The organism is Pseudomonas poae (assembly GCA_028869255.1).
Lineage (GTDB): Bacteria > Pseudomonadota > Gammaproteobacteria > Pseudomonadales > Pseudomonadaceae > Aquipseudomonas > Aquipseudomonas poae_C.
This window is the reverse complement of record CP110972.1, coordinates 1,557,094-1,787,779: the sequence shown is the minus strand read 5'-3', so window position 1 is coordinate 1,787,779 and position 230,686 is coordinate 1,557,094. Positions and strand designations below refer to the sequence as shown.

Annotated in this window: 186 protein-coding genes, 4 tRNA genes and 24 pseudogenes (2 of these 214 running past the window's edge); 117 read left to right on the top strand and 97 right to left on the bottom strand. The window is 61.3% G+C overall.

Annotation, left to right across the window (positions count from 1 at the left end):
- A protein-coding gene (locus tag LRS56_08325; protein ID WDU64465.1) for a response regulator transcription factor crosses the window boundary here: on the bottom strand, positions 1-147 show its 5' end (the start). Its footprint begins 582 nt before the window's first position; the window shows 147 of its 729 coding nt (coding positions 1-147); the start codon lies at positions 145-147; the stop codon falls past the left edge of the window.
- 206 nt (positions 148-353) lie between these two features.
- Here LRS56_08325 and LRS56_08320 point away from each other — a divergent pair, with 206 nt between their 5' ends.
- The 4 genes from LRS56_08320 (at position 354) to LRS56_08305 (ending at position 5,165) form a co-directional block, all read left to right on the top strand.
- Positions 354-3,107 carry a response regulator gene (locus tag LRS56_08320; GenBank protein WDU64464.1) on the top strand — a complete coding sequence of 918 codons (2,754 nt, stop codon included), beginning with the start codon at positions 354-356 and terminating at the stop codon, positions 3,105-3,107.
- Positions 3,108-3,262: 155 nt separating this feature from the next.
- Positions 3,263-4,252 (top strand): 2-hydroxyacid dehydrogenase, encoded by a 990-nt coding sequence (locus tag LRS56_08315; protein WDU64463.1) that lies wholly within the window; start codon positions 3,263-3,265, stop codon positions 4,250-4,252.
- 71 nt (positions 4,253-4,323) lie between these two features.
- Positions 4,324-4,764 (top strand): hypothetical protein, encoded by a 441-nt coding sequence (locus tag LRS56_08310; protein WDU64462.1) that lies wholly within the window; start codon positions 4,324-4,326, stop codon positions 4,762-4,764.
- Positions 4,761-5,165 carry an META domain-containing protein gene (locus LRS56_08305; GenBank protein ID WDU64461.1) on the top strand — a complete coding sequence of 135 codons (405 nt, stop codon included), beginning with the start codon at positions 4,761-4,763 and terminating at the stop codon, positions 5,163-5,165. Before LRS56_08310 ends, LRS56_08305 begins: the two co-directional genes overlap by 4 nt.
- Before the next feature lie 115 nt (positions 5,166-5,280).
- Here LRS56_08305 and LRS56_08300 read toward each other — a convergent pair whose 3' ends face one another.
- Positions 5,281-5,742 carry a TlpA disulfide reductase family protein gene (locus LRS56_08300; protein WDU64460.1) on the bottom strand — a complete coding sequence of 154 codons (462 nt, stop codon included), beginning with the start codon at positions 5,740-5,742 and terminating at the stop codon, positions 5,281-5,283.
- Positions 5,743-5,857: 115 nt separating this feature from the next.
- On the opposite strand from LRS56_08300, the gene arsC reads away from it, so the two are divergent.
- From arsC to LRS56_08285, 3 genes are read left to right on the top strand one after another with little or no spacing between them, the layout of a single operon-like run.
- Positions 5,858-6,211 (top strand): arsenate reductase (glutaredoxin), encoded by a 354-nt coding sequence (gene arsC / locus LRS56_08295; protein ID WDU64459.1) that lies wholly within the window; start codon positions 5,858-5,860, stop codon positions 6,209-6,211.
- Entirely contained in the window at positions 6,208-6,822 is a 615-nt protein-coding gene (gene wrbA / locus LRS56_08290; GenBank protein ID WDU64458.1) for an NAD(P)H:quinone oxidoreductase, read from the top strand. Before arsC ends, wrbA begins: the two co-directional genes overlap by 4 nt.
- Positions 6,806-7,210 carry a DUF2069 domain-containing protein gene (locus LRS56_08285; GenBank protein WDU64457.1) on the top strand — a complete coding sequence of 135 codons (405 nt, stop codon included), beginning with the start codon at positions 6,806-6,808 and terminating at the stop codon, positions 7,208-7,210. Before wrbA ends, LRS56_08285 begins: the two co-directional genes overlap by 17 nt.
- A 125-nt stretch (positions 7,211-7,335) precedes the next feature.
- Here LRS56_08285 and LRS56_08280 read toward each other — a convergent pair whose 3' ends face one another.
- Together LRS56_08280 and ttcA are read right to left on the bottom strand one after the other, a co-directional pair.
- Complete coding sequence (locus LRS56_08280) at positions 7,336-8,007, bottom strand: DNA-3-methyladenine glycosylase I (GenBank protein ID WDU64456.1); 672 nt, start codon at positions 8,005-8,007, stop codon at positions 7,336-7,338.
- 67 nt (positions 8,008-8,074) lie between these two features.
- Entirely contained in the window at positions 8,075-8,899 is an 825-nt protein-coding gene (gene ttcA, locus LRS56_08275; protein ID WDU64455.1) for a tRNA 2-thiocytidine(32) synthetase TtcA, read from the bottom strand.
- Positions 8,900-9,212: 313 nt separating this feature from the next.
- Between ttcA and LRS56_08270 the strand changes: the two genes are divergently transcribed.
- Both LRS56_08270 and LRS56_08265 read left to right on the top strand, forming a co-directional pair.
- Positions 9,213-9,815: a Yip1 family protein gene (locus LRS56_08270; protein ID WDU64454.1), complete on the top strand. Its 603-nt coding sequence runs from the start codon at positions 9,213-9,215 to the stop codon at positions 9,813-9,815.
- A 160-nt stretch (positions 9,816-9,975) separates the two neighbouring features.
- Entirely contained in the window at positions 9,976-10,437 is a 462-nt protein-coding gene (locus tag LRS56_08265; GenBank protein WDU64453.1) for a SprT family zinc-dependent metalloprotease, read from the top strand.
- 91 nt (positions 10,438-10,528) lie between these two features.
- Here the strand turns inward: LRS56_08265 and LRS56_08260 are convergent, their stop codons facing one another.
- A complete protein-coding gene (locus LRS56_08260; GenBank protein WDU64452.1) occupies positions 10,529-11,710 on the bottom strand; it encodes a CaiB/BaiF CoA-transferase family protein in 1,182 nt (393 codons plus the stop codon).
- A gap of 157 nt (positions 11,711-11,867) precedes the next feature.
- Here LRS56_08260 and tusD point away from each other — a divergent pair, with 157 nt between their 5' ends.
- The 6 genes from tusD to LRS56_08230 all read left to right on the top strand — a co-directional run bounded on the left by tusD (position 11,868) and on the right by LRS56_08230 (position 15,310).
- Complete coding sequence (gene tusD, locus LRS56_08255) at positions 11,868-12,260, top strand: sulfurtransferase complex subunit TusD (GenBank protein ID WDU64451.1); 393 nt, start codon at positions 11,868-11,870, stop codon at positions 12,258-12,260.
- A 1-nt stretch (position 12,261) separates the two neighbouring features.
- Positions 12,262-12,612 (top strand): sulfurtransferase complex subunit TusC, encoded by a 351-nt coding sequence (tusC, locus tag LRS56_08250; GenBank protein ID WDU64450.1) that lies wholly within the window; start codon positions 12,262-12,264, stop codon positions 12,610-12,612.
- Positions 12,612-12,890 (top strand): sulfurtransferase complex subunit TusB, encoded by a 279-nt coding sequence (tusB, locus tag LRS56_08245; GenBank protein WDU64449.1) that lies wholly within the window; start codon positions 12,612-12,614, stop codon positions 12,888-12,890. The genes tusC and tusB overlap by 1 nt, the downstream gene beginning before the upstream one ends.
- Complete coding sequence (locus tag LRS56_08240; GenBank protein ID WDU64448.1) at positions 12,887-13,222, top strand: TusE/DsrC/DsvC family sulfur relay protein; 336 nt, start codon at positions 12,887-12,889, stop codon at positions 13,220-13,222. The genes tusB and LRS56_08240 overlap by 4 nt, the downstream gene beginning before the upstream one ends.
- On the top strand, positions 13,219-14,220 hold the full coding sequence (locus tag LRS56_08235) for a glycosyl transferase family protein (protein ID WDU64447.1): 1,002 nt from the start codon (positions 13,219-13,221) through the stop codon (positions 14,218-14,220). The genes LRS56_08240 and LRS56_08235 overlap by 4 nt, the downstream gene beginning before the upstream one ends.
- An 88-nt stretch (positions 14,221-14,308) precedes the next feature.
- Positions 14,309-15,310: a glutathione S-transferase family protein gene (locus LRS56_08230; protein ID WDU64446.1), complete on the top strand. Its 1,002-nt coding sequence runs from the start codon at positions 14,309-14,311 to the stop codon at positions 15,308-15,310.
- Positions 15,311-15,463: 153 nt separating this feature from the next.
- On the opposite strand, the gene cysG is transcribed toward LRS56_08230, so the two are convergent.
- From cysG to LRS56_08200, 6 genes and pseudogenes are all read right to left on the bottom strand, one after another.
- Positions 15,464-16,858 (bottom strand): siroheme synthase CysG, encoded by a 1,395-nt coding sequence (gene cysG / locus LRS56_08225; GenBank protein WDU64445.1) that lies wholly within the window; start codon positions 16,856-16,858, stop codon positions 15,464-15,466.
- A pseudogene (serS, locus tag LRS56_08220) lies at positions 16,859-18,138 on the bottom strand (serine--tRNA ligase).
- 16 nt (positions 18,139-18,154) lie between these two features.
- The gene (gene crcB / locus LRS56_08215; GenBank protein ID WDU64444.1) at positions 18,155-18,529 is read right to left on the bottom strand and encodes a fluoride efflux transporter CrcB; all 375 of its coding nucleotides are present in this window, start codon (positions 18,527-18,529) and stop codon (positions 18,155-18,157) included.
- A pseudogene (locus tag LRS56_08210) lies at positions 18,529-19,853 on the bottom strand (replication-associated recombination protein A). The gene crcB and the pseudogene LRS56_08210 overlap by 1 nt, the downstream one beginning before the upstream one ends.
- Before the next feature lie 27 nt (positions 19,854-19,880).
- The gene (gene lolA, locus LRS56_08205) at positions 19,881-20,504 is read right to left on the bottom strand and encodes an outer membrane lipoprotein chaperone LolA (protein WDU64443.1); all 624 of its coding nucleotides are present in this window, start codon (positions 20,502-20,504) and stop codon (positions 19,881-19,883) included.
- Between the two features lie 54 nt (positions 20,505-20,558).
- Positions 20,559-22,967 (bottom strand): DNA translocase FtsK 4TM domain-containing protein, encoded by a 2,409-nt coding sequence (locus LRS56_08200; protein WDU64442.1) that lies wholly within the window; start codon positions 22,965-22,967, stop codon positions 20,559-20,561.
- Between the two features lie 493 nt (positions 22,968-23,460).
- Here LRS56_08200 and aat point away from each other — a divergent pair, with 493 nt between their 5' ends.
- The 3 genes from aat to infA all read left to right on the top strand — a co-directional run bounded on the left by aat (position 23,461) and on the right by infA (position 25,223).
- A complete protein-coding gene (gene aat, locus LRS56_08195; protein WDU64441.1) occupies positions 23,461-24,141 on the top strand; it encodes a leucyl/phenylalanyl-tRNA--protein transferase in 681 nt (226 codons plus the stop codon).
- Between the two features lie 55 nt (positions 24,142-24,196).
- Positions 24,197-24,904 carry an arginyltransferase gene (locus tag LRS56_08190; protein WDU64440.1) on the top strand — a complete coding sequence of 236 codons (708 nt, stop codon included), beginning with the start codon at positions 24,197-24,199 and terminating at the stop codon, positions 24,902-24,904.
- Positions 24,905-25,004: 100 nt separating this feature from the next.
- Positions 25,005-25,223, top strand: coding sequence for a translation initiation factor IF-1 (gene infA / locus LRS56_08185; protein WDU64439.1), 219 nt, complete (start codon positions 25,005-25,007; stop codon positions 25,221-25,223).
- Positions 25,224-25,397: 174 nt separating this feature from the next.
- Here the strand turns inward: infA and clpA are convergent, their stop codons facing one another.
- Both clpA and clpS read right to left on the bottom strand, forming a co-directional pair.
- Entirely contained in the window at positions 25,398-27,668 is a 2,271-nt protein-coding gene (gene clpA / locus LRS56_08180; GenBank protein WDU64438.1) for an ATP-dependent Clp protease ATP-binding subunit ClpA, read from the bottom strand.
- A 29-nt stretch (positions 27,669-27,697) separates the two neighbouring features.
- Complete coding sequence (gene clpS, locus LRS56_08175) at positions 27,698-28,066, bottom strand: ATP-dependent Clp protease adapter ClpS (protein ID WDU64437.1); 369 nt, start codon at positions 28,064-28,066, stop codon at positions 27,698-27,700.
- A 224-nt stretch (positions 28,067-28,290) separates the two neighbouring features.
- Between clpS and LRS56_08170 the strand changes: the two are divergent.
- Positions 28,291-28,476 (top strand): annotated as a pseudogene (locus LRS56_08170) (cold shock domain-containing protein).
- Between the two features lie 209 nt (positions 28,477-28,685).
- Here LRS56_08170 and icd read toward each other — a convergent pair.
- Positions 28,686-29,942: an NADP-dependent isocitrate dehydrogenase gene (gene icd, locus LRS56_08165; protein WDU64436.1), complete on the bottom strand. Its 1,257-nt coding sequence runs from the start codon at positions 29,940-29,942 to the stop codon at positions 28,686-28,688.
- 495 nt (positions 29,943-30,437) lie between these two features.
- On the opposite strand from icd, the gene LRS56_08160 reads away from it, so the two are divergent.
- From LRS56_08160 to LRS56_08045, 24 genes and pseudogenes are all read left to right on the top strand, one after another.
- Positions 30,438-32,663, top strand: coding sequence for an NADP-dependent isocitrate dehydrogenase (locus tag LRS56_08160; protein WDU64435.1), 2,226 nt, complete (start codon positions 30,438-30,440; stop codon positions 32,661-32,663).
- 209 nt (positions 32,664-32,872) lie between these two features.
- Positions 32,873-33,319: an NUDIX hydrolase gene (locus LRS56_08155; GenBank protein ID WDU64434.1), complete on the top strand. Its 447-nt coding sequence runs from the start codon at positions 32,873-32,875 to the stop codon at positions 33,317-33,319.
- 59 nt (positions 33,320-33,378) lie between these two features.
- Positions 33,379-34,503 (top strand): tRNA 2-thiouridine(34) synthase MnmA, encoded by a 1,125-nt coding sequence (gene mnmA / locus LRS56_08150; protein ID WDU64433.1) that lies wholly within the window; start codon positions 33,379-33,381, stop codon positions 34,501-34,503.
- Positions 34,500-35,123, top strand: coding sequence for a high frequency lysogenization protein HflD (hflD, locus tag LRS56_08145; GenBank protein ID WDU64432.1), 624 nt, complete (start codon positions 34,500-34,502; stop codon positions 35,121-35,123). Before mnmA ends, hflD begins: the two co-directional genes overlap by 4 nt.
- 123 nt (positions 35,124-35,246) lie before the next feature.
- Complete coding sequence (gene purB / locus LRS56_08140) at positions 35,247-36,617, top strand: adenylosuccinate lyase (GenBank protein WDU64431.1); 1,371 nt, start codon at positions 35,247-35,249, stop codon at positions 36,615-36,617.
- Between the two features lie 83 nt (positions 36,618-36,700).
- Entirely contained in the window at positions 36,701-37,867 is a 1,167-nt protein-coding gene (locus LRS56_08135; protein ID WDU64430.1) for a cupin domain-containing protein, read from the top strand.
- A complete protein-coding gene (locus LRS56_08130) occupies positions 37,860-38,282 on the top strand; it encodes a GNAT family N-acetyltransferase (protein ID WDU64429.1) in 423 nt (140 codons plus the stop codon). The genes LRS56_08135 and LRS56_08130 overlap by 8 nt, the downstream gene beginning before the upstream one ends.
- Positions 38,283-38,575: 293 nt before the next feature.
- The gene (locus tag LRS56_08125) at positions 38,576-39,313 is read left to right on the top strand and encodes a secretin (protein WDU64428.1); all 738 of its coding nucleotides are present in this window, start codon (positions 38,576-38,578) and stop codon (positions 39,311-39,313) included.
- 493 nt (positions 39,314-39,806) lie between these two features.
- Positions 39,807-41,132 (top strand): isocitrate lyase, encoded by a 1,326-nt coding sequence (gene aceA, locus LRS56_08120; GenBank protein WDU64427.1) that lies wholly within the window; start codon positions 39,807-39,809, stop codon positions 41,130-41,132.
- A 659-nt stretch (positions 41,133-41,791) separates the two neighbouring features.
- Positions 41,792-42,205: an NADH-quinone oxidoreductase subunit A gene (locus LRS56_08115; GenBank protein ID WDU64426.1), complete on the top strand. Its 414-nt coding sequence runs from the start codon at positions 41,792-41,794 to the stop codon at positions 42,203-42,205.
- Between the two features lie 10 nt (positions 42,206-42,215).
- Positions 42,216-42,890, top strand: coding sequence for an NADH-quinone oxidoreductase subunit B (locus tag LRS56_08110; GenBank protein WDU64425.1), 675 nt, complete (start codon positions 42,216-42,218; stop codon positions 42,888-42,890).
- Positions 42,891-42,962: 72 nt separating this feature from the next.
- Positions 42,963-44,747: an NADH-quinone oxidoreductase subunit C/D gene (gene nuoC, locus LRS56_08105; GenBank protein WDU64424.1), complete on the top strand. Its 1,785-nt coding sequence runs from the start codon at positions 42,963-42,965 to the stop codon at positions 44,745-44,747.
- 2 nt (positions 44,748-44,749) lie between these two features.
- On the top strand, positions 44,750-45,247 hold the full coding sequence (nuoE, locus tag LRS56_08100) for an NADH-quinone oxidoreductase subunit NuoE (GenBank protein WDU64423.1): 498 nt from the start codon (positions 44,750-44,752) through the stop codon (positions 45,245-45,247).
- Positions 45,244-46,598 (top strand): annotated as a pseudogene (nuoF, locus tag LRS56_08095) (NADH-quinone oxidoreductase subunit NuoF). The gene nuoE and the pseudogene nuoF overlap by 4 nt, the downstream one beginning before the upstream one ends.
- Positions 46,599-46,733: 135 nt before the next feature.
- Positions 46,734-49,448 carry an NADH-quinone oxidoreductase subunit NuoG gene (gene nuoG, locus LRS56_08090; protein WDU64422.1) on the top strand — a complete coding sequence of 905 codons (2,715 nt, stop codon included), beginning with the start codon at positions 46,734-46,736 and terminating at the stop codon, positions 49,446-49,448.
- A complete protein-coding gene (gene nuoH / locus LRS56_08085; GenBank protein ID WDU64421.1) occupies positions 49,445-50,452 on the top strand; it encodes an NADH-quinone oxidoreductase subunit NuoH in 1,008 nt (335 codons plus the stop codon). The genes nuoG and nuoH overlap by 4 nt, the downstream gene beginning before the upstream one ends.
- 11 nt (positions 50,453-50,463) lie before the next feature.
- Positions 50,464-51,012, top strand: a complete 549-nt coding sequence (nuoI, locus tag LRS56_08080; protein WDU64420.1) for an NADH-quinone oxidoreductase subunit NuoI — start codon at positions 50,464-50,466, stop codon at positions 51,010-51,012.
- A gap of 9 nt (positions 51,013-51,021) precedes the next feature.
- A complete protein-coding gene (nuoJ, locus tag LRS56_08075; GenBank protein WDU64419.1) occupies positions 51,022-51,525 on the top strand; it encodes an NADH-quinone oxidoreductase subunit J in 504 nt (167 codons plus the stop codon).
- Between the two features lie 2 nt (positions 51,526-51,527).
- Positions 51,528-51,836 carry an NADH-quinone oxidoreductase subunit NuoK gene (gene nuoK, locus LRS56_08070; GenBank protein ID WDU64418.1) on the top strand — a complete coding sequence of 103 codons (309 nt, stop codon included), beginning with the start codon at positions 51,528-51,530 and terminating at the stop codon, positions 51,834-51,836.
- A complete protein-coding gene (nuoL, locus tag LRS56_08065) occupies positions 51,833-53,686 on the top strand; it encodes an NADH-quinone oxidoreductase subunit L (protein ID WDU64417.1) in 1,854 nt (617 codons plus the stop codon). The genes nuoK and nuoL overlap by 4 nt, the downstream gene beginning before the upstream one ends.
- A gap of 46 nt (positions 53,687-53,732) precedes the next feature.
- A complete protein-coding gene (nuoM, locus tag LRS56_08060; GenBank protein ID WDU64416.1) occupies positions 53,733-55,265 on the top strand; it encodes an NADH-quinone oxidoreductase subunit M in 1,533 nt (510 codons plus the stop codon).
- A gap of 7 nt (positions 55,266-55,272) precedes the next feature.
- Positions 55,273-56,736, top strand: coding sequence for an NADH-quinone oxidoreductase subunit NuoN (nuoN, locus tag LRS56_08055; protein WDU64415.1), 1,464 nt, complete (start codon positions 55,273-55,275; stop codon positions 56,734-56,736).
- A 186-nt stretch (positions 56,737-56,922) separates the two neighbouring features.
- Positions 56,923-57,324 carry a toxin gene (locus LRS56_08050; GenBank protein WDU64414.1) on the top strand — a complete coding sequence of 134 codons (402 nt, stop codon included), beginning with the start codon at positions 56,923-56,925 and terminating at the stop codon, positions 57,322-57,324.
- Positions 57,314-57,628 (top strand): transcriptional regulator, encoded by a 315-nt coding sequence (locus tag LRS56_08045; GenBank protein WDU64413.1) that lies wholly within the window; start codon positions 57,314-57,316, stop codon positions 57,626-57,628. Before LRS56_08050 ends, LRS56_08045 begins: the two co-directional genes overlap by 11 nt.
- Positions 57,629-57,708: 80 nt before the next feature.
- Here LRS56_08045 and LRS56_08040 read toward each other — a convergent pair whose 3' ends face one another.
- Both LRS56_08040 and LRS56_08035 read right to left on the bottom strand, forming a co-directional pair.
- Positions 57,709-58,461 carry an outer membrane beta-barrel protein gene (locus LRS56_08040; GenBank protein ID WDU64412.1) on the bottom strand — a complete coding sequence of 251 codons (753 nt, stop codon included), beginning with the start codon at positions 58,459-58,461 and terminating at the stop codon, positions 57,709-57,711.
- 124 nt (positions 58,462-58,585) lie between these two features.
- Positions 58,586-59,422 (bottom strand): arylamine N-acetyltransferase, encoded by an 837-nt coding sequence (locus LRS56_08035; GenBank protein ID WDU64411.1) that lies wholly within the window; start codon positions 59,420-59,422, stop codon positions 58,586-58,588.
- Between the two features lie 120 nt (positions 59,423-59,542).
- On the opposite strand from LRS56_08035, the gene LRS56_08030 reads away from it, so the two are divergent.
- The gene (locus tag LRS56_08030) at positions 59,543-59,779 is read left to right on the top strand and encodes a hypothetical protein (GenBank protein WDU64410.1); all 237 of its coding nucleotides are present in this window, start codon (positions 59,543-59,545) and stop codon (positions 59,777-59,779) included.
- A gap of 30 nt (positions 59,780-59,809) precedes the next feature.
- Here LRS56_08030 and LRS56_08025 read toward each other — a convergent pair whose 3' ends face one another.
- Positions 59,810-60,007 (bottom strand): DUF6021 family protein, encoded by a 198-nt coding sequence (locus LRS56_08025; GenBank protein WDU64409.1) that lies wholly within the window; start codon positions 60,005-60,007, stop codon positions 59,810-59,812.
- A 12-nt stretch (positions 60,008-60,019) separates the two neighbouring features.
- On the bottom strand, positions 60,020-60,199 hold the full coding sequence (locus LRS56_08020; GenBank protein ID WDU64408.1) for a hypothetical protein: 180 nt from the start codon (positions 60,197-60,199) through the stop codon (positions 60,020-60,022).
- A 122-nt stretch (positions 60,200-60,321) separates the two neighbouring features.
- Between LRS56_08020 and LRS56_08015 the strand changes: the two genes are divergently transcribed.
- Positions 60,322-60,843 carry a DUF3087 family protein gene (locus tag LRS56_08015; protein ID WDU64407.1) on the top strand — a complete coding sequence of 174 codons (522 nt, stop codon included), beginning with the start codon at positions 60,322-60,324 and terminating at the stop codon, positions 60,841-60,843.
- 1 nt (position 60,844) lies between these two features.
- Here LRS56_08015 and LRS56_08010 read toward each other — a convergent pair.
- The 3 genes and pseudogenes from LRS56_08010 to LRS56_08000 form a co-directional block, all read right to left on the bottom strand.
- Positions 60,845-61,977: pseudogene (locus tag LRS56_08010) on the bottom strand (MFS transporter).
- Positions 61,978-62,034: 57 nt separating this feature from the next.
- Positions 62,035-63,403: pseudogene (locus tag LRS56_08005) on the bottom strand (MFS transporter).
- 177 nt (positions 63,404-63,580) lie between these two features.
- Entirely contained in the window at positions 63,581-64,444 is an 864-nt protein-coding gene (locus tag LRS56_08000; protein ID WDU64406.1) for a Dyp-type peroxidase, read from the bottom strand.
- Between the two features lie 138 nt (positions 64,445-64,582).
- Here LRS56_08000 and LRS56_07995 point away from each other — a divergent pair, with 138 nt between their 5' ends.
- Positions 64,583-66,199 (top strand): NADP-dependent glyceraldehyde-3-phosphate dehydrogenase, encoded by a 1,617-nt coding sequence (locus tag LRS56_07995; GenBank protein ID WDU64405.1) that lies wholly within the window; start codon positions 64,583-64,585, stop codon positions 66,197-66,199.
- 152 nt (positions 66,200-66,351) lie between these two features.
- Positions 66,352-67,413 (top strand): FUSC family protein, encoded by a 1,062-nt coding sequence (locus tag LRS56_07990; protein ID WDU64404.1) that lies wholly within the window; start codon positions 66,352-66,354, stop codon positions 67,411-67,413.
- A gap of 167 nt (positions 67,414-67,580) precedes the next feature.
- Here the strand turns inward: LRS56_07990 and LRS56_07985 are convergent, their stop codons facing one another.
- Positions 67,581-68,339, bottom strand: a complete 759-nt coding sequence (locus LRS56_07985) for a TetR/AcrR family transcriptional regulator (protein WDU64403.1) — start codon at positions 68,337-68,339, stop codon at positions 67,581-67,583.
- Positions 68,340-68,695: 356 nt separating this feature from the next.
- On the opposite strand from LRS56_07985, the gene LRS56_07980 reads away from it, so the two are divergent.
- From LRS56_07980 to LRS56_07965, 4 genes and pseudogenes are all read left to right on the top strand, one after another.
- Positions 68,696-69,403 carry an ABC transporter ATP-binding protein gene (locus LRS56_07980; GenBank protein WDU64402.1) on the top strand — a complete coding sequence of 236 codons (708 nt, stop codon included), beginning with the start codon at positions 68,696-68,698 and terminating at the stop codon, positions 69,401-69,403.
- On the top strand, positions 69,400-70,599 hold the full coding sequence (locus LRS56_07975) for an ABC transporter permease (GenBank protein WDU64401.1): 1,200 nt from the start codon (positions 69,400-69,402) through the stop codon (positions 70,597-70,599). Before LRS56_07980 ends, LRS56_07975 begins: the two co-directional genes overlap by 4 nt.
- Positions 70,592-72,069: pseudogene (locus tag LRS56_07970) on the top strand (TolC family protein). Before LRS56_07975 ends, LRS56_07970 begins: the two are co-directional and overlap by 8 nt.
- Positions 72,059-73,299 (top strand): annotated as a pseudogene (locus LRS56_07965) (HlyD family efflux transporter periplasmic adaptor subunit). Before LRS56_07970 ends, LRS56_07965 begins: the two co-directional pseudogenes overlap by 11 nt.
- Before the next feature lie 103 nt (positions 73,300-73,402).
- Here the strand turns inward: LRS56_07965 and LRS56_07960 are convergent.
- The 11 genes and pseudogenes from LRS56_07960 to LRS56_07910 all read right to left on the bottom strand — a co-directional run bounded on the left by LRS56_07960 (position 73,403) and on the right by LRS56_07910 (position 84,350).
- Positions 73,403-74,797: an FAD/NAD(P)-binding protein gene (locus tag LRS56_07960; GenBank protein ID WDU64400.1), complete on the bottom strand. Its 1,395-nt coding sequence runs from the start codon at positions 74,795-74,797 to the stop codon at positions 73,403-73,405.
- Between the two features lie 12 nt (positions 74,798-74,809).
- Positions 74,810-75,577: an ABC transporter ATP-binding protein gene (locus LRS56_07955; GenBank protein WDU64399.1), complete on the bottom strand. Its 768-nt coding sequence runs from the start codon at positions 75,575-75,577 to the stop codon at positions 74,810-74,812.
- Positions 75,578-75,580: 3 nt separating this feature from the next.
- Positions 75,581-76,921: an ABC transporter substrate-binding protein gene (locus tag LRS56_07950; protein WDU64398.1), complete on the bottom strand. Its 1,341-nt coding sequence runs from the start codon at positions 76,919-76,921 to the stop codon at positions 75,581-75,583.
- A 16-nt stretch (positions 76,922-76,937) separates the two neighbouring features.
- Positions 76,938-77,987 carry a branched-chain amino acid ABC transporter permease gene (locus LRS56_07945; protein WDU64397.1) on the bottom strand — a complete coding sequence of 350 codons (1,050 nt, stop codon included), beginning with the start codon at positions 77,985-77,987 and terminating at the stop codon, positions 76,938-76,940.
- 4 nt (positions 77,988-77,991) lie between these two features.
- Entirely contained in the window at positions 77,992-78,873 is an 882-nt protein-coding gene (locus LRS56_07940) for a branched-chain amino acid ABC transporter permease (GenBank protein ID WDU64396.1), read from the bottom strand.
- Positions 78,873-79,643: an ABC transporter ATP-binding protein gene (locus tag LRS56_07935; GenBank protein ID WDU64395.1), complete on the bottom strand. Its 771-nt coding sequence runs from the start codon at positions 79,641-79,643 to the stop codon at positions 78,873-78,875. The genes LRS56_07940 and LRS56_07935 overlap by 1 nt, the downstream gene beginning before the upstream one ends.
- Positions 79,640-80,550 (bottom strand): annotated as a pseudogene (locus LRS56_07930) (acyl-CoA synthetase). Before LRS56_07930 ends, LRS56_07935 begins: the two are co-directional and overlap by 4 nt.
- A 131-nt stretch (positions 80,551-80,681) precedes the next feature.
- On the bottom strand, positions 80,682-82,097 hold the full coding sequence (locus LRS56_07925) for an LLM class flavin-dependent oxidoreductase (GenBank protein WDU64394.1): 1,416 nt from the start codon (positions 82,095-82,097) through the stop codon (positions 80,682-80,684).
- The gene (locus LRS56_07920; GenBank protein ID WDU64393.1) at positions 82,097-82,423 is read right to left on the bottom strand and encodes an acyl-CoA dehydrogenase; all 327 of its coding nucleotides are present in this window, start codon (positions 82,421-82,423) and stop codon (positions 82,097-82,099) included. Before LRS56_07920 ends, LRS56_07925 begins: the two co-directional genes overlap by 1 nt.
- Before the next feature lie 12 nt (positions 82,424-82,435).
- Positions 82,436-83,632, bottom strand: coding sequence for an SfnB family sulfur acquisition oxidoreductase (locus LRS56_07915; GenBank protein ID WDU64392.1), 1,197 nt, complete (start codon positions 83,630-83,632; stop codon positions 82,436-82,438).
- Between the two features lie 154 nt (positions 83,633-83,786).
- Positions 83,787-84,350 carry an XRE family transcriptional regulator gene (locus tag LRS56_07910; GenBank protein WDU64391.1) on the bottom strand — a complete coding sequence of 188 codons (564 nt, stop codon included), beginning with the start codon at positions 84,348-84,350 and terminating at the stop codon, positions 83,787-83,789.
- A gap of 92 nt (positions 84,351-84,442) precedes the next feature.
- Here LRS56_07910 and LRS56_07905 point away from each other — a divergent pair, with 92 nt between their 5' ends.
- The 7 genes and pseudogenes from LRS56_07905 (at position 84,443) to LRS56_07875 (ending at position 91,616) form a co-directional block, all read left to right on the top strand.
- A complete protein-coding gene (locus LRS56_07905) occupies positions 84,443-85,372 on the top strand; it encodes a DMT family transporter (GenBank protein ID WDU64390.1) in 930 nt (309 codons plus the stop codon).
- Between the two features lie 196 nt (positions 85,373-85,568).
- On the top strand, positions 85,569-88,490 hold the full coding sequence (locus LRS56_07900) for a monovalent cation/H+ antiporter subunit A (protein WDU64389.1): 2,922 nt from the start codon (positions 85,569-85,571) through the stop codon (positions 88,488-88,490).
- Positions 88,490-88,834: a Na+/H+ antiporter subunit C gene (locus LRS56_07895; protein ID WDU64388.1), complete on the top strand. Its 345-nt coding sequence runs from the start codon at positions 88,490-88,492 to the stop codon at positions 88,832-88,834. Before LRS56_07900 ends, LRS56_07895 begins: the two co-directional genes overlap by 1 nt.
- A complete protein-coding gene (locus LRS56_07890; GenBank protein ID WDU64387.1) occupies positions 88,831-90,513 on the top strand; it encodes a monovalent cation/H+ antiporter subunit D in 1,683 nt (560 codons plus the stop codon). Before LRS56_07895 ends, LRS56_07890 begins: the two co-directional genes overlap by 4 nt.
- Positions 90,510-90,997: pseudogene (locus tag LRS56_07885) on the top strand (Na+/H+ antiporter subunit E). Before LRS56_07890 ends, LRS56_07885 begins: the two are co-directional and overlap by 4 nt.
- A complete protein-coding gene (locus LRS56_07880; protein ID WDU64386.1) occupies positions 90,994-91,272 on the top strand; it encodes a K+/H+ antiporter subunit F in 279 nt (92 codons plus the stop codon). Before LRS56_07885 ends, LRS56_07880 begins: the two are co-directional and overlap by 4 nt.
- Complete coding sequence (locus LRS56_07875) at positions 91,269-91,616, top strand: Na+/H+ antiporter subunit G (protein ID WDU64385.1); 348 nt, start codon at positions 91,269-91,271, stop codon at positions 91,614-91,616. The genes LRS56_07880 and LRS56_07875 overlap by 4 nt, the downstream gene beginning before the upstream one ends.
- Before the next feature lie 27 nt (positions 91,617-91,643).
- Here the strand turns inward: LRS56_07875 and LRS56_07870 are convergent, their stop codons facing one another.
- The 7 genes from LRS56_07870 to LRS56_07840 all read right to left on the bottom strand — a co-directional run bounded on the left by LRS56_07870 (position 91,644) and on the right by LRS56_07840 (position 100,383).
- Entirely contained in the window at positions 91,644-93,497 is a 1,854-nt protein-coding gene (locus tag LRS56_07870; protein WDU64384.1) for a hypothetical protein, read from the bottom strand.
- Between the two features lie 28 nt (positions 93,498-93,525).
- The gene (locus LRS56_07865) at positions 93,526-94,458 is read right to left on the bottom strand and encodes a hypothetical protein (protein WDU64383.1); all 933 of its coding nucleotides are present in this window, start codon (positions 94,456-94,458) and stop codon (positions 93,526-93,528) included.
- 71 nt (positions 94,459-94,529) lie between these two features.
- Complete coding sequence (locus LRS56_07860; protein ID WDU64382.1) at positions 94,530-95,177, bottom strand: hypothetical protein; 648 nt, start codon at positions 95,175-95,177, stop codon at positions 94,530-94,532.
- A 407-nt stretch (positions 95,178-95,584) separates the two neighbouring features.
- Positions 95,585-96,043: an HIT family protein gene (locus LRS56_07855; protein WDU64381.1), complete on the bottom strand. Its 459-nt coding sequence runs from the start codon at positions 96,041-96,043 to the stop codon at positions 95,585-95,587.
- Between the two features lie 32 nt (positions 96,044-96,075).
- A complete protein-coding gene (gene lepB / locus LRS56_07850; protein WDU64380.1) occupies positions 96,076-96,744 on the bottom strand; it encodes a signal peptidase I in 669 nt (222 codons plus the stop codon).
- Between the two features lie 531 nt (positions 96,745-97,275).
- A complete protein-coding gene (gene cysS / locus LRS56_07845) occupies positions 97,276-98,664 on the bottom strand; it encodes a cysteine--tRNA ligase (GenBank protein ID WDU64379.1) in 1,389 nt (462 codons plus the stop codon).
- Positions 98,665-98,682: 18 nt separating this feature from the next.
- A complete protein-coding gene (locus tag LRS56_07840) occupies positions 98,683-100,383 on the bottom strand; it encodes a glutamine--tRNA ligase/YqeY domain fusion protein (GenBank protein WDU64378.1) in 1,701 nt (566 codons plus the stop codon).
- A 261-nt stretch (positions 100,384-100,644) separates the two neighbouring features.
- Here LRS56_07840 and LRS56_07835 point away from each other — a divergent pair, with 261 nt between their 5' ends.
- Together LRS56_07835 and lpxH are read left to right on the top strand one after the other, a co-directional pair.
- Positions 100,645-101,148, top strand: a complete 504-nt coding sequence (locus tag LRS56_07835; protein WDU64377.1) for a peptidylprolyl isomerase — start codon at positions 100,645-100,647, stop codon at positions 101,146-101,148.
- Positions 101,145-101,927, top strand: coding sequence for a UDP-2,3-diacylglucosamine diphosphatase (gene lpxH, locus LRS56_07830; GenBank protein WDU64376.1), 783 nt, complete (start codon positions 101,145-101,147; stop codon positions 101,925-101,927). The genes LRS56_07835 and lpxH overlap by 4 nt, the downstream gene beginning before the upstream one ends.
- Before the next feature lie 71 nt (positions 101,928-101,998).
- Here the strand turns inward: lpxH and LRS56_07825 are convergent, their stop codons facing one another.
- The 7 genes and pseudogenes from LRS56_07825 to LRS56_07795 all read right to left on the bottom strand — a co-directional run bounded on the left by LRS56_07825 (position 101,999) and on the right by LRS56_07795 (position 112,935).
- Positions 101,999-103,528, bottom strand: coding sequence for a DHA2 family efflux MFS transporter permease subunit (locus LRS56_07825; GenBank protein ID WDU64375.1), 1,530 nt, complete (start codon positions 103,526-103,528; stop codon positions 101,999-102,001).
- Positions 103,528-104,727 (bottom strand): efflux RND transporter periplasmic adaptor subunit, encoded by a 1,200-nt coding sequence (locus LRS56_07820; GenBank protein ID WDU64374.1) that lies wholly within the window; start codon positions 104,725-104,727, stop codon positions 103,528-103,530. Before LRS56_07820 ends, LRS56_07825 begins: the two co-directional genes overlap by 1 nt.
- 15 nt (positions 104,728-104,742) lie before the next feature.
- Positions 104,743-106,194 carry an efflux transporter outer membrane subunit gene (locus LRS56_07815; GenBank protein WDU64373.1) on the bottom strand — a complete coding sequence of 484 codons (1,452 nt, stop codon included), beginning with the start codon at positions 106,192-106,194 and terminating at the stop codon, positions 104,743-104,745.
- The gene (locus LRS56_07810; GenBank protein ID WDU64372.1) at positions 106,191-106,664 is read right to left on the bottom strand and encodes a MarR family transcriptional regulator; all 474 of its coding nucleotides are present in this window, start codon (positions 106,662-106,664) and stop codon (positions 106,191-106,193) included. The genes LRS56_07815 and LRS56_07810 overlap by 4 nt, the downstream gene beginning before the upstream one ends.
- 156 nt (positions 106,665-106,820) lie before the next feature.
- Positions 106,821-110,493 (bottom strand): annotated as a pseudogene (locus LRS56_07805) (translocation/assembly module TamB).
- Positions 110,493-112,220, bottom strand: a complete 1,728-nt coding sequence (locus tag LRS56_07800) for an autotransporter assembly complex protein TamA (GenBank protein ID WDU64371.1) — start codon at positions 112,218-112,220, stop codon at positions 110,493-110,495. The pseudogene LRS56_07805 and the gene LRS56_07800 overlap by 1 nt, the downstream one beginning before the upstream one ends.
- Before the next feature lie 64 nt (positions 112,221-112,284).
- Complete coding sequence (locus LRS56_07795) at positions 112,285-112,935, bottom strand: GNAT family N-acetyltransferase (GenBank protein ID WDU64370.1); 651 nt, start codon at positions 112,933-112,935, stop codon at positions 112,285-112,287.
- 170 nt (positions 112,936-113,105) lie between these two features.
- Between LRS56_07795 and xthA the strand changes: the two are divergent.
- Positions 113,106-113,917, top strand: a pseudogene (xthA, locus tag LRS56_07790) (exodeoxyribonuclease III).
- 187 nt (positions 113,918-114,104) lie between these two features.
- Positions 114,105-115,433 (top strand): phosphate ABC transporter substrate-binding/OmpA family protein, encoded by a 1,329-nt coding sequence (locus LRS56_07785; GenBank protein ID WDU64369.1) that lies wholly within the window; start codon positions 114,105-114,107, stop codon positions 115,431-115,433.
- Positions 115,434-115,667: 234 nt separating this feature from the next.
- Here LRS56_07785 and LRS56_07780 read toward each other — a convergent pair whose 3' ends face one another.
- Entirely contained in the window at positions 115,668-116,897 is a 1,230-nt protein-coding gene (locus LRS56_07780; protein WDU64368.1) for an acyl-CoA dehydrogenase, read from the bottom strand.
- A gap of 151 nt (positions 116,898-117,048) precedes the next feature.
- On the opposite strand from LRS56_07780, the gene LRS56_07775 reads away from it, so the two are divergent.
- From LRS56_07775 to LRS56_07765, 3 genes are all read left to right on the top strand, one after another.
- Complete coding sequence (locus LRS56_07775; protein WDU64367.1) at positions 117,049-117,984, top strand: LysR family transcriptional regulator; 936 nt, start codon at positions 117,049-117,051, stop codon at positions 117,982-117,984.
- Between the two features lie 110 nt (positions 117,985-118,094).
- On the top strand, positions 118,095-118,487 hold the full coding sequence (locus tag LRS56_07770; GenBank protein ID WDU64366.1) for a MerR family DNA-binding transcriptional regulator: 393 nt from the start codon (positions 118,095-118,097) through the stop codon (positions 118,485-118,487).
- Positions 118,488-118,503: 16 nt separating this feature from the next.
- Positions 118,504-119,403: a hydroxymethylglutaryl-CoA lyase gene (locus LRS56_07765; GenBank protein WDU64365.1), complete on the top strand. Its 900-nt coding sequence runs from the start codon at positions 118,504-118,506 to the stop codon at positions 119,401-119,403.
- A 677-nt stretch (positions 119,404-120,080) separates the two neighbouring features.
- Here the strand turns inward: LRS56_07765 and LRS56_07760 are convergent.
- Positions 120,081-121,718 (bottom strand): AMP-binding protein, encoded by a 1,638-nt coding sequence (locus LRS56_07760; protein ID WDU64364.1) that lies wholly within the window; start codon positions 121,716-121,718, stop codon positions 120,081-120,083.
- Between the two features lie 149 nt (positions 121,719-121,867).
- Between LRS56_07760 and LRS56_07755 the strand changes: the two genes are divergently transcribed.
- The 4 genes and pseudogenes from LRS56_07755 (at position 121,868) to LRS56_07740 (ending at position 127,394) form a co-directional block, all read left to right on the top strand.
- Positions 121,868-123,031 carry an isovaleryl-CoA dehydrogenase gene (locus tag LRS56_07755; protein ID WDU64363.1) on the top strand — a complete coding sequence of 388 codons (1,164 nt, stop codon included), beginning with the start codon at positions 121,868-121,870 and terminating at the stop codon, positions 123,029-123,031.
- Positions 123,032-123,043: 12 nt separating this feature from the next.
- Positions 123,044-124,651: a methylcrotonoyl-CoA carboxylase gene (locus tag LRS56_07750; protein ID WDU64362.1), complete on the top strand. Its 1,608-nt coding sequence runs from the start codon at positions 123,044-123,046 to the stop codon at positions 124,649-124,651.
- Between the two features lie 15 nt (positions 124,652-124,666).
- Entirely contained in the window at positions 124,667-125,473 is an 807-nt protein-coding gene (locus tag LRS56_07745) for a gamma-carboxygeranoyl-CoA hydratase (protein ID WDU64361.1), read from the top strand.
- Positions 125,470-127,394 (top strand): annotated as a pseudogene (locus LRS56_07740) (acetyl/propionyl/methylcrotonyl-CoA carboxylase subunit alpha). Before LRS56_07745 ends, LRS56_07740 begins: the two are co-directional and overlap by 4 nt.
- Here the strand turns inward: LRS56_07740 and LRS56_07735 are convergent.
- Positions 127,391-128,215: a helix-turn-helix domain-containing protein gene (locus LRS56_07735; GenBank protein WDU64360.1), complete on the bottom strand. Its 825-nt coding sequence runs from the start codon at positions 128,213-128,215 to the stop codon at positions 127,391-127,393. The pseudogene LRS56_07740 and the gene LRS56_07735 overlap by 4 nt on opposite strands.
- On the opposite strand from LRS56_07735, the gene LRS56_07730 reads away from it, so the two are divergent.
- Together LRS56_07730 and LRS56_07725 are read left to right on the top strand one after the other, a co-directional pair.
- On the top strand, positions 128,162-128,512 hold the full coding sequence (locus LRS56_07730) for a DUF3077 domain-containing protein (protein WDU64359.1): 351 nt from the start codon (positions 128,162-128,164) through the stop codon (positions 128,510-128,512). The two genes, LRS56_07735 and LRS56_07730, sit on opposite strands and share 54 nt — an antisense overlap.
- Before the next feature lie 464 nt (positions 128,513-128,976).
- A complete protein-coding gene (locus LRS56_07725) occupies positions 128,977-130,128 on the top strand; it encodes a M14-type cytosolic carboxypeptidase (GenBank protein WDU64358.1) in 1,152 nt (383 codons plus the stop codon).
- A gap of 151 nt (positions 130,129-130,279) precedes the next feature.
- Here the strand turns inward: LRS56_07725 and LRS56_07720 are convergent, their stop codons facing one another.
- Entirely contained in the window at positions 130,280-130,819 is a 540-nt protein-coding gene (locus tag LRS56_07720; protein ID WDU64357.1) for a cytochrome b/b6 domain-containing protein, read from the bottom strand.
- Positions 130,816-131,898 (bottom strand): catalase family peroxidase, encoded by a 1,083-nt coding sequence (locus LRS56_07715; protein WDU64356.1) that lies wholly within the window; start codon positions 131,896-131,898, stop codon positions 130,816-130,818. The genes LRS56_07720 and LRS56_07715 overlap by 4 nt, the downstream gene beginning before the upstream one ends.
- Before the next feature lie 169 nt (positions 131,899-132,067).
- On the opposite strand from LRS56_07715, the gene LRS56_07710 reads away from it, so the two are divergent.
- Positions 132,068-132,574, top strand: a complete 507-nt coding sequence (locus tag LRS56_07710) for a sigma-70 family RNA polymerase sigma factor (protein ID WDU64355.1) — start codon at positions 132,068-132,070, stop codon at positions 132,572-132,574.
- Complete coding sequence (locus tag LRS56_07705; GenBank protein WDU64354.1) at positions 132,571-133,308, top strand: anti-sigma factor; 738 nt, start codon at positions 132,571-132,573, stop codon at positions 133,306-133,308. The genes LRS56_07710 and LRS56_07705 overlap by 4 nt, the downstream gene beginning before the upstream one ends.
- Here LRS56_07705 and LRS56_07700 read toward each other — a convergent pair.
- The 8 genes from LRS56_07700 to LRS56_07665 all read right to left on the bottom strand — a co-directional run bounded on the left by LRS56_07700 (position 133,305) and on the right by LRS56_07665 (position 140,042).
- Complete coding sequence (locus LRS56_07700; GenBank protein WDU65708.1) at positions 133,305-134,279, bottom strand: spore coat U domain-containing protein; 975 nt, start codon at positions 134,277-134,279, stop codon at positions 133,305-133,307. The genes LRS56_07705 and LRS56_07700 overlap by 4 nt on opposite strands.
- Positions 134,280-134,301: 22 nt before the next feature.
- Positions 134,302-136,611: a fimbria/pilus outer membrane usher protein gene (locus LRS56_07695; GenBank protein WDU65707.1), complete on the bottom strand. Its 2,310-nt coding sequence runs from the start codon at positions 136,609-136,611 to the stop codon at positions 134,302-134,304.
- 45 nt (positions 136,612-136,656) lie between these two features.
- Positions 136,657-137,436, bottom strand: coding sequence for a molecular chaperone (locus LRS56_07690; protein ID WDU65706.1), 780 nt, complete (start codon positions 137,434-137,436; stop codon positions 136,657-136,659).
- A gap of 48 nt (positions 137,437-137,484) precedes the next feature.
- Complete coding sequence (locus LRS56_07685; protein ID WDU64353.1) at positions 137,485-137,979, bottom strand: spore coat U domain-containing protein; 495 nt, start codon at positions 137,977-137,979, stop codon at positions 137,485-137,487.
- Positions 137,980-137,984: 5 nt separating this feature from the next.
- Complete coding sequence (locus LRS56_07680) at positions 137,985-138,521, bottom strand: spore coat U domain-containing protein (GenBank protein ID WDU64352.1); 537 nt, start codon at positions 138,519-138,521, stop codon at positions 137,985-137,987.
- A gap of 19 nt (positions 138,522-138,540) precedes the next feature.
- Positions 138,541-139,065, bottom strand: coding sequence for a spore coat U domain-containing protein (locus LRS56_07675; GenBank protein ID WDU64351.1), 525 nt, complete (start codon positions 139,063-139,065; stop codon positions 138,541-138,543).
- 93 nt (positions 139,066-139,158) lie between these two features.
- Positions 139,159-139,671, bottom strand: a complete 513-nt coding sequence (locus LRS56_07670) for a spore coat U domain-containing protein (GenBank protein ID WDU65705.1) — start codon at positions 139,669-139,671, stop codon at positions 139,159-139,161.
- A 116-nt stretch (positions 139,672-139,787) separates the two neighbouring features.
- A complete protein-coding gene (locus LRS56_07665; GenBank protein WDU64350.1) occupies positions 139,788-140,042 on the bottom strand; it encodes a hypothetical protein in 255 nt (84 codons plus the stop codon).
- Between the two features lie 202 nt (positions 140,043-140,244).
- Here LRS56_07665 and zapE point away from each other — a divergent pair, with 202 nt between their 5' ends.
- Positions 140,245-141,333 carry a cell division protein ZapE gene (zapE, locus tag LRS56_07660; protein WDU64349.1) on the top strand — a complete coding sequence of 363 codons (1,089 nt, stop codon included), beginning with the start codon at positions 140,245-140,247 and terminating at the stop codon, positions 141,331-141,333.
- 39 nt (positions 141,334-141,372) lie between these two features.
- Positions 141,373-142,674: a leucine-rich repeat-containing protein kinase family protein gene (locus LRS56_07655; GenBank protein WDU64348.1), complete on the top strand. Its 1,302-nt coding sequence runs from the start codon at positions 141,373-141,375 to the stop codon at positions 142,672-142,674.
- A 122-nt stretch (positions 142,675-142,796) separates the two neighbouring features.
- On the opposite strand, the gene LRS56_07650 is transcribed toward LRS56_07655, so the two are convergent.
- Together LRS56_07650 and LRS56_07645 are read right to left on the bottom strand one after the other, a co-directional pair.
- The gene (locus LRS56_07650; GenBank protein ID WDU64347.1) at positions 142,797-143,504 is read right to left on the bottom strand and encodes a YebC/PmpR family DNA-binding transcriptional regulator; all 708 of its coding nucleotides are present in this window, start codon (positions 143,502-143,504) and stop codon (positions 142,797-142,799) included.
- 98 nt (positions 143,505-143,602) lie between these two features.
- Positions 143,603-144,460, bottom strand: a complete 858-nt coding sequence (locus LRS56_07645; protein WDU64346.1) for a LysR substrate-binding domain-containing protein — start codon at positions 144,458-144,460, stop codon at positions 143,603-143,605.
- Positions 144,461-144,573: 113 nt separating this feature from the next.
- On the opposite strand from LRS56_07645, the gene LRS56_07640 reads away from it, so the two are divergent.
- Together LRS56_07640 and LRS56_07635 are read left to right on the top strand one after the other, a co-directional pair.
- The gene (locus LRS56_07640; protein ID WDU64345.1) at positions 144,574-145,683 is read left to right on the top strand and encodes a 2-aminoethylphosphonate--pyruvate transaminase; all 1,110 of its coding nucleotides are present in this window, start codon (positions 144,574-144,576) and stop codon (positions 145,681-145,683) included.
- A gap of 28 nt (positions 145,684-145,711) precedes the next feature.
- Positions 145,712-146,539 (top strand): phosphonoacetaldehyde hydrolase, encoded by an 828-nt coding sequence (locus tag LRS56_07635; GenBank protein WDU64344.1) that lies wholly within the window; start codon positions 145,712-145,714, stop codon positions 146,537-146,539.
- 230 nt (positions 146,540-146,769) lie between these two features.
- On the opposite strand, the gene LRS56_07630 is transcribed toward LRS56_07635, so the two are convergent.
- On the bottom strand, positions 146,770-147,426 hold the full coding sequence (locus tag LRS56_07630; GenBank protein ID WDU64343.1) for a hypothetical protein: 657 nt from the start codon (positions 147,424-147,426) through the stop codon (positions 146,770-146,772).
- 3 nt (positions 147,427-147,429) lie between these two features.
- Complete coding sequence (locus LRS56_07625) at positions 147,430-152,073, bottom strand: DUF6531 domain-containing protein (protein ID WDU65704.1); 4,644 nt, start codon at positions 152,071-152,073, stop codon at positions 147,430-147,432.
- A 297-nt stretch (positions 152,074-152,370) separates the two neighbouring features.
- On the opposite strand from LRS56_07625, the gene LRS56_07620 reads away from it, so the two are divergent.
- Positions 152,371-152,928, top strand: a complete 558-nt coding sequence (locus LRS56_07620; GenBank protein ID WDU64342.1) for a cytochrome b — start codon at positions 152,371-152,373, stop codon at positions 152,926-152,928.
- On the opposite strand, the gene LRS56_07615 is transcribed toward LRS56_07620, so the two are convergent.
- Together LRS56_07615 and LRS56_07610 are read right to left on the bottom strand one after the other, a co-directional pair.
- A complete protein-coding gene (locus tag LRS56_07615) occupies positions 152,918-153,808 on the bottom strand; it encodes a pyridoxal-phosphate dependent enzyme (protein ID WDU64341.1) in 891 nt (296 codons plus the stop codon). The genes LRS56_07620 and LRS56_07615 overlap by 11 nt on opposite strands.
- Before the next feature lie 57 nt (positions 153,809-153,865).
- A complete protein-coding gene (locus LRS56_07610) occupies positions 153,866-155,905 on the bottom strand; it encodes an NADPH-dependent 2,4-dienoyl-CoA reductase (protein WDU64340.1) in 2,040 nt (679 codons plus the stop codon).
- Between the two features lie 211 nt (positions 155,906-156,116).
- On the opposite strand from LRS56_07610, the gene LRS56_07605 reads away from it, so the two are divergent.
- From LRS56_07605 to LRS56_07595, 3 genes and pseudogenes are all read left to right on the top strand, one after another.
- Positions 156,117-157,247: a carbon-nitrogen hydrolase family protein gene (locus LRS56_07605; protein WDU64339.1), complete on the top strand. Its 1,131-nt coding sequence runs from the start codon at positions 156,117-156,119 to the stop codon at positions 157,245-157,247.
- A gap of 4 nt (positions 157,248-157,251) precedes the next feature.
- The gene (locus LRS56_07600; GenBank protein WDU64338.1) at positions 157,252-158,280 is read left to right on the top strand and encodes an AraC family transcriptional regulator; all 1,029 of its coding nucleotides are present in this window, start codon (positions 157,252-157,254) and stop codon (positions 158,278-158,280) included.
- Between the two features lie 332 nt (positions 158,281-158,612).
- A pseudogene (locus LRS56_07595) lies at positions 158,613-159,624 on the top strand (pyruvate dehydrogenase).
- A 123-nt stretch (positions 159,625-159,747) separates the two neighbouring features.
- Here the strand turns inward: LRS56_07595 and LRS56_07590 are convergent.
- Positions 159,748-160,218, bottom strand: coding sequence for a MarR family transcriptional regulator (locus LRS56_07590; protein ID WDU64337.1), 471 nt, complete (start codon positions 160,216-160,218; stop codon positions 159,748-159,750).
- 132 nt (positions 160,219-160,350) lie between these two features.
- On the opposite strand from LRS56_07590, the gene aceE reads away from it, so the two are divergent.
- Complete coding sequence (aceE, locus tag LRS56_07585; GenBank protein ID WDU64336.1) at positions 160,351-163,011, top strand: pyruvate dehydrogenase (acetyl-transferring), homodimeric type; 2,661 nt, start codon at positions 160,351-160,353, stop codon at positions 163,009-163,011.
- A gap of 1 nt (position 163,012) precedes the next feature.
- Here aceE and LRS56_07580 read toward each other — a convergent pair.
- Both LRS56_07580 and LRS56_07575 read right to left on the bottom strand, forming a co-directional pair.
- Positions 163,013-163,785: pseudogene (locus tag LRS56_07580) on the bottom strand (DUF2242 domain-containing protein).
- 89 nt (positions 163,786-163,874) lie between these two features.
- Entirely contained in the window at positions 163,875-164,774 is a 900-nt protein-coding gene (locus LRS56_07575; protein ID WDU64335.1) for a LysR substrate-binding domain-containing protein, read from the bottom strand.
- Between the two features lie 117 nt (positions 164,775-164,891).
- Here LRS56_07575 and LRS56_07570 point away from each other — a divergent pair, with 117 nt between their 5' ends.
- Positions 164,892-166,085 carry an MFS transporter gene (locus LRS56_07570; GenBank protein ID WDU64334.1) on the top strand — a complete coding sequence of 398 codons (1,194 nt, stop codon included), beginning with the start codon at positions 164,892-164,894 and terminating at the stop codon, positions 166,083-166,085.
- A 62-nt stretch (positions 166,086-166,147) separates the two neighbouring features.
- Here LRS56_07570 and LRS56_07565 read toward each other — a convergent pair whose 3' ends face one another.
- The 7 genes and pseudogenes from LRS56_07565 to tig all read right to left on the bottom strand — a co-directional run bounded on the left by LRS56_07565 (position 166,148) and on the right by tig (position 174,662).
- Positions 166,148-168,022: a SurA N-terminal domain-containing protein gene (locus LRS56_07565; protein ID WDU64333.1), complete on the bottom strand. Its 1,875-nt coding sequence runs from the start codon at positions 168,020-168,022 to the stop codon at positions 166,148-166,150.
- A gap of 230 nt (positions 168,023-168,252) precedes the next feature.
- Complete coding sequence (locus LRS56_07560) at positions 168,253-168,525, bottom strand: HU family DNA-binding protein (protein WDU64332.1); 273 nt, start codon at positions 168,523-168,525, stop codon at positions 168,253-168,255.
- Between the two features lie 148 nt (positions 168,526-168,673).
- Complete coding sequence (gene lon / locus LRS56_07555; GenBank protein ID WDU64331.1) at positions 168,674-171,070, bottom strand: endopeptidase La; 2,397 nt, start codon at positions 171,068-171,070, stop codon at positions 168,674-168,676.
- Positions 171,071-171,230: 160 nt separating this feature from the next.
- A pseudogene (gene clpX, locus LRS56_07550) lies at positions 171,231-172,513 on the bottom strand (ATP-dependent Clp protease ATP-binding subunit ClpX).
- A 112-nt stretch (positions 172,514-172,625) separates the two neighbouring features.
- Positions 172,626-173,261: an ATP-dependent Clp endopeptidase proteolytic subunit ClpP gene (gene clpP, locus LRS56_07545; protein ID WDU64330.1), complete on the bottom strand. Its 636-nt coding sequence runs from the start codon at positions 173,259-173,261 to the stop codon at positions 172,626-172,628.
- A 91-nt stretch (positions 173,262-173,352) separates the two neighbouring features.
- Positions 173,353-173,514 carry a hypothetical protein gene (locus LRS56_07540; GenBank protein WDU64329.1) on the bottom strand — a complete coding sequence of 54 codons (162 nt, stop codon included), beginning with the start codon at positions 173,512-173,514 and terminating at the stop codon, positions 173,353-173,355.
- Positions 173,515-173,529: 15 nt separating this feature from the next.
- Positions 173,530-174,662: pseudogene (gene tig, locus LRS56_07535) on the bottom strand (trigger factor).
- Between the two features lie 232 nt (positions 174,663-174,894).
- On the opposite strand from tig, the gene LRS56_07530 reads away from it, so the two are divergent.
- Complete coding sequence (locus LRS56_07530) at positions 174,895-175,044, top strand: hypothetical protein (protein ID WDU64328.1); 150 nt, start codon at positions 174,895-174,897, stop codon at positions 175,042-175,044.
- 184 nt (positions 175,045-175,228) lie between these two features.
- Here the strand turns inward: LRS56_07530 and LRS56_07525 are convergent.
- The 4 genes from LRS56_07525 to LRS56_07510 form a co-directional block, all read right to left on the bottom strand.
- Positions 175,229-175,304: transfer RNA gene (locus tag LRS56_07525), tRNA-His, on the bottom strand.
- A 77-nt stretch (positions 175,305-175,381) separates the two neighbouring features.
- Positions 175,382-175,466 (bottom strand) — tRNA-Leu (locus LRS56_07520).
- A gap of 55 nt (positions 175,467-175,521) precedes the next feature.
- Positions 175,522-175,597, bottom strand: a tRNA-His gene (locus LRS56_07515).
- A 32-nt stretch (positions 175,598-175,629) separates the two neighbouring features.
- Positions 175,630-175,706: transfer RNA gene (locus LRS56_07510), tRNA-Arg, on the bottom strand.
- A 279-nt stretch (positions 175,707-175,985) separates the two neighbouring features.
- Between LRS56_07510 and folD the strand changes: the two genes are divergently transcribed.
- A complete protein-coding gene (gene folD, locus LRS56_07505; GenBank protein ID WDU64327.1) occupies positions 175,986-176,840 on the top strand; it encodes a bifunctional methylenetetrahydrofolate dehydrogenase/methenyltetrahydrofolate cyclohydrolase FolD in 855 nt (284 codons plus the stop codon).
- A 208-nt stretch (positions 176,841-177,048) separates the two neighbouring features.
- Positions 177,049-177,972, top strand: coding sequence for a D-alanyl-D-alanine endopeptidase (gene pbpG / locus LRS56_07500; GenBank protein ID WDU64326.1), 924 nt, complete (start codon positions 177,049-177,051; stop codon positions 177,970-177,972).
- Between the two features lie 121 nt (positions 177,973-178,093).
- Here pbpG and LRS56_07495 read toward each other — a convergent pair whose 3' ends face one another.
- Complete coding sequence (locus LRS56_07495; protein ID WDU64325.1) at positions 178,094-178,756, bottom strand: peptidase C39 family protein; 663 nt, start codon at positions 178,754-178,756, stop codon at positions 178,094-178,096.
- 367 nt (positions 178,757-179,123) lie between these two features.
- Positions 179,124-179,534 (bottom strand): hypothetical protein, encoded by a 411-nt coding sequence (locus tag LRS56_07490; GenBank protein WDU64324.1) that lies wholly within the window; start codon positions 179,532-179,534, stop codon positions 179,124-179,126.
- Between the two features lie 215 nt (positions 179,535-179,749).
- Here LRS56_07490 and LRS56_07485 point away from each other — a divergent pair.
- From LRS56_07485 to LRS56_07470, 4 genes and pseudogenes are all read left to right on the top strand, one after another.
- Positions 179,750-182,970 (top strand): annotated as a pseudogene (locus LRS56_07485) (efflux RND transporter permease subunit).
- On the top strand, positions 182,960-184,126 hold the full coding sequence (locus tag LRS56_07480; protein WDU64323.1) for an efflux RND transporter periplasmic adaptor subunit: 1,167 nt from the start codon (positions 182,960-182,962) through the stop codon (positions 184,124-184,126). Before LRS56_07485 ends, LRS56_07480 begins: the two are co-directional and overlap by 11 nt.
- Positions 184,110-185,527, top strand: a pseudogene (locus LRS56_07475) (efflux transporter outer membrane subunit). The gene LRS56_07480 and the pseudogene LRS56_07475 overlap by 17 nt, the downstream one beginning before the upstream one ends.
- Positions 185,528-185,895: 368 nt before the next feature.
- Entirely contained in the window at positions 185,896-186,144 is a 249-nt protein-coding gene (locus tag LRS56_07470) for a DUF6124 family protein (GenBank protein WDU64322.1), read from the top strand.
- A gap of 105 nt (positions 186,145-186,249) precedes the next feature.
- Here the strand turns inward: LRS56_07470 and LRS56_07465 are convergent, their stop codons facing one another.
- Both LRS56_07465 and LRS56_07460 read right to left on the bottom strand, forming a co-directional pair.
- Positions 186,250-187,518 carry a Zn-dependent hydrolase gene (locus tag LRS56_07465; protein WDU64321.1) on the bottom strand — a complete coding sequence of 423 codons (1,269 nt, stop codon included), beginning with the start codon at positions 187,516-187,518 and terminating at the stop codon, positions 186,250-186,252.
- Between the two features lie 175 nt (positions 187,519-187,693).
- The gene (locus LRS56_07460) at positions 187,694-189,181 is read right to left on the bottom strand and encodes an NCS1 family nucleobase:cation symporter-1 (protein ID WDU64320.1); all 1,488 of its coding nucleotides are present in this window, start codon (positions 189,179-189,181) and stop codon (positions 187,694-187,696) included.
- Positions 189,182-189,769: 588 nt separating this feature from the next.
- On the opposite strand from LRS56_07460, the gene hydA reads away from it, so the two are divergent.
- The 3 genes and pseudogenes from hydA (at position 189,770) to preA (ending at position 194,012) form a co-directional block, all read left to right on the top strand.
- Positions 189,770-191,209: a dihydropyrimidinase gene (hydA, locus tag LRS56_07455; GenBank protein WDU64319.1), complete on the top strand. Its 1,440-nt coding sequence runs from the start codon at positions 189,770-189,772 to the stop codon at positions 191,207-191,209.
- A 162-nt stretch (positions 191,210-191,371) separates the two neighbouring features.
- Positions 191,372-192,738 (top strand): annotated as a pseudogene (locus tag LRS56_07450) (NAD(P)-dependent oxidoreductase).
- A complete protein-coding gene (gene preA / locus LRS56_07445) occupies positions 192,738-194,012 on the top strand; it encodes an NAD-dependent dihydropyrimidine dehydrogenase subunit PreA (protein WDU64318.1) in 1,275 nt (424 codons plus the stop codon). Before LRS56_07450 ends, preA begins: the two are co-directional and overlap by 1 nt.
- A 121-nt stretch (positions 194,013-194,133) precedes the next feature.
- Here the strand turns inward: preA and LRS56_07440 are convergent, their stop codons facing one another.
- Positions 194,134-194,754, bottom strand: coding sequence for a TetR/AcrR family transcriptional regulator (locus LRS56_07440; GenBank protein WDU64317.1), 621 nt, complete (start codon positions 194,752-194,754; stop codon positions 194,134-194,136).
- A 143-nt stretch (positions 194,755-194,897) separates the two neighbouring features.
- Here LRS56_07440 and LRS56_07435 point away from each other — a divergent pair, with 143 nt between their 5' ends.
- From LRS56_07435 to LRS56_07390, 10 genes and pseudogenes are all read left to right on the top strand, one after another.
- Positions 194,898-195,347, top strand: coding sequence for a GNAT family N-acetyltransferase (locus LRS56_07435; GenBank protein WDU64316.1), 450 nt, complete (start codon positions 194,898-194,900; stop codon positions 195,345-195,347).
- A 12-nt stretch (positions 195,348-195,359) separates the two neighbouring features.
- Positions 195,360-195,725, top strand: a complete 366-nt coding sequence (copC, locus tag LRS56_07430) for a copper homeostasis periplasmic binding protein CopC (protein WDU64315.1) — start codon at positions 195,360-195,362, stop codon at positions 195,723-195,725.
- Positions 195,726-195,728: 3 nt separating this feature from the next.
- Positions 195,729-196,586, top strand: a complete 858-nt coding sequence (copD, locus tag LRS56_07425) for a copper homeostasis membrane protein CopD (GenBank protein WDU64314.1) — start codon at positions 195,729-195,731, stop codon at positions 196,584-196,586.
- A gap of 214 nt (positions 196,587-196,800) precedes the next feature.
- Positions 196,801-198,063 (top strand): OprD family porin, encoded by a 1,263-nt coding sequence (locus tag LRS56_07420; GenBank protein WDU64313.1) that lies wholly within the window; start codon positions 196,801-196,803, stop codon positions 198,061-198,063.
- A gap of 195 nt (positions 198,064-198,258) precedes the next feature.
- Positions 198,259-199,078, top strand: a pseudogene (locus LRS56_07415) (NAD(P)-dependent oxidoreductase).
- A gap of 30 nt (positions 199,079-199,108) precedes the next feature.
- A complete protein-coding gene (locus tag LRS56_07410; protein ID WDU64312.1) occupies positions 199,109-199,984 on the top strand; it encodes an SMP-30/gluconolactonase/LRE family protein in 876 nt (291 codons plus the stop codon).
- Between the two features lie 51 nt (positions 199,985-200,035).
- Positions 200,036-200,998 carry a TRAP transporter substrate-binding protein gene (locus LRS56_07405; GenBank protein ID WDU64311.1) on the top strand — a complete coding sequence of 321 codons (963 nt, stop codon included), beginning with the start codon at positions 200,036-200,038 and terminating at the stop codon, positions 200,996-200,998.
- Between the two features lie 64 nt (positions 200,999-201,062).
- Complete coding sequence (locus LRS56_07400; protein ID WDU64310.1) at positions 201,063-201,590, top strand: TRAP transporter small permease; 528 nt, start codon at positions 201,063-201,065, stop codon at positions 201,588-201,590.
- A gap of 1 nt (position 201,591) precedes the next feature.
- A complete protein-coding gene (locus LRS56_07395; GenBank protein ID WDU64309.1) occupies positions 201,592-202,872 on the top strand; it encodes a TRAP transporter large permease in 1,281 nt (426 codons plus the stop codon).
- Between the two features lie 142 nt (positions 202,873-203,014).
- Positions 203,015-203,890 (top strand): aldose 1-epimerase, encoded by an 876-nt coding sequence (locus tag LRS56_07390; GenBank protein WDU64308.1) that lies wholly within the window; start codon positions 203,015-203,017, stop codon positions 203,888-203,890.
- Between the two features lie 130 nt (positions 203,891-204,020).
- Here LRS56_07390 and LRS56_07385 read toward each other — a convergent pair whose 3' ends face one another.
- The 3 genes from LRS56_07385 to LRS56_07375 all read right to left on the bottom strand — a co-directional run bounded on the left by LRS56_07385 (position 204,021) and on the right by LRS56_07375 (position 207,513).
- Complete coding sequence (locus LRS56_07385) at positions 204,021-205,166, bottom strand: HlyD family secretion protein (GenBank protein ID WDU64307.1); 1,146 nt, start codon at positions 205,164-205,166, stop codon at positions 204,021-204,023.
- Positions 205,163-206,809 carry an MFS transporter gene (locus LRS56_07380; GenBank protein ID WDU64306.1) on the bottom strand — a complete coding sequence of 549 codons (1,647 nt, stop codon included), beginning with the start codon at positions 206,807-206,809 and terminating at the stop codon, positions 205,163-205,165. Before LRS56_07380 ends, LRS56_07385 begins: the two co-directional genes overlap by 4 nt.
- A 116-nt stretch (positions 206,810-206,925) precedes the next feature.
- Entirely contained in the window at positions 206,926-207,513 is a 588-nt protein-coding gene (locus LRS56_07375; protein WDU64305.1) for a TetR/AcrR family transcriptional regulator, read from the bottom strand.
- A 104-nt stretch (positions 207,514-207,617) separates the two neighbouring features.
- Between LRS56_07375 and LRS56_07370 the strand changes: the two are divergent.
- A pseudogene (locus LRS56_07370) lies at positions 207,618-207,866 on the top strand (zinc-binding dehydrogenase).
- A gap of 91 nt (positions 207,867-207,957) precedes the next feature.
- Here LRS56_07370 and LRS56_07365 read toward each other — a convergent pair.
- From LRS56_07365 to LRS56_07350, 4 genes are all read right to left on the bottom strand, one after another.
- Positions 207,958-209,430, bottom strand: a complete 1,473-nt coding sequence (locus LRS56_07365) for a DASS family sodium-coupled anion symporter (protein WDU64304.1) — start codon at positions 209,428-209,430, stop codon at positions 207,958-207,960.
- A 99-nt stretch (positions 209,431-209,529) separates the two neighbouring features.
- The gene (locus LRS56_07360) at positions 209,530-210,336 is read right to left on the bottom strand and encodes a sulfite exporter TauE/SafE family protein (protein ID WDU64303.1); all 807 of its coding nucleotides are present in this window, start codon (positions 210,334-210,336) and stop codon (positions 209,530-209,532) included.
- Positions 210,337-211,581, bottom strand: coding sequence for an FAD/NAD(P)-binding oxidoreductase (locus LRS56_07355; GenBank protein WDU64302.1), 1,245 nt, complete (start codon positions 211,579-211,581; stop codon positions 210,337-210,339). It abuts the gene before it with no gap.
- A gap of 50 nt (positions 211,582-211,631) precedes the next feature.
- Positions 211,632-211,967 (bottom strand): metalloregulator ArsR/SmtB family transcription factor, encoded by a 336-nt coding sequence (locus LRS56_07350; GenBank protein WDU64301.1) that lies wholly within the window; start codon positions 211,965-211,967, stop codon positions 211,632-211,634.
- Between the two features lie 109 nt (positions 211,968-212,076).
- Here LRS56_07350 and LRS56_07345 point away from each other — a divergent pair, with 109 nt between their 5' ends.
- Complete coding sequence (locus LRS56_07345; GenBank protein WDU64300.1) at positions 212,077-212,940, top strand: MBL fold metallo-hydrolase; 864 nt, start codon at positions 212,077-212,079, stop codon at positions 212,938-212,940.
- 128 nt (positions 212,941-213,068) lie between these two features.
- Here the strand turns inward: LRS56_07345 and bkdR are convergent, their stop codons facing one another.
- The gene (bkdR, locus tag LRS56_07340) at positions 213,069-213,557 is read right to left on the bottom strand and encodes a Bkd operon transcriptional regulator BkdR (protein ID WDU64299.1); all 489 of its coding nucleotides are present in this window, start codon (positions 213,555-213,557) and stop codon (positions 213,069-213,071) included.
- Positions 213,558-213,752: 195 nt separating this feature from the next.
- Between bkdR and LRS56_07335 the strand changes: the two genes are divergently transcribed.
- From LRS56_07335 to LRS56_07315, 5 genes are all read left to right on the top strand, one after another.
- Positions 213,753-214,988, top strand: a complete 1,236-nt coding sequence (locus LRS56_07335; protein ID WDU64298.1) for a 3-methyl-2-oxobutanoate dehydrogenase (2-methylpropanoyl-transferring) subunit alpha — start codon at positions 213,753-213,755, stop codon at positions 214,986-214,988.
- 1 nt (position 214,989) lies between these two features.
- Positions 214,990-216,048 (top strand): alpha-ketoacid dehydrogenase subunit beta, encoded by a 1,059-nt coding sequence (locus LRS56_07330; protein WDU64297.1) that lies wholly within the window; start codon positions 214,990-214,992, stop codon positions 216,046-216,048.
- Entirely contained in the window at positions 216,049-217,302 is a 1,254-nt protein-coding gene (locus LRS56_07325; GenBank protein ID WDU64296.1) for a dihydrolipoamide acetyltransferase family protein, read from the top strand.
- A 4-nt stretch (positions 217,303-217,306) separates the two neighbouring features.
- A complete protein-coding gene (gene lpdA / locus LRS56_07320; protein WDU64295.1) occupies positions 217,307-218,686 on the top strand; it encodes a dihydrolipoyl dehydrogenase in 1,380 nt (459 codons plus the stop codon).
- Positions 218,687-218,912: 226 nt separating this feature from the next.
- Positions 218,913-219,932, top strand: coding sequence for a branched-chain amino acid aminotransferase (locus LRS56_07315; GenBank protein WDU64294.1), 1,020 nt, complete (start codon positions 218,913-218,915; stop codon positions 219,930-219,932).
- Positions 219,933-220,067: 135 nt separating this feature from the next.
- On the opposite strand, the pseudogene LRS56_07310 reads toward LRS56_07315, so the two are convergent.
- A pseudogene (locus LRS56_07310) lies at positions 220,068-220,962 on the bottom strand (GNAT family acetyltransferase).
- Positions 220,963-221,238: 276 nt separating this feature from the next.
- Between LRS56_07310 and LRS56_07305 the strand changes: the two are divergent.
- The 7 genes from LRS56_07305 (at position 221,239) to LRS56_07275 (ending at position 227,325) form a co-directional block, all read left to right on the top strand.
- Positions 221,239-222,165 carry an arginine deiminase-related protein gene (locus LRS56_07305; protein ID WDU64293.1) on the top strand — a complete coding sequence of 309 codons (927 nt, stop codon included), beginning with the start codon at positions 221,239-221,241 and terminating at the stop codon, positions 222,163-222,165.
- Between the two features lie 11 nt (positions 222,166-222,176).
- Positions 222,177-223,223 (top strand): ornithine cyclodeaminase, encoded by a 1,047-nt coding sequence (locus LRS56_07300; GenBank protein ID WDU64292.1) that lies wholly within the window; start codon positions 222,177-222,179, stop codon positions 223,221-223,223.
- A 449-nt stretch (positions 223,224-223,672) separates the two neighbouring features.
- Positions 223,673-224,452 carry an ABC transporter substrate-binding protein gene (locus LRS56_07295; GenBank protein ID WDU64291.1) on the top strand — a complete coding sequence of 260 codons (780 nt, stop codon included), beginning with the start codon at positions 223,673-223,675 and terminating at the stop codon, positions 224,450-224,452.
- Positions 224,453-224,576: 124 nt separating this feature from the next.
- Positions 224,577-225,278 (top strand): ABC transporter permease, encoded by a 702-nt coding sequence (locus tag LRS56_07290; protein ID WDU64290.1) that lies wholly within the window; start codon positions 224,577-224,579, stop codon positions 225,276-225,278.
- The gene (locus LRS56_07285) at positions 225,275-225,988 is read left to right on the top strand and encodes an ABC transporter permease (GenBank protein WDU64289.1); all 714 of its coding nucleotides are present in this window, start codon (positions 225,275-225,277) and stop codon (positions 225,986-225,988) included. The genes LRS56_07290 and LRS56_07285 overlap by 4 nt, the downstream gene beginning before the upstream one ends.
- 3 nt (positions 225,989-225,991) lie before the next feature.
- Entirely contained in the window at positions 225,992-226,822 is an 831-nt protein-coding gene (locus LRS56_07280; protein ID WDU64288.1) for an ATP-binding cassette domain-containing protein, read from the top strand.
- A 5-nt stretch (positions 226,823-226,827) separates the two neighbouring features.
- On the top strand, positions 226,828-227,325 hold the full coding sequence (locus LRS56_07275) for an Lrp/AsnC family transcriptional regulator (protein WDU64287.1): 498 nt from the start codon (positions 226,828-226,830) through the stop codon (positions 227,323-227,325).
- 66 nt (positions 227,326-227,391) lie between these two features.
- On the opposite strand, the gene LRS56_07270 is transcribed toward LRS56_07275, so the two are convergent.
- The 3 genes and pseudogenes from LRS56_07270 to LRS56_07260 form a co-directional block, all read right to left on the bottom strand.
- Positions 227,392-228,273 carry a TIGR03915 family putative DNA repair protein gene (locus tag LRS56_07270; protein ID WDU64286.1) on the bottom strand — a complete coding sequence of 294 codons (882 nt, stop codon included), beginning with the start codon at positions 228,271-228,273 and terminating at the stop codon, positions 227,392-227,394.
- A pseudogene (locus tag LRS56_07265) lies at positions 228,270-229,489 on the bottom strand (putative DNA modification/repair radical SAM protein). The gene LRS56_07270 and the pseudogene LRS56_07265 overlap by 4 nt, the downstream one beginning before the upstream one ends.
- A gap of 65 nt (positions 229,490-229,554) precedes the next feature.
- Positions 229,555-230,686: the 3' portion of a SidA/IucD/PvdA family monooxygenase gene (locus tag LRS56_07260; GenBank protein ID WDU64285.1), read on the bottom strand. 206 nt of this gene lie beyond the right edge of the window; 1,132 of the gene's 1,338 nt are visible here — the last part of the coding sequence; its start codon lies beyond the right edge, outside the window; it ends in the stop codon at positions 229,555-229,557.

The window sequence follows — 230,686 nt, the reverse complement described above, 5'->3', positions numbered from 1 at the left end:
GCGTGCCATTTGCAGGCCCTGTTGGCCGTTCTGGCACCAGGTGACCTGGAAGCCACAACGGCCCAGGTGCTCGTGCACATAGGCGCCCAGCACGGGGTCATCTTCAATGGTGAGGATACTGGGTAGGCCAGCTGCTGCGGGATTCATTAGCGTCTGCAAGTCATTCTCAATCACTGATTATTCAAGATTACCCCGCCCCAGGCAATCGCCAACCGGCACCCAAGGCGCCCGAAGATTGCCGTCTGTCACTAATTTGCAAGATTCCATGCGGCGCAAATGGCTACACTGCGCAGGTGGTTCGGGCCGGATGCCCGCACCCATCATCGATAACACTGTGGTAGCAGGAGAGTGGCGTGCTTAGAAGAATGGGGATAAAAGGCCGCGTACTGTTGCTGACCTTATTACCGACCAGCCTGATGGCCCTGTTGTTGGGGGGCTACTTCACCTGGATGCAGCTCTCGGAGTTGCAGACCCAATTGCTGCAACGCGGGGAAATGATCGCCGAGCAGTTGGCGCCGCTGGTGGCACCTGCGCTGAGCGCGCGCAACACCGACCTGCTGGAACGTATCGCCACCCAATCCCTGGAGCAGCAGGACGTGCGCGCCGTGTCATTCCTCGGCCCCGACCGCACGCCCCTCGCGCATGCCGGCCCGACCATGCTCAACCAGCCGCCCGTCGGCAACAGCTCGCACCTGCTGCAGCGCACCGGCAATGACGCCACGCGCTACCTGTTGCCCGTGTTCGGCCGCCATCGCAACCTCGCCGGCGACCTGATCCCCGATGAAGCCGACCGCCTGCTGGGCTGGGTCGAGGTGGAACTGTCCCACAACGGCATGTTGCTGCGCGGCTACCGCAGTCTGTTCGCCAGCCTGCTGCTGATTGCCATCGGCTTGATCTGCACCGCCGCCATCGCCCTGCGCATCAGCCGCACCATCAATTCCCCGATCGGCCTGATCAAGCAAGCCGTGGCCCAACTCAAGGACGGCAACCTGGAAACCCGCCTGCCCGCGCTGGGCAGCCAGGAACTCGACCAGCTCGCCTCGGGCATCAACCGCATGGCCGAAACCCTGCAAAATGCCCAGGAAGAACTGCAACACAGCATCGAACAGGCCACCGAAGATGTGCGCCAGAACCTGGAAACCATCGAGATCCAGAACATCGAGCTGGACTTGGCGCGCAAGGAGGCCCTGGAGGCCAGCCGTATCAAGTCGGAGTTCCTGGCCAACATGAGCCATGAAATCCGCACGCCGCTCAATGGCATCCTTGGATTTACTCACTTGTTGCAAAAAAGCGAGCTGACCCCGCGCCAACTGGACTACTTGGGCACCATCGAAAAATCCGCCGACAACCTGCTGGGCATCATCAACGAGATTCTGGATTTCTCGAAGATCGAGGCCGGCAAGCTGGTGCTCGACAGCATCCCCTTCAACCTGCGGGACTTGCTGCAAGACACCCTGACCATCCTCGCCCCCGCCGCCCATGCCAAGCAGCTGGAACTGGTGAGCCTGGTGTACCGCGACACGCCGCTGGCGCTGGTAGGTGATCCGCTGCGCCTCAAGCAGATCCTGACCAACCTGATCAGCAACGCGATCAAGTTCACCCGCGAAGGCACCATCGTTGCCCGGGCGATGATCGAGGACGAGCAGGAAGACAGCGTGCAACTGCGCATCAGCGTGCAGGACACCGGCATCGGCCTGTCCAGCCAGGATGTGCGTGCGCTGTTCCAGGCCTTCAGCCAGGCGGATAACTCGCTGTCGCGCCAACCCGGCGGCACGGGGCTGGGCCTGGTGATTTCCAAGCGGCTGATCGAGCAGATGGGCGGTGAAATTGGCGTCGACAGTACGCCGGGCGAAGGCTCGGAGTTCTGGATCAGCCTGAACCTGCCCAAGACCCGCGATGATGTTGAAGACCTGCCGTGCGCGCCGCTGCTGGGCCACCGCGTGGCGGTGCTGGAAAACCACGAACTGGCGCGCCAGGCCCTGCAACATCAGTTGGAAGACTGCGGCCTGGAAGTGACGCCGTTCAACACCCTCGAGAGTCTGACCAACGGCATCACCAGCGCCCATCAAACCGAGCTGGCCATCGACCTGGCGGTACTCGGCGTCACCGCCAACGACATCCCGCCCGAGCGCCTCAACCAGCACCTGTGGGACCTCGAACACCTGGGTTGCAAGGTGCTGGTGCTGTGCCCCACCACCGAACAGATGCTGTTCAACCAGTCGGTGCCCAACCCCAACAGCCAGTTGCAGGCCAAACCGGCCTGCACCCGCAAGCTGCGTCGGGCGCTGTCCGACCTGATCAGCCCGCGCCCCTCGCGCAGCGAACCGGGCGAACCGCTGTCCAGCCGTGCACCGCGTGTACTGTGCGTGGATGACAACCCGGCAAACCTGCTGCTGGTGCAGACCCTGCTCGAAGACATGGGCGCACGCGTGCGGGCGGTCGAAAGCGGGTATGCGGCGGTCGATGCAGTGAAACAGGACACCTTCGACCTGGTGCTGATGGACGTACAAATGCCGGGCATGGACGGCCGCCAGAGCACCGAGGCGATCCGCCAGTGGGAGAGCGAGCGCCACGGCACGCCGTTGCCGGTGGTCGCCCTCACCGCCCACGCCATGGCCAACGAAAAACGCGCCTTGCTGCAAAGCGGCATGGACGACTACCTGACCAAACCCATCAGCGAGCGGCAACTGGCCCAGGTGGTGTTGAAATGGACCGGCCTCGCCCTGCGCAACCAGGGGCCGGACACCAGCACTGACGGCACCGGCCCCGGCGTACAACTGCCGGTACTGGACCACAAAGAGGGCCTGCGCCTGGCCGCCGGCAAGGCTGACCTGGCCGCCGACATGCTCGCCATGCTGCTGGCGTCGCTGGATGCCGACCGCCTGGCCATCAACCTCGCCCGTGACGCGAATGACAACAACGCCCTGATCGAGCGCGTCCACCGCCTGCATGGCGCCACCCGCTACTGCGGCGTACCGCAACTGCGCGCCGCCTGCCAACGTGCCGAAACCCTGCTCAAGCAGGACGACGCCAAAGCCATGCACGCGCTGGACGAACTGGACATGGCGATTGCCCGGCTGGCCAGTGAGGCACGCGTCAGCGCCTAACCCCTTTTTGCGGGCGCTTATCAACTGTGGGAGGGGCTTGCCCCGATTACGGTCTGTCAGTAACAGATATTTCAACTGACACGACGCTATCGGGGGCAAGCCCCCTCCCACATTGGTCAGCGTATCCAACGGATAAATTGCAGGGAGCTTTCTTGATGCGCGTGATTCTTTTCAGCAGCCAGCAGTACGACCGTGACAGCTTTCTCGGCGAGCCGCGGGCGGCGGGTGTGGAATTGCAATTCCAACCCGCCCGACTCAACCTCGACACCGTGGCCCTGGCCGAACACCACGAAGTGGTCTGCGCCTTTATCAACGACGACCTCAGCGCCCCGGTGCTGGAACACCTGGCCCAAGGCGGTACACGGCTGATCGCCCTGCGCTCGGCAGGTTACAACCATGTTGACCTGCCCGCCGCCAAGCGCCTGGGCCTGACCCTCGTGCGGGTGCCCGCCTATTCGCCGCACGCGGTGGCCGAACACGCGGTGGCGCTGATTCTCGCCCTCAACCGCCGCTTGCACCGCGCCTACAACCGCACCCGTGATGGCGATTTCAGCTTGCATGGCCTCACCGGTTTCGACCTGGTAGGCAAGACCGTCGGCGTGGTCGGCACCGGGCAGATCGGCGCTACGTTCGCCAGGATCATGGCCGGGTTCGGCTGCCAATTGCTGGCCTACGACCCCTTCCCCAACCCGCAGGTGCAGGCGCTCGGCGCGCGCTACGTGAGCTTGCCCGAGCTGCTGGCCGAGGCCCAGATCATCAGCCTGCACTGCCCGCTGACCGCCGACAGCAAACACCTGATCAACGCCCGCTCCCTGGCGCAGATGCAGCCCGGTGCGATGCTGATCAACACCGGTCGCGGTGGCCTGGTCGACACGCCGGCCTTGATCGAAGCCCTCAAGGACGGCCAGCTCGGCTACCTGGGGCTGGATGTATACGAGGAAGAAGCCCAGCTGTTTTTCGAGGACCGCTCCGACCTGCCCTTGCAGGACGACGTGCTCGCCCGCCTGCTGACCTTCCCCAACGTGATCATCACCGCGCACCAGGCCTTCCTCACCCGTGAGGCCCTGGCGGCGATCGCCGGCACCACCCTGGCCAACATTGCCGCCTGGGCCGAGGGCCGGGCGCAGAACCTCGTCGAAGGATGATCAGCGGTCACATACCACGCTCATGATGAGCAGGCACCCGTGATAGGATGCCGCGCCTATTTGGAGGATCCATGGCCGAACACGATTTCCGCTTCAGCTTGCTGAGCCCGCAACACACCCTTATCGAATGCCGCGCCCTGGTGCCAGGCCGTTACCAGGTCACCGGCAACGGTGGCTCGATCAAGCACGGCGACGTGCTGATCGTCACCCTGCGTGGCAGCAAGACCCTGTCGATGCGCTTGACCGTCGAAGGCGACGCACGCTACTCCATCCGCCCGGCGGGCCAATGGGTCGCCATGGCCCAGGGGCCGAAATTCGGCGAACTGGAGATTCACACCTGGAAGGTCAACTGCGACAGCTGCGACAGCGTGCTGGAGTTTGAATTCGCGGTGGAAACCAAGCTGACCAAAGAGCCGCTGCAGCCGGCCGCCAATGCACGTATCAAAGCGTTGGGCTGGGCCAGCGAAGGGGACAAACACCGCTGCCCGAAATGTCAGCAGGCCGCGCAATGAAACGCCTGCTGCTGCTCGCCGCCTTCGGTGCGGCCCTGACAGGCTGCGCCGGTGATGCGGTCAAGCTCAAGCAGGATCACAGCTACGTGGTGGAATGGATTGGTGAGCGGCCGCTGATGGATTACGCGCACCTGACCGTCACCCTTGGCGCCGATGGTCGCGCCTACGGCAATGGCGGCTGCAACCACTGGTTTGCGCCGTACACGTTGGAGGGTAAAACGCTCAGCTTCGGCAAGATCGGCAGCACCCGCAAGCTCTGCGCCGAGGCCCTGATGGAGCAGGAACAGCGCTTCTTCCAGGCCCTGCAAGGCGTGCAGCGCTGGGACATTTCGCCAATCGAACAGACGCGCTTCTGGCCCGCTGAAGGCAAGCCTGTTCGGTTGTGGCTGGAAGAAGGCTGATCGACTTCATTGCCAACCGGCCTTCTGTGGGAGCTGGCTTGCCTGCGATAGCAACGACTCGGTATTACAGACGTACCGGGTCGCCCGCATCGCAGGCAAGCCAGCTCCCACACAGCTAACCGCGTAAGGCTTTAAGTTTGGCCAACACCCCTTCCGCCGTCTGCTCGCCCATCAACTGCTCGCGCACCTTGCCCTTGTCATCAATGATGTAGGTCACCGGCAACGCCTCGCTGCGCGGAATATCGAAGATCCCCTCCGGGTTCTGTGCCAGCACCGTGAACTTGATCCCCAGCTTGTCACTGGCTTCCTTCAGCTCCGCGCCCTGCACGTTGTCGAAGTTAACCCCGAACACCCCCACGCCCTGCCCTTTCAACTGCTCTGACAACGCATTCAGTTCGGGGATTTCCGTGCGGCACGGGCCGCACCATTCGGCCCAGTAGTTGACCACCAGCCACTGTTTGTCCAGGCGTTCGGCCGCCACTTTCTGGCCATTCTGGTCAACGCCGTAGTCATTACCGCAGCCGCTGAGCAGCAGGGTTGTGATGATCGCCAATGCACCGATCAGTCGCCTTGTCATGGGGTAATCCTTCGCAAAAATGAACGTTGGCTGCGACCTATCGCCTCTAACGGTTTAAGGACAGGTTGCTGCGCGGGTAGAATACCCGCCACCTTACGCAAGATGCGACCCGCACATGACCGATCTGACGCTTTATCACAACCCGCGCTGCTCGAAATCTCGCGGAGCGCTCGAACTGCTGCAAGCACGCGGCCTGAATCCGACCGTGGTTCGTTACCTCGAAACCCCGCTGAACGCCGCGCAATTAAAGGCTCTGCTTAGCAAGCTGGGCATCAGCGCACGCCAACTGCTGCGCACCGGCGAAGACGAATACAAGGCCCTTAACCTGGCCGACGCCGGCCTCAGTGAAGCGCAACTGATTGTTGCCATCGCCGAGCACCCGAAGCTGATGGAACGCCCGATCCTGGAAACCGCCGATAAAGCCATTATTGGCCGCCCGCCAGAGAACGTGCTGGAGATTCTGCCGTGACTGCGCCGTATGTGCTGGTGTTGTATTACAGCCGCAATGGCTCGGTCAGCGAAATGGCCCGGCAGATCGCCCGGGGCATCGAGCAAGGCGGGATGGAGGCGCGTTTGCGCACCGTGCCGGCAATCTCCACCGAGTGCGAAGCCGTGGCGCCGAGCATCCCGGATGAAGGCGCGCTGTATGCCAGCCTCGACGACTTGAAGAATTGTTCGGGCCTGGCCCTGGGCAGCCCGACGCGCTTCGGCAATATGGCCGCGCCGCTCGAGTACTTCCTCGATGGCACCAGCAACCTGTGGCTCACTGGCGCGCTCGTCGGCAAGCCTGCCGGCGTATTCACTTCCACCGCCAGCCTGCACGGCGGCCAGGAAACCACGCTGATGTCGATGCTGCTGCCGTTGCTGCACCACGGCATGCTGATCACCGGCCTGCCGTACAGCGAACAGGCTCTGCTCGACACCCAGGGCGGCGGCACGCCGTACGGCGCCAGCCACCACTCAGGGCCCGACGGCAAGCGCCTGCTCGATCAGCATGAAATCACCCTGTGCCGCGCCCTGGGTCTGCGCCTGGCCAGCACCGCCACGCTGCTGGAGAACGGCCGTGGCCAGAAAGCCTAAGGTCCTGCCGCCCCAGGCGTGGCTGGAACCACGGGTCAAGGTGGCGCGAGCATTGAGCCTGCTGGCGTTTTTTGCGCTGGTGGGCTTGCTGTGCGGGTATTACTTGTTTATCGCCGACCTGCACGGTGCACGCCCGTGGGTGATCCTGCTGATCGAACTGGTGCCGCTGCTGATACTAGCGCCGGGGATGCTGCTGGGCAGCGCACGCGGGCATTCGTGGCTGTGCTTTGTGGTGAACCTGTATTTCATCAAGGGCGCGCTGGCGGCGTATGACCCGAACCGGCAGTGGTTCGGGGTGCTGGAGATGCTCGCGAGCTTGGCGGTGTTTTGCACGGCGCTGCTGTATGTACGCTGGCGGCATCAGCTCAATCGACGGTTGGCAGAATAACCTTGTGGCGAGCGGGCTTGCCCGCGTTGGGCTGCGCAGCGGCCCCAAGATCTTTGGGAGCGCTGCGCACTCCAACGCGGGCAAGCCCGCTTGCCACAACAGCCCGCTCGCCACAGTACAGCCGGTCAGTGGTTGACGGTGTAAGCCAGCATCATCGACAGCTGGCACATCGGCCGCCCACTCTCGGCATGCCACTGGTTGAAGGCGCCCTGCACCGTCGCCAGGTCACGCAGGCTGGTCGGCGCCTTGTCGACGATCTTCTGCGCGTTCAACGCCGCGACTACGTCATAACTCGGCACAAAAGTATCCTTGCCCACCATGCGCAGAAAGCGCGGCGCCGACAGCCCGCCCAACTGATGGCCATGCTTGCTCAGGTACTTCCAGAGCCCGACGATATCGGTCACCGGCCAGTCGGCGATAAATGCACCGAAGCTGCCCTTCTCTTGCTCAATATCCAGAATCATCTGCGCATTGCGCGGCACGCTCTTGAGCTTGCCCAGGTGCCGGATAATCCGCGTGTCCTGCATCAAGCGCTCCAGGTGCTCGGCGCCCATCAGCACGACTTTTTCCGGGTCAAAACCGAAGAATACCTGCTCGAACGCAGGCCATTTCGAATCCACCACACTGTGCTTCAAGCCTGCGCGAAATACCCGCAGCGCCAGGGTCGACAGGTAGCGATCGTCGCTGATCTTGCGCAATTGCGCCGGGGTCTTGGGTACAGGCAGGTGGGCTTCCAGCTCGGCCGCTGAACCGAAGCGGTTCAGACAATATTCGTGCAGCCACTTGTAATCGCGCATGCCCTCTCCTGGGATTTGAATTGAAAACGGCGCCCGCAAGCGCCGTCTTTCAGAGCGTTGAAACGCGTCAGAGGTTCACCACATTAACGAAGCGCGACGCGGCGCTCTCGTCGATTTTCAGGCTGGTGAAGTCGAACAGGTTGCGGTCGGCCAACTGCGAGGGGATCACGTTCTGCAGGCTGCGGAAGATGCTTTCGGTGCGGCCCGGGGTCTTGCGCTCCCAGTCCACCAGCATCTCCTTGACCACCTGGCGCTGCAGGTTCTCCTGGGAGCCGCACAGGTTGCACGGGATGATCGGGAACTGCTTGAAGTCGGAGTAAGCCTGGATGTCCTTTTCGTTGCAATACGCCAACGGGCGGATCACCACGTTGCGCCCGTCATCGGCCCGCAGCTTGGGCGGCATGGCCTTGAGCGAGCCGTTGAAGAACATATTGAGGAAGAAGGTTTCAACGATGTCATCGCGGTGATGCCCCAAGGCCATCTTGGTCGCGCCGATTTCATCGGCAAAGGTGTACAGCGTGCCACGACGCAGGCGCGAGCACAGCGAGCAGGTGGTCTTGCCTTCCGGGATCAGCTCCTTGACCACTGAATAGGTGTCTTTTTCGACAATGTGGTACTCGACGCCCAGTTCTTTGAGGTAGGCCGGCAGTACGTGTTCCGGGAAGCCCGGCTGTTTCTGGTCCATGTTCACGGCCACGATCTCGAACTTGATCGGTGCAACCTTTTGCAGGTGCAGCAGTACATCGAGCAGGGTGTAACTGTCTTTGCCACCGGAGAGGCAGACCATGACCTTGTCGCCGTCCTCGATCATGTTGAAATCGGCGACCGCTTCACCGGCCAGGCGACGCAGGCGTTTTTGCAGTTTGTTCTGGTTGACCGTAAGAGTGCCCATGGCGCTTGGATCCGCTAGAGGTGTGTGACGAAAAGCGCAGCATTTTACGCAAAAATACGCCAAGGGGCGATGCCGATCCAAGGTGGGAGCTGCTTGCCTGCTCCTACCAGTAGAACTGGTCGACGCTGACAGACCTACACGCGATTAGCGCCAGTGTTTACAGCGCAATTTGCTCTAAAGCCCCACAGTTTTTCCGGTCATCCCTTTCTATACTGCGACGTGAGGTCGCACAACTATCCAGGACCTTATGCGGCCATTTGGCCCGTGGGCGCTCCGATGGGGGGCGATGGCAATAACGACAGGAGTGACTGGCATGATCCATCACGTCGTGGGGCTTTTTACCCATCCCGACCAGGAATGGCGGGAAATTCGTGGCGATAAGGAAGAAAGCATCAGCCACATGTACCTCACTCATACCCTGATTCTTGCGGCGATCCCCGCCGTATCCGCGTTTATCGGCACCACCCAGGTGGGCTGGGTCATCGGCAACCGTTCGCCGGTCATGCTGACTCAGGAAAGCGCGTTATGGATGACCATCATGTCGTACGCGGCCATGCTCGGCGGCGTGGCGGTGATGGGCGCGTTCATTCACTGGATGGCCCGCACCTACGACGCCAACCCCAGCATGTCGCGCTGCGTGGCCTTTGCCACCTATACCGCCACACCGCTGTTTATCGGCGGGCTCGCGGCGCTCTACCCGCATATGTGGCTGGGCATGGTGGTGGGCACGGCGGCGATTTGCTACACGGTGTACCTGCTGTATGTGGGCGTGCCGACTTTCATGAACATCGACCCGGATGAAGGCTTCCTGTTTTCCAGCTCGATATTGGCCGTAGGGCTGGTGGTGCTGGTGGCGATCATGGCGTTTACCGTAATCGTCTGGGGCCTGGGCGTGGGACCGATCTATACCAACTGAGCGAATTAACCCGCAGGCAGGGCCACCGCAAGGTGGCTTTGTGCGTTATGCATGACCATTCGGCGCCTGACAGATTCGGAAACACTCAGCTTTGCGGCATACTGGGCATCTCTGGAGATATGTACAGCATGCCCGAGCAACTCAATACCCGCGTCGAAGATTGTTTCCTGCAAGCCGAATCCTTTTTCAAACGAAGCTTCAAACGCCCCCAGGTCAGCCTCAAGCTGCGGGGCCAAAGGCCGGTGTCGCGCATTTGCACGAGAACCTGCTGCGTTTCAACCCACAGTTGTACCGCGAAAACAGCCAACATTTCCTGAAACAGACCGTGGCCCACGAAGTGGCGCACCTGATCGCCCACCAGTTGTTTGGTGAGCGCATCCAGCCCCACGGCGAGGAATGGCAACTGATCATGCGCGGGGTTTACGAACTGCCGCCGGACCGCTGCCACACCTATGCGGTGAAGCGCCGCCAGGTGACCCGCTACATCTACCGCTGCCCGTGTGCAGACAGCGACTTTCCGTTTTCCTCGCAGCGCCACGGGATGGTGGCTCAAGGACGGCGGTATTTGTGCAGACGGTGCCGGCAAACGCTGGTATTCACAGGGGAAACCCGGGTGGAGTGAGGACCTCTTCGCAGGCAAGCCAGCTCCCACATTTTGACCGCGGCGCCTATCAAATGTGGGAGGGGGCTTGCCCCCGATAGGACCCGGTCATTCACCCAACCACCTTGGCCCGTCGCAAATCCACTATCCGCTGAGCACTAAACCCCAACTCCCCCAGCACTTCATCACTGTGCGCCCCCACCGCCGCGCCAATATGCCTAGGCTCTGGCAACCCCTCGGAAAATTTCAACGGACAGGCAATTTGCGCCTGGCTCGAGCCATCCGCCCTGGGCACCTGGCTCACCAACTGCCGCGCCTGCAATTGCGGATGCGCCACCGCCTCGCTCAGCGTCAAAACAGGCTCCACGCACGCATCCACCCCGGCAAACAACTCACACAACTCATCAAAGCTGCGCTTTTCAAACTCGACCTGCAGCGCCACCTTGAGGGCTTTTTGCACGCGGGGCTCGGGGGACAAACCTTGCGCCGCCAACTCGGGACGCCCCAACGCCGCACACAGCTGCTGCATAAACGCCGGTTCCAGGCTGCCAACCGACATCCAGCGCCCATCACGCGAGCGGTAATAGTCGTAGAAACTGCCCCCATTGAGCACCTGGCTTTCCCACCCGGGCTCGACCCCACAGGCCAGGTAACCGGCGCCGGCCATGGCGTTCAGGCTGAATGAGCAATCGGTCATGCTCACATCCAGGTATTGACCGACGCCGCTCTGATGCCGGGAGATCACGGCGGCAAGCAAACCCGCCACCGCGTGCAGCGACCCGCCCGCCACATCTGCCAACTGCACGCCCAGCGGCAACGGCCCGCTGCCCTGGCGCCCGGTGTAACTGGCCACCCCGGCCAGCGCCAGGTAGTTGATGTCGTGCCCGGCGCGATCCTTGTAAGGGCCAGTCTGGCCGTAACCGGTGATCGACACATAAATCAGCCGCGGGTTGATCGCCTTCAACGCTTCGTAACCCAGACCGAGGCGCCCCATCACCCCGGGGCGAAATTGCTCAAGGACGATGTCGTATTCCTTGACCAGCTCGTACACGATCTGCAGCGCTTCGGCCTGCTTGAGGTCGAGTGCCAGGCTGCGCTTGTTGCGGTTGAGGTAGGCATGGCTCGCGGAGGTGCCCTGATCATGCGGCGGCAGCACCCGCAGCAGGTCCATGCGCGTAGGCGACTCGATACGCAGCACCTCGGCGCCCATGTCCGCCAACATCAGGGAGGCAAACGGGCCGGGCAGCAGCGTGGAAAAATCCAGCACTTTAAGCGACGCCAAGGGACCTGACATGGAAACTCCATTTGGGTTTTGAGTCCCCACAGACTAGGCAGCCTGGCGCCCGTCGGCAATCGTCAGAACGCTCAGCGACAGTGACTGTTTTGATCATGGCGGGCTTTTTCGTGCAGGCGGCTTTATCATTGGCCCACGTTTGCTTGCAGAGTGTTCCATGAAGTTTGCAATTGCTGTGTTTTGCGCCGCCCACGCGCCCTCTTCGCGCCGCGCCTTGCTGTTCGCCCAGGCGGCGTTGGCCGGCGGGCACCAAATAGTGCGGCTGTTTTTCTACCAGGACGGCGTCTACAGCGCCTCCAATAACATCGTTGTGCCCCAGGATGAGCAAGACATTGCCCGCCAGTGGCGCGAGTTTGTCAGCCAGCACCAACTCGACGCCGTGGTATGCATCGCCGCCGCCTTGCGCCGTGGCGTGCTGAACACCGAGGAAGCCACGCGTTATCAACGCAGCGCGGTCAACCTGGATGCGCCGTGGGCGCTGTCGGGCCTAGGGCAACTGCATGACGCTGCCCAGGCCGCCGACCGCCTGATCTGCTTTGGAGGGCCGTGACATGTCCAAATCCCTATTGGTCATCAGTCGCCAGGCCCCGTGGGCCGGGCCGAGTGCACGCGAAGCGCTGGATATCGTGCTGGCCGGCGGCGCGTTTGATCTGCCGATCGGCTTGCTGTTCATGGATGACGGTGTGTTTCAACTGGCGCCGAACCAGAACGCCAAGGCTGTGCAGCAAAAGGACCTCAGCGCTAACCTGCAGGCATTGAGCCTGTTCGGCATTGACGACGTGTTCGCCTGCAGCCACAGCCTGGGCGAGCGCGGGCTGACACCGCCCGCCACTGCACAGGCGCTGGACAGCGCCGCTATTTGCAGGCTGATTGACCGTTACGACCAGGTGATTACCCTCTGATGTCGACTTTACATGTGGTTTCCCACTCCCCCTTCACCGACAGCCGCCTGGCCAGTTGCCTGCGAGTGTGTGGCACCGAGGACGCGATCCTGCTATGCGGCGATGGCGCCTACGGGCTGCACAACCCGGCCTTGCACACCCGGGGCGTGAAGGTCTTTGTGCTGGCCGAAGACATGCAGGCACGCAACCTGCCCCTGCCGGACTGGGCCGACAGCGTGGACTATGCAGGCTTCGTGCAGCTGTCGATCGACTACGACAAGGTCAATACCTGGCTATGAACACCCTGACCGTAGGCGCACGCACACTGGAACTGGACAAGGATGGTTACCTGGTCGACCTCAATGACTGGTCCGCAGACGTGGCCAACGCCCTCGCCGCTGCCGAAACACTGGAATTGACCGCCGACCACTGGGAAATCCTCGAGCTGCTGCGCGGTTTCTACGCCGAGTTTCAGCTGTCCCCTGCCACGCGCCCGCTGATCAAGTACACCGCCTTGAAACTGGGCCCGGAAAAGGGCAACAGCCTGCACCTCAACAAACTGTTCAACGGCACTCCCGCCAAACTTGCCGCCAAGTTGGCGGGCCTGCCCAGGCCGACGAATTGCTTATGACCAACTTTGCCCCGCTGACCCTTGAAACCCCTGCCGAGCACCCTTTTGCGCAGTTCGTGCGCATCCTGGGCAAAGGCAAGCGCGGTGCGCGCAACCTCACGCGCATCGAGGCCCGTGAAGCCATGGGCATGTTGCTCGACGAAAAAGTCGAAGACACCCAGCTCGGCGCCTTCCTGATGTTGCTGCGCCACAAGGAAGAAAGCCCGGAGGAACTTGCCGGTTTCACCGAGGCCGTACGCGAGCGCTTGAACGCGCCGGCGCTGAACGTGGATATCGACTGGCCAACCTATGCCGGTAAAAAACGCCACCTGCCATGGTATTTGCTGGCGGCCAAATGCCTGGCGCAAAACGGCGTGCGCACCCTGCTGCACGGCGGCGGCGCACACACCGCCGGCCGGCTGTACACCGAGCAATTACTGGAGGGCTTGCAGATTCCCCTGTGCCGTAACTGGCAACAGGTCGAGACAGCCTTCGAGCAAGGCAACCTCGCATTTATCCCGCTGGGCGACTGGGCGCCGCAACTGCAGCGCATGATCGACCTGCGCAACACCCTGGGCCTGCGCTCGCCGATCCACTCCCTGGCGCGCTTGCTCAACCCGTTGAATGCGCGCTGCGGCCTGCAAAGTATTTTCCACCCCGGTTACCAGGGTGTGCACCGCGATGCCAGCGGCCTGCTGGGCGACAACGTGATCGTGGTCAAGGGCGATGGCGGCGAAGTCGAGATCAACCCTGACACGATCAGCCATCTGTATGGCACCACCGGTGGTGAAAGTTGGGACGAAGAGTGGCCCGCCCTCTCCGCCCAACGCCATGTCAAACCGGCCACCCTGGAGCCTGAGCAGTTGAAAGCGTTGTGGCGTGGTGATATCGAGGACAGCTACCCGCAACTGGCGCTGATCGCGACTATGGCGCTGGCCTTGCGCGGCCTGGGCCACCCACGGGAACAGGCGTTCGAAATGGCAGGGCAATACTGGGCTGCGCGGGACAAATCGATTTAATCGATCATTCACCCCCGGTCTTTGCGCTTTTAGTTCGAACTCATCCCTTTAGACTGGGCTCCAACGCTTATTAGCCAAGGAGCCAATCATGGGTTTGCTGATCGAAGGACACTGGAAAGACCAGTGGTACGAAAGTAGCGCAGATGGCGCTTTCCAGCGCGAACAGGCGCAACGCCGCCACTGGGTCACCGCCGACGGCCAACCTGGCCCCAGCGGCGAAGGTGGCTTCAAGGCCGAAGCCGGTCGCTATCACCTGTATGTCTCGCTCGCCTGCCCGTGGGCCCATCGCACGCTGATCATGCGCAAGCTCAAGGGCCTGGAAAGCCTGATCGACGTGTCCGTGGTCAGCTGGCTGATGCTGGAAAACGGCTGGACCTTCGACAAAACCCATGGCTCAACCGGCGACACGCTGGATGATTTCGAATTCATGCACCAGCGCTACACCGCCGACACCGCCGACTACACCGGGCGCGTCACGGTGCCAGTGCTGTGGGACAAAAAGCTCAAGCGCATCGTGAGCAATGAGTCGGCGGAAATCATCCGCATGTTCAACAGCGCGTTCAACGGGCTGACCGGCAACACCCTGGATTTCTACCCCGAGCCGCTGCGCCCGACCATCGATGCGCTGAACGAACGGATCTACCCGGCCGTGAACAACGGCGTGTATCGCGCGGGCTTCGCCACTTCGCAGAAGGCTTACGAAAGCGCATTTGATGATGTGTTTGCCGAACTGGATCACCTGGAACAACATTTGGGCGACCATCGCTACCTGGCCGGTGAATACCTGACCGAGGCCGACGTGCGGCTGTTTACCACGCTGATCCGCTTTGATGCGGTGTATTACAGCCACTTCAAATGCAATTTGCGGCGGATCGCGGATTACCCGAATCTGTCGAATTGGCTTAGGGAGATGTACCAGTGGCCAGGCGTGGCCGAGACGGTGGATTTTGCGCATATCAAGGGGCATTACTATGCCAGCCACCGCACGATTAACCCGACGGGGATTGTGCCGAAGGGGCCGTCACAGAAATTCGACGGCGCTCATGATCGCGACAAACTGAGCGGAAAATCGGTACTCGGCACCCGCTAAGCCCTGTGGCGAGCGGGCTTGCCCGCGTTGGGTCGCGCAGCGGCCCAAGCAAGAACACCGCCCTGTACCCAAGTAAACAGGGTGTCAGTGTTTAGGGCTGCCTTGCAGCCCAACGCGGGCAAGCCCGCTCGCCACAGAAGTACTCTTGCACGGTCAGACTTGGGATTGAGCGCCTTCAAACCACTTCAACTTCTCGCGCAACACCACCACCTCACCGACGATCACCAGCGTGGGCGCGTGCACTTCATGCTCCGCCACCATGCGCGGCAAGTCCGCCAGGGTACCAGTAAACACACGCTGGTTGGACGTGGTGCCCTGCTGGATCAACGCCGCAGGTGTATCCGCCGCACGACCGTGCTTGATCAGCTGCTCACAGATGATCGGCAAGCCAATCAAGCCCATGTAGAACACCAGGGTCTGCGACGGCCCCACCAGGTCATGCCACGGCAGGTCCGACGTCCCGTCCTTCAAGTGCCCGGTGATAAAGCGTACCGACTGCGCATAGTCACGATGGGTAAGCGGAATCCCGGCATACGCCGCGCAACCGCTCGCCGCTGTGATCCCCGGCACCACCTGGAACGGGATGCCATGGGCCGCCAATTCTTCGATTTCTTCGCCGCCCCGGCCAAAGATGAACGGGTCACCGCCCTTGAGGCGCAACACGCGCTTGCCTTGCTTGGCCAGGTCCACCAACTGCTGGTTGATCTGGTCTTGCGGCACCGCATGATCGGCGCGGCGCTTGCCGACATAAACACGCTCGGCGTCGCGACGGCACAGCTCCAGAATCGCCGGAGCCACCAGGCGGTCATACAGCACCACGTCGGCTTGCTGCATCAGGCGCAGGGCGCGGAACGTCAGCAGGTCCGGATCACCGGGGCCTGCGCCCACCAGATAGACCTCGCCCGGCGCATACGGCGGCGCGCCGTTGACTTTTTCGATCAACAGCCGCTCGGCCTCATCGCCCTGCCCGGCCAATTGGCGATCGGCAATCGGGCCCTGGAACACCTCTTCCCAGAAGGCACGGCGTTGCTGTACATCCGGGTACAAGCCTTTGACCTGCGCACGAAAACGCGCCGCCAGCCCGGCCAGTTGGCCATAGGTGGACGGGATCCAGGTTTCCAGCTTGGCGCGGATCAAGCGCGCCAGCACCGGCGCGTCGCCGCCGCTGGACACCGCTATCACCAAAGGTGAGCGGTCGACAATCGCCGGGAAGATCACGCTGCACAAGGCTGGCGCGTCCACCACATTGACCGGTACACAACGTCGCTTGGCATCACTGGACACTTGCGCGTTCAGGGGTTCGTCGTCGGTCGCGGCGATAATCAGGCTGCAGGCGTCAAGGTCGGCCTCCTGATAACCGCGCAAAATCAGTTCCCCGCCACTGCCCTGTACCAGTTCGCGCAACTGGTCTTCGATCTGGGGAGCAACCACCCGCAACACTGCACCGGCGTCGGCCAGCAGCCGGGATTTGCGCAAGGCAATCTCCCCGCCACCGACGACCAACACACGACTGCCGCGCAGGTTATGAAACAGCGGCAGAAATTCCATTTAGCCGATGACCTCAACGCCCGCCATGTACGGCTTGAGCACCTCAGGTACGCGGATCGAACCGTCAGCCTGCTGGTAGTTTTCCAGCACCGCCACCAGGGTACGGCCTACAGCCAGGCCCGAACCGTTGAGGGTGTGCACCAGTTCCGGCTTGCCGGTTTCCGGGTTACGGAAACGCGCCTGCATGCGACGGGCCTGGAAATCACCACAGTTGGAGCACGACGAAATCTCGCGGTATTTGTCCTGGCTCGGCACCCACACTTCCAGATCGTAGGTCTTCACGGCGCTGAACCCCATGTCGCCGGTGCACAGCGCCAGCACGCGGTACGGCAGCTCCAGCAGTTGCAGGACGCGCTCGGCGTTGGCGGTCAGGCCTTCCAGGGCGTCCATGGAAGTCGACGGCTCAACCACCTGCACCATCTCGACCTTGTCGAACTGGTGCTGGCGGATCATGCCGCGGGTATCGCGACCCGATGCACCGGCTTCGCTGCGAAAGCACGGGCTGTGAGCCACGAACTTCAACGGCAGTTGCTTGGCGTCGAGGATCTCGCCGGACACGATGTTGGTCAGCGACACTTCGGCGGTCGGGATCAGGTACAGGTCGGCTTCGCCGTCGCGACTGATTTTGAACAGGTCTTCTTCGAACTTCGGCAACTGGCTGGTCCCCATCAGCGCTGGTGCCTGCACCAGATACGGGGTGTAAGCCTCTTCGTAGCCGTGTTCGGCGGTGTGCAGGTTGATCATGAACTGCGCCAGGGCGCGGTGCATGCGCGCAATCGGGCCGCGCAGCAGGGCAAAGCGGGCGCCGGACATCTTGGCTGCGGTTTCGAAATCCAGGCCGCCGGTCAATTCGCCCAGGCGACATGGTCCTTGATCTCGAAATCAAAGACTTTGGGCGTGCCCCAGCGGCGCACTTCGACGTTGCCGTCTTCGTCTTCGCCAATCGGCACCGACTCGTGCGGGATGTTAGGGATGCCCAGCAGGATCGAATCCAGCTCGGACTGGATCTTTTCCAGCTCGACCTTGCCGTCAGACAGCTCGGTGCCCATGCGCTCGACATCCGCCATCAGCGGCGCGATGTCTTCGCCGCGCTGCTTGGCCTGACCGATGGATTTGGAACGCGCATTCCGCTCAGCCTGCAGTGCTTCGGTGCGGGTCTGGACGGTCTTGCGCTGTTCTTCCAGCGCTTCGATGCGCGCAACATCCAATGCAAAGCCACGGGATGCCAGGCGGTCCGCTACGTCCTGAAGGTTGCTACGTAACAGTTTGGAATCGAGCATGTCGGTCTCTCGTTTATCAAAGTTTGGTCAAGGACAGGCCGGCCCAAGTCGCGAGCAGCCCGCCGAACACGCTGATGCCCAGGTACCCGAAGGCGACCAGGGCCTGCCCGCTTTCCAGCAGCCGCAGCGTGTCCAGTGAAAAGGATGAAAAGGTCGTCAGACCGCCTACAAAGCCGACAATCAAGCCGGCGCGAATTTCAATCGGGACTTCCGGACGCAACAGAAACCAGCCGTACAACAGCCCGATGATCAGGCAACCCACCAGGTTCACCGCCAGGGTCGCCGCATAAAAATGCTTCGGCCAGTTGGCGCTCACCCACGTACCGGTGGCGAAACGCAATAATGTACCAGCGATGCCGGCTGCGGACACGGCAAGAATTGTCTTGAGCACTACTTTCTCCGCTGTTTGGGGCTGAGGCGGTCGAGTTGGGCAAGGTGATTGAGCTTTTCGCCGATTTTCAGCTCCAGGCCACGGGGCACCGGCTGATAGAGCGCCAGCGGCTCAAGCTCATCGGGAAAGTAGTCTTCACCGGCGGCGTAGGCGTCCGGCTCATCGTGGGCGTAGCGGTATTCATCACCGTAGCCCAGCTGTTTCATCAGCTTGGTCGGTGCATTGCGCAGGTGCAGCGGCACTTCCAGCGAGCCGTACTCGGCGGCGGCGCGCAAGGCGGACTTGAAGCCCATGTACACCGCATTGCTTTTCGGCGCGCAGGCCAGGTAGGTGATGGCCTGGGCCACCGCCAGCTCGCCCTCGGGGCTGCCGAGGCGCTCCTGCACGTCCCAGGCGGCGAGGCACAGGCTCAAGGCGCGCGGGTCGGCGTTGCCGATGTCTTCGCTGGCCATGCGCACCACGCGGCGAGCCAGGTACAGCGGGTCGCAACCGCCATCGATCATGCGCGCAAACCAGTACAACGCGCCGTCCGGGTTGGAGCCGCGCACGGATTTGTGCAGCGCGGAAATCTGGTCGTAGAAGGCTTCGCCGCCTTTGTCGAAACGCCGGCGCGTATCGCCGAGCAGGCTTTGCAACAGGTCGACGCCAATCTCGCTGCCGTCTTCGGCCAGGTCGGAGGCGTTCTCCAGTAAGTTGAGAAAGCGCCGCCCGTCACCATCGGCGGCCGTCAGCAAAATTTTGAAGCCTTCCTCGCTGACGCTCAGCTGGCGCTTGCCCAGGCCCTTGTCTTCGCTCAGGGCGCGGTGCAACAGCTTTTGCATCGCCGCCTCGTCCAGGCTTTTTGAGCACATACACCCGCGCCCGCGAGAGCAACGCGTTATTGAGTTCGAACGAGGGATTTTCGGTGGTGGCACCGATGAAAATCAGCGTGCCGTCTTCGACATACGGCAAAAACGCGTCTTGCTGCGACTTGTTGAAGCGATGCACTTCGTCGACAAACAGGATCGTGCGCTTGCCGTACTGCCCGGCCTGCTGCTTGGCGACTTCCACCGCCTGGCGGATCTCCTTGACCCCAGCCAGCACCGCCGAGACTGTTTCAAAGTGTGCATCCGAGACTTTCGCCAGCAGCCGCGCCAGGGTGGTTTTACCCACGCCCGGTGGCCCCCAGAAAATCATCGAGTGCAGCGCACCCTGCTCCAGGGCTTCGCGCAAAGGCTTGCCGCGAGCGAGCAGGTGTTCTTGCCCGACGTACTCGTCCAGGCTTGGTCGAACGCAGGCGCGCCGCCAGTGGCTGAGCAATCGGGTCACTTCGAAACAGATCCATGGGCAGCGTTTGAAACCTCTGGGCAGTTTATTCCTGGATCACGTCGGCACCCTTGGGGATGTCGAACTTGAACTTGGACGCCGGCACCGGCTGGTTGGCCTTGACCCCGGAGAACAGGATATCGGTGCGCTGGCCGACGCTGTCGATCAGGCGCATGTTGTTGATCACGCCATTGCCGAACGACAGCTGCAGGCTGTCGAACAGCGTGTCCTTGGACTTCGGCTTGAGGGTGAATTCGATCACGTTGCTGGTTTGCTTGGAGGTGATATCGAAACTGTCGTTGATTTTCGACACATCACCCGACAGCAGCAACGCCGGGGTCTGGTTCAGGCGCGGGTCCAGCTTCTTGATGGTCGCCTGCTCCAGGTCCGGGTCCCACAGCGTGACCTTCTGGCCATCGGACACGATGGTCTGCTCGGCCTTGCCTTCGGTATGCCAGTAGAACAGGCCTGGGCGCTGCACGGCCATCTCGCCTTCGGTTTGCTGCAACTGGGTGCCGCCGGCATCCAGGGTCAGCTGAGAAAAGCGCGCGGTCAGGGTCTGGGATTTGTCCAGCAGGTTTTTCAGGCTGGCCACGGATGCCGGGTCAGCGTGAGCCGAAACAGCGGTCAGGGCCAGTGCCGGCAACAACAGCATGCGGATAAGACGCATGGGAATCCTCATTGAGTCGTTAGGGCGCGCCGCGTGCTGCCACGCGGCGCGTAATCAGTCGCGCATCTGCCCGGGGGCGATGACTTCACGCGAGCCGTTGGTGTTCATTGCGGTGACCACGCCAGCGTTTTCCATGGCTTCGATCATTCGGGCGGCGCGGTTGTAGCCGATTTTCAGCTTGCGCTGTACCGCAGAGATCGAAGCACGGCGGCTTTCCAGCACGAAAGCGACTGCTTCGTCGTATAGCGCGTCGGTCTCGGCATCATCGTCGCCGCCACTGCTGCCACCGTCGAAGCCGCTGCCGGCTTCTTCGACGCCCGCAAGGATATCGTCGTTGTATTCCGGCGCGCCGCGCAGCTTCCAGGCCTCCACTACGCGGTGCACTTCGTCATCGGACACAAAGGCGCCGTGTACCCGGATTGGCAGGCTGGTGCCTGGCGGCATGTAGAGCATGTCACCGTGGCCCAGCAATTGCTCGGCGCCGCCCTGGTCGATGATGGTCCGCGAGTCGATCTTGCTCGACACCTGGAACGCCATGCGCGTAGGAATGTTGGCCTTGATCAGGCCGGTGATCACATCCACAGAAGGCCGCTGGGTCGCGAGAATCAAGTGAATACCTGCCGCCCGCGCCTTCTGGGCAATACGTGCGATCAGTTCTTCGACCTTCTTGCCGACGATCATCATCATGTCGGCAAATTCATCGACCACCACCACGATGGTCGGCAACTTGCTCAGCAACGGCGCTTCGTCGTGAATGCTTTCGCGCTTGTACAGCGGGTCTGTCAGTGGCGTGCCGGCGTCCTGGGCTTCCTTGACCTTGGCGTTGAAGCCCGACAGGTTACGCACGCCCATCTTTGCCATCAGCTTGTAGCGCCGCTCCATCTCGGCGACGCTCCAGCGCAGGGCGTTGGCGGCGTCCTTCATGTCGGTGACCACCGGGCACAGCAGGTGCGGAATGCCTTCGTAGATCGACAGTTCCAACATCTTGGGGTCGATCATGATCAGCTTGGCGTCTTCCGGGCCGGACTTGAACAGGATCGACAGGATCATCGCGTTCACCCCCACCGACTTACCGGAACCGGTGGTACCGGCCACCAGCAGGTGAGGCATCTTCGCCAGGTCAGTGATCACCGGCTTGCCGCCGATGTCGTGGCCCAGGGCCAGGGTGACCGGCGATTTGAAGTTGTCGTATTCCGGCGTCGACAGCACTTCGGAGAAACGCACGATCTGGCGGTCTTCGTTGGGAATCTCGATACCCACGGTGGTCTTGCCGGGGATCACTTCCACCACACGCACACTGGTCACGGCCAGGGAGCGCGCCAGGTCTTTGGCCAGGTTGGAAATACGGCTGACCTTGACGCCGGCAGCCGGCTGGATTTCGTAACGGGTAATCACCGGGCCAGGGTGGATCGAGTCCACCGACACTTCAACCCCGAATTCCTTGAGCTTGATTTCCAGCAGATGGCCGACGGCCGCCAGGGACTCCGGAGAATAATTGAGTTGTTTCTTTTCGGCCGGGTCGAGGATCGAGATCGGCGGCAAAGTGCCTTCGACGGCGCTGTCGACAAACAACGGCGCCTGCTTCTCTTTCTGTACGCGATGGCTTGGCTCTGGCGCCTTGGGCGGTGCAGGCGCGATCACCGGCGGCACCTGTTTCTCGCGATCCGACATGTGCTTGCTCAGGGCCTGCTCGCGCTCAATCAGGCGCTCCTTGACCTTGGCCTGCTCGCGGCGGTCCGGCGTACTCGGGGCCACCACCTCGTTGACGCGGGTATCCACCTCGCGCAGCTGGGCGACCATGCGCTTGCGATCAACCCGCGCCTGCCACCAGCGGTTGGCGGCGCCTTGGAACAGCTCCAGCAGGTCGAGGGTGATCTTGCCGGTCACGTCCATCACCTTGAACCACGAAAGGTCGGTGAACACCGTGAGGCCGAACAGGAACAGTGCGATAAACATCAGCGTGCTGCCCTGGATATTCAGGGTCCTGCGCGCCAGGTCGCCCAGGCTTTCGCCCAGCGCCCCGCCCGCGCCCGCCGGGAGGCCGGTGGGTGCATGAAAATGGATATGCGCCAGCGCCGCGCCGGACAACACCAGGAACACCAGGCCGATCAGGCGCCACGAAAACAGCCAACCGCTCCACTGCCACGGTTCATGGCGCTGACGGAAGATCTGCCAGGTCTTGATCGCCAGCAGCAAGGGGAAGATGTAGGCAAAGTAACCCAGCACCATGAACAGGATATCGGCGCTGTAGGAACCGGCAGGCCCGCCGAAGTTCTGCACGTCTTCGATCTTGCTGTTGTGGCTCCAGCCCGGATCGTCCTTGCCATAGGTGAGCAAGGCCATCATCAGGAACAGGCACAGCGCGCCGATCGCGATCAGCGCACCTTCCTTGAGTCGGTAGTGCAGGTGCTGGCGCCAGGCCGGCACGACTGCTGCTTTTGGTGTTGCGGCGGATTTCTTCAAAACGGGTCTTTTCCTGCGCCTTTAGCGCGTCCATCTGTTGAATAACTGCAAATACTGCCCAATCCGAGCAGCTGAAAAATAAACGAACGTCGTTGAATCTACTTTTAACACCGGGCGATTGCTGGATGAAATGGCGATAACGCCACAATGGCCGCATTGTACGGGTTTGTGTGCCTGATGCCACGCCACTTGGCGCTCATCCAGCAGCATCGCCAACTGCGTGTCACAACATGTTCAATTTGAGCATGCATTGTCTTTGCTGACAAAGGCTTATGAGCTGTTTTTACCAATCCAGGCAAGCTTGGCAAATGGCCTGCATCGGCCAGACCCGATTACGACCACGCCTTATGCACAGAGTTGCAGAAACACCCGCTCACGCTAATCCGCACCAATAGCCGATTCGGGCTGGCCCCATGGCGCTGTGTCGACAATAATCACCGCTTGGGGCAGGCGACATTCCTGCCACTCCTCCCCTTCCGCAAGCCTGGATACCATGCTGACCTGGTTACAACGCAATTCCCTGACCTTCCCGCCGCTGGCCAAAGCCATGCGCGAACCCAATGGCCTGCTCGCCGCCGGTGGCGACCTGTCGGCCGAACGCCTGATCCGAGCCTATCGCCACGGCTGCTTTCCATGGTTCTCGGATGGCCAGCCGATCCTCTGGTGGTCGCCCGACCCGCGCACGGTGATATTCCCGGACGAACTGCACGTGTCCCGCAGCCTGGGCAAACTGTTGCGCCAGCAGCGCTATACCGTAACCTTCGACCAGGACTTCGCCGCAGTCATCCAGGCGTGCGCCGCACCTCGCGCCTATGCCGACGGCACATGGATCACCGAAGGCATACAGAGCGCCTACCTGGAGCTGCACAAGCGCGGTTACGCCCATTCGGTGGAAGTGTGGGACAAGGGCGAGCTGGTCGGTGGCCTGTATGGCCTGGCGATGGGCCAGCTGTTTTTTGGCGAGTCCATGTTCAGCCGCGCCGACAACGCATCCAAATTCGGCTTTGCCACCCTGACCCGGCAATTGCAGGCCTGGGGGTTTGTACTGATCGACTGCCAGATGCCCAACGATCACCTGCACAGCCTAGGCGCCCGCGCCATCCCCCGCAGCGAATTCGCGAACTTCCTGCGCAACCATCTGGATCAACCCAGCAGCGGACCGTGGGTTTCCTAGGCGACTTGCGCGTGCGTGGCTTACACTTATTTCAAAGCTTATCCGAGGGTTGATCATGACCGAGTTGGCGCGCTTGAAGTTTTATGCCACTCAACCCCACTCTTGCAGCTATCTGCCCGACGAGCAGGCCACCACGCTGTTCCTCGACCCCAGCCAGCCAATGGACGTGCATGTGTATGCCGATCTCTCGGAAATGGGTTTTCGGCGCAGCGGCGATCATCTGTACCGGCCTCATTGCCAAAACTGCAATGCGTGCGTCCCGGCACGCATTCCTGTGGCGCAGTTTGCAGCGGACCGCAACCAGAAGCGCATCCTCAAACGCAACGCCGACCTGACGGTTACGCCGGCCAAACCCAGGTTCAGCGAAGAATACTTCGACCTTTACCAGCGCTACATCGAACAACGCCATGCCGACGGCGACATGTTCCCGCCCAGTCGCGACCAGTTTTCCACCTTCCTGGTACGCGATTTGCCTTTTTCGCGCTTCTACGAGTTCCGCCTCGAGGGTCGCCTGGTGGCCGTGGCCGTGACCGATTTGCTGCCTAACGGCCTGTCGGCGGTCTACACCTTTTACGAACCGGCCGAAGAACGCCGCAGCCTCGGGCGCTTCGCCATCCTCTGGCAAATCGGCGAAGCCATGCGCCAGGAACTGGAAGCGGTGTACCTCGGGTACTGGATCAAAAACTGCAAAAAGATGAGCTACAAAACCCAATATCGGCCGATCGAGCTGCTGATTAATCAAAGATGGGTCACGCTTAACTAGAACCCCTTGGCTTAAACACCCTTTTTCGGGCACAATGCACGCCGCTTTTGCCTGGCGCAGTTGCACCGGGCCATTCACTGGATACCGAGGGCTTTACTGCATGTCGAAAGAAGACAGCTTCGAAATGGAAGGCACTGTCGTCGACACCCTGCCCAACACCATGTTTCGTGTGGAGTTGGAAAATGGGCACGTCGTAACCGCGCATATCTCCGGCAAGATGCGCAAGAACTACATTCGTATTCTTACCGGTGACAAAGTGCGCGTCGAGCTGACGCCCTATGACTTGAGCAAAGGGCGCATCACTTACCGCGCTCGTTAAGCAAGTCAATACAAAACGCCCGGTTATGCCGGGCGTTTTTGTGTGTGCGCTATTTATCCGCCACCAAAATTGCCCCTGTAGGAGCTGGCTTGCCTGCTCCCACAGGGATTTGCGATATCTTCAAGACAGCAAAAAGGCGCCTTTCGGCGCCTTTTGCTGTATTGCAGTAAACGATCAGGCCATTTCGGCGGTGGTCTCGAAATCGAAGGTCAGCTCGCCATCCTTCAGATCGATATGCACCACGCCACCATGGTCGGACAGCTCGCCGAACAGGATCTCTTCGGCCAATGGCCGCTTGATCTTGTCCTGGATCAGACGCGCCATCGGGCGGGCGCCCATTGCCGCGTCGTAGCCACCTTCGGCCAGCCAGCTGCGTGCCGCGTCCGTCACTTCCAGCTGCACGCGCTTGTCTTCCAACTGCGCTTGAAGCTCGGTAAGGAACTTGTCCACCACGCTTTTGATGACCTCATGGCTGAGGCGACCAAACTGGATAATGGTGTCCAGGCGGTTACGGAACTCCGGCGTAAAGCTCTTCTTGATCACTTCCATCGCATCGGAAGAGTGATCCTGATGGCTGAAGCCGATCGAAGCCCGCGCAGCCGTTTCGGCACCGGCGTTGGTGGTCATGATCACGATCACGTTACGGAAGTCCGCCTTGCGCCCGTTGTTGTCGGTCAGGGTTCCGTGGTCCATCACCTGCAGCAGCAGGTTGAAGACTTCCGGGTGCGCCTTCTCGATTTCATCGAGCAGCAACACGCAATGCGGCTGCTTGGTGATCGCCTCGGTCAGCAGGCCGCCCTGGTCGAAACCGACATAGCCCGGCGGCGCACCGATCAGGCGCGACACCGTGTGGCGCTCCATGTATTCGGACATGTCGAAGCGCACCAGCTCAATACCCATGGCCTTGGCCAACTGACGCGCCGCTTCGGTCTTGCCGACGCCGGTCGGGCCTGCGAACAGGAACGAACCGACCGGTTTGTCCGGCGACTTGAGGCCCGCACGCGACAACTTGATGGCGGTAGACAGCGAGTCGATGGCCGCATCCTGACCGAATACGGTGAGCTTGAGGTCACGCTCCAGGTTACGCAGCAGCTCTTTATCGGAGCTGGTGACGTGTTTTGGCGGAATCCGCGCAATCTTCGCCACAATATCCTCGACCTGAGGCACATCAATGCGCTTCACACGCTTCTCGACCGGCTGCAGGCGCTGGTAGGCACCCGCCTCGTCGATCACATCAATCGCCTTGTCCGGCATGTGCCGGTCATTGATGTAGCGCGACGCCAGCTCGGCAGCCGCACGCAGAGCCTCATCGGTGTATTCGATACCGTGGTGCGCCTCGAAGCGCCCCTTGAGCCCGCGCAGAATGCCGATGGTGTCTTCAACCGAAGGTTCGGACACATCGACTTTCTGGAAACGGCGCGCCAGGGCACGGTCTTTTTCAAAGATGCCGCGAAATTCCTGGAACGTGGTCGAACCGATGCAACGGATATCACCCGACGACAACAGCGGCTTGAGCAGGTTGGAGGCATCCATCACCCCACCGGACGCCGCACCGGCGCCAATGATGGTATGGATCTCATCGATAAACAGGATCGCCTGCGGACGCTTTTTCAGCTCGCCGAGCAACGCCTTGAAGCGCTTCTCGAAATCGCCACGGTACTTGGTCCCGGCGAGCAAGGCGCCCAGATCAAGGGAGTAGACGACGCTGTTGGCCAGCAGGTCAGGCACCTGATTGTCGACGATACGCTTGGCCAGGCCTTCGGCAATCGCGGTTTTACCCACGCCCGCCTCACCCACCAGCAGCGGGTTGTTCTTGCGACGACGTGCGAGGATCTGCGCTACACGCTCAACCTCAAGCTCACGCCCCACCAGCGGATCGATCCGCCCCTGGCGTGCCAGTTCATTGAGGTTGCTGGCATAGGCATCCAGTGGATTGCCCGAAGAAGAAGACTCACCGCCCTCGTCGTCCTGCATATCCTGCTCACCCTCGGAATGATCGCCGTGCCCGGGCACCTTGGAGATACCGTGGGCGATGTAGTTGACGACATCAATACGGGCAACGCTCTGCTGCTTGAGCAGGAACACTGCCTGGCTTTCCTGTTCGCTGAAAATCGCCACAAGCACATTGGCGCCTGTGACTTCACGCTTACCGGAGCTCTGAACGTGGAAAACAGCACGCTGCAATACCCGCTGGAAGCCCAGGGTTGGCTGGGTTTCACGGTCCTCGTCATGCACGGGGATCAGTGGCGTGGTGGAGTCGATAAACTCCTGCAGATCATGCTTGAGTTTGTCGAGGTTGGCGCCGCACGCACGTAAAACGGTAGCGGCAGCTTCGTTATCCAAAAGTGCCAGCAGCAGGTGTTCGACGGTCATGAATTCATGACGCTTCGAACGAGCCTCCTTGAAGGCAAGATTGAGGGTGACTTCGAGCTCGCGGTTTAACATAGCTTCACCTCATACCCAAGTGGTCGGCGTTAACCGTCCTTCTCGATTTCACAGAGTAGCGGATGCTGGCTTTCCCTGGCGTACTGGTTGACCTGCATGGCCTTTGTCTCGGCGATGTCGCGGGTAAACACTCCACATACTGCCCGTCCTTCTGTGTGAACGGCCAGCATTACCTTGGTCGCCAACTCGCGGTTCAGGTTAAAAAACACCTCGAGTACTTCGACCACGAAATCCATCGGTGTGTAGTCATCGTTGAACAAAACCACCTTGTACATCGGCGGCGCCTGTAAAGCAGGCTTGGCCTCCTGAACAGCAATGCCTGCAGAACCGTCGTCATCGTGCTCGTGATCCGGTCGATCCTGATTGAATGTTAGTCGAATCTGGCTGATTGCATGCATGGAAAGAAAGGTTCGTCAGTGGTTCAAATACAGTGGTGGGGGCGACCTGTCAGAATTTCAACTCTGACCGACTGGTCGCCTTGACTATCGGCGAATCAGTGTTACAACCAATAGAACCCACAGTGGGTAAAAAAGGTCCGCGCAGTCAACCTTATTTATTCGGGTTAGGACGGATAAACTGGATGATACTCCAGTGATGGAGTCTGGTGCAGAGGGATATGGGTATGTCTGGCGTCAAGATCAAAGGCAAGGTCAAATGGTTCAACAATGCCAAGGGCTACGGATTCATTGTAGAAGATGGTAAGTCCGAGGACCTTTTTGCGCATTTTTCAGCGATCGAGATGGAGGGGTACAAGACGCTTAAAGCAGGCCAGCCGGTGTCATTTGAGATTATTCAAGGACCAAAAGGCTTGCACGCTGTAGGCATCTGTAACGCCTGCAAAGCTGGAGACCGCGACCACGTGCAGCACGAAGCAACCCACGACGACAAACAAACAGCAGATAAAGCCAAAAAAGACAAAGAAAAAGAAAAGGCCTGATAGTCGGCCACGCAAATGCTCTGCAAATAAAAACGGCCCTCCTGAACAATCAGGACGGCCGTTTTTTATACCTGCCGCTCCTACATATGCGAAATCAGCGCATCACCAAAGCCCGACGACGACACCAACTTCGCACCGTCCATCAGACGCTCGAAGTCATAGGTCACAGTCTTGGCCGAAATTGCACCATTGGTCCCTTTGATGATCAGGTCCGCCGCTTCGAGCCAGCCCATGTGGCGCAGCATCATTTCCGCCGACAGGATCAATGAGCCCGGATTAACCTGGTCCTTGCCCGCATATTTCGGCGCCGTCCCGTGTGTGGCCTCGAACATGGCCACGGTGTCGGACAGGTTGGCACCCGGCGCAATCCCAATACCGCCCACTTCCGCCGCCAGGGCGTCGGACAGGTAGTCACCATTGAGGTTGAGGGTGGCGATCACGTCATACTCGGCCGGACGTAGCAGGATCTGCTGAAGCATCGCATCGGCAATGGCGTCCTTGACCACTACATTCTTGCCGGTCTTCGGATTCTTGAACTGCATCCACGGGCCGCCGTCGAGCAGGGTCGCGCCAAACTCTTCAGCCGCCACTTCGTAGGCCCATTCCTTGAAGGCACCTTCGGTGAACTTCATGATGTTGCCTTTGTGCACGATGGTCAGCGAGTCGCGGTCGTTATCCACTACATACTGCAGGGCTTTACGCGCCAGGCGCTTGGTGCCTTCCCTGGAAACCGGCTTCACGCCAATCCCGCAATCCTGGTCGAAACGGATTTTGGTAACCCCCATTTCCTCCTTGAGAAACTTGATCACCTTGATCGCTTCCGGCGAACCGGCTTTCCACTCGATCCCGGCGTAAATATCTTCGGAGTTTTCACGGAAGATCGTCATGTCGACGTCGCCGGGCTTCTTGACCGGGCTGGGCACGCCTTCGAACCAGCGCACCGGGCGCAGACACACATACAGATCGAGTTGCTGACGCAGGGCCACGTTCAGCGAACGGATGCCGCCGCCAACCGGGGTGGTCAGCGGGCCTTTGATGGACACTACGTAATCTTTGACCGCATCCAGGGTCTCCTGGGGCAGCCAGGTGTCCTGGTCGTAGACTTGAGTGGCCTTTTCGCCAGCGTAAACCTCCATCCAGGAGATTTTGCGCTTGCCGCCGTAGGCCTTTTCAACAGCTGCGTCGACTACCTTGATCATCACCGGGCTGATGTCGACGCCAATACCGTCACCTTCGATGTAAGGGATGATCGGTTGATCAGGAACATTGAGAGAATGGTCTGCATTGACGGTGATTTTGTCGCCGACTGCCGGAACCTGAATCTTCTTGTATCCCATGCTGAACTCCATCTATGGATTGAACATCTGGCTGCGTTCGAGCCTACTCCAGATAAATGGCGACTGAAACCTCGCGCCATGCTCATTTGCATCGAAAACAGCATAATTTGTCGCCTACAAGCCTGAAAGCAAAGGCAAAATCGCCAATATTGAGCACATCGTGCGACGTTGGTAGCAACCTGCCCCCTGCGACCTTTAGACCAATGGACGACACACCTTTTGTATGAAGGCTCGGCGTAAGCATAGCGACCTATGTATAATGCCGCCGCTGACCAAAGAGTCACGACAGCCGACCGCTCTGGAACAGATGCCCTCGGCTAGCAAAGCAGGACTATTACAATAGTCCACCCGCTTGACGCTCGACTGATGCAACCCAACATCACCGCGAAGAAACCTCGACATTTCGCTCATGGATGACTTTGAACGAACGCGCTCCACCCGGCGCATCTCGAGTTTCTGCGCACGCTTTCAGCAAAGAAGAGAGTTAATCCGAATATGCCCACCCGCTCGAAGATCATCTACACCTTCACCGACGAAGCCCCAGCCCTCGCCACCTATTCACTGCTGCCTATCGTAGAGGCCTTCACCGCTTCCGCTGATATTGCCGTGGAAACCCGCGACATCTCCCTCGCAGGGCGCATCCTCGCAAGCTTCCCCGAGCAACTGGGCGCCAAGGCCATCCCGGACCACCTCGCCGAACTGGGCGACCTGGCCGTTACGCCTGAAGCCAACATCATCAAACTGCCTAACATCAGTGCCTCGACCCCGCAGCTGCAAGCCGCGATCAAGGAACTGCAGGCCCAGGGCTATGCCCTGCCGGACTATCCGGAAACCGTAACCACCGACGCGGAAAAAGAAACCCGTGCACGTTACGACAAGGTCAAGGGCAGCGCCGTAAACCCGGTACTGCGCGAAGGCAACTCCGACCGCCGCGCACCGCTGTCGGTCAAGAACTATGCGCGCAAGCACCCGCACAAAATGGGCGCGTGGGCGGCCGACTCCAAGTCGCACATTGCCCACATGACCAGCGGCGACTTCTACGGCAGCGAAAAAGCCGTTCAGATCGAAGCAGCCGATGCTGTCAAAATCGAGCTGATCGCCAAAGACGGCTCCGCGACCGTCCTGAAAGAAAAGACCTCGGTTCAAGCCGGCGAGATCATCGATACCGCCGTGCTGAGCAAGAACGCCCTGCGCAGCTTCATCGCCGCTGAAATCGAAGACGCCAAGAAGCAAGGCGTACTGCTGTCGGTTCACCTGAAAGCCACCATGATGAAGGTCTCCGACCCGATCATGTTCGGCCAGATCGTTGCCGAGTTCTACAAAGACGCCCTGGCCAAGCACGCTACCGTGCTGGAACAGATCGGCTTCAACCTGAACAACGGCATCGGCGACCTGTACGCTCGCATCAAGGCCCTGCCGGCCGAGCAACAAGCGCAGATCGAAGCTGACATTCAGGCGGTCTACGCCGCTCGCCCTTCCCTGGCGATGGTCAACTCCGACAAAGGCATCACCAACCTGCACGTGCCGAGCGACGTGATCGTCGACGCCTCGATGCCGGCCATGATCCGTGACTCCGGCAAAATGTGGGGCACCGACGGCCAGTTGCACGACACCAAGGCTGTAATCCCGGATCGCTGCTACGCCACCATCTACCAGGCGGTCATCGAAGACTGCAAGGCCAATGGCGCTTTCGACCCAACCACCATGGGCAGCGTGCCAAACGTTGGCCTGATGGCGAAGAAAGCCGAAGAGTACGGTTCCCACGACAAGACCTTCCAGATCAAGGCTGACGGCGTAGTCCGCGTCACCGACAGCAAGGGCACCCTGCTGATGGAACAGGCTGTTGAAGCCGGCGACATCTTCCGCATGTGCCAGACCAAAGACGCGCCGATCCAGGACTGGGTCAAACTGGCCGTCAACCGCGCCCGCGCCAGCAACACCCCGGCCATCTTCTGGCTGGACCCCAAGCGTGCGCACGATGGCGTCGTGGTCGAGAAAGTTCAGGCTTACCTGAAAGACCACAACACCGAAGGCCTGGACATCCGCATCATGTCGCCGGTCGACGCGATGAAGTTCACCCTGGAGCGCACCCGCAAGGGCCTGGACACCATCTCGGTGACCGGCAACGTACTGCGCGACTACCTGACCGACCTGTTCCCGATCATGGAACTGGGCACCAGCGCCAAGATGCTGTCGATCGTGCCGCTGATGAACGGCGGTGGCCTGTTCGAAACCGGCGCCGGCGGTTCGGCTCCGAAACACGTGCAGCAGCTGCTGGAAGAAAACTTCCTGCGCTGGGATTCCCTGGGCGAGTTCCTGGCCCTGGCCGCATCCCTTGAGCACTTGGGTGTTACCTACAACAACCCGAAAGCGCTGGTACTGTCCAAGACCCTGGACCAGGCCACCGGCCAGTTCCTCGACAACAACAAGTCGCCATCGCGTAAAGTCGGCAACATCGACAACCGCGGCAGCCACTTCTACCTGGCGCTGTACTGGGCTCAAGCCCTGGCCGCCCAGACCGAAGACACTGCCCTGCAAGCGCAGTTCGGCGAACTGGCCAAAACCCTGAGCGACAACGAGGCAACCATCGTTGCCGAGCTGAATGCCGTACAGGGCAAGCCAGTGGACATCGGCGGCTACTACGCGCCGAACCCGGAGCTGACCAGCAACGCCATGCGCCCAAGCAACACCCTCAACGCGGCCATTGCCAAGTTGAAGTAAGGTTGTAAGGATGCAAAGAAGCCCCGGCCCCGTGCCGGGGTTTCTCTTTGCGGACACTGCGGCTTGACTGAATAAACCGGATCAACATGTGGGAGCGGGCTTGCTCGCGAATGCGCTGGGTCAATGAATGCATCTTTGACTGGCTTACCGCATTCGCGAGCAAGCCCGTTGCCACACTGACCGCGTCACACCCTGAATCGAGGTTTTGAATGACCTGGCAACCCCACATCACCGTCGCCACCATCGTCGAAGACAACGGCAAGTTCCTGATGGTCGAAGAACTCAAGGGCGGCCGCGCCGTGCTCAATCAGCCCGCCGGCCACCTCGACCCACATGAAACCCTGACCGAGGCCGCCGTGCGCGAAACCCTCGAGGAAACCGGCTGGGACGTCGAGCCCACGGGCATTGTCGGCATCTACCTGTACACCGCCCCCAGCAATGGCGTGACCTATCAGCGCGTCTGCTTCATTGCCAAGGCGCTGAAACACCATCCGGACTATCAACTCGACGAAGGCATCCTGCGCGCCCGCTGGCTGACCCGCGACGAGCTGATGGCCGTGCGCGACGACTGGCGCAGCGAGCTGATCATCCGCTGTATCGATGATTATCTGGCCGGCCAGCGTCACAGTCTGGAATTGATCCGCCCTTCTCTTTAGCCTTGCGGGCCCAGGCCTGCTAGAATCGCGTCCTTTTTCAAGACACCCGTTGAAACCCTATGCGTGATCCAGCCCCTTCTGACACACAAAAGAAGCGCGTCATCGTCGGCATGTCCGGCGGCGTGGATTCTTCCGTTTCCGCCGTTCTGCTCATGGAGCAGGGTTATGAGGTGGAAGGCCTGTTCATGAAGAACTGGGAAGAAGACGATGGAACGGAATATTGCACCGCCATGGACGACCTGGCGGACGCCCAGGCCGTGTGCGACAGGATCGGCATCAAGCTGCACACCGCCAACTTTGCCGCCGAGTACTGGGACAATGTGTTCGAGCACTTCCTGGCCGAATACAAGGCCGGTCGCACGCCGAACCCGGACATCCTGTGCAACCGCGAAATCAAGTTCAAGGCGTTCCTCGACTACGCCATGATGCTCGGCGCCGACCTGATCGCCACTGGCCACTACGTGCGCCGCCGCGATATCGATGGCCGCACCGAACTGCTCAAGGGCCTGGACCCGAACAAGGACCAGAGCTACTTCCTGCACGCCGTCGGCGGTGAACAGATCGCCAAGACCCTGTTCCCGGTGGGCGAGCTGGAAAAACCCGAAGTGCGCAAGATTGCCGAGAAACACGGCCTGGCCACCGCCAAGAAGAAGGATTCCACCGGGATCTGCTTTATCGGCGAGCGCCGCTTCAGCGATTTCCTCAAGCAGTACCTGCCGGCGCAACCGGGTGAAATCAAAACCACCGAAGGTGACGTGATCGGTCGCCACCACGGCTTGATGTACCACACCATCGGCCAACGCCAGGGCCTGGGCATCGGCGGCTTGAAAGACGCCGGTGAGGAGCCGTGGTACGTGCTGGTCAAAGACCTCGAACACAACGTGCTGATCGTCGGCCAGGGCAATGAACACCCACTGCTGTTCTCCGGCGCGCTGCTGGCTTCCGAGATCTATTGGGTCAACCCGATCGACCTGAGCACCCCACGCCGCCTGACCGCCAAAGTGCGTTATCGCCAGAGCGACCAGCCCTGCACCCTGGAAAAAACCGCCAGCGGCTACCGCGCCACCTTCGACGACCCGCAGCGCGCCGTCACCCCCGGCCAGTCCGTGGTGTTCTATGACGGTGAGATTTGCCTGGGAGGCGGCGTGATTGAAGTTGCCGAGCCCTGGAGCAACCCGGCATGAGCCCGACCCAGGAGCAATTGACGGCACTCGGCGGGGTGTTTCTCGCCGCGGTACTGGTGGACAAGATCGCCAAGACCGGCCAGGTCACCGAGGCGGGCCTGAGCTGCATGCTCGGCAGCCTGCTGATCCGCGACCCCAAGGACACCCTGGAAGTTTACGGTGGCGACGACCTGGCGCTGCGTGAAGGTTATCGCGCACTGATCGGCGCGCTGGAGCGCGACCCGAGCACCTTGCAGCGCGAGCCGTTGCGCTACGCCCTGTCGATGCTCGGCCTGGAGCGGCAACTGGCCAAGCGTGACGACATGCTGGAGATCATCGGCAAGCGCCTGCCGCAGATCCAGTCCCAGGTGGAACACTTCGGCCCGGCCCACGAAAACGTGATCGCCGCCTGTGGTGCGCTGTACCAGGACACCTTGAGCACCTTGCGCCAGCGGATCCAGGTGCACGGCGACATGCGCAACCTGCAGCAACCGAACAACGCCTCGAAAATCCGCGCCCTGCTCCTGGCCGGTATTCGTTCGGCGCGGTTGTGGCGACAGTTGGGCGGCCATCGCTGGCAGTTGGTGATCAGCCGGCGCAAATTGCTTAAAGAGCTTTACCCGTTGATGCGCAACGAATAAGTCGCAGCAACCCACGTTTTATAGCCTCACGCGTAATACGCCGGTCAGTTGGCAACGGACCGGCGGATTTTTTCATGTATGATACGCGCCCCATTTCGTTGCCCGACTGTCCGAGAACACCCCATGCAGCTCTCTTCGCTCACTGCGGTTTCCCCTGTTGACGGCCGCTACGCCGGCAAAACCCAGGCCCTGCGCCCTATTTTCAGCGAATACGGCCTGATCCGTGCTCGCGTTCTGGTTGAAGTGCGCTGGCTCCAGCGCCTGGCCGCTCACCCCGCCATCAGTGAAGTGCCGGCGTTCTCCGCCGAGGCCAACGCTGTATTGAATACCCTGGCGGAAAACTTCTCCCTGGAGCACGCCGAGCGTGTGAAAGAGATCGAGCGCACCACCAACCACGACGTTAAAGCCATCGAATACCTGCTCAAAGAGCAAGCGGCCAAGCTGCCGGAACTGGCCCAGGTCAGCGAGTTCATCCACTTTGCCTGCACCAGCGAGGACATCAACAACCTATCCCACGCCCTGATGCTGCGCGAAGGCCGTGATGAGGTGATGCTGCCGCTGATGCGCCAGACCGCCGACGCCATCCGCGAGCTGGCCATCCGCTTCGCCGCCGTGCCGATGCTGTCGCGCACCCACGGCCAACCGGCCTCACCGACCACCCTGGGTAAAGAACTGGCCAACGTGGTGTACCGCCTCGAGCGCCAGATCGCTCAAGTCGCCGCCGTACCGCTGCTGGGCAAGATCAACGGCGCCGTGGGCAACTACAACGCTCACCTGTCGGCCTACCCTGAGATCGACTGGGAAGCCAACGCCCGCGCCTTCATCGAAGACGAGCTGGGCCTGGGCTTCAACCCGTACACCACGCAGATCGAACCGCACGACTACATCGCCGAGCTGTTCGACGCCATTGCGCGCTTCAACACCATCCTGATCGACTTTGATCGCGATATCTGGGGCTATATCTCCCTGGGCTACTTCAAGCAGCGCACCATTGCCGGTGAAATCGGTTCGTCGACCATGCCGCACAAGGTCAACCCGATCGACTTCGAAAACTCCGAAGGCAACCTCGGCATCGCCAACGCCCTGTTCCAACACCTGGCCAGCAAGTTGCCGATCTCCCGCTGGCAGCGCGACCTGACCGACTCCACCGTACTGCGCAACCTTGGCGTGGGCTTTGCTCACAGCGTGATCGCGTACGAAGCCAGCCTCAAAGGCATCAGCAAGCTGGAACTCAACGAGCAGAAAATCGCCGCTGACCTGGACGCCTGCTGGGAAGTATTGGCCGAGCCGATCCAGACCGTCATGCGTCGCTACAACATCGAAAACCCGTACGAAAAGCTGAAAGAGTTGACACGCGGCAAGGGCATCAGCCCTGAAGCACTGCAAACTTTCATCGACGGCCTGGACATGCCAGCCGCTGCCAAGGCCGAGCTGAAGCTGCTCACGCCGGCCAACTACATCGGCAACGCGGTAGAGCAAGCCAAGCGCATCTGATTACCGCAAGACCCTTGAGACGCCCGGCAGCGCCGGGCGTTTTTATTCCAGTCTGAAAAGTGCTTTTTTTCAATAGGTTACACATGAATCCTGATATCCCTCTTCAACTTCTGGGCGGCATCACGGCACGGGAATTCCTGCGCGACTACTGGCAGAAAAAACCGCTGCTGATCCGTCAGGCCATCCCTGATTTCGAAAGCCCGATCGACGCCGACGAACTGGCCGGCCTGGCGCTCGAGGAAGAAGTCGAGTCGCGCCTGGTGATCGAACACGGCGAGCGTCCGTGGGAGCTGCGCCGCGGCCCGTTCGCCGAAGATGCTTTCAGCACCCTGCCCGAGCGTGAGTGGACCCTGCTGGTGCAGGCGGTCGACCAGTTTGTGCCGGAAGTGGCCGAGCTGCTGGAGCAGTTCCGCTTCCTGCCAAGCTGGCGCATCGATGACGTGATGATCAGCTTCGCCGCACCCGGCGGCAGCGTCGGCCCGCATTTCGACAACTACGACGTGTTCCTGCTGCAAGCCCAGGGCAAGCGCAACTGGAAGATCGGCCAGATGTGCAGCTCCGAAAGCCCGCTGCTGCAGCATGCCGACCTGCGCATCCTCGCCGAATTCGAAGAAAGTGCCGAATGGGTGCTGGAACCGGGCGACATGCTCTACCTGCCGCCGCGCCTGGCGCATTTCGGTATTGCCGAAGATGACTGCATGACCTACTCGGTAGGCTTCCGTGCGCCGAGCGCCGCTGAAGTGCTGACCCACTTCACCGACTTCCTCAGCCAGTACCTGACCGACGAAGAGCGCTACACCGACGCCGATGCCCAGCCGGTCAGCGACCCGCACCAGATCCAGAGCGACGCGCTGGACCGCCTCAAGAGCCTGCTGGCCGAGCACATGAGCGACGAGCGCATGCTGCTGACCTGGTTCGGCCAATTCATGACCGAGCCGCGTTACCCGGAACTGGTGGCTGGCGAAGAACTGGCCGAGCAGGACTTTATCAGCAGCCTGGAAGACGGCGCGATTCTGGTCCGCAACCCAAGCGCACGCCTAGCGTGGTCCGAAGTCGACGACGACGTACTGCTGTTTGCCAGCGGCCAGAGCCGTTACCTGCCAGGCAAGCTGCGCGAGCTGCTGAAACTGGTGTGCGCAGCTGATTCCCTGCACGCCGAAAACCTTGGCCCGTGGCTCGCGGACGAAGACGGTCGCGACCTGTTGTGCGAACTGGTCAAGCAAGGGAGCTTGGGGTTTGCCGATGAATAAGATTCACGTAAGTGTCGCGGACTGGCAAAAGGATATCGCTGAGATACGGCGCATTCGTGAAGCGGTATTTATCGCCGAACAATCGGTCCCACCTGAACTGGAGTGGGACGCGGACGACGCAGATGCCGTGCATTTCCTTGCGTTCGAGGGCGACTTTCCGATCGGCACCGCTCGCCTGCTGCCCAGCGGCGAGATTGGTCGCGTATCGGTGCTCAAGGACTGGCGCGGGCTGAAGGTCGGCGACAAGTTGATGGAAGCCGTGATTGCGATGGCCGAGCAACGCGGCCAGACCAAGCAGTTCCTCAGCGCACAGGTGTATGCGGCACCGTTTTACGAGCGGCTGGGCTTCAAGATCGTCAGTGATGAGTTCCTTGAAGTCGGGATTCCGCATGTGGACATGGTGCGTGGCGCCTGATCCCTGCGCCGAGCAGGCTTGCTGTAGTGAGCAAGCTTGCTGTGGCGAGCGGGCTTGCCCGCGTTGGGCCGCGTAGCGGCCCTTCACTCAGACGCCGCGTTCTTTCTGAAAGAACGCGGCGTTTTTTATTGGGGCTGCTGCGCAGCCCAACGCGGGCAAGCCCGCTCGCCACAGCAAGCCCGCTCGCCACGCCAAGCCCCGCCTAACAGCAATGCCGTTCGCTACTAAACTTGCGACCTGCCAGGCCGACAAACTGGCACTATCAAGCCTAATGACTCGCAGAGATAACGGACATGTCCCTACGCACCCTGCTCACCGCCCTCCTCCTGACCGCCAGTTGCTCGGCCATGGCCGACACCGAAGTCGTCAACCTGAGCAACCGCACCAGCGCCGACCTGTTGCCCGTGGCGCAGAACTTCATCGGCAAGGATGGCACCGTCAGCGCCTACGGCAACCAGCTTATTGTTAACGCTGACCCAGGCAAGATCCAGGACCTGCGCGCCCTGCTCTCGCAACTCGACACACCGGCCAAGCGCTTGTTGATTACCGTCGACACCAACGAAAACAACCAGCAAAACAGCGGCGACAGCCAGACCCGCATCATCAGCTATGGCACTGCCAGCCGCGAAGGCGGCATCCAGCAGATCCAGGCCAGTGAAGGTGTGCCTGCGCTGATCCAGGTCGGCCAGAGCGTACCGCTGACCACCACCCAGCAGGACAGCTACGGCCGCCTGCAAAACCAGACCCAGTATCGCAACGTGACCCAGGGCTTCTACGTGACCGCCAGCGTCACCGGCGAGACCGTACACCTGGCAATCAGTACCAACCGTGACCGCATGAGCCAGGAACGTCCCGATGTAGTGAACGTGCAAAGCACCGACACAACCGTCAGCGGCCGCCTGGGCGAGTGGATCCCCCTGGCCGGCATCAATCGCGACACCCTGGCCGACAAATCCTCTACAACCCGCAGCTACTCTACCCAGGGCCGAGATGACCTGACTTTGCGGGTCAAGGTCGACACCCTGAACTGAAGCACCAAAAACTGACTGATGAGTCGTATAAGACTAAAGATGTAGTGCCACAAAAAAAGCACTACAAAACATTTGACGATCCAAAAAAGCATGGGCATGATGGCCTCGCTCCCGCTAATCAGGGGCCCTGGCAAGGGCCTTCGGATCGTCGCTCCAAGCTACCCAACTGAGCCGATTCGTGTCTGTACCGCCCACAAGGTGTGTTTGACGAGGTTGCGACTGGAACGAAGTTGTCCCGAGGGACGGAAGCTAACCAGGTAACCCGGCTAGACACTGATGGATCGTACAAAGGCCCACGACGCCCGAAGACCGTCCGCAGTTTGCCCTTACCTGCTCAACTCCGCCTTGAGCCATCGTTCATCCCGTCGCCTTCCCCGCCGAACTTGACTTGAACACCTAAGCTTCTGGTCAGCGAGCCGCCATCACCACGCACTCATTACGTGGCTGGCAAATGGAATTTTCCACCTAGACCTATGCGACGAGGTTTTTCCCCATGGCACTGACACGCGAACAGCAAATTGCAGCCCTTGAAAAAGACTGGGCTGAAAACCCACGCTGGAAAGGCGTGACCCGCGCTTATTCCGCTGCTGACGTCGTCCGCCTGCGCGGCTCGGTTCAACCTGAGCACACCTTTGCAAAACTCGGCGCCGAGAAGCTGTGGAAGCTGGTCACCCAGGGTGCCAAGCCGTCCTTCCGTCCCGAGAAAGATTTCGTCAACTGCATGGGCGCCCTCACTGGCGGCCAGGCAGTCCAACAGGTGAAAGCCGGTATCCAGGCGATCTACCTGTCCGGCTGGCAAGTGGCAGCGGACAACAACTCCGCTGAATCCATGTACCCCGACCAATCGCTGTACCCGGTGGACTCGGTACCCACCGTGGTCAAGCGCATCAACAACTCGTTCCGCCGTGCTGACCAGATCCAGTGGAAAGCCGGTAAAGGCCCGGGCGATGAAGGCTACATCGACTACTTCGCACCTATCGTGGCGGACGCTGAAGCCGGTTTCGGCGGCGTGCTGAACGCCTATGAGCTGATGAAGAGCATGATCGAAGCGGGCGCTGCCGGCGTGCACTTCGAAGACCAGCTGGCTTCCGTGAAGAAATGCGGCCACATGGGCGGCAAGGTACTGGTACCGACCCAGGAAGCGGTACAGAAGCTGACCGCTGCGCGTTTGGCGGCTGACGTGGCCGGCACCCCGACCATCATCCTGGCCCGTACCGACGCTAACGCGGCTGACTTGCTGACATCCGATTGCGACCCGTACGACCAGCCGTTCGTGACCGGCGAGCGCACCCAGGAAGGCTTCTATAAAGTACGCGCCGGTCTCGACCAGGCCATCGCTCGCGGCCTGGCCTATGCCCCTTACGCCGACCTGATCTGGTGCGAAACCGCCAAGCCGGACCTGGACGAAGCCCGTCGCTTCGCCGAGGCGATCAAAAAGGAATACCCGGACCAACTGCTGTCCTACAACTGCTCGCCTTCTTTCAACTGGAAGAAGAACCTGGACGACGCGACCATCGCCAAGTTCCAGCGCGAGCTGTCGGCCATGGGCTACAAGCACCAGTTCATCACCCTGGCCGGCATTCACAACATGTGGCACAGCATGTTCAACCTGGCGCACGACTACGCCCGCAACGACATGACCGCCTACGTGAAGCTGCAGGAGCAGGAATTCGCCGACGCCGCCAAGGGTTACACCTTTGTGGCACACCAGCAGGAAGTGGGCACCGGCTACTTCGACGACATGACCACCGTGATCCAGGGCGGCACCTCGTCCGTGACCGCGCTGACCGGCTCGACCGAAGAAGAGCAGTTCCACTAAGCACCGCGTACACGGCCACTGCGGCCCCAAGGAAGACCTAACCGCAATGCCGCACAACAATCACGCCCCGACTGGTTCGGGGCGTTTTTTTTGCCGCAAGAAAAATGCCTGCCTGACACAACGCCGGTCAAATGTGGGAGCTGGCTTGCCTGCGAAGGCGGCATGCCAGCCAGCCCATTTGTTGGCTGACATTCCGCCATCGCGGGCAAGCCCGCTCCCACAGGGAAATGTGGCAAGCCTTCAGATTTTGCGCAAAACATTGATCCAGAGCGGTATTTGCCTGATTCAAATCGTTTAAAAGATCTGTTCCAGCAACTAGCGGCAATCAAGCAAGTAACGGCAACTTCCCCCGCCACACGAGAAACATTCGCTTAAACCCCACGCAAACAATATTCATTATCATTTAGAGCATGAAAACTTCGTTACCGGTCAAACAAAACTTAATTGTTCAAAAGCCCGCTAATGCCCACGCCGCAAGGGCTACAGCCCCAAGAAGGTGCACTATGTCCTTATTCCATCGAATAATTTCGCTATCGAAATTTTACTTGCCCGGTGTTTAGCCATAAAATCACCGCGATTGATTGCAGTGCGACATATCGTCACTGCATCGTTACTTTTTCGAGCTCAGAGACCTTTGCTCTCTGTTAAGGATTTCCAGCATGACCGAAGCGACAGGACTCATGGCCCACAACTGGGGCTTTGCCATTTTCCTTCTCGGTGTTGTCGGCCTTTGCGCCTTCATGCTCGGTGTCTCCAGCCTCCTCGGGTCAAAAGCCTGGGGCCGCAGTAAAAATGAACCGTTCGAGTCCGGCATGCTGCCTACAGGTGGCGCCCGCTTGCGGCTCTCAGCCAAATTCTATCTGGTCGCGATGCTCTTCGTGATCTTCGATATCGAAGCCCTCTTTCTCTTTGCCTGGTCTGTGTCCGTCCGCGAAAGCGGCTGGACCGGATTCGTCGAAGCCCTCGTTTTCATAGCAATTCTGTTGGCAGGCCTTGTCTACCTATTTCGAGTGGGCGCCCTTGACTGGGCTCCGGAAGCTCGTCGCAAGCGGCAAGCGAAGCTGAAACAATGAGGCTTTGGCGATGCAATACAATCTCACCAGGATCGACCCGGATGCTCCTAACGATCAGTACCCTATCGGCGAACGGGAAACCGTTTCCGATCCGTTAGAAGATCAAGTCCACAAAAACATCTACATGGGCAAGCTCGAAGACGTGCTGAGTGGCGCGGTCAATTGGGGGCGTAAAAATTCCCTGTGGCCGTACAACTTCGGCCTTTCGTGCTGCTACGTGGAAATGACCACCGCCTTCACGGCGCCCCACGACATCGCGCGCTTTGGCGCCGAAGTTATCCGGGCATCACCGCGCCAGGCGGATTTCATGGTTATCGCCGGAACCTGCTTTATCAAGATGGCGCCGATCATTCAGCGTCTCTACGAGCAAATGCTCGAGCCAAAGTGGGTTATCTCCATGGGTTCGTGCGCCAACTCCGGTGGCATGTACGACATCTACTCCGTCGTTCAAGGGGTGGACAAGTTCCTGCCCGTGGACGTCTACGTGCCTGGCTGCCCGCCCCGCCCCGAAGCATTCCTGCAAGGCTTGATGCTGTTGCAGGAGTCGATCGGCAAGGAGCGTCGCCCGCTTTCCTGGGTCGTCGGCGATCAAGGCGTGTACCGCGCCGAGATGCCTTCGCAAAAGGAACAGCGCCGCGAACAGCGAATCGCAGTCACCAACCTGCGCAGCCCTGACGAAGTCTGATCCAGAACCGCTTCTTATATAGAACGAAAACCTGGCTTCATTCTTTACGTTGACCGAAAGCGATAAAAAACCATGACTACAGGCAGTGCTCGACGCATCCCGCCTTATAAGGCAGACGACCAGGATGTGGTCGTCGAACTCAATAACCGTTTTGGCCCTGACGCCTTCACCGCCCAGGCCACACGCACCGGTATGCCGGTGCTGTGGGTGGCGCGCGCCAAGCTCGTCGAAGTCCTGACCTTCCTGCGCAACCTGCCCAAGCCGTACGTCATGCTGTATGACCTGCATGGCGTGGACGAGCGTCTGCGCACCAAGCGCCAGGGGCTGCCGAGCGGTGCCGATTTCACCGTGTTCTACCACCTGATGTCGCTGGAACGTAACAGCGACGTGATGATCAAGGTTGCCCTGTCCGAAAGCGACTTGAGCGTGCCGACCGTGACCGGTATCTGGCCGAATGCCAGCTGGTACGAGCGTGAAGTCTGGGACATGTTCGGGATCGACTTCCCGGGCCACCCGCACCTGACGCGCATCATGATGCCGCCGACCTGGGAAGGTCACCCGCTGCGCAAGGACTTCCCTGCCCGCGCCACCGAATTCGACCCGTTCAGCCTCAACCTCGCCAAGCAACAGCTTGAAGAAGAGGCTGCACGCTTCCGTCCGGAAGACTGGGGCATGAAGCGCTCCGGCACCAACGAGGACTACATGTTCCTCAACCTGGGTCCGAACCACCCTTCGGCTCACGGTGCCTTCCGTATCATCCTGCAACTGGACGGCGAAGAAATCGTCGACTGCGTGCCGGACATCGGCTACCACCACCGTGGTGCCGAGAAGATGGCCGAGCGTCAGTCCTGGCACAGCTTCATCCCGTACACCGACCGTATCGACTACCTCGGCGGCGTGATGAACAACCTGCCGTACGTGCTCTCGGTCGAGAAGCTGGCCGGCATCAAGGTGCCGGACCGCGTCGACACCATCCGCATCATGATGGCCGAGTTCTTCCGGATCACCAGCCACCTGCTGTTCCTGGGTACTTACATCCAGGACGTCGGCGCCATGACCCCGGTGTTCTTCACCTTCACCGACCGTCAGCGCGCCTACAAGGTTATCGAAGCCATCACCGGTTTCCGTCTGCACCCGGCCTGGTACCGCATCGGCGGTGTGGCGCACGACCTGCCGAATGGCTGGGAACGCCTGGTCAAGGAGTTCATCGACTGGATGCCCAAGCGTCTGGACGAGTACCAAAAGGCTGCGCTGGACAACAGCATCCTCAAAGGCCGGACCATCGGCGTCGCGCAGTACAACACCAAAGAGGCCCTGGAATGGGGCGTCACCGGTGCCGGCCTGCGCTCCACCGGCTGCGATTTCGACCTACGTAAAGCGCGCCCGTACTCCGGCTACGAGAACTTCGAATTCGAAGTGCCGCTGGCCGCGAATGGCGATGCCTACGACCGTTGCATCGTGCGCGTCGAAGAAATGCGCCAGAGCCTGAAGATCATCGAGCAGTGCATGCGCAACATGCCGGCAGGCCCGTACAAGGCGGACCATCCGCTGACCACGCCGCCGCCCAAAGAGCGCACGCTGCAGCACATCGAAACCCTGATCACGCACTTCCTGCAAGTTTCGTGGGGCCCGGTAATGCCGGCCAACGAATCCTTCCAGATGATCGAAGCGACCAAGGGTATCAACAGTTATTACCTGACGAGCGATGGCGGCACCATGAGCTACCGCACCCGGATTCGTACCCCAAGTTTTGCCCACTTGCAGCAGATCCCTTCGGTGATCAAAGGCGAGATGGTCGCGGACTTGATTGCGTACCTGGGTAGTATCGATTTCGTTATGGCCGACGTGGACCGCTAAGCATGAACAGCACGCTTATCCAGACAGACCGTTTCACCTTGAGTGAAACCGAGCGCTCGGCCATCGAGCACGAGCTGCATCACTACGAAGACCCGCGCGCGGCGTCGATCGAAGCCTTGAAGATCGTGCAGAAGGAGCGTGGCTGGGTGCCGGACGGCGCCCTCTACGCCATCGGCGAGATCCTCGGCATCCCGGCCAGCGACGTTGAAGGTGTGGCCACGTTCTACAGCCAGATCTTCCGCCAGCCGGTGGGCCGTCACATCATTCGCGTGTGCGACAGCATGGTCTGCTACATCGGTGGTCACGAGTCCGTGGTCAGCGAGATCCAGAACAAGCTGGGCATCGGCCTCGGCCAAACCACCCCGGACGGCCGCTTCACGCTGCTGCCGGTGTGCTGCCTGGGCAACTGCGACAAGGCGCCGGCGTTGATGATCGACGACGACACATTCGGTGACGTACAGCCTGCTGGCGTGACCCAATTGCTCGAGGGCTACCCATGACCCTTACATCTTTCGGCCCGGCCAACCTGATCAAGCGTTCGCCTGAGACCCACCCACTGACCTGGCGCCTGCGTGACGATGCCGAGCCGGTATGGCTCGACGAGTACCAGGCCAAGAACGGTTACGCGGCTGCGCGCAAAGCCTTCGCCGACATGGCCCAGGACGATATCGTCCAGACCGTGAAAGACGCCGGGCTTAAAGGGCGCGGCGGTGCAGGCTTCCCCACCGGCGTGAAGTGGGGCCTGATGCCCAAAGACGAATCCATCAACATCCGCTACCTGCTGTGCAACGCGGATGAAATGGAGCCGAACACCTGGAAGGACCGCATGCTGATGGAGCAACTGCCCCATCTGCTGATCGAAGGCATGCTGATCAGCGCCCGTGCGCTGAAAACCTACCGTGGCTACATCTTCCTGCGTGGCGAGTACACCACCGCCGCCAAGCACCTCAACCGTGCCGTGGAAGAAGCCAAGGCGGCCGGTCTTTTGGGCAAGAACATCCTCGGTTCGGGTTTTGACTTCGAACTGTTCGTGCACACCGGCGCCGGGCGTTATATCTGCGGTGAAGAAACCGCACTGATCAACTCCTCGAAGGCCGCCGCGCCAACCCGCGCTCCAAGCCGCCCTTCCCTGCCGCCGTCGGCGTGTGGGGCAAGCCTACGTGCGTGAACAACGTCGAGACCCTGTGCAACGTGCCGGCGATCATCGCCGACGGCGTGGACTGGTACAAATCGTTGGCCCGCGAAGGCAGCGAAGACATGGGCACCAAGCTCATGGGCTTCTCCGGCAAGGTCAAGAACCCTGGCCTGTGGGAGCTGCCGTTCGGCGTGACCGCCCGCGAGCTGTTCGAGGACTACGCCGGCGGCATGCGCGACGGCTACACCTTGAAAGCCTGGCAGCCCGGCGGTGCCGGCACCGGTTTCCTGCTCCCTGAGCACCTCGACGCACAGATGTATGCCGGCGGCATCGGCAAGGTGGGCACCCGTATGGGTACCGGCCTGGCGATGGCGGTGGACAACACCGTGAACATGGTTTCGTTGCTGCGCAACATGGAGCAGTTCTTTGCCCGTGAATCCTGCGGCTTCTGCACCCCGTGCCGTGACGGCTTGCCGTGGAGCGTCAAGCTCCTGATGGCGATCGAGAACGGCGAAGGCCAGCCCGGTGACATCGAAACCCTGCTGGGCCTGGTCGGCTTCCTCGGCCCAGGCAAGACGTTCTGTGCTCACGCACCGGGCGCCGTGGAGCCATTGGGCAGCGCAATCAAATACTTCCGCTCGGAGTTCGAAGCCGGCATCGCGCCTACCAGCGCCGCCGTCCCGCCTCTGGCGAGGCCGATCGTAGTCGGCGCGTAACGCTTTAACAGGTGAAGGGTCCGTGCCCTTCAACTGCTCATGTGCTGACGCCGTAAAGGCTGTGTAGATGCACATGAATAACAAGATTCCATTAGCCACGCCCGCTGACAACGGGCCAACGAAGAACTTTGAACCATGGCCACTATCCACGTAGACGGCAAAGCGCTCGAAGTCGATGGGGCAGACAACCTGTTACAGGCATGTCTCTCATTAGGCCTCGACATCCCTTATTTCTGCTGGCACCCCGCTCTCGGTAGCGTTGGTGCCTGTCGCCAGTGCGCGGTCAAGCAGTACACCGACGAGAACGACACCCGTGGTCGTATCGTTATGTCCTGCATGACCCCAGCCACCGACAACACCTGGATCTCCATCGAAGATGAAGAATCCAAGGCGTTCCGCGCCAGTGTCGTCGAGTGGCTGATGACCAACCACCCCCACGACTGCCCGGTCTGTGAGGAAGGCGGTCACTGCCACCTGCAAGACATGACGGTGATGACCGGCCACAACGAGCGCCGTTATCGCTTCACCAAACGCACCCACCAGAACCAGGACCTCGGCCCGTTCATTTCCCACGAAATGAACCGCTGCATCGCCTGCTACCGTTGCGTACGCTTCTATAAAGACTACGCCGGCGGCACCGACCTGGGCGTGTTCGGCGCCCACGACAACGTGTACTTCGGTCGCGTTGAAGACGGCGTGCTCGAAAGCGAGTTCTCCGGCAACCTCACCGAGGTCTGCCCGACCGGTGTGTTCACCGACAAGACTCACTCCGAGCGCTACAACCGCAAGTGGGACATGCAGTTCTCGCCGAGCATCTGCCATGGCTGCTCCAGCGGTTGCAACATCTCCCCGGGCGAGCGCTACGGTGAACTGCGTCGTATCGAAAACCGCTTCAACGGTTCGGTCAACCAGTACTTCCTGTGCGACCGTGGCCGTTTCGGCTATGGCTACGTCAACCGTGAAGACCGCCCGCGCCAGCCACTGTTGGCCGGTGGCGCCAAGCTGAGCCTGGACGACGCGCTGGATAAAGCCGCCGACCTGCTGCGCGGGCGCAACATCGTCGGCATCGGTTCGCCACGCGCCAGCCTCGAAAGCAACTACGCGTTGCGCGAACTGGTCGGCGCCGAGCACTTCTACTCCGGTATCGAAGCCGCTGAGCTGGAACGTATCCGTCTGGTCCTGCAAGTGCTGAACGACAGCCCGCTGCCGGTGCCGAACATGCGCGACATCGAAGACCACGATGCCATCTTCGTGCTCGGTGAAGACCTGACCCAGACCGCCGCCCGTATCGCCCTGTCGCTGCGCCAGTCGGTCAAAGGCAAGGCCGAAGACATGGCCGACGCCATGCGCGTGCAGCCGTGGCTGGACGCCGCCGTGAAAAACATTGGCCAGCACGCGCTGAACCCGCTGTTTATTGCGAGCCTGGCTGAAACCAAGCTCGACGACATCGCCGAAGAATGCGTTCACGCAGCGCCGGATGACCTGGCCCGCATCGGTTTCGCCGTGGCCCACGCCCTCGACGCCAGCGCGCCTGCCGTCGAAGGCCTGGACGCTGAAGCGGTTGAACTGGCCCAGCGCATCGCCGACGCCCTGCTGGCAGCCAAACGCCCCTTGATCATTGCCGGCACCTCGCTGGGTTCCAAAGCACTGATCGAAGCCGCTGCCAACATCGCCAAAGCCTTGAAGCTGCGTGACAAGAACGGTTCCATCAGCCTCATCGTGCCGGAAGCCAACAGCCTTGGCCTGGCCATGCTCGGTGGCGAATCGCTGGATGCCGCGCTGCAAGCCGTGACTGACGGTAAAGCCGACGCCATCGTGGTACTGGAAAACGACCTGTACACCCGCACGGATTCGGCCAAGGTCGACGCCGCGCTGGATGCCACCAAGGTACTGATCGTTGCCGACCACCAGAAGACCGCCACCAGCGACCGTGCTGATCTGGTACTGCCAGCCGCCACCTTCGCCGAAGGCGACGGTACACTGGTCAGCCAGGAAGGCCGCGCCCAGCGCTTCTTCCAGGTGTTCGACCCGAAGTACATGGACGCCAGCATCCTGGTTCACGAAGGTTGGCGCTGGCTGCATGCCCTGCGCGCAACCCTGCTGAACCAGCCGATCGACTGGACCCAGCTCGACCACGTCACCGCAGCCGTCGCCGCAAGCGCGCCGCAGTTGGCGCGTATCGTCGACGCCGCACCGTCCGCCGCGTTCCGTATCAAGGGCATGAAACTCGCCCGTGAGCCGCTGCGTTACTCCGGCCGTACCGCCATGCGCGCCGACATCAGCGTGCACGAACCGCGTACCCCGCAAGACAACGACACCGCATTTGCCTTCTCCATGGAAGGTTACTCGGGGTCGGTCGAGCCGCGTCAGCAGGTGCCGTTCGCCTGGTCGCCGGGCTGGAACTCGCCGCAGGCCTGGAACAAGTTCCAGGACGAAGTCGGTGGGCATATCCGCGCTGGCGACCCGGGCACCCGCCTGATCGAAAGCACCGGTGATTCGCTGAACTGGTTCGCCGCCGTACCGCGTCCGTTCAACCCAGCCCAGGGTACCTGGCAGGTTGTGCCGTTCTTCCACCTGTTCGGCAGCGAAGAGAACTCTTCCAAAGCCGCACCGGTGCGAGAGCGCATTCCGGCCGCCTATGTGTCCGTGGCCAAGTCCGAAGCCGACCGCCTGGGCGTCAACGACGGCGCCCTGCTCAGCTTGAACGTTGGCGGCAAGACCCTGCGCCTGCCGCTGCGCATCAACGATGAGTTGGGTGCTGGCCTGGTTGCACTGCCGAAAGGCCTTGCCGGCATTCCGCCTGCGATCTTTGGCAAAACCGTTGACGGTCTGCAGGAGGCAGCGCAATGACCTGGTTCACCCCTGAAGTGATCGACGTGATCATCTCGGTCGTCAAGGCCATCGTGATCCTGTTGGCCGTGGTCGTCGCGGGCGCCCTGCTCAGCTTCGTCGAACGTCGCCTGCTGGGCTGGTGGCAGGACCGTTACGGTCCGAACCGCGTTGGCCCATTCGGCATGTTCCAGATCGCCGCCGACATGCTGAAAATGTTCTTCAAGGAAGACTGGACCCCGCCGTTTGCCGACAAGGTGATCTTCACCCTGGCACCGGTCGTGGCCATGAGCGCCTTGCTGATCGCCTTCGCGATCATCCCGATCACCCCGACCTGGGGCGTGGCGGACCTGAACATCGGCTTGCTGTTCTTCTTCGCCATGGCCGGCTTGTCGGTCTACGCGGTGCTGTTCGCCGGTTGGTCGAGCAACAACAAGTTCGCCCTGCTGGGCAGCTTGCGGGCTTCGGCCCAGACCGTGTCCTACGAAGTGTTCATGGGCCTCGCGCTGATGGGCATCGTGGTGCAGGTCGGCTCGTTCAACATGCGTGACATCGTCGAGTACCAGGCGCAGAACCTGTGGTTCATCATTCCGCAGTTCTTCGGCTTCTGTACCTTCTTCATCGCTGGCGTCGCCGTGACTCACCGTCACCCGTTCGACCAGCCGGAAGCGGAACAGGAACTGGCCGACGGTTACCACATCGAATACGCCGGCATGAAATGGGGCATGTTCTTCGTCGGTGAGTACATCGGCATCATCTTGATCTCGGCCCTGCTGGTCACGCTGTTCTTCGGCGGCTGGCACGGTCCGTTCGGCATCCTGCCGCAGTTGGCGTTCTTCTGGTTCTTCCTGAAGACCGCGTTCTTCATCATGTTGTTTATCCTGCTGCGCGCTTCTATCCCGCGTCCACGGTATGACCAGGTGATGGATTTCAGCTGGCGTTTCTGCCTGCCGCTGACCCTGATCAATTTGCTGGTGACGGCTGCCGTTGTGTTGTTGAACACGCCAGCCGGCGCGGTTCAGTGAGGATTTGACCCATGTTCAAATATATTGGCGACATCGTTAAGGGTACCGGTACCCAGTTGCGAAGCCTGGTGATGGTGTTCGGTCACGGCTTTCGCAAACGCGACACCCTGCAATACCCGGAAGAAGCGGTGTACCTGCCGCCGCGCTATCGCGGCCGTATCGTACTCACCCGTGACCCCGATGGCGAAGAGCGTTGCGTAGCCTGCAACCTGTGCGCCGTGGCGTGCCCGGTGGGTTGCATCTCCCTGCAGAAAGCTGAAACCGAAGACGGTCGCTGGTACCCGGACTTCTTCCGTATCAACTTCTCGCGCTGCATTTTCTGCGGCCTCTGCGAGGAAGCTTGCCCGACCACCGCGATCCAGCTGACACCGGATTTCGAGATGGCCGAGTTCAAACGTCAGGACCTGGTGTACGAGAAAGAAGATCTGCTGATCTCTGGTCCCGGTAAAAACCCTGATTACAACTTCTATCGTGTTGCAGGTATGGCCGTTGCCGGTAAGCCGAAAGGCGCCGCACAAAACGAAGCCGAGCCGATCAACGTGAAGAGCTTGCTGCCTTAAGGAAGAAAGATGGAATTCGCTTTCTATTTCGCATCGGGTATCGCGGTTGTGTCCACGCTTCGCGTGATCACCAACACCAACCCTGTGCACGCCCTGCTCTACCTGATCATTTCGCTGATCGCCGTGGCCATGACCTTCTTCAGCCTCGGCGCACCGTTCGCCGGTGTGCTGGAAGTGATCGCCTACGCCGGCGCCATCATGGTGCTGTTCGTGTTTGTGGTGATGATGCTCAACCTCGGGCCGGCTTCGGTCGCCCAGGAGCGCGTCTGGCTCAAGCCCGGCATCTGGCTCGGCCCGGTCGTCCTCGCAGCCCTGCTGCTGGGTGAACTGCTGTATGTGCTGTTCGCTCACCAGAGCGGCCAGGCCATCGGCCACACCACCGTAGACGCGAAAGCCGTGGGCATCAGCCTGTTCGGCCCGTACCTGCTGGTGGTCGAACTGGCGTCGATGCTGCTGCTCGCTGCAGCCATCACTGCCTTCCACTTGGGCCGCAACGAAGCCAAGGAGCAATGACGATGCCTGCTATCCCTTTGGAGCATGGTCTGGCGGTCGCCGGCATCCTGTTCTGCCTTGGCCTGGTCGGCCTGATGGTTCGCCGTAACATTCTGTTCGTGTTGATGAGCCTGGAAATCATGATGAACGCCGCAGCACTCGCATTCATCGTTGCGGGCGCACGTTGGGGCCAGCCGGATGGACAAGTCATGTTCATCCTGGTGATCAGCCTGGCAGCCGCCGAGGCCAGTATTGGCCTGGCGATCCTGCTGCAACTGTATCGTCGCTTCCACACGCTTGATATCGACGCTGCCAGTGAGATGCGCGGATGAACATGATCTTTCTGACTTTCGTATTTCCCCTGATCGGTTTCCTGCTGCTGTCGTTCTCTCGTGGACGCTGGTCGGAAAACCTGTCTGCCCTGATCGGTGTGGGTTCGATTGGCCTGTCGGCCATCGTCGCTGCCTACGTCATCTGGCAATTCAACGTGGCGCCGCCGGAAGGCGGTCACTACACCCTGGTGCTGTGGCAGTGGATGTCGGTGGAAGGCTTCAAGCCCAACTTCGCCCTCTACGTCGACGGCCTGTCGATCACCATGCTCGGCGTGGTGGTGGGTGTTGGCTTCCTGATCCACCTGTTCGCGTCCTGGTACATGCGCGGTGAAGCCGGTTACTCGCGCTTCTTCTCGTACACCAACCTGTTTATCGCCAGCATGCTGTTCCTGGTGCTCGGCGATAACCTGTTGTTCCTGTACTTCGGCTGGGAAGGCGTGGGCCTGTGCTCGTACCTGTTGATTGGTTTCTACTACAGCAACCGCAACAACGGTAACGCGGCACTCAAGGCGTTTATCGTTACCCGGATCGGCGACGTGTTCATGGCCATCGGCCTGTTCATCCTGTTCCAACAGGTGGGCACGCTGAATATCCAGGAACTGCTGGTGCTGGCACCGCAGAAATTCCAGGTCGGTGACTTCTGGATCACCCTGGCGACCCTGATGCTGCTGGGCGGCGCCGTGGGTAAATCCGCGCAACTGCCGCTGCAAACCTGGCTGGCGGATGCGATGGCCGGCCCTACCCCGGTTTCGGCATTGATCCACGCCGCAACCATGGTGACCGCCGGTGTCTACCTGATCGCCCGTACCCACGGCCTGTTCACTCTGGCGCCGGACATCCTGCATCTTGTCGGCATCGTCGGTGGCGTGACCCTGGTGCTGGCCGGCTTCGCCGCGCTGGTGCAAACCGACATCAAGCGGATCCTCGCCTACTCGACCATGAGCCAGATCGGCTACATGTTCCTGGCCCTGGGCGTCGGCGCCTGGGACGCGGCGATCTTCCACCTGATGACCCACGCCTTCTTCAAGGCCCTGCTGTTCCTTGCCTCCGGTGCGGTAATCGTTGCCTGCCACCACGAGCAGAACATCTTCAAGATGGGCGGCCTGTGGAAGAAACTGCCACTGGCCTACGCCAGCTTCATCGTCGGTGGTGCCGCCCTGGCCGCCCTGCCGTTGGTGACCGCAGGTTTCTACTCCAAAGACGAAATCCTCTGGGAAGCCTTTGCCAGCGGTAACCAGAACCTGCTGTATGCAGGCCTGGTGGGTGCCTTCATGACCTCGCTGTACACCTTCCGCCTGATCTTCATCACCTTCCACGGTGAAGCCAAGACCGAAGCGCACGCAGGCCACGGCATCTCCCACTGGCTGCCACTGTCGGTGCTGATCATCCTGTCGACTTTCATCGGCGCCATGATCACCCCGCCACTGGCCGGTGTACTGCCGGAAAGCGCCGGGCATGCCGGTGGCGCCGCCAAGCACAGCCTGGAAATCGCCTCGGGCGCCATCGCCCTGGCCGGTATCCTGCTGGCGGCCCTGCTGTTCCTCGGCAAGCGTCGCTTCGTCACAGCCGTCGCCAACAGCGGCATCGGCCGCTTCCTGTCGGCCTGGTGGTTCGCTGCCTGGGGCTTCGACTGGATCTACGACAAACTGTTCGTCAAGCCTTACCTAGCCATCAGCCATGTATTGCGCAAAGACCCGCTCGACCAGACCATCGGTTTGATCCCGCGTGCCGCCAAGGCCGGTCACACCGCCCTGAGCCGCAGCGAGACTGGCCAACTGCGCTGGTATGCAGCTTCCATGGCGGCCGGTGCCGTGCTGGTGATCGGCGCCATCGTGGTGGTAGCGGTCTGACTATGTCTATGTACTTTGCGAACTTGCGAAAGGAAACGAGCCCGTCATGATTCTGCCCTGGCTAATCCTGATCCCCTTTATCGGCGGCCTGCTCTGCTGGATGGGTGAACGCTTCGGCGCCACCCTCCCCCGCTGGATTGCGTTGCTGACCATGTCCCTGGAACTCGCGCTCGGCCTCTGGCTGTGGGCCCATGGCGACTATTCATTTGCTCCGGCACCGGGTGTCGATCCCACCTTCGCGCTTGAATTCAAGCACGTGTGGATCCAGCGCTTCGGCATCAACGTGCACCTGGCCCTCGACGGCCTGTCGCTGTTGATGATCCTGCTGACCGGCCTGCTGGGTATCCTCTCGGTACTCTGCTCCTGGAAAGAGATTCAGCGTCACGTGGGCTTCTTCCACCTGAACCTGATGTGGATTTTGGGCGGCGTGGTCGGCGTGTTCCTGGCGCTGGACCTGTTCATGTTCTTCTTCTTCTGGGAAATGATGCTGGTGCCGATGTACTTCCTCATCGCGCTCTGGGGTCACAGTTCTTCGGACGGCAAGAAAACCCGGATCTACGCGGCGACCAAGTTCTTCATCTTCACCCAGGCTTCCGGCCTGATCATGTTGGTGGCGATCCTGGGTCTGGTACTGGTCAACTTCAACAACACCGGCGTGATTACGTTCAACTACGCCGACCTGTTGAAAACCAAGATGTCGCTGACCACCGAGTACATCCTGATGCTGGGCTTCTTCATCGCGTTTGCGGTGAAGCTGCCGGTGGTGCCGTTCCACTCCTGGCTGCCTGACGCTCACGCCCAGGCGCCGACCGCAGGCTCCGTGGACCTGGCCGGTATCCTGTTGAAGACTGCGGCCTACGGCCTGCTGCGTTTTGCCCTGCCGCTGTTCCCGAATGCCTCGGCCGAGTTCGCGCCGATTGCCATGACCCTGGGTCTGATCGGGATTTTCTACGGTGCATTCCTGGCCTTCGCACAAACCGACATCAAGCGTCTGATTGCCTTCTCGTCCGTTTCCCACATGGGTTTCGTACTGATCGGCATCTACTCCGGCAGCCAGCTGGCGCTGCAAGGCGCAGTGATCCAGATGTTGGCTCACGGTGTGTCGGCCGCTGCGCTGTTTATCCTCAGTGGCCAGCTGTACGAGCGCCTGCACACCCGTGACATGCGTGAAATGGGTGGCGTGTGGTCGCGCATTGCGTACCTGCCGGCGATCAGCCTGTTCTTCGCGGCTGCGTCCCTGGGCTTGCCGGGCACCGGTAACTTTATCGGCGAGTTCCTGATCCTGATGGGTGCCTTCGTGCAAACCCCGTGGATCAGCGCCATTGCTACCTCCGGCCTGGTGTTCGGTTCGGTCTACTCGCTGATCATGATCCACCGCGCCTACTTTGGCCCGGCCAAGTCCGACACCGTCCTGCAAGGGATGGATGCTCGCGAACTGATCATGGTGCTCGGCCTTGCGGTCCTGCTGATCTACATCGGCGTGTACCCGCAACCGTTCCTGGACACTTCTGCCGCAACGATGCATGGCGTGCAGCAGTGGTTCGGCACCGCCTTCTCTCAACTCGCTTCGGCCCGGTAAGAGCGCTATGGAATTCACGATCCAACACTTTATCGCGCTTGCGCCGCTGCTGATCACCAGCCTCACCATTGTGGTGGTGATGCTGGCAATCGCCTGGCGCCGCAATCACTCGCAAACGTTCCTGCTGTCCTGTGCCGGTTTGAACCTGGCCCTGCTGTCGATTATCCCGGCACTCAAGGTCGCGCCACTGGCCGTGACCCCGCTGATGATGGTCGATGACTTCGCGCTGCTGTATATCGCGTTGATCCTGGTCGCGACCCTAGCCTGTGTGACACTTGCCCACGCCTACCTCGGCGAAGGCGGCACCGGCTACCCGGGCAACCGTGAAGAGCTGTACCTGCTGATCCTGCTGGCTGCGGCCGGCGGTATCGTGCTGGTCAGCGCGCAGCACCTGGCCGGTTTGTTCATCGGCCTGGAACTGCTGTCGATCCCGACCTACGGCCTGGTGGCTTACGCCTTCTTCAACAAGCGCTCGCTGGAAGCCGGCATCAAGTACATGGTGCTGTCGGCCGCCGGTTCCGCGTTCCTGTTGTTCGGTATGGCCCTGCTCTACGCAGAAGCCGGCAGCCTGAGCTTCACCGGTATCGGCCACGCCCTGGCAACCACTAACAGCCCTGCGCCAATCGCCCAACTGGGCCTGGCGATGATGCTGATCGGCCTGGCGTTCAAGCTCTCCCTGGTGCCATTCCACCTGTGGACCCCGGACGTGTACGAAGGCGCCCCGGCGCCGGTGGCCGCGTTCCTGGCCACGGCGTCGAAGGTTGCCGTGTTTGCGGTGATGGTGCGTCTGTTCCAGATCTCCCCCGCCGCCAACACCGGCGTGCTGAGCAACGTGCTGACCATTATCGCGATTGCGTCGATCCTGTTCGGTAACCTGCTGGCCCTGACCCAGAACAACCTCAAGCGTCTGCTGGGTTACTCCTCCATCGCGCACTTCGGCTACCTGCTGATCGCCCTGGTGGCGAGCAAGGGTCTGGCCGTGGAAGCCATGGGCGTATACCTGGTCACCTACGTGATCACCAGCCTGGGTGCATTCGGCGTGATCACGCTGATGTCCTCGCCGTTCAAAGGGCGTGATGCCGACGCGCTGTACGAGTATCGCGGCCTGTTCTGGCGCCGTCCGTACCTGACCGCGGTACTCACCGTGATGATGCTGTCCCTGGCTGGTATCCCGCTGACTGCGGGCTTTATCGGCAAGTTCTACATCGTCGCTACCGGTGTTGAAGCCCACGAATGGTGGCTGGTTGCCTCGCTGGTACTGGGCAGCGCCATCGGCGTGTTCTACTACCTGCGCGTGATGGTCACCCTGTACCTGATCGAGCCGAACCTGCGCCGTGTGGATGCTGAACTGCACTGGGAACAAAAAGCCGGCGGCGTGATGCTGCTGGCCATCGCCCTGCTTGCGTTTTTCCTGGGCGTGTACCCACAACCGTTGCTCACCCTGGTGCAGCACGCGGTGCTGGGCGTTTGATCGCTTAGTCATGTGGTAAACAGAACGGCGCCTTCGGGCGCCGTTTTGCGTTTCTGAGGGACGCTATTTTTGCCCTCCCCTACTCGCGGAAATTTCCTTCCTCATCTACCTCCCTATCCGGCATCTACCCGCTGGAGGCAGCCGTATGGTGTGCGTGTTTTAGGAAAGTTCCCACAGCCTGGTCACTTGACCCAAGGCGCGTGGGCCACCACACTATACGCAGGCTACGTACAGAACACGGATGCTCTATTTATCGAATTGCCAGCCTTCGAGCGGCATCGCAAGGACTATCTGAGTGACGAGCTTTTCCACGGTTTTCAACAGGAGTTGATGAAAAACCCGGAAGCAGGAGACGTGATCGAGGGAACCGGCGGCCTACGCAAGGTTCGCTTTGTTGATGAGCGACGCAACAAAGGCAAACGCGGTGGCCTGCGGGTCATTTACTACTGGTGGTCAGGTGGCACGCAGTTCTGGTTGTTCACCCTGTACGGCAAACACGAACAGGACGACCTGGCACCCCACCACAAAAAAGCCCTAAAACACATGCTGGACAGGGAAATCAAAGCGAGAGCACATCATGAAACGTGAAATCTTTTCCGAACTGGTCGAAGGCTTCGACGCGCTGGCCGACGAGCGCCAGGGCAAAGTCACCCTGCGGACCCACAAGGTCCACCTTAACAGCCTGGCTCCGCTGACCGCCGAAGAAGTGATCGCCGTGCGTCAGCAGCTCAACCTGTCGCGGGCAGTGTTTGCCATGTACCTGCGCACCAATGTCCGCACCCTGGAAAACTGGGAGCAAGGCCGGGCCAAGCCCAACGCCCAGGCCGTGACCTTGATCCGCCTGGTAGCGCGTTTTCCGGAAACCGTCACGCAACTGGCGGCCCTGAGCTGACAAAACCACACGCAAAAAAACGCCCCGGTTCACTCGGGGCGTTTTTTTGTCACAGCGGCATGCCCGCCTGTCGCGCAATGTTAGAACGCGATACCGACCTTGACGCCGTACTCATCACGCTTGAGTCGGGTGTTGTCGGCCACCTCCGAGTCTTCGTCGAGCTTGTACTCGGTACGGGTGTAATACAGGCCCGCCATCACCGGCAGGTCGCCCTTCTGATTCATCAGCAGGCTGACTTCGGCGTACGGGTTGGTACGGTCCTTGAGGTCCACGGTGTCGCTGCCCACATCGTCCACCTTGAGCTTGGCGCGGCCATCGATGGTGCGACGGGCACCGGCCTCGACGCGCAGGGTCATGTCGTCGAACTGGTGGTTGTAGCCCAGGGCCGCCTTGGCAAAAGGCGATTTATTGGTGAGCTTGACGTCGTAATCATTGGTGTCCGGCTCGTAGCGGGTCCAGCTGTAGCCACCGCCGACAATCACATCGACAAAGTTGCGCGCATCCAGCGCGGCACGCCAGCCGAGGTCGAGGTCAGCCTGGCCTTCCTTGAGTTTGTTATCGCTTTTCTTGCCGAATTTGGCTTCGACGCCAGCCTGATAGATAAAGCCGGATTCAGCCGTCAGCTTGTTGCCGAAGTTGTAGAACAGGCCTGCTTCGGGCATGTGCTCCTTGTCGCTCTCGCTACCGCCTTCGAGTTTGAAGTCGTTATAGCTGCCCTGGATCCCGAACGTGGAAATCGGGTCGGTGGACGTTGCAGCAAACACCACGGCAGGCGCGGCGACCAGCGCCAGTACCGAGGTGTGCTTGAGGAATTTTCCGAATAGCTTGGACATCGTTTTACATCTCCTTGTCTGGTGAGCAAATTATTCAGGAACCGCTTCGAACCCCATCCGGCGAAAAAGGTTCGAAATAATTTGCACTGATTTGGAGGTAAAACGGTTCAGCGAGGGCTCTAGATCAATACTCTTGACGAGGTGCCGTTACAAGGCCATCAAGTGTTGCATGCAGTCGCTCATCTTCCGGAAGGCAAATGCCGAAGGTGTCGATGAGCAGATTCATCAGCTCATCGGCGCTCTCGATCACGCGTTTATCACTGGGCTTGTCCAAGTAGTGAACCGCATAGTGGGCGTTGTTCAAGGTGTGGCGTTTACCCGCTGCCAGCCTTGCGACTTTCAACTGGCCCACGAACGGCGATTGCGGGTGCGTCGAGACGTACCAGTTGCCGATTTCGTAGTCGATGTCCGCCTGTACCTGCAAATCGAATACGTACAACCCACGCCACTCGGCACCGACCTCGGCCCACAGGGTGTAGCTGCCCTGCCCGTCGACGCTCAACCGATACGGTTCATGCGCGGTGGCCTGCACAGCTTCGGTGTCCAGTTGCAACGGGCTGCTGGGCACCATCCCGCCAAAGCCCACATCGCTGATGTAGCGCACGCCGTCCAATGTCACCAGACTCAAGCGATGGGTGCGCGCCGTGTGGGCATCCGCCGGCCCGCCCATTACCACCCGGCCGGTAATGCCGCGTGCGTCGAAACCGAGTTCCTGCAACAGCGCCAGGAACAGCTGGTTCAACTCATAGCAATAGCCGCCGCGCCCATCGAGCAGCACTTTTTGCTCGACGCTGGGCAGATCGATGGGCACCGGCAGGTGCAGCAAGGTCGACAGGCTTTCAAAGGCGAAGCTGCAGACGTGGCGCAGTTGCAGAGCCTGCAAGGTTTGCAGGGTCGGCGGTGGCGGCGTGGTGTAGCCCAGGCGCTGCAGGTACAGCTGGCAGTGGGTCAGGCGGGGCATGGCGCAATCCTTTGGCAGGGGGCGAAGCTGTCACTATGGCGCCCAAACATGCAGATTGTCATTTTCAGTGAACCTTTTTGAACGCTTCCCTATCCATCTATAACAAGACAGGGAGGCAACATGAGTACCGCAAAAATCTACACCATCCAGTATCAGCTGCACGGTCAACCGAAGTCCTTTGTGGTGCGCGCTGAAGTGATGAACAACGCCGAGGCCTGGCACTGGGCGGCCGTTGATGCCGACATTGCGCATGTCAGCCGTATCGGCCGCGTCGGCCACGAGCAGGTGAAAAAAACCACCCGGCCCTGGGCGGAGAAGTTCGGTATCACCGACGTCACTTGGCTACCACCCAAATAAACAAAAGCCCCGCTCAAAGGCGGGGCTCGTTTACGGCTTCAAGTCGCCCAACGGATCGTAGGGCGGCTTTTTTTTCGCCTGGTCTTTCTTCTCGTCCAACGGCGCGATAGCTGCACCGATGGGGTCGACCTGCGGGTCGGACACATCCGGGGAGTCCGGGTCGAAACCCAACTCATCCTTGTTGCCGGCCTGCTCGTTGGAGCGCGGGCCATCTGGGTGCTTGTTCATCGCGGTCTCCTGTTACAGCGGGCGAGCCTTGTCGTGGAGGCTTTCCAGGTCTTCTTCGACACGCTCGACGTCATCGTTGTCGTCACGCTCTTTCGGGTCATTGGGGCGCAACGCATCGTTGTCGCGCTCCTCTTCACCGGGGGTGCGATCGGGGTCGGGTGTACCGGGTGGTGGCTGCTTGTATTCGGGCATGATGGTTCACCTCACGGGGGTTGGTGGCCTACCTGGAGTTAGAGAAAACGCCGCGAAGCATCGTTCAACTTGATTTGCCCAGGCGTGAGAAGATGCCCGCTCTTTGTCGAGGAATGACCTGGATGTTCGAGCTAAAACCCTGCGACCCCGCCACCTACCGCCAACAGACCCGCCGCAGCACGCTGATCGTGGCCGTGGTGTTCCTGGCCCTGGCGATGTTGCTGTCGAGCCTGGCGGTGATGCTGTTCGGCGAGCCTGGCGGCGACAATCTGCGCTTCAATGTCGGCGGGGTATTCGCCGGGGTGCTGATCACCCTTGCGCTGGTGCGCGGCCCATTCTGGAGCCAGCCGTGGCTCGCGCCCGCAGTGTATGGCTGGCAGCTCAAGCGCAGCCTGATGAGCGTGACCAACGTGATGCATACCGTCACCGAGCGGGTGCAGGCCAATGACCCGACGGCAATCAAGGTGCTGCGCTTTTACCACCTGGGGCTGACGCAGATGCATGAACTGGACGCCAACTCCAGCAGCCAGGCGCAGTTGCTCGGTGAAATAGAACTGCACAAGGCGAAGATGCAGGCGCTGGGGATCGACACCGAGCAAACCCGCTTCGATCCCGCCTGGCTGGAGGCGTTGAAAGGCGCGTGAGTCAGGCCACAGTCGGTGTTGCGCGCCAGCAGAACACCGCGCTCACCGCAATCGCGGCGCCCGCCACGCCAAACACCCAGGGCGCCGCGGCAATGGGCAGCAGCAGGCCCGCCAGCAAAGGCCCGAGGCCGGCGCCGATATCACGCCATACCGCATTCGAGGCCAGGGCCGACACGCGCATGGACCCCGGGTTGCGCTCGGCCACCAGGGTGGTCACCAGCGGCAATTGCAGCGCTCGCAACACCAGCACCGACGCTGCGCCGACAATCACCCAATAGCTGCCGAACGCCGTCAGCGCCAGGGCACTCAGGAACGAAAACAGCAGTAACATCGACGTGGCGCCAAAACGCTGCGCCGCCCGGCCGCCCAGCGGGCTCAGGAGCATTTCTGAGACATACCGCAGCGCCATCAAGCCCCCCGCGATCAGCACCGCATCGCCGCCCAGCAGCTTCTGCGCCTGGATCGACAGGCCAAAAATAAACAGCCCGTCCAGCGCCACGCCTTCGATAAATGACCACAGCGCCACACTGTCAGGCCACTTGAAACGCCGCCCTGGCGTACTGTGCAAATCATGCGCCGCCGTGGGCAACCCGCGCGCCATCCAGAGGCCCACCAGGCAGCACCCGGCCAGAATCAAAAAGATCGGGCGCGGCCCGGCCCATAACGTCAGCCAGCCCCCAGCGGCAACGCGAGCATCGGCCCCAAGGCAATCAAGGCCCGCGAGCGCCCGGCCCGGCGTGCGGCGCCGGCCGGCTCCGAGGTCGCCAGCACTTGGGTCGACAGGTTCAACGCAGCAAAACACAGGCCCCACACCAGCCGCAGCCCGAGCAGCGCAGCGAAGCCCGACAGCATCGAATTGCCCAGCGCACACAGCGTCGCGGCACCGGCGGCGATCATGCAGGTCAGCCGATCGCCATTGCGTGCATAGAAATTCAACACATGCCGGTAGCCGAAAATCCGTACCAGACGGTTGGCGGCCAGCAACACCCCGGCCTGGGCCAGGGTGATACCAAACGCCTGGGACTCCATGGGCAGCAGCAGGTAGAGCAACACATCACTGGGCAGGCATAAAGCCAGGGTCAGCGCAGCGCGGCGGGAATGGGTATCTGCAGTGCGGAGGGCCAGGCTGGACATAAATCTGAAACATCCCGAAATATTCAGGCGGCCAAGGTAGCCTTCCCCCCGCAGGTTTTACAACGGCTTTTTCCCATAAGGCAGCAAGCGCAGCCCACTGGCTACGGCGCCCACCAGCGCAAACACGCAGCCCAGCCAAAGCGCGTATTGCGGGCCGCTGCCCACGAACAGGTGAAAACACAGTGCCACCAACGACGCCCCCCAACGTCTGCCCCAGCAACCGTGAAATCGCCACGATGCCGCTGGCTCCACCGCTGCGCGCCAGCGGCGCACTGGTCATCAGCGCCTTGAGGTTGGGCGACTGGAAGAAACCGAAACCGGCCCCACACAGCGCCATGCGCCAGCCGATATCGAAAGCCGACGCCCCGCTGCCCAGGCTGGCCAGCGCGGCCATGCCCACGCTGAGCATCAGCAGGCCGAGGCCGCACAATGCGCCGAGGGACACCCGGTCCGCCAGGCGCCCCGCCACCAAGGCCATTACCGCCACCACGGCCGGCCACGGGGTCATCAGAAAGCCGGTTTCCACCTGGCTATGCCCCAGCACCGCCTGCAACAGAAAAGGCAGCGACACAAAGGCCAGGCCCTGGGCACTGAACGCGCAGATCGCGGTAAGCGATGACAAGGCAAACACCGGCCGCTTGAACAGATCCAGCGCCAACATCGGCGCCGGGTGCCCGGCCTGGCGTCGCAGCAGCAAGGCGCCACACACCAGCGCCACCGCGATCAAGCCCAGGGTCAGTGCGCCCTGGGCCCCATGCACTGCCGTGCCCAGGCCCAGCACCAGCAAGGCGAACAGCCCGGCACACAGCACCGCCGCCAGACGGTCGAAGGCATGCCCGGTCATCGGCAAGGTCGGCAATGAACGCAGGCCCAGCGCCAGGGCCAGCAGCCCCAGCGGCACGTTGATCAGGTACAGCCAGTGCCAGGTCGCCACCGACAGAATCGCCGATGCAGCGGTCGGCCCCAGGGTAAATGCCAGCCCCACCACCAACGAGTTATAGCCCAGGCCGCGACCGAGCATTTTCGAGGGGTAGATATGCCTTAGCAGCGCCGTATTTACGCTCATGATCGCCGCCGCCCCCAACCCTTGCACCACCCGCGCGGCAGTCAGGGTGACCAACGAACCGGCCAGCCCGCAAAACAGCGACGACAGGATAAACACCAGCAAGCCACCGAGGTACACCCGGCGGTGCCCCAGCACATCGCTGAGCGACGCGAACGGCAGCACCGTCGCGATAATCGCCAGCTGATAAGCGTTGACCACCCAGATCACCGAGGCGGAATCGGTGCCGATCCCTTCGGCCAGGGTCGGCAGCGCAGTGTTGACGATCGCCGTGTCGAGGGTCGCCATACCGATCCCCAGAGAGATCGCAATCACGGCCGGCAGGCGTTTATTGAGGGGCAGCCCATCGGCAACAGAAGACATGAACACTCCGCAGGTGGCAAAGGTGTCTAGATTACGGGCAGATGCGGAATCTTTCAGCGGGGGATTGTGCGGCTGTCAAAGTTTTCATGTTCGCCAGTGGGATACACAGCACTAAAAAGCGCCGCATGCCCGGCTGGGTCATGCGGCGGTTACAGCGCATAAAGCAGGCAGGGGTGATCAGCCGACCAGTGCACTCAGGTCCAAATGCCCATCGGTGACCGGCGGGCACCAGTAATAGCCGCCGGTGAGGGGCGTGCTGATGCGATACAACCCATCGACGATCCCGTCTTCCAACCCGCTCATGCGGCGTAGTTGAGCTTCGAACGCATCGAAGGAGTGGCCGAACGCAAGGAACATCAACCCCGCCTGGCCGTTCTCGGCCCACGGCATGGAGCGGCGCACCACGAAGGCTTCGGGGGTGAAGCTTTCCTGGGCGGTGCGTTTGGTGTGGGCGGATTCGGGGGCGTCGTCCAATTCTTCATTGTCGCCGTGGCGGCGGCCGATGATGTGGTCGCGTTCCTGGGCAGGCAAGGCGGCAAAGCCGTCGAGGTCGTGCTGCCATTGCTGGATCGCGGCGAAGCTGGCGCCGCTGTCGGTCAGGGCGGCTTCAACGGCGGCGTCATCGTGGGGGTTTTCGGTGCCGTCTTCGTAGTCGGTGAGGTCGAAGCCGGTCTTGTAGCGGAAACCCTCAGTCGCCTGCACCAGGCGAAACGCCGGGGCCAGGGCCTTTTCCAGTGCACGGCTGCGCAGCAGCAGCTCACCGCGATCCACCCCGTGCAACCACACCCAGAGCGCCTGCTGGGTGGAGGGGTTGTGCGCACCCGGGCCGCTGACGGCCGGGAAGCTGCGCAAGCCTGCAATCGTTGCACCGAGCGCATTGACCAGCGGCTCGCCAAACCCGACCACTGCCGCCGAATCGGTCAACTGCACCAGCGCATCCAGCGCAGCGGGCACGGCTGCCAGGGTATCCACGGCAAAAAACAGATGGCGTGCCTGCAAAGGCACCGGTGCGGCAAGAATGCCCGGCTGGTACTGACTCATGTGAACTCCTTCAAGAAAGGCGCGCAGTTTACCCGGCGCACACCGCGCTGCGTACAAGAAAGCGCGCAAGCCTTGCCATAGAGCCCGTTGTTGGGTGACTCTCTAGTCATGTTTTGCAACTATTCCAGGGGTAGCAACATGACCACCAGTAACCTGCTCGCCCAGCTGTTTCCCGCCACCGCCGCCGATATTCCCGAGCAATATCGCCTCGGGGCGCCCATTGAACAGCGTGATTACCTGGTGGACGGCCAGTTGCAGGTGTGGAACGGCCCGCTGGCCCAAGTGCTCAGCCCGGTGCAACTGGGCGATGAACGCGTGCATATCGGCAGCACGCCGTTGCTGGACGCCAACACCGCCCTCACCGCCCTGGATGCCGCCGTGCGCGCCTATGACCGTGGCCAGGGTGCATGGCCGACAATGCGCGTGGCCGATCGTATCCAGCATGTGGAGGCGTTTTTGCGGCGTATGCGCGAACAGCGCGATGCGGTGGTCAAGCTGCTGATGTGGGAGATCGGCAAGAACCTCAAGGACTCGCAGAAAGAGTTCGACCGTACCTGCGACTACATCACCGACACGATCAATGCCCTCAAGGAACTCGACCGCCGCAGCAGCCGCTTCGAGCTGGAACAGGACACCCTCGGGCAAATCCGCCGCGTACCACTGGGCGTGGCGCTGTGCATGGGGCCTTACAATTACCCGCTGAACGAGACCTTCACCACGCTGATCCCGGCGTTGATCATGGGCAACACCGTGGTGTTCAAGCCGGCCAAGCTCGGCGTGCTGTTGATCCGCCCGTTGCTGGAAGCGTTTCGCGACAGCTTCCCGGCCGGGGTGATCAACGTGATCTACGGCAGCGGCCGCGAAACCGTCAGTGCGCTGATGGCCAGCGGCAAGATCGACATCTTTGCGTTTATCGGCACCAACAAGGCCGCCAGTGACCTGAAAAAGCTCCACCCCAAGCCGCACCGCTTGCGTGCCGCGCTGGGCCTGGACGCGAAAAACCCCGGCATCGTATTGCCCGAGGTCGACCTGGACAACGCGGTCAGCGAGGCGCTCACCGGCTCGCTGTCGTTCAACGGCCAGCGGTGCACCGCGTTGAAAATCCTGTTTGTGCATGAGGATGTGGTCGCGAGCTTTATCGAGAAATTCAACACCAAGCTGGCCACCTTGAAACCCGGCATGCCGTGGGAGGACGGGGTGGCGCTGACGCCCTTGCCGGAAGTCGGCAAAGTGGACTATCTCAACGCCCTGGTGGCCGACGCCGCCGAACACGGCGCCCAGGTGGTAAACCCCAATGGCGGCACCAGCCGTGGCTCGTTCTTCTACCCGGCGGTGCTGTACCCGGTGAACCCGCAGATGCGCGTGTACTACGAGGAACAGTTCGGCCCGGTGGTGCCGATCGTGCCTTACCGTGACCTGGACAGCGTGATCGAGTACGTGCTGGACTCCGATTTCGGCCAGCAGCTGAGCCTGTTCGGCACCAACGCCGTGGAAGTCGGGCGCCTGGTGGACGTGTTCGCCAACCAGGTCGGCCGTATCAATATCAACGCCCAATGCCAACGCGGGCCGGACACCTTCCCCTTCAACGGGCGCAAGAACTCGGCCGAGGGCACGTTGTCGGTACATGACGCGTTGCGCGTGTTTTCGATCCGCACCCTGGTGGCCACCAAGTTCCAGGAAAGCAACAAGGCGCTGGTCAGCGATATCCTGCGCAACCGCGACTCAAGCTTTTTGACCACTGACTACATTTTCTAAAGCCGCGCCGCTGAAAAATGTGGGAGCGGGCTTGCTCGCGAATACGGCGTGTCAGTCGATACACATTTGACTGATCCACCGCATTCGCGAGCAAGCCCGCTCCCACACTTTAGATTGAGTCCACCCTGACTATCGAGACCCCTTCAATACCGATGAATCTGCCCATGTTTGCCCGGCGCCTGTTGCGCCCCCTGCTCGACCCGTACCGCCGCTATCGCCATGCCAAGCTGATCCACGCCGTACGCGTGTCCATCGGCCTGCTGGCGACGATCCTGCTCACCACCGGCATCAACCTGCCCCACGGTGAGTGGGCGTCGGTGACCATGCTGATCGTGATCGGCGGTTTGCAGCACCACGGCAATATCGGCAAAAAAGCCGTGGAGCGTGCCTATGGCACTTTGATCGGCGCCAGCGTCGGCTTGTTGCTGGTGGTGCAGCAAGCCTACTTCGGCCAGCCGCTGCTGACCTATCTGCTGATGTCGGTGGTGTGCGGGTTCTTTTCCTACCATGCCATCGGCAAGGGCGGTTATATCGCGCTGCTGTCGGCGATCACGGTGTTTATCGTCGCCGGCCACGGCGACAACCCTATCTCGGATGGCTTGTGGCGCACCGTCGATATCCTCATCGGCATTGTGCTGGCGCTGGCATTTTCCTTTGCCTTGCCGCTGTATGCCGTGTACTCGTGGCGCTACAACCTGGCCAGCGCCTTGCGTGATTGCGCCGCGATCTACAGCCGGATCATCAATGGCCAGTCGGTGACTGACGATGAGCACCTGAAACTGCTCAACCGCTTGAACGCGGCGATGCTGCAACTGCGCTCGTTGATGCCGTCGGTGTCCAAGGAAGTGCGGATTTCCATGACGGAGCTGGACGCTATCCAGCGCCACCTGCGGATGTGCATCAGCACCCTGGAGATTTTGGGCAATACCCGGCCCGACCCTCGGGATGAGCAAGCCATGGCGCGGATGCAGGTGATATTGAAGGCCGAACATCGGCAGATTCGGGTGCAACTGGTGGGGATGGCGCGGGCGTTGAAATCCGGGGTAACCGAACGCCTGGAGCGCCCCAGCCACATCAACGGCGGCGAACCTACGCTGGAGGCCCCGGTGTACAGCGCGCTGGATGGGTATCGGTTGTTGACCGTGCAACTGGCGGCAAACGTGGATGCGATGCGTCAACGCCTGGCCAAAAGCGCCGGGCGCTGGAAAATCTAGAGAGATGGCACTTTGACTGGTTTAACCCCGTCAATACTTTCACACTTTCTCTTACATATTTTTCACGTTTTATTCACATCCCAAGACGTAGGGTAAAGCCTCATCCGTTACAAACGTTGCACATCAAGCCCGCCGCCCCAGCGGGCTTTTTTTGCCCTCGATTTGAGCTAGCGCGAGGCTTTGGCGGCTGGCGCCGCAGCGTGTTCACGAATGGCGCGTTGGGTGTCCAGCACTTTGGCCAGCGCAGTTTCGGCTTCCGGGCTTTGTTGCGGCACACGAATGGCCGCCGATACCAGGGTGATCAGCTTGGCCATGACTTCGGCGTCGGTGGCCGGGCGCCCCAGGCTCATGGAATTCATCAGCAGGCGCAGCTCAGTGCCGGCCATCACCCCGGAAATCGCCTTGAGGGCAAATTGCAGGCGCACACCCAGCTCGTTGCGCGGCAAATCCGGCAGGGCCAGGGCGAAAGCTTCGAAGAAGCGTTGGAACACCGGCTGGTAATGCACCTTGAGGTATTCCTGGATAAACGGCGAGGTATCGCTGTAGACCCGGCCCAGGAAACGAATGAATGAGCGCCCTTCCCCGCTGGCGCTCGCCGGGTCGCTGCGCTCCAGGCCCATGGCCGGCGCAAACAGCACGCCGAGCAAGGTGTCGCAATCGAGCGGCCCGTCGGACTCGGCTTCACAACGCGCCAGCAGCTCCAGGCGCTGCTCGTTGAGCGGCTCCAGGCGCTGCATCAGCAGGGTTTTCATCAGGGAGTCCTTGTCCCCGAAGTGGTAATTCACGGCGGCCAGGTTCACCTGGGCACGCTCGGTAATCTGGCGCAGCAGAACCGCGTCATAACCGTACTTGATGAAGAGAGCCTCTGTCGCATCCAGCAATCGAGTCTTGGTTACATTTGGAGCGCTGAGTTTCTTCGCGACCATAGAAGTTCCACACGGGAAATATTGTTTTAAAAAATAATTTTATTTTTTATACCGGGGCCGCCCGCCGAAAGCAAGTAGTGACACACCGCCATATGATCAAAAGCCTGTACTGGCGGGCTCGCTGAGGGTAGCCGAAGGTTTTTTGACAGGTCTGTGTAGCCGTAGGAGAAATCGTTACAAAGGGTAAAACCGCTCTATATCCGTGGCTGGCGAAGCACGCAGAACACGGTTAGTATTCAAACAATATTTTAAAAACAAGAAATAAAACCAGTCCGTGACGCGTACCAGGCAGCTCCCGAACTTGTTACAAGGCTTTGCGGGGACGCCAGGGCAACGTCGAGACTGAAGGCGTAGTCATGATGACAGACACCCCCGCGCACCCAGGCTTGATCTCCCTGCAAGGCATTGGCAAACGCTATCAGCTGGCCGGGCAGCACCTGGCCATCCTCAATGACGTATGCCTGTCTATCGCCCCCGGTGACAGCTGCGGCATCCTCGGCGCCTCCGGCTCCGGCAAAAGCACCCTGCTCAATATCCTCGGTCTGCTGGATTTACCCAACTGCGGCCAGTACCACTTTGCCGGCCACGATATTTTCCGCGCCAGCCCCGATGAGCTGGCGGCGATCCGCAACCAGCAGATCGGTTTTGTGTTCCAGAGCTTCAACCTGCTGCCGCGCCTCAGCGCGCTGGACAACGTCGCCCTGCCCCTGGGCTACCGTGGCGTGTCGCGCCACGAGTCGCTGGAACAAGCGCGGCGCATGCTCGAACAGGTGGGCCTGGCCGACCGCGCCCACCACCGCCCTGCCGACCTCTCCGGCGGCCAGCGCCAACGCGTGGCGATTGCACGGGCGCTGGTGGGCAAACCCTCGGTGATCCTGGCCGACGAACCCACCGGCAACCTCGACAGCAGCACCGCCCAGGACATCATGGACCTGCTGCTGGCGCTGAACCGCGAACAACAGGTCACGCTGATCATCGTGACCCACGACCCGCACATCGCCGAGCGCCTGGACCGCAAAATCCTGGTGCGCAATGGCCTGGTGCAAGAGGTCGGGCGCCTATGAACCTGCGGGTTGAACAGAGCCTGAGCCAACTGCTGCATGAAGCATTCATCAGCCTGCGCACCCTGGGCAAGCGCTCGATCCTGGCCCTGCTGGGTATCGTGATCGGCAGTTCGTCGGTGGTGGCGCTGATCAATATCGGACACAACGCCGCAACGGATGCCGCGTTGATTTTCAAGGACATGGGCACCGACACCCTGGTCGCCCAGTTCCCCGCCAAGGGCAGCGGCAACGTGCCGATGCGCACCCGCCTCGACCTGGAAGCCGTGCGCCGCGCGGTACCGGGCATCGCGCATATCGGCGCGCTGACGCTGTTCAGCGGGCCTGTGCTGTTCCATGGCCGTAGTGCGAATGCCAATTTTGTCGGCAGCACGCCGGACATCCAGGCTGCGATGCGCCTGGTGCTGCAGGAGGGGCGCTTCCTGTCGAGCTTCGACGCCCAGGAAACCTACGCCGTGATCGGCGGCCAGTTGGCCCAGGCCCTGGGCGCGCCGGGCGACCCGCTGAAGCTGGGCGACCGCGTACGCATCAACGACTACCTGTTTCTGGTGGTGGGCATCCTGCACCCTCAGCCACGGGCGCTGCTGATGCCGGTGCAGGCCAATGAATCGCTGTTTTTTCCCGCCGACGGCATGCGCCGGATCTTCCCAAACCCGCAAATCGGCAACGTGATCATCCGTGCCGAACCGGGGCTGGACATGGAGCAGCTCGCACGGGACGCCAGCGCCGCCCTGCAAGCCCAACTGACGGACCACAACGTCGACATCCAGGTGCCCCAGCAGATGATCGACGGCATGACCCGCCAGAGTCGCACCTTCGCCTACTTGCTGTTGGCGCTGGGGGCAATCTCGCTGGTGGGCGGCGGCGTGGGGGTGATGAACGTAATGCTGATGAACGTCTCGGAGCGCCGCCGCGAGATCGGCATTCGCATGGCTCTGGGGGCGCGCCGACGGGATATCCGCAACTTGTTTCTGCTGGAGGCGGTAACGCTGACGGCAGTGGGTGCGCTGTGCGGCGCGGTGCTGGGCATGAGCGCCGCCTGGCTGTATGCGCGGCTGTCAGGGTGGGAGTTTGCGCTGGCCGTGGCCGCCCTGCCCCTGGGCGTAGGCAGTACGTTGCTGGTGGGGTTGTTCTTCGGCCTCTATCCGGCGGTTTCGGCCTCGCGCCTGCAACCGGTGGAGGCCCTGCGCGATGAGTAAATGGCTCTGGCTGCTCGCGTGGGTCAGCCTGCACGGCATGGCCGCCGACGTAGTGATCAAACCCTCGGCGCCCAGCACCACCCGCAGCGGTTATGACCGGGGCGTGTCGTTGAATGCCCAGGCCACCACCCTGACCTTGGGCGACGCGGTGTACCTGGGCCTGCGCAACAACCCGGCGATCCGCAGCGCCTACCTGCAAAGGGTCGCCCAGAAGTTCGACCTGCGCGTCGCCGAGGATGTGTTCAACCCCAAGCTCACCCTCAACAGCTACTACCGCAGCACCCGGGCTCCGCGGACAGTGCGCGCACTGCCAACGTGGCGCCGGCCACCAGCCTGCTCGGCGAATACGGCACGCGCTTGAGCATGGCCTGGACCCAGCAACTGAACAACGCCGACCGCGCCGGCCGCTACCGCAGCGATGGCCTTGACCTGGCGATCATCCAGCCGCTGATGCGTGGCGCCGGGTGGGACGCCACCACCGCGCCACTGCGCCTGTCACGCCTGGCGGAGCAGGCCAACCGCCTGAACCTCAAGGCCACCGTGGCGCAGACCATCAGCCAGATCATCGCCACCTACCGCGAACTGCTGCGCGCCCAGGAGCAATTGAGCATCGTGCAGGACGCCCTCAAACGCTCCGGCACCCTGTTGGAGGTGAACAAGGCCCTGATCAGCGCCGGGCGCATGGCCGAGTTCGAAATCGTGCAGACCGAAGCCGATATCGCCACCCAACAACTGGGCGTTGAGGAAGCGCAGAACCAACTCGATACCAGCCGCCTGGCCCTGCTGCGCCTGCTGGCCCTGGACCTGTCCACCCCGATCCGCGCCACCGAAGCCCTGGAGGCCAGGCCCATGCAGATTGACCAGCGCCAGGCCTTCAACCTCGCGCAGACCCAGCAACCGGAATACCTCGCCGCCCTGCTCGGCAGCCAGCAGGCCGACCTTAACCTGGTGATCGCCAAGGACTCCGGGCGCTGGCAAGTCGACCTGGTAGCCGGCGCCAACCAGGTACGCGACGCCTACGACAACGATGCCGGCCGCTCCAACAACCGTACCTGGGACAGCTACGCTGGGGTGCAGGTGCAGATCCCCATCGGCGATATCAGCACGCGCCAGGCCGAAGTGCGTGCGCGAGTGGACGTGGAGGATCAGCAGATCCGCATCACCGATGCGCGCCAGGAGCTGGAACGCAGCGTCAACGATGTGGTGCGCGACCTCGGCACCCGCTGGCGCCAGTATGAAATCTCGCGGCGGGCGGTGGAATTATCGCGGCGCAAGATCGAGATCGAGCGGGAAAAGCTCAGTGCCGGGCGCTCCACCAACTTCCAGGTGCTGAGCTTTGAGACCGACCTGCGCAACGCCGAAAACGCGCAACTCAATGCACTGATCGCTTATTTGAACGCCCAGACCCAGCTTGACTTGACCCTGGGCATGACGCTGGAAAGTTGGGAAATCGCCCTCAATGACTACTAATCGAAAATACCTGCTGGGCGCTGCGTTGCTCCTGCTGTTGGCCGCTGCGGGGCTGGCCCTGCGCAGCCCGGCGGCAGGCCCGACCGACGCCGCCGAGCAATGGCTGGCGGTAAAGCCCGACCCGCTGGTGCATCAGATCGGCCTGGTGGGCAAGATCGAGCCCGACACCACCCTGATCCTCACCGCGCCCTTCGACGGCAATGTGCAGGCCAACCTGGTGGAGCAAGGCCAACGCGTCGAGGCCGGCCAAGTGCTGTTGCGCATGGACCCGGCCACCCTGGAAGTGCAGCTGCGCGATGCCCTTTCCGGCCAGCTCAAGGCCCGGCGCACCGTGCAAGAGCTGCAGGACTGGGACAGCGGCCCCACCGTCAGCCGCGCCCGCCGCAGCCTGCGCACCGCCGAAATGAGCGCCGGCAACACTCAGCGCAAATTGACCGAAAGTGAAACCCTGTTCCAGCGCGGCATCATCCCGCGCAATGAACTGGATGACCTCAAGCAGCAGACCCGCCAGCAGCAGCTTGACCTCGCCGCTGCACGCAGTGAATGCAGCAGGCGCTGGATCAAGGCAAAGGCGAATACCGGCAAATCGCCGAGATGGAAGTGACCAACGCCACGGTGAAATACGACGCCCTGCACACGCTGCTCGAAAGCCGCGAAATCAAGGCCCCGTTCTCCGGCATCGTGGTGCCCGCACCGGGCAATAGCGCGCCGCCAGGCGCCAGCAATACGGCACCCGTGCAGGCCGGCAGCAAGGTCAGCCAGGGCCAGGTGCTGTTTGGGCTGGCCAATATCGAACGGCTGAAAATCGTCGCCAAGGTCTCTGAACTGGATATTAACCAACTGCACCAGGGCCAGGCGGTGGACGTAATGGGCGACGGCTTTGAAGGTGAACGTCTGATCGGTTCGGTGAGCGTGGTCAGCGGGTTGGCGATTGCCGGCGACAGCCAGGGCAGTGCGCAATTTCCGGTGACCCTGTCGATCCCCAAGCTCACACCGCAGCAAGTGCAGCGAGTGCGGCTGGGGATGAGTGCGCGCTTGACCATCGTCACTTACCACAACGAGCAGGCGATAGTGGTTCCCAACCAGGCGATCCAGGCGGACATGACCGTTGAGTATCGGGCGGCGATGGATCAGCCGGTGGAGCGCGTGAAGGTGACAACCGGGCAATCGACGCCGCTGGGAGTGGAGGTGTTTGGGCTTAAACCCGGGTTTGTGAAAATCTCAAGATAAATGAAGATCAACATGTGGGAGCGGGCTTGCTCGCGAAGGCGGAGGGCCAGTCAGCACATTTGATGCTGACACACCGCCTTCGCGAGCAAGCCCGCTCCCACATTTAGATTTTTGTCAGTTTTAACGCCAACGCTTTCGCCTGAATCGCCACATCCGTCACCGCCGTACTCTCCCACCACATCCCGCGCAACGGCGGGCCCATGGCGAACAGCCGCTGGCTGACGTGCCCCTGAGCATCCAGCACCGCGCCAGACTTGTCCGCTGCAATTCCCAACGCCAACGGGCCGGGCTGGATCAGCCCGCGCTTGAGCAACTGCTGCGGCAACGGCCGGGCCACGCGGCGCCAGTCGTATTCGATCCCGCTGGAGTTGATCAGCGCTGCGCCCGACACCCGCGTGATCGCCTGCTCGCCGCGAGGGCGCAAACGCAGGGTCACGCCGTTGGCCGAGGGCTCCAGGCCCTTGAACGACGCCGCCCGGATCCGCAAACGCCCCTCCTCGTGCAGTCGCGCCACCAGCTGTGCACTCAACGGCGGCGAACGGTGGTGATGGCTTTCCCACCACGGCCTTACATGGCGCACGAACTGGCGCTTTTCGCCCTCACTGGCCTGGCTCCACAAGCGGCCGATATGCGCGCGCACCGTGTCCAGCGGCGCCTGCCAGTCAATGCCTTGCGCCAGCGCGAGGCGGCATTGACGACGCACCTCGCGCAGCAATTGCCGAGGGCTGCGCAGGCTGTGGTCGGCGGCCAGAAAGTCCTCCCAGCCCGGCGGTTGCCGACGCACGTGGGGCAACAGCCCGTGGCGCGAAAAAATCTCGATCGGCCCGCGATGCCCGGCCTGTTCCAGGGACACCACGGCGTCCACCATGGTCAGCCCGGAACCGACAATCAGCACCGTCGCCTGCGGGTCGATATGGGTCATGGCCTGCACGTCCCACGGGTCCACGGCGGCCGCGTTCAAGCCGCTGGATTCGGTTTGCGGCGTGCGCGCCGCCGGGAACATACCGGTCGCCAGCACCGCCCGGGCGCCGCGCAGTTGCTGGCCGTTATCCAAGGTCAACAGCGTGGAATCGGCCTCGACTTGCAGGTCGACCACTTCGCCGCGCACATGCTCGACCGTGGAGGTCGACAGCGCCTTGGCCTCAGCCAGGCGCTGCTGGGCATATAAACCAAAAATCCCGCGGGGCGGGAACAGTTCGCTGATGGGCACGTGCTGCTGGTCCGACTCCGGCCAACCGCCGGCGCCGATGTAGTCGGTGAGCCATTCGGTCAGGTCGTCGGCATTGTCCGGGTCGACGCTCATGCGCGCCGCATTGCCGTTCAGGGTGTGGCCCAGCTCGACGGCGCTGTAGGCCTCGCCCCGGCCGAGTTCGGCGCGTGGCTCGATTACCAGAACCCGGCGCTTGCCAGGCAGGCGCAGCAGTTGCACGGCGAGCATCGTGCCGCTCAGGCCGCCGCCGATGATCAGGACATCAGCGTTGCGGATGGTTTCAGTCATGCAAATTCGCCTTCACTGTTTACCCAGATAAATGTCATGCAAATCGCCCCGCGCCAGCAGTTCAGCGGCGCTGCCACTCAAGGCCACGCGCCCAGTATCCAGCACGTAGCCGTGGGACGCATAGTTGAGCGCGACGTTGATGTTCTGCTCGGCGATCAGGAAGCTCACCTGCTGCTCGCGATTGAGCTGCGCGATAATCTCGAAGATCTCCTGCACGATCATAGGCGCCAAACCCATGGACGGCTCGTCGAGCAGTACCAAAGTAGGACGGGTCATCAAGGCCCGGCCGATGGCGACCATCTGCTGCTCGCCGCCGGAGGTCAGCCCGGCGCGCGTGTGGCGCTTGGTCTTGAGCCTCGGGAACCAGGCGTAGATGCGCTCCAGGTCGGCCTCCATGGCCTTGCGGCTGAGGCGCCGCACAAAACCGCCGCTGCGCAGGTTGTCTTCCACGGTGAGCTGGCCGAACACATGTCGGCCTTCCAGCACGTGCACCATGCCCTGGCGCACGCGCTGGCTGGGGTCGACGCCGGCAAGGTCCAGGCCTGCGTATTCGATAACCCCCCGGCTGACCTCGGCGCGTTCGGCGCGCACCAGCCCGGAGATCGCCTTGAGCGTGGTGCTCTTGCCTGCGCCGTTCGCGCCGAGCAAGGCCACAATCGCGCCCTTGGGCACGCTCAGCGACACCCCGGCCACGGCGAGAATCGCGCCGTCGTAGATCACTTCAATATCGTTGACCGTCAGCAGCGACGGGCGCGTGGGCTCGGTGGCAGGCTGGTTCATGGCTTATTCATCCCCGGTGCAGGTGCGTGGCGTGAGGCCTTTTTCCTTGGCGAATGCGGCGGACTTTTCGTCAATCAGCGGGCGCAGCAGCGCACGGTCGGCGGCGATCCAGTCGCTGATCAGCGCCCAGTTGGCGCCGTCCCATTGCTGCACCCGCGCCGAGCCGCCGCCTTCGTGGTCGCGGCACGACAGCTTGAGGTTCTGCATCAGGCCCAGGTAGCCCATGGCCTTGAGGCGCGTGTCGTCGATATTCAAGTGCTCCAGGCCCCAGCGGCCTTCTTCGCCATTGAGCGGGCGCTTGCCGAACTTGGCCTGGCCGGTGCGGATCGCCTCCACGGCCACAGCGGCGTTCACCAGGCCGGAGTTGTAGTAGACGCTGCCGAAGTTTTTCAGGTCCTTGAGGTCGCTGTGGCCCTTGTCCAGGATGTACTGCTTGAGGCGCTTGTGGATCTCGAAATCGGCCCCTGCCGGGTAGGGAGTGAGCGCCAGGTAGCCTTTGGCGGCGGCACCTGCGGGCAATACGTCTTCGCTGGAACTGGCCCAGATATCGCCGATGATATGGTCCACCGGGAAGCCGAAACGCGCAGCGGTTTTCACCGCGACCGGGGTTGAAACACCCCAGGTGCGCAGGAACACCCAGTCCGGATTGGCCTGGCGCACCTGGCGCCATTGCGCCGATTGCTCGTTGCCGGGGTCGGCGACCGGAATCTGGATATTTTCAAAGCCGTATTTTTCCGCGAGCAATTTCAGCGGGCCCAGGGTTTCACGGCCATAGGCCGAGTCGTGGTAGACCGTGGCGATTTTCTTGCCCTTGAGTTTGTCGAAGCCGCCTTCGCGCTGGGCGATGTAGTTCACCAGGGTCGAGGCTTCGCTGTAGAAGGTCAGCATCACCGGGAAGTTGTACGGGAAGACCGTGCCGTCGGTGGCTTCGGTGCGGCCGTAGCCGAGGGTGATCAGCGGGATCTTGTCGACTTCGGCCCGCTCGCTCAGGGCATACGCCGCCGGTGCGCCGTTAGGCTGGTACACCGCGACCGGCGCACCATCCAGGCCATTTTTGAAGCGCTCGTAGCACTCGATGCCCTTCTCCGCCGTCCACTCGGTCTCGCATTCCTGCCACACCAATTTCACGCCGTTGATACCGCCTTCGACCTCGTTGATGTAACGCAGGTAGTCGATCATCCCGGCCCACACCTGCACGCCACTGGAGGCGTAGGCGCCAACACGGTAGGTGGCCAGCGGGATGAATTGCTGATCAGGCGAGGCCATCGCCTGCGGTACAGCACCAGCCAGGGTCGCCAACGTAAACGCGGCGCCGATCAAGGAACGTTTCAAGGATGCACGCATGGAGGTTCTCTTAAAGTTAGAAGCGCAGCGGCCACTGCCGCACACGGTCACGCAGGTTATGCAACAGGCGAATCAAGCCCTCGGGTTCCTTGATCAGGAACACGATGATCAATACGCCAAAGATGATTTTCTGCAGGTTCTGCAACTGCCCCGCATCCACCGCACCGCCGAACAGCGCCTGCCCGGCATGGCTGAGGAAGATCGGCAGCAAACTGATAAACGCCGCGCCGACAAAGTTGCCGGCAATGCTGCCCATGCCGCCGATAATGATGATGAACAGGATCTGGAACGAGCGGTTGATATCAAAGCTGCTGGCGCTGGCCGTGCCCAGGTAGGCGAAGGCCCACAGCGCGCCGGCGATGCCTAAATAGAACGAGCTGACCGCAAACGCCAGGCGCTTGTAGCGCACCACCGGGATGCCGACCACGGCGGCGGCCGTGTCCATGTCGCGGATCGCCATCCAGTTGCGCCCGACTTGGCTGCGCACCAGGTTCACGGCGGTCCAGGTCAACAGCAGCACCGTCACCAGGGTCAGCAGGTAGCGGCCCAGTGTCGTATTCAGGTCATGACCGAACAGCGCAAGCTTCGGCGCAGAGATTGTCCCGGACGAGCCATAGTTGTAGAACCAGGGAAATTTGACGAACACCCACTCTAGAAAAAACTGCGCGGCCAGGGTGGTGACCATCAGGTAGAAACCCTTGATCCGCGAGCTGGGCAGGCCGAACACCAACCCAACCAGCGCGCTGATAATCCCGCCACCGAGCAACGCCACCGGCAAGCCCAGCTCCGGCAGGCGCAACAGAAACCCGTAGGTGGCGAACGCGCCGACGGCCATGAACCCCGCCGCGCCCACCGAGGTCTGTCCGGTGTAACCGGTCAACAGGTTCAGGCCCAACCCGGCCAGCGACAGCACCAGAAACGGGATCAGGATCGCATTAAGCCAATAGTCATTGCCCCACAGCGGCACCACCACAAAGGCCAGCGCCAGCAGGCCGATCAGGCCCCAGGGCACGCGCCGCTGAATCAGCACTAACGGCGCGGTTTCTTGAGCAACGGGTATCGACATGGTTTCAGACTCGCTCGATGGCGCGCTCGCCGAACAGGCCGGCGGGACGGATATACAGGAAGGCCAAAGCCAATACATAGGCGAACCACGGCGTGATGCCGCCGCCGATCAACGGGCCGATATACACCTCGGCCAGGTTCTCCGCCGCGCCGACAATCAGCCCGCCGACAATCGCCCCGCCAATCGAGGTAAAGCCGCCGATGATCAGCACCGGCAGCGCCTTGAGCACCACCAGCGACAAGGAGAACTGCACGCCCTGGCGTGCGCCCCACAGCAGGCCCGCCACCAGCCCGACGATGCCGGCCACCGCCCAGACGATCTGCCAGATGCGGTTGAGGTTGATGCCGATCGACAGCGCCGCCGTGGTGTCATCCGCCACGGCGCGCAGCGACACACCGATGCGGGTCTTGTTGAACAGCAGCGCCAGCACCGTCACCAGCACCACCGCGACCGCCGCCGCAATCAGGTCGAACTGGCTGAGCATCAGCGGCCCGACAAACAGCGGCACGTCGTCGATGCCCAGGTCCAGCGCACGCACCTGGGAACCCATCAAGCCTTGGGCCAGGCCCTCGATAATGAACGACAGGCCCAGGGTGGCCATGAACAGGGTGATCTGCGAACGATTCACCAGCGGCCGCAACACCAGGCGCTCGATGAGCAAGGCGCCGACGATCATCACGATCACCGTCAGCAGCAACGCCAGGGCAAACGGCACGCCCTGGTCATGCAGGCTGACAAAGGTCAGCGCGGCAAACAGCAGCATCGAGCCCTGGGCGAAATTGAACACGCCGCTGGCCTTGTAGATCAGCACGAAGCCGATGGCGACCAACGAGTACATGGTGCCGGCGAGCAGGCCACCGAGCAGGGTTTCAAAGAAGAAGGTCATCAGTGGGCAACTCCCAGGTACGCCGCGATCACCTCGGGGTTGGCTTGTACCTCGGCGGGCGTGCCGTCGCCGACCTTGCGCCCGTAGTCGAGCACCACCACATGGTCGGACAGGCCCATGACCACGCCCATGTCGTGCTCGATCAACACCACGGTGGTGCCGAGGTCGCGGTTTACATCGGCGACGAAGCGCGCCATGTCGTGTTTTTCCTCGGCGTTCATCCCGGCCATCGGCTCGTCCAGCAGCAACAGGCTGGGCCCGGCGATCAGTGCACGGCCAAGCTCCACGCGCTTTTGCAGGCCATAGGACAAGTTACCCACCAGCACATCGCGGTGGGCCTGCAGCTCCAGAAACTCGAGGATGCCCTGGGCGCGCAGGCGGAAGGCTGCGGCTTCACGCCGCGCACGAGGCAAGCCCAGGGCCTGTTCGATAAAGCGGGTGCGCATGTGCCGCGACAGGCCGGTAAGGATGTTGTCGAGCACGCTCATTTTCTTGAACAGCGCATTGTTCTGGAACGTGCGGCCAATACCTCGGCGCGCCGCGCCCAAGGGGTCGATACGGTGGAAGTGCTGCTGCTCGAACACGATCTCGCCGGCATCGAAGCGGTACACGCCGTTAAGCACATTGAGCAACGAACTCTTGCCGGCACCGTTGGGCCCGATCAGCGCGCAGATTTCGCCGCGCTGCACCTCGAAGGACAAGGCGTTGATGGCCTTGACCCCTTTGAACGACAGCGAGATATCCCGCACCTGGAGAATGGCCTGGCTCATGCAATGTCCCGTTTGAATTCAGCCAGCCACACCGGATCCTGGCTGGTTTTGGCGGTGCTGGACGGCTGCCAGATATAGGCCAGGCGCTGAAAGCCCAGCAGTTTGCGTACACGGTTTTTCAGCACCTGGCGCAAGCCGCTTTGCGGGTGGGCGATGGCCCAGTCACACAGGCGTCGGCGCCAGGTGCCGTGGGGCGCGAGGCGGCTTTCGATATCGTCGGCCACGTGCTGCAAACGCTCGGGGGACAGCAGCAGGCCGGTCGGCGCAACTTCACTGCGATCACGCCGCGCCGAGGCCAGGCTTTCGGGAAACGCCAGGCCATGGCCGCTGTTCAGCCATTGCTCCAGCACTACCGCCAGGCCGCCTTGCCACTGCGTGCCTTCCTCGCTCCATAACGCGGTTTCAGCGCTCGGTTGCCACCAACGCTGCACATGCTGCGCCGGGTCTACCGGGCCGAGCAACTGGGCGAAATCCACCACGTTGGCGGACTGCCAATGCCGTATTGGCTGGCGGCCCTGCACATAGGCGTGGGTCGGGCGAATGCGCCATAGCTGTTGCTCCACGGCCTGGGCGTCCAAACCATCGGCAAGGGTGAGTACCTGCCCACCGACCGAATGGGCAGCCAGCGCCAGCAGCAACAGATTGGGCTCGAAAGCACCGCTGAGGACCAGCCGCGACGGCTCGCCGAACCCTGCTGGCGCAAGCCATCGGCCAGGCGCTCCACGTCGCGCAACACATCGATCCAGCGCCACGCATACCACTGGCCCTGGCGCTTGTGGCGCAGCGCGGTATGCAGCGGCGTAATCTGCGCCCAATGGTGCAATTGCTCCAGGGCCTTGGGCAGGTTGCCGAGCAGCTCGGCTGGCCACTCCAGGTCCAGCGGGCGTTTGCGTTCGTGCACGCTCATAGGGGTGATGCTCCTATTCAGGTTGTGTGCGTGCGGTGGTCCGCTGGCTGGATTTTTGGATCAACGCAGGGCAAGTGTGGGAGCGGGCTTGCTCGCGAAAGCGGTGATTCAGTCGGTATTAATGTTGGATGTCAGTCCGCATTCGCGAGCAAGCCCGCTCCCACATTGGAATTGTGCAAGGCCGCCAAATCGCGGTAGCCCGCGCCCGGGTGGTTCGCCCCCAACCGCGCACCGTCGCCAAACAACTTCTCGCGCAAGGTGCCCTGGGCGTATTCGGTCTTGTACACGCCACGCTTTTGCAACTCCGGCACCAGCAATTCCACGGCGTCGATAAAGGTTTCGTGGGTCAACGCATAAGCCAGGTTGAAGCCGTCCACATCGGTGTCTTCGACCCATTCCTGCAACAGGTCCGCCACGGTTTGCGGGCCGCCGACAAACAGCGGGCCAAAGCCGCCGATGCCCACCCAGTCGGCCAGCTCGTTGGGGGTCCAGACCTTGTTCGGGTCGGCCGTGGAGAACGCTTCGACTGCCGATTGAATCGCATTGGTGTGCACGTGCTTGAGCGGTTCATCCGGTTTGAACTGGCTGAAATCAATGCCCGTCCAGCCGGAGATCAGTGCCATCGCGCCCTCGTAGCTGACGTAGGATTTGTATTCCTCAAACTTGGCTTTGGCCTTGGCGTCGGTCTCGCCGACGATCACCGTCTGCAGGTTGAAGATCAGGATTTTCTTCGGATCACGCCCGGCCTCGGCCGCACGGCGGCGAATGTCGGCGACGGTCTTTTTCAGCAGCACCTTGGACGGCGCGGCGACGAACACGCACTCGGCCTGCTCGGCGGCGAACTGCTTGCCACGGCTGGATGCACCGGCCTGGTACAGCACCGGCGTGCGCTGGGGCGAGGGTTCGCACAGGTGAATACCGGGCACCTGGAAGTGTTTGCCGACGTGGCGAATCTCGTGGATTTTGCTCGGGTCGCTGAAAATCCGGCGCTCGCGATCACGCAGCACGGCGCCCTCCTCCCAGCTGCCTTCCCAGAGTTTGTAGCAAACCTCCAGGTATTCCTCGGCGTAGTCGTAGCGCGCATCGTGTTCGGTCTGGGCCTTCTGGCCGAGGTTCTTGGCGCCGCTTTCCAGGTAGGAGGTGACGATGTTCCAGCCGATGCGGCCCTTGGTCAGGTGGTCGAGGGTCGAGAGCCGGCGCGCAAAGGGATACGGGTGCTCGAACGACAAGGAGGCGGTCAGGCCGAAACCCAGGTGCTCAGTGACCAGCGCCATGGGCGCGATCAGCGACAATGGATCGTTGACCGGCACTTGGGTGGCCTGGCGAATGGCGGCTTCGCCGTTGCCGTTGTACACGTCGTAGATGCCCAGCACGTCGGCGATAAACAGACCGTCGAACTTGCCGCGCTCAAGGATCTTTGCCAGGTCGGTCCAGTATTCCAGGTCCTTGTACTGCCACGAGCGATCACGCGGGTGTGCCCAAAGGCCGGGGGACTGGTGGCCGACACAGTTCATGTCGAAGGCATTCAAGCGGATTTCACGGGACATCAAAGCACTCCGTTGAGGTGGTAATTGCCGACAACCTGGTATTTCCAGCGCAGCGGGTCATCGAGCGTCGGCGGCAATGGGGTGCGTTGGCCGGTGAGTTCAAATTCGGTATTGCTCGCAAATAGCAGGGCTTCGGCGGCGGCAATCTGCGCTTCGGTGATCGCCACAGGGCTTGGGTGGGTGTCGGCGCGTTCCAGCAAGGCGGCGGCCACATCGACGCGAATCTGCCAGTCGCCGAAGCGGCTGATCACATAGGGGTCATCGCTTTGCGCGACATGCCGTCGGGTGCTTTCCAGCAATTGGCGGGCTTGATTCAGGGCGGTCATGGTCAAGTCTCCTCAGTTCCAGGCGTGGCGCGCAGGCTTCACGCCGTTGAGCACGAAGTTGCCGATCAGATGGTATTTCCAGCGGGCCGGGTCGTGCAGGGTGTGGGTGCGGGCGTTACGCCAGAAGCGGTCGAGGTTGTGCTTGCCGGTGACCGAGCGGGTGCCGGCCAGTTCGAAGAGCTTGCTGCTGGCGAGCAAGGCGGTTTCCGCCGACAGCACTTTGGCCTGGGCGACCACCAGCGAGGCGCGGGCGACCGTGTCTTCACTCGGTTCGGCGAGGGCCAGATCGACGGCCTTGCCTGCCTTGGCGAGAATCGCTTCGGTGCCGTGCACGCGCCACTCCAGGTCGCCGATGGCAGCGATGGTGAATGGGTCTTGCCAGCCGTGATCCTGCTGGCTGTCGATCCACGGGCGCGCCTGTCGCGCATACACCTTCGCCTGCTCCAGCGCGCCGAGGGCGATGCCGGTGTCCACGGCGGCCTGGATAATTTGCGAAATCGGGCCATTGGCGGTGGGTTGGTCGAACGCCAGGTGGGCGGGGATCACTGCAGTCAGCGGCACGCTCACACCGTCGAGGGTCACCCCGCCGCTGGCGGTGGTGCGCTGGCCGAAGCCGTCCCAGCTGTCGACTACCGTCAGGCCTGGCGCATCGCGTTCGACAAAGGCAATAAACGCCTGGCCGTGTTCGTTATTGCCAACCGTGGGCACCAGATGGGCGAACAGTGCGCCGGTGCAGTAGAACTTCTCGCCGTTGATTTGCGCGGTGTCGCCATGGAAGCGGATCTGGGTATCAAAGGTGCCGGCGTTTTTGCTCTTGGCTTCGGAGAAGGCATTGCCAAAACGGTAACCCGCCAGGACTTTGCCGAAGTAATGGAGCTTTTGTTCCTCGCTGGCGGTTTGCAGGAGGATGTCCACTACGCCGAGGTGGTTTTGCGGGATTTGCCCCAGGGACGGGTCAGCGGCGGAGATCAACTTGATCACCTCAGCCACCGTCGCATAGGACACCTCGGCGCCACCGTAAGCCTTGGGAATGGTGATGCCCCACAGGCCACTGGCGGAAAACTCCTCGAGTTCCTCTACCGGCAGGCGCCGCTCGCGGTCGCGCACGCTGGCGTCGACCGCAAAGCGTGCGGCCAGGCGGGTAGCGACCTCGATGGCTTCCGCGTCCGAGCGGATGATATGGGCAGGGTGTTGAGGGTGGGCTGACATGGGCCGACTCCAGGCTCCGAGGGGATACTGGAGTGATTGCAGGAGTCGTGCCTGAATTTAATCGTCAATAAAATCAGGGCTTTGCTGTTGATTTACGAGGCTGGGCCGCGGCTTAAACCAGCAAAGTGTGCATCCACTGTTGCCTGGCAAACAGTTAGATCACCACGTTGCGCACAAAGCGCACCGCCACCTCGCCGTCGTTACGGTAGGCGTGGGCCTGACCGCTGGCAAACATATAGAACTCGCCGGCGCTGACGAGCTTATCTTCATCTCCCACCCGCAACGTGAGGCAGCCCTCGAACACAAACAGCTGCACGCTCCAGCCTTCCGGGTCGGGCTCGGGGCTGTAGCGATCGGCGGGTTCCAGGCGCATCTCCCACAGCTCCACCTCGCGGCGCGCGGTGGCCTTGGCCAGCAATACGGCTTTGCTGCCGGGGATATCACCGGCCCAGGCCAACTCGTTGATGCGGCTGTGGTCGGGCGCATCCGGGGCCTGGATCAGGTCGCTGAACGCCACGTCCAGCGCTTCGGCCACGCGGTCGAGGGTGGACAGGCTGACGTTTTTCTCACCGGCCTCAATCGCCACCAGCATGCGCCGGCTGACCCCGGACTTTTCCGATAGTGCGGTCTGGCTCAAGTCGGCAGCATGCCGCAGACGACGCACATTCTGGCTGACATGTTGCAAGACCGAAGCCCGTTGTGGATTTTCTTTGTGCACTATATTGCTCATATGATAGGTGTGCGCAGTATACTGCCCAGCGTGCGGCGCATTGTGCGATCCGCGCCCTTCCCTTGCAAGACCGAGCCGCCATGACAACCCCGAACGCTTCCCCACGTTTTAACCGTTTCAGCAAAGCCGAATGCATCCTGGTGGTGATCACCATGATCTGGGGCGGCACTTTTTTGCTGGTGCAACACGCGATGACCGTCAGCGGGCCGATGTTTTTCGTGGGCCTGCGCTTTGCGGCAGCGGCCATTGTGGTCGGTTTCTTTTCGTTGCGCACGCTGCGCGACCTGACGCTGTTTGAACTGAAGGCCGGGGTGTTTATCGGTGTGGCGATCATGTTTGGCTATGGTTTGCAGACCATTGGCCTGCAAACCATCCTGAGCAGCCAGTCGGCGTTTATCACCGCGCTCTATGTGCCATTCGTGCCGTTGCTGCAGTGGCTGGTGCTGGGCCGCCGCCCCGGGCTGATGCCGAGCATCGGCATCATGCTGGCATTTGCCGGTTTGATGCTGTTGACCGGCCCTGCGGGGGCTACGTTGAATTTCAGCCCGGGTGAAATAGCCACGCTGATCGGCGCGGTAGCGATTGCGGCGGAGATTATCCTGATCAGCGCGTTTGCCGGGCAGGTCGATGTGCGCCGGGTGACCGTGGTGCAATTGGCCACGGCGTCGTTGTTGTCGTTCCTGATGGTGGTGCCGATGGGCGAGGCGCTGCCGGGCTTTTCATGGTTGCTGCTGTTCAGCGCGGTGGGCCTGGGCTTGACCAGCGCGGTGATCCAGGTGGCGATGAACTGGGCGCAGCAGAGTGTTTCGCCAACCCGGGCCACGCTGATTTATGCCGGTGAGCCGGTGTGGGCCGGTGTGGTCGGGCGGATTGCCGGGGAGCGCTTTCCACCGATTGCGATGCTGGGAGCGGTGTTGATTGTAGTGGCAGTGGTTGTCAGTGAGATGAAGACAAAGGGGCAGAAGGCAATCGAATTGCGTGATGAGAGGGAACAGGAACAGCAGGGATAATGTCCGAACGCTTGCGGTGGCTGTCAGATTGCCATCGCGGGCAAGCCCGGCTCCCACAGGGAGCGGTGTTGCTCAGTGAAACAATGCCAAACGGGGGGGTTCGTCCTACTTTGTAGGATCCTGCCACATGTTGCCGTTTGGTGATCGAGAAAGCGGCACGTATGATGCATCCCAAACTCCCGCAGATTAGAAGCCTATGTCCCTGATAGTTCTACTGCTTCTGCCTTTTATCGGCAGCTGTCTGGCGGCCTTGCTGCCGCACAATGCACGTAACACCGAATCCCTGCTGGCTGGCCTTGTGGCCCTGGTCGGCACCCTTCAAGTCGCGCTGCTCTACCCCCAGATCGCCCACGGTGGCGTGATCCGCGAAGAATTCATGTGGTTGCCCAGCCTCGGGCTGAACTTCGTGTTGCGCATGGACGGGTTTGCCTGGCTGTTCTCGATGCTGGTGCTCGGCATTGGCACGCTGGTGTCGCTGTATGCGCGCTACTACATGTCGCCGGACGACCCGGTGCCGCGTTTCTTCGCGTTTTTCCTGGCCTTTATGGGCGCCATGCTCGGCCTGGTAATCTCCGGCAACCTGATCCAGATCGTGTTCTTCTGGGAACTGACCAGCCTGTTCTCATTCCTGCTGATCGGTTATTGGCACCACCGCGCCGACGCACGGCGTGGCGCGTATATGGCGTTGATGGTCACCGGTGCCGGCGGCTTGTGCCTGCTGGCGGGCGTGATGCTGCTGGGGCATATCGTCGGCAGCTATGACCTGGACCAGGTGCTGGCGGCGGGCGAGCAGATTCGTGCGCATTCGCTGTACCCGGTCATGCTCGCCCTGGTGCTGATCGGCGCCCTGAGCAAAAGCGCGCAGTTCCCCTTCCACTTCTGGCTGCCCCACGCGATGGCGGCACCGACGCCGGTTTCGGCCTATCTGCATTCGGCAACGATGGTGAAGGCCGGGGTGTTCCTGCTGGCCCGCCTGTGGCCGTCGCTGTCCGGCAGCGAAGAATGGTTCTGGATCGTCGGCGGTGCCGGCGCCCTTACCCTCCTCCTCGGCGCGTATTGCGCCATGTTCCAGAATGATCTCAAGGGCCTGCTGGCCTATTCCACCATCAGCCACCTCGGGCTGATCACCCTGCTGCTGGGCCTCAACAGCCCGCTGGCTGCGGTCGCGGCAGTGTTCCATATCCTCAACCATGCCACCTTCAAGGCTTCGCTGTTCATGGCGGCAGGCATCATCGACCACGAAAGCGGCACGCGCGATATCCGCAAGCTCAGTGGGTTGGTGCGGCTGATCCCCTTTACCGCGACGTTGGCAATGGTGGCCAGCGCCTCGATGGCCGGGGTGCCGTTGCTCAACGGCTTCCTGTCCAAAGAGATGTTCTTCGCCGAAACCGTGTTTATCTCGTCGACCCAATGGGTGGAAATCGCCCTGCCGATGATCGCGACCATCGCCGGTACGTTCAGCGTGGCCTACGCCCTGCGCTTTACCGTGGATGTGTTCTTCGGCCCGCCCGCCACCAACCTGCCCCATACGCCCCATGAACCCCCGCGCTGGATGCGTGCGCCGGTCGAGTTGCTGGTGTTCACCTGCCTGCTGGTGGGCATCCTCCCGGCCCAGGTGGTCGGCTCGATCCTCGCCGCCGCCGCGCTGCCGGTGGTGGGCGGGGTGCTGCCCGAGTACAGCCTGGCGATCTGGCACGGCTGGAACGCGCCGATGATCATGAGCCTGGTGGCCATGTCCGGCGGTGTGGTGCTGTACCTGTTGCTGCGCAAGCAACTCAAGCGCGGCCGCTTCAAGTACCCGCCGGTCATCAGCTACTTCAACGGCAAGCGCGGTTTCGAACGCAGCCTGGTGGTGATGATGCGTGGCGTGCGCAAGATCGAAAAACGCATCAGCACCAAACGCCTGCAGACCCAACTGTTCCTGCTGGTGCTGGCGGCGGTCATCGCCGGTTTGATCCCGATGCTCAACAGCGGCCTCAGTTGGGGCGACCGCCCGAAAATCCCGGGTTCCATCGTGTTCGTCACCCTGTGGCTGCTGGCGATTGCCTGTGCCCTCGGCGCCGCCTGGCAGGCCAAGTACCACCGGCTGGCGGCCCTGACCATGGTCAGCGTGTGCGGCCTGATGACCTGCATCACCTTTGTATGGTTTTCGGCGCCGGACCTGGCACTCACACAACTGGTGGTGGAAGTAGTGACCACCGTGCTGATCCTGCTGGGCCTGCGCTGGCTGCCACGGCGGATCGAAGAAGTCTCGCCACTGCCGAGTTCGCTGCGCAAGGCACGCATTCGACGCCTGCGTGACTTCCTGTTGTCCACCGTGGTGGGCGGCGGCATGGCGCTGCTGTCCTACGCGATGCTGACCCGCCAGACGCCCAACGATATCTCCTCGTTCTACCTCAGCCGTGCCTTGCCCGAAGGCGGCGGCAGCAATGTGGTGAACGTGATGCTGGTGGACTTCCGTGGCTTCGACACCCTCGGCGAAATCACCGTGCTGGGCGCCGTGGCGCTGACGGTTTACGCCCTGCTACGGCGCTTCCGCCCGTCCAAGGAAAGCATGCAACTGCCCGCGCAACAGCGCCAGCTCGCGCCGGACGTGGCCACCGACCTGGTCAACCCGCGCCAGGCCAGCGATACCGCCCTCGGCTTTATGATGGTGCCGGCAGTGCTGGTACGCCTGCTGCTGCCGATTGCGCTGGTGGTGTCGTTCTACCTGTTCATGCGCGGCCACAATCAACCGGGCGGCGGGTTTGTCGCCGGGCTGGTGATGTCGGTGGCGTTTATCCTGCAATACATGGTGGCGGGCACCCAGTGGGTCGAGGCCCAGATGAGCCTGCGGCCGATGCGCTGGATGGGCTTCGGGCTGTTCTCGGCGACGTTGACCGGGCTCGGCGCCTTGTTTGCCGGGTACCCGTTCCTCACCACGCATACCTGGCATTTGCGCCTGCCGCTGCTGGGCGATATCCACATCGCCAGCGCGTTGTTCTTCGACGTCGGCGTGTACGCCATGGTCGTCGGTTCGACCCTGCTGATGCTCACCGCCCTCGGCCACCAGTCCGTGCGGGCCCATAAACCGAGCAACCAGGCCAAAGTGGTTGCCGCAACGGAAGGAGCCGCCTGATGGAAGAAGTCATCGCAATTGCCATTGGGGTCCTGGCGGCCTCCGGCGTCTGGTTGATCCTGCGCCCACGGACGTTCCAGGTGGTGATGGGCCTGTGCCTGTTGTCGTACGGGGTCAACCTGTTCATTTTCAGTATGGGCAGCCTGTTTATCGGCAAGGAGCCGATCATCAAGGACGGCGTGCCGCAAGACCTGCTCAACTACACCGACCCGCTGCCCCAGGCGCTGGTGCTCACGGCTATCGTGATCAGCTTCGCCATGACCGCGTTGTTCCTGATCGTTCTGCTGGCCTCCCGGGGCCTGACCGGCACTGACCATGTAGACGGCCGGGAGCCCAAGGAATGACGTGGATGAATCAACTGATCGTCGCGCCGATCCTGCTGCCGTTGCTGACCGCCGCGCTGATGCTGATGCTCGGCGAAAAACGCCGCCCGCTGAAAGCCAAAATCAATCTGTTCTCCAGCGTCGTCGGCCTGGGTATCGCGATCCTGCTGTTGTACTGGACGCAAAAAGGCGGCCCCGGCTCCATCGGCGTCTACCTGCCGGGCAACTGGCAGGTGCCGTTCGGCATTGTGCTGGTGGTGGACCAACTGTCGGCGTTGATGCTGGTGCTCACCGGGATCATCGGCGTCAGTGCGTTGCTGTTCGCCATGGCCCGCTGGGACCGCGCCGGCACCAGCTTCCACGCGTTGTTCCAGATCCAGATGATGGGCCTGTACGGCGCATTTCTCACCGCCGACCTGTTCAACCTGTTCGTGTTCTTCGAGGTGCTGCTGGCGGCGTCCTACGGCTTGATGCTGCACGGCTCAGGCCGTGCGCGGGTGTCGTCGGGGCTGCATTACATCGCGATCAACCTGCTGGCGTCGTCGTTGTTCCTGATCGGCGCGGCGATGATCTACGGCGTCACCGGCACGCTGAATTTCGCCGACCTGGCGCTGAAAATCCCGCTGGTGCCGGAGGCTGATCGCGGCCTGCTGCACGCCGGTGCGGCGATCCTGGCCACGGCATTCCTGGCCAAGGCGGGCATGTGGCCGCTGAATTTCTGGCTGGCGCCCGCCTACTCCTCGGCGAGCGCGCCGGTGGCCGCGATGTTTGCGATCATGACCAAGGTCGGCGTGTACACCGTGCTGCGCCTGTGGACCCTGCTGTTCTCCGGCCAGGCCGGTGCCTCGGCGCTGTTTGGCGGCGATTGGCTGGTGTACGGCGGCATGGCGACGATCATCTGCGCGGCACTGGCGATGGTGGCGGCGCAGCGCCTGGAGCGCATGGCGAGTTTGAGCATCCTGGTTTCGGCCGGGATTCTGCTATCGGCCGTGGGCTTTGCCCAGCCAAGCCTGACGGCGGGCGCTTTGTTCTATCTGGTCAGTTCCACACTGGCGTTAAGCGCGCTGTTCCTCCTGGCGGAATTGATCGAACGTTCGCGCTCGGCCAATGACCTGCCACTGGATGAAGAAATCGATGCGCTGCCCAAGGCCATGGAGTCGCTGCATCCACGCCCCGGCGTCAACCTGGACGATGAGCAGAAAGCCGTAGTCGGTCAGGTGATCCCATGGACCATGGCGTTCCTGGGCTTGAGCTTTGTCGCCTGCGCCCTGCTGATCATCGGCATGCCGCCGCTGTCCGGGTTTATCGGCAAACTCAGCTTGCTGAGCGCGCTGGTCAATCCGCTGGGCCTGGGCAATCCTGTCGATGAGCCGATCCGCCCGGCAGCCTGGGGCCTGGTGGCGCTGCTGATCCTGTCTGGCCTGGCCTCGCTGATCGCCTTCGCCCGCCTCGGCATCCAGCGTTTCTGGACCCCGGAAGAACGCCCATCGCCGCTGCTGCGCCGCTACGAGTGCGTGCCGATCTTCTTCCTGCTGGGCCTGAGCATCGCCCTGACCTTCAAGGCCGAGCCGCTGATGCGCTACACCCTGGCCACCGCCAAGAGCCTGAACAACCCGGAGAGCTACGTGATGGCCGTTATGGCCACGCGCCCGGTGCCCAGCCCTGAAGCCAAGGCGACTGCGCAGGAGATGCGACCATGAAGCGCCTGTTCCCTGCCCCGTGGTTATCCCTGGCGTTGTGGGTGTTGTGGCTGGTGCTGAACCTGTCGGTCAGCCCCGGCAACCTGTTGCTGGGCGCGCTGCTGGGCGTTCTCGCGCCGCTGCTGATGGCACCGCTGCGCCCGCTGCCGATCCGCATCCGCCGACCTGGCGTGATCATCCGCCTGTTTTTCGTGGTGGGCCGCGATGTGATCATCTCCAACCTGCACGTGGCCTGGGGGTGCTCACCTGCGGCTCACACCCACCGCGCTCACGCTTCATCAAAATCCCGTTGGACCTGCACGACGCGAATGGCCTGGCCGTACTGTCGATGATCACCAGCGTGACGCCCGGCACCGTCTGGTCGGAACTGGCGCTGGACCGCAGCATCCTGCTCTTGCACGTGTTCGACCTGGAGGATGAAGCGGCGTTTATCGAGCACTTCAAAACCACCTACGAACGGCCCCTGATGGAGATCTTCGAATGAGCGCCCTGCTCTCCAATGCGATCCTGTTCAGCCTGTTCCTGTTCTCCCTGGCCATGGTGCTGACGCTGGTGCGCCTGTTCAAAGGCCCATCGGCCCAGGACCGGGTACTGGCGCTGGACTACCTGTACATCCTGGCGATGCTGATGATGCTGGTGCTGGGCATTCGTTATGCCAGTGACACCTACTTTGAAGCGGCGTTGTTGATTGCGCTGTTTGGCTTCGTCGGGTCGTTCGCCCTGGCGAAATTCCTGCTGCGTGGCGAGGTGATTGAATGATGCCGTTATGGGTTGAAGTGAGCGTGGCCGTGCTGTTGGTGCTCAGCAGTGTGTTTGCGTTGATTGGCGCGATCGGGTTGTTGCGCATGAAGGAGTTTTTCCAGCGCATGCACCCGCCTGCACTGGCTTCCACGCTGGGGGCATGGTGTGTGGCGCTGGCGTCGATCATCTACTTTTCGGTGCTCAAGTCCGGCCCGGTGTTGCATGGGTGGTTGATCCCGATTCTGCTGTCGATCACCGTGCCGGTAACCACGCTGCTGCTGGCCAGGACGGCACTGTTTCGTAAGCGCATGGCGGGGGATGATGTGCCGGCCGAGGTCAGCAGTCGCCGGGCTGAGAGGTAACCGAGTCAACCTGGCGCTCGATTTGTATCAAGAGGGCGTACGGATAAACCTTTGAAGGGGCGGACCGAATGGCGTGCCGGTAGCCGGATCAATCGCGTACCACTTGCCGTCCTGGATGATGGCTTGCACCTGTAGCTGCCCAACCGTGCCAGGCACCGAAGGCGAACGCAGTGCATTGGCCTTCTTGATCATCTCGGAGACGGAGGGAAAAAAGTCTTTGCCAAAGCGCACCCGTTCATGAACATCAGCGGGCACAAAAACCCCCATCCCCACTTTTGTCGGCAGGCCCTTGTGTGTACGGCTCACAAACTCGGCGAAGGCGCCGGGCTGACGCACCAAATCAACAAACCCCTCTGCCGGGTTCAGTATCCCGCGAAGCAATGTTGTACCTTCGCTCAGAATAGAGGTACGAAAAGCCTGCCGGCTGAAGCGTGATGCAAGCTTGACCGCCTTCCACGCCTTATGCGCCGCCTGTAGCCCTCCCGTACCGATAAACGATATCGCGTCAATAGCCAGGTTCTTCAACCCGTCTCTGACGTTGCCTTCATAGATATCGACCAGAGGCCCGATAAACGAAATCATCGACACCATCGCCCGGCCGTTTTCCTTGCTCATCAGGCGATCAACGTAGCCTGAGATAGTGTCTTCGCTGGGCAACACTGTGTTTGCATAATCGATAAGTTCCTGGCGATGCCCACTGTAGTTGCCGATGTAGTTACCCTTGAGTATCGCGTTGATAATCGATTGGGTCTTGGCGGAGCCAAAGGTGTCAGGCACCCAATCATTGGCGTTGTCACCTTGCCCCTTGATAGAAGATCCCGGCAGTGTAGGGCCCATTTTGGAAATGATGACTTTCGACGAAACACCGGGACGGGGGGCATCACCGGTAAGATAGGCATTAAAATCAAACGGCTGTTCAGTACCTCGCAGGTAGCGATGCAACTGTGAAGGTTTCCTGGTGAAATGCTCTCGCTCTTCTTGAATGACCCCATCGAGTTTTAATTTTTTCCCCGCCAGGTCTGCCGTACGGTCGATGATCATGCCGGATGCCGGGAAAAACTCGTGATAACGCGTTTTGCCCTGGTACTGGCTACGCAACAGCACCCCATGCCAACCACGATTTTTGGCGACCTTATTGCCCTTGGCCGCATCTTGCGGCTGCGTCTCACCGGTTTCCTGCCGTAGCCTGATAGGCTCGACATCCCCCCACTCCAGAGCCCGACGGTCTTCAATCGGCAAGCGCTCAAGGCTCATTGCCATAAGGCCAGGCATCGCGGCCTTGATCGTGGCCAGATAATCATCAACCGCACCCGCGACTTGATCGGCAATTTTTGGGAGTGAGCTTATTCGCGTATCGAATTCAGCTTGCGTGATACGGGGATGGCTAAAGCTGAACTTCCCCTCATGCAAATCGCCCGACGCATAAGCCTCTATCAACGTGGGCTGGGTCGGGTTGCTACCAAAGCCTATCCGGCTGAGCTTGGTCGCAGGCTTTTTCAGTGTGAGGGAAGTGAGCTCGCTCTCCGTCAACTCGGGGAATTTTTCTTTGAGTACCTTGGTTGCCAGGCTGGTGCGGGTGGGTGGCGCCGTGCCGAGGGTCTCGAGCGCTTTCTCGACCTGCGCTGAACGCTGCGTGATTGCGTCAGACGCCGTCTGGTAGTCCTCAGCAGTATATTTTCCGTCACTGCGCTGGGGCACTGTACCCGTCATGACCCCCACCTGTAGCACCACCCTGGCACCCAGCGCCATGGTCAGGATTTGTTGTGGCGGCTGAAGGGCGTCCAAGGTCGTCAATGCTCCAAGCTCCTGGAGATTCATACCGCGACTCGCTCCAGGGCCGCCCCACACCTCAGCCAATCCCGTGCCCAGGCTGAGGGTCATCCACGCCGGGCTGCCTATGCGTATTGTGTCAGGCGACTGGCGTAACGGCGCAGGCACGCTTGAAGAGAGTTGATCCGGTTTCACCAGAAATTCCGGGGCCGCGTGTGCCAGAAAAAAGGTGGGCTACCAGCGGCGCGGCGCGCACGCTCACGCCTTTTTTGTCTATCAGATACTTCTCGAAATCCTTGCGCACCGCCCCTATCTCACGCCCCATATTGGCTGGCGCATAGAATTGATAACCCGCCGCAGTACCCGGCGTGGAGGGCACGGCAGGGTCGACGCTGAGCATAATGGTGGAGGTCACCAGGCTTTGCAGCTCTGCGGCATCGATTTCTTCGCGGCCCTCGCCCTTGTACCAGCCCAATTCCCGGGCAAGCTCACGCCCCCAATCCTGGGCCTCGGGAGTTTTAAGTAGTTGGTCCCATAGCTGGTCAGCCTTGGCGGCCGTTTCCTGCGGGTCCACCTGCGTGACAATCCGGCGGCCCAATACATAGCCGATCGTATTGGCGCCATACTTCTGATCCGTCGCCAGGCTCGCCAGCTTGCTCTTGTCATGTGCCGACAAGGTTCCCGGGGCCCACTCCTGAGGCAGCAATGCCGCGTAATTACCGCCAGTTGCCGGCGGTGCGAAGTCGGTTCGCAGCCAATTGGCCGCCGCACGGGCCTGGGCTGGCGTGTCGATCGGCCCAAGGTTCATAGACTGGGCGACTTGCCGCAGATCATGGCGTTCGTCTGAATACAGCGCGTTGCCCAAATCCACACTCAACGCGACCACCGCAGCCAGTTCGTCTTTCAGCGACTGGCTCCAGCCGCTACTGAAAGGGACGTCCAACCACCGATTGGAGGCCGGTTGCAACACTTGCAGCACACCCTCACTGATGCGTACCGGCTGATTCGGCAGCGTCTCCCCCAAATCCTCCAGAGTCCAACGCATCTCAAGGCGAGAGACAAGCTGATTCAAGCGCCTGCGAGCCTCATCATCGCTCTTCAGCGGGTTGCTTCGGGAGACCTCAAACTCGGTATTCGATAACGCTAACGGCGAATTATCAGCCCCCCCTCGGCCGCACGTTGCAACGCATCTGCCAGATTTTTTCGGTCATCCAGTTCATTGATGCCGCGCTTGGACCATTCAAGCTTGAGTTCACGTTCGCGTAACTCCTCGGTAGACAGCGCAGGCCAACCTGCCTTCAGGTTAGTCACCAGCGCACTCGCTTGCTCGTCGGTATACGGCGGGCGCACGCCATAGAAGTGACTGGCCACGTTGCGAGAAACTTCCTGGCTGTTGCGCGCAACATACGGCACACCATGGTGCCCGAGGTCCAATGCCTCAAGCGCACGCATCACTTGCCGCGACACTTGCCACCAGCCGGAGGTGTCTTGCAGGGTGTAGGTCTGATGAGAGACCACGCCGTTACGCGTGACGAAACCCGATACGCTGTTGTTGCCAATCGTGACCGAGTCCAGTGAAAAGCCCTTACCTCTCAGCCAGGCCAGTACCTCGGGCTGGTTGACCACATGCTTGTAGATCTCGAACGGCTGCGAAATAAGCGACCGGGCGGGCACGCTTACCGATGAGTCAGCCAGATCGCCCATTTTTGTGATCAGTTGTGCCTGCAGGGTCTTATCTGCGTCAGCGGAATGCGAGGTCGGCCCACCCAGACTTCCCAGCGTGTTGCGCACGGGGTTTGTGGGCGCATCCCCTGATGCGCGTCTATCGCGCCGCCCCGAACCCTCTTCGTAATCGCCCCGAGCAAACGCGCGCAGGGTTACATCCCAGGGTTGCCCAAATGATGTCGAGCCGCTTGGCCCCCTGGCAGGCAAGCGTTTCTGATCTGCCGCATAAGGGGGCGCGCCTTGGCTGGCAGGCTCGGGAGATGGCTGAGTGGGAGGAGAAATAACAGGCGGGTGATCAGCAGCGAATGAATACCCGCTGGAGTTGGCACTGGAGACTGGCATATTCAGCCCTTGCGAAAGAGACCTATGGAAGTGTCCTCATCCTAAGAACTGCTGCCGTCACGCTAGGTAAAAAGCCCCCTGCCAACTATAAGAAAACTCCGAACATGCCGATGGAAAATCCAGGATGATCTTCAACCGAAAGATCGAATATGCGCCGCCAACTCCGCCAACTCGGCATCCTCGGCCCGCACAAAATCGTGGGATGAGATATAGCCCTCATAGGCGTCAAAGAACTTGTCCACCCTGGAGCTGATGGGCTTGAACGCGCTGTCCGGCCCCGTCCCATGCATCGGGAACAGCTTCGCGTGCAGGTGGTCCACGCCATACCCCTCCAGCATCATCCCCGTGCGTGCCACATCGGGAAATGCCCGGTCAATCTGCAGCGCGGTCTTCTTGGCCGCAACGATCAGTTCAGATAACACCGCATCCGACTGCGCAAACGCATAGCTGCCGTAATGCTGCTTGGGGATCACCACGCTGAAACCCGGGGTGTTGGGAAAGATCGATAGAAACGCCATGTGCCGTTCGTCTTCCCACAGAATGTGGGCTGGAGAGGTCTTTTGAACGATGCTGCAAAAAATACAATCCATTTGAATCTCCGCAGTGGGCTTGATGAGTCCTTTTACAAGATCGGCGCACCGAACCTGCGCAACCGAGGCATCCAATGGTCCAGGATTTCTGCCGACGCCAGCACACGATGCGCATGCCCGATCAACAGCCGGCGTGGCACAAAGCCGATGTACCCGGAGTCATCACTGTTGTCGCGGTTGTCTCCCAGCATGAAATAACTGTCGGCAGGCACGACCACCGGACCAAAATTTCGCAATGCCCGAACAGTCGGCATGAACTGAATCGTGCGTTGGCTGTTGCCCGCACGCTCAGCCAATTTGATACCCGGCACCGTTTGGCCCGGCACGATCGGCTCGCTGATGTCCTGCGCATTACTGTAGGTGGCGGGCGTGCCGTTGACCCACAGCACTTCATCTTTCATTTCCAGGGTATCGCCGGGAACCCCGACGATGCGCTTGATCAGGCGCATGCCATCCTTGGGCGACGAGAAGGTCACCACATCACCGCGCTTAGGGTCATCAACCCTGGCCAGGGAAATATCCGTGAGCGGCAGCTTGAGGTCATACGCCACGCGGTTGACCAGCACCACATCGCCCTCCAGCAACGTCGGGCGCATCGACCCCGACGGAATGGGGTTCCAGTCGGCCAGGGAGGTACGGAACACGCCGAAGCACAGCCAGAAAAGAATGACGTAACGGTACCGACTCAACCAACTTCGCATACAGCCTCGCACTATAAAAAGGGGCGTCGACAGCCGCCAGGATGCCCAACGTTACATTTGGCAATAGTCGCTTATTGCGCCGGAAGATTAAATCAACATTAGCGTTACCGACGTTCGGGCTTTATAGATTTACCGGACGCAGACAGTCCATTTCCAATACATAAAAAGCAGAGTCGCGTCGGACAACCGCTGTGTTCAAAGCCGATATCAGGTCGCCTGCAAGCATTGAGACTCACGCACCAGGGATTTTCAGGATGCTGGAGGGGATTCAATTGTTGGTGGAAAAAGCAGTGAACCTCAACGAAAACCCAACTCAAAGACACATCTGAGAACGAAGCATGTGTAAAGCAGACCCGCTAAACCTGTGGGAGCTGGCTTGCCTGCGATGGCGTCGCCTGGGTATATCTGACGTACCGAGGTGCGTGCATCGCAGGCAAGCCAGCTCCCACACTGGATCGAGTGAGCCGCTAAAACGCTGTCAAAAAAACGCCCCGAACCAGTCGGGGCGTTTTTTTGTTCAGCGTCTACCGATCAAGCCTGATCAGCCAGGCGCCACGTCGTCCCACCCTTCCCGTCTTCCAACACCACACCCATCGCGGTCAGTTGGTCACGGATACGGTCGGATTCCGCCCAGTCCTTGTTGGTACGAGCCGTCAAACGCGCCTGAATCAGCGCATCCACTTCAGCCGCATCCACACGCCCTTCGGCACCGGCTTGCAGGAAGTCATCGGCTTGCATCTGCAACACGCCGAGCACGCTGGCCAGTTCTTTCAGGCGCGCAGCAAGCCCCGCCGCCGCGTCGAGATCACTCTCACGCAGGCGGTTGATCTCACGCACCATCTCAAACAGCACCGCGCAGGCTTCCGGGGTGCCGAAGTCGTCGTTCATCACTTCGGTAAACCGTGCCACGAACGCTTCGCCGCCCGCCGGGGCAACCGCAGGCAAGCCTTTCAACGCGTGGTAGAAACGTTCCAAGGCGCCCTTGGCGTCCTTGAGGTTGTCTTCCGAGTAGTTGATGGCGCTGCGGTAGTGGCTCGACACCAGCAGGTAACGCACCACTTCCGGGTGGTACTTTTCCAGCACGTCGCGGATGGTGAAGAAGTTGTTCAAGGACTTGGACATCTTCTCGCCATTGATGCGGATCATGCCGCAGTGCATCCAGGCATTGGCGTAGGTCTTGCCGGTGGCGGCTTCGCTCTGGGCGATTTCGTTTTCGTGGTGCGGGAACTCGAGGTCGCTGCCGCCGCCATGAATGTCGAAGGTCTCGCCCAGGCAGCAGGTGGACATCACTGAGCATTCGATGTGCCAGCCCGGACGCCCGGCGCCCCATGGTGACTCCCAGCTCGGCTCGCCGGGCTTGGTGCCTTTCCACAGCACGAAGTCGAGCGGGTCCTGCTTGGCTTCGTCAACTTCGATACGCGCACCAATGCGCAGGTCCTCGATTTTCTTGCGCGACAGCTTGCCGTAGCCCATGAACTTGGCGACGCGGTAGTACACGTCGCCATTGCCCGGGGCGTAGGCGTAACCCTTGTCGATCAGGGTCTGGATCATCGCGTGCATGCCGGGGATGTGGTCCGTCGCACGCGGCTCCATGTCCGGCTTGAGGATATTGAGGCGCGCCTCGTCCTCGTGCATCGCGGCGATCATGCGCTCGGTCAGCGCGTCGAACGACTCGCCGTTTTCATTGGCGCGGTTGATGATTTTGTCGTCGATGTCGGTGATGTTGCGCACATACGTCAAGTCGTAGCCGCTGAACCGCAACCAGCGGGTCACCAGGTCGAAGGCAACCATGCTGCGGCCGTGGCCGATGTGGCAGTAGTCGTACACGGTCATGCCGCACACGTACATGCGCACCTTGTTGCCATCCAGCGGCTTGAAGACTTCTTTGGTCTTGCTGAGTGTGTTGTAGATCGTTAGCACAACGGCTTCCTTAGAGAATCACTGGCCCCACGAATCACGCAAGGTCACGGTACGGTTGAATACCGGAGCACCTGGTTTCGAGTCCTTGATATCCGCGCAGAAGTAACCTTCGCGCTCGAACTGGAAACGGTCTTCCGGCTGTGCGTCGCCAAGCGATGGCTCGGCACGACAACCAGTGAGTACTTGCAGGGAGTCAGGGTTGATGTTGTCCAGGAAGCTGGCGCTGTCCTCGGCCTTTTCAGGGTTCGGCGAGCGAAACAGACGATCGTACAGGCGCACTTCGCACTCGATGCTGGCGGCGGCCGGAACCCAGTGGACCACGCCCTTGACCTTGCGGCCTTCAGGGTTCTTGCCCAGGGTGTCCGGGTCGTAGGAGCAACGCAGCTCGACGATGTTGCCATCGGCGTCCTTGATGGCTTCGTCGGCGCGGATCACGTAGCTGCCGCGCAGGCGCACTTCGCCGTTCGGTTCCAGGCGCTTGTAGCCCTTCGGCGGTTCTTCCATGAAGTCATCGCGGTCGATGTAGATTTCACGGGCGAACGGCAGCTTGCGCACGCCGAGTTCTTCTTTCTGCGGATGACGCGGCAACTCGAGGTTCTCGACCTTGTCTTCCGGGTAGTTGGTGATCACGACCTTCAACGGGCGCAGCACGCACATGGCGCGTGGAGCGTTCGCGTCGAGGTCCTGACGGATGCTGAACTCGAGCATGCCATAGTCGACCACGCCGTCGGAGCGGTTGGTGCCGACCATCTCGCAGAAATTGCGGATCGACGCCGGGGTGTAGCCGCGACGGCGGAAACCCGACAGGGTCGACATGCGCGGATCATCCCAGCCATGCACGTGCTTTTCATCGACCAGTTGCTTGAGCTTGCGCTTGCTGGTGATGGTGTAGTTCAGGTTCAGGCGGCTGAACTCGTACTGACGCGGGTGCGCCGGTACCGGCAGGCTGTCGAGGAACCATTCGTACAACGGGCGATGGCTTTCGAACTCCAGGGTGCAGATGGAGTGGGTGATGCCCTCGATGGCGTCCGACTGGCCGTGGGTGAAGTCGTAGTTGGGGTAGATGCACCACTTGTCACCGGTCTGGTGGTGATGGGCATGGCGGATGCGGTACATGATCGGGTCGCGCAGGTTCATGTTCGGCGAGGCCATGTCGATCTTGGCGCGCAGCACGCGGGCGCCGTCCGGGAACTCACCGGCGCGCATGCGGGCGAACCAGTCGAGGTTCTCTTCTACCGAACGGTCGCGGAACGGGCTGTTCTTGCCCGGCTCGGTCAGCGAACCACGGTATTCCTTGGCTTGCTCCGGGGTCAGGTCGTCGACGTAGGCTTTGCCAGCCTTGATCAGCTCGACAGCCCAGTCGAACAGTTGGTCGAAATACTTGGAGGCATAGCGCACTTCACCGGACCACTCGAAGCCCAGCCACTTGATGTCGCTTTCGATGGCGTCGATGTATTCCTGGTCTTCCTTGGCCGGGTTGGTGTCGTCGAAACGCAGGTGCGTGACGCCACCGAACTCCTGGGCCAGGCCGAAGTTCACACAGATCGACTTGGCGTGACCGATGTGCAGGTAGCCGTTGGGCTCTGGCGGGAAGCGGGTGACGATCTGCGTGTGCTTGCCCGAATCCAGGTCCGCCTGGATGATCGGGCGCAGGAAGTTGACCGGAACGGCAGGTCCGGCCTTGGAATTCGAGGTAGGGTCGACAGTGGGCTTGCTCATAGGATCCTTGAACAGACAGGTTCGTGGCCGGGTGGGGCCAGATAAAACAAAGGGCTTATCATAGCCGAACCTGTCAACCGCCTGACAGAGCACGGCCAAAAACTGCGGCTTTAATTGCTGCTTTTATGACGGACGCGGTAAAAAACCACCTCGAAATTCCTGCAAGGCACGCTAAACTGCGCGCCTTGGCTGCTGTTTCGCCAAATCGGTAGCGGCGCCCTGGCGTCCAAACCCACGAATTCCCTGAAAAGAGTAGTGAACATGACTCAAGTCAAACTGACCACCAACCACGGTGACATCGTCATCGAGCTGAACGCCGAGAAAGCGCCGATCACCGTCGCCAACTTCATCGAGTACGTGAAGGCCGGCCACTACGAAAACACTGTTTTCCACCGTGTGATCGGTAACTTCATGGTCCAGGGCGGCGGTTTCGAGCCTGGCATGAAAGAAAAGAAAGACAAGCGTCCAAGCATCCAGAACGAAGCGGACAACGGCCTTTCCAACGACAAGTACACCGTCGCCATGGCCCGTACCATGGAGCCGCATTCGGCCTCCGCGCAATTTTTCATCAACGTTGCCGACAACGCCTTCCTGAACCACAGCGGCAAGAACGTGCAGGGCTGGGGCTACGCAGTGTTCGGTAAAGTCACCGAAGGCACCGACGTTGTCGACAAGATCAAAGGCGTGTCGACCACCTCCAAGGCCGGTCACCAGGACGTACCCACAGAAGACGTGATCGTCGAGAAAGCCGAGATCGTTGGGTGATATTGCTGATTTCAGATTTGCATCTGATCGATACGCGCCCGGACATCACCCGGGCGTTTCTGGATCTGCTCCAAGGCCGCGCCCGAGGCGCCCAGGCGTTGTACATTCTGGGGGACTTCTTTGAAGCCTGGATTGGCGACGACGGGATGACGCCCTTCCAGCGCTCCATTTGCGAGGCTCTGCGCGAGCTGAGCGACAGCGGCACCCCGATTTTCATCATGCATGGCAACCGCGATTTCCTGATCGGCAAGGCCTTCTGCAAAGCAGCAGGCGCCACCTTGCTCAAGGACCCGAGTGTCGTGCAGCTCGCAGGCGAACCTGTGCTCTTGATGCACGGCGACAGCCTGTGTACCCGCGACCTCGGCTATATGAAGCTGCGGCGCATCCTGCGCAACCCGATTGTGCTGTTTATCCTGCGTCACCTGCCCTTGCGCACCCGGCACAAGCTGGCGCGCAAGCTGCGCAGCGAAAGTAGCGCTCAGGTACGCATGAAAGCCAATGACATTGTCGATGTCACCCCCGAGGAAGTCCCGCGGGTGATGCAGCAATTCGGCGTGCGCACCCTGGTCCACGGCCATACCCACCGCCCGGCGATCCATAAGTTGCAGATTGGCGACCAGGCGGCCAAGCGCATTGTGCTAGGGGATTGGGACAAGCAAGGGTGGGCGTTGCAGGTGGATGATCAAGGATTTGCGTTGGGCGCGTTTGACTTCGTCAATCCGCAGTTGGCGCTGCCTGTGGCAGCCGGGCTTGCCCGCGATGCAGGCACCTCGGTGTAACAGGAACACCGAGGTGAAGCTATCGCAGGCAAGCCAGCTCCCACAGTTGATTGCATTCCAATCCTTGCAAATCAGTGCCCCGAAGCCTCCGGCCCGGCCTTGGCCCCAAACGGCGGCTTCGCCAGCCATACCAGCAGCATCAACCCCATGAACATCCACCCCAGCAACGTGAAGTAATCCACGGTGGACATCATGTACGCCTGGCTGGTGAGGATCTGGTCCAGTTGCGCATAAGCCTTGTGCCCTGCCCCGCCGAGCGCCTGCAAGGCGTCACGGGTGGTCGAGTCGTAGGTGGTCATGTTCTCGCTCATGTACGCATGGTGCTGGTCGGCCCGGCGAATCCAGATCCAGGTCGTGAGCGACGCTGCGAAGCTGCCACCCAGGGTCCGCAGGAACGTCGCGAGGCCCGCGCCGTCGGCGATTTGTGCCGGTGGCAGGTCGGACATCAGGATGCTCAAGGTCGGCATAAAGAACAGCGCCACGCCGATCCCCATAAACAGCTGCACCAGGGCGATGTGGGTGAAGTCCACCTCATTGGTGAAGCCTGCGCGCATAAAGCAACTCAAGCCAATCGCCAGGAACGCCAGGCCCGCCAGCAGGCGCAGGTCGAACTTGTGCGCGTACTTGCCGACAAACGGCGACATCAGCACTGGCAGAATCCCGATCGGCGCCACTGCCAGGCCGGCCCAGGTGGCGGTGTAGCCCATCTGGGTTTGCAGCCATTGCGGCAGGATCAGGTTGATCCCGAAGAAGCCCGCATAACCCAGGATCAACACAATGGTGCCAATACGGAAGTTACGGTAGGCAAACAGCCGCAGGTTGACCACCGGGTGCTCGTCGGTCATTTCCCAGATGATGAACACCGCCAGGGCGATCACCGAAATCGCCGCCCCGATGATAATGAAGTTGGATTCGAACCAGTCCAGGTCGTTGCCCTTGTCGAGGATGATCTGCAAGGCGCCGACACCGACGATCAAGCTGAGCAGCCCGACGTAATCCATCGGCTGGTAACTGGTGACCACTGGGCGTTTCTTGAGCTGCGAGCGCACCACCATCACCGCAAAGATGCCGATGGGCACGTTGATAAAGAAGATCCACGGCCAGCTGTAGCTGTCGGTGATCCAGCCGCCGAGAATCGGGCCGGCAATCGGCGCCACCACTGTGACCATCGCCAGTAACGCCAGGGCCATGCCGCGCCTGGCCGGTGGGTAGACCGCGATCAGCAAGGTCTGGGTCATCGGGTACAACGGCCCCGCCACCAGGCCCTGCAGCACTCGAAAGCCAATCAGCTCGGGCATCGAGGTGGAAATACCGCACAGGAACGACGCCAGCACAAACAGCATGGTCGCCCACAGAAACAGCTTCACCTCGCCAAAGCGCCGGCTCAGCCAGCCGGTCAGCGGCAAGGCAATCGCGTTGCTCACCGCAAACGAGGTGATCACCCAGGTGCCCTGCTCCGAACTCACGCCCAGGTTGCCGGAAATAGTCGGCAACGCCACGTTGGCGATGGTGGTGTCGAGCACCTGCATAAAGGTCGCCAGCGACAGGCCAATGGTGGCCATCAACAGGCTGGGTGGCGTGAAGGAGGCGTTATTGCTCATCAGCGTTGCACAGCCTTGGGGGCGGCGAGGCTGTTGTCATGGATCAACTGCGTGATCATGGCGTCGGCTTCGGCCAGTTGGCGGTCATACACATTGGTGGTGAACGAAGCTTTTTGCGGCGCCTGTTGCGCCAGCACCGGGCCACTTTGGTCGTGCAGGTTAACGCTGACCACCGTGCTCAAGCCCACCCGCAGCGGGTGCTTGGCCAGCTCATCGGCATTGATATGGATACGCACCGGTACCCGTTGCACGATCTTGATCCAGTTACCGGTGGCGTTCTGCGCCGGCAGCAATGCGAACGCACTGCCGGTACCGGCGCCCAGGCTGTCCACGGTGCCGCTGTACTTCACGTCACTGCCGTAGATGTCAGACTCGATGTCCACCGGCTGACCAATGCGCATATCGCGCAGCTGGGTTTCCTTGAAGTTGGCGTCGATCCACAGTTGGTTCAGCGGGATCACCGCCATCAGCGCGGTACCCGGTTGCACGCGTTGGCCCAGTTGCACGGTGCGCTTGGCCACGTAGCCGGTGACCGGGGCGATCAAGGTGCTGCGCGCATTGGTCAGGTAGGCCTGGCGCAGTTGTGCGGCGGCGGCCTGCACATCCGGGTGGGAGCTGATCACTGTGTCGTCGACCAAGGCATTGGTGGTTTTGAGTTGCTGCTCAAGGTTGGTCAGGGCGTTCTTTGCCGCGGTCAGGCTGTCACGGGCATGGGACAGCTCCTCTTGGGAGATCGCCCCACCGGCCGCCAGGGTTTTACGACGGTTGAAGTTGTCCTGCGCGGTTTGCACGTCGGCTTTCTGCGCGTTGACCTGGGCCTTCATGCCATCGACATTGCTGTACAAACCACGCACCTGGCGCACCGTGCGGGCCAGGTTGGCCTGGGCACTTTGCAGGCCGACGGCGGCGTCATTCGGGTCGAAGTTGACCAGCACCTGGCCTTCGTGGACCAGGTCGCCGTCGTCGGCGCCGATGCTGACCACGGTGCCGGTGACCAGCGGGGTGATTTCCACCACGTTGCCGTTCACATAAGCGTCGTCGGTGCTTTCATTGAAGCGCCCGTAGAGTTCATACCAGCCCCATACGCCCACCACGCCAAGGATGACGAGCAGCGCCAGGCCGATCAGCATGACTTTGCGTTTGCGTGGGTTGTTGTCTTTGGGTTGTTCGGTTGCGTTGGTGTTTTCGGCAGTGGCCATGACAAATACCTCAAATTATTCCGTGCGTGTGGCTGGGGTGGTCGATGCCACGTTGTTGGCGCTGTAGCCGCCACCCAGGGCCTGCATCAATTGAATCGACAGGTCGATCTGCGCCGCATTCAGGGTCGCCAGCTGGCGCTGGGCCTGCAGCAATTGCTGCTCGATGCTCAGCACATCCAAGTAGTTACCGATCCCGGAGCTGTAGCGCTGCACCCCGGTGTCGTAGGACTGCTGGGCAATGTCCGCGGCATGTTGCTGCGCTTGGATCTGCCGCCCGGTTTCGCGCAACTGCACCAGCGTATTGCCGATATCACCCAAGGCTTGCACCAGGGTTTTGTTGTACTGGGCCACGGCCAGGTCGTAATCCGCATCGCGGGCATCAAGGTCGGCACGTAGGCGGCCGCCGTCGAAGATCGGCAGCGAAAGGGTCGGCGCAATGCTGAAGAAGCGGCTGGCCGAACCAAACATCGCATCGCCCAGCAACGACTCGGCCCCGGCACTCGCGCTCAGGTTGAGGTTGGGGTAGAAGCGGGTTTTGCTCGCGGCGACGTTTTTGCTCGCCGCCTCCACGCGCCAGCGCGCAGCAATCAGGTCGGGACGACGGCCAACCAATTCGGCAGGCAACACCGAGGGCACGGCGACGGCGCTGGGTTTCAACAGGTTCGGCCGGGTCAGCTCACTGCCACGGTCGGGGCCTTTGCCGAGCAGTACGGCCAGGGCGATCTTGGCGCTTTGCAGTTGTTTTTCCGCATCGATCAACTGCGACTGGGAGCTGGCTTCCAGGCTTTCGGTCTGCTGATACTGATACTGGCTGTCGATGCCCGAGTTCAAGCGGCGCTGGCCCAGATCAAGCATCTGTCGGGTGCGCTTGAGGTCATCATTGGCCAGGTCACGCACGATATGGGCCTGGCCCAGGTCGCTGTAAGCCTTGGCCACGTTGGCGGCCAGGGTCAGGCGTGCGGCTTGTTGATCGACTTCGGCGGCACGCGCCTGGCCCAACGCCGCTTCCCAGGCGGCGCGCTGGCCACCCCAGAGGTCGAAGTTGTAGTTGAAGCTGGCGCTGATATTTCGCACGGTGGCGTAGGCGTCGCCCTGCCCCAGCGGGTCCTGGTCTTTGGCCAAACGCGAACGGCTGACGCCAGCGCTGGCATCCAGGGTTGGCATGCGCGCAGCGTCGGCGGCATAGGCAGCGGCCTCGGCCTGATGGGCACGGGCGCTGGCCACTTGCATGTCCGGGCTGTTTTGCAGGGCTTCACGGATCAGGCCGTCGAGCTGGGGGTCGCCGAGGCTTTTCCACCACTCGGCGCTGGGCCAGGCGGCGTTCGAGAGCGTCACGCCGCTCAGGGATTTGCCAGTTTGCAGGGTATTGGCGTCGAGGCGCTGGCCCTGCGTATCGAGGCCGCTGAAATTGGCGCAACCGGCCAGGCTCATGGCGACCAGCACCAGGCTAAGGGCACGAGTGTTCATTCTTTACCTACCCGCTGAAGGGTGATGGGATCACCGGCAGCTATCAGAATTTTCTTGAGGATCTTTTCCAGGGTTTGCAACTCGCCGGGCTCCAGGGCGCCGGCCAACTGGTTCAGCGCCTCGGCGCCGATGTACGGCAGCATGTCCGCCAGGCGCTGGCCGTCGGCAGTCAGCACCAGCTGCACCTGGCGCCGATCCAGCTCGGAACGCTTACGGCCCAGCAAGCCCTTTTGCTCGAGACGATCGAGCATGCGCGTCATCGAGCCGCTGTCCAGGGACAGGTTGCGGCACAGCTCGGCCGGGGTGTCGACGCCGTACTGGGCCATGATGATCAACACTTTGAACTGCGCGGCGGTGATGCCGTGGGGTTCCATATGGGTGTCGATGATGCGGTCTTTAAGCAACGCGGCGCGGCCCAGCAACAGCCCGAGGTGGCAGTTGTGGAAGTTGTCGGGGGTGAAGTGTTTCATCGGAAGTCACCTTATTACTGCCTAGGCAGTGAATGTATGACGAGATGTTACTGCTTAGGCAGCGAATGTCAAATGGAATAATTAGCTTGCTTGGTAGTTTCGCGACAGGCGGGGTGGAATGCAGACAAATGTGGGAGGGGCTTGCCCCCTCCCACATTAGAAATCGCGTTTGTAGAAGATATCCAAGGAGCTGGCGACACCACTCGCCACTTCCAGGTACACCTTCTTGCTCAACAGGTAGCGCAAGGCGATGGTACTGGCCGGCTCGAATACACCCACCCCGTAACGCAGACTGAGTTTCTCGGTGATTTTGCCGCTGGCCACCACGGCGGTGTTGTTGCCGCTGCCCTGGGTGTCGAGGTCGAAATCCTGGATGCCCAGCTTGTTTGCAAGGTCCGAGGTCACCCCGGCACTGCCCATCAGGCCAAGGCCCAGTGCCGCTTGGGCGAGCATGTTGTTGTCTTCGCCGGTAGTGCTCAGCGGACGCCCCAGCACCAGGTAGGACAACGCTTGCTCCTGGCTCATGGCCGGCTCGGAGAAGATCTGCGTGGTGGGCTGCTCGGCACTGCCACTCAGGCGGATACCGGCAACCACATCGTCGGTCTTGCGGATTGCCTCGATATCCAGATACGGCTGGTCCAGCGGCCCGGCGAACAGCAGTCGCGCCCGCCGCACGTCGAGCCTCTGCCCGTAGGCGCGGTAGCGACCGTCGTTGAGCCACAGCTCGCCACGGGTGTCCAGGTTGTCGCCAATATGCACCTGGCCCTGCACCTTGGCGGTGAGGCCGAAACCCGAGAAATTGAGCTTGTCTTCTCCCACCACCACATCGATATCCATGGCCATCGCCATCGGCGGCTTGCCCTCCTCGGTCTGGCTGCCGACGATCACCGTGTCATCCGAGACCTTGACGGTCGACGGCGGCAGTTCGCGTACGGTGATGTCACCACGCGGGATGTGGACCTTGCCGGCAATCTCCAGTTTGTCGTTCTTCAAGGTGATCTTCAGGTCAGGCGCTACTTCGAGTTCCGCGTAGGGCTCTACCGTGACAGGCAATTGCGAGCCCTGCAGGCTGAGGTCCACCGTCAGCGCCTGCCCCCAGTCGATCTGCCCCTTGAGGCTGCCCTGCCCGGCCTTGCCGCTGCGCCAGGCACCGTTCAACTGCACACTTTCACCGGCGATCAGTGCTTGCACGTTCAAACCTTCAAGGCTGACAGGCAGCTGCGGCCCGGAGACTTCGCCGCCAACCAGGTTGACGTTGCCGTTGACCAGCGGCGCCAGCAGCCCACCGGAAATCCGCCCGCTGCCATTGAGCTTGCCGTTGAGTTTTTCCACCATTGGCACAAAAGGCCGTGCCACGGCGAGGTCGAGGCCCGTCAGGCTGAAATTGCCGGTGATCGGTTTATTCTTCGGCAACGGGTCGATCTGCGCCTGTAACAGCAACTCGCCCAACTTGCCGCCACGGAAGTTCAGCTGGGTATCGATGCGTTTCGGGTTGAGGGTGGTTTCCAGTTTGAGGGTGTCATAGGGGAAATCCAGCCACTGGTCCTTGTCCTTGACGCGCAAGGTGCCGCCGCCGGCATCCACCGACACCACGCCTTTGGGGCCGCTGTCGGGCAGGTCGAGCTGGACGTCGGCGTTGAGCTTGCCTTGCCAGGCGAAGTCCTTGGGCAAGAATGCCGCCAGGCTGTCGATCGGGAACTGCTTGAGGTGGTAGCGCAACTTGGGTTCGGGCATCAGCCGCTGGTCCTCACCGCACAGGCTGGCGGGGCCGGACACCCAGCAGTGCGCGGCAAAGGTCAGCTTGCCGTCGGCCAGCCGTTCGATTTTCGCCGGGGCTTGCAGCTTCCAGTCTTGCCCGCCGGCCTGTACATCGCCACTGGCCAGGCGGCCGCGCCAATTGCCGTTGTCGAGGTTGCCGTCCAGGGCCAGCGCCAGTTTGACCAACGGGCCGACCAGATCCAGCTGGACTTTCTGGCTTTTGATATCGCCCTGGGCACTGGCGGTCAGGGTGCCGACCTGAGTCTCACCGGCCTGGATGCCGCTGCCCTTGAGGTCGATTCTGGCGCGCTGGGCGTTATCGAGGCTGGCGCCCAGTGTCAGGCTTTGCAGGCGATTGTCGGCGAATGCCAACTGCTGGCCCTTGAGGTCGAGTTTGCCTTGCGGGGCCTGGAGGCTGCCGGCCACGTCGAGCCGGCCATTGACCTGCCCGCGCAGCTGCGGCCACAGCTGGGCCAGGCGCGCCAGTTTGATATCGATCTGCCCGGCCAGGCGTTGTTGCAGGCTGCCGCTGCCGTTGATGCGGTTGTCACCCAGGCGGATATCCAGGTTGCCCAGGGTCCACTGCTCGCCCGCGCCTTCGGCCTTGGCCGCCAGCACGGCGGTTTGCCCACGCAGACGACCCTTGAGGTCAAGGTCGGCGTTCAGTTTGAGCTGCTCATTCTTGAACTCGCCCTTGCTGCGCAACGGCCCGGCCAACGTACCCGGTAATTCAGCCACCCAATACGCCGGGTTCAACGCCGACAGGTCGAGCGCCGTGTCCCAGGCGATGCCGTCGGCGAACTGCAGGTTCAGATGCCCTTCGGCCTTGCCCTGGCCAGCGGTCAGTTTCAGCTCGGGCAGAAACACTTGCTTAAGGTCGCCGCTGAACGGCGTGACCACATTGAACGTGCCGGCGGGGCCGTCGAGGTCAGCCTTGAGGTTGCCGAGGTAGTTGCCGTCCTTGTAGGAAATCTCACCATTGAAGGTGCGCAATACCACCTGCGGCTCATCGATCAGCGGGTAGAGGCGATGCCAGGGGAAGTCCAGCCAGTCGATCCGAGCATCGGCGCTGAAGCCTTGTTGCCAATCCAGCTGCGCGGTGAGCTTGAGGCTCTGCTTGTCACCGGCGTTCAGGTCGAGGCCGTCGATGTGTGCGCCCTTGGCGTCGACCTTGCCTTGCAGCAGCAAGTCCACCGGGCCTTTTTCCGCCGGCAGCACGGCCTTGCCCAGTAGCTGGTAGCCACTGCTCAGGTCGCCCTTGGCGCTCAGGTCCAGTTGATTCAGTTGCAGGGTGTCCGGCAGATCGGCGCTGGGTTTGAAGCCATCGGCGGTAATGTGCAATTGCGCAGGCAGGTTCTCCGCCAGCGGTTGCAGCTCGCCGACAAGCTTGGCCGGCAGGTAACCGCTGCTGTCGGCGTCGAGCTTGAGGGTCTTGAGCAAGTCGCCATCAATCTTCAACGCCAGCTTCCACGGCGCCCCCCGGGGGCATAGGGCAGGCTCACATTACCGCTGGCGCTCAGCGGCCAGTCGCCGGTCGGTTGCAGCAGGCCGGAGAGGTCCAGCACCAGGTCGTCGCGTTGCAGGTGCACCGAGTCGATCTGCATCCCCGCAGCCGTCCAGTGCGCCGCCAGTTGCAAGCCCTTGAGCTCCTCGCTGCCGTTGAACAGCAGGCTACCGACGCGAACGTCGCCCAACTGGAGGGCAACCGGCAGCTTCAAGTCCGGCAGCTGGATCGGCCCGCTGCTGCTCTCTTCGGTGTTGGGGGAAATTGCAGGCTGACACGGTCAACCTCCAGCTGATTGATGCACAAGGTCATGCGCAGCAGGCAGGCCGGCGACCAGTCAAACGTGGGTGCATCGAGCTCCACCCGGCTAGTGTCTTGCTCCCACACCAGGTGATCGGCGCGCCACTGACCACCCAAATGGCCCTGGAAATTTTCCACGCTCAAACCCGGCACCTGGCCCAAGGCCCAGCGGCTGCCCGCCTGGCTGCCGAGTACCGCCCACAGGGCCAGCAACAGCACGGCGAGGAAGGCCACCACGGCCAGCCCCGCAATTTTCACACCACGCATCACAGCTCAGGCCCCATGGAAAAGTGCAATCGAATGCCGCCCGGATCCTCGAGGGCGTGGGCCAGGTCGAGGCGTATCGGCCCAACCGGCGAAACCCAACGTACACCCACGCCGACCCCGGTTTTCAGGCTGGGTAATTCCAGGGAGTTAAACGAGTTGCCTTGGTCGATAAAGGTCGCGATCCGCCATTTTTCGGCGATGGAATATTGATACTCGGCGCTCAACGCGACCATATAGCGGCCGCCGATACGGTCACCGCGATCGTTCTCTGGCGACAATGTCTGGTACTCGTAGCCCCGCACGCTCTGGTCGCCACCGGCGAAGAAGCGCAGCGACGGCGGCACCGACTTGTACCCGTTGGTGGCACTGCCACCGAACTGCGCCCGGCCGAGGAAACGGTGGTTGTCCCACAACGTAGTCAGGCCCTTGATCGTGGCCGTGCCATACAGCAAGTTGGTGTCGGACCCAAGGCCCTCTTTGGCGACTTTGGTGTCGAACATCAGGCGATAGCCATTGTGCGGGTCGATGCGGTTATCACTGCGCAGGTAGGAATAGCTGACCCCCGGCATCACCAGGTTACTGAGGCCCGAGTCATTGCCCAGGCGATATTCTTCGCGCTGGTACTTGAGCGAGATCACCCGGGTCCAACCGCTGGGCAACTTGCTGTGCCATTCGGGGCCCAGGGTGAGTAATTTACTCAGGGTGTCGGTGTTGGCGATTTCTTCATTCTGATAACCGCCGGCGAAGCGCAGTTTATCGGTGAGCGGTGGGTCCAGCGGAATGTCGTACCACAGGCCGACGTTCTGGCGCGGCGCCGACAGTTCGGCTTCCCAGCCGTAACTGTGGCCCTGCGGGTTGACCCAGTGGCGCGTCCAGTTGGCCTTGCCACGCGGGCCGACGTCGGTCGAGTAACCGAGGCCCAGGCCCATGGTGCGTGGCTTGCGGGTTTGCAGATTGACCGCCACCGGGATCACATCATTGCTGGAGGCGGCCGGGGCTGCATCCACGCGCACGCCCTCGAAGAAGCCGCTGGCTTGCAGGTTCTGGTTGAGTTCGGCGATCAGTTCGGAATCGTAGGGTGCGCCGGCTTTAAACGGCACCATGCGTTGCAGCAGCTCTTCATCAAACGGCGTATCGCCGGCAAAACTGACCTTGCCCAGGGTGTAACGCGGGCCGCTGTCATAGATAAGTTCGATATCGGCGACGCCCGCTTGCGGGTCTACCGAGAGTTTCTGGCGGGTGAAGCGCCCGCTGAAAAAGCCGTAGCGCGAAGCCTGGTTCTGGATCAGACGCTTGGCGTCTTCGTAGTGGCCATGATTGAGCACGGCGCCGGATTTGAGGTCGTCGCTGGCAGGCACGCGAAACGCCTTGAGGTCCGAGGCCTGGCCGTCGACCCGAATGGTCACGTTACGCAAATGCACCGGCTCGCCGGGGTCGATAGTGAGGATCAGGCGCGGGTTCTTGCCGCCCTTCACATCGCTGTTGATCTGTGGCTGGTAGAAGCCCAGAGCCTGGGCCGCTTTGCGCGCCTGCTCCTCGGCGCCACGGCTGAACCGCAGCAAGGCTTCTTCATCACGATCGCCCACCCCGCCGATATAGCCTTCGATATTGGCTTTCAACGCGTCGTTTGAGGGCTTGATCCGCACGTCCAATTCGCTCTGCGCAAATGCGCCACAGCTTGTGAACAGCAGAACCAAGCCGCTGGTAAATCTTCCTGGAAACTTCATAGGCGCGGATGCTACACGAGCTGGGGAGGGTCTTAGAACTCAGACATTTCTGAAAAATTCTGATTTAAGCCGTTGTAGCCTGTAGGACTTGGGGGTTGGGATGAAAAAAAACATGTTCCAGAATTGGTCCTACAGCGACCTCGCCGATTTCCTCGTAGCCCTGGCGCTTATAAAACTCCAGATAGCGTGAATTGCCGGTATCCAGCACCACTCCGGATGAGTGCGGGTCTTCGGCGCACCAGTTGTGAACCGCTTCCAGCAGTTGTTCACCGTAATGCTTGCCCTGGAATTGCGGATGAATGCCCAGCAGCGGCAACACATGCACCGATTCGCTGGGCAGGCAGGCCAACACGGCGTAATGGTATTCCAGATAGCGCCGGGTGCCGCGTACACCGGTGCTCAGCCACATGCGCAGTTGCCAGGCCCAGCTCTCGGTAATCCCCAAACGCCGTTGCGGTGGCGCGATCAGCGCGATGCCGATCAGCCGATCGTTGACGAACAGGCCGATGGCCGGCAGTTTCTGGAAGAAATGCTGCTTGACCAACTCCCGCACGGTGGCGCGCACTCGCTGCTCATAGCCTGGGCGCTCGGCCTCGAAGATATAGGCGAAGGTCGGCTCGTGCCGATAGGCCTGATACAACAGGGAGCGAGCCTCGCGGGAATAGCCGCTGTTGAGCAAGCGGATTTCGGCAATGGCAGTCGAGGTTTCAGGCATACAGTCAATCTCCCTGGGCGCCACTGAAAAGGATGGCGTTCTTATGGGTACGAACCTACGCAGCTCCAGTCGTTCCCAGACATTAGCAGTGCATCCGCCCTACCGCCACGCTGGCCCCCGCCCGACTTGTCGGCTAGCATCGCCCTTTTGCCAGGACTGGACTGCCGACCATGAAAATCGTCTCCTTCAATATCAACGGGCTGCGCGCCCGCCCTCATCAGCTGGCGGCGCTGATTGAAAAGCACCAGCCCGACGTGATCGGCCTGCAGGAAACCAAGGTTCACGATGACCAGTTCCCCCTGGCCGAAGTACAAGCCCTGGGCTATCACGTGTATTACCACGGGCAAAAAGGCCACTACGGCGTGGCCCTGCTCTCGCGCAAAGAGGCCTTGAGTGTGCACAAAGGCTTTGCCGGCGATGAAGAAGACGCCCAGCGCCGTTTTATCTGGGGCACGTTCGCCGATGAAAACGGCAACCCGGTCACCATCATGAACGGCTACTTCCCCAGGGCGAAAGCCGCGACCACCCCACCAAGTTCCCGGCCAAGCAGCGCTTCTACGAAGATTTGCAGCATCTGCTGGAAAGCCAGTTCAGCAATGACCAGGCGCTGGTGGTGATGGGCGACGTGAACATTTCCCCGGAAGACTGCGACATCGGCATCGGCGCCGACAACGCCAAGCGCTGGTTGAAGACCGGCAAGTGCAGCTTCCTGCCCGAAGAACGCGAGTGGATGGCGCGCCTGAAGAACTGGGGCCTGGTGGACAGCTTTCGCCACTTGAACCCCGAGGTGGCCGACCGCTTCAGCTGGTTCGACTACCGCAGTCGCGGGTTTGAAGATGAACCCAAGCGCGGGCTGCGCATTGACGTGATCATGGCGTCCAACGGCCTGCTGTCGCGGGTCAAGGATGCGGGCGTGGATTACGAGCTGCGCGGTTTGGAAAAACCCTCGGACCATGCGCCGATCTGGCTTGAATTGAGCTGACAACACCGTCCAGTGTGGGAGCTGGCTTGCCTGCGATTGCGGTAGGCAGGTGAAAAGTGGCTTGCTGATACACCGCTATCGCGGGCAAGCCCGCTCCCACATTCAGGCTTGCGGTGTGCCAGTCATATTATTGAAACCCAACTGACTTAATCTCGCGGCACTCCCTTTGGCTTAAGAAGGTGCCGGCATGATGCTGCGCGTTCTGTTCCTGTGTTGCGCGATCACCCTCCCCGCTGTGGCTGCTGCCCTTCCCGTTCCCGACCAAGGCCCTGCGTTACGCCTCCAGGGCTCGAACACCATCGGCGCCGCGCTCGGGCCCGCACTGGTCAAGGGGCTGATGGAGCACCAGGGCTTACAGGGCGTGCACAGTGAACCCACCGACGGCGCCAATGAACAGCGGGTGATCGGCAAGACGCGCCAGGGCAAAACCGTGACCATCGAGGTGGCCGCCCACGGGTCCAGCACCGGGTTCGCTGCGCTGAAAAACGCCAGTGCCGACCTCGCCGCGTCTTCACGCCCGATCAAGAACAGCGAGCTGGTAGACCTTGAACCGCTTGGCGACCTGAAAAGCCCCGAGGCCGAACAGGTGATCGCCATCGACGGCCTGGCAATCATCCTCAACCCGCAAAACCCGCTGAACACCCTGACCACCGAGCAACTGGCGCAGCTGTTCAACGGCGAAATCAGCACATGGGAGGCACTGGGCGGCGTCGGCGGGCCCATTCATTTGTATGCACGGGATGATCAATCCGGCACCTACGATACCTTCAAGGAACTGGTGCTGAACCGACGCGGCAAACCCATGGCGCCCGCCAAGCGTTTTGAGTCCAGCGAGCAATTGTCAGATGCCGTGAGCCAGGACCCGCAGGGCATCGGTTTTATCGGCCTGCCCTATGTGCGCCAGGCCAAGGCGGTGGCGATTGTCGATGGCGACTCGCAACCGATGTTGCCGCTCAACAGCCTGATTGCCACCGAGGATTACCCGCTGTCCCGCCGTTTGTTCTTTTACCTGCCGCCGTCGGCGCGCAACCCGTGGGCCAAGGCGCTGGTGGACTTTACCCAAAGCAGCAAGGGCCAGGCGATTGTTGCCGCGAATGGGTTTATCGCGCAGCAGGTGCAGGCGATGGCCGTGGAGCCACGCCCGTCGATGCCTGAGGACTACCAGGCCATTGCGCGTGATGCCCAGCGTTTGACCGTGAACTTTCGTTTCGAGGAAGGCAGCGCCAGCCTGGATAACAAAGCGCGTCAGGATTTGCAGCGGGTGGTGGCGTACCTGAAAAGCGACAACAAGCTGGATAAGCAGGTGACGCTGGTGGGCTTTGGTGATGCCAAGAACGACCCGCAGCGGGCGGCACTGCTATCCAAGTTAAGGGCGATGGCGGTACGCCGTGAGCTGGTGAAGAACGGCGTGGTGCTGAAGGATATTCGTGGGTTTGGTGCGCAGATGCCGGTGGCGGCGAACACGGCGGATGAGGGGCGGATCAAGAATCGGCGGGTAGAGGTTTGGGTGTACTGACAAGGCAGGCGAACGGGCTTGTGTGGCTTGAGGGCTTGTGTGGCGAGCGGGCTTGCCCGCGTTGGGCTGCGCAGCAGCCCCATCCCTGGTCCACCAGATTTTTTCAGGCGCACCGCGGCGTTTGGTTTTGGGGCGGCTTCGCCGCCCAACGCGGGCAAGCCCGCTCGCCACACAAACCCGCTCGCCACATAGGCCCGCTCGCCACATTAAGAGACGCGAGTCGGGCCTCGGGGCTTACTGCCCGCTGCGCATCAGTTCCTTAGGCACATACTTGCCGATCTCAAACTTGCCGATCGCCGCACGGTGCACTTCGTCCGGCCCATCGGCCAGGCGCAAGGTACGTTGCATGGCATACATGTAGGCCAGCGGGAAGTCATTGGAGACACCGGCACCGCCATGAATCTGGATCGCCCGGTCGATCACCTTCAACGCCACGTTCGGCGCCACGACCTTGATCTGGGCGATTTCGCTTTTCGCGACTTTGTTACCCACGGTGTCCATCATGTACGCCGCCTTCAGCGTCAACAGGCGCGCCATGTCGATTTCCATCCGTGAATCGGCGATCTTGTCGATATTGCCGCCCAGACGGGCCAACGGCTTGCCGAACGCGGTACGGCTGACCGAGCGTTTGCACATCAATTCCAGCGCACGCTCGGCCATGCCGATGGAGCGCATGCAGTGGTGGATGCGGCCTGGGCCAAGGCGGCCCTGGGCAATTTCAAAGCCTCGGCCTTCACCGAGCAACACGTTTTCGTACGGCACGCGCACATTGTCGAACAGTACTTCGGCATGGCCGTGCGGTGCGTCGTCGTAGCCGAATACCGGCAGTGGGCGCACGATTTTCACGCCGGGGGCATCTACCGGAACCAGGATCATCGAGTGCTGCTGGTGACGCGGTGCATCCGGATTGCTCAGGCCCATAAATATCAGGATTTTGCAGCGCGGGTCGCAGGCGCCGGAGGTCCACCACTTCTTGCCGTTGATCACCCACTCGTCACCCTGGCGCTCGGCGCGGGCGGCCATGTTGGTGGCGTCCGAGGAGGCTACGTCCGGCTCGGTCATCGCAAACGCCGAGCGGATCTCGCCGCGCAGCAGCGGCTCGAGCCAGCGCTGCTTCTGTTCTTCGTTGGCGTAACGCACCAGCACTTCCATATTGCCGGTGTCGGGGGCGGAGCAGTTGAACGGCTCCGGGCCCAATAACGAGCGGCCCATGATTTCGGCCAGCGGCGCGTATTCAAGGTTGGTCAGGCCAGCGCCGAGTTCGGATTCGGGCAGGAACAGGTTCCACAAGCCTTCAGCCTTAGCCTTGGCTTTGAGCTCTTCCATGATGGCGGTAGGCTGCCAGCGATCACCTTCGCTGACCTGGCGCTCGAACACCGGCTCGGCCGGGTAAACGTAAGCATCCATAAACGCTATGACGCGTTCACGCAGTTCCTGAACCTTGGGCGAATAGGCGAAATCCATGAGCAGCTCCCTTCTTGGAGAGGTTGTTTAGGTCATGCAATCGATGCTAGAACAGCGTTGATAATTTACCTAGCCTATTCTCGGCGTGTATTAACATTCATCACCGATATATGATCGGCGTATGGACACCTAACAATAAGAGCGCAACGACATGAATCTGAGCAAGGTCGACCTCAACCTCTTTATCGTCTTCGACGCGATCTACACCGAAGCCAACCTGACCCGCGCCGGGCAGATCGTCGGCATCACTCAGCCGGCGGTGTCCAACGCGTTGGCACGCCTGCGCGAGACCTTCAACGACCCGCTGTTCGTGCGTACGGCCCAAGGCATGGTGCCTACGCCGATGGCGCAGAACATCATCGGCCCGGTGCGCAATGCGCTGTCGTTGCTGCGGGTGTCGGTGCAGGAAAGCCGGATTTTCAACCCGCAACAGGCGGCCAAGACCTATCGCATCAGCATGACCGACCTCACCGAGGCAGTGATTCTGCCGTTGTTGTTCCAGCGCCTGCGCCGCCTGGCGCCGACCGTGGTGATCGAGAGTTTCCTGTCCAAACGCCGCGAAACCACCAAGGAGCTGGCCGCCGGGCGCCTGGATTTCGCCGTGGATGCGCCGCTCAACACCGACCCGCAGGTGCGGCACGTCAAGCTGATGGAAGACCGCTACGTGTGTGCGATGCGCAAGGGCCATCCGATGGCGGGCAAGGACAAGTTCACCCTGGATGACTACCTGTCGTTGACCCATATCCATATCTCCAGCCGCCGCAACGGCCTGGGCCATGTCGACTTGGCCCTGGGCAAGATGGGCATCCAGCGCAAGATCGCCTTGCGCTCCCAGCATTACCTGATGGCCTCGCAAGTACTGCAGCAGACCGACATGGTGATGACCGTGCCCGAGCGCTTCGCCCGGCGCCACGAATTGCACTGGTTCAACTTGCCGGTCAACGATGTACCGCCGGTGGAAACCCACCTGTACTGGCACGAGAGCACCGACCAGGACCCGGCCAACCGTTGGATGCGTGAACAGATGATCGAGCTGTGCCAGCAGGTGACGGCTCACGAAAAGAAGCTGGATAAACTGCAATCCTGACCGGCATGTGGGGCGAGGGAGCTTGCTCCCTCGCCACAGAGTACGTGAGGCCCTTGACGTTTACGTCAACCTGCCATTAGCTTAGCGCCAAGACCTTCTTGAGCGCCCCCATGAGCACGACCTACAGTATCTCCGACCTCGCCCGCGAGCTCGACATCACCACCCGCGCCATTCGCTTCTATGAAGAACAAGGCCTGCTGGCCCCGGAACGCCGGGGCCAGGAGCGCATTTACTCGGCGCGGGACAAGGTCAGCCTCAAGCTGATCCTGCGCGGCAAGCGCATCGGTTTCTCCCTGGCCGAATGCCGCGAGCTGATCGAACTCTACGACCCCACCAGCGGCAACCATATCCAGCTCAACAGCATGCTCGCCAAGATTGCCGAGCGCCGCGAACAGCTGGAGCAACAACTGCTGGATATCGAACAGATGAAGCTGGAACTCGACACCGCCGAAGAGCGCTGCACCCAGGCCCTCGCGCAGACCATGAACCAGGTCGGCCATTAACCAGAAGGTAGCTGCCATGCCCCTCCCCTCACACGTACGCCTGGTAGAAGTCGGCCCACGCGACGGTTTGCAGAACGAAGCCCAGCCGATCAGCGTGGCCGACAAGGTCCAGTTGGTGGATGCCCTCAGCGCAGCCGGCGTGAGCTATATCGAAGTCGGCAGCTTTGTGTCGCCCAAATGGGTGCCGCAGATGGCCGGTTCCGCTGAAGTCTTTGCCCGGATCCAGCGCAAACCGGGGGTGACCTACGGCGCACTGACGCCCAACCTGCGCGGGTTTGAAGATGCGTTGGCGGCCGGGGTCAAGGAGGTGGCGGTGTTTGCGGCCGCGTCCGAGGCGTTTTCCCAGCGCAATATCAACTGCTCCATCAGCGAGAGCCTGGAACGCTTTGCCCCGATCATGGCGGCGGCCAGGCAGCACGGCATCAGCGTGCGCGGCTATGTGTCCTGTGTGCTGGGTTGCCCCTACGAAGGTGATATCGCGCCGGAACAAGTGGCGGCAGTGGCGCGGGAGCTGTATGCCATGGGCTGCTATGAGGTGTCCCTGGGCGACACCATCGGCACCGGCACGGCGGGCGCCACGCGGCGGTTGTTCGAGGCGGTCGGTGCGCTGGTGCCACGGGACAAGCTGGCGGGCCACTTTCATGACACCTACGGCCAGGCCATCGCCAATATCTACGCCAGCCTGCTCGAAGGTATCAATGTGTTCGACAGCTCTATCGCGGGCCTTGGCGGCTGCCCTTACGCCAAAGGCGCCAGCGGTAACGTCGCCACCGAAGATGTGGTGTACCTGCTCAATGGCCTGGGTATCGACACCGGTATCGACCTGGAGGCATTGATTCGTGCAGGCGCGCACATCAGCCAGGTGCTGGGCCGCGCTACCGGATCGCGCGTGGCCAAGGCGCGTAACGCCGTTTGAGTAGCGCAGCCGTGACAATGTGTTACCGCGCCGCTACACATCGAGTAACACGGGAACATATTTTGTCGTATTTGCTGCAGGGCAATTCTTACATAAAAATTAAGACATTGATTTTAAAGCATTTTTAAAAGTTGGCACGGCTTCTGCTATCTCTATGGCATAACAAGAATAAAAAGCGCCAAACCTAATAAAAATAAGACGAAACGACTCTGACATAACAAAAACAACACGGCAGAGACGCAGCTAACAGATTTTTTTGGAGAAGATGTGCTTCGCAGGGTACGGCGTGCCGCAACCCGCAACCGGTTAGAGAAAAATAAAACTACCTCAGGTAGCTACCCACTGGTTGGATCGATAACGAAGAAGCAGATCAGCGCTCAAAAAAATACGTTTGCTCTTGACCCCGGATGGGGGTCATCCAAAACAGCGGTAAAGGGTAACGGTTGCCAAAAACAACAATAGACCGCCCCTCAATAATAAAAAAAGAGCACGCAACGACAAATTAAAGGGGACCCTCGGGTCCCCTTTGTGCTTTCTGCGTTTTCGATCTTTTATTGACTCACCGCGAGCAAAAATGTGGAGCGGGCTTGCTCGCGAATGCGGTGTGTCAGCCACTGAAATGTTGACTGAACCACCGCATTCGCGAGCAAGCCCGCTCCCACATTGGTTTTGTGTGGTTAGCTGGAATGCGTGCGCAGCTCTTGAATGGAAATCTCGCGCATGCGAAATTTCTGGATCTTGCCCGTCACCGTCATCGGAAACTCGTCCACAAACTTGAAATACCTGGGCGTCTTGAAGTGCGCGATGCGCCCTTTGCACCAGGTTTGCAGTTCCAGCTCATTGGCCACATGGCCGGGGTGGAACTTGACCCAGGCCACAATCTCTTCGCCGTAACGCTCATCCGGAATGCCGATGACCTGCACATCCGCCACCGCCGGGTGGGTGAAGAAAAACTCTTCCACCTCACGCGGGTACACGTTCTCGCCACCGCGAATGATCATGTCCTTGTTGCGCCCGGCAATGCACACGTAGCCGTGCTCGTCCATGGTCGCCAGGTCGCCGGTGTGCATCCAGCCGGCAGCGTCGATGGCGTCGCGGGTGCTTTCGGGGTTGTTCCAGTAACCGAGCATCACGCTGTAACCACGTGTGCACAACTCGCCGATCTGGCCACGGGGCACGGTATTGCCGGCGTCGTCGATGATCTTGCTTTCGAGCTGCGGCTGGGTGCGGCCGACGGTGGTCACGCGGCGTTCCAGGTCGTCATCCGGCCCGGTCTGCAAAGACACCGGGCTGGTCTCGGTCATGCCGTAGGCGATCTGGACTTCGCTCATGTGCATCTCGCTGATAACCCGGCGCATCACCTCGATGGGGCACGTGGCGCCGGCCATGATGCCGGTGCGCAGGGTGGCCAGGTCGAACTCGCCACGGCGCGGGTGATCGAGCATCGCGATAAACATCGTCGGCACACCGTACAGGCCCGTGGCGCGCTCTTCGGCGACAGTGCTGAGGGTCAGCAACGGGTCGAAACCGTCATTGGGGTAAATGATCGTGGTGCCGTGGGTGATGCAGCCGAGGTTGCCCATGACCATGCCGAAGCAGTGATACAGCGGCACCGGGATCACCAGGCGATCCTGCGCCGTCAGGCCCAGGCTTTCGCCAACCATGTAGCCGTTATTGAGGATGTTGTGGTGACTGAGGGTCGCGCCCTTGGGAAAACCGGTGGTGCCGGAGGTGTACTGGATATTCACGGCTTGGTCGAAATGCAGGCTGGCCTGGCGGCTCTGCAGTTGCTCGGGCGGGACGCCTGCGCCGAGGGCCGCCAGCGCTGACCAAGGCAGGAATCCCGGGGGCGGGCTGGGGTCGAGGCTGATGAGCCCGCGCAGGTCGGGCTGCAGCTCCTGCAACATCGCATGGTAGTCCGAGGTCTTGAACGAGCCGGCACAGATCAGCCACTGGCAGCCTGATTGCTGGAGCACGTACGCCAACTCACTGCTGCGATATGCCGGGTTGATATTCACCAGGATCACCCCGAGCTTGGCGCTGGCGATCTGGCTGATACACCACTCGGCACAGTTGGGCGCCCAGATGCCCAGTCGGTCACCGGTTTGCATGCCCAGGGCCAGGAAGGCGCGGGCGTGCTCATCCACGGTTTCGGCCAGCTGCCGCCAGGTGTAGCGGCGTTGCTGATGGCGCACCACCAGTGCTTCGCCGTCGGGATACTGCGCAGCGATGCGATCGAATGCCTGGCCAATAGTCTCAGCCAGCAAGGTCTTGCCCTGAGTGCCACGGCTGTAGCTCTGATTCGGTTGATCCATAACGACCCCTGTTGTCTTTTTTGTAGGTTGACGTAAACGTAAACTACGATTGACAGCGCCGTAACGCAAGCTTACGTTAACGTAAAGGTGAACGCCCTTCCCTGGCGCGCCAACCACACAACAACAAAGCTCACATTAAGGTGCTGCCCATGAGTTACCCGTCCCTGAACTTCGCTCTCGGCGAAACCATCGACATGCTGCGCGACCAGGTGCAGTCCTTCGTGACCAAGGAAATCGCGCCCCGCGCCGCACAGATCGACAGCGACAACCTGTTCCCCGCCGACCTGTGGCGCAAGTTCGGTGACATGGGCATGCTGGGCATCACCGTGCCGGAGGAATACGGCGGCGCTGGCCTCGGCTACCTGGCGCACGTGGTGGCCATGGAAGAAATCAGCCGCGGTTCGGCCTCGGTGGCGCTGTCCTACGGCGCCCACTCCAACCTGTGCGTCAACCAGATCAACCGTAACGGCAGCCACGAGCAGAAGCTCAAATACCTGCCCAAACTCATCAGCGGCGAACACGTCGGCGCCCTCGCCATGAGCGAGCCGAACGCCGGCTCCGATGTGGTCTCGATGAAACTGCGCGCGGATAAACGCGGCGACCGCTACGTGCTCAATGGCAGCAAAACCTGGATCACCAACGGCCCCGACGCCAACACCTACGTGATCTACGCCAAGACCGATCTGGAAAAAGGCCCCCACGGCATCACCGCGTTTATCGTCGAGCGCGACTGGAAGGGCTTCAGCCGCAGCAGCAAGTTCGACAAGCTGGGCATGCGCGGCTCCAACACCTGCGAGCTGTTTTTCGATGACGTGGAAGTGCCCGAGGAAAACATCCTCGGCGTGCTCAACGGCGGCGTGAAAGTGCTGATGAGCGGCCTCGACTACGAGCGCGTGGTACTTTCCGGCGGCCCTACCGGGATCATGCAAGCCTGCATGGACCTGATCGTGCCCTACATCCACGACCGCAAGCAGTTCGGCCAAAGCATCGGCGAATTCCAGCTGATCCAGGGCAAGGTCGCCGACATGTACACCCAACTCAACGCCAGCCGCGCCTACCTGTACGCGGTGGCCCAGGCTTGCGAGCGCGGCGAAACCACGCGCAAGGACGCCGCCGGGGTGATCCTCTACAGCGCCGAACGCGCCACCCAAATGGCCCTGGACGCGATCCAGATTCTCGGCGGCAACGGTTATATCAATGAATTCCCCGCCGGCCGCCTGCTGCGTGACGCCAAGCTGTACGAAATCGGCGCCGGCACCAGTGAGATTCGCCGGATGCTGATCGGTCGCGAACTCTTCAACGAAACCCGCTGAAGGAGCGCGCCCATGGCCACCTTGCATACTCAGCTCAACCCGCGCTCGGCGGAATTTGCCGCCAACAGCGCGGCGATGCGCCAACAGGTCGACGCCCTGCACACCTTGCTCGCCCACGTGCAGCAAGGCGGCGGCGCCAAGGCCCAGGAACGTCACACCTCACGCGGCAAACTGCTACCGCGTGAGCGCATCAATCGCCTGCTCGATCCGGGTTCACCGTTCCTGGAACTCAGCCAACTGGCCGCGCATCAGGTGTATGGCGAAGACGTGCCCGCCGCCGGGGTGATTGCCGGGATCGGCCGCGTGGAAGGCGTCGAATGCATGATTGTCGCCAATGACGCCACGGTAAAAGGCGGCTCTTATTACCCGCTCACCGTTAAAAAACACCTGCGCGCCCAGACCATCGCCGAGCAGAACCGTCTGCCGTGCATCTACCTGGTCGACTCAGGCGGCGCCAACCTGCCGCGTCAGGATGAAGTGTTCCCCGACCGCGAACACTTCGGGCGGATCTTCTTCAACCAAGCCAACATGAGCGCCCAAGGCATCCCGCAGATCGCGGTGGTGATGGGCTCATGTACTGCCGGTGGCGCCTACGTGCCGGCCATGGCGGATGAAGCGATCATGGTGCGCCAGCAAGCCACTATTTTCCTCGCCGGCCCGCCGCTGGTGAAGGCTGCAACCGGTGAAGTGGTGAGTGCCGAAGACCTCGGCGGGGCCGACGTGCACTGCAAGATTTCCGGCGTGGCCGACCACTATGCCGACAGCGACGAACACGCCCTGGCCCTGGCCCGGCGCAGCGTGGCCAACCTCAACTGGCGCAAACAGGGCGAGTTGCTGCAACGCCCGCCGGTGGCGCCGCTGTACAGCAGCGAAGAGCTGTACGGGGTGATTCCGGCCGATGCCAAGCAGCCGTTCGAGGTGCGCGAAGTGATTGCGCGGCTGGTGGACGGCTCGGTCTTCGATGAATTCAAGGCGCTGTTTGGCACTACGCTGGTGTGTGGCTTTGCGCACCTGCATGGCTATCCGATCGCGATCCTCGCCAACAACGGGATTCTGTTCGCCGAAGCCGCGCAAAAAGGCGCGCACTTTATCGAGCTGGCCTGCCAGCGCGGGATTCCCCTGCTGTTCCTGCAGAACATCACCGGCTTTATGGTCGGGCAAAAGTACGAGGCTGGCGGCATCGCCAAGCATGGCGCCAAGCTGGTCACCGCGGTGGCGTGTGCCAAGGTGCCGAAATTCACGGTGATCATTGGCGGCAGCTTTGGCGCCGGCAACTACGGCATGTGCGGCCGCGCCTATGACCCGCGTTTTTTGTGGATGTGGCCCAACGCCCGCATCGGCGTAATGGGTGCCGAACAGGCGGCCGGCGTGCTGGTGCAGGTCAAGCGTGAACAGGCCGAACGCGCAGGTGCAGCCTTCAGCGCCGAAGAAGAAGCCGCGATCAAACAGCCGATCCTCGACCAGTACGAAACCCAGGGCCACCCCTACTACTCCAGCGCGCGCTTGTGGGATGACGGCGTGATTGACCCGCTGCAGACCCGCGACGTACTGGCCCTGGCCCTGTCCGCCTCGCTGAACGCCCCCATCGAGCCGAGCCGCTTCGGCGTGTTCCGCATGTAAATGGAGCTGTACCCCATGAGCGATTTCAATACCCTCGAACTGATCACCGACAGCCGTGGTTTCGCCACGCTGTGGCTCAGCCGTGAAGCCAAGAACAACGCGTTCAATGCCGAGATGATCCGCGAGCTGATCATCGCCCTCGATCACGTCCAGGCCGATGCATCCCTGCGCTTTCTGGTACTGCGCGGGCGCGGCAAGCATTTCAGTGCCGGCGCCGACCTGGCCTGGATGCAGCAATCCGCCGAGCTGGACTACCACACCAACCTGGACGACGCCCGCGAACTGGCGGAGCTGATGTACAACCTGGCCAAGCTGAAAATCCCCACCCTGGCCGTAGTGCAAGGCGCGGCCTATGGTGGCGCGCTGGGCTTGATCAGTTGCTGCGACATGGCCATCGGCACCGACGATGCGCAGTTCTGCCTGTCGGAAGTGCGCATCGGCCTGGCGCCGGCAGTGATCAGCCCGTTCGTGGTGCAGGCCATCGGCGAACGTGCGGCGCGGCGCTATGCCCTGACCGCCGAACGTTTTGGCGGCCAGCGTGCGCGAGACATCGGCCTGCTGGCAGAGAGTTACCCCGCGAGCGAGCTGGATCAGCAAGTCGAACAGTGGATCACCAACCTGTTGCAAAACAGCCCTGCCGCCATGCGCGCCAGCAAAGACCTGCTGCGCGAAGTGGGTAACGGCGCCCTCACCCCGGCCCTGCGCCGCTATTGCGAGAATGCCATTGCACGCATCCGCGTCAGCGCCGAGGGCCAGGAAGGCTTGCGTGCCTTCCTGCAAAAACGCCCGCCGAGCTGGCAGCCACAGGAGCCGCGCTCATGAGCACACTGACCACCCTGCTGGTGGCCAACCGTGGCGAGATTGCCTGCCGGGTGATGCGCACGGCCAAGGCGATGGGGCTGACCACGGTGGCGGTGCACAGCGCCATTGATCGTGATGCGCGGCATAGCCGCGAAGCCGACATTCGGGTCGACCTGGGGGCAGCAAGGCCACCGAGAGTTACCTGCAAATCGATAAACTGATCGCCGCCGCCCAGGCCAGCGGCGCGCAGGCAATCCACCCGGGCTATGGCTTTCTGTCGGAAAACCCTGGCTTTGCCCGAGCGATTGAAGCGGCCGGGTTGATCTTCCTCGGCCCGCCCGCCTCGGCCATCGATGCCATGGGCAGCAAGTCGGCGGCCAAAGCGTTGATGGAAACCGCCGGGGTGCCGCTGGTGCCGGGCTATCACGGCGAAGCCCAGGACCTGGAAACCTTTCGCGATGCCTGCGAGCGCATCGGCTACCCGGTGTTGCTCAAAGCCACAGCCGGCGGTGGCGGCAAGGGCATGAAGGTGGTCGAGGAGGTCAGCCAATTGGCCGAAGCCCTCGCCTCCGCCCAGCGTGAGGCCCTGTCCTCCTTCGGCAATAGCCAGATGCTGGTGGAGAAATACCTGCTCAAGCCACGCCATGTGGAGATCCAGGTGTTTGCCGACCAGCATGGCCATTGCCTGTACCTCAATGAGCGCGATTGCTCGATCCAGCGCCGGCATCAGAAGGTCGTGGAAGAAGCCCCCGCGCCAGGCTTGAGTGCCGAACAACGCAAGGCCATGGGCGAAGCGGCCGTGCGTGCAGCCCAGGCCATCGGCTACGTGGGCGCAGGCACCGTGGAGTTCTTGCTGGATGCGCGCGGGGAGTTCTTCTTTATGGAGATGAACACGCGGCTGCAGGTTGAGCACCCGGTGACCGAGGCGATTACCGGCCTGGACCTGGTGGCCTGGCAGATTCGTGTGGCTCAGGGCGAGCCGCTGCCGATCACCCAGGAGCAGGTACCGCTGATCGGCCATGCGATTGAAGTGCGCTTGTATGCCGAAGACCCCTCGAATGATTTCCTGCCCGCCACCGGGCACCTGGCGCTGTACCGTGAATCCGCACCCGGCCCTGGCCGTCGCGTGGACAGCGGCGTCGAGCAAGGCGACAACGTCTCGCCCTTCTACGACCCGATGCTCGGCAAGCTGATCGCCTGGGGCGAGGACCGCGAACAGGCACGGCTGCGGCTATTGAGCATGCTCGATGAGTTCGCCGTCGGTGGGCTCAAGACCAACCTGGGTTTCCTGCGGCGCATCATCGGCCATCCGGCGTTTGCGGCGGCGGAGCTGGATACCGGGTTTATCCCGCGTTATCAGGAGCAACTGCTGCCCGTGCCAGGGGCGTTAAGCGACGAGTTCTGGCAGACGGCGGGCTCGGCCTTTATGCAGAGTTTGCCCGCGGGTGACGGGCCGTGGGCGAGCAACCGAGGTTTTCGCGCAGGGCTGCCGGCCGAGGTCTCGCTGCATTTGAGCTGCAATGGGCAGGACCGCCTGGTGACGCTGGCAGGCGAAGCCGCGCAGTTGCAAGGCGAGCAACTGTTGATCGAACGCCAGGGCGTGCGGCGCGCCCATCTGGCGGTACGCAGTGAAGGTAAGCTGTTTCTGCGCTGGGACGGCGAGATGCAGGCCATCAGCCTGTTCGATCCGATTGCCGCCGTGGAAGCCAACCAGCAGCACCAAGGCGGCCTGACGGCGCCGATGAATGGCAGCATCGTGCGCGTGCTGGTCGGCATCGGCCAAACCGTGGAGGCCGGCACGCCGCTGGTGGTGCTGGAAGCGATGAAGATGGAACACAGCATCCGTGCGCCTCATGCCGGGGTGGTCAAGGCGCTGTTCTGCCAGGAAGGCGAAATGGTTGCCGAAGGTTGCGCGCTGGTGGAGCTGGAAACGCCGAGTTAGAGCTTCGCCGTGGCCTGCACGACCACGCCGAGGATGCGGCAAGCATCGGTAAACAGCTGTTTCGGGTAGCTGGGGTTGAGCGGCACCAGGTAAAGCTGGCCGCTCTCCTCCAGCAATTGACGGAAGGTCGCCTGGGGTTGATCGGCCCATTGCGCGACCACCAGCTTGCCGGGTTCGGCCGCAATGGCCGGGTCCACCAGAATCATCATCCCGGCGCCGATGCTCAGGCCACTGCGGGCGGTCATGGCATCGCCCGTGACCGGCAGCCAGAAGGCTGCTCCGTGGGCGCGGTAATCGGTCAATTCAAAGCGGGCGGCGCCATACGCCGGGCGCTCCTCGCGGACCTCACACAAACCTTTCCAATCGCTGACCGGGTAACGGAAATACGGGTTGTAGTGGGTGTGCGGCGCGGGCTCGTCCTCAACGCTACGCTCGCGAATTTCCAGCGCCACTTCCAGATAGCCGAGCCCCAACGCTTCCAGCAACCGGTTCATGTCCGCCAGGCTCGGCACGCGACGCTTGTTGAGCCAATGGCCGACACCGCCCTGGGACATGCCCAAGCGTTCGGCCAGTTCATCCTGCGTGACCTTGCGGTCCTTCATGTTGGCTTTGACCAACGCTATCCAGTTATCCATGGTGCCTGACAATACGGCGCGTATTTTCCAGGGCAATAAACAGTTTGTAGTAATCCATAAAACGACATAAATACGATACGTACTATCATCGGGCATAAGGTTTTCGACACCCACCCCAGAGTACCGCCCCTTATGACGACGAGCCCGTACCTCCTGCCCGAAACACCTGAACACAACGACTTGCATGGCCTGCGCAGCAGCGGTGCAGCCCAGCGTGCATTGGATTTTTACTTGAAAGAAAACATGTCGGCGCAAGCTCCGGACGGGGCCCTGTTCGCCATCAAGCCGGGCATCAGCCAGGAAGAAGCCCTGGTGCACGCCTCGGAGCTGTTGCGCAGTGCGGCGGCCACGGCCTATGAATCGGCAAGCAGCCATCAGGGCAATCACCGGGACCTGGCGTTTTCAGTGGTGTATTTGATTGATATGGCGAAGGCGATGGTGGAGCGATCGTTACAGGTGCCCCAGGTTCAGGCGAACGCGTAACGGGCACGCAGCAAAAATATTTCTATCTCAAGGATAAAAACATTTGACTTGAAAATGAGAATGATTATTATTGGACCCAGCTGATCGCGAGATCAGTCGATAGACCAAGGGACCTTAGGTCGGACTCTTGGAATATCTCCTCATCAGGCTAATCACGGTTTTTGACCCGGCTCTTTGGCCGGGTCTTTTTTTGCCAGTTTCCCTGGCATGGCTTCAGGCTAATGAAGACTGTGTGTTGCTCGATGGCGCGCATGGTAGCAAAAGACCATCGCCAAAAGAAAGCCAGTCACGCGCTCTGGCTCACATCTCTGCGAAATAGCGCTTGAGAATCAATCTCATAGATTCTAAGCTTCGGCGGCGTCATGGACGACGCCCCCCTTCTCTTCGCAACAATTTTGCATCCGGTCTTCACCAGACTCCTGTGTAAGATAGCCGCCACAACACTCATATTCAGGCACCAGACTATGACCGTGGCCTTGACCTCCATCCGCATCAGCACCGACTTCGACAGTGGCAATATCCAGGTACTCGACGCCAGCGATGCCTACCAGTTGCTGCTGGCAATCAACCCCGATACCCGCAGCCAACATTTCCAATGGTTCCACTTCAAGGCCGAAGGCATGCACGTGGGCCACACCCACACCTTCCGCTTGAGCAACGCGGGCAAGTCCTCCTACAAACACGCGTGGAGCGGCTATAACGCGGTGGCGTCCTACGACCATATCCACTGGTTTCGCGTACCCACGCGGTTTGACGGCGAAATTCTGCACATCAGCCTCGAAACCCGCGAGAAGCACGCCTGGCTAGCCTACTTCGAACCCTACAGCCGTGAACGCCACGAGTGGCTGATCGACCAGGCCCTGAACCGCGCCGGCACCCAGTTGCTGGCCACCGGTAAAAGTGTCGAAGGCCGTGATATCCAACTGCTGCGCCGCGGCAAAGGTGGCGACGGCCGACGCAAGGTGTGGATCATCGCGCAGCAACATCCCGGCGAGCATATGGCCGAATGGTTTATGGAAGGCATCATCGAACGCCTGCAGCAGGATGGCGACACCGAGCTGAAAAAACTGCTGGCGGTCGCCGACCTGTACCTGGTGCCCAACATGAACCCGGACGGCGCCTTCCATGGCCACCTGCGCACCAACGCCATGGGCCAGGACCTCAACCGTGCCTGGCAGAGCGCCAGCCAGGACATCAGCCCTGAAGTGCTGTTCGTACAGCAGCAAATGGAAAAATACGGCGTCGACCTGTTCCTCGATATCCATGGCGACGAAGAGATCCCCTACGTCTTCACCGCCGGCTGCGAAGGCAACCCAGGCTACACGCCGCGTATCGAAGCCCTGGAAAAACACTTCCGCAGCCATTTGAGCGCCCTGACCCGCGACTTCCAGACCGTCCACGGCTACACCCGCGACCTGCCGGGCGAAGCCAATATGACCCTGGCCTGCAATGCCGTCGGCGAACAGTACGACTGCCTGTCCCTGACCCTGGAGATGCCCTTCAAGGACAACGACGACGCGCCCAACCCGAAAACCGGTTGGTCAGGTGAGCGCTCCAAACAGCTGGGCAAGGACGTGTTGAGCAGTGTGGCCGACGTGGTCAGTATCTTGCGCTGACGGCTGTTGTGGCGAGCGAGCTTGCTCGCGTTGGGCCGCAAAGCGGCCTCATAACAGGCACCGCCCCATTACCTGACACCCTGCGGCGGCAGGTTTTAGGGCTGCTTCGCAGCCCAACGCGAGCAAGCTCGCTCGCCACAAAGACCTGCCGTCAGTGCTTGGTGCCGGTCATGCTTTGCAGCACGCCGTCACGACGGATCAACCCGTGGAACAGCGCCGCCGCCAGGTGCAACAGCACCGTCAGGAACAACAGGTAGGCGAGATAGCCGTGGGCCTTGCGCAGCACCGCAAACAACGGGGCATTCGCGCCCATCAGCGCCGGTAACTGCACCGAACTGCTGAGCATAACCGGGTCACCCGCCGCCGAAATCATCGCCCAGCCCAGCAGCGGCAATACCAGCATCAAGGCATACAGCAGCACATGCGACGCCTTGGCCGCCAGCACCTGCCACAGTGGCAGGTCCGCCGGCAGCGGCGGTTGCTGCGTGGAAAAACGCACCACCAGACGCACAAGCACCAACGCCAGGATCGCGATCCCCAAGGGTTTGTGCAGGTTAATCAGCCATTCATGACGCTCCGACACTGACGCAGCCATGCCCGCGCCAATAAACAACATGGCGATGATCATCAGGGCCATCAGCCAATGCAGCAGGCGCGCCAGAGGCGCGAAAAACCGGGGTTGGGCATTCATGGCTTCGACTCCTGAGGGGCACTGTGCAGGGGACTGACTTCACCGGCGCGGCGTACGTACGAACTGGCATAGGCTGCCGAACGTGCCGCCAGCAATGGGTCGTTGGAGGCTTGGATACCACTGGGCAGAATCAGCGGGTCAAAATTGATATCGCGGCAATCGCCGTCCGCCTGCGGCTGGCTGCTTTGCAGCACCAGGGTGCCGGCGTTCAGTACTGTGTGTTCGCCGGCCCAGGGTTTGCTCGCGTCATCCACCGGGTCGTCGGGGTTGGCCAGGGTCATGTTCAACTGCCAGCGCAACGGCCCGGCGGCCAGGCGTTGCACCAGGTCTTTCTCGAGAAAATCATTGCCCGCCGGCGCGCTATCGCCCGCGGCGTCCTGGCTCTGCGGCACCACGCCCCAGCGCACCGCCTGGCGCTTGCCATCGGCGCCCACCAGATAAAACGCATTGATCCCGTTATAGGTTTCGGTCGCATAGCTGGCCGAAGGCTTGGCGGTCTTGACCCAGGCCAGAAACGCTGCGGTTTCGGGATGCGCGGCAAAGAACGCCGGCATACTCGCCGGGTTCGGCTTGCCGGTGGCCGGGTCTGGCGCACCGGCCTTGAGCATCTGGTAGAACGCCTCGGGTGTGCCCACCGGGAACACCGGCATGCTGTTCATCCCTGTACGCCATTGCTGGCCGTTGGCCTGGCTGAACTGCAAAGCAAAACTGCGGATCGGCACGCTACTGTCCGGCGCGTAAGGGTTGCCGCTGGGCAAGGCAAAGCGGCCGATCACCGGGGTCTTGGCCTCGCTGAACACTTGGGCGCTGGAGTAGGCACGCGCCTCGGCGCTGCTCTCGAAGTACCCGGCCACGCACACGCCCTTGGCGTGGTTACGCCGGAAACCCGGGTGCACGCCGTTGTTGGTCTCCAGGGCATTGACCAGGGTTTTCGGGCGTAGGCGTTGTGGGTCGAGGGTGCCATTGACGTAGGCAAATGCCCCGGCAACAACGGCAACCACGGCCCCAATCCCCACGAGTCGCGCGATCAGGCTCGCAGTGCTCAATGGAGGACGGGGCGGTGATGAGTGATCTACCATGAAAGAACTCCAGGGCCAGGGGCCTTAGGCGGTGGAACATAAGGTCGGAGCATTAAGACGAACGCCGATCCGCTCTATTCCCAGGCCCACCGTTTATTTTTCGCAGCCTGGAATAACCTTCAACGCCGGACGTCTCTCTAGTCCCAGCGTAGTGACCAGCCAGAACCCCATGCATGAACTCGACGAACAGTTACGTGAACTCATCCCCAGGCTGCGGCGTTTTGCCGTGTCCCTGACCCGTAACGCCAGCAGCGCCGACGACCTGGTGCAGTCGACCCTCGAACGGGCGATCACCCGTTGGGCCGACAAACGCCTTGAAGGCGATTTGCGCGCCTGGCTGTTCTCGATCCTCTACCGGCAGTTCCTCGACGCCCACCGCCGCACCCGGCGCTACGCACGCATGCTGGAATTTTTCACCGGGCGCGATGATGCGCAGCCGTCGGTCGAGCGCACGGTGATCGCCCAGTCGACCCTGCAAGCGTTCGATCAACTCAACACCGAGCAGCGCGCTCTGCTGCTGTGGGTCTCGGTCGAGGGCTTGAGCTACAAGGAGGTGGCCGAGATTCTGGATGTACCGATCGGCACCGTGATGTCGCGCCTGTCCCGCGCGCGCCAGGCCCTGCGCCAACTCAGTGATGGCGAAATCGCCAGCCCTTCCCTGCGGATACTCAAATGATCAGCCTGCCCCCCAGCGAACGCGATTTGCATGCTTACGTCGATCACCAATTGCTGGAGAGCGACCGGCGTGTGCTTGAAACTTACTTGGCGAACCACCCCGAGGTCGCGGCGCAGGTCCACGCCTGGCAGCAGGACGCGCAATTGCTGCGCGCCGCGCTGGGCGGGGCCCTGCAACAACCGGCCAACCCGGCGCTGGACCCGGCACTGATCCGTCAGCGCATCCGGCACCAGTCGCGCCGCCACTTCGCCACGGCGGCGGTGTTGCTGCTGGCGGTCAGCCTTGGCGGCCTCGGCGGCTGGCATGCCCGCGAAGCCACCCAGCCGCCGATGCTGCCCATGGCCGATGCGATGCAGGCGTTCCGCCTGTTTGCCCAGGACGGCATCATGCCCGCCGACTTCAAGGTTCAGGGTGGCGGCAATATGCAAGCCTGGCTTGACCGCTATTTCAACCAGGCCCATCGCCTGCCCGACTTGAGCGCGGCGGGGTTCATGCCAGTCAGCGGGCGCCTGCTCACCACCGAGCAAGGCGCGGCGGCCATGGTGTTGTACGAAGACCCGCAAGGCCGGCGCATCAGTTTCTACATCCGCCCACCGGGCCCGGAAAATGGCTTCTTGCCCCGTGGCAGCCGCAGTGCCGATGGCTTGCAGGCGCAATACTGGTCCGGCGCCGGCTACAACTATGCCGTGGTGGCCCCGGTGGGCCAGCCGACCACGCAGCTGCTGAAGTTCTAGAACCCCACGTCGAGGATCACGTTATCCGTGTAGGTGCCGGCCGGCGGCGTGGTCTGGTCGGTATAGACCTTGGCGTTGTAGTTGAACGTCTGGCTGCCAACCCCCAACCCGCTGCCGGGGTTGGTCTCGGCCGTGGTGCTGGAGCGACGTGCCGCACCCACGCTGCCCCACACCGTGGTACCGGCACTCTGGAAGACGTCGTAGGCCAGGTAATTGGCCCCCGAGACCATCCGCCGCCGTCCTCCACTCGCGTTCTGGCCAGGGCCCAGGCCCACGGTGTACACGCTGCCTTTGGTGCAGGAGATATTGATGGTCTGGTTGACCGTGCCAAAGGCGCTGACCACGGGCGCTCCGCCGAAGCTGATATTCGGTGCGGTCACCGTGCAGTCGTTACTGACCGTCATGTTTACCGTCAGGGTTGCGGTGCCGTTATTGGTGTCACGCCCCAGGCAAATGCCCAGCGCGCCGATGCCGGAGCAATAGTTCCAGTCCCAGTGGATGCTCAGGGTTTCGGTATAGATCCCGGCCGCAACGTTGCTGCCGATGATGCTGCCCATGTAGAGCGGCACCGTCTTGGGGGTGGACCCGCCCAACAGGCCCAAGGCATCGATAATCCCGTTGCGGGCAAAATCATAGGGTGTGTTGCGGGCTATCAGGTAAGCCGCGCCGGTGTTGTTAGTCGCATACAGGTTGTAGCTGATGACATCCCCGGTAGGCCCCACCAGGCCGGCAGTGGATGAGCTGACCGTCGCGTAGAAATGATCGTTGGTGGTCAACAGGCTCAGCAGCGAGCCGGTGCATCTCAACCCGGCGTTGAGGGTCGAGGTGGATTGCACCGTGGTCCGCACCAGCACCGAACTGACCGCGCCGAACCCGGCCGCCGTGGTTGCCGCCACCGAACACAACGCCTGCGCCTGGGACGCCAGCCCGCTCAGCCCCGCCAGCATCAACCCCGCCACCCCACCGCGCATGTTCACCCGACACCTCCTGTGTTCATCGACAGACCAACGGGCCGATCATCGGCACCTGTTCGCCGGATTCCGGCAGTGCAAACTGCACCTGGCAACGGGCACCGTCGTTCAGCGTGACGCGCAAGGTGTTCTGCGACGCCAGCTTATCCAGGTACACCAGGCCATCCCAGCCGACCACCGCCACCGCGCCGCTCTGTTCGTGCAGCACATTGGCCCCCAGGGGCAGTGGCGTATTGTGTTCATCCGTCAGCTCAATACTGGCGGCATTGATTCGGGTCAGTGGGAACTCCAGCAAGTAACCGCTGCCCCGACGCACTGCCACCCGCTGCTCCACCGAAGGGCTCAGCACATTGGCCGGCAGGTTCAGCGGGTCGATTTCATACTTGCCGCGGTAATAGCCGCTGCTCCACGGCACCAGCAGGCGACCGCTGCTGTCGGTCTCGCCGACCAACTGGTTTTCGTAGCGCACCGGGACCTTGGCGTAGCCGTCGGTACTCACCACCACAAACGCATCGTTGATCCGATTGGCGGCAAACACGTGCTTGTCCATCCACACCAGCGAGCCGCTGGCATCCGCCCAGCGGGTTTCGGCGTCGCTGCTGCCATACACGCCGGCTTGCAACTGCACAGATTGCAGGCGCCAGGTCAGGTCGGCCTGGCGATAATCCGCGCCCTGGCCGTGGGCATAGCCGAGGTTGTAGCCCACCCCGCCCGGGCCGGGTACCGCACGGCTGAAATTGACCCGCTGACGGCTCTCGCCAGCGGTGCTGCGCTCCACGCTGAGGCTCAGGCTGGCGTCGAGGTCGAACGGGATCACCACCTGGGCCTGCACCGCCCAATTGCTGTCGCCGATCTCGCGGTTGGCCGACAGATAAAAGCTGCTATTGCCCCACAGCGGGCGATTCCAGGTCAGGTTGAGCAAGCGCGTGCGCGAATCATCGGCAGCGCGGATATCGAAGTACCCCGCCCCCAGGCTGCCCCAGGTGTCGAGGTTGAGGCTGGCGGTGACTTGCTCGCTGCGCTTGCTCAGGCTGATGGTGGGCGTGTCGATCACCGTGAGGTCGGCATACTGTTCATGTCGCTCAAGGCGTTGGTACGACAGGCTGTAACGCTGGCTGCTGTACTGATAACCCAGGCTGACTTGCTGGCCCTGACGCCCGTCGAAACGGCTCTGGCTGACCGCGCTGTTGAGCACCCCGAACGAACCCAGCCGCACGTTGCCACCGACGCCGCCGAGGGTCAGTTCATTCGAGGCTTCGGCATGGCTTTCCAGGGTAAAGATGTCACTCACGCCATAGCGCAGGCTGCCGGAGGTGACGCCCTGGCCGTAGCGAAAATCCTGCTGCGCATAGTCGCGGCGCAGTGTACCGGCGGCCACCGAGAAATCCGACAGCCCCTTTTGCAGCAAACTGCTGGTGACATAAAACGGCACGGTGGTCGACACCTGCCGGCCAAGGGCGTCGGTGGTCACCACCACTGCCTCGCCCGCGCCGTTGATAAACGGAATATTGGTCAGGGTGTAGGGCCCCGGCTGCACGTTATCGCTGGAGGATTTGAAGCCATTGATAAACAGGTCCACCGAGGACGGTACCGCCGCCTCACCGGCGAACTGCGGCAAGGGGTAGGTCACCAGGTCCGGGCGCACGGCAAAATCGCGCGACAGCTGCACGCCGCCCAGACGCACCGAATTGCTCCAGGGCAAGGCGCCGCTCACCAGGTCGCCGGCCTCATAGGTCAGCAGGCTCTCATCGTCGGAATAGCGCCAGGTGGTGTCATAGCGCAAGTATCCGTCGCTGAGCCCACTGCCGGGGTTGGCACCGAAACTGCGGCGATACTGCCCGGTGTTGGACAAGGTGCCCCAGGTGTCGAACACCCGCACCTCGTTCCAGGCGGCGAGGTAGGTGCCCGAATCGTCGGTGTCGTTCAGGTACAAGTCATAGTTGAGCATCGCGCCGAAACTGGTCATGGCCTCAGTGCGCGGGTACGCCTTGCGGTTGCCGAGGAACTGCGCCGGCAGCCAATCCGGCGGCACACTCAGCAGCAGGCGCTGGCCATGGCTGTCGTACTCGCTGTGCAGCCCGGGCAACTGCTCCAGGGCCACTTCGGCGGCCACCGACGCGGGCAGCTTCATGCCGATCGCCTGCAGGTCGGCGGCAGACATGTACAACTGGCCCGCTCGCTGCTCAACCACGACCACCTTGGCGGTGTCCATCTGGTTGACCAGCAATTGCAGGTACAACTGCGCATCGGGCATTGCCTCAAGGCTGGTGGGCGGTGGCGGCAGCTCACCGGCACCTGCCCCTGGAATAAACACCAGACAGCAACACCCCATGGCGATCCATCGCGCTCGAGCCGACACTCAGCTCACTCCCTGTTTTTACTGACCGGGCTTGACGCTCTGTACCGTCGGCGCACCGTTGACTTTAAGCAGCAGCTCCTGGCCACCGGCCAAGGGTTCCGCCACCGGCCAGCGCATGCTTGCACCCGGCAACACGTAGCCCATCAGGCCCTCGGTCACCGGCCGGTTCTGGCCGCCCTGCTTGATCGCCACATCCGTCAACCGCGCATGCACCGCGCCCTGGTTGCGGATCTCGATATAGGAGCGCCCGCCCTCGACCACCTTGCGCCAGCTCAGGTCCGGCTTGCCCGCGCCGTTGGGGTCGCGTTGGCGTGTCAGGTCTTCCTTGCTCCACAACCCCGCACCGTAGGCAAACAACGGCACCGAGTAACGCATCTGGAACTGGATCGACGCCGCCGTCTTGCCTTGCGCCTCATTGCCGGCGGGCCTGGGTGCAGGGATCTCATCAATGATGATCCGGTAAGCCAGCTCCTGGCCCTGGGGCACCTCGCGGGTGCGGGTCAGGCGCACCAACTGCTTCTGGCCAGGCTCGATACGCGCCACGGGCGGGCTGCCAATCACGTCGCGCTGGTTCTGGTACTGGTCATCAAACCCGCTCTGGCGCCAGGCGAATACGCGAATCTGCAGGTTGGCGGTTTCATTCCCACGGTTTTCCAACCACAGTGCGCCGGCCTGTTGGTCGGCCTCCAGCACCGGGTCGATCGGCCAGATCAGCACCGAGCTGGCGGCCTGCGCCTGGCTTGCACCCAGCAGGGCCATGGTCAGCCATGCGTGACGCAAGACCTTGGGTAAACACATAGGCAAGCTCTGCTCCTTAGATTGAAAAAAGCTTCAATTCAAACGTCCTTAAAAGGTCAGCTGTACCTGCAGCACATCGCTGTAGGTCCCCGCCGGCTGATTCCCCGGTAACACCACCCGGCCGTAGATCGGCAAGGTGATGTTGTTGGCATTGCTGTAGGCCACATTTACGCTCTGGCCAATGCCGATTACCTGGCTCAGGCCCGCATCGCTGAACAACTGGTACGCCACGGTGGCCGTGCCGGTGTTGAGCTTGAGGCGGCGCCCGCTGCTGCTGTTTTTGCCGCCGTCCACGCTCATGCTCAGCGTTACCCCCGGCGTGCACTGCACCTGCAAGGCGCTGGTCAGCCCGGCCGACACCGTATTGGTGGACAGCGCCGAATAGCTGCCGTAGTTCAGGTTGCCGTAGGTGGTGGACGCCACGTTGCAGCCGGCAATGATGCTGGCGCTGACCTGGAAACTCGCACTGGTGACGGCCGCCAACGGTAGCGGCAAGCTGCTCGCACAAGCCAGCAGCACCATCGCGCAGCCATGGCCGGCCATGGCGGTCAGAAGCTCAATTGCACAGAGATGGTGTCCTGGTAGGTACCCGCCGGCAGCCCCGGTTTACCCACGGCCTTGCCATACAGGTTGATGGTTTGCGCAGCCCCGGTGCTGGCCGCCAGGTTGATCACCCCGTTGGACGCCAGAATGTTGTTGTAACCGGAGTCGGTGTAGAGGTCATACGGCACGAAGTTGGCCACGCCGTCGTACAACGCACGGGTACCCCCGGTGGATTGCCCGTCATGCAGGCCGCCCTGGATGGTCACGGTGGGCGTGGTGCCGGCCGAGCACTGGATCGATACGGCGCCACCGCCGGCGGCCACCAGTTGGGTACCGGCCTGGGTGAACAGGCTGTCGGTGGTGCCGAAGTTCAGGCTACCGAAGTTCAGGTTGGTGGCGCCGGCGCCGCCGTTGACCAAGCAACTGCTGGTTAGGATCAGCGAGGAGCTGATCTGCCCGGTGACGGTGGTGGCGGCATGCGCGCCGGCCGCCAGGGTCAGGCCCAGAAAGGGTACAGCGAGACGCAAAGCAAGTGGATGCATGAGCTTTTCCTCTGTTGAGTTACCAATCCAGCGTGACCGTCAGGATGTCGCGGTAGGTGCCTGCGGGCAGTGCGCTGGTATTCGCCACCACGGCACCGTAGACCGGGATCGGCCCCTGGTTGCCGGGGCTGACGGCGAAATTGCGTTGTTGGCCGATGCGATAGCTGTCGGTGCCGGCGGCATCGGCCGTGAGTCGATAGGGAATGGTTTGGCGGCCGTTGCTCAGGCGCCGGGTGGTGCCGTCACCGTTGACGCCGCCATCGATGGTCACGTTGAAGCCGCGCACCGAGGCATTGCAGGTGACCTGCAGCGACCCGCCGCTGCCTTCGATATTGGCGTTGAGCGGGCGCGTCCAGGTGGGAGCCTGGTCGCCGAAATTCAATTGACCGAGGTTGGCGGGCTGCTCCACGCCCCCGGCACTGACCTCGCAGGCCGGCAGGATCACCAGCCGGGCCTGGATGCTGCCGGTAATCACCGCGTCGGCATCCCCTGCAATAAACAGCAGGGGGCTTAAGAACAGCGCAGTGCGGGTGAAATGCTTCATATCAATCCCACTTCCATCAGGATAAAACCGACTGGCCGCCTAACCATGGGCGACATTCCTTTACCTGCCGAGTCCACCCGGCAGTTGCTGCGTTTACCAGGTCACCGTGACCTTCAGCACATCGCTGTAGCGACTCACGTTGGGTATCTGGGCCAAGGGTTCAATGCGTGCATAGAGCGGCAGTTCCACTGAGCCGCTGTCGGGCACGGTGCCGCTGACAGCTTCATTCACCGGCAGCGCCACCCGCCGGGCGGCATCGCGGTACAGGCGATAGGGAATCGGCGAGCTGCGTGAGTCGCCCGCCAGGTAGCGCACCTCGCCGACCCCGCCATGCAGGCCGCCGTCGATGCGCACTTGATAGGGGGTGTCGGGGTTGCATTCCAGGCGTGGCTGGCGGGTGCTGGGCAACGCGGCGCTGAGGGGGCCGGCGGGGTCATTGAGACGCGCGGTACTGCCGAAATCGAGCACACCCAGCTGCTCGATCCCCGCTTCACGGGTGAGACCGACCAACTGGCAGCCACGCATCACATTGACGCGCACCTCCACCTGGAGTTGCGCGGCCAACAGCTGCGTGCTGCAAAACGTGCTCAGCACTGCCAAAACCATAGATCCATTCACAGCCTCAGTCCTTTTGAGGAATGGTGTACCAAGGTCAGGGTAGCAGTGCAGGACAAAGCTGCCAGTCGCGTCAGGAATTTGCCTGTTACAAGGCAGGAATTTTCTTACCAGTTCAGGGTTACCACGGTGCGCGGGTTGCCCGCTTCGTGGGCGGTGCTGACGGTAAATTGGGTAGGGCTATCGGGCGCGGCGCTGCAGCGCACAGCCGGGTGGGCATCGGCCGAACGTTGGGTCACTTCACAGCCGGCAGTAATCACCAGCCGCACCGCGATCGTGCCGCTGCCGACGGCGGCCTGGGTGGCGTTGACCCACAGGCAGCAAGCGCCCAATACCAACAGGAGGCGATGGATGACGAACATGAGTGGCCTTGAAGCAATCGCGAGGGAGGGAAACGTTGCCGAGAATATACGAGATGGCTATGTGCCTGCATTGATTTTGCGTAGCAGCCGACACGCGGCGCTACCCATCTTGTTTTGAGATTGCTGGCCGCCACATTTTGTATTGGTTAAATTAGCGCCATCGCCCGCAAGCTAGCGCCCTCCACGCAACGGAACCCTGTCATTGGCTGCCCTCCCCTCCGCCCTGCGCCGTTTATTCGGCAAACCCGCCCCGGCTGCGCCTGCGTCCGGTGATGTGTCGGCGTATTTCCAGCACAAGGCCGAGCGCCAGGGCTACACCCTGAGCCCCAGCCAGCAGCAGGTGATCGAACGCATGGCGCAAATCGCCAGCGCCCTCGCGGCGGGCCAGGCGCCGCGCAGTCTGTACCTGCACGGCGCAGTGGGGCGCGGTAAAAGCTGGCTGCTGGATGGGTTTTTCCAGGCGCTGGCGCTGGCGGAGAAACAACGGGTGCACTTCCACGACTTTTTCGCCCGCCTGCATCAGGGCATGTTCAAACATCGCCAGCAGGACGACGCCCTCGCCGTGACCCTGGATGAGCTGCTCGAAGGCTGCCGCGTGCTGTGTTTCGACGAGTTCCATGTCCACGACATCGGCGACGCGATGCTGATCACCCGCCTGTTCAAGGCGCTGTTCGAGCGCGGCGTGCTGGTGCTCGTGACCTCCAATTACCCGCCCGCAGGGCTGCTGCCGAACCCGTTGTATCACCAGCGCTTCAAGCCGGTAATCGAACTGATCGGCGCACGCATGGACGTGATGCAAGTCGACGCCCCCCAGGATTACCGCGGGCTGCCACAGAACCATGGCCAGCAGCGCTTTACTCAAGGCCAGTTCATCTGGCCGGGAAGCCCGGCGCAACGTACGGCCTTAGGGTTGCCGGCGGCCGACAGCCCCGCCCTCACCCTGCCCGTCGGCAGCCGCCAGTTGCAGGTGCGTCGGCATCAGGGCCGCACCATCGCTTTCACCTTCAACGACCTGTGCGAACAACCCACGGCAGTCATGGACTACCTGCTGCTGTGCCGTGACTTCGACCACTGGATCATCGACGGCCTACCGCAGTTAGGGGATTGCCCGATCGCCGTACAGCAGCGTTTCATCAACCTGGTGGATGTGCTGTACGACCAGGACAAGCACCTGATCCTGATCGGTGAGCGGCCCCTGGCTGAATCCCTGGCGGGCCAGGCCATCGACCTGGCGCGTACCGCCAGCCGCCTGAACCAGTTGCAGCATCGGGTGCCCGACCCGGTATCATGAGGGCCTTTTAAGCCCTCTTGCCGAGTGACCGCGCCGTTCATGCATACTCTCGCCCAACTCAAGGCTGGCCAATTGGCCGGTATCACACGCCTGGACCTGTCCTGCGGGCTGACCGAATTTCCCCGGGAAATTTTCGAACTGGCCGACTCGCTGGAAATCCTCAACCTCAGCGGCAATGCGCTGAACCGCCTGCCTGACGACCTGCACCGCTTGCCGCACCTGCGCGTGCTGTTCTGCTCGGACAACGTCTTTACCGAACTGCCCGAATGCCTCGGCCAGTGCGCCAAGTTGAGCATGATCGGCTTCAAGGCCAACCAGATCAGCCATGTGCCCGCCGCCGCCCTGCCGCCGTTGTTGCGCTGGCTGATCCTCACCGATAACCGCGTCAGCCAATTGCCCGATGAGTTGGGCGAGCGGCCGTTGCTGCAAAAGCTGATGCTGGCCGGTAACCAGTTGGCGCACCTGCCGCAAAGCCTGGCCAACTGCAAAAACCTGGAATTGATCCGCATCGCCTCCAACCGCCTGACGCAACTGCCGCCTTGGCTGCTGGCGCTGCCAAGCCTGACCTGGCTGGCCTACGCCGGTAACCCGGTGGAAATGGCGGTGGACGTGGCCGCCGACGACGCCACGCCGAATATCCCCTGGGCGGAACTGGAACTGGGCGAAGTGTTGGGCGAAGGCGCTTCCGGGATCATCCGCAAGGCGTTGTGGAAACCGCGGGCCATGCCGGTCGCGGTCAAACTGTACAAAGGCACGATCACCAGCGACGGTTCACCGCTGCACGAAATGCAGGCCTGCATCGCTGCCGGGCTGCATCCCAATCTGATCAAGGTCGAGGGTCGCGTCGTCGGCCACCCCGAGGCCCAGGCTGCCTTGGTAATGGACCTGATCGACCCGAGCTACAGCAACCTCGCCGGCCTGCCGAGCCTGGCCTCATGCACCCGGGACATCTACGCGCCCGGCACCCGCTTCAGCGCCGAAACGGCTTTGCGCATGGCCCGTGGCATCGCCTCGGTGGCCGCACACTTGCACCGGCACGGCATCACCCATGGCGACCTGTACGGCCACAACATTCTGTGGAATGCGGCGGGCGATTGCTTACTGGGGGATTTTGGCGCGGCGTCGTTCCACGCCACGGCGGATACCGTGGAGACCAAGGCGTTGCAGCGTATTGAGGTGCGGGCGTTCGGGGTGTTGTTGGGAGAGTTGTTGGAGCGGGTTGACGCACAGGTGAGTGACGAGCTGGTAGCGCTACAAAAAAATTGCTGTCAGCCGGATGTGCTGGCACGACCGGGGTTCGGAGAAATCGAAGTTATCCTGAAGTCTGTCCAACACCACTGATCCAATGTGGGAGCGGGCTTGCTCGCGAATGCGGTATATCAGCCAGTAAATAGGTCGACTGACACTGCGCATTCGCGAGCAAGCCCGCTCCCACATTTTGACCACGGTTATTCAGCTATGAATCAACCGGCCAGGCCGACGAACATGTCCTGCACGTCGTCATGGTTGTCCAGCCCTTCGAGGAAGGCTTCAACTTCAGCCATTTGCTCATCGGTCAACCCGCTTACCGGGTTCTTCGAGAGGTAGCCAAGCTTGGCCGACAGCACGGTGAAACCCTGCTCCGGCAGGGCTTTTTGCACGGCGTCGAGGTCGGTGGTCTCGGTGATGAACAGGGTGGTGCCCTCTTCTTCACCATCTTCGAAATCCTGGGCGCCAGCTTCGATGGCGGCCATTTCCGGGTCGGCGTCCGGAGTGTCCGGCTGCGCTTCGATCAGGCCGACGTGGTTGAAGTCCCAGGCCACCGAGCCGGAAGCGCCCAATTGCCCCTTGCGGAACGCCACGCGGATTTCCGCCACGGTACGGTTGATGTTGTCGGTCACGCACTCGACGATCAGCGGCACCTGGTGCGGGGCGAACCCTTCGTAGGTCACGCGGTGGTACTGCACGGTTTCGCCGAGCAGACCGGCGCCTTTCTTGATGGCGCGGTCCAGGGTTTCCTTGGGCATCGAGGCCTTTTTGGCCTGTTCCACCACCAGACGCAGGTGGGCGTTGGTCGACGTATCGGCACCGTTGCGGGCGGCGATAGTGATTTCTTTCACCAGCTTGCCGAAGATCTTGCCCTTGGCATTGGCTGCCGCTTCTTTATGTTTGACTTTCCACTGTGCGCCCATGACTCACTCTCTTCTGTCCATCGCGCCGAAACGTCTACTGGCCGGCGCTTTGGGGGCAGAGTTTATAGCGCAAAAACCCTTCGATCCACCAAAAACCATCAAGGCGCCAACTCGAAAAACGCCTGAATCAAGCGCAATGAGCGGCGCCGCTGCATGCAACCGAGCATATGCCGGTTGACCAGCCCCTCCCCTTCGATCGCCACCGCCCGCACCCTTGGGTCGGGGCTGACCTCCATCGACGAGACCACACCTACCCCCAACTCAGCGGCGACGGCTTCGGTCACCGCCTCGCGGCTGTCGAGTTCCAGCAGCACCTTGGGCTGCACACCCGCCGCCGCGCAGGCGTCATCGAAGGTGCGGCGGGTGATGGAACTGGGCTCGCGCAGCACCATGATCACCTCGTTCAACTGCTGCAGGCGAATGCCTTGGGGCTGCTGAGCCCACGGGTGGCCGGCCGGCACCAGGGCGCAGATCCGCGACTCGCTCAGCGGCTGCAGATGCAGGCCATTACGCGGCTCCACTTCGGTGAGGACGGCCACATCCGCATGCTCGGAGAGCAGCGCCGCCAGGGTGTCCTGGGCATTGCCCAACCGCAGGTTGACGGTAATGGCGGGGTAACGCGCGCGCAGGCTGGCGATCATCGGCATCACCAGGTGCGGGCCGTCGGCCGCGACTTCCAGGCGCCCGGTGAGCAATTGGCGGTTGGCCTCCAGCAGGGCCTGGGCCTCATCCACCAAACCAAAGATCGCCCGGGTGATTGCCGCCAGCCGCGTGCCTTCCTCGGTCAGCTCCACCCGTCGTGCCGTGCGGCGCAACAGCGGGATCTGGTAGTACTCCTCCAACGCCTTGATATGCCCGGTCACCGCTGGCTGGCTGATAAACAGCCGCTGTGCGGCCCGGGTAAAGCTGCCCTCGCGGGCCACGGCGTCGAATGCGCGCAGTTGGAACAAGTTCATAGCTATCGGCCTCACTGATAGCTCGCATAACAACAAACAATTTGATTGATGACAAGCCAAACTGCAATTTAGGCGCCGTAGCTTCAACCCCCGACGCCTTGCGAGAACTTGAGATGACCACTGCTGCGCCGATCCTGCTGACTCCCGGCCCCCTGACCACCTCCCAGCGCACCCGCCAGGCGATGATGCTGGACTGGGGTTCATGGGATGACCGCTTCAACCGGCTCACCGCCAGCGTCTGCGAGCAATTGCTGGCGATCCTGCACGGCGAAGGCAGCCACCACTGCGTGCCGCTGCAAGGCAGCGGCACCTTTGCCGTCGAAGCGGCCATCGGCACCCTGGTGCCGCGTAATGGCAAAGTGCTGGTGCTGATCAACGGCGCCTACGGCAAACGCCTGGCGAACATCTGCGACGTGCTCGGCCGCGAGTTCAGCACCTTTGAAACCGCCGAGGACCAGCCCACCACTGCCGCCGACGTCGACCGTCTGCTGCACGCCGACCCCGCCATCACCCACGTGGCGCTGATCCACTGCGAAACCAGCACCGGCATTCTCAACCCACTGCCGGAAATCGCCCAGGTGGTTAAACACCACGGCAAACGCCTGATCATCGACGCCATGAGCTCCTTCGGCGCGCTGCCGATCGATGCCCGCCAAGTGCCGTTCGACGCGCTGATCGCCGCCTCCGGCAAATGCCTGGAAGGCGTGCCGGGCATGGGGTTTGTCTTCGCCGACCAACAGGCGCTGGCCGCAGCACACGGCAATTGCCATTCCCTGGCGATGGACCTGTTCGACCAGCACAGCTACATGGCCAACACCGGCCAATGGCGCTTTACGCCGCCGACCCATGTGGTGGCGGCCCTGCACGAAGCGCTGGCGCAGTACGCCGAGGAAGGTGGTCAGCCCGCACGCCATCAACGCTACGCCAACAACTGCCAGGCATTGCTCGACGGCATGGCCGAACTGGGCCTGCGCAGCTTCCTTCCGACGGCGATCCAGGCGCCGATCATCGTGACCTTCCACGCCCCGCGAGACCCGCGCTACCAGTTCAAGGACTTCTACGAGCGGGTCAAGGCCAAGGGTTTCATTCTGTACCCCGGCAAGTTGACCCAGGTGGACACCTTCCGCGTGGGCTGCATCGGCCACGTCGACGCGGCGGGCATGCAAGCGGCGGTCAAGGCAATCGCCGAGGTGCTGCAAGAAATGGAAGTGTTGAACATCTGATTTCCCCCATTACCCACAGGATCTGAACATGCACTATCAAAACCCCAACACCCTCCAGGCCGTGATCCTCGATTGGGCCGGCACCGTGGTCGATTTCGGCTCCTTCGCCCCCACGCAGATTTTTGTCGAAGCGTTTGCCGAGTTCGATGTCCAGGTCTCCATCGAAGAAGCCCGTGGCCCGATGGGCATGGGCAAGTGGGACCACATCCGCACCCTTTGCGACCAGCCGCAAGTCGCCGAGCGCTACCGCAAGGCCTTCGGCCGCACGCCCACGGACGATGACGTAACCGCCATCTACCAACGCTTCATGCCCTTGCAGATCGAAAAGATCGCCGAGCACTCGACGCTGATCCCCGGCGCACTGGACACCATCGCCCGCCTGCGGGTGCAAGGCATCAAGATCGGCTCCTGCTCCGGCTACCCCAAGCAAGTCATGGACAAGGTTGTCGCCCTGGCCGCCACCAACGGCTACATCGCCGACCACGTGGTCGCCACCGACGAAGTGCCCAACGGCCGCCCGTGGCCGGCTCAGGCCCTGGCCAACGTAATCGCACTCGGCATCGACGACGTCGCGGCCTGCGTCAAGGTCGACGACACCGTCCCAGGCATCCTCGAAGGCCGCCGAGCCGGCATGTGGACCGTGGCCCTCACCTGCTCCGGCAATGCGCTGGGCCTGACGTACGAGCAATTCCGCGCTCTGGATACGGCCACGTTGGTCAGCGAACGCAAACGCATAGAAGCTCTGTTCAAAGGCTCGCGCCCGCACTACCTGATCGACACTATTAACGACCTACCGGCGGTGATTGCGCATATCAACGGGCGCCTGGCGCGCGGGGAAATGCCGCAGACCTACTAAAAGTGGTGGTTGGACCGGCTGCTCACCCATTTGCCGTGGGTGAGCATGCTTGTTGTGTTGAGCATGCTTGTTGTGGCGAGCGAGCTTGCTCGCGTTGGGCTGCAGAGCAGCCCCTGGCAAATTTAATTCAACTATTTAAATAAGCGCTCATAGAATTTTCTGAAAACATGCTTCAGCCATAGCAATCATGATGCCCATTCGCAACTGCAGTCACTTGGGCGGAAAAAGCCCTAACATTGGAGGGATCCATTAATAAATCCAGAAACCTCATCTACCTGCAACTGAACAAAGTAACGCTTTAGCAACCCTAAGACGATATTGTTTTCAGAATTATTGGCATAGAAAAACTGAGCTGCCGCGTGTGTTTCCGAATCGTAAAACCTACATAGCAAGGCATTGCTTGTTGATTTCAGAAAATCACCGATTTTATCAGGAGTTATTCTCTTTTCGAAAACCGTCATCTTAGTCCAAAGTTCGCTTATTTCAGTTTCAGCGCCGCCCCTCTCAATTACTAACATTACATCATGCGAGCCCTCTAAGGCAGCCCTATCTATTAGACTCGACTTACTTGGAAGTTTTTTTACTATCGAGTAGAGCTGACTACTTTCATTTATTCTGAAAACATCCTCAGAATTTAAACCGTTGAACATATTTTTTCTGAAGAGATACTCCTCAGCTTTTGAATTGAAGTCCACCCCCGCAATGGAGCGCCACTCCCTTACAACGGACCATCCCTCTGGTAGTTGCCCCACAACCTCGCACCATGATTCCCATAGACCATTGAAGCTTTGATTTATCAAGGTTAAGGTGACGACCTCAGCATCTTCGTCCGGAAGTATGCTTTCCCATGGCCTTACTCCAATCTCGCTTATATATGCCGTACTCATTTTTTATCTCTTGAAGTAAGTGTGTGAGTCATCGCCAACCTTCAAAGGAACCTTTATTTCGTTCACGGTATTTTTGGTGTTGAAATGTGGTCCATGATTACCCTCTTTGTGACCCAGTGAATGCTCATAAATTTTGGTGAGGTGGCTTTTCTTTAAACTAAAAACGTACACACGCCCTATAGTATGGCGATCCTGATCACGAATGGTCTCTCTATAAACACCTATCGGCTGAGTGCCTTGCGGTATGCCTCCAATTTCTTTGGCCCTTCTAAAAGCCCCGCTTCTTGACAGTTTGCTATCAAAGCCTTTCGGGGGCTCTACATCCCCCTCATTGGCCTTGACGTTTTTCGCAGGGTCTTCTGGGCGACTCGCCGGTTTACATCCATCAAGGCCCGGACACCGACTCAACCCCAAAGGGTCCACCCACCCCGTAGGATTGGGTACGTACTGGTACGCGTTAATCCCACCCGCCAGCTTCACCGGATCCGGCGTCAGGTAGCGACCAATATCCGGATTGTAGTATCGATGGCGATTGTAGTGCAGCCCGCTTTCCTGATCGAAGTACTGGCCCTGGAAGCGCAGAGGGTTGTCGATTTTTCTGGCGTCGAGGCGGGCGATTTCGCCGTAGGCGCGGTAGTGGGCGGACCAGACGATTTCGCCTTCGGGGTTGGTGAGTTCCTGTGGGGTGCCGAGGTGGTCGAGTTGGTAGTAGAACGGCTTGGTTTCTTTTGGGCCGAAACCTTCCAATAGGGCTAACGGCCGAAAGCTATCCGGTTCGTAGATATAGCTGCGATGGCGATCCGCATGGTGTTCGGCAATCAGCTTGTCGCCTTGCCAGAAAAACTCCGTGCTTATCCCATCCACGGTTTTGCTGATGCGCCGCCCAAACGGGTCATAGCGATAGCTGGCGGTTTGGCCGTTGGGTTGGGTCACTCCGATCAGCCGGTGTTGGCTGTCGTAGCGATACTCGGTAACGAGTTGATGGCCCTTGCCACGTCGTTCTCGGATCAGGTTGCCGAAGGCGTCGTAGTCGTACTGTCGGTCGCCCTGGATCATCAGACGATTACCCGCGACGATGTCCGGGCCGGGGCGGTCTTGCATCAGCAGATTGCCGGCCGGGTCGTGGGCGAAGCGTTCCTGCACGTCTTGCGAGTGGTCGGCGCGGGTCAGGCGGGCGAGGGGGTCGTAGTGGTAGTGGTGTTCGCCTTTGCGGGTGTCGAGCAGGCGGGTGAGGTTGCCGGTGTTGTCGTAGTCGTATTGGCGTTGGTAGAGGGTGTATTGCTGTTGAGTCACCGCGTGGGCATGCAGACGTTGCTGGTCGTCGTAGTGGTAGTGGCTGAGGAGTTGACCTTGTTGGCGTTGGTGTTCCTGGCCGGCGTTGAACAGGTGTGAGGTGAGTGTTTCACCATTCAGTTCCACGGTCGCTAAGTGGCCGCCTTTACCGTGATTGAACACCAGGCGGTTGTTGTCGGGCAGGCGGAGGTTTTTTAGCTGCCCGCAGGCGTCGTAGCCGTAGCGCAGGGTGCCCCAGCCTTGATGCTCGGCGGTGAGGCGATTTTGCGCGTCGTACTCGTAAGCCAGCGCCCAGTGGCCGTCGTCGACGCTGAGGAGATTGCCCTGGCGGTCGTAGGCATAGTCCACAAGACTGCCATCGGGCAGGGTTTTTCGTACGAGTCGGCCGGCAGGATCGCGCTCGTAACGGGTGACTAGCTGACTGCCCTCGTCGCCGTGTTCGGTTTTTTCCAGCAGGTTGCCGTTGAGGTCATAGGCGTAGGCGGTGCGCTGGCCGTCAAATCCGGTCTCCTGCTGGATCAGGCCATTGGGGTGGTACTGCAACCCATACGTTTCGCCGACTTCGTTTTCGATTTCAGTCAGCAATAACCGCACGTTGTCGTAACGGTATTGGACCTGGGTGCCGTCGGCATTGATGCGACGGCTGATCAGGTGCAGGCCGTCGGCATATTCGTAGCGAGTGGTCTGCCCCAGCTCGTCACGTTCGGCGGTGATTTTTCCGTAAGGGTTGTAGCTGTATTCCCGCGTTGCCCCACCGGGTAGCACCACGCGAGTCAGCCGGCCCACGCTGTCCCACTGATACTCGGTCAGCGCCCCATGCGCCTCCTCACGCGCTATCTGCCGCCCAAGATCGTCATAGCGATAACGCTTGATCCCACCGTTCGGCAAGTGTTCCTCAAGCAGTTGCCCCCGCTCATTCCACATTAGCCGCAGACAGCTGTGATCCGGGTACCAAACCCCAATCAGTTGCCCATATTTGTCGTAGCTGTAATCGGTGACGTGGCCTTCAGGATCGGTCTTGCGGATGACATCGCCTTGGTCGTTCCGCTCATACTTCCAAACCGCCTCACCGCGCCGCACCACCCGTACGAACCCGTTGTCATGCTCGTAGGAAGTCGGCTCGTCATACCCCGGAAACAACGCCACCAAACGTCCGGCCTCGTCGTATTGGTAGGCCGTCACCGCCCCCAAGGGGTCCTGCTCGACCGTCAGCCGGCCTTTATCGTCGTAGGATTTGAAATGCTCGGCGCCATCCGGATCGATGCGCTGCACCAGCCGCGCCCGATCATCGTGGACGTACACTTCCTGGCTGCCATCGGCGTTAAAAACCGTGACGCGGCCGTTGTCGTCCCACGCATACCGCGTATCCATCTGCGAAAAGCTGGCCCAGTGCCGGACACAACGCGCCGCTTTGCCAGAGCGTTCCCACTCCCAGAAGAAACTCGCCCCACCGGCCAGTCCACGTTCCAAAATGACGTGCTGTTCGTCGTACCGGTAAACCTCGCTTTCGCCGACGGCATTGGTCGCCGAGACCAGTCGGCCAGCATCGTCATAGGCGTAGGAAACAATGCAAAACTCGGTCATCCATTCGAAGGGTTCACGGCCCTTGGCGCGTTGAATCTGGTAGTCCACCGCCACGATGCGGCCAGACTCATAACGCAGGAACAGCGAGCGGCCCACGCCGTTATCCAGGCGTTCAATTCGCCCCAAAAAGTCTCGGGAAATTCGCAACCGGTTGTCATACGCATCGCTGATCGAGACCAACACGCCATCGCGGAAGTGGTAGAAGCGTGATGCCTGAGCCAGCACCAGCTCATCGGGCAACGAGCCCAGGTAAATCGCGGCTTCAGCCAAGCTATTGGTGATCGCCGGTCGGGAGGCAGTTGGTAGAGGAAACTGAGTACTACGGTTTTCGTGGTCGACCCACACCACCGAACCGCCCACAACAGAAAGCCGCTGCGCCAGCGAATGACTCCACCCAAACCCCAACCCACAATCCACGTCCACCGCACTGGTGCGATACAACCGCGTCCACTCAAACGGCAAAATCCCGTCCAGCGTCCCATCGGTCAGGGTCAGCAATTCTTCGCCGGTGACCATCGACACCGGGCAGCCGTGGGTGGCGGTTTTATCCGCAGGAGCGGCAGCATCCCCGTTCGGGGTCTTCGCCGACGCGGGCACATCGTCGACAAGCTCCTGGCGGACCAACACCGTCTGCTGCGTCTTGCTGCGCACCGCCGGCACCGGGTTCGAAACCAACTGCTCCCCAGCCTTCAACTGCGCAGCCGGCACCGTCTTGATCTCCGTTGCCGGGCCACCCAGCAAGAGCGGCTTCGCCACCTCACCATGCCCCTCCAGGCGAGACGTCCCGAATTGCCCTGCAATATGTTCTAACCACTGGCGCGCACGCTGCGACTTGATACCCCCCAGCACCTTCGCGCTGATACGGATCGCCATCCCCATCCCGGCAGTGGCGAGGCCAAGCAGCAGGTTGATCAAGACTTCGGCGCTAATCTCCCCCAGCAGCTCGTTCATGTACGGCGGGGGCAACATCCGCATCCAGCTGACCATTGCCGACAGATAGATGAACAGCAGCGGCTCATCGCTGAGCACCAGCAAGCCTTTGGCGAGGGTCTCGGTGCTGACCTTCAGCAGCTTTTCAAACTCAGCCTGTGACAGGTAATGCAGCAGTTTTTCGGCATTGGCCAGAGGGTCTGTCAGCCACTGAAACAGTTGCTTGATGTTGTCCCACAGTGAGTACAGCGCCTCGCCAAACCCGCGAGCGTAGGCTTGATGGAGCGTGAGGTAGCGCTGCAGGAAGTTGGCTTCGGAGTAGTCCTTCCACAGCGGCTCGAATGTGCCGCTCCACTCACTGCGCAGCCAGCCCTCAAGCGGTGCGATCACCGACTGATAAGAGGCATACAGCGCCTTGAAATGCTCTTTGGAAACGTTGGGGTAGAAGTTGACCCGGTACCTCTGGTTGCGATCACACTCGGTGATTTCCAGAATGCCGCTGGGCCCGATGGTCTTATGGATCGGCTCGCCCAGCGGGCCGCCGTTTGGATCAACGCGTTGCAGCACGACAGGCGTATTGCCGATAGGCACGAACCGCGAACTCTGGAACATATGCACCAGGGTCAACGTGCCGTCAGCTTTGCACTGTGCGGTGGTGGTGCTGGGAAACAGCGAGCGGTTGATCGGTGCGACCAGCGCCACCTCATCCCCGACCTTGAATACCTGTTCGATATCCAGTGCCGAAAAGCTGAAATAGCTCTCTGCCCAGCGCTCGTAGCTGTTTAAGCAGCGCTTGAAATCGCCAATCACAGATTCGACGTCTCGCGCCTTTGAATCCATAGCGGCCAGTACCAGCAGGCCAATGGTTTGGCTGGTAGCGGCAATCAAAAGGCCGCCCCTTGAACCGGGGCATTCATAAGAAAAACCATCTGCAATCCCTCGCACTGTGTGATCAGGCGAAGGACTTTGCAGAGGTTTTCGGGAGGGGTCTGTAGTGCTTATCCGGCAGTTGAGTGGGATTTTTCGATGAATATTGTCCACCTTCCACCAGGCAATCCCCGCAAAACCGGCATACAGTTAAAGCACTCCGTCATCAAGAACGGAGGTATGCCCTGATGAGTAACGAGGAACCCAGCGATGCCGTGGAAAAACTCCGATACCCGCTACAGCACCATGTCGATTGCGCTGCACTGGCTGATGGTGGTGTTGCTGGCGGTGGTCTACGCCTGCATTGAGTTACGCGGCCAGTTTCCCAAAGGCAGCGGTGCGCGAACGTTGATTGTCGAAATGCACTTCATGTTCGGCCTCACCGTGTTTGTGCTGGTGTGGCTGCGCCTGTTTGCGCGCAGCCTGGGGGTGGCGCCGAAGATCGTACCGGCCCCGCCGCAGTGGCAAGCCCTGCTGGCCACGCTGATGCACTTCGCGCTGTATGCCTTGATGATCGGCATGCCGATCGCCGGTTGGTTGATCGTCAGCGCCGAGGGGCATTCGGTGATGTTCTACGGCATGGAGCTGCCGCCGCTGATCGGCGAGAACAAGGCGCTGGCCAAGACGATTGAGGGCTGGCATGTGTTGTTCGGCAAGATCGGTTATTGGCTGATCGGGCTGCATGCATTGGCGGGGATCATTCATCACTATGTGATGCGTGATAACACTGCGCTGCGCATGATGCCGGGCAGACGGGCTAACCCATAAACCCCCGGCGGCCCTGCAAGCCGCCGGTGTGGATGAAGACCAGGCGAGTGCCGGGGCTGAAGCGCCCGGCCTCGATCTGCTGCTTCAATGCCAGCAGCGCTTTGCCGGTGTAGAGCGGTTCCAGTGGCAGGCCGCACTGTTGTTGCGTGTGTTCGATAAACTCCAGCAGCAGCGGATCGACCTTCGCAAAGCCGCCACGGCTGGCGTCCAGCAGCTCAAACCCGTCCGGCACAATGGCATGCACGTTTTGCAGGGTGCCATGATCGTCCGGCACCGCCAGTGCGCCATACACCGGATGCGCGCCCGCTTCCGCCAACACCAACCCGGCCAGCGTGGTGCCGGTGCCCGCTGCCAGCCACCAGGCGTGGTAATCGGCCCAGCCGAGGTTGTTCAACTGCGCACGTACCTGCTCGACCAGCACCCCACATCCCAACGCCCCGACCATGCCCCCGCCGCCTTCGGGCACCGGAAAAAGATCAGGATACTGTTCGCGCCACGCCAGCCAGAAGTCCGGCTCGTGACGCGCACGATAGCCGCCATAACCCAGCCAATGCAGCTGCATACCGAAAGCTTGCAGATCCAGTACAGTCGGCGTGTCTTGAGGATGGCCACGCAACAGGCCGACGGTGGGAAAACCGAAGCGTTTTCCGGCCGCCGCCAGCGCGTGCAGGTGGTTGGAGTAAGCACCACCCAGACTGATGATGCCGCTGGCACCGGCCTGTTGCGCCTGTGCAAGGTGCCCGGTGAGCTTGAACCACTTGTTGCCGCTGATCAGCCGGTCGATGCGGTCCAGGCGCAGCACGGCCAACTCGATGCCGTTCAGCCAATCGAGCTGGACGGGTTCAAGCGGAGCACGGGGAAGCCAATCGAAGGGACCCATCGGAGGGGATCTGCAGGCAAAAAGGGGCGGTAGTCTAACACCGCCCCTCGTCGCGTTTTACAGCTCGGCGGCGAGGCGCGAGCCCTGGTTGATGGCGCGCTTGGCATCCAGCTCGGCCGCCACGTCAGCACCGCCGATCAGGTGCACCGTCTGGCCGGCCGCGACCAGGCCGTCGTGCAGTTCGCGCAGCGGGTCCTGGCCGGCGCAGATGACGATGTTGTCCACCGCCAGCACCTGAGGCTCGCCCTCGGCGCCAATGCGGATATGCAGGCCGTCATCGTCGATCTTCAAGTATTCGACGCTGTTGAGCATCTGCACCTGCTTGTTCTTCAACCCGGTGCGATGGATCCAGCCGGTGGTCTTGCCCAGGCCGTCACCGACCTTGGAGGCCTTGCGTTGCAGCAGGAACACTTCGCGAGCCGGCGCATGCGGTTGCGGCTTGATACCGGCCACGCCGCCACGGGCTTGCAGTTGGGTGTCGATGCCCCATTCCTTCCAGAACGCCTCGCGGTCCAGGCTGGTGGATACGCCCTGGTGCACGAGGAATTCCGACACATCAAAACCAATGCCGCCCGCGCCGATCACCGCCACGCGTTTGCCCACCGGTTTGCGTTCGAGGATCACGTCCAGGTAGCTCAGTACCTTGGGGTTTTCCACGCCTGGAATCGCCGGCGTACGTGGCGCAATGCCAGTGGCCAGGATGATCTCGTCATAACCGCCTGCTGCCAGCTGTGCAACGTCAACACGGGTGTTGAGGCACAGCTCCACATGGGTGGTCTGCAACTTGCGTTTGAAGTAGCGCAGGGTTTCGAAGAACTCTTCCTTGCCCGGCACGCGCTTGGCGATATTGAACTGGCCGCCGATTTCGCTGGCCGAATCGAACAGCGTGACCTGATGGCCGCGCTCGGCAGCCACCGTTGCCGCCGCCAAACCGGCAGGCCCGGCACCGACCACGGCGACTTTCTTGATCTGCTTCACCGGCAGGTAATTCAGCTCGGTCTCGTAGCAGGCCCGCGGGTTGACGAGGCAGGTGGTCAGCTTGCCGCCGAACGTATGGTCCAGGCACGCCTGGTTGCAGCCGATGCAGGTGTTGATCTCATCGGCGCGGCCTTCGGCGGCCTTGTTGACGAACTCAGGGTCTGCCAGGAACGGGCGCGCCATCGAGACCATATCGGCATCGCCTTCGGCGAGGATCTGCTCGGCAATTTCCGGGGTATTGATGCGGTTGGTGGTGATCAGCGGGATCTGCACCGCGCCACGCAGCTTGGCGGTGACCTTGCTGAACGCGCCACGCGGCACTTTGGTGGCGATGGTCGGGATACGCGCTTCGTGCCAGCCGATCCCGGTGTTGATAATGCTTGCACCGGCCTGCTCAATGGCTTTGGCCAATTGCACGATTTCTTCCCAGGTGCTGCCACCTTCTACCAGGTCGAGCATCGACAGGCGGAAGATAATAATGAAATTCGGGCCCACCGCTTCGCGCACCCGGCGCACGATTTCTACCGCCAGGCGCATGCGGTTCTCGTAGCTGCCACCCCAACGGTCGGTACGCTGGTTGGTGTGAGCGGCCAGGAACTGGTTAATGAAGTAGCCTTCGGAGCCCATGATTTCCACGCCGTCATACTCGGCGACCTGGGCCAGCAGCGAGCAGGTGACGAAATCCCGGATCTGCTTCTCGATGCCCTCCTCGTCCAGCTCCTTGGGCTTGAACGGGTTGATCGGCGCCTGGATCGCACTCGGCGCGACCTGCTTGGGGCTGTAGGCATAACGACCGGCGTGGAGGATCTGCATACAGATCTTGCCGCCCGCCGCGTGCACGGCCTGGGTCACGATCTTGTGCTTTTGCGCTTCTTCATCGGTGGTGAGCTTGGCCGCCCCGGAATACACTCCGCCCTCATCATTCGGGCCAATGCCGCCGGTCACCATCAGCCCCACGCCGCCACGCGCACGCTCGGCAAAGTAAGCCGCCATGCGCTCGAAACCACCGGGTTTCTCTTCCAGGCCGGTGTGCATCGAGCCCATCAGGGTACGGTTGCGCAAGGTAGTAAAACCCAGGTCCAACGGGGCCAGCAGGTGCGGGTAGGCAGCAGCGGTCATGGTACAGCTCCACAACGGATCATCACGGGACGTGGAAGGCTCGAATGGCCCGCCATCGGTTTATGCCTTACAGACTAAGAGTCGCTGGATGACGGCTCAATGACCGAAACTGACAAGTTATTGATCCAAATGCACAGCGCCCCTTGGCAAGCCCGCCCATGGGCCCTACCCTAGTCGCGAACCCTGCACACGGTCTGTTGTCTGTTCCCCCATGCGTAAACTTCTAGCTTTTACCGTCACCATGGCCCTGGTTGCCGCCATCGCCGCGTATCTTGTCTGGACCCAGGAGCGCCCCGTGGCGCATTACCTGTCGGACCTGCGCATCACCCTCGCCGTCAATGAAGGGCTCCCGGCTGATCGCGGCAACCTGCTGGGTATCCAGCCGGAGCTGTTCCCCGCCGATTACCAGAGCCTGGAACGCCTGCACCTGAAACTCGCGGCCTACCTGCAAAAGGCCCGCGACCAGGGGCTGATCAATGACAAGACGATCGTGGTGCTGCCGGAACATATCGGCACCTGGCTGATGCTCACCGGCGAAAAAAACGAGGTGTACCAGGCGTTGCATGTGAAGGATGCGATGAATTGGCTGTCAGTCAGCAACCCGCTGCTGTTTGCCCGCGCCTGGATCAGCGCCACCGGCGACAACCGCACCGATGACGCCTACCTGCGCATGAAAGCCCCGGCCATGGCGCGTGATTATCAGGTGCTGTTCGGCGGCCTGGCCAAGGAGTTCGGTGTGACCCTGGTGGCCGGCTCCATCGCTTTGCCAAACCCGAGTGTGAGCCAGGGCCAGTTGCAGGTCGGCCATGGCGCGTTGTTCAACGCCAGCGTGGTGTTCGCGGCGGATGGTTTGCCCATCGGCGAGCCGCAGCGCCAGCTCTACCCGATCTACGATGAGCGTGGCTTTATCCAGCCGGGCGATGAAAACGTGGTGAGCGTGGTCGACACCCCGGCCGGTCGCCTGGGCATCCTGGTGGGCAGTGACAGCTGGTACCCGGACAACTATCGCAAACTCAACGAGCAAGGCGCGCAACTGATCGCGGTGCCGGCCTTTGTGCTGGGGCGTGATACCTGGGACCGGCCATGGCGCGGTTTCAAAAGCGTGTCTACGCCACCGGAAATCAGCCTGAAACCCGAGGAACTCAGCGAAGGCGAGGCGTGGCGCCGCCTGACGCTGATCAGCCAGCAACCGGTGAGCCAGGCCACCGCCGGCATGAGTGTATTTTTGCGCGGCCAGTTCTGGGACCTGGGCACCGGCGGGCACAGCTTTCTGAGCGGCAACGGGAAGATCAGTGCCGACGGCGACGCCCGTGGTGCGCGCTTGCTGAATATCTGGCTTTAACGCCGTGAAGCCGGTGCGCCTGGGGGATCTGTCGGTGGGCTTCGTGCACACCCTGGCCGATGCCATCCACAGCCACGGCCTGGACCCGCAACCGCTGCTGCTGCAATACGGGCTCGACCCGACGCGGCTCGCCGAGGCTGGCGCACGCTTGTCGATCCCACGCTATATGCGCCTGGGGCATGCGGCCATCCAGTTGACCGGCGACCCCGCCCTGGGCCTGCGCATGGGCCGGTTCAGCCGCCTGAGCCAGGCCGGGCTGGCCGGGGTCACTGCGGCACAGGCGCCCAACGTACGCGAGGCGGCGCGCACGCTGACCCGCTTCGAAGCGCTGTACGGTTCCAACTATCGCGGGCAATCGAGTTTTGTTGAAGATGCCGAGGGCGCCTGGCTGCGGTTCTATTCCATCAGCCCGTACAACGCCTATAACCGCTTTGTGGTGGACTCGATCATCGCCGGTTGGCTGCACCAATTGTCCAGCCTGGCCCAGCAACCGCTGCAGGCACAGCGGGTTGAGATCGAGTTCGACGCACCGGACTACAGCGAGCAGTACGACGTGCTGGGCCCCGTGCACTTCAATGCCGAGGCCAATCAGCTACGCCTGAGTCATTCAACCCTGGCCCTGCGCAACCCACAGCATTGCCCAAGCACCTGGCAACTGCTGCTGCAACTGTGTGAACGGGAACTGGACCAACTGACCCGCACCCGCAGCCTGCGCGAACGCATTACCCGCTTGCTGGGGCCGATGCTCAATGGTGGCCGGGAACCCGACCTGGAAGAAGTGGCGGCTCGCCTGAAGCTGCCGACCTGGACGCTACGCCGCAAACTGGCCGAAGAAGGCACGCAGTTTCGCGCAATTCTCAACGATACCCGTCGCGACCTGGCCATGACCTACATTCGCGATACGGAACTTGCCTTCGGCGAAATCGCCTACTTGCTCGGTTTTGCCTCGGCCCAGGCGTTTCAACGGGCGTTCAGGCGGTGGAACAACCAGACCCCAGGGGAATTTCGCCGCAGTCAGCGGCATTCCGCCTGAGGTCGGTGTTACAGCTCGGTTGCATCGTCGGCCGGATCGAGCGGGTCCCACTCAAAAGCCTGGTATTCCAGCAGTTCTTCCTGGTAATCGTCCATGGTGGACTCCTTCTGTCGTTAAAAGCGGCTGCCAATAAATGACCTGCACAGCCAGCCTAAAGTGCCGTGATGACGAAAAAATGTCGAGGTCATGACGTTCCTGCACTCCAGGATTAAACGTAGCAGCGTTCCAGGGATTTAGCACCGGGGTTTTCAGGAACTATTGCAATCATTGCAATTGCAATCAAATAAGCATTTGCATTAGGGTAAGGCCATCCGCACCCAGGTGACCTACCCATGACCGCCACAACCGCACACGCTGCGCAGCACTGCCTTGACGCCTTGAGCGCTGCTGCCGGTGCGCGCAGTTCACCGCTGTACACCGTGATGAGCATGGCTGACACCCTGGAGTCCAGTCGACAGGCGTGGGTGATTCGCGGTCAGTCTCGCTCGCGGCGCGTGGGCGGATGGCCCAGCTGGTTTGCGCGCAATACCATGGAAAAACCCTTGCTGTACCTGCACAGCGCCACGTCCTCGGCGCAACTGTGCGCGCTGTCGGGCGAGACGGCGCAGCGCGGCATCCTGTGCAACGACATCGAAAACCAGCCCTCCCCCTGGCCCAAGGGCGCACAACCGTCCCTGCCGTTGTGGCTGGCCACCAACCCGCGCTGCACCCCGTACGACCCGGCCTCGGGCGAAGAAGCCCGGGCAATTGTGCTGGCGGGGTTGCGCACGCTGTATATCGACGGCCAGGCGGGGTTCTATTACCTGACCCTGCATGATCATGAAAGCGCAGTGCAATTGGGCGAGCAGTCGCGTGAGGACGCGCTCAAGGGCATGTACCCGCTGCAGCGAGGCAGCCAGGGGGATAGTGCGGTTACTCGGCGCCGGTCGTGCGCTTGCAGAGGTGGTGCAAGCCAAGCACTTGCTGGAACAGGACTGGAATATCACCGCACAGATCTGGAGCTGCCCCAGCTATACCCGGCTTGCCCGTGAGGCAGCGGCGGCTGAGCGCTGGAATCGCCTGCATCCCGCATCGCCCAAGCGCAGCTGCCACTTGCGTGACTGTCTGGCTGGAAGTGACGCGCCGGTGATTGCCGTGACTGGTTATCCGCAGGCGATTGTCGATCAGTTGGCGGCGCATGTGGATGCACGGTTAGTGGCGCTGGGGGCGGGGTCGGTGCAGCCGGCAGCGCCGAGTCGATATTGGATTGTGGTGCTGGCCTTAAGGGCGTTGGCGGATGAAGGACGGATAGAGCGGCGACAAGTCGAAGCAGCAATGAATCTTTATGCACTGGAATGCGAGTAACTGTGGGATCTGGCTTGCCTGCGCTGCGGGCAACGCGGTCTCTCAGCCAGACCGAAGCGACGCTATCGCAGGCAAGCCAGCTCCCACACAAGCCAGCCCCCCACAGGAGTACTTCATGGGGGTTCAGATTTTGCGTCGACTGCGAGTCTGCACACCCGCCTCCATCGCCAACCCGGCCGTGCGCTCCAGGGTATCGGCAAACGCCTGGCGTTGCTCCGGCTCGATTTGCGACAGAAACAGCTCATCCACCGTGCTTTCGTAGATGTTCCACATTTTTTTGCGCAACACCCGCCCGGCATCAGTGATCGAAGCAAAGGCAGCACGCCCGTCGCCGTCAGAGCGCAAACGCACCACCAGCCCGTCCTTTTCCAGGCGGTCCACCAGCCGGGTGAGGTTGTAACGCTCGATGGCAAGCACATCGGCCAACTCGTGCATGCGCCGGGTGCCCTCGGGGCCGCTTTCCAGGCCCCACAGCGCGTCGTACCAGGCGTACGGCGGCAGGTCAGCTTCAGCCAGGCGGCGCTCGATTTCACGGATGACAGTCCTGTGGGCCCTGACAAAACGGAACCATACATCGGGCTCTTTCGACGACATGCAACACCATCCGGGGGATTTCAGGAAGGTTGCAATAGTAGCTCATCCCGCGCTAGATTCGGTCATGTAGTTGCAATTGCAATTACTTTGACGGCACTCGCCACTTGAAATCCGCCTACCCTGGAGCTTCACATGACCCCGAATAACGCAGTCAGCCGCGATGACGATCCACAGGAAACCCGTGAATGGCTGGAGTCCATCGAATCGGTGCTGTCCACCGAAGGCCGCCCACGCGCCCACTACCTGATAGATCAATTGCTGGATTTCGACGTAGCGCGGCATGGCGACTTCTACGGGCGGGTGACCACCCCCTACGTCAACACCATCCCGGTAGACCGCCAGTTGCTCTACCCCGGCAACTTGGCCATCGAACGCCGCACCAATGCGTTTATCCGCTGGAACGCCATGGCCATGGTGCTGCGTGCAGGCAAACATTCGGGTGTCGGTGGGCATATCGCAACCTACGCGTCAGCCGCCGTGCTGTATGACGTAGGTTTCGACCACTTCTTCCGTGGCCGCACCGATACCTTCGACGGCGACCTGGTGTATATCCAGGGCCACTCCTCCCCAGGTATTTATGGCCGGGCTTATCTCGAAGGCCGCATCAGCGAAGCACAGCTCGACAACTTTCGCCGCGAAGCCGGTGGCGAGGGGATTTCGTCCTACCCACACCCGCGCCTGATGCCGCACTTCTGGCAATTCCCAACAGTCTCCATGGGCCTGGGGCCGATCACGGCCGCCTACCAGGCGCGCTTTATGCGTTATCTGGAGTTGCGTGGCCTCAAGCAGCACCAGGGCCGCAAGGTGTGGGCGTTCCTCGGTGATGGCGAAATGGACCAACCGGAATCCCTGGCAGCCATCTCAGTGGCCGGCCGCGAGAAGCTCGACAACCTGATCTTCGTGGTCAACTGCAACCTGCAACGCCTGGACGGCCCGGTGCGCGGCAATGCCAAGGTGATTCAGGAGTTTGAAAGCCTGTACCGCGCCGCCGGCTGGAATGTGATCAAGGTGATCTGGGGCGGCGGCTGGGATGCGCTGCTGGAAAAAGACCAGAGCGGCCTGCTGCGCCAACGCATGATGGAATGCGTGGACGGCGACTATCAGAACTACAAGTCGCAGAACGGCGCCTATGTGCGCGAACATTTCTTCGGCAAATACCCGGAATTGCTGGCACTGGTTGCGGACATGTCCGACGACGAAATCTGGAAACTCTCACGGGGTGGGCATGACCCGGACAAGGTCTACAACGCCTACGCCGCTGCCGTACGCCATACGGGCCGCCCCACGGTGATCCTGGCGAAAACCGTGAAGGGCTTCGGCATGGGCGAAGCCGGCGAAGGCCAGAACATCAACCACCAGTTGAAGAAAATGGGCGCGGATGCGGTAAAGGCCTTTCGCGACCGTTTCGGACTGGAGGTGGCCGACGAGCAACTCGACGCAATCCCCTACCTCAAACCCGCCGCCGACAGCGAAGAAGCGCGCTACTTTGCCTCTCGCCGCCAAGCCTTGGGCGGCTATGTGCCAGCGCGCCACACGGCAGTCGACACGTTGCAAATCCCCGAACTGAGTGCGTTTGCCACTCAACTCAAAGACACCGGCGACCGTGCTATATCCACCACCATGGCCTTTGTGCGCATCCTCGGCACCCTGCTCAAAGACCCGCACCTGGGCAAGTTGATCGTGCCCATCGTGCCGGACGAGTCGCGCACCTTCGGCATGGAAAGCATGTTCCGGCATATTGGCATCCACTCCGCCGTCGGCCAGCTCTACACCCCACAGGATGCCGGGCAACTGAGCTACTACAAGGAGAGCAAGGATGGGCAGATCCTGCAGGAAGGTCTGAATGAGTCAGGCGCCATTTCCTCATGGATCGCAGCCAGTACCTCCTACAGCAACCACGGCTTGATGACCGTACCGTTTTACATCTTCTATTCGATGTTCGGCTTCCAGCGCGTCGGCGACCTAGCGTGGGCCGCGGGCGATGCGCGAGCGCGGGGTTTCCTGCTGGGCGCGACGGCCGGGCGCACCACGCTGATGGGCGAAGGCTTGCAGCATGACGACGGCCACAGTCATGTCCTGTCGTCGGTGATCCCGTGCTGCGTGTCCTATGACCCGACCTTTGCCTACGAACTGGCGGTGATTATTCGCGAGGGCATGCGGCGCATGTATGTCGAGCAAGAGGACATTTACTACTACATCACCCTGCTCAACGAAAACTACCCGCACCCTGCGATGCCTGAGGACGTGGAAGACGGGATTCTCAAAGGCATGTACCGTCTGAGCGGCGGCCCGCACGCACAGGTGCAACTGATGGGCAGCGGCTCGATCCTGCGCGAAGTGATCGCCGCCGCGCAGCTGCTCGCTACGGATTTCGATGTGCACAGCAATGTCTGGAGTATGACCAGCCTGACCGAATTGCGCCGTGACGGCCACGCAATGGAGCGCTGGAATCTGCTGCACCCGCAGAGCGAGCCACGGGTGAGTTACGTAGAGCACTGCCTGGAAGGGCACACGGGGCCGGTAGTGGTGGCGACGGACTACATGAAGCTGTTCGCCGATCAGATACGCCCGTTCGTATCGGGCCGGCGCTTTGTCGCGCTGGGCACCGACGGTTTCGGGCAGTCGGATACGCGGGAAACCTTGCGCGAGTTCTTCGAGGTGGACCGGCATTTCATCGCACTGGCGGCCTTGAAGGCGCTGGCGGATGACGGCGTGATCAGCCGCGACAAGGTCAGTGAAGCAATCAACCGCTACGGGATCAACGTCGACAAGGCGGACCCCGTAGCGGTCTGAGTTACTGCGCGGGCGTCGGCAGAGGTGGAATCGCCTCTGTCGGCGGCGGCAGGTCCGGCGTGGTTGCTGCCGGTGCAGGTTCGGCTTGCGGGGCAATCGGTGCAGCCTCCGGCGCGGGTACAACCGGCTCCGAAGCAGCCGGTTCCTCCTTCGGCGCCTCGACCTTCTCGGCCACCGGCGCAGCCTTAGGCTCAGGCACACCCAGGTCAGCCTTCGGCTTCTCGGGAATATGCTCGGCCTTCTTCACTTCCTGGGGCAGGAACACATCCACCAGCGCAAAGTAGCGGTCGTAGAACTTCGGCGCGGAGACGGTCTCACTGGCGACCTTGACCATCGAGTCATCGGTGGAGCCGATCGGCATCGACACCGAACCCAACACACCTACGCCAAGGCTCGCGGAGTTGTTGACCTTCTTCAGCGCATAACGATCCTGCAGCGCGTTGGCAAACATCGTCGAATGGTTATTGCCCTTGCCGTCATCGGCACACACCACGTTAAAGCTGATCTGCAGGTGCGTTTCGCCGGTTTGCTGGAAACTCTTGTTACCCACGACCAGCTTCGGATCGCTGCTGGTGATGATGTAGCCCTGGCTCAGCAAGGCCCGCCGTGCAGCTTCACAGGCCGCAACATCAGTGACCGGGTAATCGCGGGAAAACGTACCGGAGTCGTCGAAATTCTCATGTTCATAAATAGCGGTCTTGGGTGACGAGCAGCCCGCGGCGCCGCCAACACCAGCGCCAGCCCGAGGCTACGCAAGTGAAATGATGTCGACATTGAAAATCCTGAGGAAAACGGTCCGGGCGGTATTGTGCAACAGAACGAGGGGTTGGCGCGCACATTCCTGTCGGTAAAACGTCACAGACTTACCCAGCGGGGCCTGCAGGAAAAAGCCCGGCGCACATATGATCAATAAACACGCGCAATTTGGCCGAAGCATGGCGACTTGATGGCCACAGCATCCAGAAACTGCCCCGGTGCTCCACGTAGTCATCCAGCACCCGCTGCAGCCGCCCCTCCGCCACCGCCAGGTTGACCATATAGTCCGGCAGGCAGGCAATGCCCAAGCCCTCGTGTACCACATGGTTGAGCGACTCTATCGTGGTGCTGACCAAGGGTGCACGCAAGGTCGGTTCCGCAGCGCCCGGGGCAAGGCGCAATGGCCAGGGCTCCAGTTTGCCGGTGGCGCAGAACTTGTGGCGCAGGCAGGCGTGCGTGCTCAACTGCTGGGGCAGTTGCGGGGTGCCGTGCTGGTGGAAGTACGCCGGCGTGCCCACCAATACCAGCTGGTAGTGCCCCAGGTGGCGCGCCATCAAACGCGAATCTTCCGGCTTGCCGGTGCGAATCACCGCATCGAAACCTTCCTCGATCACGTCCACCATGCGGTCGGAAAAATCCACATCCAGCTCGATATCCGGGTAGGCGCGCATAAAGTCGCTGAGCACTGGCATCAACAAGCCACGCACCTGCGGCACGCTGATGCGCAACTTGCCGCGAGGCGTGGCGCTGACCTCTGTCAGCTCGCGCTCTGCGGCCTCCAGCTCTGCGAGGATGCGTCGTGAGCGTTCAAGGAACAGCGCGCCTTCGCTGGTCAGCGTGATACTGCGGGTGCTGCGATGAAACAGCCGCACGCCCAGGCGTTCTTCCATGCGCGCAATGCTTTTGCCCACGGCCGAAGACGACACGCCCAACACCCGGCCGGCGGCGGTGAAGCTCCGCGTCTCCGCCACCTGCACAAACACCGAGAGGCTACCCAAGCTGTCCATGATCCCCCCTCGCCGATTAAGGACGCTGATGTCCGATAAGTTCGGAACCTTAGCCTGTTTTTCCGCCAGCGACAGCCCCCTACCCTGCACCCTTGCCCTTTTGCATGGATAGACGTCATGAGTTCAATGATCGATTGCCCCACGACCTCCCAACCGGAGGCGCTACCGCTGGGTGGGCTGCTGGCGCTGGCCAGCGCGGGTTTTATCACCATCCTCACCGAAGCCATGCCCGCCGGGCTGCTGCCGCAGATGGGCCAGGGCCTGGACGTGTCGCCGGCACTGGTCGGCCAATTGGTCACGCTGTACGCCCTCGGGTCGTTGCTGGCGGCCATCCCGCTCACACTGCTGACACGTGGCTGGCGCAGGCGGCCATTGCTGCTGGTGGCCATTGGCGGTTTTGCCTTGGTCAACAGCGTGACTGCGCTGTCCAGCCACTATGGGCTGACCCTTTTTGCGCGCTTTTTTGCCGGGGTCTTCGCTGGCCTGCTCTGGGCCTTGTTAGCGGGTTACGCCAGCCGAATGGTGGCGCCACACCTGCAGGGTCGGGCAATTGCGGTGGCGATGCTGGGTGCGCCGTTGGCGCTGTCTTTGGGAGTTCCCGCGGGCACCTTTCTTGGCGCCGCCGTTGGCTGGCGCCTGAGTTTTGCGATCATGACCGGGCTGACACTGGTGCTGCTGATTTGGGCGCGCCTGCAATTGCCGGACTTTGCTGGCGAACCGCCGGGCAAGCGCTTGGGGTTGCTTAAGGTGCTGACCTTGCCGGGTATTCGTCCGGTGCTGTGGGTGACGTTTACCTACGTGCTGGCCCACAACATTCTCTACACCTATATCGCCCCGCTGCTGGTACCGGCGGGGATTGCCGCCGACATCGATAAGGTGTTGCTGGTGTTTGGCCTCGCCGCGTTGTTGAGCATCTGGCTGGCGGGCGTATTGATTGACCGATGGTTACGCGCACTGTTGCTGATCAGCTGCGCGCTGTTTGGCCTGATCGCCTTGGCGCTGGCGTTCTGGATCAACCTGCCGGCGGTTATCTACATCGCCGTGGCGTTATGGGGCCTGGCGTTCGGCGGGTTGCCGGCGCTGCTGCAAACGGCACTGGCCAAATCGGCAGGCACGTCGGCGGATGCCGCGCAGTCGATGCTGGTGACCGTATGGAACCTGGGCATAGCCGCCGGGGGGCTGGCCGGTGGTGTGTTGCTCCAGGGCTGGGGCGTCGGCGCATTTGCGTGGGCAGTCAGCCTGCTGATGCTACTGGCCTTGCTGGGCGCGTCACACACGGCAGTTCGCCAGCAAACAGATCGAAAGGTCTAAACCACTGCGCACAAAAAAGCCCCCGGCCTTTTCAGGCCGGGGGCTTTTTGTTCAAAGCGACATCAGTACTTCTTGATGTCAGCCTTGGTTTCCAGCTGCTTGCGGTACGCCGCGAAGTCCTGCTGGCCGACACGGGAAGCGAGGAAGCGGCGGTATTGCGCCTTTTCTTCGTCCGATGGGGCTGCAGCTTCGTTGACGCCGTTCAAGCGCACGATCACCAAACTACCGTCAGCCAGGGTCACGGTGGTGAAGGTGGGCTTGTCCTTGCTCGCAGGTTTGGGCATGCGGAACAGGGCTTGCAGCACGGCCGGGTCGATCGCTTCCTGGCTACGGGTAGCCGCTTCAGTGACTTTCCAGGCTTGGCCATCAATCGGCTGGCTCAGTGGGGTCTTGCCATCACGCAGGCTGGCGATCAACTCGTCAGCGTGCGTCTTGGCGGCCGCACTTGCGCGTTCCTTGGTCATCTGTGCACGGATCGCCGCAGACACGCTTTCCAGCGGCAGTTGCGAAGGTTTCAGATGCTCTTTGGCACGCAGCACGATGATGGTTTCCGGGTCCAGCTCGATGGCGGTGCTGTTGGCACCCTCATCCAGCACTTCCGGGCTGAACGCTGCGGTGACCACGGCACGGTTGGCCGCAACACCTTCGCCACCTTCACGGCCGAACGGCGCGGACGTGTGCACGGTCAGCTTCAAGTCGGACGCCGGCTGGGCCAGGTCGGAGGCTTCGAATGCCGCGTCTTCCAATTGCTTGGTCGCTTCGACATAACGCTGCTCGACCTGCTGGGTCTTGAGCTCGCGGGTCAGCTTGTCTTTCAGGCTGGCAAACGTCGGCACTTGCGGTGCTTCAACGCCCAACAGCTTGATCAGGTGCCAACCGAAGGTGGAGCGCACCGGCGCCGAGACCTGGTCTTTGTTCAACGCGTACAAGGCCGCTTCGAAGTCCGGGTCGTAAACGCCAGGGCCGGCAAAACCGAGGTCGCCGCCATTGTTGGCCGAACCCGGGTCCTGGGAGAATTCCTTGGCCAGGGCCTCGAACTTCTCACCTTTGGCCAGGCGCGCCTGGATTTCTTCGATCTTCGCCTTGGCTTGCGCGTCGGTGGTCTTGTCGTTGACTTCGATCAGAATGTGCGCCGCACGCCGCTGTTCAGCGAGGTTGGCGGTTTCTTTCTGATAGGCTGCCTGCAGCTCATCATCCTTGACACTGACCTGGTCGAAGAAGGAAGACTTCTTCAGTTCCAGGTAGTCGATGACAACCTGGTCCGGGGTCATGAACTCTTTGGCGTGCTGGTCGTAGTAAGCCTTGACCTCATCGTCGGTGAGTTTCACCGCCGCAGGGTTGGCCTTGATATTGACGGTGGCGAAATCGCGGGTCTGTTTTTCCAGACGGGCGAATGCCAACACCTCGGCGTCGGTCACGAAACCGCTACCAGCGATACCTGCGCGAACCTGGCCGATCAGCATTTCCTGGGTCAGCATCTGACGGAATTGCAGGCGGCTGTAGCCCAACTGACGGATCACCTGGTCAAAGCGTTCGGCGTTGAACTTGCCGTCCACCTGGAATTCCGGCGTCTGCAGGATCACCTGGTCCAGTGCCGCTTCAGAGAAGCCGAACTTGGAATCAGCCGCGCCTTGCAGCAGCAGTTTGCGATCGATCAGGCTCTTGAGAGCCGCTTCGCGCAGCAGCTTTTCGTCCAGCAGCGAAGCATCGAAATCCTTGCCCAGCTGTTGCATCAGCTGGCGACGTTGCATGTCGACGGCCTGGCTCAGTTCGGTCTGGGTGATTTCTTCACCGTTGACCTTGGCCACGTCCTGCTTGGTGTTGGTCGAAGCCTGAAAAATAGCCTCGATACCGGTGAACGCCATCAATGCGACGATGATCCCGATAATGGTCTTGGCAATCCAGCCTTGTGAATTGTCCCTGATATTTTGCAGCATGCGTCCCCCAGAAACGGTTGAACTTCAAAAATTGGCAACCGTGGAGCGTGGGTAGAGTCCGGATAGAAGAAAGGCGCATCCGAGGATGCGCCTTCTCGTAACTGGCGGAGCGGACGGGGTTTTGAACCACACCCCAGGCCCTGGCGACCCAATGGATACGTGGGTCAGCTGCCGCTCCGCTGCCAGGCCAGACCTACGTCCGACCCGGTAGGTAAAGGCTAGATCGAAGCTTAGTTAACGGCTTCTTTCAGGGCTTTACCGGCTTTGAAACCTGGTTTTTTGGCAGCAGCGATTTGCAGTGCTTTGCCAGTCTGTGGGTTACGGCCAGTGCGAGCTGGGCGGTCAGTCACAGAGAAAGTACCGAAGCCTACCAGTACCACGGAGTCGCCGGCCTTCAGAGCGCCAGTGACGGATTCGATTACTGCATCCAGCGCACGGCCAGCAGCAGCTTTCGGGATATCAGCGGATGCGGCGATAGCATCAATCAGTTCCGACTTGTTCACTCTAAGTCCCCTTATATATCTATTGAGTATGATTCTAAGTTTTTTGGTGAAAGCAAAAATCAGTGCTGAATGGCCTACAGACACTTAAGAGCCGCTTTATAACAAGGGCTCTAAAAAGCTGTCAAGGAAGCCCCCAGGCTTTAACGCATTAATGCGTGCTAATTCTTTCCTTGGAATCAGACTCGCGTTTTTCGTCCTTGGCGACTATCTCCGGAGCCACATCCGGCAAGGGCTCCGGCGCGTATTGCAGCGCAATTTGCAGGACCTCGTCAATCCATTTAACCGGTTTAATCTGAAGATCCTGCTTAATGTTGTCGGGAATTTCCTTCAAGTCGCGAACATTCTCTTCAGGAATGATCACCGTCTTGATACCCCCCCGGTGTGCGGCCAGCAATTTCTCTTTCAAACCACCGATGGCCAATACCTGACCACGCAGGGTAATTTCCCCGGTCATTGCGACATCGGCACGCACCGGTATGCCGGTCAGTGCCGAAACCAGGGCCGTGCACATGCCTACGCCTGCGCTAGGGCCGTCTTTCGGGGTGGCCCCTTCCGGCATGTGGATGTGAGTGTCGTGCTTCTCGTGGAAGTCCAGGGGGATCCCCAGGCTCTTGGCGCGGCTGCGCACCACGGTCTGCGCGGCAGTGATGGATTCCACCATCACGTCACCCAAAGAACCGGTCTTGATCAACTGGCCTTTGCCAGGGATGACCGCAGCCTCGATGGTCAGCAATTCGCCGCCCACCTGGGTCCACGCCAGCCCCGTCACCTGCCCTACCTGGTCCTGCTGCTCAGCCAGACCATAACGGAATTTCTTCACGCCCAGGAAGTGTTCCAGGGAGTCGGCAACCACCTTCACCGAGAAGCGTTTTTCCAGCGCATGTTCCTTGACCGCCTTGCGGCAAATCTTCGCGATCTGGCGCTCAAGGCCCCGTACACCAGCCTCGCGGGTGTAGTAACGAACGATGTCGCGGATCGCTTCGACCTCGAATTCGATCTCGCCTTTCTTCAGGCCGTTAGCCGAAATCTGCTTGGGCGCGAGGTATTTGACGGCAATGTTGATCTTCTCGTCTTCGGTGTAACCCGGCAGACGAATCACCTCCATCCGGTCCAGCAAGGCGGGCGGGATGTTCATCGAGTTGGAGGTGCACAGGAACATTACGTCGGACAGGTCGTAGTCGACTTCCAGGTAATGGTCGTTGAAATTGTGGTTCTGCTCGGGGTCGAGCACTTCGAGCAACGCCGAGGCTGGATCGCCGCGCATATCGCTGCCCATTTTGTCGATTTCATCGAGCAGGAACAGCGGGTTGCGCACACCTACCTTTGTCATCTTTTGAATCAATCTTCCTGGCATCGAACCGATGTAAGTCCGGCGATGACCACGAATTTCCGCTTCATCACGCACACCGCCGAGGGCCATGCGCACGAATTTACGGTTGGTGGCATTGGCGATAGACTCGGCCAGGGAGGTTTTACCCACACCAGGCGGACCGACCAGGCACAACACCGGGCCACGAATCTTCTTCACGCGCTTTTGCACGGCGAGGTATTCGAGGATGCGTTCTTTGACTTCTTCGAGGCCGTAGTGGTCGGCATCCAGGATGTCTTCAGCACGCGCCAGGTCCAGACGCACTTTAGTCTGGGCCTTCCACGGCACTTGCACCAGCCAGTCGATGTAGGAACGAACCACGGTGGCTTCGGCCGACATCGGCGACATTTGCTTGAGCTTGTTCAGCTCGGCATTGGCTTTGGTCAGGGCGTCTTTCGGCAGGCCGGCGGCATCGATGCGCTTCTTCAGCTCTTCGATCTCGTTGTGGCCTTCCTCGCTGTCGCCGAGCTCCTTCTGAATAGCCTTCATCTGCTCATTCAGGTAGTACTCGCGCTGGCTGCGCTCCATTTGTTTCTTCACGCGACCACGAATGCGCTTCTCAACCTGCAGCAGGTCGATCTCGGCATCCAGCAACGCCAGCACGTGTTCAACACGGGTTGGCAGGTCGATGATTTCGAGAATGTCCTGCTTCTGCTCTATTTTCAGCGCCATGTGCGCGGCCATGGTGTCGACCAGGCGGCTCGGCTCATCAATACTGTTGAGCGAAGACAGGACTTCAGCCGGGACTTTCTTGCCCAACTGCACATACTGCTCGAACTGCGAGAGCAGGCTGCGTACAAAAACTTCGGACTCGCGCTCAGGGGCTTCGGCTTCGTCGATCAGCGCCACTTCGGCGCGCAGGTGGCCGTCCACCTCCATAAAGCGCTCAACCGCGCCGCGCTGCTCGCCTTCCACCAGCACCTTGACGGTGCCATCGGGCAGCTTGAGCAATTGCAGAACGGTGGCAACGGTACCGACGCGATACAGGGCATCTTCGCCTGGATCATCATCAGCCGGGTTTCTCTGGGCCAACAGCAGGATCTGCTTGTCGCCCGTCATCGCGGCCTCGAGGGCTTCGATAGACTTCTCGCGCCCCACGAACAGCGGGATAACCATGTGCGGATAGACGACGACATCACGCAACGGCAGGAGAGGCAATTCGATGGTTGTCTTCATGATTTCGCCTCTATGACAATTGAAAAGTAAGCTTGAAGCCAAGATGGGGGCTGCGTGTAAAAAAAACAAGCTCAATGCCCGTACTTACACGCAGTAAAAATCTTCATAAAAACAAAGGGGCCCCTAGAGGCCCCTTGTTTGTACCGAAACTGCGAAACGCTTACGCGTCTGGCGCAGCCTTGGCAGCCGGCTCACTGTTTTCGTAGATATACAGTGGCTTGGACTTGCCTTCTATAACGCTTTCGTCGATCACCACTTTACTCACCTCGGACTGCGAGGGATTTCGTACATGGTGTCGAGCAATACGCCTTCGAGGATCGAACGCAGACCACGTGCACCGGTCTTGCGCTCCAGTGCCCGCTTGGCCACCGACTTGAGTGCGTCGGTACGGAACTCGAGGTCTACACCTTCCATTTCGAACAGCTTGGCGTATTGCTTGGTCAGGGCGTTTTTCGGCTCGGTGAGGATCTGAATCAAAGCAGCCTCATCCAGCTCGTCCAACGTGGCCAGGACCGGCAGACGGCCAACGAATTCCGGGATCAGACCGAACTTGACCAGATCGTCAGGCTCGACTTCACGCAGGGACTCGCCCACCTTCTTGCCTTCTTCCTTGCTGCGCACTTCTGCACCGAAACCGATGCCGCCGCGGGTGGAACGTTGTTGAATAACCTTCTCCAGACCGGAGAACGCACCACCACAGATAAACAGGATGTTGCGCGTATCAACCTGAAGGAATTCCTGCTGCGGGTGCTTGCGGCCGCCTTGTGGCGGTACGGAAGCAACCGTGCCTTCGATCAGTTTCAACAGGGCCTGCTGCACGCCTTCACCGGAAACGTCCCGGGTGATCGACGGGTTGTCGGACTTGCGCGAGATCTTGTCGATTTCGTCGATGTAGACAATACCCATCTGGGCTTTCTCTACGTCGTAGTCGCACTTCTGCAGCAGTTTCTGAATGATGTTCTCGACATCCTCACCCACGTAGCCAGCCTCGGTGAGGGTGGTGGCGTCGGCGATGGTGAACGGAACGTTCAGCAGACGAGCGAGGGTTTCCGCAAGCAGGGTTTTACCCGAGCCTGTAGGACCGATCAGCAAGATGTTGCTCTTGCCGAGTTCGACTTCGTCGCCTTTCTTGTCACGCTGGTTCAGGCGTTTGTAGTGGTTGTACACCGCTACGGCCAGAACTTTCTTTGCACGCTCTTGACCGATCACATACTGATCAAGGATGCCGCTGATTTCTTTAGGCGAAGGCAATTTATGCGCGCTGCTTTCGGCCTGGGCTTCCTGCACCTCCTCACGGATGATGTCATTGCACAGGTCGACGCACTCGTCGCAGATAAAGACCGAGGGGCCGGCAATCAATTTGCGCACTTCATGCTGGCTTTTGCCACAGAAGGAGCAATAGAGCAGCTTGCCGTTGTCCTCGCCGTTGCGGGTGTCAGTCATTCGTTCGATCCAAATCCGATAGGCTTGCAACACAAGATGAAGGCTTATGCGGGCTTTTTCAAGCCCGCCAGTGGTCGGACATGCCGACCAGCCCTATTTTGAGCGGCTTATATTATGCGGGGCGCTTGTCGATTACTGCGTCGATCAGCCCGTATGCTTTCGCAGCTTCCGCACTCATGAAGTTGTCGCGATTGGTGTCGCGCTCGATTTCCTCAAGGGTGTGCCCGCTGTGCTTGGCCATCAACGTGTTGAGGCGCTCGCGAATAAACAGGATCTCCTTGGCGTGGATTTCGATATCCGACGCCTGGCCCTGGAAACCGCCCAGTGGCTGGTGAATCATCACGCGCGAGTTCGGCAGGCAGTAACGCTTGCCTTCGGCACCGGCAGTCAGCAGGAACGCACCCATGCTGCAGGCTTGGCCGATGCAGGTGGTGGACACGTTCGGCTTGATGAACTGCATGGTGTCGTAGATCGACATGCCCGCCGTCACCGAACCGCCTGGGGAGTTGATGTAAAGATGGATGTCCTTGTCCGGGTTTTCGGCTTCAAGGAACAGCAGTTGCGCACAGATCAGGTTGGCCATGTAGTCCTCTACCGGGCCCACCAGAAAGATCACTCGCTCCTTGAGCAGGCGCGAGTAGATGTCGTAGGCGCGTTCGCCACGAGCGGACTGCTCTACAACCATCGGGACCAGGCCGCCTGCGGCCTGGATATCAGAGTTCTGCTGAATATAGGAATTACGGAACATGCTCTGCAGTTACTCCCAAATAGTCATGTCTTGAAAACGCATAAGCCAGCGCGAGGCTGGCTTATGGTTGAATTTCCAACGAGTTGGACAATCAGTCGGCTTGTGTTGCTTCCGCCGGTTTGACTGCTTCTTCGTAAGAGACCGCTTTATCGGTCACCTTAGCCTTCTGCAGAACAGTATCCACAACTTGTTCTTCCAGCACAACCGAACGTACTTCGTTCAGCTGCTGGTCGTTCTTGTAGTACCAAGCCACGACCTGCTCAGGCTCCTAGTAGGCCGAAGCCATTTCCTGGATCATTTCGCGAACGCGGTCTTCGTCAGGCTTGAGGTCGAACTGCTTGACCACTTCAGCCACGATCAGGCCCAGCACAACGCGGCGCTTGGCTTGCTCTTCGAACAGCTCGGCCGGCAACTGGTCAGGCTTGATGTTGCCACCAAACTGCTGAACAGCTTGTACGCGCAGGCGATCCACTTCGTTGGACAGCAGAGCCTTAGGCACTTCAATCGGGTTGGCGGCCAGCAGACCGTCCATGACCTGGTTCTTGACTTTGGACTTGATGGCCTGACGCAGCTCACGCTCCATGTTCTTGCGAACTTCGGTACGGAAGCCTTCGATACCGGTTTCCTTGATACCGAATTGAGCGAAGAACTCTTCGTTCAGTTCTGGCAGCTTAGGCTCGGAAACGCTGTTGACCGTCACGGTGAACTCGGCGGCTTTGCCGGCCAGGTCCAGGTTCTGGTAGTCAGCCGGGAAAGTCAGGTTCAGAACGCGCTCTTCGCCGGCTTTGGCGCCAACCAGGCCGTCTTCAAAACCAGGGATCATACGGTTGGAGCCCAGCACCAGCTGAGTACCCTTGGCGGAGCCGCCAGCGAATACTTCGCCGTCAACCTTGCCCACGAAATCGATGTTCAGCTGGTCTTCGTTCTGGGCAGCACGGTCGGCCACTTCAAAACGGGTGTTCTGCTTGCGCAGGATTTCCAGCATGTTGTCCAGGTCGGCATCAGCTACTTCGGCGCTCAGGCGCTCGATAGCGATACCTTCAAAACCGGCAACTTCGAACTCCGGGAACACTTCGAATACAGCAACGTATTCCAGGTCCTTGCCCGCTTCCAGGGACTTCGGCTCGATCGAAGGCGAGCCAGCCGGGTTCAGCTTTTGCTCAACAACGGCTTCATAGAAAGAAGCCTGGATCACGTCACCAACAGCTTCCTGACGCGCATCAGCACCAAAACGGCGCTTGATTTCGCTCATCGGCACTTTGCCTGGACGGAAACCAGCGATTTTGGCTTTTGGGCGGTCTGCTGCAGACGCTTGTTGACCGCAGTCTCGATACGCTCTGCCGGCACGGTGATGCTCAGGCGGCGCTCGAGAGCAGTAGTATTTTCAACAGAAACTTGCATGGATATTCCTCGTTGCACAGACGTTAGCCGGCCGTTTCCGACCCCAGAATCAAGGGCATGCATTCTAGTGGGTCAAACTCAAGAAGTCACCCTACTGAAAACGGGTGGAAAAACAGCAGGCCATTTATAGGTTCAAGTGCACGCATGCACCTTATCCCGTTAGCAAATACAGCTCATCACGCCAGGGCTCTGCATCAACCCTTCTATATAGAGAGGAAGTGGACGCACGCCCATGGCGACCGACCTTGCACGCAAGACCGGAGGGCACGGCAGCAGCATCGAGAAACACAAATACGACGAAACGCCCCACCCTGGAAACTCAAAACACTTAAACGAAAACGGCACAGCCCTTGTTCAGGTACTGCGCCGTTATCGCTATTAAATAGCTGCACTGGCCCCGATATAGCCTCGGATCAGTTCTACACGCTCAAAACCGGCAACGATTCTAACGCCAAGGCATTGAGAATGCTTGTTTTTTCTTGGCGTCAAGAACAGTCGCCTGAAACACAGGAAATTTCCGACACAAAAAAAGCGCCAGATCACTGATCTGGCGCTTTTTCTGAATATGGGGTGGACGAAGGGGATCGAACCCTCGACAACGGGAGTCACAATCCCGTGCTCTACCAACTGAGCTACGCCCACCATATTGCATTAACAAAGAACCCGAACATCTTCTTTGTTTAACCTTGCCTCGCCTGACGGCGGAGCAAAGCATTAATTGGTGCGGATGAAGAGACTCGAACTCTTACGCCTCGCGGCGCTGGAACCTAAATCCAGTGTGTCTACCAATTCCACCACATCCGCGCTTGAAGCTCTTAAGCAAAGGCGCCAGATGATTAATCTGGCGCCTTTCAAAATATGGGGTGGACGAAGGGGATCGAACCCTCGACAACGGGAGTCACAATCCCGTGCTCTACCAACTGAGCTACGCCCACCATATAGCGCTACTTGTGCCAAAGCTGCCTAATGGCGCACCCGGCAGGACTCGAACCTGCGACCATCCGCTTAGAAGGCGGATGCTCTATCCAGCTGAGCTACGGGCGCCTTATTAATCTGTACTCTTGGAGGATTACAAACTAAGTGCTTCCAGCCTTGCAGAACAACCATCTATTCTGCTCGACCTTCTTAACCAGTGCTAGGCTGTGCCCGACAAGTGCGACGAATAGTATAGATGCCCCGGAAACCCGTCAAATCTTTTTTGAAAAAAATTCATTTTATTTAAGGGGTTAGGCCAATTTGCAGACCAAGCGCCTTTGCCCTCACGCCTTGGCGTGCGAGAATGCGCGCACTTTTCTTCCCCCTCTCGATGGTTAATCACGCGTAATGACTGCACAACTTATCGACGGCAAATCAATCGCCGCCAGCCTGCGCCAGCAGATCGCCAAACGAGTTACCGAGCGCAGCCAGCAAGGCCTGCGCACGCCGGGTCTCGCGGTGATCCTGGTCGGCAGCGATCCTGCCTCTCAGGTTTATGTCTCGCACAAGCGTAAAGACTGTGAAGAGGTCGGCTTTATTTCCAAAGCCTACGACTTGCCTTCCGACACCCCCCAGCAGGCCCTCACCGACCTGATTGACGGCCTCAACGACGATCCGGCCATCGACGGCATCCTGCTGCAATTGCCGCTGCCCGAGCACCTGGACGCCTCCAAACTGCTGGAGCGCATCCGCCCGGACAAAGACGTCGACGGTTTCCACCCGTATAACGTCGGCCGCCTGGCGCAGCGCATTCCATTGCTGCGCCCCTGCACCCCGAAAGGCATCATGACCCTGCTGGAAAGCACCGGTGTCGACCTGTATGGCCTGGATGCGGTCATCGTCGGCGCCTCCAACATCGTCGGTCGCCCGATGGCCATGGAGCTGCTGCTGGCCGGCTGCACCGTGACCGTCACGCACCGCTTCACCAAGGACCTTGCCGGCCACGTCGGCCGCGCCGATCTGGTAGTCGTCGCCGCCGGCAAGCCGGGCTTGGTCAAAGGTGAATGGATCAAGGAAGGCGCGATCGTTATCGACGTCGGCATCAACCGCCAGGAAGACGGCAAGCTGGTCGGCGACGTGGTGTACGAAACCGCCCTGCCCCGCGCCGGATGGATTACTCCGGTGCCCGGCGGCGTCGGCCCGATGACCCGCGCCTGCTTGTTGGAAAACACACTGTACGCAGCAGAAACCCTGCACGGTTAATAACCAGGCGTACTTAAGAAGCCCTGCCTTATAGCAGGGCTTTTTATTGCCCGCGATAAAACCTGTTTTTTCTTAGTTTTTAAGCACTTTCGTCTGGTTCTAGAAGAACATTCGACAGTTCTTCATCCATACTCCTAAAATGTAACGGCATTTATCAAAAACCCGTTCCCAAACGGTAATTCCTTACTTTTTTAGCGAGTTCATCCGCGTGAAAATTCGTCTTTCTATTGTCAGCCTATTTTTTGCTTTTACAGGCACCTTTGCGCACGCCGCCGAAACCACCCAGGCCCCGCGTGACACCTCCAAATTGCAAATCGCTTCCGGCAGCGCCATGTTGGTGGATTTGCAGACCAACAAGGTCATCTATTCCAGCAACCCCGACGTGGTGGTGCCCATCGCTTCGGTAAGCAAATTGATGACCGGCCTGATCGTGCTTGAAGCCAAGCAGAACATGGATGAATACATCGACATCAACATCACCGACACACCGGAGATGAAAGGTGTGTTCTCCCGCGTGAAGATCGGCAGCCAGATGCCGCGTAAAGAAATGCTGCTGATCGCGCTGATGTCCTCCGAGAACCGTGCCGCCGCGAGCCTGGCGCACCACTATCCGGGTGGCTATGCGGCGTTTATCGCGGCGATGAACGCCAAGGCCAAAGCCCTGGGCATGACCAGCACGCATTATGTAGAGCCCACCGGCTTGTCGATCCATAACGTGTCGACCGCCCGCGACCTGAGCAAGCTGCTGGCTTATGCGCGCAAGTTTCCAATGCTCAGCCAATTGAGCACCACCAAGGAAAAAACCGTTTCGTTCCGCAAGCCCAACTACACCCTGGGTTTTTCCAACACCGACCACCTGATCAACCGCGCCAACTGGGATATCAAGTTGACCAAGACCGGCTTCACCAACCAGGCCGGCCACTGTCTGGTGCTGGTCACCAGCATGGGTAACCGCCCGGTGTCGCTGGTGATCCTGGATGCTTTCGGTAAATTTACCCACTTTGCCGATGCCAGCCGCATTCGCAACTGGGTCGAGACCGGCAAAAGCGGCTCGGTGCCCGACGTAGCGCTGCGCTACAAGGCCGACAAAAACCTGAAAAATCGGCCGAACGCAGCTGAAGTCCGCCGCTGAATAACACACCGATCCAATGTGGGAGGGGCTTGCTCCCGAATGCGGTGGTTCAGTCGGTATATCGGCTGACTGACACTCTGCATTCGGGAGCAAGCCCCTCCCACATTTGGATCTTCGACGCTTACTTGCTTTCCGCCAGCACCTTGAGTGCCTGCGCCGCCGCCCGCTCCTGCCCGGCCTGAGCCGTCGCACTGGCCGCATCCCGCCAGCGTTGCGCGTCCACACTGGCCGGCAACTGGCTCGGGCGTTGGGTGAGGATTGCCCAACTCCCGGCGCTTTTCCACTTCGACTCAAAGTCGCTGAAGCTCATCAACAGCCGCCGGTCCATGCCGGAGCGCAATAGAATCGTGCTCTTCTGCTGATTGAACCCCACCACGACCACATAACGCGCCTGCGACCACAGCCCGCCGCCGAGCCGCGCCATCACCGGGTAACCCGCCGCCACCTGGGCCAGCACCGCCGTCAGCCTCGCGTCCAATGGGTACACCATCAGCCCGTACTCACGCGCCAGCACCTGCATGTTGCGCTCAAGGTCGGCTTCACCGCCCGGCAAGTGCAGCGGCTTATCCAACAGGCCTGGTGTCATGACAATGCCTTGTTGCGACAGCATGCTGGCCAAAGCCGAAGGGCCGCTTTGATATGCCTCGCTGCGAAAGGTCGGCACGCCATTGAGCTCGACACGCTCAGGCAGGCCCGCCAGTTTCGACGGGGACCCGGAACAGGCCGCAAGCCCTAAAGCGCAGGCCAGTAACAAGGAGGTTTGAATGTTCGACCGTAACCGCAATTTTTTACTCTCTTGATCAACTGCCGGTAAGGGCCCTGATCATAGGGCGCTCCGGCACGCGGGTATAGCCCGCAGTGCCAGTAAAGCGCCGTGGTTAGAGCAAACAAGTTGGACAGACACGACCATTGGTCAATAGCAGGCAACCGTCTGGTAGCTAGACTGTCCATTGAGAAGACTGTGTGTGCCCCTGCGGGGCGAAAGGAGGCCCGAATGAGCCTTGCAACGACGATTTTCCTGTTGATCTGCGGTTGGCTGGCGGTAGCCGGCGCCATGTTGTGGGGGTGCTGCGCATCACCCGTCGGCACCATCACCCCCACGTCAAACCCGCGGCCCCCGCCAAGCGCCATAAGGCGGCGGTAGGCCACGCCTAACCAGGCATGCAATTGAAGTCTTGAGTGGCTGCGACTTCCTTGCCGTGGCCGTCCTTGAGGACGGCGCGCACGGTGGTGCCCAGGCTCGATTCAGTCAGGGTGTAGTGCTCACCCGCCTGAAAGTGTTTGTACTCGACCCGCCCCTGGCAGTCCTGCTGGTTGTCATCGCCCGGCTCTTCCTCAAAGAGCGTCACGTCGAGGCGATGGTCGCCTGGGGCCACTTCAAAAAAACGCCCGTCATCCACACGCTTGCCGTCCACGCGCTCGGCCATCAGGTCATTCGGCGCTTCCTCCTTCAAACCAATCCACGCTTCGCTGGGGTCCGCCTTGGGGATCGGGCCGGCGCAGGCCGACAACAGCAAAACTGCACCGAGGGCGGGAATCAACAACAGAGGTTTAAGTGACATGGCAGGGCTCCAAAATGAACAATGTGCGGATCTGAAATGTGTCGGGTCCGATGGGTGACAAGCTTGGAGAGCGGCCCTTTGTAGAACAAATGAATACATATGAAACGATCTTCAGCCCTTACCTAAATGTTCCTTCACCTGGCTGAAAGGTGCGTGTTAGGTGGGTCGGGCAAGACTGCCGGGGTTTGCAACTATGCTCCTTGGGAGGTTCACGCATGCTCGGGCTGGTAAAGACCGCACTGCAAAAGCCGTACACGTTTATCGTGTTGGCTATATTTATCTGCATCATCGGGCCGATGGCGGCCCTGCGAACCCCTACGGATGTTTTCCCTGATATCGGCATCCCCGTCGTCGCCGTGGTGTGGCAGTACAACGGGCTGTCACCGGATGCCATGGCGGGTCGGGTGATCTACACCTACGAACGTTCCTTGAGCACCACCGTCAACGACATCGAACACATCGAGTCGCAATCGCTGCCCGGCATGGGCATCGTGAAAATCTTCTTCCAGCCCGGCGTGGATATCCGCACCGCCAACGCCCAAGTGACGGCGGTTTCACAAACCGTGCTCAAGCAGATGCCACCGGGCATCACGCCGCCGCTGATCCTCAACTACAGCGCCTCCACGGTACCGATTCTGCAGCTGGCGTTCTCCAGCCCCAGCCTCTCGGAAGCGAAAATCCGCGACCTGGTGCAGAACAATATCCGCCTGCCCTTGAGCGCCCTGCCCGGCCTGGCCATGCCCACGCCAATGGGCGGCAAGCAACGCCAGATCACACTCGACCTCGACCCCCAGGCGCTGGCCGCCAAAGGCTTGTCGGCGCAGGACGTGGGCAATGCCCTGGCGCTGCAGAACCAGATCATCCCGGTGGGCACCGCCAAACTCGGCCCGGACGAATACACGATCCTGCTCAACAACAGCCCCAAGGCGATTGACGAGCTCAACGACCTGCCGATCAAGACCGTCGACGGCGCAATCATCACCATCGGCCAAGTGGCCCACGTGCGTGACGGTTCGCCGCCGCAGACCAACATCGTGCGCGTCGACGGCCACCGTGCGGTGCTGATGCCGGCGTTGAAAAACGGCAGCATTTCCACCCTGTCGATCATCGACGGCATCCGCCAGATGCTGCCGCGCATCAATGAAACCCTACCGCCGTCGCTGAAAACTTCGCTGCTGGGGGACGCCTCGGTGTTCGTCAAACAATCGGTAGGCAGCGTGGCCCAGGAAGGCATCATCGCCGCGCTGCTGACCAGTGCGATGATCCTGCTGTTCCTCGGCAGCTGGCGTTCGACGCTGATCATCGCCGCCTCGATTCCGCTGGCGGTGCTGTCGGCCATTGCGCTGCTGGCGGCCACCGGGCAAACCCTCAATGTGATGACCCTTGGCGGGCTGGCATTGGCGGTGGGGATTCTGGTGGACGACGCCACGGTGACCATCGAAAACATCAACTGGCACCTGGAGCAGGGCAAGGCGGTGAAGACCGCGATCCTCGACGGCGCCGCGCAAATCGTCGGCCCGGCGTTCGTTTCGCTGCTGTGCATTTGCATCGTGTTTGTGCCGATGTTCCTGCTGCAAGGCATCGCCGGCTACCTGTTCCGGCCGATGGCGCTGGCGGTGATTTTCGCCATGGCCAGCTCGTTTATCCTCTCGCGGACGCTGGTGCCGACCCTGGCAATGTTCCTGCTCAAACCGCACACACCGGAGCAAGGCGCGGGGCACCACCCGGAAGATCAGTTCATCAACCATCACGAAGGCGAGCAGCACAAAAAACCACGCAATCGCGCACTGCAAGCGGTGCTGAATTTTCAGCAAGGGTTCGAGCGGCACTTCTCGAACATCCGCGACACTTACCATGGCCTGCTGATATTGGCGCTGGGCGCTCGCAAGCGCTTTATCGTCGGCTTCCTGGCCTGCGTGATTGCCTCGTTCCTGCTGTTGCCAAGCCTGGGCCAGGATTTTTCCCGGCCACCGACGCCGGCGCCCTCGCCCTTCACGTGCGCTTGCCGCTGGGCACGCGGATTGAAGAAAGCGCCGCCGCCTTCGACCGGATTGAAGCGCGGATCCGCGAAGTAATCCCGGCCGAAGAGCTCGACACCATCGTCGACAACATCGGTATTCCGCTCAGCGGCATCGACATGGCCTACAGCAGCAGCGGCACCATCGGCCCGCAGGATGGCGACATTCAGGTCACCCTGAAAAAGGACCACGCACCGACTGCCGACTACGTGAAAAAACTGCGCGAAACCTTGCCGCAAAGTTTCCCCGGCAGCCACTTTGCGTTCCTGCCCGCCGATATCAGCAGCCAGATCCTCAACTTCGGCGCGCCCGCCCCACTGGACGTGAAGATCTCCGGGCGCAGCGACGAAGAAAACCGCGCCTACGCCATCGAGCTGGAGCGCCGCCTGCAACACATACCGGGCATCGCCGACCTGCGCATCCAGCAATCCACCGGCTACCCGTCACTGCAGGTGAATGTTGACCGCATGCGCGCCAATGGCCTGGGCATCACCGAAAAGGATGTGACCAACAGCATGGTCGCCTCGCTCGCCGGCAGCTCGCAGACTGCACCGACCTTCTGGCTTAACCCGGCCAACGGCGTGTCGTACTCCATCGTCGCGGCAACGCCGCAATACCGCCTCGACAGCTTGCCGTCGCTGGAAGCCTTGCCGGTAACCGGTGCCGATGGGCAGTCGCAGATCCTCGGCGGCGTAGCGAGTATCTCCCGCGTGCAAAGCCCGGCGGTGGTGACCCACTACAACATCGAACCGACCCTGGACCTGTACGCCAACGTGCAGGGCCGCGACCTCGGCGGCGTGGCCCGCGATGTGCAAAAAGTGCTGGATGACACGGCGTCCATGCGCCCCAAAGGCGCAGTGATCAGCCTGCACGGGCAGATCGATGCGTTGCATGAAGCCTTCAGCGGCTTGAGCTTCGGCTTGCTCGGCGCCGTGGTGCTGATCTACCTGCTGATCGTGGTCAACTTCCAGTCGTGGGCCGACCCGTTTGTGATCATCACCGCCCTGCCGGCGGCGCTGGCAGGGATCGTGTGGATGCTGTTCCTCAGCGGCACCTCGCTGTCGGTGCCGGCGTTGACCGGAGCCATTTTGTGCATGGGCGTGGCCACCGCCAACTCGATCCTGGTGGTGAGCTTCTGTCGGGAACGCCTGGCTGAACATGGCGACGCCTTGAAGGCTGCCATGGAGGCCGGCTACACGCGTTTCCGCCCGGTGTGCATGACTGCCCTGGCGATGATCATCGGCATGTTGCCGCTGGCGATTTCCGAGGAGCAGAACGCCCCGCTCGGCCGGGCCGTCATTGGCGGTTTGATCTTCGCCACCCTCGCCACTTTGTTGTTTGTTCCCGTGGTCTTCAGCCTGGTCCACGGCCGTCACCCTAATCGCGCTGCAGTTGGAGAAACCCCACATGTCGTCTGATCACAAACCCTCGCGCAAGCGTCTGATGCTCATGGGTGTCGGCGGCCTGACCCTGGCCGCCCTGTTGGTCGCCAACGGCCTGCACGCCCGTACGATGCACGAACAATCGGTCACCGCCTGGACCGAAACCGCCGCCATCGCACAAGTGATGGTGTTCCAACCCAAGCAGAACGCAGCCGGCGACACCCTGCGCCTGCCCGCGCACCTCGAAGCCTGGAGCAAGGCGCCGATCCACGCCCGGGTCAGCGGCTACCTGAAAGACTGGAAAGTCGACATCGGCAGCCAGGTCAAGGCCGGGCAAATCCTCGCCGAAATCGACAGCCCGGACCTCGACCAGCAAGTGGCGCAAACCCACGCCCGCCTGATCCAGGAACAGGCGAATGCACGCCTGGCCGAAACCACCGCCACGCGTTGGCAAAACCTGTTGGCCAGCCACTCGGTGTCGCGTCAGGAAGCCGATGAAAAAACCTCCAACGCAGCCGCCGCCAAAGCCAACGCCGAGGCAGCCGCCGCTGACTATGCGCGGCTCTCGGCATTGGAAAGCTACAAGACCCTGCGCGCACCGTTCGCCGGCACCATCACCGCACGCAACACCGATATCGGCCAGTTGATCAAGGCCGATACCGACAGCGACCCGGAGCTGTTCAACATCGCCGACACCCACCAATTGCGCCTGTATGTGCCGGTGCCGCAGAACTACGCCTCGGTGATTCACCCAGGGCTTGAAGCCGAGCTGACGGTGCCCGAGCACCCCGGCGAGCACTTCAAGGCACGCCTGATCGGCGACTCCACCGCCATCGACCGCCGCTCCGGCACGCTGCTCGCGCAGTTTGTCGCGGACAACCCCAACGGCGAATTGCTGCCCGGTGATTACGCCGAAGCCACCCTGCCGATTCCGGCCGACACCCACGGCGTGAGCATCCCGGCCAGCGCGCTGATCTTCCGTGCCCAGGGCACCCAGGTCGCGGTGCTGGATGCGCAGAACCATGTGCACCTGCAAGACATCCATATCGGCCTCGACCTGGGCGAACGCCTGGTGATCGACCAGGGCCTGAAACCCGCCGACCGTGTGGTCGACAACCCGCCCGATGCCCTGCGCGAAGGCGACCCGGTACAACTGGCCGCCGCCGGAGGTGCGCATGCGCCCAAGGCTTAAACCGCTCGCGGCGCTGATGCTGCTGGCCCTGCAGGGTTGCTCGATGGCGCCGACCTACAAGGTGCCGTCGGTTGACCTGCCCGCGGGCTACCGCGAACAGACTGGCGATGGCCCGTGGCACAGCGCGCAACCGTCCGACCAGCTGGCACCGCAGTGGTGGAAGCTCTATAACGATCCGCGCCTGAATGACCTGCAACAGCAACTGCTCAAGGCCAACCCGGACCTGGCGGCGGCACTGGCGCACTTCGATGCATCCCAGGCGTATGCCAGCCAATTGCACGCCGGGTTATTCCCGCAGATTACCGCCAGCGCACAGCCGTTGCGCCAGCGGCAATCCGACTCACGCCGCTGCGCGGCACTACGCAGCCCTCGGTGTACAACAGCAACACGGCAGGGTTCTCGTTGAGCTACGACCTGGACCTATGGGGCAAAATCCGCAACCAGGTCGCGGCCGGCGATGCCCAGGCGCAAGCGTCCGGAGATGACCTGGGGGTGGCACGTCTGAGCTTGCAGCATCAGTTGGCGACCTTGTATGTGCAGCTCAATGGGCTGGACGCACAGAGCCGGATTCTAGACCGCTCACTGGATGATTTCAGCCAAGCGTTGCAACTGACGCGCAGTCGTTACGAAGGCCAGATTGCATCCGAACTCGACCTGACCCGTGCGCAAAACCAACTGGCCGAAGCCAAGGCGCAGCGGGATGAAGTGCACGGGCAACGCAACCTCACCGAGCATGCGATTGGCGAGTTGGTGGGTGTGGCAGCCAGCGACTTCACGCTGCCCCCAAGCCAGCAACTGATAGCGTTGCCGGGCATTCCATCGCAACTGCCGAGCCACCTGCTGCAACGTCGCCCGGACATTGCGGCGGCGGAACGGCGGGTGTTTGCGGCCAATGCGAATATCGGCGTGGCCAAGGCCGCGTGGTATCCGGATTTCAGTCTGACCGGGTTGATAGGTGGGCAGACTCAAGGCGTCGGCAATCTGCTGTCCGCCGGCAACCGCTATTGGGCGCTGGGGCCGCTGATCAATTTGCCGATCTTTGACGGCGGCCGACTGAGCGCCAATGAACGCCAGGCCAAAGCCGAGTTTGAAGAAGCCTCGGCGCAATACCGCAGCCATGTGCTGAAAGCGGTGCGGGAGGTGGAAGATAACCTGGCGCAACTACGCGATTTGCAGCAAGAAGCCCAGGATGAACAAGCGGCAGCGGACGCGGCAGAACATACGCAGGTATTGGCGATGAACAGTTATCAAGCAGGGGCCGTGAGCTATCTGGATGTGGTGACCGCGCAAACGGCGGCGTTGCAGGCGCAGAGGACCTTGCAGGCCGTGCAGACGCGGCAATTGCAGGCGAGTGTGGGACTGGTGACAGCGCTCGGCGGCGGCTGGCAACCCGGAGCCTGACAGAGTTCGCCAGCACACCTGGGATTAAAGGCGGGAGCTGGCTTGCCTGCGATGGCGGCGAACCAGGCGCCTGATGGGTTGACTGATACACCGCCATCGCAGGCAAGCCAGCTCCCACATTTTTGATTGTGGTGGGTCAAGGTGACTGAGAAGTTAAAGAAACTTCGCACAAAGGATTAGGATGCACCTTGCACCCCAGGACCAAAACAAGATTTCTCCTACAAAAATTTAGGGTTGCTGCTCGGAACTGCCCTGACTAGTCTTCACCGGTCGCTGCCAACTCAGCGACCGGTCGTGAGAAGCCGAATTCCTCCTAGGACCTACGCGCCCACATTCCGTGGACGCTCGTTTACTAAAAGGGCTTCGCGATGAACAAAGACCACTCCACTGCAGACCCAAACCTGCTCTTCACCCTCCGCCCCAACCTCGACACCGAAACCCTGCTGGTCAATGCCTCTCAGGACCTGGAATCCATCACTGCCATCGCGGCGAACCTGGCTTTTGAAGTTGAAGGTCCGCAGCGCAGCGTGGTGCTGGGGATTTGCCGAATGGTAGAGGGTGTGCAGTTGCTGGTGGATCGAGCAGTCGATGGCAGCAGCGAGGCAATATCGCAGTAACAGCGTCGTCTGTCAGGGGCTCATCGCGGGTAAGCCCGGCTCCCACACTTTTGCTGTGTGAACACACTTAAATGTGGGAGCTGGCTTGCCTGCGATAGCGGCCTATCAGGCAGCGAGCTTGCCACTGGCAATCGCCGCCGAAGCCGCCACCATCGCCCTCAACAACACCGCACACCCCGCCGCCAAGTCATCCGGTGCGGCGTTTTCGATTTCGTTATGGCTGATGCCGCCTTCGCAGGGCACGAAGATCATCCCTGCCGGGCCGAGTTCGGCGACGAAAATCGCGTCATGCCCCGCCCCGCTGACGATGTCCATGTTCGACAGGCCCAAGCCATTCGCCGCATCGCGCACCGCATCCACGCAGCCTTTGTCGAAATACAGCGGCGGGAAGTCGGCGGTGGGCTCCATCTCATACGTCAGCCCGTGTTTGGCGCAGGTCTCATCAATCACCTTGCGCACCTCGGCAATCATCGAGTCCAGGCGCGCCGGCTCAAGATGGCGAAAATCCAGGGTCATGCGCACTTCACCAGGGATGACGTTGCGTGAGCCCGGATAAGCCTGCAGGCAACCGACCGTGCCGCACGCATGTGGCTGATGCCCCAGCGCCGCTGCATTCACGGCCGCCACCACGACGGCCGCGCCCACCAGAGCATCCTTGCGCAGGTGCATCGGCGTCGGCCCTGCATGCGCCTCAACGCCGCGCAGTTTCAGGTCGAACCATTTCTGCCCCAACGCTCCGAGCACCACGCCGATGGTTTTCTGCTCATCCTCAAGAATTGGCCCTTGCTCGATATGCGCTTCGAAATACGCGCCCACCTTGTGCCCACTGACCGGCCGCGTGCCCGCATAGCCGATCGCATTCAACGCATCGCCCACACTCACGCCATCCACATCCACCTTGGCCAGGGTATCGGCCAGGGTAAATTTCTCGGCAAACACCCCGGAGCCCATCATGCACGGAGGAAAACGCGAGCCTTCTTCGTTGGTCCACACCACCACTTCCAGCGGCGCTTCGGTTTCGATCTTGAGGTCATTGAGGGTGCGCAGCACTTCCACGCCAGCCAGCACGCCGAAACAGCCATCGAACTTGCCGCCTGTGGGCTGGGTGTCGATATGGCTGCCGGTCATCACCGGTGGCAGCTGGGGATTGCGCCCGGGGCGGCGGGCGAAGATGTTGCCGATGCCGTCGATGGTGACGGTACAGCCAGCTTCCTCGCACCACTGCACAAACAGGTCGCGGGCCTTGCGGTCGAGGTCGGTAAGGGCCAGGCGGCAGACGCCCCCCTTGGGCGTGGCGCCGAGCTTGGCCAGGTCCATCAGGGATTGCCACAAGCGGTCGCGGTTGATTTGCAGAACGTCCAGGGCAGCGTTCATGGGGATCTCCTCGGGCTGTATTTCTTATAAATTGCCCCATTCCAACCGTTGGAATGGGGTAAAAATGTGGGAGCGGGCTTGCTCGCGAATGCGGTCTTCCAGACACATTTGCGGAGACTGACACGCCCTCTTCGCGAGCAAGCCCGCTCCCACATTTGGATTGCATTTCAATCTTTCACAGGGGTGTTTTTACCGCGAGTGGCAAGGCACGCCGCTTGGCATTCAGGCCGTAATACAACAGGCCACCCAACGCCGAACCGGTGAACCAGCCGTAGCTGTAGAACCAGCTGAACGCATCACTGCCCAGCGACAGCAGGGTCAGCACCACCGGCACGCCAAACGCGATAAAGCCACTCCAGTTCCACGCCGGGTACACGTCATCACGGTACAGGCCGGCCAGGTCCAACTGCTGTTTGCGGGTGATGAAGTAGTCCACCACCATGATCCCGGCAATCGGGCCGAGCAGGCTTGAGTAGCCGAGCAACCAGTTGGAATACACGGTTTCCAGGCTCACGTCGGACACGATCAGCCCGAGCTTTTTCAGCAACTCATGGCCCATCAACGCCAACCCGACCAGGCCGGTGAGGATCACCGCCGTGGTGCGGTTGATCAGCTTGGGCGCGATGTTCTGGAAGTCGTTGGTGGGCGAAACGATGTTAGCGGCAGTGTTGGTGGACAAGGTGGCGATGATGATCAGCAGCATCGCAACGGCGACCCACACCGGGCTCTGGATATGCCCGATCAAGGTCACCGGATCGGACACGCTGACACCCACCAGCTTCACCGACGCGGCGGTCATGATCACGCCCAGGGCGGCGAACAGGAACATGGTCAATGGCAGGCCGAAAATCTGCCCGAGGATCTGGTCCTTCTGGCTTTTGGCGTAGCGGCTGAAGTCGGGAATATTCAACGACAAGGTGGCCCAGAAACCGACCATCGCGGTGAGTCCGGCCATGAAGTAACCGGTGAGGCTCGCGCCTTCAGGACGCTTGGGCGGGATTGCCATCAACTCGCTGAGGGACACATTGGGCATCGCCCACACCAGCAGACCGATCCCCACCGCCACCAGCAGCGGTGCCGACAGGGTTTCAAGGCGTTTGATCGACTCGGCGCCACGCAGCACCACCCACAGGTTCAGGCACCAGAAAACCATGAAACCGATCACCTCCCCCGTGCCGCCGAGTGACTTCCAGCCCTCGAAAATCGAACCGAGAAACAGGTGAATCGCCAGCCCGCCGAACAGGGTCTGGATACCAAACCAGCCGCACGCCACCAGTGCCCGAATCAGGCAGGGCACGTTGGAGCCAAGGATGCCAAAGGACGAACGCAACAGCACTGGAAATGGAATGCCGTACTTGGTGCCGGGAAACGCGTTAAGGGTCAGCGGGATCAGCACCACGATATTGGCCAGCAAGATCGCCATCAGCGCCTCGCCCACCGACAGGCCGAAATACGCGGTGAGCACCCCGCCGAGCGTGTAGGTAGGCACGCAGATCGACATGCCGACCCACAGCGCGGTGATATGCCACTTGTTCCAGGTGCGCTCGTGCACCTTGGTCGGTGCCATGTCGTGGTTATAGCGCGGGCTGTCGAGGACGTCGGGGCCGGCGTCGAGTTCATACAGGCCTTTGCGTTCAATGACTTGCGATCTGTTCTGTTGCATGGCCGCTCCACGGTTTTTTCGAATTATTTTTGCTCACCTGCGGGGTAAGCGCAGGTGGCCGGAGTACCTCGTAAACAACATGACATCACGGGCCCGGCAGCCGTCACCGCACTCAATAACCGTGCCGACAACCCGTACTGAACCCGCACCGCTTATATAACTTGCTGATGTTAATCAGCTTTCCGATTGAGCCCAGGCTACTTGTCGCCTTACTCAGGCTAAATAACGCGCAAGTTCCAGAACCGTCAGGACTCAATCTGGTGCAACACAATTATTTTTATTTCCCGGCCCCGTCAAGAGGCATGTCTCAAGCGTCTGATTTGCAATAAGAAATGTTGCTCAAATTAAGAACCTGTCAAGTGCGTCAAAATGGTGAGAGGTCGCTACATTTTGGTGATTATTGGTTTTTATCCTTATAAATCAGTTATTTAAATGCGATATAAGCTTATAAAAAATCTTCTTGCCCAATCGAAAAACTCGGGCTAGTTTCTATTCCTGTCACCGATGACAGGATTTAACCACCATCGGCAAGCAGCATTACAACACTTAGAACTGGCACAAGCCGGTCAAGCCTGTGAGGAACTCGACATGTCGCTGTTGATCCGTGGCGCCACCGTAATGACCCATGATGAAAGTTACCGCGCCGATGTTTTATGCGCCGGCGGTCTGATTCGCGCTATTGGTACGAATCTGGAGGTTCCCGCCGGCACTGAAATACTCGATGGCAGCGGCCAATACTTGATGCCCGGCGGCATTGACCCCCACACCCATATGCAACTGCCCTTCATGGGCACGGTGGCCAGTGAAGACTTTTTCAGTGGCACGGCGGCGGGCTTGGCGGGGGGCACCACCTCGATCATCGACTTTGTGATTCCCAACCCGCAGCAGTCGCTGATGGAAGCCTTCCACCAGTGGCGCGGCTGGGCGGAAAAATCCGCATCCGACTACGGTTTTCATGTGGCGATCACCTGGTGGAGCGAGCAGGTGCGCGAGGAAATGGCCGAGCTGGTGAGCCACCACGGTATCAACAGCTTCAAACATTTCATGGCCTACAAGAACGCGATCATGGCGGCCGATGACACCCTGGTCGCCAGCTTCGAGCGCTGCCTGGAACTGGGCGCGGTGCCGACCGTGCACGCGGAAAACGGCGAGCTGGTGTACCACCTGCAACGCAAGCTGATGGCTCAGGGCATCACCGGGCCGGAGGCACATCCGCTGTCGCGGCCGTCCCAGGTCGAAGGCGAGGCGGCCAGCCGTGCGATCCGTATTGCCGAGACCATCGGCACGCCGCTGTATCTGGTGCACGTATCCACCAAGGAAGCGCTGGATGAAATCACCTACGCCCGTGGCAAGGGCCAGGCGGTGTACGGTGAAGTGCTCGCCGGCCATTTGCTGCTGGACGACAGCGTCTACCAGCACCCCGACTGGCAAACCGCCGCAGGCTATGTAATGAGCCCGCCGTTCCGCCCACGCGGGCATCAGGAGGCGCTGTGGCACGGCCTGCAATCGGGCAACCTGCACACCACCGCCACCGACCACTGCTGCTTCTGCGCCGAGCAAAAAGCCGCGGGGCGCGACGACTTCAGCAAAATCCCCAACGGCACCGCCGGTATCGAAGACCGCATGGCGCTGCTGTGGGATGAGGGCGTGAACACCGGGCGTCTGTCGATGCAGGCGTTTGTCGCGCTGACCTCCACCAACACCGCGAAGATTTTCAACCTCTACCCCCGCAAGGGCGCAATTCGCGTAGGGGCCGATGCCGATCTGGTGCTGTGGGACCCCGAGGGTACGCGCACGATTTCCGCCAAGACTCACCACCAGCAAGTCGACTTCAACATCTTCGAAGGCAAGACCGTGCGCGGCGTGCCGAGCCATACCATCAGCCAGGGCAAGCTGGTCTGGGCCGATGGTGATTTGCGCGCCGAGCGCGGTGCCGGGCGGTATGTGGAACGGCCGGCGTATCCGTCGGTGTTTGAGCAGTTGAGCAAGCGGGCGGAGCATTCCAGGCCCACTGCGGTGAAACGCTGACAGCGGCCTTCGGCCTATCGCGGGCAAGCCCGGCTCCCACACTGGAACGATGTGAACCCGACCCAATGTGAGAGCTGGCTTGCCTGCGAAGAGGCCCGCACAGGCAACACTAAAACCAATGCCCATCAGAGGCAGCACCTCAATAACCGTGAGGCCAACACCGTGATCCAGACCCTGACCCACCTTCCCCATCCCGTTGAGGATGGGGCAACACTCGCCAGCCATTTCACCGACCTGGCACCGCCCCTCAACGCCCGTCAGGCACAACTTGAAGCCTCGCGCTGCCTGTATTGCTACGACGCGCCGTGCGTGAATGCGTGCCCCAGTGAGATCGACATCCCCTCGTTCATCCGCAATATCCACACCGAAAACGTGCAAGGCGCGGCGCAGAAAATCCTTTCCGCCAACATCCTCGGCGGCAGTTGCGCCCGCGTCTGCCCGACGGAGATCCTGTGCCAGCAAGCCTGCGTGCGTAACAACGCCGAAGAATGCGCCCCGGTGCTGATCGGCCTGTTGCAACGCTACGCCATCGACAACGCGCACTTCAGCGAACACCCTTCCAGCGCGCCGCGCCCACCGGCAAGCGAATTGCCGTGGTCGGCGCCGGGCCGGCGGGTTTGGCTTGCGCACACCGCGCCGCCTTGCACGGCCACGACGTGGTGATTTTCGAAGCCCGGGAAAAGGCTGGCGGCTTGAATGAATACGGGATTGCCAAGTACAAGCTGGTGGATGACTTCGCGCAAAAGGAACTGGATTTCCTCCTGCAAATCGGCGGCATCGAGATCCGCCACGGCCAGCGCCTGGGCGACAACCTGACCTTGAGCGAGCTGCACCAGCAATACGATTCGGTGTTCCTCGGCCTGGGCCTCGCCGCCAGCAAACAACTGGGCTTACCCCACGAGGACGCGCCCGGCCTGCTCGCCGCCACCGACTACATCCGCGAACTGCGCCAGGCCGATGACCTCACGCAATTGCCGCTGGCCGACCGCTGCATCGTGCTCGGCGCCGGCAATACGGCGATCGACATGGCCGTGCAAATGGCTCGCCTGGGTGCCCGCGATGTGAACCTGGTGTACCGCCGTGGCCTGGCCGATATGGGCGCCACCCAGCATGAGCAGGACATCGCCAAGGCCAATCAGGTACGCCTGCTGGCCTGGGCCCAACCTGAAGCCGTATTGCTCGATGACCAGGGCCATGTGCGCGGCATGCGCTTTTTGCGCACACGCATGGAAAACGGGCGCCTGCACCCCACCGGCGAAACCTTCGAACTGGCCTGCGATGCAATCTTCAAAGCCATCGGGCAAGGGTTCGACAACCAGGCATTGTACGACCCCCTGGCCCAGCAACTGCACCGCGTGGGCGAGCGGATCTTCGTCGACGAACACCTGCAAACCAGCATTCCAGGGGTCTATGCCGGTGGCGATTGCGTCAGCCTCGGGCAGGACCTCACCGTACAGGCGGTGCAACACGGCAAGCTGGCCGCCGAAGCCATGCACGCCCAACTCATGCTGAATGTGGAGGCTGCGTAATGGCCGATCTCTCGATTGTATTCGCCGGTATCAAAGCCCCTAACCCCTTCTGGCTGGCCTCTGCGCCGCCTACCGACAAAGCCTACAACGTGGTACGCGCCTTCGAAGCCGGCTGGGGCGGCGTGGTCTGGAAAACCTTGGGCGAAGACCCGGCGGCGGTCAATGTGTCTTCACGCTACTCGGCGCACTACGGCGCCAACCGTGAAGTGCTGGGCATCAACAATATCGAGCTGATTACCGACCGCTCCCTGGAGATCAACCTGCGGGAAATCACCCAGGTGAAGAAGGATTGGCCCGACCGTGCATTGATCGTGTCGCTGATGGTGCCGTGCGTAGAAGAATCCTGGAAAAACATCCTGCCGCTGGTGGAGGCCACTGGCTGCGACGGTATCGAGCTGAACTTCGGCTGCCCCCACGGCATGCCCGAACGCGGCATGGGCGCGGCGGTTGGCCAGGTGCCGGAGTATGTGGAACAGGTGACGCGCTGGTGCAAGACCTACTGCTCGCTGCCGGTGATCGTCAAGCTCACGCCGAACATCACCGACATCCGCGTGGCGGCCCGGGCGGCGTATCGCGGCGGTGCCGACGCGGTGTCGCTGATCAACACCATCAACTCCATCACCAGCGTGGACCTGGAGCGTATGGTCGCGCTGCCCGTGGTCGGCACCCAGAGTACCCATGGCGGTTATTGCGGCTCGGCGGTCAAGCCCATCGCGTTGAACATGGTGGCTGAAATTGCCCGCGACCCGCAGACCCAAGGCTTGCCAATCTGCGGCATCGGCGGCATCGGCAATTGGCGCGATGCGGCGGAGTTCGTCGCGCTGGGCTGCGGTGCGGTGCAGGTGTGCACGGCGGCGATGCTGCACGGGTTTCGGATTGTGGAAGAGATGAAAGACGGGCTGTCGCGCTGGATGGACAGTCAGGGTTACACCAGCCTGCAGGCGTTTTCCGGGCGAGCGGTGGGTAATACGACGGATTGGAAGTACCTGGACATCAACTATCAGGTGATCGCCAAGATTGATCAGGCGGCGTGTATTGGCTGCGGGCGCTGCCATATTGCCTGCGAGGACACCTCGCACCAGGCAATCGCCAGTTTGAAACAGGTGGATGGCACGCATAAGTATGAGGTGATAGATGATGAGTGCGTGGGCTGCAACCTGTGCCAGATCACCTGCCCGGTGGCCGATTGCATTGAGATGGTGCCGATGGAGACGGGCAAGCCGTTTCTGAATTGGACGCAGGATCCGCGTAATCCATATCGGGAGGCTGTGTAGTCCTTTAGACCGCCTTCGCGAGCAAGCCCGCTCCCACATTGAAGCGCATTTTGTCTGCAAGAATGCAGTCGAATGTGGGAGCGGGCTTGCTCGCGAAGGGCCCTCAGCCCCACCACGAGCCTTAAGGCTCCAACCCGATCCCGCGCAAAATCACACTGGTCACCGTCTGGATCGCCTTCTCAAACTGCATATCCGACAATGGCTGGTGATCATTCAAGATCTTCACCTGGTGATCAAAGTCCGCGTAGTGCTGGGTCGAGGCCCAGATCATATACAGCAGGCTCGAGGGCTCCACCGGCAGGATGCGTTTGTCTTCCACCCACTGGCGAATTTTCGCTTCCTTCATCTTGGCCCAGTCGTACAGGCTTTCGTCCAGCGCCTCACCGAGTGTCGGCGCGCCGTGGATGATTTCATTGGCCCAGACTTTCGAACCATACGGCCGGGTGCGCGAGCGCTGCATTTTGGCGCGGATATAGCTACTGAGCACCACACGCGGGTCGTCGAAGGTTTCAAAGCTGAGGGCGTCCTGCTTCCATACTTCCAGCAGGTCGAACAGCACCGCACTGTACAGTTCGCTTTTGGTCGTGAAGTAGTAATGCAGGTTGGAGCGCGGCAGTTGCACTTCTTCGGCGATATCCGCCATGGCGGTGCTGCCATAGCCTTTTTCGGCGAAGATTTTCTCCGCCGCCAGCAGGATTTTTTCGACGTTGACTCGGCGAATCCCAATCTTGTGATTGCCCATATGGGCTCCCTGACAACAACTTGGGCTAAAGACTACCATCGGCTCTAGATCGCGGCGACAGGCCATAATGAAAGTTCTTACGCGAAGCTTTCCCGCTGAAATGCGATTGGTTAGGATCGCGATCCCCATGAAGGATCATTGCAATGACTGTCCGACCTCGCGTGGCCGCCGATGACCCAGTGCTGGGAGCACTGTGGGAGCGTTCGGTGCGGGCCACCCATGACTTCCTCCCGGAGGATGACATCCAGCGTTTGCTGCCCCTGGTGCGCGACACCTACCTGCCGATGCCTGCGCTCGAGGTGTGGGTGTACGAAGATAAAAATGGCCTCGGCGGTTTTATCGCGACCGGCGCCAACAATGTGGAAATGCTGTTTATCGACCCCGACCGCCGTGGCCAGGGCATCGGCCGCCAACTGCTGGACCACGCCCGCGCCCGCCATGACACCCTGACGGTGGATGTAAACGAACAAAACCCGCAGGCCGTGGGTTTCTACCTGCACTATGGTTTTATCCAGGTCGCACGCTCGCCGCTGGATGGCGAAGGCAAGCCCTTTCCCTTGCTGCACATGGCTCTACCGACTCCTCAACCCTGAAGGTACTGAACAATGCTGATCAAGAAAACGTTGACCGCCACCGCCCTGCTCGCCTCCCTGCTGGGCGCTTCGGCGGCGTTTGCCCACGCCCATCTGAAAAGCTCGGAACCTGCCGCAGACAGCAGCGTCGCCGCCCCCAAAGACCTGCGCTTGACCTTCAGCGAAGGCGTCGAAGCCACCTTCACCAAAGTCTCGCTGAGCAAGGACGGTACCGAGGTCGCAATCAAGGGCCTGGAAACTCCGGGCGCCGACAAGAAAGTCCTGGTGGTCACACCTGCCGCCCCGCTGGCGGCCGGTAACTACAAAGTGGTGTGGAACGCGGTGTCGGTCGACACCCACAAGAGCAACGGCGAATACAGCTTCAAGGTCGGCCAATAATTCATGGCGACCCTGCTGGTGCTGTGCCGCTTCGTGCATTTTACCGTCGTGCTGTTGATGTTCGGGGCCTGTGTATTCAGGCCCTGGCTGCTCGGTGCTGCCGCTCAGCCGGCGCTGGACCGGCAGTTGCTGCGCATTAGTCGCGGCCTGGCCTGGCTGGGGCTGTTCTCCGGCGTGGCCTGGCTGCTGTTGATCACGGCGAGCATGGCCGGCAGTTGGGACGCGGCGCTGCAACCGGCAACCGTACAGTTGGTGCTGGGCAAAACCTTCTTTGGCCAGGTGTGGGCCTGGCATCTGGTGCTGAACCTGCTGCTGGTGATCGTGCTGATCAAACCCTGGCCCGCCCTGCGCCTGCCGTTGAGCGCGCTGTTGCTGGCAACACTGGCCCCGGTGGGCCACGGCGCGATGCTCGATGGGCTGAGCGGGCAATTGCTGATCCTTAACCAGGTGGTGCACCTGGTGTGCGTGGGCGCCTGGCTCGGCGGCTTGCTGTTGCTGGTGTTGATCCTCAGGCAGCCGCAGAACTACGCCCTGCAACCGATCCTCAAGCGTTTCAGTGGCGTGGGTTATGGCCTGGTGGCCGGGTTGCTGGTAACGGGTTTGATCAATGTGCGCGTACTCACCGGGCAGCTTTGGCCCACCCCGCTGTTTAACGGGTTTGCGCTGATTCTGCTGATCAAGGTATTGCTGGTGCTCGGCATGCTGGCACTGGCATTGCTGAACCGGTTACGCCTGGATCACTGCGAGCAAAGACCGGGCACGTTGAAAGCCAGCGTGATGCTGGAATGGTTGCTGGGTGTTTCAGCAGTAGCCGCCGTTTCACTCCTTGGCACGCTGCCCCCCATGATTCTGGCTGGCTGAATGCGACCCGTGTGGGAGCTGGCTTGCCTGCGATGGCATCGCCGCGGTGTTTCTGTGAGACCGGGTCGCCTGCATCGCAGGCAAGCCAGCTCCCACAGAGACCGTTGTCGTATAACTTCTGCTTGACACTCCCTGAAAACCCCGCAAATATCCGACGCAATGTTGTACGACGACGTATGACAAATAATAAAAACAACAAAAAGGGAGCGTCACTGTGAGTCAATTCGCCCGCAATTCCTCCACACGCCTGGGCCTCATCGGTCTCGGCAGCCTGGCCTTCACCCTGCCCATCACCACCCACGCCGACGGCTTTATCGACGACGCCAAGGCCACGCTGAACCTGCGCAACGCCTACTTCAACCGCAACTTCACCAACCCGACCAACCCTCAGGGCAAGGCCGAAGAGTGGACGCAAAACTTCATTCTCGACGCCAAGTCCGGCTTTACCCAGGGCACCGTGGGGTTCGGGATTGATGTGCTGGGCTTGTACTCGCAAAAGCTCGACGGCGGCAAAGGCACCGGTGGCACCCAACTGTTGCCGATTCACGATGACGGCCGCCCCGCCGACAACTTCGGGCGCCTGGGCGTGGCGTTGAAAACCAAGCTGTCGAAGACTGAGCTGAAAGTCGGCGAGTGGATGCCGGTGCTGCCTATCCTGCGCTCCGACGATGGCCGCTCCCTGCCCCAGACCTTTCGTGGCGGCCAGGTCACCTCCAATGAAATCGCCGGCCTGACCCTCTACGGCGGGCAATTTCGCGGCAACAGCCCGCGTAACGACGCGAGCATGGAAGACATGTTCATGAACGGCAAAGCCGCCTTCACCTCCGACCGGTTCAACTTCGGCGGCGGCGAATACAGCTTCAATGACAAGCGCACCCAGGTCGGCGTGTGGTACGCCGAATTGACGGATATCTACCAGCAACGCTACGTCAACCTGACCCACAGCCAACCCGTGGGCGACTGGACCCTGGGCGCCAATCTTGGCTACTTCACGGGTAAAGAAGACGGCAGCGCCCTGGCCGGCGACCTCGACAACAAAACTGCGTTCGCCCTGCTCTCGGCCAAATACCTGGGCAACACGTTCTACGTGGGCCTGCAGAAACTGACCGGCGACAGCGTGTGGATGCGGGTCAACGGCACCAGCGGCGGCACCCTGGCCAACGACAGCTACAACGCGAGCTACGATAACGCCAAGGAAAAATCCTGGCAGGTGCGCCATGACTTCAACTTCGTGGTGCTCGGCATTCCCGGACTGACCATGATGAACCGCTATATCAGCGGCAGTAACGTGCACACAGGGACGATCACCGACGGCAAGGAATGGGGCCGCGAGTCGGAACTGGCCTACACGGTGCAGAGCGGTACGCTGAAGAATTTGAATGTGCGGTGGAGGAACTCGACCATGCGTCGGGATTTCAGCAATAACGAGTTTGATGAGAATCGGATTTTTATCAGCTATCCGATTTCTTTGTTGTAACGCGCTCAATGTGGGAGCGGGCTTGCTCGCGAAAGCAGTGTGTCAGTCACCGACTACTTGAATGACCCAGCGCATTCGCGAGCAAGCCCGCTCCCACATTTGATCTCACTCACCTGCAAGGCGTTGACAATCCAGGAGTCCAAAACGATACTTCGACCAAGTCATACGACAACCTACAACAACAATGGAATCCTCATGACCACCACAACCACGCCTACTCCCTTCAACCGCCTGCTGCTCACCGGTGCCGCCGGTGGCCTGGGCAAAGTCCTGCGCGAACGCCTGCGGCCCTATGCCAATGTGCTGCGCCTGTCGGATATCGCCGACATGGCACCGGCCGGCGCCCACGAAGAAGTGCAACCCTGCGACCTCGCCGATAAACAAGCCGTGCACCACCTGGTGGAAGGCGTGGATGCCATCCTGCATTTCGGCGGTGTGTCGGTGGAGCGCTCCTTTGAGGAGGTGCTCGGCGCCAATATCAGCGGCATTTTCCATATCTACGAAGCCGCCCGCCGCCATGGCGTCAAACGCGTGATCTTCGCCAGCTCCAACCATGTGATCGGCTTCTACAAACAGGGCGAAAAAATCGACGCCCACTCGCCGCGCCGCCCCCGACAGCTACTACGGCCTGTCCAAGTCCTACGGCGAAGACATGGCCAGTTTCTACTTCGATCGCTACGGCATCGAGACCGTGAGCATTCGCATCGGCTCCTCGTTCCCGGAACCGCAGAACCGCCGCATGATGCACACCTGGCTGAGCTTCGACGACCTGACCCAACTGCTCGAACGCGCGCTGTACACGCCAAACGTCGGCCACACGGTGGTCTACGGCATGTCGGATAACCTCGACACCTGGTGGGACAACCGCTACGCCGCGCACCTGGGCTTTGCCCCCAAAGACACGTCCGAAGTGTTCCGCGCCCAGGTCGAAACACAGCCGCCGGTGGCCGCCGATGACCCGGCCAAAGTCTACCAGGGCGGGGCCTTCTGCGCCGCCGGGCCGTTCGGTGACTGAACACACACCAACCCAAGGGAATGAGTTGCCATGACCGCTGAACTGATTGTCGACGCCCGCAATGCCGTGGGCGAATGCCCGGTGTGGGTGCCTGAGGAAAACGCGCTGTACTGGGTGGATATCCCCAACGGCGGCCTGCAACGCTGGAACGCCGCCAGCGGCCATGTCGCCGCCTGGAAAGCCCCGCAGATGCTCGCCTGCATTGCCCGCACCACGGCGGGCAACTGGGTGGCCGGCATGGAAAGCGGTTTTTTTAAGCTGACCCCGCACAATGATGGCAGCCTCGACACCACGGCCCTGGCCAGTGTCGAGCATCCGCGCCCGGACATGCGCCTGAACGACGGCCGCTGTGATCGCCAGGGCCGCTTCTGGGCCGGCAGCATGGTGCTGAATATGGGCGCGAATGCCGCCGAAGGCATCCTCTACCGCTTCGCCTCCGGCGCGCCGCCCCATGCTCAGCTGGACGGGTTCATCACCCTGAACGGCCTGGCCTTCAGCCCCGATGGCCGCACGATGTACGCCTCGGACTCGCACCCGCTGGTGCAACAGATCTGGGCCTTCGACTACGACATCGACACCGGCACGCCGTCCAATCGCCGCGTGTTTGTGGATATGCACCGCCACCTCGGCCGCCCCGACGGCGCCGCGGTGGATGCCGATGGCTGCTACTGGATCTGCGCCAACGACGCCGGGCTGATCCACCGCTTCACCCCCGACGGTCGCCTCGACCGCTCGCTCAACGTACCGGTGAAAAAACCCACCATGTGCGCCTTTGGCGGCAGTCGCCTGGACACACTGTTCGTCACCTCGATTCGTGATGACCAGAGTCAGCAGTCGGTTGCCGGCGGCGTGTTCGCCCTCAACCCCGGCGTCACCGGATTGCCGGAGCCCACGTTCACCCTCTAGCTGCATTGCCGTGCCTTGAATACAACAATAAAAACACAGGAGTGACACCCCATGGACTTCAAACGCACCTTGCTCGCCGCTGCATTCTTCACCCTCAGCAGCGCCGCCCACGCGCTGGAAATCAAATTTGCCGACATCCACCCGGATGGCTACCCCACCGTGGTCGCCGAAAAGAACATGGGCGCGGCCCTAACCAAAGAAAGCAATGGCGAACTGACGTTCAAGTTTTTCCCTGGCGGCGTCCTGGGCTCCGAGAAAGAGGTGGTCGAACAGGCCCAGGTCGGCGCCATCCAGATGGCCCGGGTCAGCCTCGGCATCGTCGGCCCGGTGGTGCCGGACGTGAACGTGTTCAACCTGCCGTTCGTGTTCCGTGACCAGGCGCACATGCGCAAGGTCATCGACGGCGAGATCGGTGATGAGATCCTCGCCAAAATTACCGACTCGCAGTTCGGCCTCGTGGCCTTGGCCTGGATGGACGGCGGCACGCGCAACCTCTACACCAAGAAACCAGTGCGCAAGATCGAAGACCTCAAGGGTATGAAGATCCGCGTGCAAGGCAACCCGCTGTTCATCGAAGCCTTCAATGAAATGGGGGCCAATGGCATCGCCATGGACACCGGCGAGATCTTCAGTGCCCTGCAGACCGGCGTGATCGACGGCGCGGAAAACAACCCGCCGACCCTGCTCGAGCACAACCATTTCCAGAACGCCAAGTACTACACCCTCACCGAGCACCTGATCCTGCCCGAGCCCATCGTGATGTCGAAAATCACCTGGAACAAACTCAGCCCTGCGCAACAGGACATGGTGAAAAAAGCTGCCAAGGCCGCCCAGGCTGACGAGCGTGTGTTGTGGGACGCCAAGTCCGCCAGCAGTGAAACCAAGCTCAAGGCCGCCGGTGTCGAGTTCATCACCGTCGACAAAAAACCCTTCTATGACGCCACCGCGCCGGTGCGCGCCAAATACGGTGCGGCTTACGCCGACATCATCAAGCGTATCGACGCCGTTCAGTAACGCCCTCCTTCTCTAGCAAGGCCCGGCGCGGTCGGCATCGACGCGCCCGGTTACGGTGAACGCCATGAAGAATTTACTGCTGCGCATCAACGACCGCATCTACATGACCTGTATCTGGGTCGCCGGCCTCTCGGTACTGGGGGTCGCGCTGATCATTCCCTGGGGCATCTTCGCCCGCTACGTCCTCGGCACCGGCTCCAGCTGGCCGGAACCCACCGCCATTCTGCTGATGCTGGTATTCACCTTCATCGGCGCCGCCGCCAGTTATCGCGCCGGCGCGCATATGTCGGTGGCGATGATCACCGACCGCCTGCCCCCCGCCCAACGCCGCATCGTCGGCATCGTTTCCCAGCTGCTGATGGCGACCATTTGCCTGTTCATGACCATCTGGGGCAGCAAGTTGTGCCTGTCCACCTGGAACCAGTTCATGAGCGCCATCCCCACCCTGCGCGTGGGCATCACCTATATGCCGATCCCGATCGGCGGGTTGCTGACCCTGGTGTTCGTGCTGGAAAAACTCCTGCTGGGCGATCAGAGCCAGCGGCGCGTGGTGCGCTTTGACCTGGTTGAAGAAAGCGAAGGGGCTGCCTGATATGGACGCATTGATTCTGTTGGGCAGCTTTATCGCCTTGATCCTGATCGGCATGCCGGTGGCTTACGCCCTCGGGCTGTCGGCGCTGATTGGCGCGTGGTGGATCGACATTCCGTTCCAGGCCCTGATGATTCAGGTGGCGGGCGGGGTGAACAAATTTTCGCTGATGGCGATTCCGTTCTTCGTGCTGGCCGGGGCGATCATGGCCGAGGGCGGCATGTCGCGCCGGTTGGTGGCGTTTGCCGGGGTGCTGGTGGGCTTCGTGCGCGGTGGTTTGTCGTTGGTCAACATCATGGCCTCGACATTTTTCGGGGCGATTTCCGGCTCGTCGGTGGCGGACACCGCCTCGGTCGGCTCGGTGCTGATCCCGGAAATGGAACGCCGTGGTTACCCCCGGGAGTTTGCTACCGCCGTGACCATCAGCGGCTCGGTGCAGGCGCTGCTGACCCCGCCCAGCCATAACTCGGTGCTCTACTCCCTGGCAGCGGGTGGCACGGTGTCGATCGCCTCGCTGTTTATGGCCGGCGTAGTCCCGGGCCTGCTGATGAGCGCGTGCCTGATGGTGCTGTGCCTGATTTTCGCGAAGAAACGCGACTACCCCAAGGGCGAAGTCATCCCCTTGAAACAGGCGCTGAAAATCTGCGCCGATGCGCTCTGGGGCCTGATGGCCATGGTGATCATCCTCGGCGGCATCCTTTCGGGCATCTTCACCGCCACCGAGTCCGCGGCAATCGCCGTGCTCTGGGCGTTTTTCGTGACCATGTTCATCTACCGCGACTACAAATGGAGCGAGCTGCCCAAGCTGATGCACCGCACGGTGCGCACCATTTCCATCGTGATGATCCTGATCGCCTTCGCCGCCAGCTTCGGCTACATCATGACCCTGATGCAGATACCGGCGAAGATCACCACGATGTTCCTGACCCTGTCGGACAACCGTTACGTGATCCTGATGTGCATCAACATGATGCTGCTGTTGCTCGGCACGGTGATGGACATGGCGCCGCTGATTTTGATCCTTACGCCGATCCTGCTGCCGGTGATCCTCGGCATCGGCGTCGACCCGGTGCACTTCGGCATGATCATGCTGGTCAACCTCGGCATCGGCCTGATTACCCCGCCGGTGGGCGCGGTGTTGTTTGTGGGCGCGGCGGTGGGCAAGGTCAGCATCGAGAAAACCGTGAAGGCTTTGCTGCCGTTTTACGGCGTATTGTTTTTGGTGTTGATGGCCGTGACCTATATTCCGGCGCTGTCGCTGTGGCTTCCAAGCGTGGTGCTGTAAATTTTCCCTCAAGACAACAACGATCAAATGCGGGAGCGGGCTTGCTCGCGAAGGACGTACCGGCTGACACACCGCTTTCGCGAGCAAGCCCGCTCCCACATTTTGACACCCGTGTTTGTTCTATTTCATACGGCGGAACACCATGTCTTCGAACTTCGTCGAACTCCAGGATCAATTCACCCACCTCACCCTGGCCCCCGCTGTGGGCGGCAGCATCGTCAACTGGAGCGTGCGCGCCACCGGGCAGCCGTTGTTGCGCCATAGCGATGAGCACGCGATCAATACCGGGTTGCCGGGCAAGCTGGGGTGCTATCCACTTGCGCCGTGGTCCAACCGGATCGCCGAAGGCGGTTTTGACAACCCCGACGGTTGGCTGGTACTGACGCCCAACAACCCGCTGGATCCGCTGCCGATTCACGGCTCGGCCTGGCAGCAGGCGTGGCAGCTGGTCAGCCAGTCGGCGGATGAAGTGGTGCTGGCGATGGAGTGCGACACGCCATTTGCCTATCGCGCCGAGCAGCGGTTTCGCTTGCACGACGGTGAACTGAGTATCGGACTGCGCGTCACGCACCTGGCCGCAAAGCCCGCATGGCATGGGCTGGGGCTGCACCCCTACCTGCCGCGTCGACCGGGTACACGCCTGCAGGCCAAGGCTGCACAGGTGTGGTTGAGTGATGCGTCCAAGCTGCCCACAGGGCTGACCTCAATTCCGGCAGACTGGGACTTCAGCCAGCCCAAGGCGCTGCCGGAGGGCCTGGTGGACAATGGGTTCTGCCAGTGGGACGGGCAGTGTGTGATCGAGCAACCGGAGCTTGGGTATACCCTGGAATGCCAGGCGAGCGGGGCCGATTACTTCCTGCTGTTCTGCCCGCCGGGGCTGGGGTTCTTTTGCATCGAGCCGGTGAGCCATCCGGTGAATGCGCATCACCTGTCGGGGCGGCCTGGCCTGAAGTTGTTGGAGCAAGGCCAGTCAACCCAACTCGATTTCAGCCTGAAATACTGCCCACTGCAAGGGTGAGCTTTTGTGGCGAGGGAGCTTGCTCCCGTTCGGGTGCGCAGCGCCCGCAGGCTTTTTGGGGCCGCTGCGCAGCCCAACGGGAGCAAGCTCCCTCGCCACAAAAGCAGTCCAGATATTGATCGACGTTGTGTCAGGGCGGTGAGTTTTTCAGGCGGCCGGCGGTGTCGATGCTGACGACTACAGACAACCCCGGCCGCAAGCGCTCGCTCTCGGCCTGGTCCGGATCCACCGTGATCCGCACCGGCACCCGTTGGGCGATTTTCACAAAGTTGCCGGTGGCGTTGTCCGCCTGCAACAGGCTGAACTCCGACCCGGTCGCCGGGGAAATATGCTGCACCGTGCCGTGAAACTTGCGGTGGTTAAGCGCATCCACGGTAAACGTCACCGGCTGGCCGACCTGCACGTTATCCATCTGGGTTTCTTTCATGTTGGCGATCACCCACAACTGCTTCGGCACCAGCGCCATCAACTGCGCGCCGGAGTTGACGTAGGCGCCGAGTCGCACGCCGATCTGCCCCAGCTGGCCGTCACGCGGCGCGGTGATGCGGGTGTTGGACAGATCGATGCGCGCCAGCTCCACCGCCGCTTCGGCACTGGCCACCGCCGCTTCCAGGGAGCCGCGATTGACGATCACCGTCTGCAAATCCTGGCGGGCGATTTCCAGGCTGGCCTGGGCCTGGGCCACCGCCGCGATCGTCTGCGCATTGGCGGCGCGGGTTACGTCCAGCTCGCGCTTGGAGACCGATCCGTCGCTGATCAGCTCTTCATTGCGGCGCAGATCGGCGGTGCTTTTACGCGCCTGGGCCTGACTGTCCACCAGCGCGGCCTGGCGCAGTTTGATCGTGGCTTCGGCGCTGTTGCGTTGCTGTACCACATTCGCCAGCGCGGCCTTCTGCACCGCCAATTGCGCCAATGCCTGGTCGAGGCGCTGCCGGTAGATACGGTCATCAAGGCGCACCAGCAGGTCGCCGGCCTTGACGTACTGGAAGTCCTGCACCGGCACTTCAAACACATAGCCGCTGAGCTGCGGGCCAATGATCGTCACCTGGCCGCGCACCAGGGCGTTTTCAGTGGTTTCCACCGCGCTGCTGAACGGCGGCAACTGCCAGGCATACAGCACGATCAGCACGCCGACGATGGCAATCGCGGCAAAGCCCAATGACGAGATGATGCGCACCCGCAACGGCCGCAGCTCGGTGGGCACGGCGCCTGGCGGCGTACTGCCCTCCGGGGTGGAAGCGATGGCGGTGGTGGTGGTGGTCGAAGGTTCGGTCATGAAGTTGCGCCGCTGGGTTGAACGGGAGTGGCTGCTGCTTTGGTGGTGCTCATCAGCCACAGACTGCGGATAAAGATCCAGATCATGGTCAGGATCGCGATGATCGCGATCAGCATGAAGACATCGTTGTAAGCCATAACATTCGCCTCACGCGTGGCCGCCGTGGCCAGGCTGCGAATGCCCATCAGGTTGCGCAGCTCCGGGTCGGCGACGATGCCGCCATAGGCCGAACCGCCGCTCTGCACGCGTGCGGCCACACGCGGGTCGAGCAGGGTCAGGTGCTCCACGATCATGCTGGAGTGATATTTCTCGCGCACGATCTGAAACGTCCCCAACAACGCCGCGCCAATCAGGCCGCCGAGGTTTTGGCAGATCCCGAACATCACCGAAAAGCTCACCAGGTTGCGCGGGTTGGTCAACACGTTTTTGGTGCCGAGCACCATGGTCGGCCCGAGGAAGAACGTACCGCCGAAGCCTAGCAGGAACTGGCTGATATACAGGTTTTGCGGCCGCGTCAGGTTACTCGAAAAACTGTCCATCACCGACCCTGTGGCCATCAGCGCCAGGGAAATCACCAACGGCATCAGCAAGTGCGCCGGGTTGATCGTCAGCGCACTGACCGCTAGCCCGGCAATCGCGCCAGCCAGCATCACCACGTACAGGGTGTGCATCTGCTGGTAGCTCATGTTCAGCATCTGCATGAACCCCACCGCGCCGGTGGACTGCTCGGACAGCACCATGCGAATCAGGATCACCGCCAGCGCCAGGCGGATCATCACGCCACTGCCCAGCCAGCGGGTCATCAGCATCGGGTTGGCGCGGTTATGCTCGATGGCCAGGCCAGCCATGATCAATACCAGGGAGCAGGCCGAGGCCACGCCGATCCACGGCGCCTCCAGCCACCAATCGATACGCCCCAGGGACAGCACCGCACAGAGCAAGGCCACGCCGGTGGCGAGAATGGCGAAGGTGAGGAAGTCGAGTTTTTCAAAGGTCTTGAAGCGGTCGCCAGGCGGCAGTTTGAGCAGGAATACGCAGCCCAGGCAGATCAGCGCCATGCCCAGCTCGAACAGGTACAGGCCGCGCCATTCGGCGATTTGCAGCAAGTCTTCGGAGAACAACCGCGCCAGCGGCAAGGCCAACTGCGCAGTGCCCAGCCCGAGTACCAGGGCCTTCAGGCGCCACTTCGCCGGAAACGCCTGGATCATGTAGTACAAACCCAACGAACTCAACGCGGCCCCCACCATGCCGTGGGCCGCCCGCACGGCGATGGCCGAATTGAGGTCGTTGACGAACAAGTGGGCGAAAGTCACCAGCGCATACAGCACCAGGAACACCTCGGTAAACGCCCGCAGGCCGAACTGCTGGCGAAACTTTACCAACAGCAAGTTCATGCACACGTTGGTCATCACATAGGCGGCGGGCAGCCAGGCCATTTCGGCGGTAGTCGCACCCAGTGCGCCTTGCAGGTATTGCAGGTTGGCGATCACCAGCGCGTTGCCCAGGCCGCCGGTGATGGCCACGAGTACACCGACCAGCGCGAACAACCAACGCTTGTGCGTCGGGTGCAACGGCGTCGACGGCGAACCGGGCAGGCTCGGGCGCTCGTGGGGTTCCCAGGTGTGGGGGGTGTATTTGTTCATTCGATGACCTAGATGACCCGACGGGTGCGTCGGTAAAACCAATACTCAGAGACAGTAAACCTGAGCAGAGTTCATCTTGCCATCCTGCGCGTGTCCGCTTGCGCCCACCCAGCCACTCACCGGCTGCTGTCTTTACTCGGTGGCAGTGCTGCCATTATTTGCGCACGGCACGTTTGCAGTATTTCGTCCGCCAGCGGGGAGTCATCCGGACACGCCCGTGACAGCATGACCGCACCGATCGCATGGGCCAACAGGTCGATCATTTTTGCGCGTGCCTCTTGCGTCGTGCTCTCCAGACCTGCTGCGTACTTTTCTTGAAGGGCTGCAAGCGTGTTTTCAACGCCACTGGCAAAGGTCGCTTTCAAATCATCTGACTGACGGGCGGCGTCCCCACACAGGGCTGCCAGGGTACAACCCGCTCCCCTGCCGTCTCGGTGATCCCTCGACACGTATAGGTCTACAAACCCCGGGATGTCGAGATTGAAAACACCCGACAGGGATTTTGAAAGGCTGTTTTCAGCGGCTTCCGCCATCAAATCCGCCTTGGAACCGAAGTGCTTGTAAAAGCCGCCCTGGGTAAAACCAGCCGTAGCCATAAGCTCCGCCACACCCACGCCATCGTAACCACGCTCACGAAACAGCTCTGACGCCGTCTCCACGATATGGGCTCGGTTGGCGAGTGATTGGGTCTTGGTGATCTTCATTTCGCGCCCTGCGCCTCCTGAACAATGGCCTGACTATACTCTGATGTCGACCACAATCAAAACGGCTGCCACGTTTGATTATGATCTACATCATAAAAACACACTGGCAGCTGCTGGTTGAAACCGCCCGGTTGAAGAAGGGGTAAAAGGTGTTTATCCACGCGGGCTCCGGTGGTGTCGGCAGCGTTGCCATCCAGCTTGCACAACACCTGGGCGCTTTCGTTGCCACGACCACCAGCACCGGCAACGTGGAGTGGGTCAAGGCGTTGGGTGCAGACGTGGTCATCGACTACAAACAGCACAACTTCGAAACCGTGTTGCGCGACTACGACGTCGTATTGAACAGCCTCGGCCCGGTAATGGATATGTACACCGCAAGACCGTCATCGGGGGCAAGCCCCCTCCCACATTGAACCTCGCTCGCCCTGAAAACCAAATCCTACCTCAGATCCAGCCCAGCCAGCTCCAATAGGTCGCGGCGAACACCAACATCAACCCATAACCGATCAACGTCACCAGAACCCCCACCTTGGCAAACTGGCGCGCCGTAAACGTGCCGGTCCCCAGGCACACCATGTTCTGCGGCGCATTGATCGGCAGGATAAACCCGTAGCTCATCACAAACCCCAGCAGCATGGTCATCCCCAGCCGACTGAACTCCCCCGGCAAGGTCTGCAACACCGCAATCAAAATCGGCAGCAACGCCGAGGTCAACGCCGTGGCGCTGGCAAAGCCCAAGTGGATCACAATCAAAAACGCCCCCAGGATCGCAAACACCCCCAGCGGCCCGACCTGGTCCAACCCGGTGTGCGCCACCACCTGCGAGCCCAGCCACTGCCCCGCCTGGGTGGTCAGCAGCGCCGTGCCGAGGCTGATGCCGACCCCGAACACAATCACCGTGCCCCACGGAATCCGCGACTGCACATCCTTCCAGGTCATCACGCCGATACCCGGTAACAGCAGGAAGACCAAGCCGGCATAGGTAGTCGAGGTGGTGTCGAAACTGTGCAGGCGCCCTTCCGTGGCCCAGGCCAACAGCAGCAACACCGACACACTCAGCAAGCGCTTCTGCGGCCCGGTCATCGGGCCGATATCCACCAGCGACTGCGCCACCGCCTCCTTGCCACCGGGGATGCTGTCACTTTCCGGCGGCAACAGCTTGAGCACCAGAAACAGCAGCACCGCCGACATGATCAGCGCCCACGGCGCGCCGGCGATCAGCCAGTCGAGCCACGACACGCGCTGGCCGAGCATCTTGTCCATAAAACCGACGGTCAGCAGGTTCTGCGCGGCGGCGGTCTGGATGCCGACGTTCCAGATGCTGGTGCCCTGGGCCACCACGATCATGATCCCGGCGGCGATATTGGAGCGTTTGTCCACGCCAAATGCGGCGATCACGCCCATCATGATCGGCACCACACAGGCACTGCGCGCCGTGGCGCTGGGCACGACGAGGCTGAGGAGGATCGTCACGGCGATGGCGCCCAGCAGAATACGCCGGGTGCTGGTGCCGATGCGGCTGAGGGTCACCAGGGCGATGCGCCGGTCCAGCCCGGTGTGGGTCATGGCGGCGGCGATAAACAACGCGCCCGCCACCAGCGCCAGGGCCGGGTTGGAAAACCCGGTGAGGGCCATGCTGATTGCCGGGCTGGAGCCGATCAGGTGCGCGGGGTCTTGCAACGCCGGCGCGGTGCCGAGCAAAAACGCCATCAGCGAGGTGATCATGATCGCGCTGGCTTCATAGGACACCGCCTCGCTGATCCACACCACCACGGCAAACGCGAGGATCGCCAGCATCCGGTGCCCGGCCACCGGCAAATCCGCCGGCAGCGGCAACAGCAGCACGCCGACCATCACCAGTACGGCGACCACCAGCCCCAGGGGCAACTTGAATGATGCAGGGGGTGTTGCGTTCATGGTGTGCTCCGACGGCCTTCGATTCAGGCCGGGAGCATGGCGCAAAATGCCGCAGGCGGTGTTGACCCGTATCAAGGCCTTAACACGGCCCCCTACGTGTCAGATGAACGCCTTGACCAACATACCGACTGCCACCACTACACACAGGCTGGCGAAACCCAGCTGCAAGTGGCGGGCGGGAATCACCGAGCACAGGCGCCGACCGACCAGCATGCCGACGATGCTCGCGCCGATAAACACCCAACCCATGGGCTCGATGCTGACACCTGCATGGAACGCTCCGACCACGCCGATCAGCGAAATCAGGCTGATCACCATCAATGAGGTGGCGACGATGCCGCGCATCTGCACGTCAGTGAGTTGCTTGAACGCCGGTACGATCAGGAAGCCACCGCCGACACCGAGCAAGCCCGAGACCGCCCCCGTCACAGCGCCGAGTGCCGCGAGGGTGGCGCTGCACTTGGCGGTCCAGGCCAGGCGCCCGGTCTGCTGGTTGAGCATGCAGTTCTTCTGGCCCCAGGAGGCAGCGCCGTGGTCACTGGGCCCGGCCTCGAGTTTTTCACGCTGCAACATGCGCCAGGCCACCAGCACCATCAACCCACTGAACAGGCCCATCAGCACCGGCTCCGGCATCTGGTGGGCGAGGAACACCCCCAACGGCGAAAACAGCGCGCCCAGCAAGGCGATCAGCAATGCGGCGCGATAGCGCACCAGGCCATGGCGCAAACCATCAATCGCACCGACGGCCGCCGCCGCGCCCACGGCCAGCAACGACACCGGCGCGGCCTGGGTCATGCTCAAGCCCAACCCCAGCACCAGCGCGGGCACCCCGAGGATGCCGCCGCCGGCGCCGGTCAACCCCATGACCAGGCCCATCAACAGGCCCAGAATACTTGCCAGCAGCATTCAGTCCACCTTGCTCAGGCGGGTCAGCCATTCACGGCCCTTGAGCATGCCGTTCCAGTAAAACCACGGCAGCAGCGTGGCCTTGAGGAACCACATCGAGCGTCGCGCCCGGGTCGGGTCGAGGGGGAACGTCGGCAGCAGCTTGCCGCCATACCCGAACTCGGCCAGCACCACCTTGCCCTTCTCCACCGTCAGCGGGCAGGAGCCGTAGCCGTCGTATTTGAGCGGCAGCGGCGCCTGTTTGCGCAAGGCCAGCAGGTTTTCGGCGACCACCACAATTTGCTTGCGCACGGCGGCGGCGGTCTTGGCGTTGGTGGTGCCGCACACATCGCCCAGGCCGAAGATGTGCGGGTAACGCAGGTGTTGCAGGCTGTTGGGGTGCACTTCGCACCAGCCGGCGGCGTCGGCCAAGAGGCTTTGGCGGATGAAATCCGGGGCCACTTGCGGTGGGACGACGTGCAGCAGGTCGAAGGTTTTCTCTTCGACCGTCACGTTGCCCTCGGCGTCCTTCACCTCAAACCAGGCTTTGTGGGCCGGGCCATCGACTTTTACCAGGTTGGCATTGAAGGCCAGGCGGGCGTTATATTTTTCGACGTATTTCATCAGCGGCGGCACAAAGGTCGCCACGCCGAACAGCGCCGCGCCGGCCAGGTTGAATTCGACGTCGATGTGTTTAAGGTCGCCCTGCTTGAGCCAGTGGTCGCAAGACAGGTACATGGCCTTTTGCGGCGCGCCCGCGCATTTGATCGGCATGGCCGGCTGGGTAAAGATCGCCTTGCCGCCCTTGAGCTGCTGCACCAGCTGCCAGGTGTAGGCGGCGTACTGGTAGCTGTAATTGGAGGTGACGCCGTTGTGGCCCAGGGTTGCTTCCAAGCCTTCGATTTTTTCCCAGGCCAGGCGCAGGCCGGGGCAGACGATCAGGTTGATCCAGCTGACACGCTGGCCGCTGTCGAGCACCAGGGTTCGCTCGTCGGGTAGCAGTTCAGTGACGGCAGCCTGCACCCAGGTGACGCCGTTGGGCAGCACGTCGGCCAGCGGGCGTCGAGTCTTTTGCAGGTCATAGGCGCCGCCACCGACCAGGGTCCAGGCCGGCTGGTAACAGTGGTGTTCACTCGGTTCGATCAGGATGATGTTCAGGTGCGGGTCACGCTTGAGCAGGCTGACCAGCAAGCCGATACCGGCCGAACCGCCGCCGATGACTACGATATCGCCACTGATGGTTGGGCCCCAGTGTTGGTCATTCATGGTCGATTGCCTTTCTTATAGCTGCACACAAGGGTCGCTGCCGGATGGCGTCACGCCCAGCTTTTTATGACCGCGCCGCAGTACAGCCCGGACAAGGTCTTCATCACTTGAATCACTTCATGGCTGGCCAGCCCGTAGAAGATGTATTTACCTTCCCGACGGGTGGCAACCAACCCTTCGTCACGCAGGATGCCCAACTGTTGAGACAGCGTGGGCTGACGCACGCCGGTCATGGTTTCCAACTCGCCGACGTTGCGCTCGCCCTGGGTGAGCTGGCAGAGAATCAACAAGCGGTCCTCATTCGCCAGCGCCTTGAGCAAGGAGCAAGCCTTGGACGCCGATGCGCGCAACTGGGCGACTTCGCCCTCACTCAGAGTAGATTCCATTTGCCTCGGGTCCTTTATCTCACTTAAGCTCAAAACATTATGTGTAAACATAAACTGATTGTAACTACTTTTTTCCTCAGCTTTCTTTTCCACAGCAGGAACCGCCGCCATGCCAGCGTTGATTCAAGACTTTCTGGACGAGGCATCGTCGACCTACACCTACGTCGTCTATGAAGCGGACGGCGGCCCCTGCGCCATTGTCGATTCGGTGCTCAACTACGACCCGGCCTCGGGGCGCACCGATACGGCCCAGGCCGACAAAGTCATCGCGTTTGTGCAGGAGCACCGCCTGCAGGTGCAATGGCTGCTGGAAACCCACGCCCACGCCGACCATCTGTCCGCCGCGCCGTACCTGCGGCGCACGCTCGGCGGCAAGATCGCTATCGGCCAGTCGATCAGCAAGGTGCAGGATGTGTTCAAGCACCTGTTCAACCTGGAGCCGGAATTTCGCGTGGATGGCTCGCAGTTCGATCATTTGTTTGCGCCGGATGAAATCTTCCATATCGGCAACCTGCAAGCCCAGGCCCTGCACGTGCCTGGGCACACACCGGCGGACATGGCCTACCTGATCGATGGCCGGTTGATCCTGGTGGGCGACACCCTCTTCATGCCCGACGTGGGCACGGCGCGCTGCGATTTCCCTGGCGGCGATGCGCGGCAGTTGTATGCGTCGATGCGCAAGTTGCTGGCCTTCCCGACTGAAACCCGGCTGTACGTGTGCCATGACTATCCGCCAGAGGGCCGTGAGGCCAAGTGCCTGACCACTGTTGCGCAACAGCGCGCGGGGAATATCCATGTGCATGATGGGGTGGATGAGGCGGCGTTTGTGCAGATGCGCACGAAACGCGATGCCGGGCTGGGGATGCCGACACTGCTGCTGCCGGCGATCCAGGTGAATGTGCGGGCGGGGAATATGCCGCCGGCGGAGGGCAATGGGGTGACTTACCTGAAGATCCCGCTTAACCAACTTTGAAAATACATAACCCAATGTGGGAGCGGGCTTGCTCGCGAATACAGTGTGCCAGGCACTGAATTAGCTGGCTGATACACCGTATTCGCGAGCAAGCCCGCTCCCACATTTGTAAGGCGTGGCGGCCGAAATCAGGCACCCAGGCTGATGCCATTGGCCGGCAGCGGCAGCGCGGTCTTGTAGCGCACCTGCTTGAGCGCAAAACTCGAGCGGATGTTGGCCACCCCCGGCACCTTGGTCAAAAAGTCCATCATGAAGCGCTCCAGCGACTGGATCGTCGGCACCAGCACGCGGATCAGGTAGTCCGGGTCGCCGGCCATCAGGTAACACTCCATCACCTCGGGCCGGTCCGAAATTGCCCCTTCAAACTGCTGTAGCGCCAGCTCGTTCTGCTTTTCCAGGCTCACATGAATGAACACATTCACATGCAGCCCCAGCAAATCGGCGTCGAGCAGCGTGACCTGGTCGCGAATCAGGCCCAATTCTTCCATTGCCTTCACCCGGTTGAAACACGGCGTGGGCGACAGGTTGACCGAGCGGGCCAGGTCGGCGTTGGTGATGCGGGCATTCTCCTGCAGAGCGTTGAGAATGCCGATATCGGTACGGTCCAGTTTGCGCATGAGACAAAATCACCTGTTTATTATGTTTATGCAGTTTTTTTATCCGCAAATGGTCTTGAGCGCAACGAAACACAGATAAATATTCTTCTACGCCACGCCTATGATTGTTGTAGGACAAGATTTCTTCTACCCGAAGACTGACTGCCAGCTAGCGCGCCCACTACAAGAAATTCACAAGATCGAGCGTAGAAAGCCATGAACCAGCCGTATGCACCACTGCGCCTGCACGTTCCCGAACCCTCGGGCCGCCCAGGCTGCAAGACCGACTTTACCTACCTGCGCCTGACGGACGCGGGCCTGGTGCGCAAACCCGCCATCGACGTAGAACCCGCCGACACCGCCGACCTGGCCAAGGGCCTGATCCGCGTGCTCGACGACCAGGGCCAGGCCCTGGGGCCGTGGGCCGAAGGCGTGCCCGTGGAGATTCTGCGCAAAGGCATGCGTGCCATGCTCAAGACCAGGATCTTCGACAACCGCATGGTGGTCGCCCAGCGTCAGAAAAAAATGTCGTTCTACATGCAAAGCCTCGGCGAAGAAGCCATCGGCAGCGCCCAGGCCCTGGCCTTGAACATCGACGACATGTGCTTCCCCACCTACCGCCAGCAAAGCATCCTGATGGCCCGCGAAGTGCCGCTGGTGGACCTGATCTGCCAGTTGCTGTCCAACGAACGCGACCCGCTCAAGGGGCGCCAGCTGCCGATCATGTATTCGGTCAAGGACGCCGGCTTCTTCACTATTTCCGGCAACCTCGCCACCCAATTCGTACAAGGCGTGGGCTGGGGCATGGCCTCGGCGATCAAGGGCGACACCAAAATTGCTTCCGCCTGGATCGGCGACGGTGCCACCGCCGAATCGGACTTCCACACCGCCCTCACCTTCGCCCATGTGTACCGCGCACCGGTGATTCTCAACGTGGTCAATAACCAGTGGGCGATCTCCACCTTCCAGGCGATTGCCGGCGGTGAAGCCACTACCTTCGCCGGACGCGGCGTCGGTTGCGGCATCGCCTCGCTGCGGGTGGACGGCAACGACTTTATCGCGGTGTACGCCGCCTCCGCCTGGGCGGCCGAGCGTGCGCGCCGCAACCTGGGGCCAACCCTGATCGAATGGGTCACCTACCGCGCCGGCCCGCACTCCACCTCGGATGACCCCTCCAAGTACCGCCCGGCGGATGACTGGAGCCACTTCCCGCTGGGCGACCCGATTGCCCGCCTCAAGCAGCACCTGATCAAGAGTGGCCAGTGGTCCGAAGAGGAACACGCGGCGGTCAGTGCCGAACTTGAAGCCGAAGTGGTCAAGGCGCAGAAAGAAGCCGAACAGTACGGCACCCTCGCCGGCGGCCAGATTCCAAGCGCCGCGACCATGTTCGAAGACGTCTATAAAGAGATGCCGGAGCACTTGAAGCGCCAGCGTCAAGAGTTGGGGATCTGACATGAACGATCACAACAGCAGTATCGAATTGGAAACCGCCATGACCACCACCACCATGACCATGATCCAGGCCCTGCGCTCGGCCATGGATGTGATGCTCGAACGTGACGACAATGTGGTGGTGTTCGGCCAGGACGTCGGCTACTTCGGCGGCGTGTTCCGTTGCACCGAAGGCTTGCAGACCAAATACGGCAGCTCGCGGGTATTCGACGCGCCGATCTCGGAAAGCGGCATCGTCGGCGTCGCGGTCGGCATGGGTGCCTATGGCCTGCGCCCGGTGGCGGAAATCCAGTTCGCCGACTACGTCTACCCCGCCACCGACCAGATCATCTCCGAAGCGGCGCGCCTGCGTTATCGTTCGGCCGGCCAGTTCACCGCGCCGCTGACCATGCGCATGCCCTGCGGCGGCGGCATTTATGGCGGCCAGACCCACAGCCAGAGCATCGAAGCGGTGTTCACCCAAGTCTGCGGCCTGCGCACCGTGATGCCGTCCAACCCGTATGACGCCAAGGGCCTGCTGATCGCCTCGATTGAAAACGACGACCCGGTGATCTTCCTCGAGCCAAAACGCCTGTACAACGGCCCGTTCGATGGCCATCACGACCGCCCGGTAACCCCGTGGTCGAAACACCCGCAAGCGCAAGTGCCGGACGGTTACTACACCGTGCCGCTGGACGTGGCCGCCATCGTGCGCCCGGGCTCGGCTGTGACCGTGCTGACCTACGGCACCACGGTGTATGTGTCGCAAGTTGCCGCCGAAGAAACCGGCATCGACGCCGAAGTCATCGACCTGCGCAGCCTGTGGCCGCTGGACCTGGAAACCATCGTCAAATCGGTGAAAAAGACCGGCCGTTGCGTGGTGGTGCATGAAGCCACCCGCACCTGCGGCTTTGGTGCCGAGTTGGTGTCGCTGGTGCAAGAGCATTGCTTCCACCACCTGGAAGCGCCGATCGAACGCGTGACCGGTTGGGACACGCCCTACCCGCACGCGCAGGAGTGGGCGTATTTCCCAGGGCCGTCCCGAGTGGGCGCGGCGTTGAAACGGGTTATGGAGGTCTGAATGGGCACGCACGTTATCAAGATGCCGGACATTGGCGAAGGCATCGCGGAAGTTGAACTGTCGGTATGGCACGTGAAGGTCGGCGACCTGGTGGTAGAAGACCAGGTGCTGGCGGATGTGATGACCGACAAGGCGATGGTGGACATTCCCTCGCCGGTGCACGGCAAGGTGATTTCCCTCGGCGGCGAGCCGGGTGAAGTCATGGCCGTGGGCAGTATTTTGATCAGTATTGAAGTGGAAGGCGCCGGTAACGCCAAGGATGCGCCAGTGGTGCAGGAGGCCGCCAAGGCTGCGCCCGTCGTTGAGGCCAAGCCGGCCCCCGTGGTTGAGAGTAAGCCCGTCGTGAAACCCGCTGCGGCACCCGTCGCCCGCGAGGCCGACGAACGCCCCCTGGCCTCCCCCGCCGTGCGCAAGCACGCCCTGGATGCGGGCATTCAGTTGCGCCTGGTGCAGGGCACGGGCCCGGCGGGCCGGATTCTGCACGAAGACCTCGACGCCTACCTGCAACAAGGCGCGGCCAAACCTTCCACAGGCGCCAACCCCTACGCCGAGCGCAACACCGAGGAACAGATCCCGGTGATCGGCATGCGCCGCAAGATCGCCCAGCGCATGCAGGACGCCACCCGCCGTGCTGCGCATTTCAGCTATGTGGAAGAAATCGACGTCACAGCCCTCGACGAGCTGCGTGTGCACCTCAATGAGAAGCACGGCGCTGCACGCGGCAAGCTGACCCTGCTGCCGTTTATCGTGCGCGCCATGGTCGTGGCGTTGCGCGATTTCCCGCAGATCAACGCGCGTTACGACGACGAAAACCAGGTCATCACCCGCTTTGGCGCGGTGCATGTGGGGGTCGCCACCCAAAGCGACGTGGGCCTGATGGTGCCAGTGGTGCGGCATGCCGAAGCCCGTAGCCTGTGGGGCAATGCCGAGGAAATCGCACGTTTGGCCACGGCTGCGCGCAATGGCAAGGCCAGCCGCGACGAGCTGTCAGGCTCGACCATCACCCTGACCAGCCTCGGTGCGCTGGGCGGGATCGTCAGCACCCCGGTGCTGAACCTGCCGGAAGTCGCGATAGTCGGCGTCAACCGCATCGTTGAGCGGCCGATGGTGATCAAGGGCCAGATCGTGATCCGCAAGATGATGAACCTCTCCAGCTCCTTCGATCACCGCGTGGTCGACGGCATGGACGCGGCGCAATTCATCCAGGCCATTCGCGGCCTGCTCGAACAACCCGCCAGCCTGTTCCTGGAGTAAGGGCATGACGCAGACATTAAACACCACCCTGCTGATTATCGGCGGCGGGCCTGGCGGCTATGTGGCGGCGATTCGCGCCGGCCAGCTGGGCATCCCGACCATTCTGGTCGAAGGCCAGGCGCTGGGCGGCACCTGCCTGAACATCGGCTGCATTCCATCAAAAGCCTTGATCCATGTGGCCGAACAGTTCCAGCAAACCGTGCACCATAGCCAGGGCTCGCAGTTGGGCATCGAAGTGGATGTACCCACGCTGGATATCCGCAAAAGCGTGGAGTGGAAAGACGGCATCGTCGACCGCCTGACCACTGGCGTCGCCGCGCTGTTGAAGAAGCACAAAGTGCAGGTCATCCACGGTTGGGCCAACATGGTCGATGGCAAGACGGTCGACGTCGGCGGCCAGCGCATCCAGTGTGAACACCTGCTGCTGGCCACCGGCTCGAAAAGCGTCAACCTGCCGATGCTGCCGATTGGCGGGCCGATCATCTCCTCCACTGAAGCGCTGGCGCCAACCCGGGTGCCCAAGCGGCTGATTGTGGTCGGCGGCGGCTACATTGGCCTGGAGCTGGGGATTGCCTACCGCAAGCTCGGCGCCGAGGTCAGTGTGGTCGAGGCGCAGGACCGCATCCTGCCGGCCTACGACGCCGAGCTGACCCAGCCGGTGAGTGAATCCCTCAAGCAATTGGGCGTGAAGCTGTACCTCAAGCACAGCGTCACTGGTTTTGCAGATAACCAACTGCAAGTACGCGACCCGAATGGCGAGACCTTGTCGCTGGAAACCGACCAGGTACTGGTGGCCGTTGGTCGCAAACCCAATACCCAGGGCTGGAACCTTGAAGCGCTGAACCTTGCGATGAACGGTTCGGCGATCAAGATCGACCACCAGTGCCAGACCAGCATGCGCAATGTGTGGGCGATCGGCGACGTGAGCGGCGAGCCGATGTTGGCGCACCGGGCCATGGCGCAGGGCGAAATGGTCGCCGAACTGATCAGCGGCAAATCCCGTGAGTTCAACCCGGCGGCCATCCCGGCAGTGTGCTTTACCGACCCGGAACTGGTGGTGGTCGGCAACACGCCCGATGACGCCAAGGCGGCCGGCCTGGACTGCATCGTGTCGAGTTTCCCGTTCGCGGCCAACGGCCGGGCCATGACCCTGGAGTCGAAAACCGGCTTCGTGCGGGTAGTGGCGCGGCGTGACAACCACCTGATCGTCGGCTGGCAAGCGGTAGGCGCGGGCGTGTCGGAACTGTCCACCGCCTTCGGCCTGAGCCTGGAAATGGGCGTACGCCTGGAAGACGTGGCGGGCACCATCCATGCCCATCCGACGCTCGGCGAAGCCGTGCAGGAAGCAGCATTGAGAGCATTGGGTCACGCGCTGCATCTGTAAAACCGTGGTGAGGCCATCGCAGGCAAGCCAGCTCCCACAGGAGAATGCATTCCAAAATGTGGGAGCTGGCTTGCCTGCGATAGCGGCGGATCAGCCAATACACAGGGTGAATGGTCCGCCCACCCGCTCCCACACCGGCCAAGAATGAAGTATTGTTGCGCCCATCCAGAAAAAAAACCGACAAGCCTGCCTTCGACCAGGCGGTTGACCAGAGATAGAGGGTGTCATGGGTAACGAAAGCATCAATTGGGACAAGCTGGGTTTTGACTACATCAAGACCGACAAACGGTTTCTCCAAGTCTGGAAAAACGGCGAGTGGCAAGCAGGCACCCTGACCGACGATAACGTGCTGCACATCAGCGAGGGCTCGACTGCCCTGCACTATGGCCAGCAGTGCTTTGAGGGCCTCAAGGCCTATCGTTGCAAGGACGGTTCGATCAACCTGTTCCGCCCGGACCAGAACGCCGCCCGCATGCAACGCAGCTGCGCACGCCTGCTGATGCCGCATGTGTCGACCGAAGACTTCATTGAAGCCTGCAAGCAAGTGGTCAAGGCCAACGAGCGGTTCATCCCGCCCTACGGCAGCGGCGGCGCGCTGTACCTGCGCCCGTTCGTGATCGGCACCGGTGACAACATCGGTGTGCGTACCGCGCCGGAGTTCATCTTCTCGGTGTTCGCGATCCCGGTCGGTGCCTACTTCAAAGGTGGCCTGGTGCCGCATAACTTCCAGATCTCCACCTTCGACCGCGCCGCGCCACAAGGCACCGGTGCCGCCAAGGTCGGTGGCAACTACGCGGCCAGCCTGATGCCGGGTTCCGAAGCGAAGAAATCCGGTTTCGCCGACGCAATCTATCTGGACCCGATGACCCACTCGAAAATCGAAGAAGTCGGCTCGGCCAACTTCTTCGGGATCACCCACGACAATAAGTTCATCACGCCGAAGTCGCCTTCGGTGCTGCCAGGCATCACCCGCCTGTCGCTGATTGAACTGGCCCAGACCCGCCTGGGCCTGGAAGTGGTCGAGGGCGAAGTGTTCATCGACAAACTGGACCAGTTCAAGGAAGCCGGTGCCTGCGGGACTGCTGCGGTGATCTCGCCGATCGGCGGCATCCAGTACAACGGCCAACTGCATGTATTCCACAGCGAAACCGAAGTCGGCCCGATCACCCAGAAGCTCTACAAAGAGCTGACCGGCGTGCAAACCGGCGACGTTGAAGCGCCAGCGGGCTGGATCGTCAAGGTCTAACCACAACACCAGCAACACCACAAAACCCTGTGGGAGCTGGCTTGCCTGCGATAGCGGTGTATCAGTTGCTGAATAAGTTGACTGGTCCACCGCTATCGCAGGCAAGCCAGCTCCCACATTGGATTTCCTGCGTTTTCAAAATTGCTTGGGAATATTCACCCCAATCTTCTTGCCCATGCTGATCCTCGCCTCCACCCCATACCCCAACGCCTCATAGAACCCCGCCACCGCCTCATTGCCGCTGGTGATCTGCAGGTTGATCTTCATGCAGCCCAACGCCGTCAGTGCCTGTTCCGCATACCGCACCAGCGAGGAACCCAGGCCATGGCGCCGATAGTCCGTGTGCACCGCCACTGAATACAGCCAGCCACGATGGCCGTCGTAGCCGGCAAGAATCGTCCCGATCACGGTTTTTTTGTCGGTCGCCACGAAAAACAGCCCGTCGTTGACGGCCAGCTTTTTTATCAATCGCCAGCGTTGGCAGGTTATGGGCCGTGTCGTAGCCAAAGGCTTGCTGCCATAAGGCCACGACTTGCGCACGGTGCTGGCGGTCGCGATACGGCCCGATGGGATGCCGGGACAGCAGCGCCTTCTCCATCACCAGCGTGCGCTCGTTGCCATGGTAGACGTCGCGCACGGTATGAAACCCCAGCCTGGTATAGAACGGTTCCGCCGTCAGCGAGGACGGCACACTCAGTACCGTCACCCCGGCCTCACGGGCGCGCAACTCGACTTCAATCATCAGCAGCCGACCAATCCCCCGCCCTTGCAGCGTCGGATTGACGAACACCGAGCGCACCACATTGCCGTCGAGGGCCGCCGTGGCGACCACCACCTGGTCCTGGATCGCCACCAGCACCAGGCGGCGCTTGAGCAGTTCCAGCACCGCCTCGGGCGTGAAGTTGCTGGCCACCCGCGCAATCACTTCGGCCGGGTAATCCTGCACATTGCTACTGTGCAGCGCCGCCAGGATGACCTGGCTGATGCCCTCGGCATCGGTGGTTTGGGCAAGACGAACAGCGGTAGACATGCATTCTCCTTCCTGGCTCGGGTGTCACGACCGCCACCATACTAATGTGGGAGCTGGCTTGCCTGCGATAGCGGTCTGTCAGTCAGGGCATCTAGTCCGCCATCGCAGGCAAGCCAGCTCCCACAGTTTGACCGCATTTCAGTTCAGCAGCCGATTCGGCTGCCCCACCCCCTTTTTCAGCTTTCCCGGCTGAACCGCCCCGCGATATCAGCCGGGATTGCCCCACCACAACGCACAAAATAGCCCCACAGCTCAACCCCATGGACCCGTGCACCCATGCAAACCACCAACACCGTCCTGATGATTCGCCCGGCGCGCTTTGCCTTCAACCCGGACACCGCGATCAACAACCGCTTTCAACGCCCGCCCCTCGACCCGCTCAGCGCGCAGCACAAAGCGCTGGAAGAGTTCGACGGCTATGTCGACACCCTGCGCCGACATGGCGTGCAAGTGCTGGTGGTGCAGGACACCCCGGCGCCCCACACCCCGGATTCGATCTTCCCCAATAACTGGTGGAGCAGCCACGCCGACGGCAGCCTGGTGCTGTACCCGATGGAAGGCCAGAACCGACGACTGGAACGCAACAAGGGCGTGCTGCAAGTGCTGGAGCAACGCTTTGCGATCAACAGCACCATCGACCTGAGCCACCTCGAACAACAGAACATCTTCCTCGAAGGCACCGGCAGCATGGTGCTCGACCGCCAACACCGCATCAGCTACGCCTGCCACTCCGGGCGCACCCACCATGACGCCCTGCGCCAGTTCGCCGAACGCCTCGACTACCGGCTGTGCGTGTTCCACGCCGTCGACCGGGATCACGCGCCGATCTACCACAGCAACGTGATGATGAGCGTCGGCCGCGACCTCTCGGTGGTGTGCCTGCAAGCCCTGCCCGATGCCAACGAGCGCCAGGCCCTGGAACGCTCCCTGCGCGACACCGGAAAGGACATCCTCGGCCTTGACTTCGACCAGCTCGAAGCCTTCGCCGGCAACATGCTCGAAGTCCACGACCGTGACGGCCAGCCGCTGCTGGTGATGTCCGCCAGCGCCTGGGGCGCCCTGCAACCCGCCCAGCGCCGGCACGTGGAACGCCATACGCGGCCGGTGGTGGTGAACATCGACAACATCGAACGCATCGGCGGCGGCAGCGCACGCTGCATGCTGGCCGAAGTGCACCTGCCGGCCCGTCCCTCATTTCAATAAGGAGTCTTCCCATGACCCGTTATATCGACGTCAACGACCTCAGCTACCTGGTCTCGCAAAAAGGCCTGCAAACCTGCATCAGCGAAATGGCCGAGTACATTCGCGCCGATTACCTGCGCTGGCAGGATTTCGAAAAATGCGCACGCCTGGCCAACCATTCGCCGGACGGCGTGATCGAGCTGATGCCGGTGTCCGACGCGGCGCTGTACGCCTTCAAATACGTGAACGGCCACCCGAAAAACACCCTGGCCGGCATGCTCACCGTAATGGCCTTCGGCGCCCTGGGCGATGTGGACACCGGCAAACCGGTGCTGCTGGCGGAAATGACCCTGACCACCGCGATCCGCACCGCCGCCACCTCGGCCTTGGTGGCTCGCTACCTGGCCCGCGAAAACAGCCGCAGCATGGCCTTGATCGGTAACGGCTCGCAGAGTGAATTCCAGGCGCTGGCCTTCCACGCCATGCTCGGCATCACTGAAATCCGCCTGTTCGATATCGATGCCAAGGCCACCGCCAAGCTCGCCGCCAACCTCAAGGCCTTCCCGGCGATCAAGGTGATCCTGGCCGCCAGCGTAGCCGAGGCGGTCAAAGGTGCGGATATCGTGACTACCGTCACGGCGGACAAAGCCTACGCCACCATCCTGACTGACGAGATGATCGAACCGGGCATGCACCTCAATGCCGTGGGCGGAGACTGCCCGGGCAAGACCGAGCTGGACCGGCGCATCGTCGAACGCGCCCGCGTGATCGTCGAGTACGAACCGCAAAGCCGCATCGAAGGTGAAATCCAGCACCTGCCGCAAGATTCGCCAGTGACCGAGTTGTGGCAGGTGATCAACGGCCAGCAACCCGGCCGCGAGAACGCGCGCCAGGTCACCCTGTTCGACTCGGTGGGCTTTGCCATCGAGGACTACTCGGCCCTGCGCTATGTGCTGGACGTGGCACAGGCCCTGGACGTGGGCAGCACACTTGAACTGGTGCCCGACCTCGCCGACCCGAAAGACCTGTTTGCACGCCTGGCCCAACAGCCGCGTGTACAGCACAAAAAGCGCGCCTGAGACCGCTCTGGCCTGCCGCTTTGCGCCCAGGGCAGGCCGGAATTTCACAGGTAGAAAGCCGATTTAGCGGGTGCAGCAGCCGATTCCGCTGCATTGCGCTTTTTAACAGCGCAATTCGCGCTTTATGCACCGGGTAAACGACACAAAAAACGCACCATCATGAAGCATTCTCTGTGCGCCGAAACAGCCTCTTGGGCGTGTGGCGAGCGGGCTTGTTGTAGCGAGCGGGCTTGCCCGCGTTGGGCCACGAAGGGGCCCCACCCGAGAGCGCTGCGTTCTAACAGGGAATAAAGAGCCAACAGGTTTGGGGCTGCTGCGCAGCCCAACGCGGGCAAGTCCGCTCGCCACATGAGCTGGCTTGCCACACAAGGCGCGCTCAACCAAAAACAAGACTTTGCATCACGCTTTTTACTGCCCTGACATCAATTACAAAATATAGGGACTGACAGATGACTCCACTGCGATCACTCTTCGCTGCATTGCTGTTGCCACTGTGCGCTGGCGCCGCTCACGCCCAGGAGTGGAAAGAAATCCGCTTCGGCGTGTTCCCCGAGTACCCCCCCTTCGAATCCGTGGCCGCCGACGGCAGCCTGCAAGGCTTCGATATCGAGTTGGGCAATGCGATCTGCGCCAAGCTTGAAGTCAAATGCACCTGGGTGCACAACGAATTCGACGGCATGATCCCCGCCCTGCGCGCCCGCAAGTTCGACGCGATCATGTCTTCCATGGCCGTGACCCCGGCACGTGAGAAAGTCATCGATTTCACCGACCGTCTGTTCCTCAGCCCGACCTCGGTGATCACCCGCAAAAGCGCCGACTTCGGCGACACCCCAGAATCGCTGAAAGGCAAGCAAGTAGGCGTGCTGCAAGGCTCACTGCAAGAAGCCTATGCGCGTGCGCACCTGGCCAAACTCGGCGCGCAGATCAAGGCTTACCAGTCCCAGGAACAAAACTACGCCGACCTGCAAAACGGCCGCCTCGACGCCACCCTGACCGACAAGCTCGAAGCCCAGCTCAACTTCCTGTCCAAGCCTGAAGGCGCCGACTTCAAGACCGGCCCGGCCTTCAAGGACCCGACCCTGCCACTGGACATCGCCATGGGCCTGCGCAAGAACGACCAGGAACTGCGCGCACTGATCAACAAGGGCATCGCCGCCGTCCAGGCCGACGGCACCTACGCGCAGATCCAGAAAAAGTACTTCGGCGATCAGGATATCTACAACGAGTAACCTGTGGGAGCGGGCTTGCTCGCGAACGCGGTATGCCAGTCGCAGAATGTGTGTATGACACACCGCCTTCGCGAGCAAGCCCGCTCCCACAGGGGAATGTCTGTGCCCCTTTAGAGACTCCACGATGAACGACCTCCTCAACCTGCAAGGCTACGGCCCGATGCTGGCCCAGGGTGCCTGGATGACGCTCAAGCTGGCGTTCCTCGCGCTGGCCCTGAGCCTCTCCCTGGGCCTGATCGCCGCCGGTGCCAAGCTCTCCAGCGCCAAATGGCTGCGGGTGCCGGCCACGCTGTACACCACGCTGATCCGCAGCGTGCCGGACCTGGTGCTGATCCTGCTGATTTTCTACAGCCTGCAACTGTGGCTCAACGACTTGAGCGACGTGCTCGGCTGGGACTACTTTGAAATCGACCCGTTTACCGCCGGGGTGATCACCCTGGGCTTTATCTACGGCGCGTATTTCACCGAAAACTTCCGTGGCGCGATCCTCAGCGTGCCGGTCGGCCAGCTCGAAGCCGCCACCGCGTACGGTCTGAGCCGCTGGCAGCGGTTTCACCTGGTGCTGTTCCCGCAGTTGATGCGCTTTGCCCTGCCGGGTCTGGGCAATAACTGGCTGGTGCTGCTCAAGTCCACGGCGCTGGTGTCGATCATCGGCCTGTCGGACCTGGTCAAAGCCGCGCAGAACGCCGGCAAGACCACCAACGAGCCCCTGTACTTCCTGATCCTCGCGGGCCTGGTCTACCTGGTGATCACCACCCTCTCCAACCGCATCTTCAAGCGCCTCGAACGGCGCTACAACCTCGGCATCAGGGGGATCGTGCGATGATCGAACTGTTCCAGCAATACGGCCTGGCCTACCTGTTCAGCGACGGCGTGGGCTTGTCCGGGGTGGCGATGACCCTGTGGCTGTTCATTATTTCGGTGGTGTTCGGCTTCGTGCTGTCGATCCCGCTGGCACTGGCCCGAGTCTCGGAGCACTTCTGGCTGCGCTGGCCGGTGGAGCTCTACACCTACCTGTTCCGGGGCACGCCGCTGTATATCCAGTTGCTGATTTGCTACACCGGGCTGTACAGCCTGGAAGTGGTGCAGGACAACGCGCTGCTCAACCAGTTTTTCCGCAACGCGCTCAACTGCACCCTGCTGGCGTTTGTGCTCAACACCTGCGCCTACACCGTGGAAATCTTCGCCGGGGCGATCCGCAATATTCCCCATGGCGAAATCGAAGCGGCGCGTGCCTATGGCCTGCACGGCTGGCGGCTCAACCTGTTTGTGGTAGTGCCCGCTGCGTTGCGCCGTGCGCTGCCGGCCTACAGCAATGAAATGATCCTGATGCTGCACGCCACGTCGCTGGCGTTTACCGCCACCGTCGCCGACATCCTCAAGGTCGCCCGCGACGCCAACGCCGAAACGTTCCTGACGTTCCAGGCTTTCGGTATCGCCGCCCTGCTCTACATGCTGCTGTCCTTTGCACTGGTGGGCCTGTTTCGACTGGCCGAACGTCGCTGGATGCGTTTTCTTGTTCCTACCCGAGGCTAACCCATGAATCAGTCCGCGCAGGCCCTGGCCGCTTATCCTGTAGATGCACCGGTTGCAAGGGCAGCCACCGCCGCCATCAAGCTCCAGGTCGAAGGTATTCACAAACGCTACGGCGAACACGAAGTGCTCAAGGGTGTGTCCCTGAATGCACGTAATGGCGATGTGATCAGCCTGATCGGCGCCAGCGGCTCGGGCAAAAGCACGATGCTGCGCTGCATCAACTTTCTCGAACAGCCCGATGCCGGGGTCATCACCCTGGACGGCATCAGCATCCAAATGCAGCAAGGCCGCGCCGGCACCCGCGCACCGCACCAGGTGCAACTGCAAAACCTGCGCACGCGCCTGGCCATGGTGTTCCAGCACTTCAACCTGTGGAGCCACATGACCGTGCTGGAAAACATCACCATGGCCCCGCGCCGGGTGCTGGGCATAAGCGCGGCCGAGGCGCAAAAACGCGCCCGCCTGTACCTGGACAAGGTCGGCCTGCCCGGCCGTGTAGCGGACCAATACCCGGCGTTTCTTTCCGGTGGCCAACAACAGCGCGTGGCCATTGCAAGGGCGCTGGCGATGGAGCCGGAAATTATTCTGTTCGATGAACCGACGTCTGCGCTCGACCCAGAGCTTGTAGGAGAAGTCCTCAAAGTCATACAGACGTTGGCCGAGGAAGGTCGTACCATGCTGATGGTCACCCACGAGATGGGCTTTGCCCGCCAGGTGTCCAGCCAAGTGCTGTTCTTGCATCAGGGCCGAGTCGAGGAACAAGGCGGCGCCGAGATTCTTGACCACCCCAACAGCGAGCGCTTGCAGCAATTTCTTTCCAACCGTTTGAAGTGAAACCCATGGATACCAAGGCCAACGGACCCCATTCTTCCCCTGCGCTGGACCGCATCGATGAGGCGATCATCGACGTGCTGCGGCACCAAGGGCGTATCACTTACGAAAAACTCTCGTCACTGGTGCACCTGACCCCCAGGCCCTGCCTGGAACGGGTGCGCAAGCTGGAGCGACGCGGGGTGATCCGTGGGTATGGGGCGATCATTGATGTGCAGATGGTGTCGCCGGGGCTGTCGCTGCTGGTGCTGGTGGCCTTGTCCAATCAAAGCGGGCGCTCGGCGCAGAAGGCCTTCGAGGCATGCATCAAAGCTTGCCCCCAGGTGTTCGAATGCCAGCTGATCAGCGGGCCGTTCGACTACAGCCTGCGCATGCGCTGTCGCGATATGGAGCACTACCGGGTGCTGACGGAGACCTGGCTGAACAACGACGAATTGCACATTGATAAGTTGGTGGCGCATCCGGAGTTGGCGGTCGTTAAAAACACTGCCACAGAGCTGGCCTGACTCCATTTATACAAACACCGTAGATCAAATGTGGGAGCTGGCTTGCCTGCGATAGCGGTGTATCAGTCAACCTTGATTTGACTGGCCCACCGTGATCGCAGGCAAGCCAGCTCCCACATTGATCGGGTTCGTAATTCTTTTACCGGCCTTGGCCCCAATCAGCCTCGCCTGCCCATCCCGCTGCTTGCCCGTACGCGCCTCACTGATCAACCCCGGAATCAACTTGCCCTCCGGCAAATTCTTCCAGAACCGGCTGGGCAAGTGCCCTTCCATCACCTTGGGGTTCAAGCGCGCCGGGTTGAAGATGTGACTGTAGTAAGTCAACCACATGGCGCTGTGCGGGTCTTCGACATTTTGCGCCAGTTGCTGCCACGCCTCGGGGCACTGGCGTTGATGAATCAACTGTTCGCCATCGTAATAAACCCCGTCCAGCGGCGTGGCGATCATCCAGCGATGGCGCCCCATGCGCCCGATGAAATGCTGGCTGGCGCTTTTGAGAATGTCGTGGGCCGGTTCATGCCAGGCCACATACTCCGGCAGCTCGGGCCCCGCCCCTGCCGGCAACGCAATAAACCGCACAAACGCATGCAGGTGGTGGGCCTCACGGCTGACCTGCTTGATCCGCCGCTGCAACTCACTGCCCAGCTTGTCCCCCGCCAGCATTGCGGTGCGGTCACCATGGCTGACGCGCCACAACACCTCGTACAACAGGCTCCAGCGCTGATCACCGTGATAACAGGCGGCCGACTCCAGCAGTTCCAGCAATGCCTTGGGAATTCGCGCCTGGAACGGGCCAAGTTGCGCCGGGATCGGCTCATCAGTGGCAAACAGGTCCGCCACTTCCGCTTCGCCCCAACTCACCTGGCTGGGGTCGACCTGATGGCTGAGCAGCCAGCGCGCCTGTTCGCGCCAGGTGCCGAACAGGTTGTCGCATTCCAGGCTGATCATCCCCACAACCCCATCTGTTGCGGCTGCGGGCGGTCACGCAGTTGCTCACGCAGCAGAACGCTGGTGCTCTCGGCCTGTTGCGGGTGGTAGTCGCTGGTGATGAAAAACGGCTTGGCCTTGGCCAACACGCAGCGCATGCGCGCCAGGTCTTCGAAACGGATCTTGCGCTCACGGCGCAGGTCCACCAGCCGTTGGGTGGTGCGCAGGCCGATCCCAGGGATGCGTGCGATCAAGGTCGGTTCGGCGCGATTAAGGTCCAGGGGAACACCTCGCGGTGTTCCAGGGCCCAGGCCAGCTTGGGGTCGATATCCAGGGCCAGGTGGCCGGGGCCTTCGAACAGCTCGTTGGCGCTGAAACCGTAACTGCGCAGCAGGAAGTCCGCCTGGTACAAGCGGTGCTCGCGCATCAGCGGCGGCGCGGCCAGCGGCACGCTTTTCGGGCTGTTGGGGATGGGGCTGAACGCCGAGTAATACACGCGGCGCAGTTTGAAGTTGCCATATAACGCCTCGGCGCCGTGCAGGATGGTGCTGTCGTCGGTGTCGTCGGCGCCAACGATCATTTGCGTGCTCTGCCCAGCCGGGGCGAAACGCGGGGCGCGGGGCTCGTTGAGTACCGTCTGTTCGCCGGTGTAGATGGTGTGCATGGCGTGCTTGATCGAGCCGATCTGCTTCTCCGGCGCCAGGGTTTGCAGGCTGGCATCGGTGGGCAATTCGATATTCACGCTCAACCGATCCGCATAACGCCCGGCCTCGGCGATCAGCGCCGGGTCGGCCTCGGGAATGGTCTTGAGGTGGATATAGCCGCGAAAGTCATGCTCTTCGCGCAAAAGCTTTGCCACCCGAACAAGTTGCTCCATGGTGTAGTCGGGCGACCGAATGATGCCGGAGCTGAGAAACAACCCGCTGACGCAATTGCGTCGGTAGAAATCCAGGGTCAGGCTCACCACCTCCTCCGGGCTGAAGCGTGCCCGGGGCACGTCGCTGGAGCGGCGGTTGACGCAATACTGGCAGTCGTAAAGACAGAAGTTGGTGAGCAACACCTTGAGCAGCGACACGCAACGGCCGTCCGGGGTGTAGCTGTGGCAGATGCCCATGCCGTCGGTGGAACCCAGCCCCGTCTTGCCCTCGGAGCTGCGCTTGGGCGCGCCACTGCTGGCGCAGGACGCGTCGTACTTGGCGGCGTCGGCGAGGATGCTGAGTTTTTCGATCAACTGCATGGAGGGCTACCGATACTGGTTTTTGTACAGTATCAGCCAACCCTCCCGGTCACAAGCGCAGTTGGTCAGCTGGCGGTAGCCAGCAACAGGTCCTGCACCGAACGCCCCTTGCCACGCCCGCGGTCCAGTGTATACAACGACGCCGCAATCTCATCGGCGCGAATCGGCAGCACCGACAGCAAGGTGTCGCTCAAGCCGTGGCTGGCCTGGCTGAAGCCCTGGATGTAGATGCCGGCCTGGCAGCGCTCATCGGTGACGATGCGGTAGTCGCGGCTCACTTCGAAGTCGCCCATATAGGTTTCCAGCGGTGCCAGCAGCTCGCGGTGCATCTGGCGCTCATAGCCGGTGGCCAGGATCACTGCGTCGTAGTGATTGACGCTGGTTTCGCCGCTGGCGTTGTTGCGCAGCACCAGTTCGATGCCCAGCGGGCCCGGGGCGGCCTTCTCGACCACGGTCATGGTGCGAAATGCCTGGCGGGCGATGCCGGAGACTTTCTGGCGGTAGAAAATCCCGTAGATGCGTTCGATCAGGTCCAGGTCCACCACCGAATAGTTGGTGTTCTGGTACTCGGCAACCAGGCGTTCACGTTCGGCGCCCACCTGCTGGAACACCAGGTCGGTAAAGGCCGGCGAGAACACTTCGTTGACGAACGGGCTGTCATCGGCGGGCTTTAGCGCCGAACCGCGCAGGATCATGTCGACCTGCACCGACGGGAAGCTGTCATTCAGGTCGATAAAGGCTTCGGCCGCGCTCTGGCCACCGCCGATGATCGCGATGCGCATCGCTTTGCCTTCAACACACGGCTGCTGGGCCATGCGCGCCAGGTATTGGGAATGGTGGAACACCCGGCCGTCGTCCTTGAGCGCCTTGAACGCTTCTGGCACACGGGGCGTGCCGCCGGCGCTGACCACCACCGAACGGGTGGTGCGCACATGCTGCTCGCCCACCGCATCACGCGAGATCACACGCAGCGCCTCGACCTGTTGCTGGTGCAGGATCGGCTCGATCGCCAGCACTTCTTCGCCGTAGCGCGCCTGGGCCTGGAACTGCCCGGCGACCCAGCGCAGGTAGTCGTTGTACTCCATGCGGCACGGGTAGAAGGTGCCCAGGTTGATAAAGTCCACCAGGCGGTCGTGGGCTTTCAGGTAATTGACGAACGAATAAGGGCTGGTGGGGTTGCGCAGGGTCACCAGGTCC

Bases quoted from the DNA above. Each gene is read 5' to 3' on its own strand.
- LRS56_07950 (WDU64398.1), bottom strand. From the start codon at position 76,921: ATGCGTGCATCCTTGAAACGTTCCTTGATCGGCGCCGCGTTTACGTTG.
- LRS56_07480 (WDU64323.1), top strand. From the start codon at position 182,960: ATGTCGTCTGATCACAAACCCTCGCGCAAGCGTCTGATGCTCATGGGT.
- LRS56_07570 (WDU64334.1), top strand. From the start codon at position 164,892: ATGAGTTCAATGATCGATTGCCCCACGACCTCCCAACCGGAGGCGCTA.
- LRS56_08315 (WDU64463.1), top strand. From the start codon at position 3,263: ATGCGCGTGATTCTTTTCAGCAGCCAGCAGTACGACCGTGACAGCTTT.
- LRS56_07625 (WDU65704.1), bottom strand. From the start codon at position 152,073: ATGGATTCAAAGGCGCGAGACGTCGAATCTGTGATTGGCGATTTCAAG.
- lpdA (WDU64295.1), top strand. From the start codon at position 217,307: ATGACGCAGACATTAAACACCACCCTGCTGATTATCGGCGGCGGGCCT.
- tusB (WDU64449.1), top strand. From the start codon at position 12,612: ATGTCGACTTTACATGTGGTTTCCCACTCCCCCTTCACCGACAGCCGC.
- LRS56_07985 (WDU64403.1), bottom strand. From the start codon at position 68,339: ATGGTCGCGAAGAAACTCAGCGCTCCAAATGTAACCAAGACTCGATTG.
- LRS56_07395 (WDU64309.1), top strand. From the start codon at position 201,592: ATGGACGCATTGATTCTGTTGGGCAGCTTTATCGCCTTGATCCTGATC.
- LRS56_07635 (WDU64344.1), top strand. From the start codon at position 145,712: ATGCACTATCAAAACCCCAACACCCTCCAGGCCGTGATCCTCGATTGG.
- LRS56_07655 (WDU64348.1), top strand. From the start codon at position 141,373: ATGCATACTCTCGCCCAACTCAAGGCTGGCCAATTGGCCGGTATCACA.
- purB (WDU64431.1), top strand. From the start codon at position 35,247: ATGCAGCTCTCTTCGCTCACTGCGGTTTCCCCTGTTGACGGCCGCTAC.
- ttcA (WDU64455.1), bottom strand. From the start codon at position 8,899: ATGGGCACTCTTACGGTCAACCAGAACAAACTGCAAAAACGCCTGCGT.
- LRS56_07305 (WDU64293.1), top strand. From the start codon at position 221,239: ATGCAAACCACCAACACCGTCCTGATGATTCGCCCGGCGCGCTTTGCC.
- nuoI (WDU64420.1), top strand. From the start codon at position 50,464: ATGTTCAAATATATTGGCGACATCGTTAAGGGTACCGGTACCCAGTTG.
- LRS56_08300 (WDU64460.1), bottom strand. From the start codon at position 5,742: ATGACAAGGCGACTGATCGGTGCATTGGCGATCATCACAACCCTGCTG.
- LRS56_07490 (WDU64324.1), bottom strand. From the start codon at position 179,534: ATGTCACTTAAACCTCTGTTGTTGATTCCCGCCCTCGGTGCAGTTTTG.
- LRS56_07940 (WDU64396.1), bottom strand. From the start codon at position 78,873: ATGACCTTCTTCTTTGAAACCCTGCTCGGTGGCCTGCTCGCCGGCACC.
- LRS56_07820 (WDU64374.1), bottom strand. From the start codon at position 104,727: ATGGCCACTGCCGAAAACACCAACGCAACCGAACAACCCAAAGACAAC.
- tusD (WDU64451.1), top strand. From the start codon at position 11,868: ATGAAGTTTGCAATTGCTGTGTTTTGCGCCGCCCACGCGCCCTCTTCG.
- LRS56_08260 (WDU64452.1), bottom strand. From the start codon at position 11,710: ATGTCAGGTCCCTTGGCGTCGCTTAAAGTGCTGGATTTTTCCACGCTG.
- LRS56_07690 (WDU65706.1), bottom strand. From the start codon at position 137,436: ATGTGTTTACCCAAGGTCTTGCGTCACGCATGGCTGACCATGGCCCTG.
- clpP (WDU64330.1), bottom strand. From the start codon at position 173,261: ATGTTCCGTAATTCCTATATTCAGCAGAACTCTGATATCCAGGCCGCA.
- LRS56_07400 (WDU64310.1), top strand. From the start codon at position 201,063: ATGAAGAATTTACTGCTGCGCATCAACGACCGCATCTACATGACCTGT.
- LRS56_08230 (WDU64446.1), top strand. From the start codon at position 14,309: ATGGGTTTGCTGATCGAAGGACACTGGAAAGACCAGTGGTACGAAAGT.
- LRS56_08130 (WDU64429.1), top strand. From the start codon at position 37,860: ATGAATAAGATTCACGTAAGTGTCGCGGACTGGCAAAAGGATATCGCT.
- LRS56_07870 (WDU64384.1), bottom strand. From the start codon at position 93,497: ATGACCCTCAGCCTGGGCACGGGATTGGCTGAGGTGTGGGGCGGCCCT.
- nuoC (WDU64424.1), top strand. From the start codon at position 42,963: ATGACTACAGGCAGTGCTCGACGCATCCCGCCTTATAAGGCAGACGAC.
- LRS56_07270 (WDU64286.1), bottom strand. From the start codon at position 228,273: ATGATCAGCCTGGAATGCGACAACCTGTTCGGCACCTGGCGCGAACAG.
- icd (WDU64436.1), bottom strand. From the start codon at position 29,942: ATGGGATACAAGAAGATTCAGGTTCCGGCAGTCGGCGACAAAATCACC.
- LRS56_07835 (WDU64377.1), top strand. From the start codon at position 100,645: ATGACTCAAGTCAAACTGACCACCAACCACGGTGACATCGTCATCGAG.
- LRS56_07890 (WDU64387.1), top strand. From the start codon at position 88,831: ATGACGTGGATGAATCAACTGATCGTCGCGCCGATCCTGCTGCCGTTG.
- LRS56_07335 (WDU64298.1), top strand. From the start codon at position 213,753: ATGAACCAGCCGTATGCACCACTGCGCCTGCACGTTCCCGAACCCTCG.
- preA (WDU64318.1), top strand. From the start codon at position 192,738: ATGGCCGATCTCTCGATTGTATTCGCCGGTATCAAAGCCCCTAACCCC.
- LRS56_07900 (WDU64389.1), top strand. From the start codon at position 85,569: ATGTCCCTGATAGTTCTACTGCTTCTGCCTTTTATCGGCAGCTGTCTG.
- LRS56_07435 (WDU64316.1), top strand. From the start codon at position 194,898: ATGACTGTCCGACCTCGCGTGGCCGCCGATGACCCAGTGCTGGGAGCA.
- LRS56_07665 (WDU64350.1), bottom strand. From the start codon at position 140,042: ATGTTCGTCATCCATCGCCTCCTGTTGGTATTGGGCGCTTGCTGCCTG.
- LRS56_08025 (WDU64409.1), bottom strand. From the start codon at position 60,007: ATGAACAAGCACCCAGATGGCCCGCGCTCCAACGAGCAGGCCGGCAAC.
- LRS56_07750 (WDU64362.1), top strand. From the start codon at position 123,044: ATGGCCACCTTGCATACTCAGCTCAACCCGCGCTCGGCGGAATTTGCC.
- LRS56_07840 (WDU64378.1), bottom strand. From the start codon at position 100,383: ATGAGCAAGCCCACTGTCGACCCTACCTCGAATTCCAAGGCCGGACCT.
- LRS56_07765 (WDU64365.1), top strand. From the start codon at position 118,504: ATGCCCCTCCCCTCACACGTACGCCTGGTAGAAGTCGGCCCACGCGAC.
- LRS56_07390 (WDU64308.1), top strand. From the start codon at position 203,015: ATGTCTTCGAACTTCGTCGAACTCCAGGATCAATTCACCCACCTCACC.
- LRS56_08110 (WDU64425.1), top strand. From the start codon at position 42,216: ATGCAATACAATCTCACCAGGATCGACCCGGATGCTCCTAACGATCAG.
- LRS56_08270 (WDU64454.1), top strand. From the start codon at position 9,213: ATGATCCATCACGTCGTGGGGCTTTTTACCCATCCCGACCAGGAATGG.
- lon (WDU64331.1), bottom strand. From the start codon at position 171,070: ATGAAGACAACCATCGAATTGCCTCTCCTGCCGTTGCGTGATGTCGTC.
- LRS56_07275 (WDU64287.1), top strand. From the start codon at position 226,828: ATGGATACCAAGGCCAACGGACCCCATTCTTCCCCTGCGCTGGACCGC.
- LRS56_07630 (WDU64343.1), bottom strand. From the start codon at position 147,426: ATGAGTACGGCATATATAAGCGAGATTGGAGTAAGGCCATGGGAAAGC.
- LRS56_07405 (WDU64311.1), top strand. From the start codon at position 200,036: ATGGACTTCAAACGCACCTTGCTCGCCGCTGCATTCTTCACCCTCAGC.
- LRS56_08155 (WDU64434.1), top strand. From the start codon at position 32,873: ATGACCTGGCAACCCCACATCACCGTCGCCACCATCGTCGAAGACAAC.
- LRS56_08000 (WDU64406.1), bottom strand. From the start codon at position 64,444: ATGAGTCAGTACCAGCCGGGCATTCTTGCCGCACCGGTGCCTTTGCAG.
- mnmA (WDU64433.1), top strand. From the start codon at position 33,379: ATGCGTGATCCAGCCCCTTCTGACACACAAAAGAAGCGCGTCATCGTC.
- LRS56_08280 (WDU64456.1), bottom strand. From the start codon at position 8,007: ATGCGCGATTACAAGTGGCTGCACGAATATTGTCTGAACCGCTTCGGT.
- LRS56_07825 (WDU64375.1), bottom strand. From the start codon at position 103,528: ATGAGCAATAACGCCTCCTTCACGCCACCCAGCCTGTTGATGGCCACC.
- LRS56_07700 (WDU65708.1), bottom strand. From the start codon at position 134,279: ATGCGCGGTGGGGTGGCGGGGTTGATGCTGGCGGGGCTGAGCGGGCTG.
- LRS56_07880 (WDU64386.1), top strand. From the start codon at position 90,994: ATGAGCGCCCTGCTCTCCAATGCGATCCTGTTCAGCCTGTTCCTGTTC.
- LRS56_07530 (WDU64328.1), top strand. From the start codon at position 174,895: ATGGCGACCGACCTTGCACGCAAGACCGGAGGGCACGGCAGCAGCATC.
- LRS56_07975 (WDU64401.1), top strand. From the start codon at position 69,400: ATGAACCTGCGGGTTGAACAGAGCCTGAGCCAACTGCTGCATGAAGCA.
- LRS56_07675 (WDU64351.1), bottom strand. From the start codon at position 139,065: ATGAAGCATTTCACCCGCACTGCGCTGTTCTTAAGCCCCCTGCTGTTT.
- LRS56_07330 (WDU64297.1), top strand. From the start codon at position 214,990: ATGAACGATCACAACAGCAGTATCGAATTGGAAACCGCCATGACCACC.
- LRS56_08040 (WDU64412.1), bottom strand. From the start codon at position 58,461: ATGTCCAAGCTATTCGGAAAATTCCTCAAGCACACCTCGGTACTGGCG.
- LRS56_07670 (WDU65705.1), bottom strand. From the start codon at position 139,671: ATGGTTTTGGCAGTGCTGAGCACGTTTTGCAGCACGCAGCTGTTGGCC.
- copC (WDU64315.1), top strand. From the start codon at position 195,360: ATGCTGATCAAGAAAACGTTGACCGCCACCGCCCTGCTCGCCTCCCTG.
- LRS56_07855 (WDU64381.1), bottom strand. From the start codon at position 96,043: ATGGATTGTATTTTTTGCAGCATCGTTCAAAAGACCTCTCCAGCCCAC.
- LRS56_07375 (WDU64305.1), bottom strand. From the start codon at position 207,513: ATGAAGATCACCAAGACCCAATCACTCGCCAACCGAGCCCATATCGTG.
- LRS56_07760 (WDU64364.1), bottom strand. From the start codon at position 121,718: ATGGATCAACCGAATCAGAGCTACAGCCGTGGCACTCAGGGCAAGACC.
- hydA (WDU64319.1), top strand. From the start codon at position 189,770: ATGTCGCTGTTGATCCGTGGCGCCACCGTAATGACCCATGATGAAAGT.
- LRS56_07800 (WDU64371.1), bottom strand. From the start codon at position 112,220: ATGAAGTTTCCAGGAAGATTTACCAGCGGCTTGGTTCTGCTGTTCACA.
- LRS56_08125 (WDU64428.1), top strand. From the start codon at position 38,576: ATGTCCCTACGCACCCTGCTCACCGCCCTCCTCCTGACCGCCAGTTGC.
- LRS56_07720 (WDU64357.1), bottom strand. From the start codon at position 130,819: ATGAATGCCCAACCCCGGTTTTTCGCGCCTCTGGCGCGCCTGCTGCAT.
- tusC (WDU64450.1), top strand. From the start codon at position 12,262: ATGTCCAAATCCCTATTGGTCATCAGTCGCCAGGCCCCGTGGGCCGGG.
- LRS56_07875 (WDU64385.1), top strand. From the start codon at position 91,269: ATGATGCCGTTATGGGTTGAAGTGAGCGTGGCCGTGCTGTTGGTGCTC.
- LRS56_07745 (WDU64361.1), top strand. From the start codon at position 124,667: ATGAGCGATTTCAATACCCTCGAACTGATCACCGACAGCCGTGGTTTC.
- LRS56_08190 (WDU64440.1), top strand. From the start codon at position 24,197: ATGACCGAGTTGGCGCGCTTGAAGTTTTATGCCACTCAACCCCACTCT.
- LRS56_07695 (WDU65707.1), bottom strand. From the start codon at position 136,611: ATGGGGTGTTGCTGTCTGGTGTTTATTCCAGGGGCAGGTGCCGGTGAG.
- LRS56_08015 (WDU64407.1), top strand. From the start codon at position 60,322: ATGTTCGAGCTAAAACCCTGCGACCCCGCCACCTACCGCCAACAGACC.
- folD (WDU64327.1), top strand. From the start codon at position 175,986: ATGACTGCACAACTTATCGACGGCAAATCAATCGCCGCCAGCCTGCGC.
- LRS56_07815 (WDU64373.1), bottom strand. From the start codon at position 106,194: ATGAACACTCGTGCCCTTAGCCTGGTGCTGGTCGCCATGAGCCTGGCC.
- LRS56_07295 (WDU64291.1), top strand. From the start codon at position 223,673: ATGACTCCACTGCGATCACTCTTCGCTGCATTGCTGTTGCCACTGTGC.
- LRS56_07645 (WDU64346.1), bottom strand. From the start codon at position 144,460: ATGAACTTGTTCCAACTGCGCGCATTCGACGCCGTGGCCCGCGAGGGC.
- clpA (WDU64438.1), bottom strand. From the start codon at position 27,668: ATGTTAAACCGCGAGCTCGAAGTCACCCTCAATCTTGCCTTCAAGGAG.
- LRS56_07355 (WDU64302.1), bottom strand. From the start codon at position 211,581: ATGAATGACCAACACTGGGGCCCAACCATCAGTGGCGATATCGTAGTC.
- LRS56_07410 (WDU64312.1), top strand. From the start codon at position 199,109: ATGACCGCTGAACTGATTGTCGACGCCCGCAATGCCGTGGGCGAATGC.
- LRS56_07590 (WDU64337.1), bottom strand. From the start codon at position 160,218: ATGTCGTCGAAAGAGCCCGATGTATGGTTCCGTTTTGTCAGGGCCCAC.
- LRS56_07575 (WDU64335.1), bottom strand. From the start codon at position 164,774: ATGGACAGCTTGGGTAGCCTCTCGGTGTTTGTGCAGGTGGCGGAGACG.
- arsC (WDU64459.1), top strand. From the start codon at position 5,858: ATGACCGATCTGACGCTTTATCACAACCCGCGCTGCTCGAAATCTCGC.
- LRS56_07730 (WDU64359.1), top strand. From the start codon at position 128,162: ATGACGACGAGCCCGTACCTCCTGCCCGAAACACCTGAACACAACGAC.
- LRS56_07735 (WDU64360.1), bottom strand. From the start codon at position 128,215: ATGCAAGTCGTTGTGTTCAGGTGTTTCGGGCAGGAGGTACGGGCTCGT.
- LRS56_07905 (WDU64390.1), top strand. From the start codon at position 84,443: ATGACAACCCCGAACGCTTCCCCACGTTTTAACCGTTTCAGCAAAGCC.
- LRS56_07705 (WDU64354.1), top strand. From the start codon at position 132,571: ATGATCAGCCTGCCCCCCAGCGAACGCGATTTGCATGCTTACGTCGAT.
- LRS56_07980 (WDU64402.1), top strand. From the start codon at position 68,696: ATGATGACAGACACCCCCGCGCACCCAGGCTTGATCTCCCTGCAAGGC.
- cysG (WDU64445.1), bottom strand. From the start codon at position 16,858: ATGGAATTTCTGCCGCTGTTTCATAACCTGCGCGGCAGTCGTGTGTTG.
- aceA (WDU64427.1), top strand. From the start codon at position 39,807: ATGGCACTGACACGCGAACAGCAAATTGCAGCCCTTGAAAAAGACTGG.
- LRS56_07915 (WDU64392.1), bottom strand. From the start codon at position 83,632: ATGTCAGCCCACCCTCAACACCCTGCCCATATCATCCGCTCGGACGCG.
- LRS56_08045 (WDU64413.1), top strand. From the start codon at position 57,314: ATGAAACGTGAAATCTTTTCCGAACTGGTCGAAGGCTTCGACGCGCTG.
- LRS56_08305 (WDU64461.1), top strand. From the start codon at position 4,761: ATGAAACGCCTGCTGCTGCTCGCCGCCTTCGGTGCGGCCCTGACAGGC.
- LRS56_07955 (WDU64399.1), bottom strand. From the start codon at position 75,577: ATGAACCAGCCTGCCACCGAGCCCACGCGCCCGTCGCTGCTGACGGTC.
- LRS56_07770 (WDU64366.1), top strand. From the start codon at position 118,095: ATGAGCACGACCTACAGTATCTCCGACCTCGCCCGCGAGCTCGACATC.
- LRS56_07470 (WDU64322.1), top strand. From the start codon at position 185,896: ATGAACAAAGACCACTCCACTGCAGACCCAAACCTGCTCTTCACCCTC.
- nuoH (WDU64421.1), top strand. From the start codon at position 49,445: ATGACCTGGTTCACCCCTGAAGTGATCGACGTGATCATCTCGGTCGTC.
- LRS56_07810 (WDU64372.1), bottom strand. From the start codon at position 106,664: ATGAAACACTTCACCCCCGACAACTTCCACAACTGCCACCTCGGGCTG.
- LRS56_07360 (WDU64303.1), bottom strand. From the start codon at position 210,336: ATGCTGCTGGCAAGTATTCTGGGCCTGTTGATGGGCCTGGTCATGGGG.
- LRS56_07605 (WDU64339.1), top strand. From the start codon at position 156,117: ATGCGTAAACTTCTAGCTTTTACCGTCACCATGGCCCTGGTTGCCGCC.
- LRS56_07755 (WDU64363.1), top strand. From the start codon at position 121,868: ATGAGTTACCCGTCCCTGAACTTCGCTCTCGGCGAAACCATCGACATG.
- LRS56_07620 (WDU64342.1), top strand. From the start codon at position 152,371: ATGCCGTGGAAAAACTCCGATACCCGCTACAGCACCATGTCGATTGCG.
- LRS56_07460 (WDU64320.1), bottom strand. From the start codon at position 189,181: ATGCAACAGAACAGATCGCAAGTCATTGAACGCAAAGGCCTGTATGAA.
- LRS56_08160 (WDU64435.1), top strand. From the start codon at position 30,438: ATGCCCACCCGCTCGAAGATCATCTACACCTTCACCGACGAAGCCCCA.
- nuoK (WDU64418.1), top strand. From the start codon at position 51,528: ATGCCTGCTATCCCTTTGGAGCATGGTCTGGCGGTCGCCGGCATCCTG.
- lolA (WDU64443.1), bottom strand. From the start codon at position 20,504: ATGCGTCTTATCCGCATGCTGTTGTTGCCGGCACTGGCCCTGACCGCT.
- LRS56_07990 (WDU64404.1), top strand. From the start codon at position 66,352: ATGAATCTGCCCATGTTTGCCCGGCGCCTGTTGCGCCCCCTGCTCGAC.
- LRS56_07925 (WDU64394.1), bottom strand. From the start codon at position 82,097: ATGTCCCGTGAAATCCGCTTGAATGCCTTCGACATGAACTGTGTCGGC.
- LRS56_07615 (WDU64341.1), bottom strand. From the start codon at position 153,808: ATGGGTCCCTTCGATTGGCTTCCCCGTGCTCCGCTTGAACCCGTCCAG.
- LRS56_08240 (WDU64448.1), top strand. From the start codon at position 12,887: ATGAACACCCTGACCGTAGGCGCACGCACACTGGAACTGGACAAGGAT.
- nuoG (WDU64422.1), top strand. From the start codon at position 46,734: ATGGCCACTATCCACGTAGACGGCAAAGCGCTCGAAGTCGATGGGGCA.
- infA (WDU64439.1), top strand. From the start codon at position 25,005: ATGTCGAAAGAAGACAGCTTCGAAATGGAAGGCACTGTCGTCGACACC.
- LRS56_07285 (WDU64289.1), top strand. From the start codon at position 225,275: ATGATCGAACTGTTCCAGCAATACGGCCTGGCCTACCTGTTCAGCGAC.
- LRS56_07895 (WDU64388.1), top strand. From the start codon at position 88,490: ATGGAAGAAGTCATCGCAATTGCCATTGGGGTCCTGGCGGCCTCCGGC.
- LRS56_08035 (WDU64411.1), bottom strand. From the start codon at position 59,422: ATGCCCCGCCTGACCCACTGCCAGCTGTACCTGCAGCGCCTGGGCTAC.
- nuoE (WDU64423.1), top strand. From the start codon at position 44,750: ATGAACAGCACGCTTATCCAGACAGACCGTTTCACCTTGAGTGAAACC.
- nuoJ (WDU64419.1), top strand. From the start codon at position 51,022: ATGGAATTCGCTTTCTATTTCGCATCGGGTATCGCGGTTGTGTCCACG.
- LRS56_07725 (WDU64358.1), top strand. From the start codon at position 128,977: ATGACCGTGGCCTTGACCTCCATCCGCATCAGCACCGACTTCGACAGT.
- aat (WDU64441.1), top strand. From the start codon at position 23,461: ATGCTGACCTGGTTACAACGCAATTCCCTGACCTTCCCGCCGCTGGCC.
- LRS56_07780 (WDU64368.1), bottom strand. From the start codon at position 116,897: ATGGATTTCGCCTATTCGCCCAAGGTTCAGGAACTGCGTGAACGCGTC.
- LRS56_07640 (WDU64345.1), top strand. From the start codon at position 144,574: ATGACCACTGCTGCGCCGATCCTGCTGACTCCCGGCCCCCTGACCACC.
- LRS56_07610 (WDU64340.1), bottom strand. From the start codon at position 155,905: ATGACCGCTGCTGCCTACCCGCACCTGCTGGCCCCGTTGGACCTGGGT.
- LRS56_07465 (WDU64321.1), bottom strand. From the start codon at position 187,518: ATGAACGCTGCCCTGGACGTTCTGCAAATCAACCGCGACCGCTTGTGG.
- LRS56_07290 (WDU64290.1), top strand. From the start codon at position 224,577: ATGAACGACCTCCTCAACCTGCAAGGCTACGGCCCGATGCTGGCCCAG.
- LRS56_07945 (WDU64397.1), bottom strand. From the start codon at position 77,987: ATGTCGATACCCGTTGCTCAAGAAACCGCGCCGTTAGTGCTGATTCAG.
- LRS56_07565 (WDU64333.1), bottom strand. From the start codon at position 168,022: ATGCTGCAAAATATCAGGGACAATTCACAAGGCTGGATTGCCAAGACC.
- LRS56_07325 (WDU64296.1), top strand. From the start codon at position 216,049: ATGGGCACGCACGTTATCAAGATGCCGGACATTGGCGAAGGCATCGCG.
- LRS56_07365 (WDU64304.1), bottom strand. From the start codon at position 209,430: ATGAACGCAACACCCCCTGCATCATTCAAGTTGCCCCTGGGGCTGGTG.
- LRS56_08135 (WDU64430.1), top strand. From the start codon at position 36,701: ATGAATCCTGATATCCCTCTTCAACTTCTGGGCGGCATCACGGCACGG.
- nuoN (WDU64415.1), top strand. From the start codon at position 55,273: ATGGAATTCACGATCCAACACTTTATCGCGCTTGCGCCGCTGCTGATC.
- copD (WDU64314.1), top strand. From the start codon at position 195,729: ATGGCGACCCTGCTGGTGCTGTGCCGCTTCGTGCATTTTACCGTCGTG.
- LRS56_08235 (WDU64447.1), top strand. From the start codon at position 13,219: ATGACCAACTTTGCCCCGCTGACCCTTGAAACCCCTGCCGAGCACCCT.
- LRS56_07350 (WDU64301.1), bottom strand. From the start codon at position 211,967: ATGGAATCTACTCTGAGTGAGGGCGAAGTCGCCCAGTTGCGCGCATCG.
- LRS56_07715 (WDU64356.1), bottom strand. From the start codon at position 131,898: ATGGTAGATCACTCATCACCGCCCCGTCCTCCATTGAGCACTGCGAGC.
- clpS (WDU64437.1), bottom strand. From the start codon at position 28,066: ATGCATGCAATCAGCCAGATTCGACTAACATTCAATCAGGATCGACCG.
- nuoM (WDU64416.1), top strand. From the start codon at position 53,733: ATGATTCTGCCCTGGCTAATCCTGATCCCCTTTATCGGCGGCCTGCTC.
- LRS56_07685 (WDU64353.1), bottom strand. From the start codon at position 137,979: ATGGCCGGCCATGGCTGCGCGATGGTGCTGCTGGCTTGTGCGAGCAGC.
- LRS56_07785 (WDU64369.1), top strand. From the start codon at position 114,105: ATGATGCTGCGCGTTCTGTTCCTGTGTTGCGCGATCACCCTCCCCGCT.
- LRS56_07280 (WDU64288.1), top strand. From the start codon at position 225,992: ATGAATCAGTCCGCGCAGGCCCTGGCCGCTTATCCTGTAGATGCACCG.
- nuoL (WDU64417.1), top strand. From the start codon at position 51,833: ATGAACATGATCTTTCTGACTTTCGTATTTCCCCTGATCGGTTTCCTG.
- aceE (WDU64336.1), top strand. From the start codon at position 160,351: ATGACCCCGAATAACGCAGTCAGCCGCGATGACGATCCACAGGAAACC.
- LRS56_07960 (WDU64400.1), bottom strand. From the start codon at position 74,797: ATGACTGAAACCATCCGCAACGCTGATGTCCTGATCATCGGCGGCGGC.
- LRS56_07345 (WDU64300.1), top strand. From the start codon at position 212,077: ATGCCAGCGTTGATTCAAGACTTTCTGGACGAGGCATCGTCGACCTAC.
- LRS56_07385 (WDU64307.1), bottom strand. From the start codon at position 205,166: ATGACCGAACCTTCGACCACCACCACCACCGCCATCGCTTCCACCCCG.
- LRS56_07680 (WDU64352.1), bottom strand. From the start codon at position 138,521: ATGCATCCACTTGCTTTGCGTCTCGCTGTACCCTTTCTGGGCCTGACC.
- LRS56_07795 (WDU64370.1), bottom strand. From the start codon at position 112,935: ATGCCTGAAACCTCGACTGCCATTGCCGAAATCCGCTTGCTCAACAGC.
- LRS56_08030 (WDU64410.1), top strand. From the start codon at position 59,543: ATGAGTACCGCAAAAATCTACACCATCCAGTATCAGCTGCACGGTCAA.
- LRS56_07380 (WDU64306.1), bottom strand. From the start codon at position 206,809: ATGAACAAATACACCCCCCACACCTGGGAACCCCACGAGCGCCCGAGC.
- LRS56_08020 (WDU64408.1), bottom strand. From the start codon at position 60,199: ATGCCCGAATACAAGCAGCCACCACCCGGTACACCCGACCCCGATCGC.
- LRS56_07440 (WDU64317.1), bottom strand. From the start codon at position 194,754: ATGGGCAATCACAAGATTGGGATTCGCCGAGTCAACGTCGAAAAAATC.
- lepB (WDU64380.1), bottom strand. From the start codon at position 96,744: ATGCGAAGTTGGTTGAGTCGGTACCGTTACGTCATTCTTTTCTGGCTG.
- LRS56_07920 (WDU64393.1), bottom strand. From the start codon at position 82,423: ATGACCGCCCTGAATCAAGCCCGCCAATTGCTGGAAAGCACCCGACGG.
- LRS56_08310 (WDU64462.1), top strand. From the start codon at position 4,324: ATGGCCGAACACGATTTCCGCTTCAGCTTGCTGAGCCCGCAACACACC.
- LRS56_07650 (WDU64347.1), bottom strand. From the start codon at position 143,504: ATGGGCGCACAGTGGAAAGTCAAACATAAAGAAGCGGCAGCCAATGCC.
- LRS56_07775 (WDU64367.1), top strand. From the start codon at position 117,049: ATGAATCTGAGCAAGGTCGACCTCAACCTCTTTATCGTCTTCGACGCG.
- LRS56_07710 (WDU64355.1), top strand. From the start codon at position 132,068: ATGCATGAACTCGACGAACAGTTACGTGAACTCATCCCCAGGCTGCGG.
- LRS56_07315 (WDU64294.1), top strand. From the start codon at position 218,913: ATGGGTAACGAAAGCATCAATTGGGACAAGCTGGGTTTTGACTACATC.
- LRS56_07300 (WDU64292.1), top strand. From the start codon at position 222,177: ATGACCCGTTATATCGACGTCAACGACCTCAGCTACCTGGTCTCGCAA.
- LRS56_08115 (WDU64426.1), top strand. From the start codon at position 41,792: ATGACCGAAGCGACAGGACTCATGGCCCACAACTGGGGCTTTGCCATT.
- LRS56_07995 (WDU64405.1), top strand. From the start codon at position 64,583: ATGACCACCAGTAACCTGCTCGCCCAGCTGTTTCCCGCCACCGCCGCC.
- bkdR (WDU64299.1), bottom strand. From the start codon at position 213,557: ATGCGCAAACTGGACCGTACCGATATCGGCATTCTCAACGCTCTGCAG.
- hflD (WDU64432.1), top strand. From the start codon at position 34,500: ATGAGCCCGACCCAGGAGCAATTGACGGCACTCGGCGGGGTGTTTCTC.
- LRS56_07935 (WDU64395.1), bottom strand. From the start codon at position 79,643: ATGAGCCAGGCCATTCTCCAGGTGCGGGATATCTCGCTGTCGTTCAAA.